Here is a 230686-nt window from a genome sequence, read left to right as displayed (position 1 = left end):
GCGGCCAAAGCTTCCTTTTCTCCGTCCAATAACAGCGAAACGGCATCGAGATCGATCTCGAAAATATGCAGAATGCTCTTGTGAATCACATCGCCCGTTATTTCTCCCCTAAAGGATTTGAAGTAGGCATCCATGATTTGTGACTTGTTCATTTGACTCCGGCGTTCTTCCAGCTCAGCTGGACGGGCGTCCGGCATTTCTGTAGTTAATGTCTTGATTACGCCCTGTGCTATATCAGAAGAATAATAGGCTGCATCTGCTTGATTCATAGGACCTCCGTAATTGTTAAAGTTATCCAGCATAACCGCTTGATTTTATTATAGCGGAAACGATGACAGTCACAATAGCATTCTTCGTAACCGTGGATAGGATCTGGACTTGTCGCGTGAGTATGCGCAGAAGAGCTCTATGGGGCGATCGCATTTGGCTAAGGGGAATCAGACGCATTACCCGAGCCCATTGCATACAGTGAGATAGACATTTACCCAGAGGGAGGCTCCATGATGAAGGTTGACCTGACGAACCCGTCATTAAATCTTAGCGCAGATTCCAATGAGGTCGTGAACTATCGCCGGGATCCGCGGAACTATATTACCCAGCTCTTTGCCGCACAGCTGCCTGCTGTCAATACAGGCTTCTTTAATGTTTACATGAGCCAGGGAATCATGATTAATCCGCACTGGCATACGAATGTGGATGAAATGATAGTCGTGATTACCGGAGAAATAATGACGTCCGTGTTTAACCCGTTTACTCAAAAGCTGATGACTTATCAGCTGAAGCCGGGGCAAGTGACCCAGTTCCCCAAGGGCTGGTTCCACTGGATCGTATCGCTGACAGACAATACGTTTATCATGGCCATTTTTGATAAGCCGACCCCTGATATTGTAAATGCGGCTGACTTCCTGCGCTTTACGCCGAAGGAAATCATGAACCGGGCGTATTGCGTGAATCCGGAGGAATACGCCAAGACGGTGGCTCCAATCACACAGTCCGTCATACTGGGTCCACCCGTAGATTGCGATCATCGGGACATTCCATCCATACCTTCAGGGCAGCCGCAGTATGTGCCTCCTTCTTATCCGGGTCTGCAAGCGGAGCAGCCAGCATTTTATTCCCGGAATTTTTATGGACCAGAGGCTCCTTATCCGTATAGGTTTGATCCGAACCGGTTTTGGTGATGTGACGAATACTTATGAAAAAGAGAGAGTCACTTCTCTCTTTTTTTGCGTTTAAGAGTTGTTCAGGATACATTTTACTCTTATAATATGGTAGTACGGTAACCTGATAAAGTACTAAAAGATATATATAGAGGAGCACATCATGAAACGGATAGCAGTTATAGGCAGCAGCGGCGGTAATTTATATAATCTTGGCGGTAAGGATCCGGACAAGCTGATGGGGGAAATCGCTGCACAGTGCGCCAGTGCTGGAGTCGAAATCAGCGGGGTGCAGTTTATCGCGGCATCGGAATCGATGGATACAGCCAAAGAGACCACTTCAGCGATTCTGTATGAGTGGAGTTCGGAAGATAATCGCTTATTAAAACGTTTTGAGGGTGCGCTAAGAGAAGTGAACCAGGCAGCATCGGAGATGGACATACAGACGGCCGGCTTGATCCAGTCGGGACAAATTGACGGTTTGATCGTCATGAGCGCAGATCCCGAAACAGCCAACCGGATGACAATCGAGGCAGCGGCGGAACGAAAGATCCCCGTGGTTGGCACAGGCGGCACCTCCATGGCTTTGATCAGCTCTAAAGGAGCGAATGTTATTGCTACTTCCGGCACGACGGGCACGACAAACCGGACCAGAGCAGTGTCGTTCATCACCTCGCTTTGCAAGCATTGGGGCATGAAATTCATCCCTGTGCTGGGAAGCCCGGGAACGGCCAAGCTTCCATCCTCGGGTAAGCCCTGGCGTAGAATCAATCTGAAGGGCATCATGCAGTCGTCCCTGCCTGGCTTTATCGCCATGGCGATTGTGCTTGCACTTAGCCAGATTCCTGCACTGAAGGGCCTCAGCGAAGTATTTGATGTCATGCTGAAGGCTTTGCCGGTTGTGCTCGCCGTCATCGCGGCCAAGCAGATTTCCGATCTGGATGAGGTTTCGATCGTTGCAGGTGTCATTGCGGGGGCGTTGTCGATCAACGGTGGCATTATTGGCGGCATTATTGGCGGGATTGGAGCGGGACTGCTGGTTCAGTTCCTGTTCGTCAAATGTGTACAGTGGAAGTTCCCGATGACGACCGTCAATATTGTGGCGGGTGGCTTCGCAGGACTGATATCCGGTCTGATTATGTATTATTTGATTGCTCCGTTTGCCCTGCAGGCCGGGGAATTCATTAAATACATCATCAATATAGCGATTTCCTTCAACCCGATTGTAGCAGGTGTTATCGGAGGTCTGCTGATCTGGCCGGCGATTCTGGGCGGCGTGTATCATGCGGCAATTCTGCCGATCGTCCTGCTCGAAATGGAGAAGACAGGCAACAGCTTCCTCGGGGCGATCGACATGGTCGGACTCGTGATGGTATCTGCCGGGATTACGCTTGCCAACATCATTGCTCCAAGAGATAAGGGTGAGGCAGCTGTGGCTGCGCCGGGCTTCCTGATCAATATGGGCTTTGGCACGTTTGTCGAGGCGGCGTATCCATTCATGTTCTCCAACAAGTGGGTATTTGCCGGGGCCATCTGCTCCGCAGGTGTGGGCGGAGGAATAGTTGGCGTATTCAACGTTCGGGGCACAGCTTATGTTCCATCCTTTATGGGGCCCTTTCTCTCCAACAATGTCATCGGCTTTATGATCTCGATGGCAGTGGCGCTGCTGCTGTCACTGGCTGTAACCCTGGTAGCGAACAAAGCGGCGAGAAGCCGGAAACAGATGGCAGAGCAAAGTGTATCGGCCCAGCAATCCGCTTAATACTTTTCCAAAGTGTCTTATCCAGTAGAAAGACCCGATTGGCCTATAACCAAGGCTGCTCGGGTTCTTTTTGTATCCAATGTATAGACGCTGTGTGTTTGTTTCAGATCGTCATATCATTATCTTTGAGTTCTTAATCGTTTATAATTGTTGATTGTTAAGGGATTTCATCTATTACTCAATAGACTTTGCTGATTAATCAATAAAATAATGAAAGGTGATCTTATGACAAAAAGCTTTAAAATGGAGCTTCCCAAAATTCCATCAGACCTGGAAACTGCAAATTTTCAAGATATTTATAACGAAGAGGAACCCTATTTGGCGAATTGTATGATTGCTAACGAAATCATGGATAACGAGGAAATTGATAAGGCGGTTCTGTCCAAGGTCATTTTCAAAAATGTAACATTCATGCATGCTCGCCTTGAAAGAATAGATATGGTAGATATTGTTTTTGAAAATTGTGATCTGTCTAATGCTTATTTCGGCAAAGGGATCATACACAGGGTTGCTTTTAAAGATTGCAAATTAATGGGTGTGGATTTTTCTGAGGCCAACATGGGTAATGTTTCGTTTGAAAATTGTATGGCGAATTTCAGCAGTTTCGTAGACACCCGTCTAAAACAAGTCGTTTTTAATCACTCATCGCTGCAAAGCACGAACTATTATGGCTGCAAATTCAGCAAGGTGAACTTTGATCAATGTGACATTGATGAAGCTGATTTTTCTCAAACATCCCTTAAAGGCATCGATATTAGTACATGTACATTTGATCGGCTTAATATTGCTTTGGAAAGTTTGGACGGTTGTATCGTTTCAACGGATCAAGCCATTGGATTTTCAAAGCTGCTAGGTTTGGTGGTTAAACAATCGCTGCAATAAGCTGCTCCAATGCCGGAGACAGGTTTTTGCTGAATGTTCCTATATAGATGACCCGGTTGGGATCAAGCCCTTGTGACGAGCTTACAGGGGCATTTTCATATCCGAATTCGCTGTCGTAGTCATCCATATTGATGTAACATTTCGCCGCAAATGTGAGAGAGTACGGGAAAAATGTTTAATACTGTAAGAGAGGAAAATTTTGTGTCTTTTCGTTTAGTTGCTTTTTGTATATGTTGAGTGGATATGCTGTACCCAAAATGGGTAGAAAGAAGCACGGAGATTTACATAAAGGAGCAAGGGATATGGGAGCGGGTAATGCAAAAAGTCCTGGCGGGAAGCTGATTTTATGCTTGCTTTTGGTGCTTGTATTTACTTTTTTGTCAGGATGCGGAATGTTTGGAGGCACAAAGGAAGCAGGCGGGAGTGATCAGCCCAAAACGCAGCAGCCGGTTTCGAAGTACACAGGGGCAAAGAGCAAGGCGATCTCCTATGTGTACACGACCAAAAGGGAGCTGGCGCTTACGTTTAACGGAATGGCGGATCGCGCATCCATGACCATGCTGCTCGATGAGCTGGATCGTTATCAGATCAAGGCGACTTTCTTTCTGCCGGGCATGAGAGTAGCAGAGGAACCTGATATCGCGAAGGATATTCTGTCCCGTGGACATGAAATTGAGAACAATACCTTGAACGGAGTAGATCTAAGCAAGCTGACCTATGATCAGATATATAAAGAAATTCATCTGGCCAATCAGGTGATTCGGAGGGAAACCGGTGTAATTCCCCGCTATGTAAGAACCAAAACTGGAGTATATAACGATGATATCAGGCTTGCTGCCGCTCATAATGGGCAGAGCGCGGTCATCTCCTACAGCCTGTTTTTACATAATTGGAATAAGGAAACCGAGCTTCAGAAAAGAAACTATATCCGCAAATACATCAATCGAGGCGGCATTATTACATTGGACACGGTGGAGAACAAGCAGCTGCCGGAGGATATCTCTTTGATCGCGGCTGCCGCCAAGGATGTCGGTTATGCGTTTGTGCCGCTTAGCGAGCTTGTTCAGGAAGGCGGAGAGCGGAAGCCGCTGGAAGCCATTGAAGGACATGATGCCGCTAAGGTGAATGCCGATTATAAGTCGGCAGCATACAATCTGGTATATCGCAAAGAAACCTCGCGTAAAGAGGTGGCGCTGACCTTCGATGACTGGGGCACAGATGTTACGGTTACGAAAATCCTCGACATTTTGGACCAATATCACATCAAAGCTTCCTTCTTTTTGCGTGCGGACGGGGTAGAGAGAAACCCTAACCTGGCGAGGGCCATCGCCGAAGCAGGTCATGATGTAGGCAACCATACGTACAGCCACCCCGTGCTGAATACCCTGACGCCGACGCAGCTTCAGAATGAAGTGGTGAAGGCGCATCAAATCATTACGGAAGCGATACAGGAGAAGCCGGCGATGATCTTCAGGCCGCCGACCGGGGAAATTAATGCGGATGAAGCGCGGATCATATCGGCTGCAGGTTATCACATGATTGCCGATTTTAATGTCGACCCGAATGACTGGAACCGGAGCCGGACCGCAGATCAGATCGTCAAAACGATTACGGAGGAAACGAAAAGCGGCAGCATCATTTTGCTGCATATGCTGGATGATCTCCATACGATCGAGGCGCTGCCCGAAGCGATTGAGAAGCTGAAGAGCAAAGGGTATACGTTCGTGAGAGTCAGCGATCTGCTGAATCAAGGAAGATAGATGGATATGAAGGGGATAAAAGAATGGAATCATTCATCGTGGAGGATATCATAAACCGGCAGACAGCCGTCGCTGTTGTCGGTCTCGGATATGTGGGACTTCCGATCGCTGCCGCTTTTTCCAAGCGGCTTCGGGTCATCGGTTTTGACGTGAATGCACGCAAGATCAGCCGCTATCAAAGCGGAATCGATGTGACCGGAGAGCTCGGAGACGAGGAAATCCAACGCTGCTCTATCGAGTTTACGTCGGAGCCGGATCAGCTGGACGCTGCCCGATTTTTTATTATAGCGGTGCCAACGCCCGTACAGAGCGGTAATGTGCCTGACCTCCAATATGTACAGGGTGCGAGCCGAATTGTAGGGAAGAAGCTGATCCGGGGATCTGTCGTTGTGTTTGAATCGACCGTTTATCCCGGTGTTACAGAGGATATCTGCATTCCAATACTGGAGGCGGAGTCCGGGCTTCGGTGCGGAGAGGATTTCAAGGTTGGATACTCCCCCGAACGGATCAATCCGGGAGATCAAGTGCACCGCCTCGACAACATTGTGAAGATTGTCTCAGGCATCGATGAAGAAGCGCTCCGCATCATTGCCGAAGTATACGAACTGGTCATCGATGCGGGTGTATATCGCGCGGCAAGCATCAAGGTGGCCGAAGCAGCCAAGGTGATTGAGAACGCACAGCGGGATATCAATATCGCATTTATGAACGAGCTGTCCATGCTGTTTCACCAGATGGGGATTGATACGCAGGAAGTGCTGGACGCTGCCGGAACCAAGTGGAATTTCCTTCACTTTTCACCCGGGCTTGTCGGCGGTCACTGCATTGGCATTGATCCATATTATCTGACTTACAAAGCCGAGGATACCGGGTACCGGTCACGGATCATACTGGCTGGGCGGCATATTAACGACGGCATGGGTGCTTACGTAGCCCAGCAGATCATTAAAGCGCTGGTGAAGCTGAAGCTGGATTTAAATGATGCCAAAATTGGCCTGCTCGGTCTTGCCTACAAGGAAAATTGTCCGGATATCCGTAACACGAAGGTGACGGATATCATCGCTGAGCTTCGGGATTACGGCATTCATCCGGTTATCGCTGATCCGTATGTTGACCCGCAGGAAGCGAGGGACGAGTACGGTCTTGAACTGTCGGAGCTGTCTGAAATGAAGGATTTGAACATGCTGATTGTTGCAGTCCCGCATGATGAATTTGCCCGGATGAGCTTTTCTGATATTAACCGGATGTTCAGCGGGAAGCAGCCAAAAGTAATGGTGGATTTAAAAGGGGTCTACAGCAAGGCCGAATTCGAGAATGAAGGCTACTTCTACTGGAGGCTATAATTCATAGATTGGAGAAGAGCGCCGGTGCTTGGAAGAAATAAGAAAAACATGAAAGAGGTGCTGACCTCTCCGCGTGCGGACAGACGCATTTTACCGGATGTTCCTGATCCGGAGCATATTCGGACTACCCCGGACCGCCGGGGTATGAAGGAAATGGAAGAGAAAGCGGAGCAGGACCCCGACTTGATATCAAAGCTCCGCCTTCTGAGTTTGCGGTATGAAGCCGATTTTGAGGTGCGCATCGCAACAAAGGGACAACGCAAGAAAAGAATGATGAAAGGACATGCCGTGGATATATCCTCCACGGGCATCCTGATTCGTCTGGATGATTCGAGGTCACGCCTAAGTCCCGGAGAATCGGTGCAAATCCGGTTCCATATTCCACCGGGCACGATGCCGGAGGGCTTCGAATCAGCCGTGAAGACGGATGCGGTAACGATCCGTTTATTCACACTCGAGGTAGAGGGTCACGTAGAGCAGATGGCAGCGTTTGAATTTGAGAAGCCGCTGACCGTCTATTTTCAAAAAAAGCGTTGGGGCTACTCCGTGTATACGGCAAGCGCTCTGCTGTTTGTCTCGGTTTTGTTTATCATGCTGCTGCGCGCGGAAAGCATTATCTATTTTAAATATAATTTGCTTTTGTACTTATACAGCCTGATTGCGGCGGCGTTTCTGCTGACACGTTATTTCTTCGGGGCGCTGTACCGTGATGTTCCGGTTAATCCGGACTACACGCCCGGCGTATCGATCATTATCCCCTGCTTTAATGAAGAGGAGTGGATTCATCGTACGGTTCTAAGCTGCATGAATCAGGATTACCCGGTGGACAAGCTGGAGGTGATCGTGGTCGATGACCGTTCGACAGACCGCTCGGTGGAAAGGATCCAGAAGACGATCGATCTGGTTCACCGCGAGGCTGACCGCTACCGGACCAAGGAGCGCCTGCGTCTGCATGTTCTGCCGGAAAATGGAGGCAAAAGGGTTGCACTCGTTGAAGGCGTGAAGATGGCGAAGCATGAACTGGTCGTGTTTGTGGATTCGGACAGCTTTCTCGACCCCCAGGCCATCAAAAATCTGGTGCAGCCTTTTCAGGATCCGCAAATGGGCGGTGTGGCCGGCCGGACAGATGTAGAGAATAAGTACACGAACTCCGTAACCAAACTGCAAACCGTCAGATACTATATTGCTTTTCGGATCATGAAGGCTGCTGAATCGTGGTTTGACAGCGTGACCTGCCTTTCTGGGCCGCTTTCCTGCTACCGGAAGGAACTGATCATCCAGCATTCCGAAGCCTGGCTGAATCAGAAATTTCTCGGACAGCCGGCTACCTTCGGTGATGACCGCAGCATGACAAACTATATTCTGAAGACGCACCGAACCGGATATCAGGACCGAGCGATCTGTTCTACGATTGTTCCGTCAGATATGGGTGTGTTTCTGAAGCAGCAGATGCGGTGGAAGCGTTCCTGGCTGCGCGAGTCGCTGCGGGCCGGGGGATTCATTTGGCGCAAGGAGCCCTTTATGGCGTTATTCTTTTATATCGGGCTGATCGTACCCATCGCGGCTCCCGTCATCGTGCTCTACAATCTCGTCTATGTGCCGGCAGTGCATCATATTTTTCCGACGACGTTTCTGATGGGGCTGCTGATGATGGCTATGCTCATGAGTTTGGCGCATCTGCTGTTCCGTAAGAGCAGGCTGTGGGTGTTTGGCCTGGTGTTCTGTGTCTTTTACGAGCTGGTGCTGCTGTGGCAGATGCCTGTCGCATGGGTGACCTTCTGGAAATCCACCTGGGGAACACGCGAGACGCCACAGGACATTGAAGCCCGCAACCGCAAAAAAGCGAGAAAGCAGCGAAAGAAGCACAAGCACAGGGATCGGAAAATTGATCTTCCGTTCTAACTCCTGCGCCAGACCGAAACTATAGAATGAGGTTATCCGAAATGAACAAAAAAACACGGAAAACCGTCCTGAATTACCAGCGTAAAAATCGCCGAAAACGGATCAAAACCATAATACAGCTGGCCATGTTAATGACCGCGGCCATTCTGCTGGTCCAGACCATTTGGTATACCAGGCATTATGAGGAGCCTGCCCAGGAGACATGGACGAACCATAACGGCTTTATCGCCTTGTCCTATTTTGGTGTGGACCGTGAGGGGACACCGAAGCTGGTTGCCAAAAGGCAGCTGGAGCAGCAGCTGAATACTCTGTATACCCAGGGCTACCGGACGATATCGCAGCAGGATGTCCTTGATTTTTATGAAAAGGGCAAGCCGCTGCCGGATAAGGCATTGTTTCTTTCTTTTGAGGATGGACGCAATGATTCCGCCTTGTTCGCCCAGCCGCTGCTGGAGAAGTATAATTTCAAGGCGACCTTCCTTTCCTATGCGAATAAAATGGGAAACAGTGACGGTAAGTTCGTCCAGCCTAAAGAAATGCTGAAGATGATGAAAAGCGGCTATTGGGAGCTGGGTACGAACGGTTACCGTTTGTCTTATATTAATATTTTTGATAAGGACGGCCGTTATCTCGGGCAGAAAACCGAGAATGAGATGCGCAGCAAAGGGAACATGGCCTACTATAATCATTATCTTATGGATTTTGTTCGCGATGAGAATATGATTCCGCTTGAGGACCGCGACCAGATGGACGCCCGCATAACGGATGATTATCAGAAAATGCAGACCATTTACACGGATAAGCTGGGTTTTGTGCCTAAGGTGTATATGATCATGCATGCCAATACGTTGTATGGGAGTATGAACCGGTTGGTTGCTGAAGCCAATGACGAGAATATCCGCAAGCTGTTTAGCATGCATTTTAACCGGGATGGCAATATGTATAACGATAGCAAAAAGAGTCTGTACGATCTGACCCGGGTGCAGCCGGAGCCCTACTGGTTTACCAATCATCTGCTGATGAAGGTTGAAAAAGATACCGGGCAGCCAATGAAGTATATTCAAGGTGACGGGAAACGCGCGGCCCGGTGGCAAACGATTAGCGGGGCTGCCGAATATATGGAGAATAAGATCGCCCTGACCTCTCCTCCAGGAAAAGAAGGCAGAATCGCACTGAAGGACAGCGATCGAAGTCCGGATCTCCGGCTCAGCGTCAAGCTTACCGGCAATGTGGTAGGTAAACAGATGGTGTATGTCCGTGATGATGAAAAGAAGCAGTCCTATGTTCGTGTCGTGCTGGACAATAACGAGCTTCGCGTTGAGCAGAAGAAGGCCGGACAAGCAGTGGAGATCCTGCAGAAGCGCAAGCTGGATACGGTGCAGTGGCAATCAACGGATCTGGCTTTAGACAAGGCGGGGGTGTACCCGCAGCAGGTTGCAACTTCGGGACTGAACACTTCAGAGGATGAGTATCCGGTCAATATCGAGCAGAATCGTAAGCTGGATGTGAATGTACAGGGCAGTACTCTGGATGTGAACGTGGACGGCAAGCCGCTTCTGGTGAATCAGCCTCTCGACGGGTCGATAGCGTCAGGCGGAGCTGCATTGGGTGCGGAATACAATAAGCAAAATACCAAGGACGATATATACGACGGTGTATTTGAAAGCCTGAAAATTGAAGCCCTGAAGAGAACGGACGGAAGCAAGGAGCTGCTGTTCAACAGCCGTTCTACCGGGCTGAAGGGCATTGCCGTTAAAATTCAAAACATAATGAATGCTTCCATCGACTGGGCGATCGATACCTTCTGAGGAATCCGGAAGTGAAGGGAAGTGTGAAAGGTGTCTAAACGAATGCTGACAAAACAATGGCTGGTTGCCTTATCCATTACGATGATTACAGCGATCACCGCCATTTATATGGGGGTCAAGGAACAGTTTAATCTGGATGAGAAACGGCCAGTGGTGGCGGTTCAGAAGGAACTATCTTCCTGGGTGGTAGACTGGCAGTGGAAATCGGGGCTTGAGGACTTCCGGCAGATCGCAAGCGGTTTTGGCAGTTTGCAGCTTTTTGCTGTGTATTTTGACGAAGCGGATCACTTGTATATGACGGATGAATTGAAAAAAGGGCTGCCGGAGATGCTGCAGTCCGCGAAGGATGCTTCCTCGGATAAGGTCTATTTGACACTGGTGAACGACCGCTATCTCCAGGATGGAACCGAGGTGCAGAAGGACCCGGATCTGGTGTCGCGCCTGGTCGAATCCGAAGCTGCCCGCAGCCAGCATATCGGAGATATAATGGATCTGGCTTCGAAGTACGGGGTACAGGGCGTAGAGATCGATTACGAAAAGATCAAGGACAGTGACTGGCAGCAGGTCAAGGCATTTTACAGCGAGCTGTACAAAAGACTGCATGAGCAGGGCAAGTCGCTGCGGATCGTCCTCGAGTCACGGGCACCGATCGAACAGCTGGATCTGCCGGGCGGGCCCGAATATGTCATGATGGCTTATAATCTGTACGGAACGCATAGTGATCCTGGACCGAAGGCGGATTACATCTTTCTCGACAAGCTGGCACGCCGGATGAACCATCTTCCTGGAGACAATGTCATTGCGATTGCAGTTGGCGGATTTGACTGGAGCGGTCAGGGGAAGGTGACAGCTGTTACTGAAAAACGGGCAGTGGAATTAACCCGGCGAGCGGCTACTCCGCCGGAGCGGGATCCGGCAAGCGGCAGCCTTCACTTTGAGTATGTGGATGACAAGGGAGAGAAGCATATCGTGTGGTATGCGGATGATTCTACGCTGACCGGATGGCTGGATACGCTGCGCCGTGACGGTTATGGCAAAGTGGCAATCTGGCGGCTGGGTGAGCTGAGCGAGAATTCACTCGCGAAGCTGAAGAGCTGGAGTGAAGGTAAATAGCAAAACATAAAATCCCCCTTTAACGGGGGATTTTTGCTGTTACTGAACTTAATAGATGTTAAATGGAAGTACGACGAGTTAGTGCTGGCGTTTCCCCCGGGCTCTCTTGCGGAGGACGGCGCGGCTAATGATAAGGAAAACGGGCGATCGAGACGCAGATTCCTGTTCCTCGATTCAACGATTCCCTTTATTGACAAATTCACACTGGAAACGTATATTCACTAAAACAACGGCATCGGTTATTAAGAAGCCTGTAGAGGCTTCATTTCTACGTATTTTTCAGACATCCGGGGTGTGGTTAAAATGAATGTATTGATTGGTTTGCTTTGCCTGATCTGGGGCTTTAACTGGGTATTTATGAAGCTGGCGAACGGGGTGTTTCCGCCGGTACTGTTTGCGGGATACCGATTTGCCCTTGGGGCCTTGGTGCTGATTGCCGTGTGTATGGTCCGGAGGGTACCGCTTCCCCGCATGCGTGATTTGAAGTGGTATATTCTTTGCGGTATTTTGCAAACGATGTATTTTAACCTGGCGATTCAATTATCACTGGAGGATTTGAGTGCGGGACTTACGTCGGTGCTTACCTACAGCATGCCGTTGTGGCTGACTCTGATGGCGCATTTCTGGCTTCCGGGCGAACAGCTCCGTCTGCGGAAGCTGCTGGGCATTGTGATTGGCATCATCGGGCTGTTTGTCGCCATGGATGCGCATTGGAGCGGGAGCACGCCAGCCCTGCTGCTGGCCGTATCCTCGGGACTTTCGTGGGCTATTGCCAATCTGTTGGTTAAGCGTAAGCTGGGGCACTGCGATATGCTTCAGTTCACAACCTGGCAGATGATAACCGGGGCGGCTGGACTATTGCTGTACTCGGTTACTTTTGAGCATGGGGAAAGCCATTGGGGCGTTATGCCTGCGGTGTATGTGCTCTTTTCGGGGATTGTCGGCTCGGCGCTCGCTTTCGTGATGTGGTCTTACATCCTGTCCAAGGTGGAAGCAAGCAGGGCTTCCATTTCATTGCTGCTGGTTCCTGTCATTGGTGTGGTTTCTGGCGTTCTGTTTTTGAATGAAAGCCTCAGTGTGATTACGGTGGCAGGTATTCTGCTTGTGCTCATGGGCATCTGGCTGGTAAACGGGAAGAGCCGGAGACAGGGGGCGGGAGTACAGACGGATTCCGGGCGGGATCAACCGGCATAGATCAGGGAATCGGAACAGTTAAAGCCATTAATATGAGTCAAAGGAGTGGTTATTATGAAATATCGCCGACTAGGAAACAGCGGTCTGGAAGTGTCTATTCTGGGCCTTGGCACGAATGCTTTCGGTAAACGGGCAGATCAGGACACATCTACCCGGATCATACACCATGCGATGGATCAGGGTATCAATTTCTTCGATACAGCCAATATTTATGCGGGTTCAGAGTCCGAACGGATTATTGGTGAGGCTCTGGTTGGCAGAAGACATGAGGTCGTGTTGGCAACCAAGGCCGGGCTGGTTAACGGAGAGGGTCCCAATTCCCGCGGATCATCGCGGTATCATTTGATGCAGGAGCTGGACCGAAGTCTTACACGGCTGAAGACGGATTATGTGGACCTGTACCAGATCCACACCTTTGACCCGAATACACCGCTGGACGAAACGCTCCGCACATTGGACGATATGGTGCGCGCCGGCAAAGTGCGTTATATCGGGGCTTCCAACTATGCCGCATGGGAACTGATGAAAGCGCTGGGCTATAGCGAGGCTAAAGGACTGAACCGATATGTGTCCACTCAGACAAGCTATTCGCTTGCTGACCGCACACCGGAACAAGAATTGGTGCCTGTGTGCCTGGATCAAGGCGTGGGAATTATTCCATATTTCCCTCTGGCAGGCGGTATTCTCACAGGTAAATACAGCTTCGCGGACCAGGCGCCTTTGAAGTCGCGTGCACAGACGGACCCCAGCTTCAGCCGGTTCATTAATGACCGGACGCTGACACTTGGGGAAGAGGTAAGCCGGATCGCCGAAGAGAGCGGATGCACGCCAAGCACGCTGTCGCTGGCATGGCTGATGGAGCAGCCTGTAGTTTCAACCGTTATCGTAGGTGCAACCCGCACGGAGCAGCTGGATGAGAACCTGAAAAGCGTAGAGCTGAACCCGGGTGAGGAGGCCCTGAGCAAGCTTGATGAGATCAGTGAGTCGTTCCGATACGGCAAACCCTTCGCGGCATATCGATTGACTTAGTTCTTTTTAAAGCATATCTCACGCAGCCATGTGCCCTGATATATACACAAAAACCACTCTTCGGAGTGGCTTTTTTTCGTAAAGATCAAGTCGCTCTTAAAGAAAACTTCGAAGCAGCGGAGCGGGCAAATCGATCCAAAAAAACGAAGTGGTCGCCTTTGTCCCCGAAATTAGCCGCTAAAATACAATTAAAGATATTTCGGGGACAACAGCGATTAGAGGGATGATTTGCATGCGGAGTGACACCATGACTAGGTTCTAGGGTTCAGGTACTTCTACAAGCAGCCGAGCCAATCCGAAGAGACACATCTAGTCATGAACCCATGCCCAGGCCCCTGCATAGCATATAGCACCACTTTGCAGCTGGGGAAGGATGTGAGCAAGAGATGGTCATTCATTTAACGGCAATTCATTATGTGTATCTGGCGTTCATTGTGTTTATCATGGCACTGCTGATCAAGCGGCGGGATACGACAATGATCTGCGTAGCAGGGATTTTAGCGCTGGGTATTTTGGCAACGGGTACGGTCAGCGGATCGATATCGGGTGTCTTTAACTCTTTTATTTATGCCACAAAAGAGCTGATGGGCACGATCATGATTATATCCATCATTGTAGCGATGAGCCGCGTGCTTATTCGCACAGGCATCAACGAGGCCATGGTCGCGCCGCTCACGCGCTTTCTGCGTACACCGGCACTGGCCTTCTGGGGTATCGGCATTATCATGATGGTCACATCCTGGTTTTTCTGGCCTTCGCCGGCTGTCGCATTGATCGGTGCCGTACTGCTTCCGGTTGCCATCCGGGTCGGATTGCCCGCGTTGGGGGCTGCGGTGGCAATGAACCTGTTTGGCCACGGTATCGCACTATCCGGTGATTATATTATCCAGGGGGCTCCCAAGCTGACGGCTGATGCGGCAGGGCTTCCGGTCACAAGCGTTATGGAAGCGAGCGTGCCGTTGGTTATCGTCATGGGACTCGTTACAACTGTAATCGCTTTCTGGATGATGCGTAAAGATATGAAGAACGGAACCTGGAGAGACGGTCTGGTTACGGTCAAAAGCACAGGGAACGTCCTCGCCGCAAATGGAGGGGAAGATGAACAGAATGTCATATTGCCATCCAAAGTGAAAAAAGGGCTGGCGCTTGCCATACTACTGCTTTTTCTTGCGGATGTAGTGGCCATGTTCGTGCTGAAGCTCCAGGGCGGAGATGCAACTGCACTTGTTGGCGGCACAGCGGTGCTCATCCTGATTGTCATTTCTTTACTCGCCCACAAAAATCAGGGCCTGGAGAAAATAACGACATATCTGATCGATGGCTTTGTGTTCGGCTTTAAAATTTTTGGCCCGGTAATTCCAATCGCAGCCTTCTTCTATCTTGGCGATGCGGCGTTTACAGATCTGTTCGGCAAAGTATTACCTGAGGCATCGCATGGAATCGTGAACGACCTGGGGGTGGCGCTGGCGGGCAGTGTACCGCTGAACGGTGCGGTCGGGGCAGTGACTTCGACCATCACAGGTGCCATTACAGGCCTGGACGGCTCCGGATTCTCCGGCATTTCGCTTGCAGGTTCTATTGCTCAGTTGTTTGCGGCTGCCACACATACGGGGGCGGCGACATTAACGGCGCTCGGGCAAATTGCTGCGATTTGGGTCGGGGGAGGCACGCTCATTCCATGGGCTCTCATTCCGGCGGCTGCCATTTGCGGGGTCAGTCCGTTCGAGCTGGCGCGTCGCAATCTGAAGCCGGTGCTCATCGGGCTTTCGGTTACAACGATTGTGGCCATGTTTTTGATCTGAATTTTCAAATCTCCACAGAAAAAAGCACGATTTCAATACCTATTGAAATCGTGCTTTTTATTCTAGTTTATGAAGGCATAGTCTCATACTTAGTTATTGTTACCTCGGGCTTCTCCGCCTTTTTTACCGTTCTCGCGGTAAAAATCCTTGTCATGGTTTTTGGAAGTGGCTTCTCCGCCTTTTTCGCCGATTTCCTGATAGAATTCTTTGTCATGATTACGTGCTGTTGCTTCTCCGCCTTTACGACCTGCTTCTTCTCTGGACATTTTGTCTGCCATGATTAATCTCTCCCTTTATTTTGTATTTTTGCAATAATCTATGTTATTGCTACGTTATTTATATAACCTCAACCGGTGTGGATCAAACAAAAACTTTCGTTTTTTTGATATTGAAAATGCTGGAAGTCCAGTTATGGAGACACCGTAATAAGTTCGATCCACCCCCGTCGCCTACTATTACCCATCTGGTCAGAATGCAATCGGAAAAGGAGGAAAGGGGCAATTTGCAGATTGACGCTAAAAATAGTTTTCGCATCAATAAAAGGAGTTGGACGGTATTTCACAAATACATATCCATAGAAATCTATAAGGTGGATGACTGGAACTGTATGCCATTTACGTCTATATAGCAGAGGAGCTGATACAGTGGATGGCAATGCGGACCGTTTAAGGGTGGAAAAGGCGCGTTGTGGAGATCAGGAAGCGTTTGGGGAGCTGGTGAAGCTGTATTCAAATGCGATCTACGGCGCGGCTTATGGCATACTGGGAGATTTTCATTTGGCACAGGATGTGGCGCAGGAGACGCTGATTAAAGCCTGGTACAAGCTGGAGCGCCTACGGGATCCTCATAAGTTTTCTTCCTGGGTTATCGCCATTGCACGGCGTGTGTGCCTGGATAAGCTGCGGGGAGAGCCGAACCCGGTTCAGCCTCTTGAGTGTGCAAGGGGACTCCCGTCACTACAGTCCCTCGAGGAGGATTACCAGGTTCGTTCCACAAGAACGGCGGTACGTGAGGCGCTGCATGAGCTGGATGAAAAATACCGCATTGTAACTGTAATGCATCACATCGGAGGCTATAGCGCCAGGGAGATCGCTCAGATGCTGGATCTGAAGGTGAGTGCGGTAGAGAGCCGTTTGCGGAGAGCGCGGCAAAAATTAAAAGAGGAGTTGTATGATATGGTCCATGACTTTTTGGAAGACAACCGGCTGGAGGAGCAGAAGTTTGAGAAAGAGGTGACCTCAAGGCTTAAATCCCTTTTCCATATGCAAATTCCGGTCAAAAACATGGAGGAATCCATTGCCTGGTACAATCAAAATTTAGGATTTGCGCTGAGAGAGAATTATGGAAAATGCGCATTTCTAGAGCTGCCAACTGGACCGCTTTTGATGCTGTGGCAGACTGCGGATGATACCTCTGCGAATTTCACAGTCGATGGAGGAACGATGCCGGTGCTTTTGTATGCCACGGATGATGTGCACGCCATGCATGATTCCCTGGCAAAGAACGGCGCCGTAATTACGCATTACAAAAATGAGGATTTCGGCTGGGTGCTTAAATTTATGGATCCAAACGGGAATATGTGGGGCGTCGTTCAAGAGCATTCAGGAAGCTAAGTCCATTATGATCTCATTAAATCCATATATTGACAAATTTTGAGTAACATGCTAATATCACGCTGTTAGTGCGCACTAACAACTGGTGAGAACAAGAGGATGGAGCATAGATGAACCAAAAGCTGAATAATAAAGACAGGTTGCTGGTGGCAGCAATTGATTTAATGGCAAAAAAGGGCTACAACGGCGTGTCGACCAAGGAAATTGCCGCTGCTGCCGGCTTGAGTGAGATGACGCTTTTCCGCCACTTTGGGACAAAGCGCTCACTGCTTGAAGCAGCGGTGGACCGCTTTCATGATACCGAGGATATGATTCAGGTATTTCAGGAGAAGCTGGTTTGGGATTTGCGGGCTGATTTGTATCTTCTCGCGGATCGTTATCATGAGATCATGAACCAGAACCGGAAGATGATTCTAATTGTACTGAAGGATGCCGAATTATCGGATGTGATGCATAAAGCCCAAAAGCATCCGCGGCAGCTCAAGGAAATGCTGATGGATTATTTTACAGCGATGCAGGAGCAGGGTAAAATGATTGCCACGAATGCGGAAGCACAGGCCATGACCTTTATGTGGATGAACTATGGGGCTTTCATGACCCATCTGCATCAAGCGGAGGCCATAACGAGCATCACGATGCAGGAATTTAAGGAGAGCAGCGTGGATTTATTTGTCAGGGCGCTAACGCCCTAATCAGGAGGCGGAGTTTCTAATGAATCAATCGCATGGTGAAAACAAGACTTCCGAGATAATACATACAGCAAAGCCGGTTGGCCTGTCTGCTGCTGCGGGCTTTCAAATTGGAGTAAGGAGGACACTTACCATATCCACTCAGGAGGCCTGGTCGCTGCTTATTTCTCCGGAAGGGCTGAAGCTGTGGATAGGTGAAATCGATAGCCTGGTGCTGGAACCGGGGCAGTCATTTGCTGCCACCAATGGTATTACGGGGGAGCTTCGTGTGGTGAAGCCTATGGAGCAGCTGCGGATGAGATGGCAGCGTATCGGCTGGAAACATCCATCCACGCTGCAAATCCGTGTTTTACCGGCATCACAGGGAAAGGCAACTATTAGCATCCATCAAGAGAAGCTGGAAGATATGCATGCGAGAGAGACAATGAAGGAGTACTGGGAACAGGTGCAGGACAGACTTAGAGAGCTGGCTGACAATAACAATCCGGGAAGATAAGAGGAGAAATATGATGATACACAGCATCAATAGGAAAAGAAGCGTCTACAGCTAGAGGAGTGATGATCAGATGAACCGGACGGACCGCTTATTAGCAATTGTGCTTCAACTGCAGGGCAGAAAAGTAGTAAGGGCCGAGGAGCTAGCCGCCCAGTTTGAGACCAGCGTGCGCACCATATACCGGGATATGCAGGCGCTAAGTGAAGCCAATGTCCCAATTGTGGGCGCCCCCGGCCAAGGCTATTCCCTGATGGAGGGGTACTTTCTGCCCCCGGTCAGCTTTACGGCCAGCGAGGCAGTGACACTGCTGCTGGGAGCGGAATTTGTGCAAAAGAAATTGGAGCCGAATTACGGAATCCATGCAGAGTCAGCACGGACGAAAATCGAGACTGTACTCCCAGAGCGGGTACGGATTGAAGCCGAGCAGGTGCGAGGGACCATGCGGCTGCTGTCGGCCCGGGAATCAGCCAGCAGCCGGAACGAGCGGATGAACTTGGAGATATTGCGGCGAGCCTTGCTTGAGCGGCGAAAGGTAGGCTTCCGGTATGTTAAAACTCGGTCGGGGCCGGATGGGAAAAGGGAAAGTATTCGCGTAGCGGCACCTTATGGACTTGTTCATGTACAGGGGGCATGGATGCTGGTTGCGGCCTGCGAGCTTCGGCAGGATATACGTCATTTTCGATTATCCCGGATGACGGAGCTGGAGCAGCTTGAAGTGGAGTATGAGCTTCCTCCCGAATTTCAGTTTGAGGATTATAAGCCGCCGGATGATCGCGGACTTGAGATCATCCTTCTTGCTGATATCAGCATCGCGGACCGGATTAGAGAGTCGGATAACTACTATATCGATGCTTTGGAAGAGCATTCCGGAGGACTACGGATCAAGCTTCGTGTCCGGCAGATCGAAGAAATCCTGTCCTGGGTGCTCAGTTGGGGATCCGGCATAAGAGTTCAAGAGCCGGAGTCCTTGCGCACACGGGTCATTGAAGAAGCCGAAAAGCTTCTGAAACGCTACTGACATAATGCTGTCAGTAGCGTTTTTGTATATTTATCTCAAGATCAAGTTCAAGGAGTGATTTGGAGATGAATACGCAAGAAACGATACAGAAGCTTGAAGGCTTAACACAGTATTACCTGAAAGAGCTGGAGCGCTTCAGCATGGAGGATTTAACTCGAAAACCGGGCGAGGATGAATGGTCGCTCGGACAAATGTACATGCACTTGATTAACGCTTCCTTGTATTTGCATTTACGGAACGTCCGCGCCTGCGCCTCTTCAGCTGAGGATGTGCTAACGGAAGGAAAGAAATCCGAGAGAGGGGAGGCCGCATACATGAACAATGAATTTCCACCGATAAGGATTCACGTTCCGCCATCCCCGGCATATACACCCAGCCAGCCTGACAGTAAGGAGCAGATCCGAGAAGGGCTTCTTAGCGTTGTAGCCGAGATGAAGAAAGCCGGACAGGTGGTGGAGGCCGCTCCCAAACAGAACAAGCTTATCCATCCGGGCTTTGGCGCTTTGAATGCAGCCGAATGGTTTATGCTGGTTGAAATGCATTACCGTCATCATCTGCGCCAGAAGGAGCGTATAGAGAGCTTTTTGGCGGAGTTGTCGCTGTAACGACAACCCGAAAAGAAACACCAGCGGACAGCCAATGCTGCTTTTCCGGTATGTCTTCATCCACGACGCCTAGTCCCGCTTAACCCTATACAATACGAAAGAAACCGTTCTTAGAAACGTAGGTCCACTACTATTTCTAAAGGAACGGTTTCTTTGTAATCCTTGTCAGCCCATGAATCGGGAAGAGGTGAATTTTGCTATCTTACAAGAGACTTGCCCTCATTCATCTTTGGACACATTCATGAATTAGGGGCTTATTATTTGCTCCCTTGTTGATCCCAGCGGTCATATGCAGCCTGATAGATCTCGACGATCCGGTCGCTGCCCATCTTCTTCACCTGGGCTTTGTATTTATCCCAGCCTGACATCGGTTCCTGACCCGTAACAAATTTAGCTTCCATCTGTTCAACATAATTGTTCAGATCGGAGAGCAGCGATGTAACCTCGGATTGTTCCGCTTCTGTCAGGAACACATTCGGATACGGCACCTTGGCATAAGGAATGATCTTCTCCTGGTTTTCCTTTTCGGCCCATTCGTCAATATCGCTTCTCAAGCCCTTCGACACTTCCGGCAGGCTGACGCCAGGCGTCGTGATTCCATAGTTCGGGGTAATCTTGCCGCGATAGTTCTCACGGTCGCCTCCGTCCGGAACAGGCAGCCATTCTTTCACATGATTTTCTTTGTCCTTATATTTCCAAAGCAGATTTTCCGGCCCTTGATTGAACAAAGTGGATCCTTCATAGTCATATTGGTAATCGACCCAGCGCATCGTTGCTTCCGGTGCAGGATTCGTGCCGGAGATCGCGAAGGTGCCGTTCTTGGAAATGCCAGAGGACTTTGCGGCAACCGGCGAATCCGGGAAGCCAGTTTTCAGCGGCGCCATGACTGGATTGGCGGTATTCGGTTCCCCGCCCAGCATAAAATACGGAAGCCAGTCGTTAAACAGGGCTACCTGATTGCTTTTCCCCTTGGCCTTTTTCTGTTCATCGGTTTGGGAGAAGGTTTCATGATCGAGCAAATTATCCGTCCACAGCCGGTTGAGGAAGGTAAGATATTCTTTGTATCCTTCCTCCTGCGGGGTATAATGCACTTTCCCCTGCTTGTCGGCATAATACACCTCATCATAAATACCCCAGAATCCGAGCATCTGCACGCGAATATCCTTCAGCTTGGTCGATGTCAGCGGGATTTCATCCGCCTTGCCGTTGCCGTTCGGATCCTCGGTCTTCACCCGTTTCAGGTAGTCATACAGCTCATCCGGCGTTTCCGGGAGCTTGGTTACGCCCAGCTTTTTAAGGAAACTTCCATTATAGTAAAGCGGGCTCTTATACCATACCGCGCCCTTATCAACATAAGGCAGGGCGTAAATATGTCCGTCCGGAGTCGTGATGGACTTTCTGACCTCCGGATTCTCATCTAACAGTTTTTTGATATTAGGCGCATACTCGTCAATCAGCTTTTCCAGTGGAATGAGCGTGCCCTGGCTGCCGTAGGTTACCTGTTCGGCTGGGGTCAGGCTGGCTGCATAGAAAATATCCGGTAGATCGCCGCTCGCAAAGATCAGATTCTTCTTCGTTTCGAAACTGTCCACGGGAACCGTCTGGAAGGTCAGCTTGATGTTCGAGCGTTTCTCCATATCTTTGAATACCTGCATCGTATCCCATTTCGCACTGCCTACATCAGGCGCGAACACAGACAGTGTAATCGGTTTTTCAACGATCGGGAAGCCTTCTTTAAGTACGTTTTCCGCCGTTTTGGACGCTTGTCCGCCGTCGCTGGCATCTTTGGAACTGGAACCGCATGCCGCCAAGAGTGAGGCGAACATGGACACGCATAGGATCATTGCCCACGGTTTTAAGTATTTTCTCATCAGATGATTCCTCCTGTTATCGTTGTGAGCCGACTTTAGCGTGAATGAGACTTTCCCCCCTTTGAAATGAGCTAAAGCCTAAATTCTTCGCCTACGCGGGAGCTCTGTTGTAGAAAGCCTTAGGATGTCAGCTGCTGAGCCCGAATAAATGTTAGCGTTTACAAAAAGTGTAGAGACACGATGCCTTAACGTAAATATGTCATTTTTGATATGTTAAATAGGAGTGCGGAATTGCCTGATATAGCAGCGTTTTCTTGGCCTCTATCCCATGCCGTAGGATATAAATAGTATGTCAAATATGCTTTCGGATAATAGAGATATCCGGCTACGAAAACCCGAAAGTATGAACCAAATGCATAATTCTGTGATGCTCATGGTTTATAACATGGAATCTATAACAGGCATTTTTCATATCTATACCCTTTACGGGATATCCTCTTTTTGGATCATTATATAATGGGGAGGCCCTTGATACAGGACAGTTGTGCGTAGTGCGGAAAATAGGCAAGATGCCTGCAGCATTTGTCCCCGGCTCAAATCCTGCCTGTCTCCCCTTGTTTTAACAATAAAATTTTGGGACAATAATGACAGATTGCCGGTTCTTTTCTGGTAAAGTAGAGAGGGACTGAATTTTAGGTTTTTGAAAAGAGGAAAGCAGCAATGAACAAACCATCCATTTATGGATTAACTCTCGACCAGTTGGCCGCATGGCTGGCTGAGCACGGGCATAAAAAATCAAGGGCGCTGCAGGTATGGGATGGGCTGTACCGCAAGCGTGTAACCGAATTCTCCGCAATGCCGGATGTGAAGCCGGAGTGCGAGGCTTTGCTGGGCGAGCATTTTGCTATTCAGACGCTGGAGGAGCACACCAAGCAGGAGTCTGCAGATGGCACGATCAAGTTCTTGTTCCGTCTTCAGGACGGCAACCTGATCGAAACGGTACTGATGCGCCATAAGTTTGGTCTTTCCGTATGTGTGACGACTCAGGTGGGATGTAATATCGGATGCAGCTTCTGCGCCAGCGGACTGCTGAGCAAAAGCAGGGATTTGACCAGCGGAGAGATTGTGGAGCAGGTCATGAAAGTGCAGCTGCATTTGGACCAGATGAACAAAGACGAGCGGGTCAGCCATATTGTCGTCATGGGTATCGGAGAACCATTCGATAATTTCGAGCATATGTCCAGCTTCATCCGGGTTATCCGGGATCATAAGGGGCTGGCGATTGGACCGCGGCATATCACCGTATCCACCAGTGGTCTTGCGCCGAAAATCCGTGAGTTCGCAGACAGCGACCTAGGCACCAATCTGGCGATTTCCTTGCATGCCCCGAATAATGAAATTCGCACGCGGATTATGAAGATTAACCGGGCATATCCCATTGAGCCGCTGATGGAGGCCATCGATTATTACCTGGAGAAGAGTAACCGCCGGATTACGCTGGAATATATTCTGCTGAAGGATGTCAATGACCAGCCGGAGCATGCGCTGGAGCTTGCGGAGCTGGTAGGCAGCCGGAGAAACCTGGCCAACGTGAATTTGATTCCTTATAATCCGGTTGACGAGCATAGCCAGTATCAGCGGAGCTCCCAGGAAACGATTACCGCATTCTACGATACGCTGAAAAAGCAAAATATCAGCTGTAGTGTACGTCTGGAGCATGGTACGGATATTGACGCGGCTTGCGGACAGCTGCGAAGCAAACAAATTCAGAGTGAACGCGGACGGAATGCGAAGACAAGTCATGCCGTAAATCAATAAAGAGTCAATAAAAAAAGCGCATCTCCCTATAGTAGGGAATGCGCTCTTTTTAATTTCCAGCCTCCCAGGGTTACCCTTGTGCTGCAGCAATAATAAACATGACCCAGCCTGCCAAAAAGGCTACGCCGCCAAGCGGTGTAATGGCACCCAGCTTCCGTATGCCGGTCAGACTCAGGGCATACAGGCTGCCGGAGAAGAGTAGGATGCCTGCCGCAATGAACCAGCCCGCCAGAATCACGAGTGATGCATGGTCTGTCATGCCTGCATAGAGTCCGATCAGTACCAGGCCGAGTCCATGGGCCAAATGATACTGAATGCCGGTCTGGTATGTTTTTAATTGGCTTTCGTTCAGCCGCTCCTTCAGGGCATGAGCGCCAAAGGCACCAAGCGCCACCGCGAGGAACAGCATGATACCGCCGAGTATAAGCATGGTTTTCAAGTCAAATCACCTCTTACGCCCATATTACCGATGGCAGGGCCTCGGCGTCAATGGCAGCGGAATATTCATCTCTTTTCCATTTACCAAGGAAAATTTGCTAAAATGAGATAGGTAAGGAAATGGGAATGAATCAATTTCATATCTCACTAAAACGATCAAATTGAAACTATACATAGACCAATAAAACCGTTTGGATCTATATATAGCCTTGATTGAAGCGGTTTAAGGTATGATGAAATTGATTCGAATACATAATCATTCAAATAAAATGTCTGCAAGGATTTTAAAAAAACAGGAGACTTGCTCCATTTTTTGCAAGCGTTTTAATGGCATCATGAGCACATCGAAATGGGGGCAAGGGGAAGGCGGGGAAGAGGTATGGAGAGCGTTCAACAGCTGGCGCAGAAGTTAAAGCAAAACATTGCAAACGTAATTGTAGGCAAGGAGCATGAAGTGGATCTGCTCTTGACGGCGCTTCTCGCCTCCGGGCATGTGCTGCTGGAGGATGTTCCGGGAACAGGCAAGACCTTGCTTGCTAAAAGCTTGGCGGCATCGCTCAGTTTGAGCTTTCAGAGAATTCAGTTCACTCCGGATTTGCTGCCATCGGATCTGACCGGCATCCATTTTTTTAATCAAAAAGACGGGGAATTTCATTTCCGCCCGGGACCGCTGTTTGCGCGTATTGTATTGGCCGATGAGATTAACCGTGCCACACCACGCACACAGTCGAGTCTCCTCGAATGTATGGAGGAGCGGCAGATCAGCATTGAGGGGAAGACGATGCCGCTTGCAAGCCCATTTATGGTCATGGCCACGCAGAATCCGGTGGACAACCAAGGAACATTCCCGCTGCCTGAAGCGCAGATGGACCGGTTTCTGATCCGGATGAAGCTGGGGTATCCTTCAGCATCTGAAGGGGTAGAGATTCTGAAACGGACTGCGGCCGCAGGCAGTTTGCGGGCCGAGGAAGCAGGACAGACGGCAACCGCTGAAGAGGTGCTGGAAGCGCAGAAGCTATGCGGACAGGTGCAGATTACGGATGATCTGATGGGCTATATCGTTGCATTGGCCGAAGCCACCCGGAATCATGACGAAACGATGCTTGGAATCAGCCCGCGCGGCACGCAGGCACTGCTCCGCGCTGTCCAGGCATATGCGGCACTGCATGGAAGAAGCTATGTGCTGCCTGATGATATCAAGGAGCTGCTTCTCCCGGTATGGACGCACCGGCTGGTGCTGCGGAAACGCCATGAGGCAGGAAATGGCCATGCGGAGCGCATTTTGACGGGAATCATGGACAGCATCCCGGTTCCGAGTGAAAAGGAACTTGAAAGTGGCGTGAAATAAATGGCAGTGCTGTGGCTATTTCTTGCCTGTGGACTTGTCATGGTGCTGCAGGGACTCATTTTAGGCAGGAGCGCGCTTGGCAAGCTGGATTATGACCGCCATTTCAGTACCCGAACCTGCTACGCAGGTGATCGGATTGAAATGGTGGAGGTCATCGAGAATAAGCGGCGTGTGCCTATCCCCTGGCTGCGGCTGGAGGCGATGCTCCCGGCATCCCTGGGCTTCAAGCGGAGCAAGGAGACCTGGATCAGCGAGGGCCAGATTTATCAGAATCATACGAGCTTTTTCTCGCTTCCCGCACGGACGCGGATCACCCGGACGCATCAGATCCAGTGCCGGGGCCGTGGCATCTTCCGCATGGATACGGCAACCATGACCGGAAGCGATTTGTTCGCCATGTACACGCCTTCCTTGAAAGTGACGCTCAACAAACGGCTGGTGGTCTATCCATCCCTGTTGAGGGATGAGGAGCTGCCTTCCTCCTGGAAAACCTGGCAGGGTGAACTGGCTGTGCGCCGCTGGATTGTCGAGGACCCGTTTCTGTTTACAGGCGTAAGAGGTTATGCGCCTGGCGATGCTATGAACCGTATTCACTGGAAGGCCAGTGCCAGAAGCGGAGAACTGCAAGTGCATCAGCATGGCTACTCTGCAGACCCGAAGGCCATGATCCTCCTTAATATTGAGGTCTCGGAGCAGATGTGGAATGTTGTCACCAAGCCGGAAATCATTGAAGAGGCGCTATCCTATGCGGCAACCTGCGCCGCTGCACTCATTCGTCAGGGGATGGCGGCCGGATTTGCGAGCAACGCCTCTTTGTCGCCCGACACGGATGCGAGGATGGCATATCTTGCGCCGGATTATGGACTTCCGCATCTTGAGGATTTGCTGGAGGCCATGGCTGCCGTAGAGCTCAAGATTCAGAGGCCTTTTTATGAGCTGCTGCGGATTGAGGCGGAGCTAGAAACGCATGAAACAATGGATTATTTTCTGGTGACCCCATATGTATCCGCAGCGATCCGGGATGCCGTTCGGCTGATTGAGCTGAAGGGGCACCGAGTATCGATTGCTGATCTGAGCGAAGGCATGAAGGAGGCGGGGGCATGATGATAGCCGATAAGGGCATACGGCTGCGCCGCAGCCTGGCGGTGCTGGGGAATTCACTGCTGGAAACGGCTGCCGTCTTTCCCTATTTACTGCTGTATATGATCTATGCCATGCAGGCTTCGCCTTGGTGGCTGCTGCCGGTTATGTGGCTGCTGCATGCCTTGGGTACGATGATTGGCATCAGACAGGCGGGAGGCAGGAAGGCAGTATTGGCGACTGCTCTGCTAATGGCTGCTGCTTTGCTGCCGCTGGCGGCGCTCGGGCTTCGTGCTGCAATACTGGCGGTACTGCTCCTTCTGCTAGCGGACATTCGCGGGCTTATTGTCGGCCGCAAGCAGCTGTGGAGATTAGTCCAGCTGAATTTGCCGCTGGGTGGGCTGGCTGCGTCCTTGATTGTGTATGGCGTATCTTCCAGAGTGCCTGCGATCGAGCCGTACCGTACCTCGCTCTATCTTCTAAGCCTGTTTACGTTGTTTGCGGTCCTGCTGCGGTGGAACGGGGACCGTGTACGCGAAGCTTCCAATGCGCAGCAAACCGACCGGATGCTGCTCCGCCGAATTCTGTCCAGAAACCGCTGGATGACCTGGCTGACGGTCGCGGTCATCGCACTGCTAAGCCTGTGGAACGGACTGAATGAGGGCTTTGCCTATTTTAGGCATTGGTTGAGGGGAATATTTAATGGCTTGGACCAAGGAGAGCAGCAGATGACCCCGGAGCAGCCGCAGATGGGGCAGCAAGGACCGCTGGATCTTCCTCCGCCTTCCCAATCGCCGAAGTGGCTGCACATTATGGGCCAAATCATCTTGATCCTGCTGATAGTTGCCGTGGCTATGGCTCTGCTGCTGCTCTTGTATCGGCTGGTACGCCGCTGGCTCCCGCAAAGATTTCGCGAATGGATCGCCCGGATGGCACAGCGGCTCCGGCTCCTGCGTGAGGTGCGGAGCGTCCCGACCGATCAGGGCGATTACGTGGATGAGGTGGAGAAAATCGACCGTGTGAATAAGCGTCCCGGCAGATTGTGGAGGCGGCGCAAAGAAGGGGCCGCGGGGGTGAAGGATGGTGATCCACGCCGTGCTTACGAAAGCTTGATTCGCAGTGCCGTTAAGCGGGGTTATAAGTTCCGTCCAAGCCTTACGCCATCCGAGAATGGCGCTGCATTAAACGCCAAAGGCGATTATACTCATCTTCCTGCGCAGGAAGTGGGTCAGGTTATCCATCGATATAACCAGGTCCGTTACGGATCCGATGGCAAGCCAAGCAGTAATTCGAAGCAGTAATATCGGTATCACATCAATGAAACATAAACCCGCTTGGGATATCCCAAGCGGGTTTATGTTTTTTTCACAAAGACGACTTCATACGCTGATAAACCAACATCATATTTTCTGTGAATTCAAGTCCGATCTTACCTGGTTCTAAGCTAAAGAATCGTTCATGTTCCCTCTGCGGGTTTATTCTATATTATCTGAATATATTATGGGACTGCAAAGGAAAGGCGGAATTCAAATATGCATAAGCACCGAAAGGAACTGGCCATCACCGGGCTGATACTGATGGCTGCGGCGGGTATGTGGCTCTATTGGAAAGAGGGGATGCCCCAGGAATCGCCAGCTCAGACAGAGGCCTTCATCCAAAAGTATATGACGAATCCGAATGGCACGCTTGCGACATACCTGCAGGAAGGAAGCTCAACCAACCCGGAGATTGCGGCAGGTCGTGAATCGCTGTCGGAATCGCTGGGTTTGTGGATGCAATATGCCGTGCTGAAGAAGGACAAGACTCTGTTTCGTCAAAACGCTAGGGTGCTGGAGCATTATTTCCTGACTCCGCAGCATTATTTGGCATGGAAGCTGGAGCCGGACGGCAGCTCCAATATCCATACGAATGCGCTGGGTGATGATCTACGAGTCATCGGAGCGCTGTTGAAGGCTGAACAGCTCTGGGGCATGTCAAGTGATCGTGAGAAGGCAGGGACGCTGACGGGAACCTTGCTTTCTTCTGCACTGGTAAATGGATACATGACGGATTTTCATGACTTTGACCGAGGCGAATCAGCGCAGGAGCTGAGTCTAGTTTATATTGACAGCGATGCCCTGCAGTTGATGCAGAAGGCGCAGCTTATTGATCATGCTTTCTACAGCAAACATATTCAACTTCTGGAGAACATGCCGGATGACGGGGCTTTTTATCCGAAAAGCTTCAACGTCCATAACGGGCAATATACGTATGACGATTCGGTAAATTTAATCGATCAATTCCTGGTGGGAATCCATGCTGCGGAAATCGGGAGAGAGCCTGAACCGCTGATATCTTTTTTGAAAAAAGAGTGGAGCCGCAGCCATAAGCTGTACGGTCGTTATGACAGGGCTACACGGGCAAGCAGTGTCGAGTACGAATCCCCTTCCGTTTATGGATTGGCAGTACAATTGGCGCTTGAGGCCAATGACAAGGTCTGGGCAGGGGAGCTCTACAAGCATATGCTTTCGCTTAGGGACGGGAATACAGAGTATCCAGGGGGCTATGTTTTTGATGGGGACACGCATATATTTGATAATCTGCTCCCGCTCCTGGCTGTAGAACAATGGATAAAATATTCGCAAAAATGAAATAAATTGGTTATTTCCTAAGCTTTTGCGTTAATGAATAAGTAAGTACAGAAGGGAATTGTCGATTTTTGTAGTATTAATTCATTATAAGTTGATTCACCCTTATGTCGTTCAGCTAACTTCGGAATGGTTGCCTTTTTTTAGTCGGTAATCTATTTTGGCTGGACAACGGTGTCCGCAGTGAAAGAAAGCGGGGGAGTGGAGGAATTCGGATGACCAAAAATACAACGACGCGCCGCCTTGAACTTGGATACATCCTTTTGATCGCTCTGATCATGGTGCAGGAGCTGCTGATTTATTGGAAAATGTACCTCAATCAATCCTACACGACACTGGAGCTCATGTTTAGCATGGCGACTCTTGCGGCGCTGCTGCTTGGCTTTATCATTCCTTTAGGGATTTCTGTGGTTCTGGTGTTCGTATTTCTGGTGAGCTATTTTGTTTGGCTGACAACATACGCTCCTTTAAACATGCTGACATTCTCATGGATGCTGCTGATTCCGGCAAATATGCTGATCGCTGCCTTTATTAAATCCGGACTGATCGGCAGCAAGCGCTGGATGGAACGGATGATTGAAATGAGAGGGAGCAGTCCGCAGGTGGATATTGACACTACTCTTGGCAACAAGGAAGCGCTGGCAGATACCATGCAGAAGCAGTCCAACCTGGCCAGGCGCTATTCCGAGCGGTACGGTTTTTCCGTGGCGATGTTCAAAATCGACTTTCTGCCGCTGGTACAAGAGTCGCTGGGATCACAGCTATACTCCCGCCTGCTGCTCGAGCTGTCGGCGATCATTCAAAGGCAGATCCGCTATGAAGACTATAAATTTTCAATCAGCAAGGGCCGCTTTATCATCCTGTGCCCCATGCTGGGGCAGGAGAACCTGCAGATGCTTACCAGCCGGATCAAAAATGCGATGATGGCAGTGAATTTTCTGGACAAAAGAGGTCATGAGCTGAAAATCGTAATACGTGCAGGTGCGCTGGTCTTCCAGAAGGAGCAGTTCAGCAAATATGAACATATTGATCAGGTCATCGCTGCGCTCGAACGTAATACCGAGACCGATCTGATTGGAGAATATATTTAATCTTTTCCTACGAACCGGCAGAGGAGGAATTCAAATGTCATATACGAGCTGGTTTATCCCTGTCTGCATTGCCATTAGTGTAATTTTCGCCGTGACGATCCTGATTCTCACCATCGCAACGCTTAAATTCCGTGCCGATGTCAACAAAAAGTATGATCGGGGGAACTTCAGTGGCTGACGTTCTATTGATCCTTTCCATAGTAACCATTTGGATTGCCGTATTTGAGTCAGTCATCATTATGGCAGGGGCTGTCCGGTTTATTTTCAAACAAAATAAGAAGAAGCTCAAGCTTCCGGAGAATATGAATGACTTCCCTGCTGTGACCGTCATGGTTCCGGCGCATAATGAGGAGCTGGTCATCACGGCTACTGCGGAGCATATTTTGCAGTTGAACTATCCGCAGGATAAGGTACAGCTCATCATTATTGCAGACAACTGTTCAGACCAGACCGCGGCCCGGCTTAGGGCACTGAAGGAGAAGACGAGCTATTCGGACCGCAATTTCATCATCCTTGAGCGTAAAGGGACGGGTGGGAAATCCGGTGCGCTAAACGACGCATTGAAGCTGGCAACAGGCGAGTGGATTTGTGTGTATGACGCGGATGCTGCGCCTGAGCGCAATGCGCTCTTATTCCTGACACAGAAGGCGATGGAGAATCCGGATAAATACGGAGCTGTCTTTGGACGTAATAAGGCGCGTAACCGCGGCCAGAATTTTCTGTCCCGCTGCATCAATCTCGAGATCATTACAATCCAGCGTGTGCATCATACCGGGCTATGGGAGCTGTTCAAGCTCGGAACGATTCCCGGCACCAATTTTATTGTCAAAACCGCTTTAATGCGGGAGATCGGCGGATGGGACGAGCAGGCGATTACAGAGGATACGGCCGTTTCCTTTGAGATCATGTCCCGCGGCCAGCTGATTGCACTGGCTCCCCAGGCGGAAGCCTACCAACAGGAGCCTGAGCAGCTTGGGGTTTATATGAAGCAGCGGGAGCGCTGGGCCAAAGGCAACTATAATGTTGTCGTCGAAAACCTGCATCATCTGTTCGACCGCAGCAGCTGGCGGATCAAGCTGCATGTGCTCTACTATGCGGCCAGCTATTTTTGGTTCATGATCGCTATTATCGTATCGGATATTGTGTTCGTGGCGAACCTGGTGTATCAGGTCATTGCCATCTTCAAGCCGGGTGTGGTTTCACCCTTCCAATTCCAGTCGGATGTATATGTCTATCTGGTTGTAGCTTGGGCTTTGATGTATTTTCTCTATGTACTGCAGATCAATCTGGCGCTCGCTGCCGACATCGGACAAAGCAATGTCCGCAATTTCGTGCTCTCTTGTATTTCTTATTTCACATATGCGCAGCTCTTCCTCGTCATTTCCGTCAAAGCCTTTTACAACCTGATCGTCGATAAAATCACAGGCCGGGAAAGCAAATGGTATAAGACGCAGCGGTTCAGCTGAAAAGCGGCGCGGGCTGCGCGATACAGGACGACTTTATTTGAAATGAAAGACCATGCAACGCTCTTTTCAGGCAGATGCCCGGGAAGAGCGTTCTTCATGCTGAGATATTGACTTACGGTACAAATGAAATACAATAATATCAATTATTCCGATTAAATTAATAAGAATATATTTTCCGCATTTAAGCCATAGTGAGCCAATTACAACCAGCATGAAAGAGGTGTCAGCGTGCAGCGCAATAAACAGATCCTTATAACCTCGCACTGTGTGATCAATCAGAATACCGTTATTCATGGCGAGGCTCGCAGTGCGGGCGTGATGAAGTCAGCGGTGGATTGGGCATCGGAACAAGGCTATGGCATTTTTCAGCTGCCCTGTCCAGGGTTTACCTTTCTAGGACCGGAGCGGCAGCCCATGACGGAAGAGGAATTCGACACTCCTGCATTTCATGATCATAATTTCCGCATCCTGCAGCCGGTTATTGAGCAGTTAAAGATCTATCAAAATCACGGCTATGAGATTATCGGCGGGGTTGGAATCTCTGGCAGCTCCTCCTGTGATCCCGGAAAAGGTATATTTATGATCGATTTTTTGCGTCTTGCAGAGGAGCAGGGAGTACATATTGATTTCTTTTGGCAAATACCAAATACCGAGGAAGGGGTTTTCGATCCAAGGGATAAAAAAAGCGTATATGGACCTACAGGGATACGGCCTCAATTTTTACCTGAAGCCCTTCCGGTTAAAGTGTGCAGAAAAAGACGTCGCTGAGCGGCAACTGCTCTAATATTCGGTGAACTGGAGGTATATGACCTCCGTATGGGAAGGTTACAATATAGGGAAGAAGAGATGGTATGTCCTTGGATAAAAAAATAAGGGGGAGAGCCCGTGAGGTCCAGATCATTGCTTGAACAATATAAGTCGGCTATTCTGGCTCTTCCGCAGGACGGCGATCTGAACAAGCAGGAGCTGCTGACCGATGCATTCCGAATGGCAGCGGAGGGACGAATTACGATGTACTACGCGCCCCATAATGAATGGATCAACCATGCCGCGAGGGTGGTGATCGTCGGAATTACTCCTGGCTGGACGCAGATGAAAACAGCCTTTCAGACCGCAAGGGCTGGCCTGGCCGAAGGACTCCCGAACGAGGAGATTTGTCGCCGGGCGAAGCGGGAAGCGGGATTTGCCGGCTCCATGCGCCATCATTTAATCCTGATGCTCGATCGTCTTGGTCTTCCGGGGTATTTGAACGTCGGATCAAGTGCAGCACTCTTCAGGGAGCAAGCGCAGCTTCTGCATACGACATCGCTGCTGAGATATCCCGTATTTGTAGATGGCGATCGCAATTACACAGGCTCCAGTCCGGATATACAGGCTTCGCCGCTCCTTTGCCGGCAAGCGTTATCCGCTCTGGAAGAGCTGCAGGAGATTCCCGGCAGCATGCTGATCCCGCTGGGAAGGGCAGTGGAACGTAGTCTCTTATGGATGGTTGACCAAGGGCAAATCCAAGAAGAACGGATTCTAAAGGGGTTTCCGCATCCTTCCGGCGCCAATGGACACAGGCAGCGGCAGTTCGCGGAGAACGAAGAGAGTATGAGGGCGATGCTCACAAAATACTTCTGACTGAATAACAGAATGGAAGAGTTTTTTTAAAAAAGAGCAGATGCGGATGCATCTGCTCTTTTTTGATGGTGAATCGTTATCTTATTACTCAAACTTGACGGACTGAATGACTTTATCCGTCTCGGCTTTGGATGCGTCATCGAAGTATGTACTGATGAAGTTGACCGCATATCCGTCGGTAAGTGTGCTGTAGTAACGCTGATTCAGAGTTATGCCGTTTCCCTTGAGGGTAGCAGTCATCATGTGGAAGTCCTTGCCTCCAAGATTGACGGTTTTGATCTCATCAAATTCGTAGGGAAGCTCCGTTGTTTTCAGCATGGCCTGTGAGGCTTCCAGATACTGTTTGCCGTTTCTCACTTGGAGCGGGCTGACCTTCTCGGCATTGGAAATTACGCTCGGATTGATATCCTGCTCATTCATCGGGTATTTGGAAGTAAGGAAGAAGTTGAGAATTTTTTGCTCAGCTTCGTCTAACGCTGCCTGCTTGTCATCATCCCCATTGGCAATGATGTCCTTGCCGGTCTGCATGACGTCCTGCATGGCATCCTGGCCCTGGACCTCCCATTCCTTGGGCATTTGTACAGTTAAGCCAAAGTAATCATTGGTGTAGATGCCGTCTTTTACATAGCCCTCATCTGCTGTTTTTTTCGTTTTTTTATCAGCTGCATCTTTATTGTCTGATACGTTTTCCGATGTTTCCTTAACGTCAGCATCCTCATTCGTGTTAGTTTCACTTTCAGCAGCCTTCACGGTTTCTGTCGGCTTTACCTCTGATTCCTCTGCTGCTTTTTTTCCGCCGCAGGAGCTGATGAGTAATACCAGCAGTACGAGAATAAGTGATGTTGCGGTAAACCTTCTGTTCATTGCTTGACCTCCGAATTATGATAGTATTAGAGCCTTAATTGGCCGGGAGTGCAAACTCCCATTATGTATTAAACTTCCAACGGATTACCTAAACATTTCCTTAAATAGAAAAACAATAACGGAAAGGAGCCTATATTCCGATGAAAATAGACCGATTGCTTGCGATGACTATTCTCCTGCTGAACAGAGGCAGAATCAGTGCCAAAGAACTGGCAGAGCGATTTGAGGTTTCGACCAAAACCATTTACAGGGATATGGATACGCTGGGCCAGGCGGGAATTCCCATTATTGCGCATCAAGGAACCAGCGGTGGTTTCGAGATGATGAGCCAGTATACGATTTCCCGGCAGCTGCTGACCATGGACGAAATAGGCTCCATCTTTACAGCTGTCAAAGGTGTCAGAGCCGCGCTGGATGACCGGACGCTGGACCGTTTGCTCGATAAAGTGGAGTCACTCCTTCAGCGCTCCGATCCGAAGCCGGGAGTCAGTCAGCCGGATGATCTCCTGTTTGATCTGAATCCATGGGGACAGGGGAAGAGCGCAAGAGATAAGGTGAGGCTGCTGCGTCAGGCTGCCGGAGAGACCCAAAAAGTGAAGCTGCAGTACATCAATATGAACGGAACGGACAGCTGGAGGGTTGTAGAGCCGGGAAGACTCATTTTAAAAGGGAATGTGTGGTATTTGCAGGCATATTGTACACTTCGAGAGGATTTTCGGATATTTCGGGTATCCCGAATTCAAGAGATGAGCATGCTGCCGGATCTATTTAATCCGCGGGAGCTGCCGCCGCTGGAGTCGTATGATTGGAATCCGGAATGGTCAGACAAAGAGGCGTACAGCATGGTGACGCTGCGGTTCTCCCCCCTGGTCAGGCACAGAGTCGGGGATTCCTTCAGCCCGGAGCAAATATCACTGCTGGAGGATGGGAGCCTGCGCGTGCAAGCAGAGCTTGCCCTGGATGAATGGTTTTATGGTATGGTCCTAAGCTACGGTGGCCAGGCTGTGATTGAAGCCCCGGAGCTTGCAGCCAATGAAGTAATGCGGCGGGCATATAAAATTGTAGAACAGTACAGGAAACCGGACAGACTGCTGTCCACTTAGCCCCTGTACAATGAAATCATATCCACACAAAAAGGGGACATAAGCATGAACATCAGCATTACGCACAGGCCAGCAGCCGTACTGACAGGCATAAGTACCCGGACGTCCAACCAGCGGGAATTAAGCGGAGAGGGGGAGATTCCGTCGCTATGGGAGCGGTATTTTCAGAGCGGGCTGCAGAGCCGGACGGACCTGGTCCATCCGCATTTGCTCTATGCGTTGTATACCGACTATGAAAGTGACGTGAATGGCGAGTATACGCTTTTGCTAGGGCATGAGCAGGACCATCTCCTTTCTGCTGAAGATACAGCAGGTACCGTATATATTCCGGAGGCTGATTACATCAAGTTTACGACAGAGAAGGGTCCCATGGGGCAGGTTGTTCCACAGTTATGGCAGGAAATATGGGGTTATTTCCAGAACTCGGAGTACGAGCGCACATATACAGGGGATTTTGAATTGTATGACTTGCGTGATTTCAACCCGGAAGAAGTTAGCGTAGATATTTATATGGCAGTACGAAAACCGTCTATCCTTTAAATACTTTTCTCTTAAAAAAACAGCGTGCCTAAGGTGTCCAATGGACTTCTCGGCGCGCTGTTTTTTAGTTGTTCGAAATATAAGTCAATCCATGCTATTGCTGCTCGAGTGTGAGTTGTCTAAGCTTCTCCAGCCACTGCAGGTCGATCTTCATCTGGCTACTGGCATGATCATGAATCAGGTGAACCGCTGGCGGGGTTTCATCACGTACCGTTTCCCAAAAGGCTTGGTCGTTTCTGATTTTATTTTCAAGCTTTTCCTGGGCCTCCTCAATCAAAAATACCAGCTTTTTCGAATCAACATGCTTGAGAAATAGGACAGCTGAGTACAGGGAGTCCACGCGGGTGAAATTTTTGAAAACCGCATAGATCTCCTGCTGCAGATGCTCTTTGCCGAGCGGCGTAATGCCATAGGTTGTTTTTTCCGGACGGTTGTCATCACGGATCACCTCAATTTTCTCGATATATCCTTTTTTCAGCATGACCTCGAAATTGTAATACAAGGTTCCGTCATTAATCTTGGAGTTTTCATCCAGCACGTTTTGCTTGAACATTTTTTTAATATCATAGGGATGATGATGCCCCGAACTCAAAACACCCAGTATAAAAATTTGAAGCGACATAAATGCAACACTCCCATCCAAATCATACGAAAAGCCGGCTGACTCGTGGGAGTGAGCTGGCTTCGCGTGTATGTGATATAGAATGAACTCGGGTATCCGGAGCACATTCTATACAGCTAAACATCAATTCGTGTAGACGAAACGAGTTACCTGATTAAGCAGCAACGGTTTTCTCTTGATCATCGGCTACTTCTTTAGGAGAAACGAAATAGAACGAAACCATGCAGATGATCATGGAAGCAATGGCTGCGATCCACAATCCGAGCAGATGCTCGGTCAGCTTGCCGCCGCCGTAAATGATCGAGAAATCCGTTTGAACGGTATAGAACATGATGGAGATGTAGCTCACGATCTTAAAGAGCCACGGCATCATTTCTCGGGACATCGTCGCGCCGCTGCTGATAGTTTGGATCAGCATGAGCGTCAGGTTCGCGAAAATGGCCTTGTCCTTTAATAATAAACTGAAGATGGACATAAACTCAATGGCTCCGAACAATTCAAGCGCGTGGACAAGCCATACCTTCACGAAAACTTCCGCTCCAAAGCCGCCCTGAATCAGGAAATAAATCGAAATCCCGATCAGCGGTGCAATCAGAGAGACAATCGCATTGGTTGCTTGCGCGGACCAGAAGGCTTGCCATAAGCCCATTTTACGTTTCAGCGCGTTCATAGCACCGACCATCATCATGGAAAAAATCATGGCGCCGACATAGCTGACCATCGTCAGGAAGAATGGAGACATTTGGTTATGCATGCCTGGCGGAACCGGATTTGTGTTGACGATATTGGCATCCAGCTTGGTAGGGATCTCGGCCGCGAGCTTCTGCGCCTGTTCCGCCGGCATTTTCATGGACTCGAAGACGCCCTGCGCGGTCTGGGTCGCCAGCTGGTTGTTCAGATTCGTTGTGATTTGCGTTACGACCGACTGCATGCTGCTGGACACCATGGCCGGATTGGATTGGTTCATGAAGAAATCCATTTTGGCTTTCGTTCCGGATGTTGACAGCTGCTTCGTAAAGTCCTGCGGAATGTGAATGACCAAGGCAAGATCACGGTCGTTCAGCTGCTCTTGGGCTTTGTCCAGCGGCAGGTCCGTCACCATTTTGAACGGAAGCTGCTTGGCCAGACCTGCAGCGATTTCTTTGCCCGCCTGTTTGTCCTCATTGACAATCGCGACGGTCATTTCGTTCATGTTTTTCGGAATGGCGCTATAACCCGACATGAAGATCAGGATAAATGCCACCTGATAAAACAGTACCATCGTAATTCCGCCGATGACTGATTTGTTTTTTAGAAAAGTTAATATATTTTTCAATGACCACACCTCGATGTATTATATTTTGATTTAATTACTTTAATTAAAGTAATTGAGTTAGAATTATACGCCGAGGTAAAAAAGGTGTCAACGAATGTATGCGCTTATATGTGATTTTTGTCATATACAAAACGAAAAGTTTTCATTTAGGACACAATTACGTTTGTAATAGTTTGGGGGGTGGGTTATATTTACATTTGTAATAGTTGATTTGCCTGTAAGGGAAAGGGGGTGTAGGAGAATGGAAGGTATGCCAAAAATCTCGGAATCCGAGTGGGAAATTATGAAGACCGTTTGGAAGGAAAATCCGCTAACAGCAGAGCAAATTGTGCAGCAGCTGCCGAAGGATACCGAATGGAGCGATCAGACGGTCAGAACCTTCATTAACCGGCTGATGAAGAAGAAAGCGCTGGGGTATCACAAATCGGGTAGAAGTTATCAGTATTATCCGCTCATTTCTGAAAAAGAATGCGTTCGCGCGGAAAGCAAGTCGTTCTTAAACCGCGTGTTTAACGGTGCGGCGGGTCTGATGATGACAAACTTTTTGGAGGAAACGCAGCTGTCGGACAAGGAAATTGAGCGTCTGCAGCAGATTTTAACGGAAAAGCAGGGCAGAGATCCCCAAGATCCATCACGGCCTTAAAACGTGAAATTCAATCAAACGAGGTAATTTCATGCATATAGCCGAAAGTCTTTTCAGATGGTTTGTCGCTTCGACGCTGACGGCAAGTCTGGCTGCGATCGTGGTCATAGTGGTTCAGCATCTGCTCCGCCGGCGCATCAGTGCCCGTCTGCGATATACATTATGGCTGATTGTGATGGTAAGGCTCGTACTGCCGGTATTTCCACACAGTCCGGTGAGCTTATTCAACGCGTTACCTAATATCATAGACATAAAAAAGGCTGTCTCCGAGCTTCCATTTCAGCAGGACAAGCCTGCTGCGGAATCCGAAAACAGCGCAAAAGAAATTTCACTTCAACCCTATTATACATCGAATGAAGCCGGGCGGAATAATCCGAAGCAGGTTAACATGACGCAAGACCCTCACGAGAGGGCGGTGTCCATGGAGGCTGGAACCCATCCGGCAATCCGTATACTGTCAATTGTCTGGCTGGCAGGAACGGTGGCTTTTCTGACATACCATTTGAACTACTGGCTGCGGATAAAGAGAAAGCAGAGAAGTTTCAGCCGCGTCAGTGATCCCACGATGATGAAGGTGGCAGAGGAATGCCGGAGTCTATTTTCGGTGAAGCGTCCTGTATCTATGTATACGCATGCTTCTGTTCAGAGTCCATATATGACCGGCATTCTGCGTCCTGCTGTTTATCTGCCGGATACTTTCAGCCGTGAAACGGGGGATACTGTTCCGCTGAAGCACGTCATTGCACATGAGCTTGCCCATTATAAAAGAAAAGATACAGCCTGGAATATGCTTGGCAGTGTTGTACTTGCGTTCCACTGGATGAATCCGCTGGTGTGGCTTATGATGCGGCGAATGAAGGCGGACCGGGAGCTGGCATGCGATGCTTGCGTACTGGCGGTGCTTGGGGAAGAAGAGGCCGTGCCGTACGGCATGACGATTATCGGATTCCTGAAGCGGTATTCCTCCGGACGGAATCAACCTCATCTGTTGTACTTCAAGGGCATGAACGGAGAAAAAGATATCATGCGGCGGATTCGGATGATTCAATCATTTAAAAAGGGTTCTTATCAATTTTCATTGCTGGCGGTGTTACTGGTGCTTCTGATCAGCGCGGCAACGCTGACGAATGCAACGGTTTCGAGCGCAGGCACTTCCGCCTGGATTCATGCCGAGGATGGGGGAAATGAGCTTCTTTTTTCGGATATGACGTTTCGGGAGTACGATAATTTGGACAAGGCTTCGCGGGTGGCGCCATTCCGGTTCAAGGTCCCGGCGGTGCTGCCGGAAGAGTATGCTATGGACAACATCAGCTTCCACCTTCAACCCTTAACCTCATCTGCGAGTTCTGAGATAAGTGTGTGGTATACGAAGGCAAAAGCAAAGCAATTCTATGGAAGCATGGAGCTCAAAATTGTGCGCGGTGCAGGACTGCAAGAGTGGTACGAGCAAACCGTAAAAGAGGAAGAGCAGCTCGGAGACGCTCAGGCGGGTGGTAAAGTCATTCAAAAATCACCGATTTCCATAGCGGGACTGGATGGCTTGAAGATGACGATCCGTATGACGGCATGGAAAGAACACCCCGAGAGATACACCTATCTTTGGAAGGATCAAGGCGTGACGTATCGATTGCAGGCAAATGCTGCCGACATATCCAGCAGCGATTTTGAGCATATGATTGCTTCGATGAGGTACCCGGATGAGGCTCTGAACAAGCTCTACGAAAACAATGAATATACCTCGAAAATGATCAGCTATGTATATGATACCGAGGATATTCGGCGGGCTCAAAAGCTGATTGGGTATAACGCAGCTTTTCCGCGTAAGCTTCCGGGAGGCTTTACAGCTAGTGTAGCTAATGTTTCCCGAAAAGAAAATTTCAACTATTCTGAAAATGATACGGATTCGATGAGGAAACTGCTCTCCGTGGCCTATTCTCCATTAACGGATGTGAAATCCGTGGATAATCATCAAGCAGGCATTAAAAGCGTTCAATTTATGCAGATGCTGAACGGAGATATGTATGAGGGTATGAAAAAGAGCGGAACCGTCTCATTCTCAAGAATCGATGGAAAAAGATTTATCGTCAAATTACAGCAATTTGTCATTCACGGCCATGAAGTGCTCCGAACAGAAAAATTCAAAATCGATGGTGAGCTCAGCAATCCGAGCCAAACCAATCGTGTCAGCTATTTCTGGCTGGATGAGAATGTGTGCTTTCAGGCAAGATTTACGGGTCAGGGACCTGAGGAACAGGCGATCGTCCAGTATTTGATGGAGCAGGATAAATAACGTTTGTTCATTTTCATAAACGAGAAAAGAAGCCGGACCAAACTGTCCGGCTTCTTTTTATACTTATATCCGTTCGCACACTTATTTGGTCTTCACTTCATCCAGCCATAAGATCGCCGTCACGCCGCGGGGGTAATACCGGCTGCCGACAATGACTCCGGCATTCATTTGATCGCTCCAGCTCCAGAAGGCATTTTCAGGCGAAGTCAGCCAGCCGACATGAGCGGCGTCGGCCGCAGCTTCCTGTTCGCCCTGCCCAAGCCCCAGCACCTGCCGGGCAATGTATTGGCATAAGTATATTTTACTGAGCCAGGAGTTGTCGCTGGTGGAGGAGAGCTTCCAGCCTCCGTCCGGGAACAGGCAGACGCCAGGCTCTAAGACCGCGTAGAAATGCTTTTTGAGCGCCTGAATATAGTGTCCAAAACGTCCATCCGGATTGAGTGCATCCTCGTTTCCGGTAAATAACGGAAAGATCAGTCCCTCAATGGCAGGAATGATCCGGGAATCATTGCCCTCCTGAATGACTGCCGGAATATATCCTTCCGGCGTCGCATGGTCCGTAATGGTCCGGGCGCAGCGATCTGCCTGATCTCCGGCTAATGCAGCCAGCTCCTCATGGCCATGCTCTTTGAATATACTCTCGAGCGCTACATAGGCGGCCCAGCATTTACCTCCGAGATAAATATTGTTGCGGGCCTGGCCAAGGGAGACATCCAGACTGTCATAGGTTGTGATCTCCGCTCCGCCCATGGTGCGCGAGCTGTCGAGTCCCATCAATCCGCTGCGCTGCGCTGAATCCGGATGATCGCGGTTTACCATGCTCTGCAGACACTGCCCGAATAACTCGAGATGATCCTGCAGCCACTGTGCGTCGCCGGACTGGCGGACATATACAGAAGCTGTGAGCACCCAGTTAACAAGCTGCTCTTGAGTCATATGGGAGAAACAGCCGTCCAGCGCATGCTGCTCGTAGGAGGAATAACCAGGCCGCGAGAAGGCATTGGCTACGCCCATATCATGGGTAAAGCTGATGCCTCCCGGATAAGCCTTGGTTTCACCCGGAAAACGGACCGTGTCTTCATATTGATAGCGGGATACGAACAAATCCAGCTCATTCCGTACGGTCCAAGGGTTCATTTTCATTTCAAAAAAAAGCTGATCCACGGTCAGATCAAAGGTATTCATCATCCGGTATTCGCCCTCATTGACGATCCAGAGCGGCTTGCCTTCGGCTTCGAGCAGCTCGGTGCTGCCGTAATAGCTGCGGATAGCATGGGACAGCATAAAGCGCTGATCTTCCGACAAGGCAGAATCAGCTACCAGCTGGTCATTCTGCCGGCAAATCTCCAGCTTCTGCTCGAAATGCTCCAGTGCGTACAGAGCCACTTCTTCAATATCCGCAAAATAACGGGTATACAGGTACGAAGTGTCCATCCCCGTTGTGATGTAACCGCCCCGGTAGAAGCAGAGCGCGAAGCGGTAGGTTGCTTGTTCTCCCGCAGGCGTATCCATCAGCATCGCGCCAACGTTACCCAGGCCGAACTGCAGGTTTTCCTCCACGCCAGGCTGCAGAATATTTTCAATGGTAAAATGGCTTGCGCTCCGTACCCGCGGATCGGAGGCCGCAATGGCAATATGGCGGCCCTGCCCGACACCGGTCACTTGGCCATCCGTTGTATCCTCCAGCCGCCGGATCGCCGTGTAAGGATCGGTCCCCTGGAAGCCGAAAAAGGCGCGCCGTGGAACAGAACCTTTCGTATTATCCACGGTGATTTCCGCCAATACGGCCGGCAGAAGGGCGAACCGGAGCTGCTCCTCATCCGCCGTATCCGGGTCGGGTACGGAATCAAAGGGCGAAGACAGGCGGAACGTCAGATCCCCTGCCTGCCATGTATCGGTGGCCGCTGCGAACATGCGGGACACGGATTCTACGGTAAACGGCTTTACGAGACGGGACGTGTTGGCCGCTGCTTCATCTCCGCCGCCTGTATACCGGAAGGAATCGTCTCCGGCCAGATCATAGAAGGGCAATGCCTGATAGCTGTCGCCGCTTGGCTCCTGCAGGCCGATATAGACATTCTGTTCAGGGGGCCTGCCGTATTCTAGATCAAAACCGCCGCTGCGGCCCGGGAAACCCAGTGTAAAGCTGGCAAATGCCCCGACCGGAGAGTGATGTGCATTAAATAGCATTTTTTTATCCAAATCCGTAACCTCCTATGATTGCAATAAGGATGTATGATATGTTGAGATTAACAAAGTAATAAAGCGCTTACTATATCCAGAGTAAGCCGAAATTTACCCAAATTCAGCATATATGAAATGAGGTATGGGAGGGGATGAATGCAATGCCGGACGGGCAACAATTGCAGATCAGGGAAGTGATGCTGCCGGATGTGGAAGCGACGTTCCGGATCTATGCAGCACATTGGCGCACCGTAGCGCAGGGATGGGAATATCCGCTTCATGCCCATCCCCTGTTTGAGATTAACCTGCTCATGGAGGGCAGGCAAACGATGGAAGTGAGCGGCCGGACTTATGTACAGGAGCCAGGTGATCTGCTGCTGCTGAAGCCGGAGGACCTGCATGAAAGCCGCAGCAGCGGGGATGGAAACATGACCTACTACTGCATACATTTTGATACCGATGAGCGTGCGCTCCGCGAGCTGCTGTGCAGGGATGGGCAGCGTTATTTTTCCGGGGACAGCCCGCTTGCCTGCGCCATCCGGCCAAGTCTGGACAAGCTGATTGATCTGACCTCCGAGGATGCCGCAGGAAAACTGGAGACGAAGATGAGAACACTGTCCGCTATGTTTGAGCTTTTTGCCGCATTGACCGGCAGCCTCTCGGAGCGGGAGAACTCACGGCTCACCCATACCCGCGCTGCCCGGATCGCCAAAAGAATTGCCGCGGATTTGGAACGGGCTGTAGAGGATACCGCAAATGAAGACGGTACAAGCGGAGATCGAACTGCGGACACGGTCGCGGCTGTCACGGCAGGGCTTGGATACAGCATGTCTGCATGCACCCGGATGTTTCAGAGGGTCTACGGCATATCTCCTCGCGGATACTTATCCCAGCTTAAGCTCAAGAAGGCCAAGCTGCTGCTCATGCAGCCCGAGCTGTCTGTCGAGTCGGTATCCAGAATGCTGGGGTATGGAGATATCGCCCATTTCAGCCGCCAATTTAAACGCTGGACAGGAGAAGCACCCGGTAAATTCCGTGGAAAGTACCATATATGAGATGCCGCCATTTTCAATAATGATTATGAATCCAAGCAGCGTGGTATATAAATGGTGTCCATAATAAGGAATTACCGGCTGGATTGACTTCTCTTAGGATCGGGAATACTATAGTTCTATGACTATCAAACCATCAAAAGACGACGAGAAGCGGGTCAAGATTTTTAAGGCCATGGCGGAAGTAAAGCGCATTGAAATGCTTCGCTACCTGCATCATCACCGCAGCACGAACACCTGCGGGGATATCGGGGATGCGATCGGCATGGACAAGTCCAACGTATCGTACCATCTCAAGATTTTGTACGAAGCGGACTTGATTCAAGTGTTCCGTAAAGGTCAAAACAAAAACAGCCAGCTCAAAGAGGATACGTTCAACGAATTTTTGCCGGGTTTCTTGGACAGTTTATAATGGACAGGGAACCCTGATTTCGGTCTAATAGTTTTAAAGTTTTAAAACTATCCAATTTAATTGGCAAGTGTTCAAGTATCCGATTTCCTCTTGGATTTCGCCTTTTATGCGCAGGTGCAGAGCGTTTCTGTAGTCATTCTTTTGAAACCAAAATATAGATATGGGAGCCGTGATTTATACATGCAGCAGTTAACGAATAGATCCATCGCTTTAAAGACACGTCCGGTTGGTATGCCGACAGATCAGAATTTTGAATACCGTGAGGCACCTGTTCATGAGCCAAAAGAGGGACAGGTTGTAGTCCGCACGAGTTATCTGTCCGTGGATCCTTATATGAGAGGCAGAATGAGTGATGCCAAATCCTATATCGAGCCTTTCGCCCTGAATGAAGTTATCTCAGGTGGCATCGTCGGGGAAGTTGTGGAATCCAAATCCGATCTGATCAAGACGGGCGACAAAGTGATCGGGATGCTGGGCTGGCAGCTCTACAATGTAGTGGATGCGAAGCTGGTCCGGAAAGTTGATGATTCCATCGCGCCGCTTTCCGCTTACCTGAGTGTACTCGGCTTGACGGGTCTAACCGCCTACTTTGGACTGCTGGATATTGGACAGCCTAAAGCTGGAGAAACCGTCGTGGTGTCCGGCGCTGCAGGTTCCGTAGGGATGTTCGTTGGGCAGATTGCAAAAATCAAAGGTGCACGCGCCGTCGGCATTGCCGGAACGGATGAGAAATGCGAGTATTTGCTGAAAGAGCTTGGCTTTGACGCAGCTATTAATTACAAAACGACAAAAGACCTGGGCAAAGCGCTGGAAGAAGCATGTCCAAATGGTGTCGATGTGTATTTTGATAATGTTGGCGGCTCTGTCTCGGATGCTGTGATGAATCTTCTGAATGACTATGCTCGGATTCCGCTGTGCGGTGCCATCTCATCCTACAACAGCACGGATGGAGATATGGGCCCGCGCATCCAGTCGAAGATCATCAAAACCCGCTCGCTGATGAAGGGCTTTGTTCTCGGGGACTATGCTTCCCGGCAGCAGGAGGGTTTGACTGAGCTTGGAAAATGGTTGTCCGAAGGCAAGCTGAAATATGAAGAAACCATCATCGACGGCTTTGATCATGTTATTGACGCATTTCTGCAGCTGTTTCAGGGTACAAACCTGGGTAAGATGCTGGTGAAGGTAGACTAATTAAGACCATTTGATCCGCAAACATGCAGAATTAAAAGGCTCCCTCCGTATATGGAAGGAGCCTTTTTGCATCTTGCCGGATCTGGTGACCAGCCTTCGTTCTCTGTTAGCGGATTCGGGGGGGCTTTTTTTGATCGAATGCCTTGTGCAGGGGTGGAAATAGCGTTATATTGAAGAGCCAGTACCTATAAGCGAGCAGGCCGATATTTTATGATAAGGAAGTTTTCAGATTATGACTGCAAAATTTAAAGGCAACAAGATGAACATCGTGATGTTTGGGCTGCTTCTGCTCGCCGTTATCATCCGGCTGGCGCTGCAGTGGACCTCTGACTACACCAAGGCACATGCCGTATGGAATATCATTTTTATGGCGGTGCTCCTGCTTCTGTCTTTCCGCTTTGCTTACGTGTATGCACGGTATATCCGCATTAAGGAAGATCAAGTGAAGGTAGTCAATATTCAAGGCACGAGGACGTTTGATCTGACGGAAGTCGAGAAGGTTATGATTTATGACAACTGGATCCGTTTTACAATGAAGGCGGACCGTGACGTATTTATTCATATTAGGGATCTGAATGAGAAGGGCCGGGTTCCGTTTGTAACCTGGGCGGCGGATCAATTCGAAATTGAAAAGGATTAGGGTGATAGAAGCGCACCCTAATCCTTTTTTTAGTTTAGCTATGCCCGGATGAGGAACAGCAGCTCCCGGCCGTTTTTCATGGGCTCTTGTTCCAGGATGTAGCCGTGCTTGACGACTTCCTCCGGCACGTTGCGGAAAGCTGCCGGGCAGTCGGCGATGACCTGAAGCAGCTCCCCTTTTTTCATCCCCTGAAGTGTTTCGAGCGTATAAATCACCGGGTAAGGACAGGATTCCCCCCGAAGATCCAGCGTAAAATCAATGGACATTTTTCGTTTCCCCTTTCTTGAATCCGACACCGAAGCGGTAGTTTTTCTGCCAGAAGACAGCAATGACAAAGCCGGCAGCCAGCAGGGCAAGCGTCAGAATGAGCGCCCAAGCCGGTCCCATGACATCGATCAGGTTGATCGGCTTGCCCATCTTCACCAGTGTATTATAGATTCCGAGATGATCCCAGCCGTATGCAAGCACGGTGGCTCCGATAATATTGCCGATGAATACAGGCAGGAAAATAACCTGGCCTTCCATCAAGCGGTACATCATTCCGGTTTCACAGCCGCCGGCCATAACGATGCCGACCCCGAACAGGAGGCCGCCGATCAGCGTGCTTGGAGCTGCCATTTTGGTTACAGGATCCATCCCGTTCACCAGAATAATGATCAGTGTTACAACCGAGCTGACAGCCATGCCGAGCGTAATGGCTTTGGTCATGGTGGCGCGTCCGCTGATCCAAAGATCACGGAAGGCAGAGGTGAAGCAGATTTGCCCTCTTTCAATCAGAATGCCGAATGCAGCACCGAAGAGGGCTGCTGTGCCCAGCATGTTTTTCCCAACTGCATAGAAATAAATAATGAGTACGGCATATGCGAGTGCAAGGACACCGCCAATATAAGGCTGGATTTTCCTGCGTTCCTTGCTGATCGACGCCGTATTGCCTTTTTGCAGGACGGGCTTCCCTTTCCACCAGGAGGTATTGACGATCTTAGCCCCCCCAAAGGTACCCACCGCCGTTGCGACGATAAAAATCCATGAGTGCAGAGAGAACTGAGGTACACCCGTGAAGAAGGCCGCGAGGTTGCAGCCGAGTGCCATCCGGGCACCAAATCCGGCAATAAAGCCGCCGATCAATCCCTGAAGCAAACGGCGCTTCTGCCGCGGCATCCGGATTTTGAAATTATTGCTGAACAGCACCATGAGAAGCGCCCCAATGAACATGCCCCACACAATCCAGCCATCCGTACGCGTAAAGGTGGTACCTTCCATATGAATGAGCTTGAAGTAAGCCCAATCGGAAATGTCCACGCCGAACAGCTCGAGAATATGTCCTCCGAGACGAGTGAATTCGCCCGTTACTGCCCATACCGTTTTGGTAATCCCGAAGTATATAGCGCTCAGGATGCCTGCAGCAGCCATCACGACATAAGGGCTCCAGTACTGATTGAAGATTTTTTTGAACACGATTGTGATTCCTGCCCTTCTTGAACAATGAAATGTTGAGATAATGAATATCTATGTTCCAAACCTTATCAATTTTACATCATTTTCTGGACAATGTGTGGAGAATTGGTTTATTACCGGCATATGGGTCGAAATGACTAATTTGAGATCTATTCACATAAGATGTGTCGATTTTGTGAAAAAGTGATCTAAGTGACTTGTTGAAACGATAAAAAATATAGTTTTATAGAATTCAATATCGTGTATAAAACTATATTAGTACATAGGTGATAAGTCCCAGTGAATTAACTAATAGAAGGAGTTTAGGCGGATGAAATTCAAACAGAAACTTTCTTTGAGCTTTGCAGCCGTACTGGTCATTACGATCATTGTAGGGACGATTGGCTGGGTGCAGCTGTCGATTGCCAACACAAGCTACCGCATGCTCATCGACGACCGGGTTGCCAAAATGCTTTTGGCCAAGGATCTCGGACGAATTGCCGCGCTGGAAGCCGAAAATGTGAGAGGATATCTGCTGACCGGGAATGAGGAGCATTTCACGAACTATGAAAACAACCGGAAGCAGTTCAACAAGGCGGAATCGGAAGTGGAAGCTTTAAACAAGACAGGGAAGGGAAAAGAAATATCAGACCAGCTGGCCGAGCTTGAACAGCAGTATGCCGTGATTGTAGACGAGATCGCAGCCTATAAGAAAAAGAATGATGTTGCCGCGTATACCCGCCTGGTGGAGGAAAAATGCGCGCCGATGGTGAGAAAAATGACTGCCGCCGCAGCCGAGCTGGAAAACTACCATCAGAATCAGCTGGATGCGGACCTGCAGAAGACCCGGGAGCAGGAACAAAAAACCAAGACTGTGCTCGGTATAACGGTCCTGCTGTCTTTGGCAGTAGGTATTGTCATGGCTTATCTGATGATCCGGATGATCTCCCGTCCGGTAGCGCTCATTGCCCGCTCTGCGCAGCAGATTGCCGCAGGTGACTTGACAGGCGCGGACATGAATATCCGCCAGAAGGATGAGATCGGCGGCATGGCTCGTTCCTTCGATGAAATGAAACATCATTTGAAGCAGTTGATGCTTCAGATTGATCGTCACGCGGCTGAAGTTGTTTCGGCATCCGGAGAGCTTGCACTCGGTTCTGAACAGACGGTGCTTGCTTCGCAGCAGATTACGGAATCGATGCAGGAGGTGTCCACAGCAGCAGAGAACCAGATGGCCCGCATGAAGGAAAACAAGGCATCGATGGAGGAGAGCGCTTCAAGCTTGAAGCGAATTGCCGAGTCCGCATCCATCACGGTGGAATCAGCCGAGACAGTACAACAGCAGTCCGAGAAGGGATTGGGGCTCTTGGAGGAAACCGTATCGCAGATGCAGCAAATCCAATCCGTGATGGAGGAGTCGAGAGCAGCAGTAAATGATCTTGGACATCGTTCACATGAGATTGAGAAGATCACGTTGTTCATCAAGGAGATCGCAGACCAGACGCATCTGCTGTCACTCAATGCGAGCATTGAAGCGGCACGGGCCGGGGAGCATGGCAGAGGCTTCGCCGTTGTAGCCGGAGAGGTGAAGAAGCTGGCAGACCAGGTCGGTATGGCATCGGAGCAGATTGGCGGAGGCATCCGGAATATGGTCGGCAATATCTCGAAATCGGTCGATGCGATGCAGCGGGGCTCGGATCAGCTGGAAAAAGGCGCGCAGTCTATGCAGCAAACGGGCCAAGCCTTTCATCAAATATACGCATCGATTCAAACGGTTGCGGGACAGGCCCAAGAGGTATCGGCATCAACGGAGGAGCTGTCCGCTTTGACCGAGCAGATGTTGGTCTCGGAGGAACATATGGTTGAGTTGTCCTCTTATATCGCCGGGCAGTCTCAAAGCGTTGCAGCCGTGACGGAAGAGCAGCTGGCTACGATGGAGGATATCTCTGTTTCCACCGGTTCCATGAGCGGAATGGCAAAAGGACTGCAGATGGAGATCCGCAGATTCCAATACGAGGATACCCGGGCGGGCACGAAAAGTTCATGACTTTTGTAAATTTGTTAAATTACAGTCTGAAAAAATGGAAACCAGAGCATTTTATGTTACAATGGCGCTAGGACATGAAATAAGGAGATGAAAAGGCCATGAGCGGCACACTCAACGAGCAGGAGCTTGTGCAGTACATAGCGGCTGAGACGGGCGCTGAACCCGAAAGCATCAGGGTTGTCCTGAAGCATGAGAAGACATTTATCAACACGGCGGAAGCAAATGAACAGGGCGAAGTGGAGATCGATAGCGATGATTTGGTCGACTTCGTGCTAAGCCGTAAAGATGTAAAGCTGGATGAAATGACCGTCGAAGCTGTACTCGATGCCGAGATGGATTACCTGATGGATATAGGGATTGCCGTAGACGAGGATTAGTCACAGGCAAATACCCGCAAGAAGAGCTCATTACCCCGCAGCCGGGAGTAATGAGCTTTTCTTGTTGACTACGAGCTTATTAGACCGAAAGCTCACAAGAGCCGGCTCCGTCGGTATTAATGCATGTGTAGTTGTTAACAGAAAATTTTATGGCTTGCGGAATGAGAGGAAAATATGGGTACATTCTATATAGAATTTGCTATTTTAGCGGGAGGGATCAGGCAGCAATGAACAAAAAGGATTACAGAGAGCTGTACATCCGCGGGATTCTCGATTTGGCGGAGGAGCATGGGCTGGACTATTCAAGGGAAGTGCTGGAGCAAATGGCCGAGAAGGACTTGATAGAGCTGCGTGATGCGCTGCGGATGAAGCATGGGAATATAAATTTTAAACGATTCTGCTGATCGCGTACGGACTTGTCATTTTGAAATGCCAGGCTCTATGCTGCTCCAATAACGCTGATTTCAGAGGCTCATCAGGATGATTCTCTGGGTTTGGCGTTTTTTATTGTGAAAGAAATAATCTCCTGTATTTTAATTAATAATGGAGAAAATCTTTAGCGGCTGTTATAATGGATTCCAAGAAGCATTGGGAAATTGATCCATATACCGGTGGGTAGAGGGTAACAGGAGATGAATTTATGGATGATCCATTTTTCGGAAAAATTCAGGGCGGGTTAATTGTTTCCTGCCAGGCACTTGAGGATGAACCGCTGCATGGAGGCAACACGATGGCCAAAATGGCTCTGGCCGCTGAGCAGGGCGGTGCAATCGGCATCCGCGCGAACAGCGTACGCGATATTCATGCCATCAAGCAGGTGACGAAGCTACCGATCATCGGCATTATCAAACGCGACTATGACGACAGCGGAGTGTATATAACGCCTACACTTCGTGAGGTGCAAGAGCTGATGGAAGTACAGGTGGATATCATCGCGCTTGATGCCACGCGCAGTCCAAGACCTGGAGGGGAAACGCTCGAAGACCTGGTATCTTATATGAAAGGGAAAGGGCAGAAGATGATGGCCGATATTTCGACGCTCGAGGAAGCTTTGTATGCGGAATCTATCGGTGTGGACTGCATTTCGACGACGCTTTCCGGCTATACCGCCTATTCGCCTCAACACAAAGAGCCTGACTTTGAGCTGCTGCAGGAGGCAGCCCGCAGAATCCGGATTCCGGTGATTGGTGAAGGAAGAATCAACACCCCGGAACAGGCGGCATATTGCCTGAAGCTTGGGGCGCATGCCGTTGTCGTTGGATCGGCGATTACCAGACCCCAATTGATTACGGAAAAATTTGCGGTGGCTATCCGCGAAGCGTTAAATGGGAAGGCTCGCTAAGTCGGCGCCACAATGAAAGGAATGGGAGAGGCATGAAGGTCATCGGGATCGATATTGGCGGAACCTCCATCAAAGGCATGGTCGTGGATAGCTCGGGACAGCTTCTGGATCAGGGGAAAGTGGCCACGGAAGCGAAAGAGGGAAAGGAACGGATTCTGGGAAATATGAAGCTTCTGGTGAATGACCTGCTGGCAAACCATCAGGATATTCAGGGCATCGGTATCGGTACCGCAGGCCGAGTGAATGTTCAGACGGGGGAAATCGTATTTGCGACTGACAATCTGCCGGGCTGGCAGGGATCCAATATTAAGAAGGATATGGAGGCGTCCTATCACCTGCCTGTATTCGTAGATAATGACGCCAATACGGCGCTGGTTGGTGAGGCCTGGCTGGGCGCGGGAATGCATGTGAAGGACTTATCCATGCTAACGCTTGGAACGGGTGTTGGCGGGGCCAATATGATCGGCGGCGAGCTGTACAGAGGCGCTCATTGGAATGGAGGCGAGTGGGGACATACCATTCTGGTGCCTGGCGGCAGGCCCTGCAACTGTGGACTATGCGGCTGTATTGAGCAATACCTGTCAGGAACGGCCTTGGTGAAGCTGGCGGGTGAAGCGGCGGGACGCAGCTATAATAACGGCGTTGAGGTGTTGGATGACCACTTGAAGGGACAACCGCGGGTTACAGAAGTGCTGAGGCAGTTTACCGCCCATTTGGCAGTTGTTATCCATAACATTCATGTTGGCTTGAACCCACAGGCGATTTTGATCGGCGGAGGTCTCATCGACTCCAAGCCAATATGGTGGCCACTGCTGCTGGAAGCGATGGAAGGAATGCGGCTGAATGTGGATGTACGACCAGCGGAGCTCAGCAATGAAGCGGGTGCGATAGGTGCAGCCAAATTGATTTTGGATCAATTGAAGTTCTGATAACTGTGGAATGCATATCTACATACTTTTTTGATGGAATGAGCGGCTGAGAAGCTGCTCTTTTTTGTCGATTATTAGTTAGTATGATAAATGTTTGTATACATATAATATTTACAAATATTATTTTCTGCTATAGACTTAAAATATATCCAGCACCTAATGAAGGGGGAAGAGTCTTCAGGCATGGAGGACAAAGAGCATCTTTACGGGCATCTGATTTCGAAGACAAGCCGGACATTATTGCGGTATTTGACGATGCATTTCAAGGAAGACGATATTACACCGGAGCAATGGACTGTACTGAAACGATTGGGTGAGCAGGATGGGCTCACGCAAAAGGAATTATCGCTCATTGCAGACAAGGATCAGGCGACATTGACTAAAATACTCGATATTCTGGAACGAAAGCATCTGGTCCGCAGAGACAAAAACAAAGACGACCGGCGTTCTTTTCTTATTTTTATTACGGATGAAGGCAGACAGCTGCGGGAGAGGCTATTTATCCACGTAAACCAGCTTTTTGCGGATGAAATCGTGGCTGGAATACCGGAAGGTGACTTGAAGGTGTTTTTGGCTACACTTATGAAAATTCAGCAGAATGCTGAAGCTGCCAAAGAAACAGAATCATGACATCAGGATAGGACAATGGAAAATATAGAGGACCATAAAAATGAGATAACCAACTGGAGAGAAGCCTTATGATAACTGAATCACATCAAAACGCATATGCACGGCGCAGAACGGGACAGCGTGCACCTGCTCCGGGAAGGGTGCGCGACGCATTTCGCATCCGGCCGCTGCCGCTGCAGTGGTTCCGGGGCATCGGCTCTGCGATCAGCGCAGGGATACCGGTTCTGGCCGGAGCGCTGACCGGACATATGGATTATGGATTATGCGCCTCCATCGGGGGCTTTACCTTTTTGTATGTATCGAATGAAACCTACAGACAGCGGGCTATCAAGCTGCTTCTGGTTGCACTGGGTATGGCCGTATCTTTTGGGCTTGGCTCATTAACGGGCACGATTCCATGGCTGATGGTGCTGTTTTTCGGCCTCATTGGCGCAGCTGCCGTATTTTGTTTTGGAGCCTTTCAGGTAGCCGGTCCCTCGGCCATGTTTTTTATTCTAACCTTTGCTGTCGGAACTAGTCTGCCCTATGATCTATCATTTGTTCCGCTGCGGACGGGATTTGTGTTACTGGGCGGTGTGCTGGCTTGGATCGTCGGTATGGCCGGTTGGCTGATGAGTCCACACCGGCCTGAAACCAAGGCAGTTGCGGGTGCTTATTCATCACTGGCCCAATTTATGGACTCCATGGGCACGGAGCATCAATACGATGCGCAGCATAAAGCGGCAGTCGCGCTGCAAAACGCCGGGAAAGCAGTATCCGGCGGAGAGCTGCGTTGGCGGCATACCTACGAGCCGACCCGGCGCCTGATGCAGCTGTCACAAAAGGCCAACGAGATCTACCTGACCCTTGTGGAGATTGCACTGGGTCATAAAGGTACAGGCGAGGCGGGAAGATCGGATGCGTTACGTTCGATTGCAGCCGGCATTCAAAGGAAGGACCAAATGAAACCCCTAAATGCAGGCAAATCTTCATGGAATGGGGAGGAGAGTCTAAGTGGGCGGTTGAGTCATCAGATTGAAGAAGCCTTTTCAATGCTTAACGGTTCCGGAGAGGGGGCTGTCAAAGCTTCCCTTGCCGAACCCGATAACCGGCTGCGGCTGATACTCGCAGGGGCCTTCAACCGCCATTCGACCCTGCTTAGCACAGCATGCCGTTACGGCATCATGATCGCTGCCTCTGCTGCGGTCGCTTACGGGCTGGGGCTTCACCGTTCCTACTGGGTCCCTCTATCCTGTGCAGCTGTCATGCTGGGTACGACTGCGATCGGTACCATGCACCGCGCGCTGCAGCGTACCGCGGGAACGATAATCGGCCTGCTGGCCGGTGGCGCTTTGCTGTCCCTGAAGCCTGAAGGGATATATGTAGCATTAGCCATGGCGGTACTGCAGTTTATTGTAGAGCTGATCTACCTGCGTAATTATGCGCTGGCCGTGATCTTCATTACGCCAAGTACGCTGCTGATTGCAGGGAGCAGCCAACCTGAGACCGCGATGAGCTACTTTATGTCCGCCCGGATCGTTGATATTCTGGTCGGCAGCGCCATTGGTCTGCTTGGGATTCTGCTGCTGTGGCGGCGGGCTTCCTCCAGCCGGTTGCCTGGAGCCATGGCATCCGTCATCCGTAAGGAAGGAGCCCTGCTGGGACAGATTCTCGCAGGCGGGCTGCCTGCAGAAGAACGGGTCCGTCCAGCAGATCTGGAGACGGAGCTGCTTCGGGTCAGACTGTTGTATGATGCTGCTCTGGCTGAATCCGTACGGAGGCGTGAAAAAGTAAGCCTGCGGTGGCCGGCTGTGGCAGAAATGCAGCATTTTGGTTATGTGCTTATCTCGGCTGCGGAGAGGGGGCTGGAGCATCGGGAACCGCCCGAGACGCTGCGCATTCTGGAGCAGGCTTTTGACGAGATGGCGAATGCCGTTCAGCGATCAGAATCCCCGGCGCCGATTCATGTGCCGGAGCTTCCCTCTTTTTCCGCACTGCGTTATGAATTGATTGAGCTTCATGCTGCGCTGCAAATCGGGGAATCCACCGCGCCCCTAAAGATAGAGATGGAATCATAAAAATAAATAAGCCTGTGCAGACTCCTTTGCAGTGTTGCAAAGGAGCTTGGCACAGGCTTGTTTTATAAGATTAGGATTGGATTTATTTTTTCACAACAGGAATCCATACCTCACAGCGGTAATCATCCCGCATGGTGTCTCCGGGAGGGTATACCTCCAGTTCGGGACCAGGTGCATGCTGATAGCCGCTGGTTGGAAACCAGTCCTGGTAGATCTGCTGCCAGACCTGCTGGATTGCACCCGGCATGGGGCCAATGGATGTGAAGACGGCCCAGGCAGCAGCAGGAATGACACGTGACACGAACTCCTCCGTATCTGCCTGATCTGCTGCAGTTCTTACCCCTATGAGATAGTGGAACCCGCCTTGACCATCAAAATCCATACAAATGCCTAACATGTCATGATCCTCACCAAGTGCTTCCAGCTTCATGAATGTTTCATCTTTGCCGCACTCCTGCCAGAAGGCTGGAATATCGATCAAATTGCTGCCGTCCTTCGTGGATACCTCACGCATTTTACCGGTTACGGTGAAAGCCTCTTTTTCAATGACTTGAAATTCCATACCCATTCCCTCTCTCCAATTCAATTCATATGATCATCATAACTAAAGTCGAATCTATGAGAATAACATTCGGGCCTAGCGCCCAGCTTTCCTTCCAGAGATTTAATCGAATGATGACTATTTTTGATGGATTTTGACGAGCGTTGTTCTAATCTGTACGACGCTATGAATATAGCTGGAGGCCGTCGAAAAATTGGCGGGCTGCCGGAGATAGCGGCTCCCTCCGCGTATAGATTGAAATGGGGTTCTTCAGTGCTGCATGCTGTACGTGAACCTTGGCGAGCTGGTTCTGTATCATGAAAGCTTCCGTTTCCAGCGTGGAAAGAAAGGCGGCACCGTATCCTTCCATTACGACGCGCAGCGTCTCATGAAGGCCGTTCATCTGTAGTCCGATCGCCGGAGCAGGAAGGTTATGGATCTTGCACAGGGCGAGCAGCTGTTCACGGGAAAAGCTGCCCTCTTCCCGGATAATGAATGGTTCCTGCAGCATTTCGGCAAGCGGAATATGGGCTCCGGCCAGACGGTGACCTGGATGTACGACAAAACACATCTCATCCTGAAGCCATGGTGTCCGCTCCAGCAGCGGATGCTCCTCAGCGATGCCTCCGACGATTGCGATGTCCGCCTTGAAATGAAGCAGCAGCTCAAGTGCGTGACTGGAGTTGGATGTCGTCAAATCGAGTCCGATCGAGGGATGAAGCTTTTTATAAGCCGCAATCGGTCTTGGCAGTAGAAAGTTGGACGGCAGATAGGTTGCTGCGATATGCAGTTGTCCTGCTTCACCTTTCTTCAACTGCTCCAGACCATCCTCTATGCTTTGCTCCAGTTCAAACAATCTCTTAGCTTCGCCTGCCAGCATGCGGCCTGCTTCGGTTAACGCAACCCCGCGGCCATGCGGAATCCAGAGCTGTAAGCCAAGCTCATGTTCAAGCCGTTTAATTTGAGCGGTGACAGCCGGCTGACTTACTCTCAAGGCCTCAGATGCCAGCGTCACGCTGCCGGTCTCCGCCACTTTGACGAAAAATCTAAGCGCGTGCAGGTTCATTAGCGTCACCCCCGTTTTCTTTGATTCATAACAAAATATTATGTAATTGTAAAAATAATATATTAGATTTATAAGAAGCTTCTGCTTATTCTAATCCTAACCGGAGCGTATGGCAATGTGATGTGAGTGGGCTCCAAAAACGGATGAGAGGAAGATACAAATGAAGCTGGTATGTGTAGATTGCAGTGCCGAGCGGTCATGGAGGGAGTTCAGTACGGTTTGTTCTTGTGGAGGAAGGCTGGAGGTTGTACAAGATTTGAGCAGTCTGGACGGTGAACGGCTGAAGGCATTGTTCCAGGAGAGGCTGGCTGAGCGTATGTCCGTCTATGCCAGCGGCGTATGGCGGTATAAAGAACTGATTTTCCCGGAACTTCCCGAAGAGTATATCGTGACTAAATTTGAGGGGAATACCGGTTTATACGCCTCGGAGCCTATTCGCAGCAAGCTTGGGATCCGAGAATTGTATTTCAAGGCCCAGAGTGAGAATCCCAGTGGTTCCTTCAAGGACAACGGGATGACGGCGGCGGTATCCCATGGCCGGTCCCTTGGATACAACCGTTTTGCCTGCACGTCAACGGGCAACACATCTTCATCGCTTGCCATGTATGCCGCTATGGGGGGATGCACCTCACAGGTATACGTGCCAAACCGCAGCATATCGATGAATAAAGTTCTGCAGACGCTTGCTTATGGCGCTCAGGTGATCCGTTTTGACGGAACCTATGACGATGGCATCCGGTTTCTTGAGCAGCATGGAGCAGAACTTGGCCTCTATGTCTGCAACTCGGTGAATCCGTTCCGGATCGAAGGCCAGAAGAGCATCATTTATGAAACAGCTCAGTATCTGAACTGGGAGCTGCCGGACTGGATTCTTATCCCTGGAGGAGCGCTCAGCAACGTATCCGCGCTTGGGAAAGGGCTTGCGGATCTGAAAAATCTCGGAATGATCGATAAAGTTCCGCGAATTGCCCTGATTCAAGCAGAAGGAGCAAGCCCCTTTCACCGCATGATGGCTGCAGGCAAGGAGCAGCTGACTCCAGAGCCGCATCCGGCTACCAAGGCTTCCGCACTTAACATCGGGAACCCGCCGAGCTGGAAAATAGCGCGCCGCGTCCTGCAGCTCTGCCAGGGAGTAACTTGCAGCGTAAGCGATGAAGAGATATTGGCTTCCAAGAGGATGATTGATCAAAGCGGTATCGGCTGCGAGCCGGCGTCAGCAGCGACTTTGGCAGGGCTGAGCAAGCTGCTTCATGATCAAACGATCGGCAAAGAAGAGAGCGCACTGTGCATTTTGACCGGAAATCTGCTGAAGGATACGGACATTTTGGCAGAAACGACGAATGAGGTGCTGTACTCCGGGCTGACCGTGGAAGCTGCGTTAAAAAGTACTTTTACAGTGAATGGAAATCCATTATAATCGAATAAATTTACGAAGGATTCCAGTGAATCCTTACTTGGGAGGTTTTCTATTGTGTTAAAAATTCAGACGATGCAGTACGTAATGGGAACGTTATCAACTAAAAAGACAGGCAGTGTGATGCGCACGTAACGGCTGAAGTGGTCTCATCTTAAAAAGAAGTTATTCATGGACATCGGTTAACGTGACGCGCCGCCTGCTTCGAAGGGCGGAAATAATTTTGTATATAAACCGTGCGTCACAAGTGTATATGATGATGAGCTTTATGATGGCTCTGGCCAACAGTACCATGTTTACCACCAGTGGGATTTATCATGTGACATCACTCGGATTGAATCCATTCGAGCTGGTGCTGATGGGAACAGTGCTTGAGCTGACCGTATTGATCTTCGAAGGAATTACCGGCGTGGTGGCCGATACCTACAGCCGTAGAATTTCGGTAATTATCGGTATGTTTATTCTCGGTTTTGGTTTTACGGTAGAAGGGAGCGCCCTATGGCTCGCAGGAGCGGGTTCGATCATTTCTGTGTTTGCCTGGATCGTGTTCTCGCAAATCCTGTTCGGAATTGGCTGGACCTTTGTCAGCGGAGCGAACACCGCTTGGGTCGTAGATGAAGCTGGCGAGGAGCAGGCGGGGGCGATTCTGATGCAGTCCCAGCGGCTGTCGTTAATCGCATCGCTTCTGGGCATAGGCTGCAGCGTGGGGCTGTCGATGATCACTCCCAACCTGCCCTACCTGATAGGGGGAATGCTGTACGCCATGCTGGGTGTGCTGCTTCTGATAGTCATGAAGGAAACCAAGTTTAAGCGCCAGGAGCATGCTCCACAGGCTTCACATTTCAAGCGGATGACGGGTACATGGCTCAGCGGGGCCAAGGTCGTGCGTAAGCATCCGCTGCTTGGGGTTATCATTGCGGTTACTCTGTTCAGCGGAGCTGCCTCCGAAGGGTATGACCGCTTGTGGCAGCCTTTTCTCATCAGGGGCATCGGCTTGCCGGATCTGCCTGTGTCCATGGCTGTCTGGTTCGGTGTGGTTTCTGCAGCGGCAACGCTGCTTGGGCTGGGAGGCGTCCGGCTGGCCGAGAAATGGATTGATATGAAAAATGAACGAAAGGTATCCACCGCGATGCTTCTGCTTACCATGATCCGCGTTGCGGCGATCCTGTCACTGGCTGTGGCTCCAAATTTTGCCTGGGCTATTGTTTCCGTACTGATCGCCGGTGCTTCCGTATCGATCAGCGAGCCGGTTTATGGCACCTGGCTAAATATGAATCTGGAAAGCAAAACGCGCGCAACAGTGCTGTCCATGGTGAGCCAGTCAGATGCACTCGGCCAAACCGCAGGCGGACCTGTGGTCGGTTGGATTGGCAGCCGGTTTTCCATCCGGGCTTCCATTCTGTCTGCAGGAATTTTGATGCTGCCGGTTTTGGCTGTTTTCGGGAGAATCATCCGCAAGCGAATCTAGCGGGCATAAGATGATAGTTTTACGTAAAATTGATAATTTTTAATGATTAGGTAACTTTTTCATGGAGTAGACCGTCCTTATTAGGACGGTTTTTTTTATGAATATGGAAACAGATTGCGATCCGTTATACATATAAGTATTTTCCGTGAATAAAATTCATGTAAAAGATGTCCCGTTTATATGCATAGGAAGTGTTAAATATTGTATATGAATTGGAGGTGGTTTATAGTATAAAAAGCAATAAATAGAAATTATATTTAATAGACTTTACCTAATAGATAGGCGTAATAGACTTCGTAAAATTTTTACTATACAAGAAATGAGCTGATTATAGCCCGTGCATCATTCAAAGAAAATATGGCAGCTAATGTTGATTGTCATGATATCCGCACTCGTTTTTCAATTTTTCATTCCTCACGGTTTAACCCGGATCACACAGCCTGCCTCATGCGGAGAAGGGTGCAGCCGCTATGATGTTGTAGTCATTGGCAGTGAATTGCAGGGGGTACTTTTAGCCAGAGAAGCTCAAAATCTCGGATTAAGCGTATTGATTCTCGATCCGCGGGAAAAGCCCGGCGGTGAGCTGATTCAGGGAGAGATGCTCTTTCTCGATGAACCGTTTAACAAGGGACGAAAAAGCCTCGTACAAGGCGAGATGAAAAATTTGTTCCATAAATATAATAAAGGCAAGGTTCGGGATTTGGATGAATTCACGGATTACTATAATAGGCTGATTGAAAATATACCATTGAAAAGTGGCATCAAAATTAGCAAAGTGAATGAAGCTGCTGCGGGAGAAAGCCATATGATGCAGTCGCTGATGTATACCGACCGGGATCAAAAGGATTATAAGCTGGAAGCAGGCTATTGGGTGGAAAATACGGATTTTAATGCCTTGACCGGCAAGCTGAAACACAAGAAGCGTATCCCTGGCATGGAAGTCGTGGAGAAGAGCAATCAGCCTGATTATATGGGCGCAACCTATATGCTGAAATATAAAAATGTAGACTGGCGAAAGCTGAACAAGGATGTTCTGAGTCATTATCCGCTGTCCAATGTCCAGAAACTGTACGGTCCTAACACCTATGTGGACTGGAATTTTGCAGTAGGCTTCAGCAATATTATGGGTAAATATACGCCTGCGGAGAAGCTCTTACGGCTGCGTGGACTGAACATAGCCAATCAGGGCAACGGACATGTCATCATTAACGGTCTGATTATGTATAACGTAGATCCATCCAGCGATGATTCGGTCCATGAAGCGCTGCGGAAGGGGCGGGTCGAGGCTCCCCGCATTTTGGAATACCTGCGTACCCATTTGGCAGGGTTTGAGAATGCAGAGATGAACGGGTATCCCGGCTATCTCTACATTCGTGACTTCAACCGCTTTGAGACCGACTATGTGTTAAAATACGAAGACGTCATGAGCGGCAAAATGTTCTGGGATAATGTCAGCATCGGTTCTTATCCGGTTGATTTGCAGGGTACGGTGAACATTCCGCATGGTATTAGTTATGGTGTGCCTGATTCTTACGGTATACCGCTTCGCTCCTTCCAATTGAAGGAATACGACAATGTGCTCGTGGTGGGAAAAAATATCGGCGCTGACATCAAGGCTTATGGTACTTCGAGAATTATGCCCAATAATGCCCTGGCCGCGCAAACGATCGGTGTCATCCTGGGTTATGAGTCGCAGAAAAAGCAATTGAAGGATTTGACGCCGGAGGATTTTAAACGAATTCACCACTATTTGAAGAGAAAATATAAAATTGATGTGGAGCATGCCTGATTTGATTCGTGAGACATGTGACAGCCGCCTATACCTGAAGGTATTGGGCGGTTTTTTTATGTGAAATAGTCTGAATTTCTTGCCTACACCTAACTTTAGTTAGTTTTATTCATGTATTATTCTTGATAATCTGAATGGAAGGAAGCAAATCCCTAATAAAACTACAAACATCCCCACATGGCCCCGTCTTTCTCTCCGTCATACACTTCCGGAATTATCAATAGATCAAAGGGGTGAATCGGTCTGCTTCCAGGCTTAACTCTCCTCCATAATGAAAGAGCAGGGCCTGTCGTGAGACAGGTATTTTTTATGTTTCAGGTGATTTGCAGGATATTTTCGTTGACCACGCCATGATTGAAGATATGGGCTTTGAAATAAGAACAGAATGAAAATAGGAATTGAAAATATAAAAGCCGGGCCCCGTTTATGGGGCTGTCCGGCGTATTCCAAATCTATTGAATGAGGGCTTTTCCGGTGCTTACTGCTGCCACGATTTCAAGTTCGGGGTGTCAGGACGGGCTGCATATACTGGTACTTCTCAAGCAATGCCTTCCACCATGGTTCTCCCGCCACATTCCGGCTGCTGTCTACAGTGAAGATATCAAGATTGTCCGAGGAGGACAGGCGAAGCTTGGTTTGATACTCGCTCTTTAGGACAGACAGGCTCTCATGGCCATAATGGAAAATGGAAAGCCGCTTGCCCGCTTCCGCGAGCGAACGGAACAATCCATTGATATGGCCGTCGTCGCCGTTAAAGCCGTAGCCGATAATCGCGATAATATCCGACTGCTCGAATCTGTCATATAGCTCAACATAGCGGCGGGACATTGTAATCGAAGTCAGCGGTTTGATTCCGCTCTGGGTGAAGATCAGCGGCACGAGCAGCCGCGGGTATGCAGCGAGTTCCTCTGCCGTGGGCTGCTCCAGAATCAGGTTGCAGTAGGGATCATAGTATTCTTCAACGCAGCCGTTCAAATAGTAAACGGGAATGGAAGGGAACTCTTGATGCACCAGTTCACGGGCAAAGCCGTTGTAATTGGTCGTGCCGACGGAAGCGATATCCGCGAGGCTGGATAGCCCGGATAGATCATGATAATACCCGGGTCCTGCGGCGAGCCTCTCCATAAGATGGGCATCCGAACTGCTGATATACCTCCGCACGGTGCGCAGAAAGATGGCAATCCGTGTGAAGCGGGCCCAGTGTGCCTTCGGATTGTACAGATAGCGGAAGTGGCTGTCGACCAGTGCCTGGTAATCCAGCGTGCGTGAATAAATATCCTCCAGCACCGTGCGGCAGAGGGCAGTCATTATCTCTACCGGCGTGTTCTCCTCCGTCACGGGCTGTGCCGGTTCCCCAAGCACGATGTCCATACCGGTCTGTCCGACGCTGTGGTAGTTGAGACTGAATATGCCGGAGAGATCATCAAATACGGACAGCTTGTCCGGCGCAGACTCGAATACTTCCTCGTTCAGCTTGGCGACCAGCCGCTGTCCGCAAGCGCCGACAAGCAGCTCGAGGATGGCTCGTACACCATGCTGAAGATGAGTCTGCTCGGGATGCAGCTCCAGCAGCTTCAGCCAGGCGGAGAAGAAGACCGAGTTGAATAACCCGACACTCTCCGCCAGACGGCTGTTCAGCTTAACGGCTTGTCCGTAAAGGATCTGGCCCAGTTCGAGGCTGGTTTCGTCACGGAAGATACGGCGGATATGGTCCTCGCTCACATCCCATGCACGGAGAAGACGGAGCACATGCTGATCAAGCTGTTCCAGATAGGCTAAAATATCATCTTTTCGGTATTCCAGACTGGAGGCGATAATGCCCTCATAGTCGCTTTTGCCAAATACATGAATGCGTTTCTTCAAATAATCATCCGGGAGCCACTTGCTGACGTAAGCCGACGTGTTGTCCAGCGCCTTCAGCTGGTCTTTGAAATCGGTCTTATCCTGATCGACCGGTATCCGAAACAGGTCCAAAGCGAACTGGCCACCCGATGGCAGTCCGTATCCAACTTCGGCTCCGGCTCCAAAAAACAAGGAAACTGCAGGTTTATCCATCAATGCCCCCCCATTTCCGATTGCTAAATCCTTACAATTTATTGTAGCATAAAGCGCTTCCCTGCGGCTAACTCAAGGATTTGCCAACAGGATGCAGAGGCATTATAATTAAGATTATAAAATAATAGTAAACAGGTGTTTATTTATGCAAACATTGAAAGAAGATGTCCGTCAAAGTATTCTTCGGGCTGCCCTGAACGAATTCAAATCCCATGATTATACCGGCGCCTCCATGCGCCGTATTTCGGCATCTGCGGGAATCACGACCGGCAATATCTACCGTTATTTTACGAATAAGGAAGAGCTGTTCGAGGCGTTGGTAGGTCCGGTATACGAAAAGATTGTTGCCTATATCCTCGATTTGAAAAAGGAGCTGGACCGCAGCTATAACGGCGAGGACAAGGGCTTGAAGTACCTGAATATGGTGGAGGATACGATTGTCGCATTATTCTTGGAGTACAGTGCGGAGCTGACCATTTTGCTGAACCGGAGTGCAGGCTCAAAATACGACCAGGTGAAAGAGCATATGGTAGGACTGATCGTAACGATCCTGGAGGATGTATTTACGTCGGGCCCTCAAAATGCCGCAGAGCTTAAAGATTCCGAGCGTCAAAGTGCACGGATGCTTGCGGGAACCGTGGTGGAGGGCGTTAGCCTGATCCTGAGAGAGAATGAGGATGGGGAGACCGTAAAAAGGCTCGTGAATGAGTTTGTGTATCTGTATCATTTGGGCATGGGATGCCGGCGTCCCAACTAGTTGGGGCGCCATAGGGCACTTGGATCAGAGGAATACATTCATCCCGATTTTTATATGATGGATGGGTAGCTCTATTTTTTTGTTTGAATAATGAACACATGTTTACTAACAAAACTCTGAGGAGGCAAATCACGAACATGCGGCAAATCATCAAATGGCGCTGGGCGATCCTGGCACTATGGCTTGTGGCAACCGTTCTGCTGACCGTATTTCAGCCGGATGTGAACGCCATTTTACATGAGCGGGGCCAGGACCCGCTGACCGAAGACAGCCCGTCAAAGGTCGCCGGAACTCTGCTTAACAAGATGACCGGAACGAGCGGAACGAGCGATATTATCGTTTTTCACAGGGAAGGCAAGCTGACGGACGAGGATATGAAACATATCGGATCCGGTATCAAAAATATGGTTCAGCATCAATCGGAGCTGGGCTTCAGTCAGCTGATTGATCCGATTACGACTCCCGATGCCAAGTCCTCTCTCGTTTCAGAGGATAACACCACGCTGATGGTCAGCTTCAATCTGGATAAAATGGGACGCAACGTGGATGATATCGAAACCCAGTTCAAAGATGTACTGAAGGATGTCGATGTCCCTTATTACTTAAGCGGCGAGGACTTTATCCAGAATGACTATCTTAAGGCATCGGTATCGGGAGTGGAAAAGAGTGCTGCACTCACCGTTATCTTCATTCTGGTTGTACTTATTGTAATGTTCCGCTCCGTCGTTATTCCGCTTGTCTCCCTGCTTGCGGTAGGCGTCTCCTACCTGGTCTCGATGGGGATCGCAGCGCAAATTATCGACAAGCTGAATTTTCCGGTCACGAGTGTGACACAGATGCTGCTGGTGCTGATTTTGTTCGGAATCGGCACGGATTACAATATTCTGCTGTTTAATCGTTTCAAGGAGGAATTATCCCACGGACGATCCGTAGATGAGGCGATTATCGCATCCTACAGAACCGCGGGTAAAACGATTATTTACAGTATTGCAACGGTGTTTATTGCTTTTGCCGGGCTCAGCTTCTCAAGCTTTGGTATCTATAAGTCAGCGAATGTAGTAGCGATTGGTACGGTTGTGCTGGTGCTGCAAATGCTGACGCTGACACCATTCATGCTGAAGGTGTTCGGGCCGAAGCTGTTCTGGCCTTCGAAAAAGGTAGCGGGCCATAAGGAGAGCAAATTCTGGGCAAAGCTGACATCAGTTTCCGTTAAGCATCCGGTTATTGTTACGGTAATTATTGCGATTTTGCTGATTCCGGCACTGCTTACAAGCGGACAGAAGCTTTCCTTCGACCAGCTGAAGGAGCTTGGTAACAGCTATCCGTCCACCAAAGGCTTCAGTATTGTGGCTGACCACTTCAGCCGCGGGCAGGCGCTGCCGACGAGCGTGGTCATTGAAGGCGACAAGGCGATGGATAATAATGATACCTTGGGCGTTATCGACAAGCTGACGGATAAGTTGAAGGCAGTTGATGGAGTAAAATCAGTTGCCAGCGTAACGCAGCCGCAGGCGAAGCCGATTGACGATTTTTACATCAGCAACCAGACTGAGACCGTAACGGAGGGTATCTCGGCATCCCAAAAGGGTGTGGATCAGATCAAGAGCGGCCTGGATCAGATTGGTGATAAGCTGAGCACGCCGGATACATCCAGCGCGAATCAGCTGGTCACCGGCACCGGACAGGTGAAGAATGGTTATGACCAGATTACCGCCGCGCTCGGGCAGGTATCCGCGGGTATTGGCAAGGGTGCAGGAGGAGCCGGCGAACTGAGTAAAGGGATCGCTGGGCTGAAAAGCGGCCTGGATACCGTGAGCGCTAATACAGGCAAGATCGGTTCGGGTCTGTCGCAGCTCTCCAAGGGATACACCTCAATGGAAGCAGGCTACAAGCAAATCAGCGGACAAATTCCGGGAATTCAGCAGGGCTTGGCTGGTATGAACGGCCTGATTTCCGGACTCGGAGCCAAGCATAGCGAGCTGGCTTCTGATCCCGATTATGCGACGCTGAAGGCAACCGGCGAGAGTCTTGCATCCGGCTTGACTCAGCTCGGCGGAGGGCTTCAGGAGCTGAACGCGAATTATGCAAAGCTGAATTCCTCCCTCGGCGAGGCTGCTGGTGGATTAGGGCAAATTGAAGCGGCACAGAAGCAGATGTCCACCGGGCTTGCCGCACTGCAAAAGGGTGCGACTGAGCTGCAGAAGGGTCTTCAGCAGGGCAGCAGCGGCAGCCGTGAAATTGAAGCGAATATGAAGAAGCTGAATGCCGCCCTAGGTCAGGTGCAAAGCGTACAGAAGCAGCTGATCGGCGGTCTCTCAAGCCTGACTGGCGGTATGTCGCAGTTGAAGGAAGGTATTGATAAGAGCGGTAACGGACTCGGGGATATCTCCGAGGGACTGGGCAAAACAGGTGATTTCCTAACCCAGCTGAACAGCTCGAAGACCTTCTTTATTCCACGTGAGGCTTTGGAAAACGGGGACTTTAAGAAGGCAGAGGACAATTTTATGTCCAAGGACCGGAAGATCACGAAGCTGATTGTCATTCTGAAGGATGATCCCTATTCCCCGGCTGCGCTGAAGACCATTGAGAAGATCAATGATACGGTATCCAGCAGTCTTAAGGGAACGGTACTGGATAAAGCTACCTACGGGGCGGCTGGTCCAAGTTCAACCACCTATGATATGAACAAGGAACAGATCAAGTCTTTCAATAGCACGGCCATTATCGTCATCGTGAGCGTGTTTGTCGTTCTGCTGTTCGTCATTCGTTCATTCTGGCCGTCCGTCTTTATCGTACTTTCGCTCGTTGCGTCCTACTATGTGGCGATGAGTGCATCCAATCTGGTCACAAACTATATCATTGGAGCGGACGGAGTGTCATCCTTTGTGCCATTCTTCTCCTTCATCATTATTGTGGCGGTAGGTGTTGACTACAGCATCTTCCTGATGGAGCGCTACCGTGAATATGGCGATATGTCGCCGGGTGATGCGATTGTGAGAGCGGCGAAAAGCGTGGGTGGCGTCATCATCTCCGCGATGGTTATTCTGGGCGGTACCTTTGCAACCCTGATCCCATCCGGCCTGGTGCTGCTTATCGAGCTGGCATCTGCTGTTGGCGTGGGTCTCATCGTGCTCTGCTTTATCCTGCTGCCAATGCTGGTGCCGGCACTGATTGTGCTGCCTGAGAAGATGCAGCAGCGGCGTGCTGAACGCATGCAGGTTGCGCATGTCAGCAGCAAGGATTCACGCAAATAAATGATAGCTGTACGTTAACGGCAAAAAAGGACCGGGAAAGAGCTGCAGGCTCTTCCCGGTCCTTTCGTATATCAAGATCTAATGCTGAACTGTCCCGGAGGGGATTCGGTCAGTCACATTAAACCAATGTTTTCAGCGCATCCGGTGTGAACGGCTGGAGATCATCGAAACGCCCTTCGCGTACTTTGGTGGCCCAGGCAGGATCAGCGAGCAGTGCACGGCCGACCGCAACCAGATCAAACTCATTTTTCTCCAGACGTTCCAGCAGGTCGTCTATATCCTTCTTGCCTGCGCCCGTACCGTCGGTGAAGAGGCTGGTGAAGGCTTCGTCAAGACCTACGGAGCCTACCGTAATAACGGTTTTTCCTGTAAGCTTCTTCGCCCATCCGGCAAAGTTCAGATCGGAGCCTTCGAATTCCGGTTCCCAAAAGCGACGCGTGGAGCAGTGGAATATATCAACGCCCGCATCGGACAAGGCGGTAAGCAGCTCCTTCAATTTTTCCGGTGTATCTGCCAGTTTCGCGTCATACTTGGTCGTTTTCCACTGGGAGAGACGCAGCGCAACCGGAAAGTCCGGACCCACTGCCGCACGGACGGCTTGAACGACTTCGATCGCGAACCGGGCACGCTTCATCATGTCGCCGCCGTATTCGTCAGTCCGCTGATTGGTGGTTTCCCACAGGAATTGGTCGATCAGATATCCGTGGGCGCCGTGGATTTCCACGCCATCAAAGCCGATCCGTTTGGCATTGGCGGCTGCATCGGCATAGGCTTTGACGACGTAGTGAATCTCATCCACCGTCATCGGCTCGGTCACCTTGTTGCCGTTCAGGTCAAGCCCGGACGGGCCGATCGGCAGCGCTTCCGGGTTCGGCTCGGAGCCGACAGCACGCGTCATGCCGACATGCCAAATTTGCGGCATGATTTTGCCGCCGGCTTCATGGACCTGCTTCACTACTTCGGCCCAGCCGTTCAAGGCTGCTTCACCGTGGAAGTTCGGTATGCTCGGACTTTCGACTGCCGCCGGATGGTCAATTGCCGTGCCTTCCGTGATGATCAGGCCGACGCCGTTCTCGGCGCGGCGGCGATAGTAAGCAGCGACGTTCGCTCCCGGTACTCCGTTCGGGGAGAAACCGCGGGTCATCGGCGCCATCACGATTTTGGATTGCAGGTTTAAGTTACCCAAAGTATAAGGCTGGAATAATGAAGCTGTAGAACGGACATCCTGTTTTTGTTGACTCATGTATGGAATCCTCCAATATGTTTAATTTTTTACTTTTCTATATTTCCATAAAAATAGATATATATGATCAAAAGAAAGAGCTTTTGCTTAATTGCGTATGGTTATGCGTTTAAGCCTAAAGCTCTTTCTTGAGTTGTTCGATAAAGCGGTTAATACCCTCCTCATCACGTCTGTAATAAGTCCACTGTCCCGAGCGGCGGGACTCCAACAAGCCTGCCTTCTGCAACTTGACCAGATAGCCGGAAACAACGGATTGGGCGAGGCCGGTTTTCTCCGATACCGATCCGACGCATATCCCGCCCTTAAAATCACAGGTTGCTGGCATATGCTCCTGCGGACCAAAATGATTCTCCGGATGTTTCAGCCACTCCAGAATGTTGAACCGGGTCTCGTTAGATAACGCTTTGATCGTTAATAATATATCCATGTGCTTTATTATATCTATTTTTATAGAAATGTAAATATACTTTCGGAAAATATGACTTGGTTAAAAAAGGATGCGAGCATCAGGGATATATTTCTGTTTCCGTAAGCTTCGTTTAATGCGATATCCAGAAGGGTAATACCGTGTGTATTCATATTCGGACACAGAGCCGTACATAAGAACAGGAGGGAATGAACTTCATGAATAAAGATCGGGATAATATGAACATCAATGAAGAGAGCAAGAAAGAGCAGCTGAAAGATTTTAGCGTGAATGACTCCGGTCAGAAAATGACGACCAATCAAGGGTTACGCATTACGGATGATGAGCATTCGCTAAAGGCGGGGGACCGAGGTCCAACCCTGATGGAAGACTTTCAATTCAGAGAAAAAATGACCCATTTTGACCATGAACGGATTCCTGAGCGGATTGTCCATGCCAGAGGTTTTGGCGCGCACGGTTATTTTCAGGTCTATGAGCCGATGGCCGAGTTTACCAAAGCTAAGTTTCTGCAGGATCCAACCGCAAAAACTCCAGTGTTTGTCCGTTTCTCAACCGTGGCAGGTTCGAGAGGCTCCGCAGATACGGTACGTGATGTCAGAGGCTTTGCAACCAAGTTCTATACCGAAGAAGGAAACTTTGACCTGGTGGGCAATAACATGCCGGTCTTTTTCATACAGGATGCCATGAAATTCCCTGATTTTGTTCATGCGGTCAAGCCGGAGCCTCATAACGAAATTCCGCAGGCCTCCACAGCGCATGACACACACTGGGATTTCATCGCGAACAATACAGAATCGACACATATGATCATGTGGGCCATGTCAGATCGCGCGATTCCACGCAGCTTCCGGATGATGGAGGGCTTCGGCGTTCATACCTTCCGGTTTGTGAACGAGAAGGGAGAAGCCCATTTTGTTAAATTCCACTGGAAACCGCTGCTTGGCGTGCATTCTCTGGTATGGGATGAAGCGCAGAAAATAGCCGGTAAAGACCCGGATTTCAACCGCCGCGATTTGTCCGAAGCCATTGAGATGGGCAATTATCCGGAGTTTGAGTTCGGCGTGCAGATCATCCGTGAGGATGAGGAATTCAACTTCGATTTTGATATTCTGGATCCGACCAAGCTGTGGCCTGAGGAGCTCATTCCGGTACGCCGGATTGGTAAAATGACGCTGAACCGCAATGTGGATAATTTCTTTGCGGAAACCGAGCAGATTGCGTTCCATGTGGGACATGTGGTGCCTGGCATCGATTTCAGTAATGACCCGCTGCTGCAGGGCCGTTTGTTCTCCTATACAGACACACAGCTGTCCCGCCTCGGCGGACCAAACTTCCATGAAATCCCGATTAACCGTCCATTGGCACCGGTACACAATAACCAACGCGACGGGATGCACCGGATGACGATCAACCAGGGCCAAACGAGCTACCACAAAAACTCCCTGAATAATAACGATCCGCACGAGGCCACCGAGCAGGAAGGCGGATATGTACATTATCAGGAAAAGGTGGAGGGCCGCAAGGTACGCGCCCGCAGTGACAGCTTCAAGGATCATTACAGCCAGGCCAAGCTGTTCTGGAACAGCATGTCCGATGTGGAGCAGAAGCATATGATCAAGGCCTTCCGTTTTGAGCTGGGGAAGGTGCAGACCAAGAGCATTCAGCAGCAAATGGTCAACAATCTCAGCAATGTGGATCTGATTTTGGCTGAGCAGGTGGCTCTCGGTATCGGAGCAGAGGCACCGAAGGCGCCAACAGAAGAAGTCCGTGAGAGTGTTACTTTGTTATCGCCGGCGCTGAGCCAGCTGAATACGGCCAAATCTGCCGCGACCCGCAAAATTGCTGTGCTTGCCGCAAACGGCTTTGATTCCGCTGAAATGAAGGCGGTATTGGCAGCGCTTCAGGGAGCTGGGGTAACGGCTGAAATTATCAGTGAACATTTGGGCATGATTACGGGTACAGAAGGAGATCAACAGCAGGTGAAGCAAACATTCCTGACGGCTGACTCCGTCTTGTACGACGCTGTATATATAGCCGGCGGTGAGGAGAGTATTGCACAGATTGGCATGATCCGCGAAGCGGTTAACTTCATTATAGAAGCCTATAACCATTTCAAAACAATCGGCGCAGCAGGCAAGGCACTGGGATTGCTGGGTACAGCGGGCATCCATGTCGCGAGTCCGGATCAACCTGTAGGGAATCTGGAAATATCGCTCACGGACACCGGACTTATCATCAGCAGCGATGCAGAAAGCGGTCAAGACTTCGGTCAAAAGCTGGTGGACGCGATTGCCATGCACCGTCATTGGGACAGAGAACTGTCTATGTCCAAGTAAACTGCCCTAAGGTATAAGGTATAATGTACAAAAGCCAGCCGATGATTCTCAACCGGGCTGGCTTTTGTTTTAAATATTTGTATCGGCCAAGCTTTATGTTAGGATAATAAGGGACTTAAATTCCAATCTTTACAAGTGAAAGGGTGCATGGCATGAAGGAAAGGCTGGAGCGGTACAAAATATTCCGCATTCTGGCTTCCATATACCGGATTAAAGCGGTTCGGTTGCTGATTCCGCTCATCGTTATCGGGCTTGTCTACTGGGAAGGCCAGAAGGAGCTGCGGCAGGTTTCCCTCGGCCGTACGTTTGGCGAGCTGCGTCGTTTGTCGGTAGAAGCGGTTGTGGAGATTTTTCTGTTTTCCCTTTTTTCAATTGCGGTAATGAGCCTCTATGACTTTATGATCCGCCGCCATTTCCGGCTAAAGGTTGGATTTTGGAGTACATTTCGATACGCATGGATTGCCAATACGTTCAATAATATTATTGGATTTGCCGGATTAACCGGAGCGGGACTCCGGACAATTTTATATAAAAGAAGTGGGATTTCACCTATATTGATGGCTTCGGCGGTGGTATTTCTTTCGCCGATTGTGGTGACGGGATTATCGATCCTCTCTTGGGGTATTATAGCCGGAGTTTTTATGGTAGGGGACCTTTTTAAGGAACACAGGTGGCTTATCTTTGCGGTATGGGGTATGGCGCTGTATCTGCCGCTCTTTGTCTTGATGCAGAGATCCTCGCTCTTCGCCAAATGGTTCAACCGCGGCGAGGGAAGAACACCGTGGACGACCGTAGGCATATCTCTCAGCGCTTCTTTGCTGGAATGGGCCTGCGCCGGAGTGACCTTCTGGCTGATTGCCAGCAGTGTGCTCCATGATGTATCCTTCCGCGAAGTAATCGGCATGTATGCGGTGGCCGCGATTGCCGGAATTCTGAGCATGGCGCCCGGCGGCATTGGAGCCTTCGATCTGACGGTGCTCTTGGGGCTTGAACAGCTGGGCTTCCCTTCCGACCGCGCGATGGCGGTGCTGGTTCTGTTCCGTTTGTTCTATTATATTGTGCCATGGCTGATCGGGCTGATCCTTTCGGCATTCGAGCTGGGCAATGTGGCCAAACAGGCCGGGGACAAGCAGGATGATGGAACTGAGTTCCCTCTGAACGGATGGCAAAGACTATGGCGGTGGCCGGGACAATACCGCTTTCTGAGCGATCTCGGTGTATGGGCGCTGGGCAAGCTGGTGCTGGTGAGTGGTCTGGTGCTGCTGCTCTCGGCAGCTACGCCGGGGCTGCTGTATCGGCTTCGGCTGACAGAAGAGATCCTGTCCATGCCGCTCATGCGCTTGTCGCATCTGCTCTCGGTTATCATCGGATTTATGCTGGTTGTGTTATCCCGCGGCATTTCGCTGCGGATTCACAGGGCCTATGTTTGGACAGGCGTTCTGCTGCTTGCAGGCGCGGTCTTTACGTTTATCAAGGCGTTTGATTTTGAAGAAGCAATATTTCTGCTCATTGTCGGCATCGCATTATGGGTGTCGCGGGCCAGGTTTTACCGTGTGGGGGCTCCTGTAGAGGCCCGCAGCTACCTGTTATGGTACGTGCTGTCGGCTGTCATTGCGTTTGTCTACTACTGGATCGGAAGCCATGTTCATTATGGCTGGCTCAGGCATCTGCCGACGGCAGACCGCATCCATTGGATGTTTGGACCAAGGCCCTATGCGATCACAGCGCTGATTGGCCTGGCCGGATCATGGGTGCTGCTGACCATGCTGCTGCTGCTAAGGCCCAACCGAAAAATCGCAGCTGCAGCAGGGCCGGAGGAGCTGGACAAGCTGCGGCTGTTCCTGAAGCGGAATCAAGGCAATTTACTAACACATATGCTGTTTACGGGAGATAAGAGCTTTTTCTGGTCGCAGGAGGATCAGGTCCTCATACCGTACGCCAAGGCGAGGGACAAGCTGGTGGTGCTGGGTGATCCGCTGGGTCCTATAAAGCTGGTACCGGAGGCGATTGCCGATTTTCAGCAGTATGCTGACCAGTATGCGATGTCCGTTGTGTTCTATCAGGCGACACCGGAATATCTGCCTATCTATCATGAATATGGCTACCGCTTCTTTAAGCTGGGAGAAGAGGCGCTGATTCCTTTGGAGAACTTCACTCTGAGCGGCAAAAAGGCTACTGATTTGCGGAGTGTCCGCAATCGGTTCGAGCGTGAAGGATATATTTTTGAAATGGCTGTACCACCTTTCGGAAACGCGCTTCTGGAGGAACTGCGCAAGGTGTCCGATGAATGGATCAAGGGCAGACGGGAGAAGGGCTTCTCACTTGGATGGTTTAACCAAGATTATCTGGAGCAGGCTCCTATAGCATTGCTGAAGAATCCTGAAGGTAACATTCTTGCGTTTGCCTCTCTAGCACCTGGATATGATGAAAAAAACACGATGTCCATTGATCTGATGCGCCACCAAAGCGGAACGCCGAATGGCACGATGGATTATCTGTTCGTCAAGCTGATTGAATGGTGCAAGGAGCAGGGATACAAGGTCTTTAATCTGGGCAACGCACCGTTATCCAGTGTCGGGGAGAGCAAGAGCGCACTTCGCGAGGAAAAGCTGGCTGCGCTGGTATTCCAATACGGCGGCCATTGGTATGGATTCAAGGGCTTGCGCAGATATAAGGAAAAGTTTGCTCCGGAGTGGGAGCCGCGTTTCCTGGCTTATCCAGCCTGGGTGTCGCTGCCTGTGCTGACCGTGGATCTGGTGAGATTGGTGTCCAGGCGGGTGCAGGAAGTCAGAAAATAGTAGATGAATACAAAAAGAGCAGGGCCTCAGTCATCCTCCGGATGATCTGTGCCGACTGCTCTTTCTTTTTATCTAAGGAAGTACGCCGTATCCTCCGAACGCCATGTTGTAATCCCACGGAAGTACGGAAAACTAACTGTCTTTCTTCTCACGCCCGTTTGGGGATAAGAAAGACGGCCGGAGCAGCCGGTGGCAGTCAGATTATTTGGGAAGCCGGATACGGAAAATCATGCCCTTCGGCTGGTTATGCAGCGCCTGGATGCTGCCGTGATGGCTGTCGACGATCCATTGTGCGATGGACAAGCCAAGCCCCGAGCCGCCGCTTTCGCGCGAGCGTGCCTGGTCTTCGCGATAAAACCGGTCAAAGATGCGGGATAGTCCTTCTTCGCTGATGCCGATACCGGTATCGCTGACCTCGATATAGACTTTATTTTCCTTTACGTAGGTGCTGATCCCGATGCTGTCATGCTCACCGGTATATTTCAATGCATTATCCAGCAGGATAACCAGCAGCTGGTGCAGGCGTGCAGGATCGGCCTCCAGCCGGATTTTACTATGCAGCTTCAGCCACATATGCTTCTCCGACAGCTCCGCAATCTCCGCATACGGACTGCATACCTTGTGAACGAATTCATCCAGGTCGATCGTCTGCTTCTCCAGCTGCGTTTCGGTCGAATCTGCTCTGGCCAGTGTCAGCAGATCGGTCGTCAGGCGTGACAGCCGCCGTGTTTCGGAGAGGGAGAGAGCAATGTTCTCGAAGGTATCCATGATCCGCTTCTCGGGCGTTGTCTGCATCAGCTCCAGCTTGTTCTGGATGATGGTTAGCGGAGTTCGCAGCTCATGCGAGGCGTTTTCCACGAATTCCACCTGTTTGTCCCAGGAGCGGATGATCGGTTTCATCATTTTCCGGGACAGAATGAAGCTGGCGCTGATCGAAAGCAGGATGAAGATAATCGAGCAAATAATAATAATCCGTTTGAAATTGTCGATCAGATTTTGCTCGGAGTCCACATTGACCATCAGCTGGATATAGGAGCCTGTCTCCGAGGGATGCGGGACGGAAATCGTTCGGAAATGATAGGTGCCGTTAATGTTCATATTTGAAATAACACCCACGGTAGAAGGGTCGAACTTCAAGCTGCTGAAATAATTTTCATAGTTGATAAAGCCGATTTGCTGGATGTTGATGATCTCTCCGCTTTTATTCCACTGAATCGGAATGACGCGCGGGTTAAAGCCCGGCCGGCCGCCTTTCTCGGGAGGCGGAAAGCCATTTTTGTCTGTAAAGGGATTCTTGTCCGGGACCGTGCCGTTTTCAGCACCTCTGCCGCCGGACTCAATCATCATTTTATAGCCATTCAGGTCCGTATCCGTTTTGGCATACAGCGTGGTCTTGATCTGGCTGAAAATAATGGTGCCAAAGATACCGAAGAGAAGGGTAAAGGCGATCAGGGTATATACCATGAAGCGAAGCTGCTGGCTGCGGATAACCTTGTTCTTATTCATGGTCGTCCTCATTCTCGGCTAGCATGTAGCCCATGCCCCGGATCGTCTTGATGTATTTGTCATAACCGAAGGTTTTGAATTTTTTGCGCAGATTGCTGATGTATACCTCGATCACCGTATTTGTCGTGCTGGAGTCCATGCCCCAGACGCGGTCAAAGATCTGCTCTTTGGTCAAAATCATGTTTTTGTTGTTGATCAGATACTCAAGCAGGTCAATCTGCTTGCCGTTCAGAAGCACCACTTCCTCGCCAATATGAACACCCCGGCTTTTCAGGTTGAGCTTAAGATCCTTGAACGTCAGCGTGTTTTCCTTGAATCCGCCGACCGACCGCCGTAGAATCGCCTCCAGACGGAGCAGCAGCTCTTCACGGTGGAAGGGCTTGACGAGATAATCATCGGCTCCTTTTTTGAAGCCGCGGATTTTATCATCGATTCCGTCTTTGGCTGTCAGAATGAGCACTGGCGTGGAGATGCCCTTTTGCCGGAGCTGTCCAAGCACCTCGTATCCGTCCATGTAAGGCATCATAATATCAAGAATAATGACATCGTAGATGTTCTGCTCTGCCATATATAAGCCTTCTTCCCCGTCAAAAGCCTGCTCGGCCTCAAACAGATCCCGCGTCGTTTCGCATACTGTATCGGACAGATGTCTATCATCCTCAATGACAAGGAGCCGCATACCGTTTCACCTCGGTTGATATTTGTTTCGGATGTGTATACATCCTTGATATCTAAAAATAAACGTTTCACGGGGAATGTCAAATTCTGCCCATGAAAAAGCCCGGCATCAGCCGGGCATTTCTGCTTTCATTTCCGTCTTCGTTTCGTATTGATGCTTGCGGCTCAGCGAAGGAAGCACGAGCAGGTAATACACGCTTACGATGAAGATGCTTACCGCGAGGATCCAGTACAGCGCCGTCACAGATACAAGGGTCGGGAAGGCAATGGCGACGAATCCAAGCGCGATGGCCTGACCGGCGGTAGAGAGCGGCTCAATCCAGGCGCTGACCCGGCCCATGCTCTGCGGTTCTACCAGCTCCGGCATCCATCCGCCCAGCACAACGTTAATCGGTGCAAGAATGATGCCGAGCAATACCATCATGCCCAGATACAGCTGAATGCTTCCGAAGCTGCCAAGAAAGATCGTGAACACACCGATCAGGAAGAGGCCGGTAATCAGCACGATCACCTTGCCGGCTTTTTTAATCAGCGGCGTACTTATCGCACTGCCCACCAGGTATCCAATGCCGAGAAACACCATGACAAGGGGGGTGTAGATTTGATATTGGTCAGGGCTGAGCTTATATTTCATCGTAAAGAGAGGGAGGATCGAGAACACGCCGTTCACGATGCCAAAGAAGAAAAAGCCGAGAACAATGGCCAGCAGCAGCCGGTATCGGACGATGTATTTGAAGCCCATGCCAAAGTCGGAGATGATGCTCTTCAGGTTCAGGTCCTTTAGCTTCATTTTGCCATTCGGCTGCCGCACATGAGGCGGGAAGTGGCAAAAAGCGAGCAGAATACCTGAAATGATGAAGCTGGCCGTATCAATGATAATGGCTCCTTCGATGCCCAAGTAATAATAAGCCGCAGACCCCATGCTCATGCCGAACAGCATGAAAACGCCCATGATCGACATGTTCAGACTGGAAGCCTGCACATACTGTTCCGGCTTCATGATGCCCTGCAATAGGCTCATCTCGGCAGGTGCAAAAAATTTCGAAATGGCGCTCCGCAGGAAAAGAAGGGCAAATGCAGCGATGATCCAGTCTTCGTGTATGGCTACAAGCAGCACGAGGGACAAGCCAGCCCGGATCCAGTCGCTATAGACGGCAATACGTTTACGGTCCAATCTGTCGGCAAGCACGCCGATGAACAGGAATACCACGAGAGTCGGCAGAGAGTACATCATCTCGGCGACGGTAGCATAAACGGGTTGATTGCTGAAGCGGTCAATCAAATAAAAGGCGAAAGCCATCGTGCCGACCATGGTGCCGAGCTGCGAAGCAAAGGTAGCCAAAAACATTCTGACGAATATGGAGTTGCGGAAGAGTTCCATGCGGGGTCTGCCTCATTTCCTTTTTAATTGTTGGGACTATAAACATTGGTGTAGAGTTCATGATGGGGATGCTGCATAAAAGCTTATGCGGGAGAACTTTTAATATCCGACTTGGCTTTCAGCATATGTACAGTTTAATTTTCTCTGATATCAGTTTACAACGATCATTTTTGTTTGGATAACGGCGCGGGTATGATGTTGTACTCGGTCTCAGGACCGAGGGAGCAAAAAAACCGCAGCATATGGCGCAGCGGCTTTTCTTTACGTATTAAACTCCAAAACACCGGTGGCATAGATCATAGGCAGCCTAAGCGGCACAAAGTCCGGCAGCATTTGCGCGAAGCCGTCGGCCTCTAGAAAGTGGAAAACACAAGCGGCGGCAAAAAAGAGCGCAAAAATCATATGTGCTATCCTTTTGATCTGGCGAGTCTTTGAATTGGAGTGTTGCGGTGAGCAGGTATTAGCGTTCACATCCCTTTCCGTGCAGGCTTCCAGGCATCCTTCAATGGACCGCTGAATCCATACAGCGGATCGGTGCCGGGTAGGGGTACCTTTTCAATCTCTTGGAGCACGCGGGGGCGCTCGTCCGGTTCACCGGTGCATACGTTATAATCCATCCCGTCCGGATAGGCGCCCACGACGCTGAAGTCCGCGCTAGAGGAGATTTTTCTATGGCCGGTTCCTGCGGGAAGCACCACCACATCTCCCGCTGATAAGTCCATCTTCCGGCCTCTCTCGCCGCCAAGCTGCAGAACCGCCGATCCGCTCACGACACCCAAGACCTCATGCGAAATGCTGTGGTAGTGATGATAGCTGAATACGCCATTCTTCCAGCTGTTCAGCCAGCCGTTTTGATTGAAAATGCTCTCCGCTTCCATGGGCTCGTCCCCCAGTACACCCTTGTAAACCATTACGGGTAAATCAGGGTTGTTGGGTATGATTCCGTCATCCTTAAAATAGTACGAATTGATTTCCGCTCCGTTCAAAATAATCCCTCCATATAAACCATATTAGGTATAGAATGGTGTGTATTTCGGATGCTTATCTACTCCATTTAAACGTTTTATGCTCCGCTTGAACCCTTTGGGAAAACGGCCTCTTTTTTTTCAGGCAGAACTTGTGATATAATGCATTTGGAATATTAATAACTTGATAACTTGTGGGTAAATGAATGAATATATCCTTGGATAAAAGTCACTTTCATGGCCTAACTTCTCTTCATATGTTAAGGGAATGTTAGGCCTTTTATTGTTTAAGGCCCGACGTTTCCGGCCAAAAAGTCCGGCACACAGGGTGATGGCCCGCCCGCTACTTCGTAATCAGGAGGGAAATAAGGATTCGTTCCAGATACCATGGCAGCCCTTTAGGTTCTGCCTTCAGAAGTGCAATCAGCCCGTGGAACGGGTCAAATTCAATGGATCAATTACATAATCAATCATTTCAGCAAATTATCGCCAGTTATACTGGCAAGCTGCTAAGAGACCACTTTGGAAAAGGACCGGAGTCGGTTGTGGTTTCTATAGGCTGCACATTCATAACCATTCATTTGCGTAATTTCTTGACTCCGGCTGAGAAAATATTGCTGGACCAGCAGCAGGAGGAACTCGTTTTTGAGACGAGGGATAAACTGATGATGTCGGTGATACCGGGAATATTGCAGTATCTGCAGGATGTAAACGGAATAAGAACGGATGAGTGCTATTGCGATTGGGATTTGGCCCAAAAGACGGGGATGATCACGATCATAAGCCGCGAACCGATTCATCATGCACCATTCGTTTCATCGGATTACTGCGGTAGGAGTGATATCGAAGCCGAGCTAAACCGGATTTGCTCGCAAGTGCAGAAAGCGCCTAGCAGCACCGTATCCTACGAGATGAATCCGCGCACGCTGCTGGTTATTCGAAGCGGTGTTCTGCTGCCTATGGAGCAGGAGATCATCCGCTTGGGACAAGGGGACGTATTAAAACGTGTGAAACGCAAGCTGGAGAAGGAATATATTATGGGGAGCGATGTCCTCCAAAGCCTGCTTCAGAACCGGATCAGCGACTGCTTCATCGATTGGAATTATTCATTAGATAAAAGTATTGTTGTTATCACATTGAGCCCGCACCGCTAATCAGCCGTGCGGGTTTTTATGATTCATCGCGGGGAATAACGCTGCCTGAGCTGTTCAGCCATTTCCGTGATTTCAAGGGTTCCCGGGAGCACGAGGCGGGCTGCTGAAGCGGCTGTTCCCTCCGCTGATTGCCGGCTGCGGATGATGTCTTTGACCGCCTCGGCAAACTGCATCGATGCATTCGGTCCTAATCCTGTCAGCTCTTCCAAGGAAGCGGTGCTGCTGCTCTCGACCTGCGGATAATCGGCTGCATCTGCCCCCTTGCCCGCGCGGTCATAGAAGTCTCTTACGAGCTGTGCGCGCTCCTGGCCGGATCCTTCGGCTATGACAAATGCCTGCACGACATAAGCATGAGCCTGCCGGCGCTGCGCAATGCCGCAAAATTTCCGGCCGCCAATGCTGAGATCAAAGTCACCGGGACAATAGGCTCCGGAAATTTCGCCCTTGTCTACGGCAAAGCCGGTATGGGCCAGAGCTTCCCGGATCAGGCTGTACATTCGTTCGAAGTCGGTACGGAAACGCTCGTCGCCGGAACTCTGTTTCGGGAGAATAAGCGACAGGTTCACAACACCCAGATCGAGTGGCACGGCTGCCCCGCCGGAATTGCGGATCGCGGTGCGGTATCCCATGGACTCGAGCCAGGCTCTAGCCTGTGCTGCCCCCGGAAGGCGGCTGTCGCGCAGGCCGATGATAAAGGAGCGAGGATGCCGCCAAATATGGCACAGGGGCGGACCGCCCCGGCCGGTTTCCTTGCACAGCAGCTCGTCCAGTGCGAATGGATGCAGCGCATCCTGCTGCAAATCATGGTTCATGCGGTCCAATATGAGCATAGAACTGAATTCAGCATTGATTTCTTCGGGCATAGAGATCGCTTCCTTTGCTATGTCATCATGACATGTCAGACGCATTCATGCGTTTTTCTCTTCTGATTATGCCATATGTGTTTTACTGGTGGCTAGCGCGGCGCGTAAAGTGAAGCAGGAGGAACACACAGGGATCTTTTCCGAATGAATTCATGAGAAAAGTTGTGTTGCCTTCAGGAAATATATGGATTATAATTTATACAGACCGATCAGTCGGTCTTATTAAAAGGAAGGGTTGGCCTATGAAAAAGAGCAAAGATGACGCAGAACTGACGAAACAGGCAATCGTGGACGCAGCCAAGGAACTGTTCGCTGCCAAAGGTTATGCCGCCACCTCCATGGCTGATATTTGCTCTGCCGCTGGATGCAGCAGAGGAGGCCTTTATCATCATTTTGAAAGTAAAGAGGATCTGTTTGTTTATCTGGCGGACCAGTCGTTCACGGTCTCCTGGGAGAACTGGGGAAAGGTCGCGGAAAACAGCATGACTGCTACGGAGCAGCTGTATATGTATGCCGATTACTTTGTAGATACGCTTCAGAAGCCGCTGAACAAAGCGGGTGAGGAATTTCTGAACCGGGTAGGTCCGGAGTCAGAGGCGGGGCAGCGGTTTATCGGCATTCTTCAGGTTTACATGCAGCGATTCGAAAGCCTAGTCCAAGCCGGTCTGGACCGGGGCGAATGGAAAGGCGATAACCCGCAAGAGCTGGCCATGATGATTCTCGGATACTTCTCCGGGCTAAGCGACAGCATCCAGCTTATGGACAAAGCAGACGCTAAACAGTTTTATCGCAAAGCAACCATGCTTTTACTCGAAGGGATTCAAAAATAACCATTTCCTTGAGGAGCGATGAGATCATGAGCATTCAATTTGCATCCGGTACCGACCATGAAATCAGGTTTTCCATTATCATTCCAGCCAGGGATGAGGAGAAGTGTATTGGACGTTGTCTGGATTCGCTTGCGGCAGCGGCAGCAGCCTATCCAGGACAGGTTGAGGCGATTGTTGTCCTGAACCGCTGTACGGATCAAACGGCAGCCATTGCCGAGTCTTACGGGGCTGTAACCTTAACCGATGACAGCAAGAATTTGTCCCAAATCCGGAATGCCGGCATTCATGCCGCCCGGGGGGAAATCATCGTGACGATCGACGCAGACAGCTGGGTAACGGATAACATGCTTACTGAGATTGACCGGATGCTCATGACGGGGAAGTACATCGGAGGTGCGGTACGAACTGCATTTGAACGCAATTCTCTGGGTATTACCATGTCTGCACTTGTGCTAATCATCCCTCTCCTTTTCAAATATGGAATGATCACTGTGGGTCTCTTCTGGGGTTATAAGAAGGATTTCGAAGCCATTCACGGTTTTAATGAACAGATGCTGATGGCTGAAGATGCGGATTTTGCCAGCCGTCTGAAGAAGTGGGGCAAGCAAAACGGCAAAAAATACGGCACCGTTACGAAGGCGATCATGACGACTTCCTGCCGGAAATTCGATCAGGGTGGAGACTGGTATTTATTCCTGCATCCTTGGATCGTTCTGGCTTACCTGAAAGGCAAGGACCGCAAATATGCGGATCAGACCTATTACGAAATGGACTATAAAAAATTAAATAATAATTAAAGCTTTTCCGATATCCAAAACATAACCCCGTACCGGGACAGCTTCATTCGAAGCAATCCCGGTTATTTTCTGCCTCATTATGACACGAATTCCGGTGGTAATCTTAATTAAGGTGGGTAGCTGTATGACGTCGCGTAATTCAGTCAATCGGGCGGCACTCTTATTTATGGTCTGTATGTGCCTGATCCTGCTCACGGACAGCTATGCCGTGCGGAGTTTCGGCACAGATCAGCAGCTGCTGAACTATGCACTTCTGTTTGATTTTGTATTTGTTATTCCTTTGATGTACTGGCTCTTGATCGTCCGCAAAAAGGGAGGTGGCATGCTTAAAGTCTTACAAGCGGCTGTACCCTGCATCATTTTAGCCTGGATAGCGCTGCCTGCATCCGGACGGAGTATGCTGACCGCTGCGCCGCTGCCCTTAAAACTGGCGCTGACTGCGCTGGAAGTATTGATAATAGCTGCAGAAGCTAGGCTGGCATATATCCTTTTCAAGCGTATCCGCGGCAACCTGCGGCTTCACGGCAGCATGGTGGAAGCCCTCCGGTTAGGTACTGCTGAGCATCAGACGAAGCCGTCCGTATTCTCCTCTTTAATCGTGAACGATATATTAATGGTTTACTATTTGATTTTTTCCTGGAAAAGAAAGCCTGTCATATCCGAACCGGGAGTAACCTTATTTTCCTATCATCGCAAAACAGGGCAGATTGTGCTCGCTGCGGTCTTCACGCATGTGATTGCGATTGAAGCTTTCGGTATACATCTGCTCGTAAGGCAGTGGTCGGATATCGCAGCATGGATTTTATCGGCGGCTGACCTTTGGCTGTTATCTCTGCTCTGGGCAGATAGCCGTGCCTCGGCGATTCAGCCGCTTGAAGCTCGGCAGGAACAGCTCCGCATCCGTTACGGAATGCGAATTCAGGCGGATGTACCTTACGGGCGGATCACCGCTATAGATACCGCACTGGAATTTCATCCGGATAAGGAAGAAAGCAGGCATGCCGCATTGCCGGTCGTTACGCCCAACGTACGCATTGAACTGGCGGAGCCGATCATGGTGCAGACCCTGTTGTTCATGCCGCGGAAGGTAAAAACGATTTATCTGGCTTTGGATGAACCATCTGCTTTTGCGCAAATGATGAGGGGAAAGTGCCATTTTTTAGCATAGACCGAAATATACATAAGACAGACCCTCCAATGCTGCAGAGGTCACTTTGAACGTGGACATACAACTTAGTTCAGTCTTGATAACATATTTTGGCGTTTCCAGGTCATACTAAGGAAACAGCTGGGATGCTGCGAAAATATAGGATGAGGACGGGATTGCGATGTACTTCGGAAAAAAAGTGGTTGAGGAAATTCCTGAGGCGGACACGACGATCTGGTCTTGTTCCAACGAGAATTGCAACGGCTGGATGAGGGACAACTTTGCTTTTGAGCATGAGCCTTTATGCGCCCACTGCAGCTCTCCTATGAGCAGCAGTACGAAGATGCTGCCCCTGGTCGTTAATGACCATCCTATTAAAATGCTGAAAAAGGGCACCTTGATATAGATGTCCGCCATCATATGAACTAAAAAAACAGGGTCTCCAAAGGGAGGCCCTGTTTCCATTTTAAATGGTGACTTTGCTGAAGGCTTTCTCAGCCGGGATATAATCATAACCAAGATCACGTGCAACCGCCTCATACGTTACGAATCCGCCTAGAACGTTAGCTCCGCTGCGGATGGCAGGATTGGCATTCAGGAGCTGTTGAAGCGGTATATCTGCAAGCTTGAGTGCAAATGGCATCGTCGCATTGGTGAGTGCGAGTGTCGAGGTCCGTGGTACCGCGCCCGGCATATTCGCTACTGCATAATGGACAACGCCGTGCTTCACGTAGGTCGGATTATCATGGGTGGTAATATGGTCAATGGTTTCGACTACGCCGCCCTGGTCAATGGCAACATCGACGATGACCGAGCCCGGCTTCATGGTCTTCACCATGCTTTCCGTCACCAGACGAGGCGCTTTCGCTCCCGGAATCAGTACGGCACAGATTAGAAGATCGGTTTCGGCGACCGCTTTAGCAATATTGGCAGGACTGGACACCAGCGTGCTGATCTGATTCCCGAAAATTTCATCAAGCTGGCGTAGACGTGGTATGCTCAAATCAAGCAAAGTGACGTCGGCACCAAGACCTGCGGCGATTTTGGCTGCATTCATACCTACGATGCCTCCGCCGATAATGGTTACCTTGCCGCGGGAAACGCCGGGAACGCCGGAGAGCAAAATCCCTTTTCCGCCATGCGGACGCTCCAGAAGCTGCGCCCCGATCTGGGCGGCCATACGTCCAGCTACTTCGCTCATCGGTGTAAGAAGCGGCAGCGTACCGTTCACATTCACGGTCTCATATGCAATGGCATGTACACCGGATGCAACCAGTGCCTTGGCCAGCTCCGGTTCTGCTGCAAGATGCAGGTAAGTGAAGAGGATCAGCCCTTTACGGAAATATCCGTATTCACTTTGCAGCGGCTCCTTGACCTTCATGATCATATCCGCCTGCTCCCATACCTCTTGGGCTTCCGTTAGGATAACGGCTCCGGCCTCTGCATACTCTTCATCCGTGAATCCGCTTCCAAGTCCGGCGCTGCGTTCCACAAGCACACGGTGTCCATGCTGGATAAATTCCAGGGTGCCTGCCGGGGTCACAGCGACGCGGTTCTCATTATTTTTAATTTCCTTGGGTATTCCGATGTTCATGACAGATCACCTCTTCCGTATTATGAGCAAATCGACATTCTGTATTTTTTTTCATCATATATTAAAAGTTTACAATCGATTGTTACGCGTTGCATCGTACGTCTTGTCAAGGAAATAGATCACACGACAGGACATAATGTTCATCCCGGCGGGTCATTACCTATATTGAAAATGGGCCGCCAACCTTCTATAATGTCTCCATTAAACCTGAGGGATGTGACGGCTATGGGCGGGTTCACGCTTTATATCAGGGACGTGCTGGAACGTCCCGTATTTCAAAGAGCCCGGCTGATCGCTGGCGCAGGCGGCACCGGCCGCAAGGTCGGTTGGGTTCATATACTGGAAATCACTAATGTGGCCCCATTTGTAACGAAAAATGACCTCATTCTGACCACCGGTCTCTGGCTCCGCCATTACGAGCAGGAACGCCTGTCCTACATGCAGCAGCTCATACGCCAGGAAGCGGCGGGTCTGTGCGTCGAGCTCGGGACGAGTATCGAGAACATTCCAAGCGAAATTATCGAGCTCGCGGATGCATCGGATTTTCCTCTGATCGTATTTGAGCAGCCTGTCCGCTTTGTGGAAATTACCCAGGACATTCATGGTCTGCTGATCAATCAGCAGCATCAGATGCTGAAGGATCTGGAGGCATATTCCCGCAGATTGCAGCAGATTACTCTTCAAAGCACGGATGTTTATGCCATCCTCCATGTATTATATGAATACACCGGACAACAAGTTGTGTACCATTCTACCGTGGATACGAATAAATTTATTCCCCGCGGGATATCCCCGGCTTTAGCAGAAGAACTCACCGCCTTGTACAGGCAGCAGGTAGAGGCAAGTGAAGCAGCACAACAGGAAGCGGGCATATTCGCGCTGCCGCAGGATCGTTTACTGCTGACCCAGCCGGTCATTTGTCTCGGACAGACATTGGCGCATGTCGGTCTGGTTATACCGGGTCAGCAGGCACAGGACCGGATCACGCTGCTGCTCGATTATACGGCCAAGTCGCTGGCATCTCTCCTGCTTAGGATGCTTTTTCTGGAGGAAAAAATGCTCCGCGACCAAAATCAGCTCATTCAGGACATTTTGAATCATCAAATGGAGGATGAAGAGGAAGCACGGGCCCGAATGGGACTGCGACCCCCAAAGCAAGGCGAGGTATGTTTTGCAGCGGGAATGATCGAAATGGAATATAGCACGGAGGAAGGAGAGCTGGATCGGGACAAGGTGGAATCGGTTCAGCAGGATCTTCTGGTCAGAATGCGCGCTCTCTTAAAAAAGCATGCCCTTCACAATCTGCTCATGCAAAAGGGCCGCCGGATTTATATCCTGTGCGCACGCGACAAGGCTGCAAGAGATGATACGCCTGTACTCCTGCAGCAGACCATCCGCAAAATCGTGGAGCGCTTGCAGCTTCCATCCCCGGGAACTCCTGTGCTGCGCCTGCATGCGGGATTTGGACTCATCCGCAACCGGATGACGGATATGCATAAAAGCTTCAAAGAAGCGGAGCAGGTGCTTGAGGTATCACATTCGGCAGCGGCGTTGCAGGACGGACTCTTTTATGACCGGATCGGGGTTTACCGCCTACTGAAGGCCATTCCGGAAGAGGCGCTTGAATCCTTCATTCAGGATCAGCTCGGGCCGCTGATGAGCTATGACCGTGAACATCATCTTCACCTGCTCCAAACACTGGGTATGTACCTGAAATGCATGGGATCCAAAAACGATACGGCCAAAGCGCTGTTCATTCACCGGCAGACGCTGTACAATCGGCTGGATAAGCTTACGGAAATTTTGGGCGAGGACTATTTGGAGCCGGACCGGCGCGTATGTCTGGAAATGGCCCTCTTGGCATTGCCGCTTTTGTCTTAAAAATACAGCATTGAAAGCATAGAGGATGAATAACGAATGAAAAAAGTCGGATTGGTCATGAGAAAAATCCAGTTTAGTGAAAATCAGGGACCGCGCGTATTTGCGGACCGTCTGAAGGCAATCGGCGCAGAGCTGGGTGTGGACATTGTTTTTATCTCCCCGGAGCGCCACGTTAGCGGGTATGACTGGGTGCCGGGCTATGAGCATGAGAAGGGGGATTTGGTCAATTACGATATCGTGCTGGATCAAATTTATCAGAATGGCATCGAGCATGTTATTTACACCGTATCCGGCTTTACCTATCTGAAAATGTTCCTTGAGAAAAGCGTACTTTTCCCCCACAGCTTTCCCGACCCCGCACTGACGGGATATGAGATGATGAAGCCTTTTTACCAGATGGTAGACAAGGCGATCGTACAGACGGAGTTTCTGAAAGAGGAATTTTCCCGGAACTTTGGCGTGAATGATGTGGATGTCATCCCGATCGGATTCAGTGAAAATCTGGCGCACAAGCATTTTGACCCGGCACAAATCGTAGAGAACCGCATTCTCTGGATTGGACGCGATGAGGAAAACCGCCGTCCGGATCTGGTGCTGAAGTATGCGCAGCAAAACCCGGACAAGGAAGTGTTCATGGTATTCGGAGGGGAGCGCTACCGGGAAAGCCTGAAGAAGTATCCTATTCCGGATAATGTGAAGCTGCAGTTTGCGCTGAGCCAGGATGAGGTATTCGCGCTCATGAATTCGGCAAAGGTCTATTGGAACTGCTCCCGGTTCGATACATTTGCCATGCCGCTGACCGAAGCGCTCGCCATGGGTAAAATCGTCGTGAAACCGGAGCATCCCTGCTACCGTCATATCAATGCGAGGCATTCCTTTTCAGGCAATGAAGAGAATTGGTTTGAGCTTGTGAACATGGCAGCCGCGTCGCCGCAGTCCTATTCGATGGATAACCGGCATTATGCGTTCGACCAGTTTTCAAGCCATGTGATGAAGGAAGGATACAAGAATTTTTTTGATGGGTGGCTAAAAGATTGACGGAATTCATCTGATATCGGAGAATATGTATATACATACATAAAAACTCAACGGTTCTGAAGCATAGATCCTAATCTGATGCGCAAAGGTGTGTTCATGCATGTCCTTTCTTCAAAAATATATTCGGAAATACGGCAAGCTGTTCAGCTTATCCGTGCTCTTTTTGATGCTGGAAGCTTTCTGCGATCTGCTGCAGCCGACGATCATGTCCAAGGTCATTGATGACGGTGTCGCAACAGGCAGCATGAACAAGGTATTTTACCTAGGCGGGATGATGCTGCTGATCACCGGAGTTGGCGCTTTGTCGGCATCGATTCGTAATGTGGTTTCAAGCCATGTCTCGCAGCGGTTTGGTGCAGAGCTGAGGTCTGATCTATTCCGCAAAATTCAGTCACTGTCCTTTGAACACATGGATCGTTTCGATCGGGCTTCCCTGGTAACCCGCCTGACGAATGATGTCACGCAGGTCCAGAACTTTATGAACGGATTGATGCGCTTTTTCGTAAAAGCTCCTCTGCTGGGCATCGGAAGTCTGATCATGGCGCTGCGCTTGGATATTCATCTATCTGGCATTCTCGTGGTCGTCGTGCCCATCGTGGCCGTCCTCATCGTACTGAATATGAAAATCGGGTTTCCGTTCTTTATCCGTGTACAGCGTGCGCTTGACCGCGTGAACGGGGTCATGAGGGAATATTTATCCGGCGTGCGCGTCGTGAAGGCCTTCAACCGCTTTGACTATGAAGTGGGCAAGTTTAAGTCGGCAAATGATGAGCTGGCGGAGCGTTCCATGACTTCGATGCGGGTGATGTCTGTGTTTGGTCCGGGAATCTCGCTGGTAGTCAACTTTGGCATCATTGCCGTGCTGTGGCTCGGCGGACTGCGGGTTGATAATAACCAAATGCAGGTCGGCAGCATTATCGCCTTCATCAACTACATGACGCAAATTCTATTCTCGCTGATGATGATTTCGAACGTGTTCAATATGTTTGTGCGCGCCAAGGCCTCGGCAGGACGGATCGGGGAAGTGATGGTTGTAGAGAGCGGCATGCCGGCGGAAGGTACTGAGGCTTCACCAAGCGAAGGCGAGCGCGGGCGCATCGATTTCGAACATGTCAGCTTTGCATATGCAGGGTCATCGGGTGACCCGGTCATCCGCGACTTTACACTCACCTGTCTGCCTGGACAGACGATTGGCATCATCGGTTCGACGGGCTCGGGTAAAACCTCGCTGGTTCATTTGATTCCGAGGTTCTATGATGCCACCTCCGGTACGGTCAAGGTGAATGGCGAAGATGTCCGGCGGATGGACCCTCAGAAGCTTCGGGAGTCGATCGCGATCGTTCCGCAGAAGATGATGCTGTTCACCGGAACGGTGGAGGACAATCTGAGATGGGGCAAAGAAGATGCAGCGGACGAAGAGCTGGTACAGGCGGCCCGGATAGCGGAGGCGCATGAATTTATTACGGCTTCACCGGAAGGCTATAACAGCCGGATTGGCCAGGGCGGCGTCAATTTCTCGGGCGGTCAGAAGCAGCGTCTTTCCATCGCCCGGGCGCTTGTCAGACAGCCTGAAATTCTGATTCTGGACGACTGTACCAGTGCGGTGGACGTGGCGACGGAAGGCCGGATCAAGCAGGCGCTGCGGACGTATGCCAAGGGACTGACCTGTATTTTGATCGCGCAGCGGATCACTTCAGTCATGGATGCAGACCGGATTGTCGTCATGGACCGGGGGGAAATCGCCGGCAGCGGCACACATGAAGAGCTGATGCAGCACTGCCGGGTCTATCAGGAAATCTACAAATCTCAGATGGGGAAGGAGATGCAGCCGAATGCCGCAGAATAATACAGCGCGTGAACAGCAGCAGGCTCCGATACCCCAGGCGGCAGGCCCCGGTGGAAGACCCGGCAGTCCCATGAGGGGATTGATGGGCGGGGGCTCCGGCGGAAAGCCCAAAAATTTCGGAGGGACACTCCGGCGTCTATGGGGCTATTTCGGCAGGGAACGGAAGCTGCTGTCGCTCATCATGCTGTTTATTGTGATCGATGCAGCCGTGACGCTGCTTGGCCCATATCTGATCGGCAGATCGATCGACGCCATGTCCCTGGGGACTCTGGGAGTGGATTTTGGACTACTGAAAATTCTGATTATCGTTCTTGCCGCCGCTTATGTAACGGATGCGCTGCTGACGTTCCTGCAGGGCTGGCTGATGGCGGGCATCTCACAGCGGATTGTGGCCTCACTGCGCCGGGCGCTGTTTGGCAAGCTGCAAAAGCTGCCGGTATCTTACTTCGATGCCCGCTCTCACGGGGAGGTCATGAGCCGCCTTACGAATGATATCGACAATGTCAGCTCGACGATTTCACAATCGACCGTCCAGCTGATGTCTGGTGCGATTACGATCGTCGGCTCCCTTGTGATGATGATTGTCCTCAGTCCAATTTTGACGCTGGCAAGTTTGATTACCGTGCCGATTCTGTATTTCCTGACACGCGCCGTGACGCGGAAAACGAAGGTTCTGTTCAAGGAGCAGCAGGTGCAGCTCGGGAAGATCAACGGTCATATTGAGGAAAGCATTTCGGGCATGGAAGTGGTCAAAGCCTTCAACCATGAGGACAAGGCAATTTCCGAATTTGAAAAGGTGAACCAGAAGCTGTTTGAGGTAGGGCTGAAAGCGCAAATCCGTTCAGGATTTCTCATGCCCATGATGAATGTGATCAACAATATCGGGTTTGCTGCTGTCGCTCTGGTTGGCGGGGTTCTGGCTGTTAAAAGCTTGATTACCATTGGCGTTATTGCCAGCTTTATCAGCTATTCACGTCAATTCGTAAGACCCTTGAATGATCTAGCCAATATTTATAATCTTCTTCAATCCGGGGTCGCTGGAGCGGAGCGTGTCTTCGAAGTGCTGGATGAGAATGAGGAGACGGCGGATTCTGAAAAAGCGGAAGTATTGGATCAGATCGAGGGAGAGGTCGTATTCGATCAGGTTAGTTTTGGATATAGACCCGAGGTTCCTATTCTGAAAAATATAAGCTTTACCGCAAGGCCGGGCAGCAGTACGGCCTTGGTCGGCCCGACAGGAGCCGGCAAGACGACCATCGTGAACTTGCTGACACGCTTTTACGATGTGACGGCAGGTTCTGTCTGCATCGACGGAACAGACATCCGTGATTATACGAGGGACAGTCTTCGCAGAAGCTTCGGTTTCGTTCTGCAGGACACTTATCTGTTCTCGGGAACGATCAAGGAGAATATTAAATACGGCAAGCCTGAGGCGGCGGATGAGGAAGTTCATGAGGCAGCGGCGATGGCCAATGCGGATGTGTTCATCCGGCGCCTTCCGGACGGGTACGACACCGTTCTGTCGGAGAACGGCGGCAATCTCAGCCAGGGACAACGCCAGCTGCTGGCGATTGCCCGTGTACTGTTAGCTAAGCCGTCTATTCTGATTCTGGATGAGGCGACGAGCAGCATCGATACCCGTACGGAGCTGCATATCCAGGATGCGCTGCTGCACATGATGCAGGGCCGGACGACTTTTATCATTGCACACCGGTTGAACACGATCCGGGATGCGGATACGATCATGGTCATCGACCATGGGGAGATCATTGAGCAAGGAAGTCATGAGCAGCTCATGGAGCAGCATGGTTTTTATGCTCACATGTTTGAAAGCCAATTTAAAAATCTGGAGGGTGCAGAGGATTCAGCCGCAGCTGCTCCGGTTCAGGAATAATGCAAAAGGACGCCTACATGTAGGCGTCCTTTTTTTGCTTGTTGAGTATGGCCCTATTTCAGATAAACAATATTCAACCGTTCTTAAACTGCTTCCAAGGTTGGCCTTTCATCTGACGCTTAACACTCCCATAAACAAGAAATAATGACCGGTACAGCACAGCTATTGGTACTCATTGGTTAGTTTAAAACGTTTTCGTAAAGGGTATTTCTTTAGAGGGAAGCCATTTAGCATGAATAATATTTTTAGGGGGGTCCAGCATGAAAAAGGGAAGACTGCTTCTGGCCTGCGTCCTGCTTGTCTCCATGCTTTCGGGCTGCGGCAGCAGCAAAGAGGCGGACGGGAAGGTCAAGCTTGAGTTTTTTCAAAACAAACCGGAAGCGAAAGGCTCCTTCGACAAGCTGATCGCTAAATTCAATCAGACGCATCCGGGTATCCAGGTCAGCCAGATCAATCCGCCTGATGCGGAAACGGTACTCAAGACACGCGTTGTCAAAAATGATATCCCCGACGTCATTGCCCTTGGCGCGACCGATACGTATTCCATCCTTGCTCAGAGTGATATTTTCACCGATCTGACGCAAAGCAAGCTCCTGGAGAATATCGAGCCCAATTATATAAAAATGCTGAAGGATATTACGGGTATGGACAAGGTGACGGCGGTACCCTATGCAACGAATGCCAATGGCATTATGTATAACAAGACCATATTCAAGGAAATGGGACTCGCCGTACCGAAGACCTGGGACGAGTTGATCGCGACAGCGCAGAAGGTCAAGGATAACGGAAAAATCCCGTTCTATTTTACATATAAGGATGATTGGCAGACAAACCTTCCGTTTAATGCGCTGGCCCCGAATTTGGTGGGCATCGATTTCTTCAAGCAGCTGCGGGAAGGAAAAGTCACGTTTAAGGAAAAATTCCGCGAGATCGCTGAAAAGCAGCTGAAGCTGCTGGATTACGGTCATGGAGACAATTTCGGTAAAAACTATGCGGATGGCAACCGTGCCTTCGCCAAAGGTGAGGCTGCGATGTACATCCAGGGCAGCTGGGCCATTCCGGAGATCCGCAAAGCGAATCCGAAAGCCGACATTGGCTTCTTTCCGTTTCCGGCGGGCAATGACCCGGAGCAGAACAAGCTGATTTCTGGGGTGGACACGCTGCTTACCATATCGGAGGATACCAAGCACAAGAAGGAAGCCGAAGAGTTCCTATCCTTTCTCCTCGAACCGGAGAATATCGGGCAGTACATCAAGGAGCAGACGGCCTTTGCCGCTGTCAAAGGCGTAAACCAGGAGGATCCGGCGGTTGCCGAGCTGCTGCCTTACCTCAAGGAGGGCAGGGTGCTGGATTTTGCCGACCACTATTTGCCTGCCGCTATGCAGCTGAACTCGATCGTACAGGCCTTTTTGCAAAATAGAAACATCGACGGCTATTTACAAACCCTGGACCGCGAATGGGATAAGGTGCAAAGCCGTAAATAATTGCACGGATCAAAGGAGGAAGGAAGATGACGAAGCGACTCACGGCTTTTTATTGGATGACCGTGCCCGCCGTTATATTATTTTTTATATTCATGACGCTGCCGGCCCTGCAGGGCATTTATTACTCATTCACCAACTGGAACGGCTTCGGCAAGCATTACGACTTTGTCGGCTTCAAAAATTACATCCATATCTTTACGGATAATAATGTGGGCAACGCCTACTTGTTCACTTTTAAGTTTGCGATCGTCACGACGATCCTGACGAATGTTTTAAGTCTGCTGATCGCGCTTGGACTAAACGCCAAAATTAAACTCAGAAACTTTTTCCGCGGCATTTACTTTCTGCCGAACATCCTCAGCGTGCTGATCGTAGGCTATATTTTTAACTATCTGTTCTCGAACGTCTTTACGATTTGGGGCAAAAACTTAGGGGTTAGCGCGTTTTCGACCAACATTCTTGGTAATGAGCACATGGCCTGGATCGGGATCGTTATCGTGGCGGTATGGCAGGGCATCGCATTCAATACGATTCTGTATCTTGCCGGCCTGCAGACGATACCGACCTCTCTATATGAGGCATCCAATCTGGACGGAGCCAGCCGCTGGCAGGAATTCTGGAAAATCACGTTTCCGCTGATCGCGCCGTTCTTCACCATTAACATGGTGCTTGCGATGAAAAACTCGCTGATGGTCTTCGACCAAATCATCGCCTTGACCAACGGCGGCCCGGGCCGGGCGACGCAGTCGATTTCGCATCTGATATACACAGGCGGTTTTCAGGGCGGAGAATTTGCCTACCAATCTGCCAACTCCGTTATTTATTTTATCGTAATTGCCGTCATCTCGGTGCTGCAGCTTAAATTCCTTCAAGGAAGGGAGACGGATATGTAATGAGAACGAAAACAAACTGGCTGGTCCTGATCCTGGTTGCGATAGGTACGATCCTGATTCTTTTTCCGCTGTATATGACCTTGACGATCGCATTGAAAAATCCCGAGGAAATGACGCGCTCGGTCTTTGCCATTCCGACGACCTTCCACTGGGAGAATTTCCGGAATGCGGTGAAAATGACGAACTTCTTTCAGGCATTCCGCAACAGTGCTCTGGTAACGCTCTGCACGGTTGTGCTGACGCTGCTCACGAACTCGCTTGTAGCTTATGCGATTGCACGGAATATGAACCGGAAATTTTTCAAGGGATTGTATTTTTATTTTATCAGCGCGATGTTCATCCCGTTTCCGATTATCATGCTTCCGATCGTCAAGCTGACTTCCGCGATGCATATGACGAACCTGGTAGGGCTGACGATCCTGCATACGGTTTATGCACTGGCGTTTAACGTATTCGTCTATGTCGGCTATATCCGTTCGATTCCGGTAGCTCTTGAAGAAGCGGCGACGGTAGATGGAGCGGGCACATGGAGTACATTCTGGCGGATTATATTCCCGTTGATGGGACCGATCAATGCCACGGTCGGCATTCTCATCTGTCTGTCGACGTACAATGACTTCCTGCTCCCGCTGATTATTATCAGCGACCAGAGCATGTACACGTTGCCCCTTGTGCAGTACATTTTCCAGGGGCAGTTCAACACCGACTTCAACCTGGCCTTCGCTTCGTATCTCATGGCCATGCTGCCAATGATCATCATCTACCTGTTTGCGCAGAAGTGGATCATCAACGGTGTAACGCAGGGCGCGGTGAAATAGGTTTATATTAGGAATGTTTAAGGGTATCTCAAAGGTCCATGGGCCAGTGGGATACCCTTTTTTACGTTGTAAGGCGCTCCGTAGACGAATCATTCCTCCGATCGCTGCGGCTTCTTCGGAATGGATTCGTCCTCTACGCTGCTTCATGCCGATTATTCCCGTTCTTCGTTTTGTTTGCTGCCCGAAGATGAGGATCTGCCCCGCAGCCTGCTGAAAATTCTCTCCTTGTTTTTCTTGAGGAGTACCAGGACCGTGATTAGAATCGCGAGAATGACCATGGATGCGGCAAAGTAACGGGACGCCACATGAAGCAGATGCTCGATGTCCGGTCCGAATATTTTGCCGATGGATACATACACCAGAACCCATACCAAGCCGCCGATATAGTTTAAAGCGAAAAAGGTGCGCTGCGGCACTTTCAGCACTCCCGAAACGTAGCCCGTAAAGTGACGTAATCCCGGAATGAAATAGCTCACCAAAATCAGCTTGTTGCCGTATTTTCCAAACCATTCCGTTACTTTGGCGAGCCTCGCCTGATTCAGAAGAACGTATTTTCCGTATTGCGCAAGAAACGGCGTCCCCAGTCTGTAACCTATGAAATAGGTGATGGTCGTGCCAATAATGGCACCGATATAGGAGTAGAAAATGATGAAGGGGATATGAAAGTTGCCCAGCGTGGACATATGGCCGGAAATCGCCATCGCGAGTTCTCCCGGGAAGGGCAGGGCCAGAGATTCTGAAAATAGTCCAAGAAATAACACTAGATATCCATATTGTTCAAAGAGATTGTTCATCCATTCCATGGTTTTGCTCCTTTATGGCGAAAAACCCATTGCCTGCTGCATTTCGCACTCATTCGAATTACCTGCATATCCCTGTGGGGGGAATCGAATCCTGTCTTTTGTACCATTCTAAAGAAATCATCAAATATCCGAAACTGACTAGGGTCCAGTTGTATCCTAGACCTTGGTCTTGAAGGTTGATATTTAATTAGACGAGAGGGGATCATTTTTCCCTGCAACCGAAAAAAGAAAACGGGAGTATATCTTAAGCGTTGACAAGAGAATCGGGACAAATACCCCTTGTAAAAATGCTGATAGTATCACTGACTCGCTGGATATGAGGTCAGACATGCTGCAGTGTCTGCCATCGCCTCGTTGCTTGGGTTTAGGAACGAAAAAAGGACCCTCGTCTGAGGGTCCATAATGTCATTATCGTTTGCACATCATTCGGCTGAGTTACTTATTTGTACTGTGCTGCTTGTTTGGCAGCTGTTTACTTGCCACATTTTGGCCGTGATTTTCCTTGTTCTTACGCTGTTTTTCCTGATTTTCATGAACCTTGTCCACAAATTCACGTGTGCTGTCCGTCATCGTTTCATTCACGCTCCTTTCGACATCGGAAATGGCATTTCCTTGTTACGATGTCCGAAGAGGGCAGATGAAATTCATGGCGGCGTTCCATTATCCCAGGCATTCTCATTCACGGGCTGACAAATACATTGGCAGTGCTGCTGACCGCCTTTGCATAAAATGTATACATTTATTTGCATGAAGACATGAACTATAAAGGCCATAACCCCTGAGGTTACGGTCTTTTCGCTGTTTTTACATTTTGTATAGATCCCCAAAAGGCTTGATTTAATCACACTTAAGCGGTTGACAAAACCCAGGCAACTGATAGAATGATAACTAAATCGATCTAATTGAGAATGAGTATCATTCTTAATATATGTAGTTTTATGCATATAAACCGTATAAGAAAGAGTCGAATCTGTTATGAAAATCTGGTACTTGTGGGTAGCGCTCATTGTTTTTTCAATCATATCCCTGTTCGTGGGAGTTAAGAACATCTCTCCGCTGGATCTTTTTCATCTAACCCCGGAGCAGCAGCAGGTACTATGGGTCAGCCGGTTGCCGAGGCTGGTAAGCATTATCATCGCAGGCGTCAGCATGAGCATCATTGGTCTGATTATGCAGCAGCTGACTCGCAATAAATTTGTTTCGCCGACAACGGCGGGCACGATGGACTCCGCTAGATTCGGCATTTTGGTGGCAATGATGCTATTCTCGAATGCTACCACGCTGGAAAAGATACTGGTTGCCTTCCTCTTCGCCTTGCTGGGAACGTTCATCTTCATGAGGATTCTGGATAAGGTGAAGTTTAAGGATACGATATTCATTCCTCTGGTGGGACTTATGTTCGGTAATATCGTCAGCTCGATCACAACATTTTTTGCCTACAAAAATGATCTGATCCAGAACATGTCCGCCTGGCTGCAGGGTGATTTCTCAACGGTCCTCAAAGGACGCTATGAAATGCTGTATGTCAGCATCCCGCTCCTCATTATCGCTTATCTGTTCGCGAACCGCTTCACGATTGCGGGTATGGGTGAGGAGTTTGCGGTCAATCTTGGCCTCAACTACAAGGCGGTGGTGAATATTGGTCTGGTGCTGGTCGCCGCGGTATCATCGGTGGTTATTTTGACGGTAGGTTCGATTCCATTTCTCGGTCTGGTCGTTCCGAACATCGTGACGATGTACCAGGGTGATCATTTGAAAAAAAATCTTGCGCATACCGCCTTGCTTGGAGCCGTATTCGTTCTGTTCTGCGACATCTTGGGCCGGATCATCATTTATCCGTATGAGATATCCATCGGCCTTACGGTTGGCGTCATAGGCAGCGCGATCTTCATTTTCCTACTCCTGAGAAGAAAGGCTTACGCGTCATGAAAAAAAAGCTGATTTTCCTATCGATTATCGCACTGGCGCTGATACTCGTGTTCATGTTCATCCAAGCCGGTGGCAATTGGGATTATGTCCTGCCGCGAAGGGGCAAAAAAGTGCTGGCGATGATCATTACAGGCGGGGCGATCGCTTTTTCCACCGTCGTCTTTCAGACCATAACTAATAACCGGATCCTGACGCCGAGCATCATGGGACTCGATTCCCTGTATATGCTGTTTCAGACCTTTATGGTTTACATATTCGGTTCAGCCGGGCTGACCATGATGGGCAAGAACATTAATTTTATTTTGTCAGTCGGCCTGATGGCACTCTTCTCGGTGGTCTTTTACAAGCTGCTGTTCAAGCGGGAAGGGCAGAACATTTACTTTTTGCTCCTGCTCGGGCTGATTTTCGGCACATTGTTCCAGAGTCTGTCGACATTCATGGAGGTGCTGATCGACCCGAACGAATTCCAGATTGTGCAGGATAAAATGTTCGCAAGCTTCAACAATGTGAGCACGGAGCTGCTGTGGATATCGATTATATTGATGGCGGCAGTCACGGTTTATTTTGCGCGATATGCCAAGTATCTCGATGTTATTGCTCTCGGTAAGGATCAGGCAGTCAATCTGGGTGTGGATTATGATCGGGTTGTGAAAAGAATGCTGGTCGTGGTTGCGATACTGATCTCCATCGCGACAGCGCTGGTAGGTCCGATTACCTTTCTCGGGCTTCTCGTTGCTAACGTCAGTTACCAGTTCATGAGAACCTTCAGGCATCATTTTCTCATTCTCGGAGCCATGCTGCTCAGCATTATCGCCTTGGTGGGCGGACAACTGCTGGTTGAACGGGTATTCACCTTCTCCACCACGCTGAGCGTTATCATCAATCTGGCCGGAGGGGTGTACTTCATCTACCTGCTGCTAAAGGAGAGTAAATCGTCGTGATTGAGGTCAACAATGTAACCAAACTATACAATGGCAAAACCGTCCTTGATGACGTGTCTGTCCGCATCGGCAAAGGGAAAATCACTTCCTTCATTGGTGCGAACGGGGCAGGCAAAAGCACGCTCCTGTCCCTGATCAGCCGCCTCATCAAAAAGGACGGAGGAGACATTCTGATAGAAGGCGAGTCCGTCGACAAATGCAAGAGCAGTGATCTCGCCAAGAAAATATCGATTCTCAAGCAGTCCAACCATATCAATGTCCGTCTTACGATCCGCGAGCTGGTCAGCTTTGGACGGTTTCCTTACTCACAAGGCAAACTGAAACCGGAGGATTGGGTTTTTGTTGATGAGGCGATCCGGTACATGGAGCTTGAGGAGATGCAGCATCAGTATCTGGATCAGCTGAGCGGCGGCCAGCAGCAGCGTGCTTTTATCGCGATGGTCATCGCGCAGAATACGGAATACGTGCTGCTTGATGAACCGCTGAACAACCTGGATATGAAGCATTCCGTGCAAATTATGAAGGTACTGCGGCGGATGGTGGATGAGCTTGGCAAAACCGTCATTATCGTCATTCATGATATTAACTTTGCTTCTGTATATTCGGATGATATCGTGGCTCTCAAAAACGGGAGAGTCGTCAAAGAAGGACCCGCCGCGGAAATTATAGATTCCCCTGTGCTCAAACAGGTATACGGCATGGACATCCAGATCGAAACGATTAATGACCACAGAATTTGTGTGTATTTTGCGTAAGGAGTACCTTTAACTTCGGTAATGATATGGGGTGCGCCGCCAGCATGCCAGGGCCCGGCAGCACGGCTTGCATCGCATAATTTTATAAAATGGCTCTGACTAAATTCTTTTCACGGTGGGCCGCTGCGGTGACGGATCGTTCTTCCGATCGCTGTTGCATCCAAATTTCTTGATTATATTTTTTATAAATGTAGAAATTCGGATGCAGCAGTTGCTTTCGAAGCGAGCTTTCCTGGGGAAAGCTTTCAGTCGAACGCTAACGCTTCTTCAAAACGATTCCGCCCCCTCCGCTACTTCCGAACTATACCCAGCCACCTTGGCAGAAGATGCGGCCGTACTAATTTTTAAAAAAAATATTATGAGGTGACCACTTTGAAAACAAGAAACATGCTCATGCTAATCATATCTGCAATGCTGGTGTTTGTACTGGCTGCTTGCGGTAACAATAATAATGCCGAATCGCCGGTCAAGGAAACCGAGGCCAATGCGGCTGCTGCTACAGAGGGATCCGAGGAAATCACCATTAAACATAAGCTTGGCGAAGTCAAAGTGAAGAAGAACCCGCAAAAAGTTGTTGTATTCGACTTCGGGATTCTGGATACGCTCGATAAGCTGGGAGTTGCCGTAACGGGTGTGCCACAAGCTAACATTCCGCCATATTTGTCCAAATACGAAGATAAAGATGCATATAAGAACGTGGGCAGTTTGAAAGAGCCTGATTTTGAAAAAATCAATGCACTGAAACCTGACTTGATTATCATTTCTGGCAGACAATCTGATGCATATGAGGAACTGAACAAAATTGCCCCAACCGTATATCTTGGACTCGATACAACCAAATTCATGGATTCCTTCAAGGAAAATATGAATACGGTCGGCCAAATCTTCGGTAAGGAAGCAGAAATTAAAACTGAGCTTGAAAGCATCGATAAGTCTATCGCCGAAGTGCATGACAAAGCAGCGGCCTCCGGCAAAAAGGCCCTGATCGTGCTTTCCAATGAAGGCAAGCTGAGCGCGTACGGTCCGAACTCCCGTTTCGGCATCATCCATGATGTGCTAGGATTTACCCCGGCGGACGGCAAGATTGAAGTATCGACGCACGGCCAAAGCGTAACTTCCGAGTACGTGGCTGAGAAAAACCCAGACTACCTGTTTGTCGTTGACCGCGATGCTGCGATAGCAACGGATAAGGGTGGAGCAGCTGCGAAGAAAACCGTTGAAAACGAGCTGGTGAAAAACACGAACGCATCGAAAGATGGACATATCGTCTACCTCGATCCGAACTACTGGTACCTTTCCGGCGGCGGCCTGCTGTCCGTTCAGGAAATGGTGAAGGAAGTTGGAGAGAGCATTAACTAAGCTTTAAAAGGACATGAATAACCCGCCGGTAATGGCGGAAAGGCTGTCTGCATTCCGATGCGGCAGCCTTTTTGTATGTGAATAGATGCCAGCTAAATAATGAAACACCTTACGGAATCCATCTTGTAACCCAAATCCTGCATATGCTTTAATAAGCTTACAAGAAAGAATGGACATCCGTTGAAAGGGGAAGCAGCATGGCCTATCTGGACTTTCACCCAAATGATTATTCCGTGACCTATAAGTCGGACACCATCTCGCTTCTGGCCAAGGAATATGCGCTCCTTCAGTTTCTCTACCGGCATGCCGGGCAGACCTTCACGAGGGAGCAGCTGCTGGATCGGGTCTGGCCGATGGAATATCCGGGCGAGCGCACGGTAGATGACCATGTGTACCGGCTCCGGAAAAAGCTGAAGCGCTGGAGCGGACAGATCCGGCTTGCTACCGTGCGGGGGCTTGGATACAGCTTAACGATGAAAGAAGCCCCAGAGCTTGCCATTCCATCGCTGACGGATAGCGGATTGCAGAAGCAGATTTGGCAGCTGATGGACACCTACCAAATGCTTGGCCAAAGCAAGTCGATGCTGGTTCTCGCGAATCAGCAGGAGCTGCTCGGTGTAAACATTGATTCACCGCATTTGATGTTTCTGCGGTTTGTGCAGGCAGATCTGGACTGGTTTCTGCATAGTCCTGAAGCTGAAGATCGTGACAAATTATATTGGCTGCTTGCATCCTACAGTACCTATTACAAGGAGCCGCAGAAATGTCTGAATTACTTTGAGCAGGCAATCGAGTCCAAAATTCTTCCGGATCAGGAACACCGTGAACTGGAGGTATTGAATATACTGGGCCTCTATGCAGACAATGGCCGTATTGAAGAGGATCTCCGGCGGGTGCAGAAGGCATATCGATTTATCGAGAGGTTAGAGGGCGAGCTGGACGGCTTCAACGTTCATATCGCATTGGCGGAAATGTACATTCATCTCGTCGCAGGCGATATTCCAGAAGCAGAGCGCTGCTCGAAGTGGATAGAGGATATGTTGGCTGCGGCTCCTTATTTGAGAGAAATCTGTACCTATCATGGTTTAAAGGGAAGGCTGCTCATGCTTCTGGGGCGCCGTCCGGAAGCTGTGACAGCGTTTGAACATGGTCTTGCTGTCGGTGAAGAGGCGCATAATATGCCGCTGCTCGTAAAGTCCGTCGTTGGCACGCTGGATTTTCTTAAAAAGGCATATCAAGACTCCCCGCTGCAACGGAAGTTCCAAGCACGGTATGATGAATTTGACCGGATTTACAGACTTTCAGCATATAAGCAGCCCGTGGAACAAATGATTGAGCGGATTTTGAGCTCTGTCTGATATTCCTCTGATATTTCTCCGTTAAGGTGAGGGTATTCTGATTAGCGGAGGAATTCTCATGTCGACTGCATCATTGATATCAAGTAAGCGCCCGGCATCCGTCTGGAGCAACCGCACATTCTCCAAGATGTTCTCGGCTTACGCATTTTCATCCTTCGGCGAATGGTTTGATGCTTTTGCCATTGAAATTTTGGTCGCGTACCGCTGGCACGCGGATCCATTCATGATTGCATTCATTCCTGTCATGATGGCTCTCCCCGGCATCTTGCTCGGTTCCTTTGCCGGCGTCATTGCCGATCGGTGGAAGAAGGTCAACCTCATGATGCTGGCTGATGCGGCCGAGACGGTTCTTACCGTCCTGCTGCTTTTTGTTCCGAACATGTACTGGTTGCTGCCGCTCCTCGTATTGCGTTCTGCCATGGGGATATTCCGTGTTCCGGCGCATCAGGCGCTGACACGCCAGGTCGTCCGAGAGGACCAGCTGTTGAAGGCAACCTCCTATAACGGACTGGTCAACCAGTTTTCCAAGATTGCCGGTCCACTCCTTGGCGCGGTGGCTTTAACGGTGGTATCCCCTCAAATGTGTATTCTGGTGAATGCTTTTACCCGTCTTCTTTCCTGCATTTTATTGTTCACCCTGAGGCATATCGACCAAAATGCAGCCGCAGAGAAGCCTGGGGAGGCGAATGGGCCGGGAAGCGGGGAAGAGCATAAGCAAAGCTTTATCCAGTTGTGGAGGCAGGGATGGGCCGTGCTGTTGCAGCGCCGGATTCTGTTCAACAGTTTTATCGTGAATATGACCGTTATGCTGGTCATTATGATGATTGATTTCCAGTTTCCAACCTTGTTTCGGGAAATCGCACCACATAATGAATCTCTGCTGGGATGGACGATATCGGCCACCGGTGTTGGGGCGGTCATGACCATTTTGCTGTTGAACCGGCTGGGCAAAGTGCGTTACGGACTAGGAATCGGGGGCGGTGTGGCGCTGATAGGAGCGGCATTTGGGTGTATGGGATTGCTTGGCCCAAACTCGCCTGAAGTGTGGAGCATTGTTCTCGGGCTTGTCATTGGCATCGGGAATGGTCTGACCATCGTGACTTATAATTATGTACTGCAGAAGGAAACACCGGAAGGGATGACGGGGCGGATATTCGGCATTCAGAATACGTCTGCCAGCACAATCATGATCGCTGCGCCTTTAATGGGTGGCGCACTGATTCATGGACTGGGCGTGGGCAAGGTTTTTCTCATTCTGGGAGCGGCTATTCTGATCCTTGGCGCGGTATGTCTGGCTTTTCAGAGTAAACTGTGGCCATCCAAGCAGGTAACAACGGTTCCTCAAGAACTTAGGGAGGTCTCAGGCTAGTCTAGAGTTGATATGAATTTATGATGATTAGAAGCCGGAAGTGCTGCCTGGTACTGATGAAAATAGATTGACAGCCTTTTCACTTCTCCTTTTAATAGAGGTTGAGGTGATGATAAATGACAACCGCTTTACTCATCATTGATATGCAGATTGCTTTATTTTCCTATGAGGATGAACCCTTATATAGGGGCGAACAGGTACTGGACAACATCCGCGGCTTGATGGACAAAGCCCGTCGTGCCGGGGCGCCGGTCATCTATGTGCAGCACTGCAGCCTGGAGGACGACGAGTTCCGGGAAGGCTGTGCTACTTGGCCGATTCATCCGCAGATTGCTCCGCTAGAAACCGATACGATTGTAAAGAAGTACTCGTGGGACTCCTTTCATGGAACTCCGCTTCAGGAGCATCTTCAGAAACTGGGGGTCCAGAAACTAGTGATTGCCGGTGGACAAACGGAATTCTGCCTGGATACCACCTGCCGCAGAGCGTACAGCCTGGGGTACAAAAATATACTGGTGAAAGATGCGCATACCACCTTGGACAGCAAGCTGATGACAGCCTCGCAAATCATTGCTCACCATGAGCATGTGCTTGGAGGAAGATTTGTGGAGCTGCAGCCAGCGGCGGAAGTGGTTTTCGCATAAATTCTAACTTTCCAACGATAAGCTTTGTTTAATAAGCCGATAGTGAGTGATGTACCCATCTATCATTATTATTTTTAAATACTGGACGAAATAGAGGGATTTACAATGATCCGATATCCATTGATGAGCGAGGGAGCCGTCATCGGCATCACTGCGCCATCGTCAGGCGTGGAAGAAAGCATGCATAACCTGATCCGGGAGGCCAGCAAGCGTTTGGAAAGCGCGGGATTCCAGGTGATCGCCGGCGATAGCGTATGGACACAAGAAAAAGCAAAATCGGCTCCAGCCAAGGCTCGTGCCGCTGAGTTTAACCGGATGCTGCGTGACGATGCTATTGATTTGATCGTGCCTCCTTGGGGAGGAGAGCTGTTGATTGAAATTTTGGAATTTCTTGATTTCGGCCAACTGCCGGAGAAATGGATTCTCGGTTACTCCGATATCAGCCTCCTGCTGCTTGCGATTACGCTCAAAACCGGCCTGGCGACGGCTCACGGCACCAATCTGATAGATTTGAGAGGCGAGTATTCCGATGAGACCACGGCCATGTGGCGCACTGTGCTGTCCACGAAAACAGGTGCGTCTGTGGAGCAGCAATCGTCGGCGCTATATCAAAAAGAGTGGAAGCACGATGCGCCATCGCCATGCGTGTACCATCTGACGGAGCCTACTGCATGGAAAACGGTGTCCGGCAGCAAGGTCAGTCTGAAGGGCCGTCTGCTTGGCGGCTGCATCGACGTGATCCGGCATGTGATCGGCACGCCGTATGGCAATGTCCGCAGCTTCCAGCAGGAGCAGATCGGCGGGGAGCCCATCCTCTGGTACCTGGAAAACTGTGAGTTGAACATGGCGGACCAGCGCCGATCGCTGGTGCAGATGAAGCTGGCGGGCTGGTTTGATCACTGCTCCGGCCTGATGTTCGGAAGAAGCCCGGCGAATCGTCCTGTTGAAGGATACACTGCCGAGGATATGTACCGGGAGCTGGCAGAAGAGCTGCAGGTACCGGTCGTTTACGATATCGACTGCGGGCATGTACCGCCGCAGATCACTTTGATTAACGGTGCATTCGCCGAGGTTGAGGTGGAGAGCGGTCAGGGATCAATCACGCAGTATTTTAGGCCGTAAGATGCGCAGCCCTTTTTGCACTTAATCAGCCAGTTCCGAACGAGCAGCCGAGAAGGCTATGATGCCCCTGTGCGAAGGCACCGAGTGTCGGGGAACAGCTGCTTGACAGAAGGAAAGCCATCGGTGGGTGAAATGATCGTGAAGAGCGAAGCTGAACAGTGAGGGGCTGTTAATTCAGTAGAGCAATTTAAGTAGCATGGTTTTTTAAAGTAGCTTCGAGTAACATAAGCAGCAGAGAGGTAGCGGAGGGGACGGAATCGGTCTGAAGAAATGCAATGGTCGCCTAAAAGCTTTCCAAAGGAAAGCTCCCTCGGAAGCATATGCTGTCTTCGGATTTCATCCCTAAATAGGGATATTTAAAGAAATCCGGAGACAACAGCGATCGGAAGAACGATCCGTCACCGGAGCGGCCACTAAGCACGCTGCCAAAAAATAAACGCCAAAGGACAGCTATGTCCCGAGGCGTTTTTTCTATTCCGTTACATAAGGCTCATGGAGGCTATACCTTAAAAAATCACCAGACCACAACACAGGAGACCATGCAGCCTTCGCCTTCCGGGCAGTAGTATAGAGGCAAGCACGAAACGTGCATAAGAGGCGAAGGAGGCTCGTCATGTCAAGCAAAACGGAAACGGCTGCGCGCTTGCCAACCGGCATGAAGCGGAAGACGAACAAGGACAATGGCATTTGGCGATTGATATGGAAATACAAGGCGCTTTATTTAATCTCCATCCCCAGCATCCTCTACTTTCTGATATTCAAATACATTCCGCTGGGCGGCTCGATTATTGCATTCCAGGACTACAACATCTTCAAGGGCTTTAGCGGCAGCGATTGGGTCGGATTTGCCCATTTTGCCGAAATGTTCAAGCATTATGACTTTTTACGGATTTTGAACAATACGGTGCTGATTGGTCTCTATGATCTGATTTTTTCTTTTCCGGCGCCGATCATCCTGGCGATTCTGCTCAATGAGCTGCGGCTGGTCATGTTCAAACGTGTCATCCAGACCGTGGTGTACATGCCGCATTTTCTCTCTTGGGTCGTTATCGCCGGGATGTCCGTGGCCATTTTGTCGCCGACTACGGGTGTTTTGAATCAGCTGCTCGTATTATTCGGGATCGATCCACTATATTTCCTTGGTGATAATTCCTATATCCGCGGGGTGCTTGTCGGTTCAGGCATCTGGAGGGATACAGGCTACGGAACGATTCTTTATTTGGCGGCTCTTGCCGGCATTAATCCCGAGCTGTATGAAGCGGCGCAAATTGACGGGGCCAACCGCTGGAAGCAGACGCTGCGGATCACCCTGCCGGCGCTGCTGCCGACGATCATGATTCTGTTCCTGCTGCATATCGGCAAGTTTCTGGATTTTGGCTTTGAGCGGGTATGGGTGTTCCTGAACGCGCTGAATACGGAGAATGGCGAGATTCTGGATACGTACATTTACCGTGCGGGCCTCTTGTCCCAGCAGTATGGCTATACCACAGCGGTCGGGTTGTTTAAGTCGGTTGTCGGGCTCGTGCTTGTGATGATGGGAAATTTATTCAGCCGAAAAACAACGGGCGAAAGCTTGTACTAACGGGGAGGGGAAAACAGAATGTACGGAGCTGTATCCAAAAGCTACAAGACGTTTAATGTGTTCAATATCCTGTTCCTGACCCTGCTCGGGCTGATGATGTTCCTTCCGTTCCTGAATGTCATCGCACAGTCTTTCAGTTCTTCCAGTGCCATTACCGCGGGTAAAGTCACCTTTTGGCCGGTGGATTTCACTCTGATAAACTATGAGTATGTGTTTAGCGATGCATCGATCTGGCGGGCCTTTGGGGTGTCGGTGTTCGTAACGATTGCCGGAACGATGATCAACCTGATTGCAACCGCGACGCTGGCTTATCCGGTATCGAGACCCGAATACGTGGGCAGACGGATTATTGTACTGCTGGTGCTGGTGACGATGATTTTCAGCGCACCGCTTATCCCGAATTTCCTGCTCATCAAAAATCTCCACATGATGAATACGCCTTGGGCGTTAATCATTCCGGGCGCGGTCAGCGCGTTCAATTTTTTCGTGATGCATTCCTTTTTCAAGCAGCTGCCTCCGGAGATCATTGATTCCGCACGGATTGACGGCTGCGGCGAGCTGGGGATTATGGTCAAAATGGTCGCGCCCCTTTCCAAGCCGGTGATGGCTTCACTCGGGATCTTTTATGCGGTGGGGCACTGGAATGCCTATATGAGCGCACTCTACTATATTGACCAGCCGAAATGGTGGCCGCTCCAGGTGAAGCTGAAGAGAATGTTCGAAACGGATGATATCAGCATCGATCCCGGCGCTTCACAGTTCAGTGATCTGGCACATACCTCCCCCGAGGGGATCAAAATGGCGACCATCATCATTGCCACGCTGCCGATTATTATGATTTATCCATTCCTGCAGAGGCATTTCGTGAAAGGGCTTACACTCGGAGCTGTGAAATCATAACAAAAAACATATAAATTCAGACAATCTTAAAAAATGACAGGTGAATATGAAGTTGCGACCTCACGGTCTTGTAAATTTTAGGGATACAATCTTCTTGCAAAATAGAGCTACCCGCAGCAGTACATTATTCAGAAAAGAGGGGATATGTTTGAAGAAGTGGGCAAGCTTGGCGTTAACCTGTATGCTCGTGATGAGCTTTTTGGCAGGATGTTCGGGTAAGAATGAACCGGCGAAAGAGGAAGCCGCAAGCAGCGGGGAGAAGAAGACTGAAGCTGCGGATGAGGTGACGAAGTTCTCTATTTCACTGCGGACGCTAAACTTCGGATATGTGGAGAAATCACCGGATATCAATGCAGACAAATGGGTGAAAAGAGTAGAGGACCTTACGAAAACGGATATGGACATCCGCCTCGTACCGCATAAGGAATATGAGCAGAAGATGGTGCAGATGTTCGCAACCAACGATATCCCCGATGTCGTGCAGGGTCAAGGCGGCACAACCGGCAAGGAAATGGCGGGATCGGTAGAGGCAGGCGTGTTCATGCCGCTGGATGATCTGCTCAAGGAGTATGGCCCAAACCTTTTGAAGAAAATTCCAAAGGAAGCATGGAATCGGATGTCCTATCAGGGTAAAATTTATGGTATCCCGGAGTGGCTGGGGAATCCTTCCCGCCGGGCCACATGGATTCGCAAGGATCTTCTGGATCAAACGGGACTGCCTGTACCTAAAACTGTAGATGAGTATCTGAATGTTCTGCGGGCCTTCAAGAAGCTGGGCGTAGAGAATCCTTATATGGGGCGCCAGGATTTCAAATATGCCGACACGTTCTTCGGCTCCTATGATGTGTTTCCTTATCTGAGCCAGTTTGAAGAAGCAGACGGTCAGGTGCAGCCGAAATTCATGGATTCAGAGAATATGATGAAAGCGCTGTCTACGTACAAGACGATGTTTGACGAAGGACTTATCAATAAGGAATTTGCAACCATCAACCCAACCACGTTCAAAAATACGATCCTGGCCGGCAAGGCAGGCATCTGGACGATGAATGCCAACGAGCTGATCCAGTGGCAGACCCAGCTGCAGGATACCGTCAAGGATGCCAAGCTTGAAATCATTCCTTCTCCGGTCGGACCGGACGGCAAAGGCGGCTATTATCTGTACGGCGATGTGGCCCGCTCTTACTTCATCAACGCCAAATACAAGCATCCGGAAAAAATCATTCAATTTTTCGACTGGATGGTATCGGATGAAGCTGAACAATTTTTCACCTACGGCGTTGAAGGCGAGAATTTTACCAAGGAAGGCGACAAAATCAACTATAAGCAGCCAACCGATGCCCAGGCTGTGGATGAAGAACGCTACCGCCAGGCATTTCTGTGGATGGTTCAAGATACAACCTATAACAAAGGGTCGCTCAGTTTGACCGAAGAAGGCAAGAGCCTGATGAGCGTCTTTGACAACACGCTGGCGAATGAAGGCCGCGATGGGATCGAATTCGATCCGCGTCTGGAAGCGCTGAAGAAAAATCCGGATATCGCGCCGCTCTCCGATACGCCTCCGCCGCTCCTGATCACCCATATGGTGAAAATGGTGTACGGGCAGGAGCCGATCGACAATTGGCCGAAGGTCATTGAAGAGTGGAAATCCAAGGGGGGCAGCGATGTCCTCAAGGAAGCCAATGAAAGATATCAGTCCAAGGAAGGCGTATTCCTGCCGAGAAAATAGGGCTTAGGCTCCATCGGTGATTCGGATACCCCTTCTGTATGGAATCGAAAGGAGCTGCTTGCTTCATGTACCGAGTTCTTATTGTTGACGACGAGCCCATGATTCTGAAAGGATTGACGGTATTTTTGCAGCAGTCCGGGGTCGGTATCGCCTCCATCCGCTCAGCTTCGAACGGTGAAGGGGCGCTTGCGGCGATCAGGGAAGAGCTCCCCGATTTTGTGTTTACGGATATCCGGATGCCGGTTATGGATGGCCTGGCTTTATGTGCACAGATTGCGGAGATGGACCAAAAGATTCAGACGGTGGTCATCTCCGGCTACGACGATTTTACGTATGCGCAGACCTGCATCAGCTATGGAGTGAAGGAGTATCTCCTTAAGCCGATCAGCAAGCGCGATTTACAGGATACGCTCCGTAAACTCATTCAGCGCGCAGAGGCTGCGAAGCCTGCGTCCGCTTACTTGTCTGTAGCCAAGATGGATGAATGGATGGCGGAGATTGAACAGGCGATCTATTACATGAACCAGGAGCAGGTCACGCAGCTATTGCAAACCTGGGAGCAGGAAATCGCCACCTATCATATGCAGGATGAACAAAGAATCGAAATGCTGCAAGAGTTCCATGTGCTGCTGATGAAAAAGCTGAAGGCCAGGGACGTGAACATCGAGCTGCGTCCGCTGCTGGAGTTGAAGCAGGGCATGACTTTTCATACGGTCTATAACCAGTTTACAGGGAGTATTCAAGACACGCTGGATAGCTTGTACAGGCGGAGAAAGGGCAAGCTGAAGGACCCCATCGAGGAAGTAAAGATGTACATCGAGCAGAATCTCGGGAGCGAAGTATCTCTGGAGGAAGCGGCTGATCTGCTGGGACTGCATCCGAACTACTTCAGCGTCATGTTCAAACAGATGACTGGAGAGACCTTTGTTCAGTACCGCACCAAGCGCCGTATGGAGTATGCCAAGCGGATGCTGGGCGAAGAGCGGTACAGAATTACGGATATCTCGTATGCGGTTGGATATGCCGATCACTCCAACTTCACCAAGACATTCAAGAAATACGAAGGTATTTCTCCTTCCGAATATCGGCAGAAGATGGGAATCTGATGTTCCGTATTTTCCGCAAAAGCATTTCGCACCGGATTTTCGGTTATTTCATGATTCTGATCATTATTTCACTATCGGTGGTCGGCACCATCACATATTTCCAATCTTCCAAGCTGCTGGATCGGCAGCTGGAGCGTTATCTGTCGCAAATGATTACGCATGCGGCTTATCATACGGACCTGTATCTGCAAACATTCGATAATGCGAGTAAAACCATCCTATCCAACGGAGATGTACTGAAATTCGTGGAAATGGACCCGGACAACGGTTACCAGTATTATGAGCTCTCCAAGAAAATACAGAGCCAGGTTTTCGATTCGGCATTCATTATCTACCCGCAGATCGAGCTGATTTATATCATAAACCAGGACGGCAAGGCCATTACGACCAAGGATATCATTCAGGATGAAGTGAAGGATTACAAATCCTATTACCAGCTGATCGAGAAGAATCTACCGGAAAATGGTCTGGGCGCACTCATCAATTCAGCTACAGTAGCCCCCGAGGACGACCAATATATTACGTTTGTCCGCCGGGTACGCGGTATTGTGTCGCATCAGCCGAGAGGGATTCTCGGGATGAAGCTCAATACGCGGGAAATCTCCAAGCTGTGGGGACAAATGGATCTGGGGGAAAAGGGATATTCCTTCATTATTGACAGCAAGGGGAATTTCGTGAATAAGCCGGAGAATGTGGCGGCGGATATGTACATGGACGAGGAAATCAAGCAGAAGCTGCTTGCCGGAGGCGAAGATACCTTCACGGCACGCGTTGGCGGGGAGAAACGGATGTATGTCTCCAAATCTCTGCATGCTGCCGATTGGCGTATGGTCATCTCGGTTCCGGTCAGCGAGCTGCGCGAGCCGATTATGAATATTCGTTACACCACGGTCATTGCAGGCGTAGTAACACTGCTGATTGCTTTATGGATCGCCGGCCGTTTCGGAAAATCGCTTGTCCAGCCGTTGAAAAAGCTGGTGCGGAACATGCGGCTCATGGAAAAGGGAGAATGGCAGATTATCGATACGGAAGACCGTCAGGATGAATTCGGATATCTCATTCTGAATTACAACAAAATGCTGACCAGGCTGTCGGAGATGATTGAGAGGGTCTATGAAGCGGAGTTGAAGTCGCAGAAGACGGAGCTGAACCTGCAGAGAATTGCGCTGGAGCAGCATAAAGCCGAATTTCAGGCGCTTCAGCTGCAAATCAACCCCCACTTTCTGTACAACACGCTGGAAACGATCAAATGTTATGCCGTCGTACAGGATTCTGAGGAAATTATGGATATGGTCGAGGCGATGGCATCGATGCTGCGCTACGCCATCCAGACCAGTTTAACGGAGATTACGGTCGTCAATGAGCTGAAGCATGTGCTGAATTATATGACGATTCTTCAATACCGGACCCAAAGGCAGTTCGAGCTGGATGTGAATATTCCGCCGGATTTGCTCCTGCATAAAATGGTCCGGCTTACCCTGCAGCCGCTGATCGAGAATATGTTCCAGCATGCTTTTCCAAACGGGATTCAGGATCATCACCGGATTGGCATCCATGCATTTGTAGTAGGAGACTGCTTTCATCTGGCCGTTGAGGATAACGGAGTGGGTATGACGGAAGAAAAGCTGCACGCGGTGCGTGAGAAGCTGCGCCTGAATCAGTTAGCTGAATCGGACTCCCATTCTTTGTATCACAAAGGCGGGCTGGGGCTGATGAATGTGCATCGCCGCATTCAAATGGTGTACGGCGACACGTACGGTTTGTCTATCGACAGCATCTTTCAGGAGGGAACGAGGATTACGATATCACTGCCGCTCGACGGCAGCATCACTTGCATATATGAGGAGAGAGTAGGATGACAATTCAGCTGCAAGGAAAGATCGCGTTGGTTACCGGTTCAAGCTCAGGCATTGGGCGCCAAATTGCGGAGACACTTGCTGCGGCAGGCGCCGCCGTTGCCGTTCATTACCGCAAGGGAAAAGAAGAAGCGGAGGCTGCAGCCGCAGCAATCACCCGTGCTGGCGGCAAAGCAGCCGCATTCTACGCGGATGTGACGAAGATTGAAGAAATGGCGGCGATGGTGGAAGAGATTCAGGTCCAGCTTGGCGGGACGATTGATATTTTAGTCAACAATGCCGGCGACCTGATTCAGCGGGTGACGAATGCCGAAATGACCGAGGAGCATTACATGCGCGTCATGGACGTGAATCTGAAATCCTGCGTATTTTTGAGCAAGCTGGTTATTCCGGGCATGACCGCCAAGGGGGCAGGGAAAATCATTAATCTGACCTCCGTAGCGGCACATGACGGTGGCGGGCCTGGCGCATCCATCTACGCGGCGAGCAAGGCCGCCGTCATCACCTATTCCAAGGGGCTGGCCAAGGAGCTTGCTCCTCAGGGAATTAACGTAAACTGCATGTCACCGGGATTTATCGGGCATACATCCTTTCATGCCACGCATACCTCGGATGAGGGACGGAAGGCGACAATAGCGAAAATTCCGCTCGGCCGCGAAGGTACTCCGCAGGATGTGGCGGACACGGCACTGTTTCTGGCCTCCTCCTTGTCGGACTACCTGACGGGAGAGACGATCGAGATTAATGGCGGATTATTCATGCGCTAACCAAAACAGAGGATGGAGGCATCTCTTTCATGAGCATTACGAATGCGTTGTACCAGCCTTTAAGCGGGGATTTGACAGTCCAGTACCAGCCCAGTGAAGAAATCAGGCTCAGTGAAAATCCGCCGCGGTTCACCTGGATCCCCGCCAAGCTGGAAGATGACCGTTACACGCTTGAAATTTCACCTTCTCCCGAATTTGATCAAGGGGAAACCAAGGCCTACGGACCCCTCCCCTATAATTTTTTTACACCGGATGAGGCTTTGCTGCCGGGCATCTATTACTGGCGCTACGCACTGGTTGAAGGATCTGGGGCAGATGTGTCGCAGTCGGAGTGGAGCCGGGTAAGAAGATTTGAAGTTCCAGAAGGCTTGCCGGAAACGCCGCTAGCCTCCCGTTCCAACCGTTACGGTGAGGCCCTGAGCGGACATCCGCGGCTGTGGCTTCAGCCGGATGAGCTTGAAACCTTTAGATGCCGGGTGGAGCAGGATGCGTCTGATATGGGCTGGCAGAACTTTTACGAGCTGTCGGTTAAGCCGTGGTTAAGCCGGGAGCTGATTCCAGAACCGGCGCCCTATCCGAATAACAAGCGGACTGCTGCACTCTGGAGGCAAAGCTATCTGGACTGCCAGGAGATGTTGTATGCTATCCGGCATTTGAGCATCGCGGCCATCGTTCTGAAGGATATGGAGATGATCAATCAGGCAAAACGCTGGCTGCTTCATGCCGCTTCATGGGATGCGAACGGCACGACAAGCCGGGATTATAATGATGAATCCGCCTTCCGGATCGCGGGAGCGCTCGCCTGGGGTTATGATTGGCTATACGATGAACTAACGGCAGATGAGCGCGGGCTTATACGTGAGAAGCTGCTGCATCGTACCCGTCAGGTTGCCTTTCATGTCATTGATCGCTCCAAAATTCATCAGGTGCCTTACGACAGTCACGCGGTCCGTTCCCTGTCCTCTGTGCTGGTACCCTGCTGCATCGCCTTGTTTGACGAGGAACCGGAAGCCAGGGATTGGCTCAATTATACCGTGGAGTATTATTACACTCTTTTTTCTCCTTGGGGCGGTGAGGATGGAGGATGGGCAGAAGGTCCGCATTATTGGACCACGGGCATGGCATATCTTACCGAGGCGCTGGATTTACTGAAAAATTTTGCGCATCTGAATGTATTCCAGCGGCCATTTTTCCAGCATACAGGCGATTTTCCGCTGTATTGTTATAGTCCTACCACATCTACCCGCACCACGTTTGGCGATAACTCCACCCTTGGAGACGATATCATCAAAAAGGTAGGCTATAATATTCGGCAGTATGCCGGTATTACGGGCAATGGCTGGTATCAGTGGTATTATGAGCAGCTGAAGGACCGAAATCCGGAAGCGGATTTGCTGTTTTACAACTACGGCTGGTGGGATTTCCACTTTGACGAGCTGCTGTACCGCCACAATTATCCTGTTATTTCGGCGGTAGAGCCGTCCGGCATCGAACCGGTCAAATGGTTTCGCGATGTTGGCTGGGTAGCCATGCATCACAAGATGCATGAACCAAGTGAGCAAATCTCGCTTGTAACCAAATGCAGCCGATACGGCTCCGTCAGCCACAGTCACGGTGACCAGGGCGCTTTCATGCTGCATGCCTTCGGAGAACCGCTCGCGATCGAAAGCGGCTATTATATTGCCTTCAACAGCTCCATGCACCTGAATTGGCGCAGACAGACCTGCTCGAAAAATACGATTCTGATCGATGGCCAGGGTCAGTTCGCGGATATGAATAAGGCGCTCAACATTGCAGCGAAGGGTGAAGTGGAGGATGCCTTTCAGAGTAAGGATTATGCCTATGTGCGCATGAATCCGACGCAGGCTTATCTTGAGCATATCCCCTATTTGAAGCAGTATAAGCGGGAAATCTATTTTGTGCAGAATGCTTATTTCGTCATTGTGGATTCCGTCGATCTGGAGCAGCCGGGCCGGATTCAGTGGCTGTTTCATACGCTCTATGAAATGGAACTGAAAGGGCAGTCGTTCCATGTTCATGGCCAGCAAGCAGACATGGAAGGCAGGTTTATTTTCAGCTCGTCAGGGGATTTGGTTTTGACCCAGTCGGATGAGTTCACCGGCGTAGATCCGGCAGAGATCGAGGGGCTGGCAAAGCACTGGCATCTCAGCGCTGAAACTCAGTCCGCCGCATCACACCGGATCGCTACGCTGCTTGTACCCAAGCACCATAGTGAGCGCGGCAAATATGTATCCTATTTTATGGATGATCAGGGCTTTAGCTTTAATCTATACTTAACGGATAACGGCCGAACGCAGAAAATCGAGATTGCTAAGGCTTTTTAAAAGGGCAAATCATCCTGGCAACTGAGAATAAGGAGGAACTCATATGAGCAACATTGGAAAATGGGAAGATGCCGAACCGGGCGTGATCCGTAAAATCATGCAGCCGGGCGCATCGCTAATGATGATGGAGGTTCATTTTGAGGAGGGTGCGGAAGGCTATGAGCATGCACACCCGCATGAGCAGATGTCTTACTGCCTGAAGGGAAAGATCGAATTCACCATTGATGGCGAGAAGACCATCATCACCGCAGGTGAGACCATTGTCATTCCAGGCGGTGCGAGACATGGGGCCAAGGCACTTGAGCCGAGCGCGCTGCTTGATTGCTTCACGCCGCTGCGTGAAGACCTGATTCGCAGATAGTATACTTGATAGAAGGAAGTCCGATCAGGGGCTTCCTTTTTTCTTTTCTATGAAAATTCAGGATCATACCAGCTCAGCTAGAAATTATGTTAGTATTTGGAAGTGGTAGGTTTTTAAAATACATAAGGCAAGACCCAAGGGAGAGATGCGAATTGATAGAAACGGCGGAAACCTCAAAAGAACGCGTAATATCCATCCGCAATTTGGAAATGAGTTATGGAAGCAAGCCGATTTTGCAGGGGATTGATCTGGACGTGTACGAGGGGCAAATTATCGGTTATATCGGTCCAAATGGCGCGGGCAAAAGCACAACGGTCAAAATCATGCTCGGTCTGGTAGAGGGCTACCAGGGAGAGGTGCGGATCTTTGGCAGGGACATCGCGGACGGGGACATCGAATACAAGCGGCGTATAGGCTATGTGCCTGAGGTGGCGGAGCTGTATGACAGTCTCACTGCGCAGGAGTATCTGGGGTTTGTGGGTGAGCTATATGGACTTACGCAGCGGAAGGCTGATCATAAGGCGAGACGTTTGATGGCTAAATTCGGGCTGGAAGAGGTTTATTTTGACCGGATATCTTCATTTAGTAAAGGTATGCGGCAGAAGGTGCTCCTCATATCGAGTCTGCTGCATAATCCGGACATCCTGTTCCTGGATGAGCCGCTGAGCGGTCTGGACGCCAACAGCGTCATGATCGTGAAGGAAATTCTGGCCGCGCTGGCGGCGGAAGGCAAGACGATTTTTTATTCATCGCATATTATGGACGTTGTGGAGAAGATCAGCAGCCGTATTCTGCTGTTAAACGGGGGGCAGATTGTCGCTGATGGCAGCTTTGAGGAGCTGCGGGAGCAGTCGCATGAGCGCTCGCTGGAGCAGATTTTCAACGATTTAACGGGATTTCATGAATATAAGGATGTGGCGGCGTCATTTGTATCGATCGTCCAAGAGGTGTAGCCTATGGGAACGATAAAATGGCTTCGTATTCTGGACCCGCTGCGGAATGTGTTTGAGAAATTCGGCGTGGATTACCCGGTGATGCGTAAGATTCTGGAGATCAAACTGCTGATGGATGGACGCCGAGCGCCAACGCTGCTTCAGAAATCCTCCAAAAATGCGGATCCCGCCACGCTGTCCAATCAGTTCATTAAGTCGCTGTGGATATATATTGTGCTCAGCCTGGTGCTGGTGCCGTTCGTGGCCATGAAGATGAACTTTATGTTTCAGATGAGCCTGGTGTTCGGCATACTCATGTTTATGATCACGACTTCCATGATTTCCGATTTTTCCTCGGTGCTGCTGGATGTCCGTGACCGCAATATTTTATTTTCCAAACCGGTTCAGCGCAAGGCGATCAATATGGCAAAGCTGCTGCATGTGACAATCTACCTGCTGCTGCTGACCGGATCACTGACCGTACTGCCTCTCTTGGTAGGACTGTACAGGCATGGCATTCTCTTTTTCCTGCTGTTTATCGTGGAAATCATCCTGATGGACGTGTTTATCGTCGTACTGACGGCGGCGCTGTATTGGCTCGTGCTGCGTTTCTTTGACGGGGAGAAGCTGAAGGATATTATCAACTATGTTCAGATCGGATTGACCATTGCCATGACCGTCGGCTACCAGTTCATCTCCAGATTATTTAATCTGATGGATGTTAAGGTGGCCTTTACGGCGAAATGGTGGGAACTATTTATCTTCCCTACCTGGTTCGCATCGCCTTTTGAATGGCTGCTAGGCGAAGGCGGGAATACGTATGTTATTATTTTCTCGGTGCTGTCCGTGGTTGGTCCGCTGGCCGCGTTATGGATTTATTCCTTACTGATGCCTTCCTTCGAACGGAATTTGCAAAAACTCGCCACCCATCAGGCACGGGGGAAAGTGAACCGGCTCCGGCTAGCGGATCGGCTCAGCGTCTTATTTTGCCGGGGGAATATCGAAAGGCTGTTCTTCCGCTTCTCCTGGGACATGATGGGGCGGGAGCGGGATTTCAAGCTGAAGGTATATCCGCAGCTGGGCTTCTCTCTGATCTTTCCGTTTATTTTCATGTTTAATATACTGCGTTCAAACAGCGGTTTCGCTGGGATGAGAGAGGGCAGGGGTTATCTGTTTCTGTATTTCTGTGCGATGATGATTCCGACCATCGTCCTGATGCTCAGGTTCTCCGGCAGCTCTAAAGGAGCATGGATCTACCAGACCATTCCGCTGAAGAATACCGCACCGATCTATAAAGGGGCTGTGAAGGCGATGATCGCCAGGCTGTTCGGGCCGGTGTTTGTGTTTCAGTCCGTTGTTTTTCTGTTTATTTTCGGGGCGAGGATTATTCCCGATCTTGTCGTCATTCTGCTTAGCGTTCTGCTGTATACGGTGATCAGCTTTATGGTGCTTGAAAAGGAGCTGCCTTTTTCGAGGCCTTTTCAGAACACGCAATCTGGGAATACTTTTGTTTTCTTGGGGTTGATGATATTGCTTGGCGCATTCGCAGGTGCCCACCTGGGCTTTACATTTTTAGCGTATGGTGAGTACCTGTGGATGCTGCTGCTGTTGGTCCTCAATCTCATCGCCTGGAAGCTGGCTTTCCGCAAGGGATCATTAAACCAATTAACGTATGATTAAAAACATGCCGAATCCCCCTTTGCAGGGGGATTTTATGCGTTGTTCACTTATTTCTGGTCCTTTTGAATATAAAGAGGCTAACCGGAGACCGGGTTCAGCAAAAGTTCAGGGCGATGGATTGATCGGCGAGATAGCCGCTTTGCCCATGTACTGTGTGCTGCTTCGCAAGCTGTAATTCATAGATTCAAATTTCTCTTCCTCACAGGCAGCCTATCATTGCGATAAGGGTAACAATAGCCTGTTCATTGCCGGAATTCGTGCATAAACTATACTGTCTTTGCTACTTAAATGGCCGGAATGGAGAGGTTATGAGATGACTGAGAAAAAGAAACTGCGTAGAACCCTGATGAGTAAGTGGACTAAAACGAAACTGCTTGTGGTTCATGATGATGTAAAGTCGGTTATACCGGATACACGAAAGTTAAGTAAGTCGACTTTGAAGTCTATGCTCAATGCCTATAAAATGGTATATGTTAAGCCTGATGTAGGGACCTTTGGCAACGGTGTGATCCGGGTGGAGAAGCTGGAGTCAGGAGGTTATTCGCATCAGTTGGGAACCAAGGTCAATATAAAAAAAGATTTCGATTCATTTTATGATTCTCTTATAAAATTAACCGGAAGCAGAAGCTACCTTATTCAGAAAGGGATTCATCTGGTGAAATACAATCACCGCCGTTTTGATATTCGCGTGATGGTTCAGCTGAGTCCGAAGGGAATATGGGAAACAACGGGGCTGATCGGAAGGGTAGCGCATCCGGGGAAAATTGTGACGAATTACCATAGCGGCGGAAAGCCAATGGATGTCAATCGTCTGCTGGGCGCACATTTATCCCAGAATCAAATGACCAAAACGATAGGGACGCTGGAACGACTGGGCGTTAAAGTAGCTCGTCATATGCATGCCAAATATCCTGGCTTCAGACAACTTGGACTTGATATTGGATTTGACCGTACCTGGACGCCGTGGATATTGGAAGTAAACACGAATCCTGATCCGTATATTTTCAACCAGCTTTCTGATAAAAGAATGTACCGAAAAGTAATGAAATATAGACGTGCTTCTCAATAGCTTTTTGCCGCTCAACAAACGGTCTGACTCTCGTGAGAATAGGCCGTGAGATATTTTCCTGTTTGCACTTTACTGCCTATATTTCACACTTTGATTATGAACCGAAGAAGTAGTACATTAATAGATGAAATCATAAGGAGGTTTCTGAATTAATGTTCTATGAAGACAATGAGAATCTGACCATCATGACCTACACCTTGAATAGTGGCATTAAAGGAACTGTACCTTTATCGAATAAGCAAATTCAGGAATGGATCGAGTGCTATCGTACCGATGCGAAATTCATCACAGCTATTGGCAAAGAGTTTTTTGGCCTCAATCCAGAGCTGGTTGCGGATTTTAAAGTGCATAATCGTTTTTCCAATTACGCTGAAGTCATCAAGCCCGTAGGCAACCCGCCGGCCGAACCGGATAATGCCGACCAGCTGTCCAAAGCGTATGAAGAGAACCGTGTATACTTTAAAGTCGACTGCAAGTGCGGTACTACCTACACGACCTTTTCCCAATACTACACGACGAAATGGTATTGTTCCAAATGTAAGGAGATCGTGTTTCTGGACAAGAAGAAGGGCAGAGTGTCGACAGACAAAGGCGATGCCTGGTACATGACCAACAAGTATTATGTATCACGGGACTAGCATGAATGAGCGAAAAACGCCTGTCACAGGGTGAAGACATAGAGGATGAATTGAACATGTTTAAGGGACTGCTCGGGCCGCTAAGGCTTGAACAGTCCCTTTTGTTTTGTTCATTTATAGCAATCTAGAGCTTGAACCTTTCGATCAGATGCTGAAGCTTCTCCGACAGGGTGGAGAGAAAATAGGCCGATGAATCGACTTCCTCCATGGCCGCCAGCTGCTGTTCGGAAGCGGCCGACATGCTCTGTGCGCTGTCGCTGGTCTGATTGGCGACATCGACGATGGTCTGTATAGAGTTAACGAGCTGCCTCGCACTTTCCGACAACTGGTGTACGGAAGAGGAAATATACTGGCTCTGCTTAGCAATCTGGCCGGCTGAATGCTCAATCAGATGGAAAGAGTTGCCCGCAGATGTGATGAGCTCACTGCCCTGCGCAATCTGAAGAGCGGTCTGCTGCATGCTGGTTCCGGCCGTTTCCATGATATCCAAGGTATTCAGTACCATGGCTTCAATTCTCTCCACGGAGCTTGCGGAACGCTCGGCCAGCTTACGAACGGAGGTTGCCACGACAGAGAATCCGCGGCCTTCTTCACCGGCCCTCGCGGCCTCAATGGCCGCATTCAGGGCGAGCAGATGCGTCTCTTTGGCAATGTCCGAGATGATATCCAATACACTTTTGATGTCATGGGAATGGTTGGTCAGCAGCTGGATCGTTTGCGCCAGCTCCGCAAAGGTTCTATTGACGAGGTTCATCTGGAGTGCAGTATTTTTCATGGATTGGGAGCCGGTATTCGCTTTCTCCAGATTGCCGCTTGCTGAGAACAGCGCCTGTTCAGCATTCAAGGAGATATTGCGGATGAAGCTGGACATATCCTGCACCAGAGCAGCCCCTTTTCCGAGAATTTCAAGCTGTTTTTCAGCGCCTTCTGCCAGCTCGGCTGTGACGAGCACCGTATGCTCACCGGCCTCGCCCGTCTGCTGCGCGCTGGCGGAGAGCTGCTGCGCCGACGCCAAGACATGCCGCGAGGTATCACGGACTTCCGTGATAATATTTTTTAAATTTTGGGTCATCTGATCAAAGCTCCGCGCCAGACGGCCGATTTCATCACGTTGGGTGAAGGAGAGCGGGCCAAGGGTCAAGTCGCCTGCAGCTACATGTTCCACCTGGCGGGTCAGCACAGAGAGCGGTCTTACCATCCGGCTGACCATGACATAGATAACGATAGCGGTAGCCATTAGCATTGCAGCCCCCAGGGCATAAGGCTTAACGATCATCTCCAGGGTACGCTCCTGAATGATAGAAGCATCGAAATTAACTGCGAGCAGACCGACGATTTCCTTGGTGGGATCATTGTTTTGAAAAATAGGCGCATAACCCGTTTTCAGCCGGACATGGTTATATGTATATACCTGTGAATATAAAGGATGCTTCATGGTTTTTATCATTTGTGCGTCTGCGGAATCGAGATAAAAGGCACTCCCTGCTTCATACCCCCTTTTTTTGAGCTTGCTGTCGGCTGCGAGGACACGGCCATCCATGGTCAGTATAAAAACTTCTTTAAATATGGGCTTATGCGAGGTAATCCAATCAATGCTTGTCTCAACCTTGTCCCTTGCTGTGGTCTCACCGCTGGATAATGCCTCAATCTCCGCCGGATCAACCAGTCCGGTTGTGATGTTGGCGCAGCCCACCAGCTCGATGCCTGCGGACTCGTCTACCTGCCGGTACGCCATCCGGTACCCGAACAGCCCTACAGACATGCCCATGATGAAGAGCAGGGAGAACATTGCCAATGTGATTTTTTGAGCCAGTTTCATTCACATGAACCTCCATTTACTGATATTAAGTTTGTTTGCATAATCCTTTTCAGGGAGTAGTGCCGCAAGGAAAGATTTTTTGATAAACACAGGGAGATTTTGGTAATGAATGCGATGGTTTTGGGTAATAAATCATGGGCTGCACCGGTAACTGGAGTGGATATGTAAGTACAATCATAAGCCGGCGAGGGGCAATGCCTAAAATTTTTAATATTTTGTGACATAATTCACATTAACTCATTTTTGGACCGGAGAATGTGACATTTATCACATTGGAGGCGTCGTTCGTCTGCCAAAATACATGAAGGAAAGGATATTGCAAAAGTCAAAAAGCGTGGAAACGAATTTTGCAAAATCCGAAGGATAACCAATACTTGTGTGTTCACGAATCCGGGAAGTACAGGGTTCTGAGAATAACTTTTAGAAAGAGGGAAGAAAAATGGATGTATTGATGCTGTCTCGGATCCAGTATGCAGCAACGACGATTTTTCACTTTTTCTTCGTGCCCGTGTCGATCGGTTTGGCTCTTCTGATCGCAATCATGGAAACGATGTATGTCGTCAAAGGCAAAGAAGAATACAAAGAAATGGCCAAGTTCTGGGGCAAGCTGTTCCTGATCAATTTCGCGATTGGAGTGGTCACAGGTATTCTGCAGGAATTCCAGTTCGGGATGAACTGGTCGGCTTACTCCCGATTCGTCGGGGACGTATTCGGGGCGCCGTTAGCGGTCGAAGCGCTGCTCGCCTTCTTCCTGGAATCAACATTTATCGGACTTTGGATTTTCGGGTGGGATCGGTTATCCAAAAAAGTCCATGCGCTCTGTATCTGGCTGGTAGCCATTGGGACAGTGATGTCGGCGTTCTGGATTCTGGCTGCGAATTCCTTCATGCAAAGACCTGTCGGCTTCACCATGAATAATGGACGCGCGGAAATGAATGATTTCCTTGCACTGATCACGAACGGCCAGCTGCTGCTGGAATTCCCGCATACCATTTTGGGTGCCTTCCTGACGGGAGCGTTCTTAATCGGAGGCGTGAGCGCATATAAGCTGCTGAAGAAGCAGGATGTCGCATTTTTCAAAAAATCGTTTACGATTGCGGTTATCGTTGGGCTGGTAACTTCCATTGGCGTGGCTTTGGTCGGTCACCAGCAAGCGCAGTACCTGGTCAAAACACAGCCGATGAAAATGGCTGCAACCGAAGCGCTCTGGGAAAACAGCGGCGATCCGGCTGCATGGACGGTAACGGCAATGATCAATACAAAAGAACAGAAGAATACAGGCGAGTTCCAAATTCCTTATCTGCTCAGCTTTCTGTCGTACAGTAAGTTCTCCGGCGAAGTCAAGGGCATGAAGGAGCTGCAGGCGGAGTATGAACAAAAGTACGGTCCCGGCGATTACATTCCACCGGTCCGCACCACGTTCTGGAGCTTCCGCTTCATGGTGGCTGCAGGCTCGCTGATGATCGTATTCAGCTTGTACGGCGTATACCTGGCAGCACGTAAAAAATTGGAAAACAGAAACAAATGGTTTTACCGGATTATGCTGTTCAGCATTTCGCTTCCTGTCATTGCTAACACGTCCGGCTGGCTTATGACCGAGATGGGACGCCAGCCATGGACCGTATTCGGACTCATGACGACAGCGGACAGCGTTTCGCCTAGCGTGACATCCGGCCAGGTGCTGTTCTCCCTCATCGTCTTCGTTGGTGCTTATGCCATTCTGGGAGCGGTCATGGTCTACCTGTTTGTTCGCACGATTAAAAAGGGGCCTTACGAAGTGAAGCCTCAACATGAAGAATCCCATGATCCATTTGATAAGGAGGGATACCGTCATGCTATCTCTTAATGAACTCTGGTTTGTGCTTGTTGCGGTATTATTCACCGGCTTTTTCTTTCTGGAAGGCTTCGACTTTGGCGTAGGAATGTCTACAGGCATCTTGGCAAAGACAGATGGGGAGCGCCGGCTGCTCATCAACTCGATCGGACCCTTCTGGGACGGCAACGAGGTATGGCTCCTGACTGCGGGGGGCGCGATGTTCGCCGCATTTCCGAACTGGTACGCCACGCTGTTCAGCGGATTCTATACGCCGCTAGTGCTGCTGCTGCTGGCGCTGATCGGGCGCGGGGTTGCATTCGAATACCGGGGCAAGGTGGAGAAGCAATCCTGGAAAAAAACCTGGGACGTCATCATCTTTACCGGCAGTCTGCTGCCGCCGCTTTTGCTGGGCGTGGTGTTCACAGACTTGATCCAAGGGCTTCCCATTGATCAGGCTATGGAGATGAGAGCTTCGTTCTTCGGCGATATCGTGAATGTGTATTCCGTGGTTGGCGGCCTGACAATGGTACTGCTCTGCCTCGTGCATGGACTTCTATTTGCAACGCTGCGTGTGAACGGTGATCTTCAGGACCGTGCACGTAAAATGGCACGTAATCTGATGGTCCCACTTGCCGTGATGGTAGTTGCTTTCTTGACCCTGACGTATTTCAATACCGGAATTTTTGAGGTTCGTGGCGGCATTTTGATGGCTATCATTGCGGTAATAATCATAGCATTTGCGCTGGCGGCTCTGTTTTCCGGCAAGAAAAAAGACGGCTGGGCATTTGGTATGACCGGCGCGGTCATAGCGCTGACGATTGCTTTCTTCTTCATCGGGCTCTTCCCGAATGTCATGGTCAGCTCGATTGATGCGGCCTTCAACCTGACCTTAACCAACGCGGCTTCCGGACATTACTCGCTTAAGGTGATGACCATTGTGGCTTTATCCCTGCTGCCTTTCGTGCTTGGTTATCAGATCTGGAGCTACTTCGTCTTTCATAAACGGGTTCACGAGAAGCATCTGGAGTATTAATGGATCGCAATTTACTGGGCTACAAAGGGATAAAGCCAACACTTGCCGCTGTTCTGCTGCTCACGCTGGTACAAAGCGTATCCATCATACTACTGGCAAGATGGCTGGCGGAGGTCCTCTCCGCCCTCTTTGCCGGTGAACCGCTTCACACGCAATACGATAAAATGATGATGTTTCTCGGTGCATTTCTGGTCCGGCACATCATCGGATTTATTCAGCAAAAAATCAGCTATGCGTTCGCTGAGCGGACAGGTGCCAGTCTGCGGAAGCAGGTTATGGAGAAGCTGTTCCAGCTCGGACCCCGGTTCGCGAAGCAGGAAGGCACAGGTAACCTGGTTACTCTGGTGCTGGAGGGCGCGGCGAAGTTCCGGAACTATCTGGAGCTGATTGTGCCGCGGATGGCCGGGATGTCGATCATTCCCTGGGTTATCCTGGTGTATATTTTCATGCAGGACATCACTTCCGGGATCATTTTGATTCTGTCGATGCCCATTCTGATTGTATTTATGATTCTGATCGGGCTTGCTGCCCGAAAGCATACAGAAAAGCAGCTGGACACATACCGCACGCTTTCGAACCATTTTGTGGATTCGCTGCGCGGTTTGGAAACCCTGAAGCTGCTGGGGCAAAGCCGCTCGCACAGCGATACCATCGCCCGGGTGAGCGACCGCTACAGATCGGCGACCATGCGCACATTGCGCGTGGCCTTTCTGTCCTCATTCGCACTGGACTTTTTCACCATGCTGTCGGTGGCTGTGGTCGCCGTTGGTCTCGGTTTGCGGCTGGTTAACGGTGAACTGGCACTGGTGACCGGACTGACGGTACTGATTCTTGCACCGGAATATTTCCTGCCGGTACGCATGGTAGGCGCGGACTTTCATGCAACGCTCGATGGCAAGGAAGCCGGAGCAGCGATGCAGCTTATCATCGATGAGCCGCTGACGCAGGAACCGGATATTCCAAGTATGGGTCAGGAAGAGAGAGAATTGAACTGGACGATGGATAGCCGCCTGATCCTGTCAGGTGTAGGTGTGCAGCATCAGCAGGAAGGCCCGCATTCGCTGCAGGAGGTTTCGCTGGATGTGCAAGGGCTGGGGAGGATCGGGATTATTGGTGCCAGCGGCGCCGGCAAATCCACGCTGATTGATGTACTGGGCGGGTTCCTGAAGCCGTCGACGGGAAGTGTGGTGCTGGACGATCAGCGCCTGGGCTCGCTTACGACGGATGCCTGGAGAAAGCTGACGACGTATATCCCGCAGCATCCCTATATTTTCAGCAGTACGATAGAAGATAATATCCGCTTCTATTCGCCGGATGCGGATGTCTCGGCTGTGGAACGGGCGGTGGCAGCCGCGGGATTATCGGAGCTGGTACACAGCCTGCCGCATGGCACGGAGGAAATCATCGGGAATGGCGGCCGCCAGCTGAGCGGCGGGCAGGAGCAGCGTGTAGCATTGGCCCGGGCTTTTCTTAGCGACCGGCCCGTTATTCTGCTGGATGAGCCGACAGCGCATTTGGATATAGAGACGGAATATGAACTGAAGCAGACGATGTTGTCTCTTTTCGAGAATAAGCTGGTATTCCTTGCGACACATCGTTTGCATTGGATGCCGGATATGGACCGGATTATCGTACTGGATCACGGAAAAGTAGCGGAAACCGGTACCCATGAAGAACTGATTGCCCGCAGGGGAGTCTACTATGAGCTGATACAATCGCAATTGGGGGGAGTAGAGTGAGAGAAGAAAGCTGGCTGCGGCCCTATGTGCGTACGTACTGGGGACGATTTCTGATCATTATTGCGCTGGGCTGCCTTACACTCCTGACGGCATCGATGCTCATGTTCACCTCGGGCTTCCTGATTTCCAAAGCGGCGCTCCGTCCGGAAAATATCCTGATGGTGTACGTGCCGATCGTTCTGGTCCGCACCTTCGGGATTGGGCGTGCGGCGGTCCATTATGTGGAGCGGCTGGTCAGCCATGATGCGGTGCTGCGGATTGTGTCGCTAATGCGTACAAGATTGTACCGGATTCTGGAGCCGCAGGCGTTGTTCATATCCTCCCGGTTTCGTACGGGGGATGTGCTTGGCGTCCTATCGGATGATATTCAATACCTGCAGGATGTTTACCTCAGAACCGTATTTCCGAGTGTCGTGGCGCTTGTGATGTATATTGCCTCCATTGCCGCCTTGGGATGGTTTGATATCAAGTTTGCGCTTTTCATGGCGCTGTATATCTTTATTCTCGTAGCGGTTCTGCCTTGGGTATCACTGCTTATTACCAAGGCGAAAAGTCGTCTCTCGAAGCAGCAGCGCAGCGGCTTATACAGCAAGCTGACCGACGCCGTGCTTGGCATGAGCGACTGGGTCATCAGCGGCAGACAATCGCAGTTTCTCGCAGCCTATGAAGCGGATGAGCGTGAGGCGGCACGGGTGAACAGCCAACTCAAGAGCTGGGCACGCTGGCGGCAGCTGATCGGGCAGGTTGTGATTGGCCTCAGCGTCATTTCAATGGTGGTATGGGCAGCGCGCGAATATGCCGGCGGGCATATTCCGGCAACGCTGATTGCGGCTTTTGTGCTGGTGATGTTCCCGGTTATGGATGCATTCATGCCGGTATCTGAAGCGATTGAAAAAATACCAAGCTACCAGAGCTCACTGCAGCGGCTCCGTGACATCGGCCGGACTGCCGGCGCGGATGGGACGGAAGAGAACGTTTCACGCGTTTCCGCAGAGGAAGTTCGCCAAATGGCAGCATCCGATGTCCATCTAACCGTGCAAAACGTCAGCTTCCGCTATGATGAAGCTTCGCCCTGGTCGCTGCAGGATGTATCGCTCGATCTGCCGCAGGGCAAGCGGATTGCGATTATCGGCCGCAGCGGGGCGGGCAAATCGACGCTGCTCAAGCTGATCGAGGGGGCTCTGGCACCTTCATCAGGAACCGTCCGATTAAATGGCATGGATGCGTATGCGATTGGCGACCAAATGCCGCAGGCAGTCTCCGTATTGAATCAGAGCCCGCATCTATTCGACACGACCGTGGCGAACAATATCCGCCTTGGCGACCGTGATGCCGAGGACGAGGATATCCGGCGCGCGGCCGGTCAGGTTAAGCTGGATCAGCTAATCGAGTCCCTGCCTCTCGGCTACAAAACACCGATGCATGAGACGGGGCAGCGCTTCTCAGGTGGTGAGCGCCAGCGGATCGCGCTGGCGAGGGTTCTTCTCCAGAACAATCCGGTTGTCATCCTTGACGAGCCGACCGTTGGACTGGACCCGCGCACCGAAAATGATTTGCTCGCAACGATCCTGGATACGATGAAGGGCAAGTCATTGGTTTGGGTGACGCATCATTTGGTGGGTGCCGAGCATATGGATGAGATCATTTTCATGGAGAACGGACGCATAGAGATGAGAGGTTCCCATGCGGAACTGATGGCAACGTCCGAGCGGTACCGCAATCTGTACCGGCTGGATCGTCCGGAGGCGTTTATGGTGAAGTGAACGGATATATTGGAGTCATGCTGCTAGGAAGCGGTATGGCTCTATTTTTATTGGGGATGCGTGGGAGGATATCATTCGTCCCGTTGAGTGCATAAAAAGAGGCTCATCGCCGCATCCTACATATGGGCAAGTTGGTAAATTAAAGGGGGTGCAAGTAAGATGAGCAACAATTCCCAGGAGCCAAGCAAGTATGAGGTGCAAACCACGAAGCTGAACCAAATGCCGGTACCTGACGAGCAAAGAGAAGAGTTTGCAAAGGAAATGGAAGAAGACGCGAAGGAAGCGTTTGGCCAGCAGCAATCAGAGAATAAAGAGTAATGTTTAATACATGATGATGAGGGGTGTCTTCAAAGGTCTACAGACCGAGAGGCACCCCTGTTATAGTTGAGGTCAAGCTCTATGCAGGGATGGGGTCCATTGTAATCGTTCAAGGTTGTCTAATACTTGACTTATCGTTCAAGAAAAATTATATTAATTACACGAAAGGGGGACTATCCGTGGGGAGACATAAAGAGTTTGACCAGGAAAAGGCTGTTGATCAGGCACTCGACCTATTCTGGGAGAAGGGCTATGAAAGCACTTCTATTCAGGATCTGTGTGATCACCTGGGGATTCACCGGGGCAGTCTCTACGACACGTTTGGGGATAAACATGAGTTATTCTTGGCCTGCCTGGACCGTTTCAGTGAACGGGCTGATGAAAATTATAATTATATTTTAAAAGAAAACAGCGATTCGCCCAAGGAACAGCTGGAACGCTATTTCTCCAAAGTGATCGATATATCCATGAACAACGCGGCACATGGGCGCGGCTGTTTAATGACGAATACGACGCTTGGACCCGTGGTATATGTGCCGAATGTGGCCAGCCGGATTGAGGCCCATGCGACGAATACGGAGGCTTTATTTTTTAGCTTCTTAATGCGTGCACAGAAAAAAGGATGCCTGAAAAGCAAACACAGTCCCCGCGAGCTGGCGCGATTTCTCGCCGGAACCAAACAGGGGCTGCATGTGATGGCGCGGACTGCGGCGGATCGCAGCGTGCTTGAAGATTTCTGTAAAGTGGCAATTTCGGTCATGCTGTAATTTTTTTTTTGGTTATTTTTGAATGCTTGTTCAAGTATTATTTGGAATAATGAGAGAGTAGGCTCCTATTTTTTTGCTTTATTCTTGAACGGCCATTCTAGAAATGGAGATGATGTCAATGAAACGAATGTTATGGGTCATTCTGATGATGTCCGTCGGAGCCACCTTCACCTCACCGCTATTCCCGCTCTATCAGGAGCATTATCAATTAAGCAGCCTGCAGATTACGATCTTATTTGCGGTCTATGCCCTCTTCCTGCTGCCGTCGCTGCTCATAGTGGGATCAAGAGGAAGCAGGTGGGGATTAAAAAGAGTTCTTCGCATCAGTATCTGGATTTCAATCGCGGCTACGATTCTTTTTATGGGGAGTCAGCAGGCGTGGCTGGTCTATGCGGCGAGGATACTCGAAGGCATTGCATACGGCACCTTTACGGGAACGGCAGTAGCTTTCCTGCTGCAGCAGAGTCCCAAAGGCCAAGCGAAAAAAGCAATCACCTTATCGGGAATCACGGTGTCCGTTGGTTTTGGTCTCGGGCCGGCACTGACCGGACTCGTCATCCAATATGTGCATGTCATGCCGCTGCGAGTGCCGTTCTGGTTCTTGACCTTACTGCTGGTTAGCGCTTGGGCTGCTCTTGAAACGTTAAAGGATCATGACTTCGAGGCACAGAAAAGTAGGGACGAAACGGCACCTGCACCTATTTCTCTCGGAGTTCCCGCAGATATCCGCCGCCATTTCTGGTCTTTCAGTGCCCTACCGATCTTTACGTTGTTTACGCTGAACGGAATCATCCTTTCACTGATCCCTTCCTTTGTAAAAAGTGTGATCCATACTACTAATCTTTCCGTGTCAGGGTTGCTGATTCTGCTGCTTCTGGGAGGCGGAGCCCTCATGCAGCTGCTTCCATGGGTTAAATACCCGGTAACCCGCCTGCGTATCGGTATTGTATTGCTGGCTATAGGTGCCTGGCTCGTCGTATTCTCGGGTTCAACGGGAAGCATCATCTTGCTCTGGATCGGAGTTCTTGTTCAGGCAATCGGCAGCGGCTGGACGTTCCAGATCAGTCTGCAGCTTGCCGGAGAGCTTCCCAATCCGGAGGAGCGTCCGAAAGTAATTACAAGCTTCTATTTGGCTGGATACTCCGGCTTTATCGTTCCCATTGTGGGCACCGGCATTCTGACGTATTTCTTCGACCTGCATGTGTCGCTGATCGTATTGAATATTCTGGCTTCCTTGCTGGTACTCTACATGCTGGCGTATTCAGTCCGATTTGCGAGATATTATAGCGCCCGTAAGTCACAGCTGCTGTCACAAGAGCAAACAATATCCGCAGCACCCAAGATTGGATGCGAAGGGGCACTTCAAGAGCAGTTCTAAGCAACAAATGCCCGATACCTTTTAAAACAAAGTGTACACAAAAAAGCAGCCCATCCATAATCGGATAGGCTGCTTATATTTATTTATGAAAGAGTTTAGTCTTCCTTCGGATGAATCATTTGCTCCGGACGCACCACAGCATCGAACTGCTCTTCGGTCAGCAGGTTGCTCTTCAGAGCCGCTTCCTTCAAGGTCAGTCCTTCCTTGTGAGCCATCTTGGCTACCGCTGCGGCATTTTCATAGCCGATATGCGGATTGAGTGCCGTTACCAGCATCAGCGATTGGTTCAGATTGCGTTCAATCACGGAACGGTTTGGCTCGATGCCTACGGCGCAGTGGTCATTGAAGGATACCATTGCGTCCGCCAGCAGGCGTGCGGATTGCAGGAAGTTGAAAATGATCACCGGCTTGAACACGTTCAGCTCAAAGTTGCCTTGGCTGGCAGCAAAGCCGATTGCAGCATCATTACCCATAACCTGGCATACGACCATCGTGATCGCTTCACTTTGAGTAGGGTTCACTTTACCCGGCATAATGGAGCTGCCCGGCTCGTTGGCAGGAATAACAAGCTCACCAATGCCACAGCGCGGACCACTGGCCAGCCAGCGCACATCGTTGGCGATTTTCATGAGATCGGCGGCAAGCGCTTTCAGCGCGCCGTGAACATACACGAGCTCGTCATGGCTTGTGAGCGCATGGAATTTGTTCAAGGCGGAGGTGAAGGTTTTGCCGGTCAGCTTGCTGATGTTGGCAGCCGTCATGTCGCCGAACTTCGGATGAGCATTAATGCCTGTGCCGACAGCTGTTCCGCCGATCGCCAGCTCACGCAGCGATTCGATGCTGGTGCGGATCATGCTTTCGCTTTTCTCCAGCATACGGTGCCAGCCGCTGATTTCTTGGCCGAGCGTAAGCGGAGTAGCATCCTGCAGATGCGTTCTGCCGATTTTGATAATATCCATATACTCTTCGCTCTTCGTAAGGAACGTTTCCTTCAGCTTGGCGATGGCAGGGAGGACTTGATCCTCAACGGCAATGAGTGCCGCGATATGCATCGCTGTTGGGAACGTATCGTTCGAGCTTTGCGATTTGTTGACGTCATCGTTCGGATGAATGCGCTGCTCGCTGCCTTTTTCCTGAAGCATTTGGTTGGCGCGGTTCGCGATAACCTCATTCACATTCATATTCGACTGGGTGCCGCTTCCGGTTTGCCAAACAGCCAGCGGGAAGTGATCGTTCAGCTTGCCTGCGATGACCTCATCGGCTGCTGCCACGATGGCATCGGCCTTCTCGGCGTTGAGCTTGCCCAGCTCTTTATTGGCAAGAGCCGCACTTTTTTTCAGGATCGCAAATTCGCGGATCAGTTCCAGCGGCATTTTTTCTGTGCCGATTTTGAAGTTTTCAAAGCTCCGCTGCGTTTGGGCTGCCCACAGCTTGTCCGCAGGAACTTTAATTTCACCAATGGTGTCTTTTTCAATTCTGAATTCCACTTGTATTTCCTCCTTCACCACACGTGAGTTCATATTCAATCCTGAGATCCATCTCCATAAAAAAGCCTGTTGAAACGGACCCACCTGATATGAAATATATCATAATCTTCCTTCTATATAAAATGAAATAAAGCTTGTCGTTTCCTTTATCTCAATTTATCTATATAAAATGAAATAAAGCCTGCCCCTTTCCTTTATTTCAATTTTATCTATATGAAAAGAGATTTTATACATACATTTAACATTTATTAGCATTTTGTTTAACAGTTTCCTTCTATACTAACTCTAGTATCATTCAACCAAAGGAGGAAATGTGATGATAAGAAAGAAACGGAGCATCGTACAAGCCGCACTGTGCCTGACAGCGGCTGTAAGTCTTGTGATTTCCGGAGGGATTGTTCAAGCCAAAGGGAACGCAGCGCCCACGAAAGCAAAAAATGTAATCCTGTTTGTCGGTGACGGCATGGGAGCAGCGCAGCGGGATGCCATCCGCCTGAATACAGTTGGTTTAAATGGCAACCTTCAGATGGACGATATGCCTTATTCCGCATTTCTCCGCACCCATTCTACAACCGCAGTAACCGATTCAGCTGCTGCAGGAACAGCGATTGCCAGCGGTGTCAAAACATATAACGGCGCCGTAGGCGTTGATGCGAATAAAAAACCTGTTAAAACCCTGCTGGAAGTTGCAAAAGGTCTCGGCAAATCAACGGGTCTCGTGACGACTAGCCAGATTACAGATGCGACACCGGCGGTGTTTGGTTCCCATGTTGAGGACCGTTCACAGCAAAGCAAGATCGCAAAGCAATATCTCGATAACAGCAAGGTAGACGTGCTGCTCGGAGGCGGAGAAGATTTCTGGTATCCTGCCGGCAATCCGGGTAAATTCGAAGATCATCCCGCCGAAGACCCAACGGAAGAAAGCAAAGGAACGGAAGGCAATCTGGTGGATCACGCCAAAAAACTCGGCTATCAATATGTGACGAGCAAAGAGGAGCTGCAAAAAGCGAAGAACGGAAAAATTCTCGGGCTGTTCGCTAATGAGGAGATGTTCCAGCAAAAGCCTGAGGGAGAAGGCGATGTGTACAACCCGGTTGTACCGCTGAAGGACATGACGCAGAAGGCGCTGGATACCCTCTCCACGAACAAAAAAGGATTTTTCCTGATGGTTGAAGAGGAAGGAACCGATGAAATGGCGCATGAAAACAACGCGAAGCTGACGATCAAGGCCGGACAGGAGCTGGATAAAGCGGTGGGCGTTGCCAAAGAATTCGCGAAAAAGCATCCGGATACGCTAGTACTGGTGCTGGCTGATCATGAAACCGGCGGCTTTGCACTCGAAGGTGTGGATGATAAGGATGAGTCTGGTGACGGAATCTCGAAAGAGGATGGACCATTCAGTATCTACGGCTCCAAGGAGCAGTTCTTCGTGGACTGGACGACTTCGGGACATACCGGAGTTGATATTCCACTGACTGCGATGGGAAGCGGCGCGGAGCTCTTCACCGGCGTCCATGAAAATACGTACGTTCATGACGCGATTCTTAAAGCTTGGGGACTCATGAAGTAACTTCTTATTCTCAATAACCGGCATGTTTTACTAATAAAAGCCGCTATTTCTTTGATTATAGATCAAAGGATAGCGGCTTTTGTGTACGTTACCTGTTACTTGGCATGCTTCGGCTTCTTCGCCGGCTTGCGCGCTCTGCGCAGGAAGAAGGACAAAATCAAGGCAATGATGGCAATCCAGGTTGCCACAATAAAGGCATCGTTGATCCCCTCGATGGTGCCTTTTTCGGAGACGATCCCGAACACGCTTTGTAATACCAAGCTGTAGCCCGTCTCTACAGGGACACCGGCCGTCGTGGACATACTCTGGCTCAGCGCGGCCAAATCCTCGCCTATAAAGGGATTATCGGCTGTGTAGTGATTGGCGGCATCGGCGATATGAGTGGTTGCCCGGGTCGACATCACGGTAATGAGCAGGGCGGTTCCGATGGACCCGGCCACCTGCCGCATCGTATTGGACATGGCCGTACCGTGGGCGCCGAGGCGCGGCGGCAGCGAATTCAGACCCTCGGTCTGCACGGACATCATGATGAGCGACATGCCAAAACTCCGTATGGTATATATGACCATCAGATGCGAGAAGGAGGTGTCCGAAGTCAGCTTACTGAACTCAAACGTCATCACGGCGGTGATGAACAGTCCGACAATTGCCAGCGGTCTCGCCCCGATCTTATCGAAGATCGCGCCGGAGATCGGCGACATCACACCCATCAGTAAAGCGCCCGGCAGGAGGAGAAGGCCGGACTGAAGGGGCGTGAAGCCGCGGATGTTCTGCAGATAGATCGGCAGCAGCAGCATCGCACCGAACATGACCATGTTAACAAGCCCGCCGACAATGGTTGAGACTGTAAAGATATCATATTTGAAGACCCTGAACTCAAGCATGGGAACTTCTATTTTCAGTTCACGCAGGACGAACAGCATAATGAAGACAATTCCGACAAACAGGGAACCGAGTACGGTAAAGCTCTCCCAGCCCTTGTCTCCTGCGGAGCTGAAGCCGTATAACAGCATTCCGAAGCCAAGCGTTGAGAAAACCACACCCCAAAAATCGAACTTCGGCTTGGTGAGCTTGTTGACGTTGGTCAGCCACCTGAAGGCAAAAAGGATATCCAGCAGCGCCAGCGGAATGACCATGAGAAACAGGATCCGCCAGGTGTAGTGTTCAACAATCCAGCCGGACAGCGTCGGCCCGAGGGCAGGTGCGAACATCATGGCGATCCCCATCGTGCCCATCGCGGTGCCCCTTTTTTCAGGTGGAAAGACCGTCAGAAATACGTTCATTACCACAGGCATAATAATCCCTGCGCCGCTGGCCTGAATAATCCGTCCAACGAGCATGAGCACGAAGGAATTACTAAGCGAGCACAGCACGGCACCGGCGGTAAACAATCCCATGGCGGACATGAAGAGAGCCCTTGTTCCGTAAGAGTTAATCAAAAACGCCGTAACCGGCACCAGCACGCCGTTCACCAGCATATAGGCAGTGGACAGCCACTGGACGGTCGTAGCCGATACATTGAATTCATTCATCAAATGGGGGATGGCTACGTTCAGCAGCGTCTGGTTCAGAATGGAGATGAACGCTCCAAGCAGCAGTACGGTGAGCGTGCGCCCCATATGAAATTCTTTTTCCATGGCAGGACCTGCCCCCTCGCTAAATGTGAATTCGGACGGTAGCGTTCATGCCAGGGACAATTCCGAGACCTTTGTAGCCCTCAATCGTGATGATAATGGGCACGACCTGCGTCACTTTGGTGTAGTTGGCGTTGGAGTTCGTACTTGGAAACATGGAGAACGTCGAAGCAGTGGCCAGACCAATCTGATCGATTTTGCCGGTGAGCGTTGTATCTGGAAAAGCATCTACATAGACATCCACCGTTTGACCAACCTTGATTTTATCCAGCTTGGTTTCTTCTATATTGGCCGAAATCCACAGATTATTCAGATTGAAGCCTCTGGCCAGCGAGGTCCCCGGTGCTACATAGGAATGAGGAATGGCCGTTTGCTGAACGATTGTTGAACTGAGCGGAACGGTAATATCGACCCGGGTGCCCTGAGCAGTTACACTCCCGACCACATCACCGGTTTTAAAATATTGACCGACTTGGGCATTCCAGGTGTCCAGTTTACCAGCAGCTGGCGCAGCGATCGAAACGGCTTGTCCGGTTACCTGGGCATTGTCCGTTTTGACGTAGCTGGATGTCTGATTGTAATAGTAGATCGCCGCTCCGCCCAGTCCGAGCACAATAATGACGACGAGTACATTGACAAGAAGTGCGCGTGAGTTCATAACGTGTTGTCTCCTCCTAAATGGTTGCTATCTTTAGCCAATTACAGAGAGCATCCCCTAAACGGAGAATTCATATTCAGCTTCGTTGCTTTTTTCGGACTCACTAGAGTGCTGGGATAAATGGAGATCTTCTGGGGATAAATAAGGAATCAAAGCATGGAAAAGGGGACATTCCGCATGAAAATATATGTGATTTATGATAGTGAGAATGGACATACCGAGGCGCTTGCGCGCTCTGTGATGGAGGGTGTGACCGCCGTAGACGGGGCCGAAGCCGAAATTTCCCACGTGAATGATGCTGATATCTACAAGCTGGAGGATATGGATGCGATTATTTGGGGATGCCCGGGTCATTTCGGTACGATCAGCGCCGGACTCAAAAACTGGATTGACCGCCTGGGCTACCTGTGGGCACAGGGCAAGCTGGTTGGGAAAGTCGGGGGCGTATTTTGCACAACAGCTACTGTTCACGGCGGACTGGAGTCGACCCTGATCAACCTGATTACGCCGATGCTTCATAACGGCATGATTATTGTCGGACTGCCCGGGAATATTCCGGAAAATGCATTATACGGATCATACTACGGTGTTGGCGTAACCTGTCCTGTTGAGCTGTCGGAGAATGATCCGAAGAACCTACCAAGTGAAAATGATCTGATCCTCGGTCGTGCGTTAGGCAGACGGGTAGCTGAGGTAACCAAGCAGCTGGTTGCTTCATCTACGGCAAGGTAGGGTGAATGCCATATGGTCATTGCTTTTGTTGTACTCGCCATTGTGGCGCTTATTTTTCTTTTTGTATATAACTCCCGTTTAACGAAGAGGTCGGGCAAACGTCAGGATGTCAGGGAGGAACCTGCAGCTTCCTCTGCTCCGCCCGCTGCGCCTTCAACCCCAGCAGCGCCGGCTGCTGTAGTAACTCCTGCCCCTCCAGTGGAATCGCACGCAACGGTTGAACAAGAGCAAAGAGTGATCGCGCCGGAAGCTCCAGATAGAATTGCGCTGGTGGAGGCCGAGTCTGAAGCGCATCGGTCGGCCAGCGACGGTGACCGTGCCTATCGTGAAGCCCTTCGGAAGTTTGCAGGTCATACACCTGTTGAAGAAGAGAGTAGTCCGCCGCCTGTGAAGAAGCCTGATCCAAGCTCTGATGATGCCTATCGCGAGGCACTGCGTGCCATGATGAGGGATCAGGGGAAATAGGGGAGGGCTGGCAGGAATCATGAGAAGAGATAAAGCAGCCGTACCGGTCATCTGCCGGAGGCTGCTTTTTCTTTTGGCATCATGGAACATTTCATTGTCACTGGGCTGCAGCGGGTGTTATTTTAAGAGATAAGAAATTCTATATATATGATGCACGCCCCGGCGTGATTCAGCAGGTAGTGGGAGGAAATCATGACGGCAGTAATAACGGTCATCGTTTGTCTTATTTTGATTGTGCTCGTGCTATTAGGAGCCAGTATGTACTTCTATAATGTCGGGATCCGGCGCAGCAAAAAGGATTTTCTGGAGGAGGATCCCTCCCTTATTAAGATGGATAACCCGTGGGAGCATGAAGAGGAATGGTTGAAGAGCCAGCCGCTTGAAACGCTTCATTTGCAGGCCGAGGATGGGCTTTCATTAACGGGGTATTACATTCCGTCCGCCGAGCCATCCGATCGTACGGTAGTCCTGGTTCATGGCTATTATAGTCAAGGTAGGGAAATGGGCGCTTTCGCCAAGCTCTATCATGAGATGGGCTTTCATGTGCTTATGCCCGATAACCGGGGCCATGGACAAAGCGGTGGAAGCTACATCGGTTTCGGCTGGCCGGATCGCCGGGACATTATCAGGTGGATCGGTTATGTTGTGAAACGGAGTGGACCGCAGACGCAGATGCTGCTGCATGGGGTCTCGATGGGCGGCGCCACCGTGCTTATGACCAGCGGGGAGAAGCTGCCGGAACAGGTCAAATGCATCGTATCGGACTGCGCCTATACTTCGATTAAAGATATCCTGACGTATCAGCTGAAGCAGATGTACAAGCTGCCGCCGTTTCCGCTGCTCCCCATTACGAGTCTGATGAGCAAGCTCCGTGCGGGTTACTTTTTTGGTGAAGGATCGGCGCTTAAACAGGTGGCAATGACAAAACTGCCCATTCTCTTCATCCACGGGGATAAGGATACATTTGTTCCGTTTGAAATGGTCAATCGCCTTGCGGCCGCTGCCGGAGGAGAGAAGGAGCTCTATGTGGTGCCCGGTGCGGTTCATGCGAATGCGTATTTTATGGATAAAAAGAGCTATCGTGAACGGATCGGCCGCTTTGCGTCCCGTTATTTGGGCGTTGCTCTGGCAGATCAGAAGCGTTCCTCCCATCTGGATGGAAATAATGATAGCCGCGAACGGATTCAACTGGATGACCGAACGTAACCTGGTCATGGCGAGAGCTGAGCTGGATTCGGTACTTGCGCAAAAAAACCGGCATGCTGCTGTAATATAAATATGAACTAAAGGAAAAACAAGCTTTAGTTCATTTTATAGCAGTGCCGGTTTTTTTGCGGTATTCAGAAAGGGTCAGAACTGGCTGGAGTACAGCTCATAATAGTAACCCTTGGCCTCCAGCAGCTCATGATGGCTGCCCTGCTCGGCAATGCAGCCGTCACGGTGTCAATACGACAGATGAGCAATTTTTCCAGAAAATAAATTAGGCATAACTTGTATAATACCTGTTTTGAATTTGTTATAATGACACCAACAAATTAGTCTAACAAATTCACACCCGAATCACTATAATTCGAGTCGCAAGGAGAGCCTTGAAGATGAAGGAGAACCGGCGTCTGAACCCGCGCTGGCGGCTGAGTGACATGAGTATGGAACGGCGTTTGCTGCTGGTTTTTATTATCATCATTATTCTTCCGTTGTCTGTGATCAGCCTGATTTCTTATAACAGTTATTCACGCTCCATTCAGGAAAATACGGTTCTCTACTCACGGAATATGATTGGACAGATGATGGAGAGGGTGGATGATTATATCGAGGATATGAAGCGGATTTCGTCCATTCCCGCCTATATTGACGATATCAAACTCAATCTGGTGCGTTCCAATGAATATCATGAGCAGAGGCAGCAGGTTGTAGGCAAGGACGGCAGCAATACGTACCCGAATGATTTTGATCTGCAGCTGTCCATCCAGCGGGGGATCGAGGGGAATATCGCGTTTATCAACAATATTAAAAGAGGAGCAAATTCGGTCTATATCTTTGATCAGTACGGCAACGGATATTATTCCAGCAAGGACGGCGCCGTAAGGCTGGATATAGCGGACAGCTACAAGCTCTGGATGGACAAAGTGGCAGCCACGCATGGTGAAGCGCTTCTGTTCAGCACACAGGAATACCGGAGTAATCTGAAGAGTACCCGTTATGCGTTTACGGTTGTCCGCAAAATCCTTGACCGCTCCTTAAATCCCATCGGACTGATCGCGGTAGACGCGAATATCAGCGTGATCGAGGACCAAGTGGTGGAGCTCGATAAGGTTACCCGGGGAACCTCGCTGATTATTGATGAACAAGGGGCTGTGATTTATGACAGCGGCCGTAAAATGCTGGCGGTCAACGCATCCGGCAACCCGGTAGTGTTAAAGGCAAAAGGAACCAGCGGCAGCTTCTACGATACAGTGGATGGCAAACGCCAGCTGTACATATACTCCACATCTCCCCTGACGCAGTGGAAGGTGATTATTCGGATTCCGGTCAAGGAGCTCACGAAGGAGGCGGATGTGACCCGCAATGTGACGCTTTTGGCCACGCTGTTCATCATAGGTGTTGCACTGCTCGCCTCTATCATTCTATCCTTTGCATTTACAAAGCCGATGAAGAAAATGATCGGGCTGATGCGTAGAGTACAGGCAGGGGATTTAAGCGTCAAGTTTAAGGTCAAACACCGCGATGAGATCGGGCAGCTGGGCAACCAGTTCAATCGCATGCTCAGCCGGATTCAGCATTTGATCGACGATATCTACCAAATCGAGAGCCAGAAGAAGGAAGCGGAGATGCAGGCGCTGCAGAGCCAGATCAACCCCCATTTTGTCTACAACACGCTGGAGACGATCCGGATGACGGCTGAGCTGAATGATGACACGGATGCAGCCGACATGATCTCTATTTTGGGAAAAATGCTGCGTTACAGCATCGGTGGCAAAATTCACGATGAGGTTCCTCTGCGTGAGGAGATCGATCATGTCATTCATTATGTACAGCTGCTGAATTATCGGTATCCGAATCGGTTTGAGCTTCATCTGGATATACCTGAGCCACTGATGAGATACGCAATTATCCGCCTGCTGTTCCAGCCGATCGTGGAAAACGCGGTTTATCATGGGTTGGATGATCTCAAGCTTAAGATGAATATATGGATAGAGGCGGAAATGACGCCGCGGTTGACGCGTATGACAATCCGTGATGATGGCTGCGGTATGGATGAAGGATCGCTCGAGACGCTAAATCAGTCGCTGCAGGCCGCGGCGGCTCCGCGGAGGGAAGGCAACGGTGGCATTGGCCTGCGGAATGTGCATGAACGAATCCGTCTGCAGTATGGCAGTTCGTACGGGATGAGAGTATTCAGCCGTCTGGGGGCAGGCACTGAGGTTGTGATTGAGCTGCCGCCGCTGGGTACAAAGTCGGTATTGCTCAAAAGCAGCCGGGATGATCACGGGGGGGATGGTCATTGATAAGAAAATGGAACCGCTGGCTGCTCATAGGTGTTCTGCTGCTGTGTCTGCCTGCCGCAGCCGGCTGCAGGGAAACGTCGCAGGCAGACCCGAAGGCTGAACCGGCCAAGGGTATTCCGCATGCGGGCGGACAGATGAGCGGAACGATCCATGTCATGACAAACAGGGTAGATCTGATCGAAAGCGGCGTTTTGGAAAAGTACGCTGAACATTTCGAGCAAAAGTATCCCGGTGCCAAGGTTGAGTTTGAAGGCATTACGGATTATACCAATGATGTCATGGTACGGCTGTCAACGAGGGATATTGGGGATGTGCTTCTGCTTCCGGTCAGCATTGCCAATAAGGACCTGCCCAGCTATTTTGAACCGTTGAATGAATCGATGTTCGAGCATGTACGCTTTCCGGATTTCAAATCCTATAATGGAGTGAGATACGGAATCGCCACGGGAAGCAGCACGATCGGAATTGTGTATAATAAGAAATCTTTTGCCAAGGCTGGTATCCATGAGGTGCCTGGGACTCTGAACGCTTTTTATGAAGCATGCGCCAAGCTGAAAGCGGCGGGGATAATTCCGCTGTATATGAATTATGGTGCCAAATGGCCTCTGCAGCAATGGGGAGAGAACATGGTGAACTACATGACTGGTTCTTCAGACGCGCTGAATAATATGGTGAATGAAGATGAGCCTTTTCAGCTGGATAATCCGTGGGGACAGGCGGTCGGCATCGCCAAAACGCTGATTAACCGGGGTTATGTGGAGGATCATTTGTTTTCGAACAGCTGGGAAATCTCCAAGAGCAAAATCGCCTCCGGCGATTCAGCCATGTATTTTCTGGGGAACTGGGCGATTCAGCAGGTCATTGATGCCGGAGCGAATGCGAAGGATATTGGATTTTTTCCGTTTCCATATGATAATAACAAGCAGCATTACGCGCCTCTGACGCCCGACTGGTTCATTGGTGTAAGCAAATTCAGCACCAATAAAGAGCTGGCCCGCGCTTGGATCGAATTTTATGTCAAAGAATCAGGGTATGTGAATGACTCCGGCTTTTTACCCGTAGATACAACACAAAAAACGACGATGCCGCAGTTTCAGGAGTTCCTGTCCTATAAGCCCGAGCTTGTAGAGAATAAGCAGCAGACGGATGAGTTCATTGAACTGGCGAACAAAGCAGGCATCTCCTTTTGGTCAGGCGACTATATTCAGGAGCTGATTGCTTCTCCCGATCTGGGTAAGGCCTTCGAGGATTTGAACCGAAGATGGAAGCAAGCCAGAAGGAATTCAAAAATATAAACAACGGGGCATGGAGCAAATGAACAAATGGATGCCATCATGAGGTAACCTTTTTGAATCCATGTCACTTGAGGTGAGGAAAAATGGCTAAAAAGATAACAATGCAGCAAATTGCCGACCATCTGGGCGTGTCTAAATTCGTCGTGTCCAAAGCCTTGTCCGGCAAAGGCGGCGTCAATGAGATGACAAAAGAGCGGGTGATCCAGGCAGCATCCCAGCTAGGATATTTTTCGCAAAAAAATGCATATATGAGAACCGTAAAAACGGAGCGGCCTTTACCCAAAACAGGCGGGAAGCAATCCGTCATCGTACTGATGCCTAATATCCGCTTTCAGACAAAGGATTCTCTTTATTGGGGCAAGATTCTCGAAGGGATTTCGAGCAGTCTTGAAGACATGGGCCTTGGAATGGTGATTATTTCGGAGCAGAGCGTCGATAACTTCGTGAACATCCTGAATCCGGACGGGATCATGGGGCTGATTGGAGTGGGTCAAATTTCAACGCCGTTATTGTTGGAGGTTCACCGGATGGGATTACCGATTGTTCTGGTAGACATGGAGGATCCGCTTATTCCTTCGGATACGATCTTTGTGAATAACATGGATGCCATGGCGAGACTGACGAATCATCTGATTGGAATCGGACACAGCCGGCTGCAGTTTATCGGCAATGACCGTTTTTCCCGGAGCTTCCGCGACAGGCATATCGGATTTAAGATCACACTGGACGAGCATGGACTGAATCCGGGAGTGCAGGAGGGACTCGTGCTGCAGCTGCAGGAGCTGGAGAAGGGCGATGTTGAAAGTGAGATCAGGAGCTGGGTCTCACGAAAGCTCAAGACCAAATCGATGCCGACAGCTCTAGTTTGCGCCAATGACTCCATCGCTGTGACGGCATTAAGAGTGCTTAACGAGCTTGGTGTGAAGGTGCCTGCTGAAGTATCCGTTACCGGCTTTGACAATATTGAGGATTCACCGCAGGGCGGATCTCGTCTGACAACCGTTCATGTCCCCAAGGAAGCATTGGGTCGTCGTGCTGTACAGAAGCTGCTGGAGCGGATTGAGCGTTCCCGGGAGCCGATGGAGAAGATTCTGCTCGCAGGGGATATTGTCTACCGTGATTCGACCGCAGCAGCCCCGGGAAATCAGACTTCAGCAGAATAAAGGCAAGGCTCGTGGATACCTGGAAGTCTATGATCATAAAGAAATGCACCCCTGATTGGCAGGGGTGCATTTCTATTTTAGACAAGGGAATCAATTTCATAATACCTTAAGCCGCTTCAATCAAGGCTATATATAGATCCAAACGGTTTTATTGGTCTATATATAGTTTCAATTTTGTCGTTTTAGTGCGTTATGAAATGGATTAAAGTCGAGGTCGTTTTCTTATTTAGTTTCGATGATCAACGGGACAAGCTGCTGCTTGTCTACATCCACCAGACCCAGGTCTGTAATCTTCGCCTGCGGAATGACCGGAAGCGTTACGACGATCATGCGGTGAATCGGATTTTTGCCCGGCATGATTTCGGCCTGAATGATATCGATGAATTCCTTGATCTTCGGAGCAAAGGTTTCGCCTTCCTCCAGGCTCATGATGCCTGCAAGCGGAAGCGGCAGGAACGCGATCACTTCGCCGTCCTTAACGGCAATCATACCGCCGTGGCGCTGGCGGAGCTCATTGGCTGCAATAACCATATCTTCCGTATTCACGCCGAGCACGGTCAGATGATGGCTGTCATGGGCTACGGTCGTTGCCACGGCTCCGGCGATGATTCCGAAGCCTGCGAGAAGTCCGAGTGCCTTGTTATCGTTCAGTCCATGGCGATGCCATACGGCTACGCGGTTCAGCGGCCCTTTATGGCCATCATAGCTTTCAGGAACGAGCTGTCCGTCTTTTACAGGCAGCACGGTTTCGATGAATCCGGTGGGAAGACCCGGTGCAAAATCATATTCGATCACACGTACGCGGGCTTCCGAAGCATTGGGATCTTCGACATGAAGATGCAGATCATCTTCATGGATCTCAGGCAAATGCACGGTTTGCAGATATTCCTGAGGAGGCTCCAAATGCTGTTGGCGCTCGGTCAATTTGCCTTCCTTGACGATCGTCTTGCCTCCGATGAATACATCGGATACGTTCATGGACTCAAGTGCATCCACGAGCACGATATCAGCGAGACGTCCAGGCGCGATGGCTCCAATATCCTTGCGGTTCAACCGGTTTGCAGCGTTCAGTGTGGCATAACGGATTGCATCGACAGCCGGAATTCCTTCCTCGATGGCACGCACGACCACATGATTGATATGACCGCGTTCGATCAGGTCGGATGCCAGCACATCATCCGTGCATAGCGTAACGTTAGGCAGATAACCTTTGCCGACAATCGCTTTGGCTACCTCTGCCATATTCAGAGAGAAGGAGCTTTCGCGGATATCAACGATCATGCCGGCGCGAAGCTTCGCAATGGCTTCTTCCATGGTGCGGCATTCATGATCCGAATCGGGGCCAGCCACCAGGTAGGCGGATAAGTCACGCCCAACGACGGTTGGCGCATGACCCTGAGGGATTTTGCCGGCGCGCTTGTTCGCTTCGAGAATGCCCATCATGCGGGGGTCTTCGTGGATGACCCCGTGATAGTTCATGACCTCGGCTACGCCATCAATTCCATCCCAGGTCAGCATGCGCTCGATAACTTCAGGTGTGAACTCAGCACCAGCGGTTTCAACTGCGGGTGCGGACGGAACACAGGAAGGGGCAAGCGTCATGACACGCAGATCCAGCACCTTGCTGGCTTCCACCATGTAGCGAACGCCTTCTTCACCAAGGATGTTTCCAATTTCATGCGGATCCGTGACAATCATTGTGGTTCCGTGAGGAAGCACCGTTTCGGCATAATGAGCTGGTGTCAGCATACTGCTCTCAATGTGCAAATGCGTGTCAATGAGACCCGGTACGGCGAATTTGCCTTGTCCATCGATTGACGCTGCAGCATCAAGCTCGGTTTCACCCGGTGCGGTAACATGGACAATCGTACCGTCTGCAATGCCAATGGCTGCCGGATAAATTTCTCCGGTGAATACGTTGACCAACTGGATATTGTTAATAGCCAGATCTAGTGGATGATCGCCGCGCGCTGCGGCTATAAGTTTGTTGTTCATGATGATCGATCTCCTTTTTCCAGATTATTTCAACCAGAGGTAGTAGATGAGCGGAACACAGAGTATCCATAGTCCGATATGGATATCGCGGAATTTACCCAGAAATACTTTGATCACGACATAAGACAAAATACCGAACACAATTCCGTTAGCCAAGCTGAACGTAAGCCCGGCAGCAATAACGGTAAGGAGCGCCGGAAGGGATTCTTCCCATTCATCCATATTAATATTCTTAAGCGTTGCGAGCATGGACAATCCGATGACAATAAGCGCCGGAGCTGTGGCAGCACTTGGAATTAACAGAATGATCGGCGTAATGAAAAGAGCGAGCAGGAACACAATCCCAGTGGTTACAGCCGTAAGGCCCGTACGTCCGCCGGCTTCAACGCCGCTGGCCGATTCGATATAGGTGGTAATGGTGGTTTGTCCCATCAGCGCACCGCCCACGGTTGCCACCCCGTCAACGATAAACGGTTTTTTGATATCGGGCAGGTTGCCGTCTTTATCTAGCAGATTCGCTTTCGCGCCTACCCCCAGGACTGTACCCATCGTAGAGAAGAATTCTCCCGTAAAGAAGGTGAATAATAGCGGGAAGAATGCTAGTTTAAGGGCACCCGGAATGTCCGCCTGGAACATGATGGATGAAGGGTTGGGCGGCAGAGAGAATAAATCGCCGAAAGAATGCGGAAGCTTGGTGATACCCATTGGGATACCGATGATCGAAGTAATCAGGATACCAATGAATACAGCAGCTTTCAATTTGCGGGCCATGAGCCCGATGATGATAACCAGGCCGATGACGGATAGCAGCACCGTTGGTGAATGCAGGCTGCCAAGAGTTAACGTGCCGGTTTTATTTTGAACTATGAGTTTGGCGTTGGAGAAGCCGGTACCGATGATGAACAAACCGACGGCAGCCCCAATGGCATGTTTGATATTCTTCGGAATAATGTGGGATATCGTTTCGCGTAATCCCAAGAATGTAAGCAGTAAGAAAAGCACCCCTGAGATGAAAATCATTCCGAGGCCCTGCTGCCAAGTTGCTAGCCCTGCGGCTACGATACTATAGGCAAAAAACGCGTTTCCTCCCATACCTGGCGCTACCGCGAAAGGGCGTTTGGCATAAAGTCCCATGATGATGCTGAAGAGGCCGGATGCAATCAGTACGGTAACCATAACGGCACCTTGATCCATGCCCGCGGCTTTCATGAGGTCAGGTTGAACCACGATGATGTATGCCATCGTAACGAAGGTGGTAAGACCTGCGATAATCTCAGTCTTAACATTCGTATTATACTGGCTGAGCTTAAAAAACCGATCTAACCAAGATGATTTCGTGTTGTTCATGATTGCTAGAGGACTCCTTTTCATGTTGTGTTTGCGTTCTTGCGCCATGTAACTATAACATGGACTTTTCGGAACCGTCAAAGCAAAAGGCGAACTTTGTATAAATAAACAAACATAAATGTTCGTATTTACAGATATGACAAATGTTGAGGCGGATGAGCGAATGACCCCGGATTATCCATGGAAATTTGTTGGCGGCAGTGATATGGTGATAGAAGCAGGGATGGTTATATAGGGAATCTGGCGCGCCAGAAAAAGATTGGAGCTAAGCGGATATGCAGATGACAGAAGAACTTATAGAGTGGTTGGGCAGGATTGGCTCGGACTCGGATGGTGGGGTAACCCGTCTTTTATATACGCCTTCCTGGAAGGAGGCGCAGGAAGCCCTGGCTGCTAAAATGGAATGGCTTGGCCTGCAGGCTTACTATGACGATGCCGGAAACCTGTGTGGACGGCTGCAAGGGACAGACGACGATTGTTCGTGTATTTTAACGGGCTCCCATGTCGATACGGTGAAGCGTGGGGGCAAATATGATGGGGCTTATGGCATTGTGGCTGGAATCACGGCATTGTCACGTCTTCGCGAGCGTTACGGCGCACCGAAAAAAACCATCGAGGTGGTGGCCTTCTGTGAGGAGGAAGGCAGCCGGTTCCCTTATAATTATTGGGGTTCGACCTTCATGACGGGAACTGCGTCTTATAAAGATATCGAACAGGCGCGGGATCAGCAGGGAGTTTCCTTCATGACTGCGATGAAGGCAGCCGGGTTCGGTCCGGGGACGAAGGGGAAGGGACCCAGGTCGGATGTCGATACCTTTATCGAGCTTCATGTGGAGCAGGGGGCCATTCTCGAGCAGGAGCAGAAGTCGATCGGCATTGTGGAGCAGATTGTAGGCTTGCAGCGTTACACCGTTCATGTCAAAGGGGAAGCCAATCACGCAGGTACGACGCCGATGGCTTACCGGAAGGATGCCGTTCGGGCTGCAAGCGAGATGGTGGTTGCCATCATGGATAAAACGGAGCAGCTCGGTGCACCGCTGGTTGCGACAGTCGGGCAAATGGAGCTTGTTCCTAACACGCCGAACGTTATCCCGGGACAGGTGAACTTTACGATTGATGTCCGTCATCCGGATGGGAAGGTACTGAATGAGGCGTGCCGGCGTCTGGTAGAGACGATTCATTCCGCTGCGGCGGAGCGGGACGTGGAAATCGATGTCGAGCGCTGGATGAATGTCGCACCGATTGCTATGGATTCGGCATTGACGAATGCAATTGAGGATATTTGTCTTAAGCAGGAGCTGTCCTACCGCCGGATGCCCAGCGGTGCAGGGCATGACGCGCAGATATTTGCTGCGTACTGCCGTACGGCTATGGTGTTCGTACCCAGCCGTCATGGCATCAGCCATTCGCCTTTGGAATATACGGAGCCGCAGCAGCTGGAAGACGGCGTTCGTGTTCTCGCCGATTTGTTGCATCAGCTTGCTTATTAGCCTGAAAAAAGGCAGACCTAATGGAGAAACTCCATAGGCCTGCCTTTTTTGGTTGCGGTGGTTATTCGGCATGCTGCAGATTGCGTTCAACCAGCTCAAGTCGCTGCTGAACGCATGCATAAGAACGGAGCGGATCCTGCGGAGTATTCATCACATAATCAAGCAGCTGCTCCACGGTCGTTGTCGCAACATGTACCCTTGTATCCGAAGAAGCGTAGTAGATATAGACTTCGCCATTGTCCCGGGCAATGACCCCGTTACAGAAAACCACGTTGGACACGTCGCCGACCCGTTCCTCGCCCTCCGGGGCGATGAAATGTCCGCCTGGCGCATGAGTTACCTTGTAAGGCTCTTGCAGATCAGACAGGAAAGCATACAGCACGTAACGAAGACCTGCTGCGGTGTTGCGTACGCCATGTGCGATATGCAGCCACCCCTTATCGGTCTTGATCGGAGCAGGTCCCTGTCCGTTCTTCACTTCCTTGATCGTATGATAATACCGCTCATCGATAATGATCTCATGCTCGATCACCGCCTGCTCGATCGATTCGGATAATCCCCAGCCGATCCCGCCGCCGGAGCCTGTATCAATGAAACCATCCTGTGGACGGGTATAAAACGCGTATTTGCCATCCACGAATTCCGGATGCAGCACGACATTGCGCTGCTGCGCCGAGCCGGTTTTCAAATCAGCCAGCCGCTCCCAACTGATCAAATCCCTTGTACGGGCAATACCGCACTGGGCAACGGCGCTAGAGAGGTCACCACGCGGGGCATCCGGATCCTTGCGTTCAGTGCAAAAGAGCCCATAGATGAATCCGTCCTCATGCTGAACGAGACGCATATCGTAGACGTTAATGTCCGGATTCTCCGTTTCGGGCATCACGACGGGGTGATCCCAGAAGCGGAATCCGTCCACGCCGTTATCACTCTCCGCTACCGCAAAAAAGGATTTGCGGTCAACTCCTTCTACACGGGCCATCAGGTAGAACTTGCCGCCGAGCTCAATGGCACCAGGATTAAATACACCGTTGATCCCCAGCCGCTCCATGAAATAGGGATTGGTCTGTTCCGAAAAGTCATATTTCCAAATCAGCGGGGCATGCTCAGCGGTTAGTACCGGATACTCATAACGGTCGTAGATGCCGTTTCCATAAAGTACTTTTGGGTTGGGACGTTTGATCAGGGCCTCGTAGCGTTCTGTCAGATGCTTCTTGCGCTCTTCAAAAAATGTATTCATGGTTCATCTTCCTCTCCGATTAAGATATTCATTTATTCATTCAACCAAGACGTTCGATCATTTCCATACAGGCCCGGCCATTATGGTAAGGGCATTTCCAGGCACTGACCTTCGGCTGCTCCCGGTTTGGCCGGCCTTCGCGGTCGGCGTTCCAGAACCATTCCCCATGCTCGGGGTCAATGATGCTCCGCTTAATGAACTGCCAGGAGTAGAGGGAGGCATCATGAAATTTATTGTCGCATGTTAACTGATACGCATTATAAAAACCAACCATTGCTTCTGCTTGCGGCCACCAGTCCTTGCGGGTATCGATATATCCGCTGGAATCGGCTTCGTTCACCATGCCTCCATCCGGATCTACGCCTGCTGTTAGCGCATGCTCTGCCATGGCAACAGCTGTTTGCTTTACGCGGTTCAGCAATTCAGCTTCACCAAGCACTTCCGCAGCCTCGACCATAAGCCAGCTGCCTTCAATGTCATGTCCGTAGGATATATGATCCGATTTCGCCTGCCATGCCTCATCAAAGAACAGAAGGAAGTGAGTTTGACCCGGATGCACAATATGACCCAGAGTCACTTCGATCAGTTCAGCAAGCTGATGATGGAGCTTCCCGTCCGGCCATACACGGTATAGATTCGTATAAGCCTCGAGCACATGCAGGTGGGTGTTCATCGATTTCTTTTCGTTCAAATCCTTGTCGCTGAGGCTAAAATCAGCGGTCAGCTGCCAATCGCGGGACAAGGCTTCGACATACCCTTTATGCTCCGGGTCATAGCTGTGCTCCTCCAGAATACCGAAGAGATCAATGGCCAGATGAAGAGCTTCCTCCTGCTGCACCGCACGGTAATATTCAGATAAAGCATAGATGGCGAAGGCCTGACCGTATACCTGCTTCTTGTCATTCGATATCGAGCCGTCTGCATGAAGCATCCAGTAGAGGCCACCGTATTCCTGGTCGACGAAATGGCGGAGAATGTATTGATAGGCGCGATCCGCCGTTTGGCGGTAAGCCTCATTCCCGTACAGCCGGTAAGCGGCTGCGAATGTCCACAAAATCCGGGTGTTCAGCACCAGGCTCTTGTCAGCCCCCTGGATTACCGTTAAATCCGGGGTGATCTCCCCCAGAAATCCGCCATGTATCTCATCCGGGGTATACTTCATCCAAAAGCCAAGAATATGCTCCTGCAGCTCTTGCTTCAGCTCGGATTTCCACGTATCGATTTGCTCATCCGGAAAGTTCATTATGCTAGGCCCCCTTCCGGATTTTTGCAGCGTAATACCCGCGAATCACTTGTTCTGCCTTTTTGGCATAAGGGCAATAATCGTCATTCTCTGCTGCGGTCTCCGGTTTATAGAGCGCAGCAGGCCAGTCCCACAGCATAAACCCGGATACCCAGTCCCGCCGATCGCAGCTTTGGAACATCTGTTCATAGTACTCGACCTGTTCATCTTCGCTGGGTGAACCTGAAAGCCCCCAATCGTTCGGGATTTGGCTGGAACCCGTCCGGCTTGGACAGCCTGCCTCCATGAAGAAGAAGGGTTTGCCGTGCTTTTGCACGACAGGTTCGATTCGGCTCAGCTGTTCTTCCCACGTTCCGACAGGGTAGTAACCGCTCGAAGAGATGATATCTACGGCATCCCACCATTGGATCTGATTTTCCTGATACTTGTCGCAGTTATACGTGATCAAACCGGAATAGACCTTGCGTACCTCCTGGATGAGCTGGCGCCACTCCTGCTCCCGGCGGTCGGTCTGTACCATTTCACAGCCGATGCACAGCATCTCGCAGCCGGTTTCCTCCGCGATGACAGCATAGTGGAGAATAAACCGGGTATAGGAAGCAAACCAATCGGACCATTTGGGCTCACACGGAACATCCATATCAAAAAAGTTAATATGCGCTCGCCATGTGCCATCCGCACAGTTCACCACCGGCTTGAGGCAGACATGCAGACCCAGTGCTTTGGCTTCTTGAATAGCCCATCTTACTTCCGCATCCGTTACGGTGGGTTCCTCCTTGAAATGAATTTCCGTAGATTGAGCCGTATCCTGGAGAGCGCCCAGCGCAATAGCCGTCCAGTTAACCCCCAGCGAGTCTTTCATCTCCTTCATGGAATGTACTGCCTCAGGCGTGTTCCAGGTTCCGCGAACTCCAGTCCAGCCCCATGTCATTCCGGCGACATATCCGGGAAGCTGCCTAGCTTGCATATCATGCACCTCTTTCTTTGTCTGTTATTATAAAATGTAAATTTGTTATCATAACTAGATACCTTTTTTATAATATGAATTCATAAATATAGCAACCCTTTGATTTAAATTACATATAAGGCGGTTTGAATATCGTTTTTAGCCTCAAAATATCAACTAATAAATACCAAATCAATCGATAATTGTTTATAGAAAACGTTTTATAAAATAAAGTTAGTTTTTTGTTATAAATGACAATTGAAGACTATAAATAAAAATACAGACCATTTTTTAACTGTTTTACTTGATCTATAATCAAATTTGTAAACGCTACCAATTATGAGAAGAGGGGAAAAACATGAAAAAGATATTATCGTTATCGTTAATAGTTTGTTTGATGATAACAACATTAGCAGCGTGCGGCGGAAAAGATAATAGCAGTTCAGGTTCGGGTACGGACACCGGCAGCACTGGCAAAACGGCTGAGACGAAGGATGCAGGGAAAACGAATGCAGGTAAGGATGACGGGCCAAGCGGAAAGCTTGTCTTTCTGACAAACCGTACCGATATGATCGGCAAACAGTACGATGACTACAAAAAACGCTTTGAAGAAAAGTATCCGAACGTGGATCTGCAGTTCGAAGCGATCACAGACTACGACAAAAACGTGAAAATCCGCATTTCTTCCGGCGAGTATCCGGATGTCTTGTTTATCCCTACGATCCCCAATGCGGATCTTCCGAAATATTTTGAGCCGATGGATGACATTCAGTTCTCGGGCGATCTCTACTTTAAGGATGCAAAGGTTCAGGACGGCAAGATGTACGGTATATCCTCCGGGGCTTCTACGGTGGGGATTGTATACAACAAGAAGGCTTTTGAGAAAGCAGGCATTACAGAGATGCCTAAAACCTACGACGAGTTTCTGGCAATTTGCGAAAAGCTGAAGAGTGCAGGCATCGTACCGCTGGCCTCCAATTTTAAAGATAAATGGCCACTGGATACCTGGGTGTATGATGTGCCATCCATTATCAGCGGCAAGACCGACCATGAAATGAAGCGTGCTGAAACCGACATCCCGTACACCATGGACAATGAATACGGGAAATCGTGGAGCATTTTGAGAGAGCTGCAGCAGAAGGGTTATCTGGAGAAGGACGTCAACTCAACAAACTGGGAGCAGTCCAAAAAGGATATCGCTCAGGGCAAAATGGCCATGTACCTCCTAGGCAACTGGGTTATCAATCAGGTCATTGAGAACGGTGCTCCTTCTGGGGATGTTGGCTTCTTCCCGTTCCCTGCAGACAATTCCGGCCAGTATAAGGCGCCTTTGAATCCTGACTTTTTCTATGCAGTCAATAAAAACGGCAATGTGAAGGCAGCCAAGGCTTTCGTTCAGTGGATGATGGAAGACTCGGGCTATGAGGATTTTGCCGGATTTATCCCTGTCCTGAAGAACAAAGAACCGAAGCTGCCGCAGCTGGCTGAGTTCAACAACTATAAGCCGCAATTCCTGGAGGCCGTCTTCGGGGATGATACAGCAACAGCGATTCAAAATAAGGCCCAAATCGATCAACAGGCCATGGTGCAGGAGTTTGTATTAAGCAAAGACCCGCAGAAGGTGCTGGATAAGTATGATGCTGCTTGGGCAAAAGCGAAGAAAAGCTTAGGCAAATAATCCGAAAGCCGATTGTTCGGTAAATACAGAATATAGATTCGTCATGCAAGTAATGGAACTGCCGCTGCGGCTTCCGGAAGGGGATTCCGGCAGCTGCGCGGCTGCTCTGTATGTTCTTGCCAAGGCGATCAACATCGATGTGGGAGGAAGGGATATCATGCTCAGCCATCTTTCGTTTCGCAAGCAGAAGACCATTATCATGATCCTGTTCACGGTCGTGCCCCTTCTGCTTTTACTTACTTTTGCCTATTATCCGGCGGTGGAGCTCATCCGCCTAAGCTTTACTAACTGGGATGGATTGAGTCCTGACAAGCAATGGATTGGATGGGAGAACTATAAAGAGGTCGTTTCTAATCCGGAGATTTTCGGCGTATTCAAGCATAACCTCGCCTATTTTGTAGTGGGGATCATCCAGAACATGCTGGCGATCTACTTTGCCGTCCTGCTGAACAGCAAGCTCAGGGGCAAATTGTTTTTCAGGCTGCTGCTGTTTTTACCCTATATTCTGAATGGGGTAGCCGTAGCCTATCTTTTCGGATATGTATTTGATACGACTCAAGGCTCTCTGAATACGGTTCTTGGCATGTTTGGCCTCCCGTCAGAGACCAGCTGGCTCGGCAGCGAATCCTTTGTGAACTATACGCTTGCATCGATAGGGCTGTGGCGCTTCATGGGCTTCAACATGGTGGTTTACCTGGCTGCATTGCAGTCGATTCCGAAAGACATTTATGAAGCGGCGTCCATTGACGGTGCGAACGGCTGGCAGTCTTTTATCCGTATTACGCTGCCGAATATATATCAGATCATCGAACTCAATCTGTTCCTGACCGTAACCGGGGCACTTGAAGTATTCGATATTCCTTTCGTTCTGACCCATGGCGGACCTGCGGGCGCGAGCGAGACCTTTGTCATGAAAATTCTTGAGACGGCATTCCAGTTTAACAACTATGGGCTGGCATCGGCCATGAGTGTTGTCTTGTTGGTTCTTGTCGTTATCGTATTAGGTGTCCAGCGTTATTTTTTGAACAAGGGGAGAGGTTAGGCTATGGTAACTCAAAAGAACGGCGCCCATGCTGCAATCCAGACGCTGAAGTACATCTCTTTGCTCTTAGCGGTTTTTGTTATCCTGTTTCCTCCGTACATTATTGTGGTCAACTCCTTTAAAACCAAGGAGGAATTTCTGAACAATCCGACATTGTCCCTGCCGGACAACTTCCTGAACTTCAGCAACTTTATGAATGCATTCAAACAAGCGGATATGGGCCTTGCTTTCGGCAATACCCTCATCATTATTGCGCTGACGCTCATTTTGAATATATTCCTGGGCTCTGCGTTCTGTTATGCGGTGGGGCGCTTCGACTTTCGCGGCAAGGGGCTGATTGTGGGGCTATTTCTGTTTGCGACAATTATTCCGCAGATTACAACGCAGGTTGTGAACTTCAAAACCATTCAGGGAATCGGTCTGACGAATAATCTTTTGGGACCCGTGCTGCTTTATATCGGGGCTGATATCATGCAGATCTATATTTATCTTCAATTTATCCGCAATATTCCGAATGAACTCGACGAGAGCGCGATGCTTGAAGGAGCCTCCCTGTTCCGGATCTACCGCTCGATTATATTTCCGCTGCTAGCACCAGCCACGGCGACCATCGTTATTCTGAAAACGATCGCCATCTACAATGATATGTTCACGCCGTATCTGTACCTCCCAAGACAAGAGCATGTGGTCGTATCCACCTCTCTGATGCGTTTCTTCGGCGTGAACAGCGGTGATTGGCAAATGGTATCCTCAGCGATTATGATTATCATGATCCCGACGGCAATCCTATATCTGTTCCTGCAGCGGTATATATTTGCGGGGGTAACGAGCGGAGCTGTGAAGTAGACCTCGGATTCCCTTGACCCGCGGGGCCTATGCCTACAGGACTTATGCGCAGCATCCGGTGTACTCTACTCTCATGCGCGTAAGGGCATACAGCGAAAGGGAGTGATAATCCTTGAATATCATGATTGTGGACGATGAAGAAGTGATCCGGCTTGGATTGGAAAAGATCATATCCAGGATGGATCTCGACGTACAAGTTATAGGATCATATGGCAACGGGATGGATGCGCTGAATCGACTGTCCAAAACCGATCCGGGTGAGGTGGACTGTCTCATCACGGACATTAAAATGCCGATGATGGACGGACTGCGTCTTATTGAGCATGTTAGAGACAAAATGGATCGGATTGCGATCATTGTACTAAGCGGTTTCAGCGAGTTTGAGTATGCGCGCCAAGCGCTCCGTTTCGGCGTGATGGATTATCTGTTGAAGCCGATCGATAAAATGCAGCTCTATGAGCTGCTTAAGAACTTGAAGAATAAGAATGCAGGTGGTAACGATACCCGGGCTGCAGAAGCAGTAGAGGGTACCGGAGACTTGTCTGATCATGAGGCAGGCGAGCATTATGTCGTGGATCAGATCAAAGGATTCCTGGATAAAGAATATGATAAAAATTTTGAACTGGAGCGTCTCGTTGAGACGACCGGCATGAGTCCGAGCTACATTAGCCGCCTGTTCAAGAACAAAACAGGCCATACGATCACGGATTATCTGATTGAAGTACGGATTGAAAAGGCCAAGCAGTTCCTGATTGATCATCCGGATTTGAAAAACTACCAGATCTCGCAGCTGGTCGGTTACAGCGATCCTGTGTATTTCAACAAGCTGTTCAAGCGGATGGTGCAAATGACCCCGAAGGATTACAAGAAGCGTAATGCCAAATGAAAATAGGATATGTGCAAAAAAAAGAAGTCTCACCCGGCCCGGGCGAGACTTCTTTAGGTTTGGGAGGGAATACAATCAGCCTCCAATGTAACAGCTGCCGTTTTACTTCTTCGGCTGCTGGTTCACATAGCTGTCGGACAGGTTCAGCAGCTTCAGGGCGCGATTGTATTCATCCTCGGTCGTACCTTTGCCGACGGAATCTTTACCGCTCAGCGGATACTGGGATCCATCCTCATAGCCGCTGCCCGACATGAACATGGCGTTATCGTTCAGGAAGGAGCCGGTAGGGAGGTAATACCGCTCAGGAATCAGATTATAGGTCTGGTTGAGCAGGTCTTGACCGAAATGGATATGATCCTTCATGGAGATACCCAGGAGATTGGCAACGGTCGGCATAATGTCTAACTGGCCGCCAATCTCATCGCGGATTTGCTCGTGCTGGACGCCGCTGCCGGCAATGATGAGCGGGATGTTGAGCATGTCGGTATACGAATATTCATGCCCGTAGATTTCCTTCATGAGCTCCTTGTCATCATGATCCAGCGAATAAATCGGGAGTCCCATGTGGTCACCGTACAGGACGATCATGCTGTCGTCCCAGAGTCCTTTTTGCTTCAGGTCGTCGATCATCTGGCCGAGCGCGTAATCGGCATAGTTCTGGGCGCGGATGTAGTCTCCGACAAAAGTACCTTGATACCGTTCAGGGAGCTCCATCTTGTATTTGTTTTCCGGTATGGTGAACGGATGATGTGCCGACATGGAGATGATCTGGGCATAAAATGGCTTATCCTCCTGATCCATTTCCTGCAGCTTATCGGTAGACTTAGCGTACAGCACTTCATCAGAAGGCCCGAAGAACACCATGTCATCCTTGCCGAAGAAAGACTGGTCATAGTAATGCTGGAAGCCAAGGGATGAGTATAGCTCCTCGCGGTTCCAGAAATGCACGTCATTAGTATGCAGGGTTACGGTATTGTAGCCGTTCTGTTCCATCAGCCGCGGCAGACTCGGCAGTTTCTTGTCGACGAACTTCTGGGTTGCCGCGCCATCAGGCGGAACATAAAAGGACGTATTCACCACAAATTCAGCATCCGATGTATTTCCTTGACCTACCTGCTGGTTGAAATTCGAAAAATACAGGTTCTCATTGGCGAGCTTGTTCATGTTCGGCGTAATTTCCTTGCCGTCAATTTTCATGTTAATCAGGAAGTTTTGGAAAGATTCGAGCTGGATGATGATCAGGTTCTTTCCTTTTGCATTTCCATAATACTGAGGGTTCTTCGGTACGGTGATTCCCTTCAGCTTGTCGATGGATGCCTGATCGATGTTCTTCAGCGGAACGAGCTCTTCCTTCTTAAGCGAAAGAATCGTATACGCTTCGTAATTCAAAATCCCCATCTGCTGAGCTTTTTTGATTTCGTTCATGCTGGCACGATTCGGCAGGATGTTGAACAAACAGATCATCAGACAAAGAAAGAACACGACGGATACAATGCTCTTGCTGGGTTTTCGTTTGAGGCCGAGTCTCCATGCTTTGACCTTGCGGCTTTTGAGCAGCAGGACAAACAGCACGATGATGTCAGCAAATACAAGCAGGTAGTAAGGATCCATCAGCGAAAATACGCTGCTTTTCACCTCTGTCACCTGATTGACCTGAGCCAGGGCATGATAGGTGACGATAACGCCGTAGTATTTGAAATACATAATGACCGCAAAAAAGACCGCGGTGAGAATTAGATTCACGATGGTGTAGTTCATTAACTTTCGTTTGGATGAGAACAATTCAATCAAGCAGAACAACAGCCAGGTAAACGGTAATTCTGTAATCAATACCTTCCATGGCAGCCAGTCGCCGAAGGTTACGGCCCATGCTAAATATCCTTTTAGCAGCAAAATGATCGTAAAAAGAATGAACGGCTTTTTGAAAAAATGAGTAATAGATTCACGTGACACGACACAACTTCCCTCCGTTGTGGATAAACAACTTAGCGTATTAGCTTTTACATTAATAAAAACATTATGCCCCGGTAGAGTGAAGAAGTCAAAGCTTGGTAGATACCTATGTGGGTATCGATGAGGAAAACTTTCTAATAACCGGTTTATGTAACAGTCAAAAAAAAGCATCCGGCTGCCGGAAGAGAGTGGATACATCACTCATTCCGGTTATCCGAATGCTTTTTCGTTTAATTTATAAGAAGAACAAATTAGATCACGCCTTGAGCGATCATTGCATCAGCCACTTTAACGAAGCCGGCAATGTTGGCACCGACCACCAGGTTACCTGGATAGCCGTACTGTTCAGCTGCTTTGGCGCTGTTGTTGTAGATGTTAATCATGATTTGGTGCAGCTTCTCGTCAACCTCTTCGAAAGTCCAGGAGGTACGAATGCTGTTTTGGGACATTTCCAGCGCGGATACGGCTACGCCGCCCGCATTGGCTGCTTTGGCTGGTCCGAAGAGCACGCCATTTTCCAGGAATACGTCGATGGCTGCCAGTGTCGAAGGCATGTTGGCACCTTCTGCTACAGCTACAACACCATTGGAAACGAGCAGCTTCGCAGCTTCTGCGTCGATTTCATTTTGCGTTGCACAAGGAAGTGCAATGTCACAAGGGATCGTCCAGATATTCGAGCAGCCCTCAAAGTACTGAGCGCTTGGATGCTCAATCACATATTCGCTGATCCGCTTTCTTTCTACTTCTTTAAGCCGCTTCACGGTTTCGAAGTCGATGCCCTCCGGATCATATACATATCCGGCGGAATCGCTGCATGCGACAACTTTGGCGCCGAATTGGTTGGCCTTTTCGATCGCATAAATCGCCACGTTGCCGGAGCCGGATATAACGACCGTTTTGCCGGAGAGGCTGTCGCCTTTATCCTTCAGCATTTCGTTCACGAAGTAAACTGTACCGTACCCGGTGGCTTCAGGACGTGCAAGGCTGCCGCCGTATCCAATGCCTTTACCGGTCAAGACGCCGGCCTCGTTGCCGCTGCGGATGCGTTTGTATTGTCCGAACATGAATCCGATCTCACGGGCGCCTACACCGATGTCGCCGGCAGGAACGTCTGTGTCTGGTCCGATATATCTGTATAGTTCAGTCATGAAGCTTTGCGTAAAGCGCATAACTTCGGCGTCCGATTTTCCTTTTGGATCAAAGTCGGAGCCGCCTTTGCCGCCACCGATCGGCTGGCCTGTCAGGGAGTTTTTCAAAATCTGTTCGAAACCGAGAAATTTAATGATGCTGGAATTTACAGAGGGATGAAAGCGAAGACCGCCCTTGTATGGGCCAATAGCACTGTTGAATTGAACGCGGAAGCCGCGGTTGACACGTACGATTCCTTGATCGTCTACCCAAGGTACCCGGAAGGTAATCATTCTTTCAGGCTCAACCAGTCTTTCCACGATGCCGTTTTCCAAATACTTCGGTTCCTTGGCAAGCACGGGGACCAGCGAGTCGAGGATTTCCTTTACGGCCTGATGAAATTCACTTTCATTCGGGTTCCGTTTACATACCGTTTCGAAGACTTCATTGACATAGTTCTTGGCTTTCTTTTCAGCGGGCAACTCTACATGCAAAAATGTCATTGGCTTCTCTCCTTATTCCCTAGATTCAAGATTACAGAATGCTGAAGCATTTAGTTTTCTAAAGGCTCACGCATTCTGTAAGCATGAATCTGTATTTAAACAAGAATTATACACGAGAAGTCTGGAATTCTTCAACCCTTTAATACTTTAAATAGGCATTGAATTTAAAATTTTTTTTATTTTCTGAAACATTTCAGACAATTTTATGGAATATTTAACCTAACGGCATGAGCGGAAGTGGGCTCTCTTTTAAGGTTATGGTATGATGATAAAAAATAAAAGGGGAACGGGTGATCTTATTGTCCGGCAAAGACCTGGAAGCGAATGTCGTCCATATTTCAGTAAGGCCGCTCGTGGAATATGTATTCAGAAGCGGAAGCATTGATTCCGGATTCCGGACCGCCAGCGCCATGCATGAGGGTACGAGGATTCACCAGCAGGTGCAGCGGACATATCAGGAAGGGGATCAAAAAGAGGTTTACCTCAAAGCGGAAATTCCCCTTGATGGTGTTATTTACCGGATTGAAGGAAGATGCGATGGACTCATTCAAACGGATGAGGGCTGGATGATCGATGAAATTAAATCGACTTCGGCTGGACTGGACATGCTGGAGGGTGGACGACCCGTACATTGGGCGCAGGCGCAGGTCTATGCCTATATCGTGGCTAAGGAACAAGAACTTGACCGGATCGGTGTACAACTGACGTACGTTGATTCAGGAACAGGTGAAGAAAAACGTTTCAATCGTGCATTTACGTCGGCGGAACTTGAAGATTTCGTGAAAAGCGTAGTTGGACAATACGCTCCATATGCCGTGCTTCGTCTGGAAAATGCCAGAATCAGAGATGAAAGCATTCAGACGCTTCCTTTTCCTTTCGAATCGTACCGGGAAGGCCAGCGGAAACTGGCTGGAGCTGTATATGGTGCCATCAAGGAGAAGAAAAAACTGTTTGCCAAGGCGCCTACAGGGATCGGTAAGACGATCTCCACCCTGTTTCCTTCGGTAAAGGCCATCGGTGAAGGCCATCTTCAGCAGATTTTCTATCTGACGGCCAAGACGATTACCCGTACTGCTGCTGAGCAGGCACTGGCGCTGATGGAGGGGAGAGGACTGCATCTGCAGGCGCTTACGATTACGGCGAAGGATAAAGTATGCTTTCAGGAAGAGACCCTCTGCAGCAAAGAAGCCTGCCCTTATGCCGATGGATACTATGACCGGATTAACGGAGCGGTTCTTGATATCCTCTCCCATGAAACGATGATGACGCGGCAGGTGCTGGAGCAGTATGCCCGCAAGCATAGGGTATGTCCTTTTGAGTTTTCACTGGATACAGCATATGCCGTTGATGCGGTCATCTGCGACTATAACTATATTTTTGATCCGCGCGTATCGCTTAAACGGCTGATCGAGGAGCAGAAGAAGCGAACGGTGCTGCTGGTAGATGAGGCGCATAATCTGGTGGACAGGGGCCGGGAAATGTTCTCCGCAGCCATCGGCAAGGTTGATTTTCTGCAGCTGAAACGGGATTATAAGTCCGTGAACCCGTCCATTTCCAAGGCGGCGGATACCGTGAACAAGTACTTTATTGAGCTCAAAAAAGCCTGCGGCGATACCCGTCAGCAGCTGTCCAAGGAAGTGCCGGATGAGCTTGTGAGCCTTCTGGAAGTTTTCGCGGGCGAGGCTGAGCGGGTGCTGGCCGCTGGAGGCGAGAACCGGGAGCTGCTGCTGGATACGTATTTTGCCGCCCAAAACTTCATCCGTACGGCGAAGCTTTATGACAGCCGCTATATTACCTGTGCAGAGGTCCAGCGCAGCGATGTCACCCTGCGGATGTTCTGTCTTGATCCGTCCTACTTACTCTCGCAGGCGGATAAAGGATTCCGTTCGGCGGTGTTTTTCTCTGCAACGCTGTCGCCCCTGTCCTATTACAGGGACATGCTGGGCGCAGATTCGGAGGATTACAGCATCTCTGTTGCCTCTCCGTTCCATCGTGAACAGCTGGATGTCCGGATTCATCCTCTTTCCACCAGATACCGCGACCGGGAACGGACGCGGGAGCAGCTCGCCGATTTGCTGTATAAGCTCATTGCGGAGCGGACCGGCAATTATATGATCTTTTTCCCCTCGTATCAATATTTGCAAAGCGTGTATGAGGATTTTGCAGACAGGTACTCCGGGGTACAGACGATTGTGCAGGGCTCCGGCATGGCTGAGGAAGAACGCGAGAGATTTTTGGATGCTTTTCAGGCAGATAACCGTGAGACGCTGGTGGGCTTCGCTGTGCTTGGCGGCATTTTCTCGGAAGGCATCGATTTACAGGGGGACCGCCTGATCGGTGTGGCTGTTGTCGGCGTTGGATTGCCTCAGCTGGGGCTGGAGCGGAACCTGATTCGGGATTATTTTAACGGCGAGGGCAAAAACGGCTACGATTATGCTTATGTGCTGCCCGGGATGAACAAGGTGCTTCAGGCGGGAGGCAGGCTGATCCGCTCGGAACAGGATGAAGGGGTGCTGTTGTTGATCGATGACCGCTTCTTGCAGCCGCATTACCGGGAGCTGCTTCCTGACGAATGGAAGGGCTGAAAAGCATCAAAGCCGTTCCTTAGAACGGTTGAAAAGAGAGATAGCCTGCGCTCCGGGTGTCATGTATAGTGTAGTGTAAATATGCGTAAAGGTGGGGGATTCATGACGCTTCAGATCGGAATCATCGGAACGGGCTGGTTCAGCCAGGTACATGCCGACATTCTTGCGGCAGCCGAAGGCGTGAAGGTGCAAGCTTTTCTTGGAACAAGCAGGGAGAAGGCGGAACAGAAGGCTCGGGCCTATGGGGCAGCCAGCTATGGCGATTTGCATGAAATGCTGGATGCAGAACGACTGGATGCGGTGTATATCTGCGTGCCGCCGATGTCGCATGGAGCCATAGAAGAAGAGCTGATACGCCGCCGTATTCCTTTTTTGGTAGAAAAACCGCTGGGGCTGGATACGGAACTTCCACATGCCTTAATGGGTCAGATTGCGGAAGCAAAGCTGCTTACCTCGGTCGGTTATCATTTCCGTTATCAATCCAACATGGACAAGCTGAAGGAGCTGCTGAAACAGCAGAAAACAGGCATGATGCTCGGGCGCTGGATGGACAGCATGCCGGGTGTATCCTGGTGGAGACGTCAACATGGATCAGGCGGGCAGTTTATCGAGCAAACAACCCATTTGGTGGACTTGCTGCGTTACTTGGCCGGCGAGGTGGAAGAAGTGTATGCGCTTTACGGAAATCGCATCAAGCATGAGCAGGTGGATGGCATGGAGGTTGCGGATGTGGGCACAGTCACGCTTAAGCTGGCTAATGGCCTGGCAGCCAACATCTCCAATACCTGTATACTGCCGGAGGGAGCAGGCCTCAGCCAAACCGGGCTAACCTTCTATACGGATCAAGGCGTACTGGACTGGAATCCGCAGCGGCTTCATGCAGCACGTCCTGGCGAGCAGACGGAATATCTGGAGCAGTCGAATCCCTATGTAAAAGAAACGGAAGCCTTCATCCATGCGCTGCGCACAGGTGATAGCTCCCGTATAAGGTCCGATTATGCGGATGCCTGCAGGACGCAGGCTGTAACCTGCGCCGCACTGGAGTCGGCAGCTTCCGGCAAGCCGGTCCGCATCAGCTATTAATAGTAGGGAAAAGCCTTTAACGCATCAGGACGGCCATCATGAGCGGCGCGGCTCCAAGCGTGAACAGGGCGGCCAGGATCATTGAGATGCTGGAAATGGTCCCGGACAATGAGCTGAGCTCAAAGGCCTTGGAGGTGCCCGTGCCGTGCGAGCTGGTACCGAACAGAATGCCGCGCGCGATATCGTTGTCAATTTTGAAAATGCGGAGCACCATCGGTCCGATCATGGAGCCTAGCAGTCCCGTAATAATGACAAAGACAGCCGTTATGTTGGGCACACCACCAATGACCTGCGATACATTCATGGCGATCGGGGTGGTGATGGAGCGCGGAATCAGGCTGGTCACGAGCGAAGAGCTTAAGTGCAGCCATTTGGCCAGGAATACAGATGAGATCATCGCAATACATGAACCGGTGAGCACGCTGACGATAATTTCGACGGCGTGCTTTTTGAGCACCTTGAAGTTTTTATACAATGGAATGGCAAAAGCGATAGTAGCCGGCTGGAGCAGACTGCTCAGCCATTTGCCGCCTGAATTATAAGATTCATAAGGAATCTCGGCCCAGATCAAAATAAAGATAACGATGATGGGGGTAATCAGGAGCGGCGACAGGTAAACCTTGGGTCGCTTGGCATACACGCGTTTGCATACGGCGTAAATGCCGAGTGTAACCAGCAGACAGATCAGGCCGATCATGGGGAAGTCCTCCGTTCCTTTTGTTTGGTAATCCGGGATGCGAGCAAGCCGGAGCTGGCCATAACGATAAATGTGCTGAAAATGACCACGATCAAGATGCGTACACCGTCACTTTCCAGCATGGGGATATATTTCATGACACCGACAGCGGCCGGGATGAAGAAGAGCAGCAGCTCTGCAAGCAGCCAATTCGCTCCGAGTTCGATCCATTCCAGGCGGAGAATGCCGGTCTCCAGTAAGATAAATATCACGATAATCCCGAGAATGCTGCCGGGTATCGGCAAATGCAAAAGTTCGGCCAGCTTGTTCATCAGCAGCGAAAAACCCATCAGTGCCGCTACCTGCACCGTACCTTTTACAATATTGTTCAAAGGGATTCTCTCCTTTCATTTATATGAAAATTTTACATCAGTTATTTTCATAGGTAAAATGAATAAAACGAATGATCATCATTCCATATTTCTATATGTCACTTATAGCCATTGAAAGGGAGGATGAGGGCATGGATATCAGGCATCTGCAATATTTTATGGAGGTGGCTCGTCTTCAGAGCTTCACGAAGGCCGCTGAATCCCTATATATTACACAGCCAACAATCAGCAAGACGATCCGTAATATTGAGGACGAGCTTGGCGTGACGTTGTTTGACCGCTCGAATAAAAGAATTGAGCTGACAGACGCGGGCAGAATTATATACGAGCAGGCGCAGCCGATCGTCAAATCCTTTCAAAGCTTGTCCGCCGAGCTGGGGGATTTGAAAAACCTGCAAAAGGGGCATATCCGCCTTGGGTTGCCGCCCATGGTCGGCTCCAGCTTTTTCCCCGAAGTCATCGGCCAGTTTCACAAAAGGTATCCTCAGGTAACGATGCAGGTGTTTGAAGATGGAGCCAGAAAGGTAGAAAAGGATGTGGAGAGCGGACTGCTGGATGTTGGCGTGGCAGTTCTGCCGACTGAAGATGATCTCTTTCACTATTTCTCTTTTGCCAGGGAAAATCTGATGCTGCTCGTTCATCCTTCACATCGGCTGTCCGGTCGCGGGGCCGTGCCGCTAGTCGAGTTGGCGGACGAGAGCTTTGTGCTGTTCCGGGAGGATTTTGCGCTGCATGACCGGATTATTTCGGAATGCGTCCGGGTCGGCTTTCAGCCGCGTATCGTGTATGAAAGCTCCCAATGGGATCTGATCAGCGGCATGGTGGCGGCCAATTTGGGTATCGCGCTGCTGCCGGAGACCATCTGCCGCGAGGTGAATCAGGAGCGGATTCGCATTTTACCCCTCATTAATCCGTCGATTCCCTGGCAACTCGGGATGATTTGGCGTAAGGATCGTTACCTGTCCTTTGCGGCGCGGGAGTGGATTTCCTTTGCGAAGAGTATTTTAATGGTAGAAAGGTCGGCGAATTAACACAGGCAATCCCTTTTTGATCTTTAAAGGATGGGCAGCCCATATGAATGAATTGACATAGATTTTTAAGAAGAGATATAATTAGGTGTGCTAATTAATAGGATAGGTAATTTAGTTTCTTAGCTATTATTAGGAGTGGATAAAGAATGGCCTCGAGCCAATCGTACGAAGGGAGATGTTACCTTGAGATGAGTGATAATACATCGGTCGAAAACAATACGGCGCTTAAGCTTATGCAAGCCACTATGCGTTTTAACAAGGCAGAGTTCCGTCAACGGAAAATTGAAGGAATTAAGATGAGTGAGCTCGGACTCTTGTTCAGTATAAAAAAGAATGTGAAACCAGGTACAATTGGGCTGATGGTTTCAGAAATCAGTCATAAATTGCGTGTTACATCGCCAACAGTAACACAGCTGATCAAGACGATGGAGAAAAAAAACTGGGTCGAGCGCACGATGGATGAGCTGGACCGCAGAGCAGTCCGGATCAGCCTTACGGAGGAGGGGGAAGCAGTCGTGCAAAAGGCGATTGATTCTACGATGGAATCCTTTTCGGGACTAATTGATTATTTGGGCAATGATGAGGGCAATCAGCTGGCTGATTTGCTCACGAAAGCGTACACCTATTATGAAGCCAAAGCAGATCCTTCTGGAGGAGGAACGATAGAAACATGCTGAAACTGTTCCGGAATTTAAAGCCTTACCGGCTGCCGATTTTGTTTGTATTTTTGCTCGTGTTTTTCCAGTCGATGTCGGATTTATACCTGCCTACATTGATGTCTGACATCGTAGACAAAGGCATCATTAACGGCGACATTCCTTATATTTGGAAAATAGGCGGTTTTATGCTGGCCGTGGCCCTTGGCGGAGCCGTTTGTTCCATCGGCGCCAGCTACTTGTCTGCGAAAGTTGCGGGAGGTTTTGGCAAAAACTTGCGCAGCCGGGTTTTCCAGCATGTTCAAAATTTTTCGCTGCAGGAATTCGACAAGCTGGGCACAGCCTCGCTGATTACCCGTACGACGAATGATATTACCCAGGTACAGCAGGTATTGACCATGATTCTGCGGATGATGATCAGCGCGCCGATGATGTGTATCGGCGGGATCATTATGGCCGTCTCCAAGGACGCGAAGCTGTCCCTGGTTATTGTCGTTGTAATTCCCGTGCTGGCAGGAGCCATTGCCATTATTGCCGGCAAGGGTATACCGCTGTTCAAGGCGATGCAGGTCAGACTTGATAAACTGAACCGCGTTCTGCGCGAAAACCTGACGGGGATGCGCGTGATCCGTTCCTTTAACCGCATTGAGCATGAACAGAAGCGCTTTAACGAAGCGAACTTTGATCTGACGCAAACGGCGGTGAAGGTGAATAAAATCATGGCGGCGATGATGCCGATCATGATGCTGGTCATGAACTTTTCGACCATTGCCATTGTCTATTTCGGCGGAATGCGCATCAGCAACGGACATATGCAGGTCGGGGATTTGATGGCATTCATCCAGTATGCGATGCAAATCATGTTCTCACTGATTATGGTTTCCATGATCTTCGTGATGGTACCCCGCGCGTCTGCCTCGGCAACGCGTATTAACGAAGTGCTGGATATGAAGCCGCAAATCATTGATCCGGTCCGTACCGGAGAGCCGGCTTCCGCTTCCGTATCACAGCAGCGGGGTTTCCTGGAATTTCAGGATGTGACATTCAGTTACCCGGGCGCTGAGCAGCCGGCTATTCATCATATTTCATTCAGCGCCGCTCCGGGAGAAACGACAGCGATCATTGGAGGTACCGGTTCCGGTAAATCGACACTGCTCAGTCTAATTCCGCGTTTCTATGATGTGGACAGCGGCAGCGTGAAGGTGAATGGTCAGGATGTGACGGATATGACTCAGGAGGAGCTGCGCGCCAAAATCGGCTTTGTACCGCAAAAAGCTGTCCTGTTCACGGGGACGATTGCCGACAATCTGCGCTACGGTAAGACCGAGGCGACTGATGAGGAGCTTCGTCAGGCAGCAGACATCGCACAGGCTACAGAGTTTATTTCCAAGATGAAGGATGGCTTTGATTCGGAGATTTCGCAGGGCGGTAATAACGTGTCCGGCGGTCAGAAGCAGCGTCTGTCCATTGCGCGTGCGCTCGTGAGAAGACCTGAAATCTACGTTTTTGACGACAGCTTCTCGGCGCTTGACTTCAAGACGGATGCGAAGCTGCGTGCCGCTCTCAAGGAAGTGACCGCAGATGCTACCGTATTGCTTGTAGCGCAGCGGGCAAGCACCGTTATGGATGCCGACCGGATCATCGTGCTTGATGAAGGCCGGATCGCCGGCATCGGAAAGCATCGCGAGCTGATGGAAGCCTGTGATGTGTACCGTGAAATAGTATCCTCGCAGCTGTCAGAGGAGGAGATCGCATGAGTGAAGAAAGAAAGCATCCCGGAGGTCGTCCAGCAGGCCCACGCCATCCTGGCGGTCATCCCGGACAAATGATGCCTGCCGAGAAGGCGAAGGATTTCAAAGGATCATTGAAAAGACTCCTTGGCTATTTACGCCCGCGCCGGGTCACGCTCGCTGTTATTTTTCTGATGGCCATACTCAGTACCGTGTTCAGTATTGTGAGCCCGAAAATTCTGGGTAAAGCCACGACCAAGCTGTTTGAAGGCATGATAGCCAAAATGAAGGGCGTGCCGGGTGCATCGATCGACTTCAACTATATAACACAAATTCTGTTAATCTTGATCGGCCTGTACTTGTTCAGCGCAGCCTTTAGTTATATTCAGCAGTATCTAATGGCGGGTGTGGCGCAGCGGGTCGTTTACGATATGCGCGAGCAGATCAACCACAAGCTGTCGCGGCTGCCGCTGAAGTATTTTGATTCAAAAACCCATGGCGAGATTCTCAGCCGTGCGACAAATGACGTAGATAATATCAGTACGACGCTTCAGCAAAGCTTGACACAGCTGATCACGTCCATTGTCACACTCGTAGGTGTCATCGTGATGATGCTGACGATCAGCCCGTGGCTGACACTGATTCTGATCGTGACATTGCCGCTCAGCTTTATCGTGATCCGGATGATTGCATCGCGCTCCCAGAAGCATTTTGTGGGCCAGCAGCGCTCTCTCGGACAGCTGAACGGACATGTGGAGGAAATGTACACCGGACATAAAATCGTCAAGGCCTTTGGCCGCGAGGATGAGTCCATGGCTGCTTTCAACGAAGTTAACGACAAGCTGTACAATTCAGGTTGGAGAGCCCAGTTCATTTCCGGTATGATCATGCCGATGATGTCCTTCATCGGTAACATCGGTTATGTCCTGGTATGTGTGGTCGGCGGTGTCTTCGTGACGCATAAGACGATCACGATCGGGGATGTGCAGGCATTCATTCAGTATGCCAGACAGTTTACCCAGCCGATTATGCAGACGGCAAACATCGCCAATATTATTCAGTCCACGATCGCTTCCGCTGAACGCGTTTTTGAGCTGCTGGACGAGAAAGAGGAAGTTCCTGAAGCAGCTGAAGCGGTTGTTCTTGAAGAACCTAAGGGCGCCGTAAAATTCGAGCATGTGAAGTTCGGCTATAAAGAAGATGAACCACTGATTGAAGATATGAACATCAATGTGCTGCCTGGCCAGACCATTGCGATTGTCGGACCGACCGGTGCCGGTAAAACAACGCTCATTAACCTGCTCATGCGGTTCTATGAGCTGAGTGATGGAGCCATCACGGTTGACGGAGTCAACATTACGGACATGAAGCGCAGCAACTTGCGCAGCATTTTCGGCATGGTGCTTCAGGATACTTGGCTCTTTAACGGCACGATTAAGGAAAATATCGAGTACGGCCGTAGTGGGGTGACGGAGGAAGAGGTTGTTCAAGCAGCCAAAGCGGCACATGCCGATCACTTTATCCGTACCTTGCCGGACGGCTATGAGACAGTATTAAATGAAGAAGCCTCGAATATTTCGCAGGGACAGAAGCAGCTCCTGACCATCGCTCGTGCTATTTTGGCCGACCCTTCGATTCTGATCCTCGATGAAGCGACAAGCAGCGTCGATACCCGGACGGAGGTTTACATTCAAAAGGCCATGAACGATCTGATGAAGGGCAGAACCAGTTTTGTTATTGCCCATCGCCTGTCCACAATCCGCGACGCCGATCTGATTCTGGTCATGAACAACGGCAGCGTGATCGAAAAAGGCAACCATGAAGAACTGTTGGCGAAGAACGGATTTTATGCCGATCTGTACAACAGCCAGTTTACGGGTGGTGGTGCGCGGGAGGTCGGGTGAATTTATCCTGGCTCTTCCTGCCGAAGCTTGTCATAGAAACATAGCCTACAGAAACAAGGACGTCTCTGATACAGAGATGTCTTTTTTTTGTGCGCTTTATGGTTTACGAATGGCAATATTTAGATTACAATGAGCCTTTGGCAGAGGATTGTTAGCGTTAACATTTGCCGGAAAATTGATTTTATGTGGAAATGAACAAGCAAGCAAATTGAGTAAAAGGGGAACGAGACTACATGTTAAAAATGAAGGGCAGCTTCAAGAAGCTGACTGGACTGGCTCTTGCCGCCGTGATGACGGTATCCGGAGCTATGGTGTTCCAGCCCGCAAGCGCTAAAGCTGCAGACGACCAGGAAACGCATATTACACTGCTGGCAACCTCCGATGTTCACGGACGCTTTATGCCATGGGATTATGCCATGGATACCGCAAATACGAACGGAAGCTTTACACAGCTTTACACACTGATCAAGAAAGTCCGCGCCGAAAACCCGAACACAATCCTGCTGGATGCAGGGGATGTGATTCAGGATAACTCCGCGGAGCTGTTCAATGATCAGCCGAAGTCGCCGATGATGGTTGCGATGAACGAAATGGGCTACGATGCATGGGCTATGGGCAATCATGAATTTAATTTTGGTATCGATACCTTTAATAAAGTAACAGGCCAGTTCAATTCTACGAAATTGGCAGGCAACGTGTATAAAGAAAACGGCGAGCGTTTTCTTCCAGCTACGAAAATCGTGGAGAAGGCCGGAATCAAGGTTGGCATCATCGGGATGACGACACCACTGATTACCGACTTTGAGAAGGATACGGATCATCTCAAAGGCCTGGTTGTCAAAAACCCGGTTGATGAAACGAAGAAAGCCGTTCAAGAGCTTGAAGGCAAAGCTGACGTGATGATCGGTCTGATGCATATGGGTCTGGACAACGAAAACTCGCTGCCAGGTACCGGTGTATCGGATATTGCGAAGGAAGTACCGCAGCTGACCGCGATTTTTGCCGGCCATATGCACAAGCTTGTGAAAAGCGAGACGGTGAATGGCGTGCTTATCGGTGAACCGGACAAGTACGGTACACATGTGTCCCGTATTGATCTGACGTTTGTGAAGAAGGACGGAAAAATGGTTCTGAAGGACAAAGTAGCAACCGCTATTCCAGTCAAGGGTGCTGACGGCACACCTGCTGTTTCCGATCCGGGTCTTGAAAAAGAGCTTCAGCCGTACCACGAGTTTGCCCGTAAAGACGCCAACATTGTTGTAGGCGAGCTGACCGGCAAAAACAATCTGGTGCCTGCGAATGAAATCAATGGTATCCCGGCTGTGCAGATTCAAGAAACACTCCTGTCTGATTTCTTCAGTGAAGTCATGCTCCATTACAGTAAAGCCGATGTTGTCGCGCATCAGATCGATAACGACAAAGCCAAGCTGGACGTAGGCCCGATTCGCAAGAAAGACATCGCCTACAATTACCAGTTTGCACTTGGTGAAATCACGAATTACAAAGTAACAGGCAAAGATTTGAAGGATTATATGGAATGGTCTGCGGGCTATTTCAACAGCACCCGTCCGGGTGACGTAACCGTCAGCTTTGACGAAAAACGCAGATCCTCCAAATACAGCACCGATGATTTCTTTGGCGGTGTTAAATACGAGATTGATCTGTCCAAGCCTTATGGCAGCCGGATCACCAATCTGCGTAATATGGATGGAACACCCATTCAAATGAATGACACGCTGACGCTTGGGATGAACGCCTACCGTATGGATGCCCTGCTTGCTAAGGGTGGTGCATTGGAAGGCCGCAAGTTCGAGAAGCTGTGGACATCCAAGGCGGAAAGCGCCTTTGGCGAAACCGGTGGAACCATCCGTAATCGTGCGATTGCTTACCTGACGGATGTTATGAAAGGCAAATACGAGCCGAAAATCCAGGACAACTGGAAAATCACTGGTGTGGACACAACTTCCAAGGAACGTGCTGATGTTGTGGACCTGATGAATGCCGGTATTTTGACGGTTCCTACGACCGAAGACGGCAAATATACCAACATCGCTTCCATTAATATTCTGGATCCGGTAAAAGCAGAAGATGTAACCAAGCTGGCTGAAAAAGCGGGCGTGGATGCTGCACTTCTGTCCGATGTAAAAACAACAGGTGAGCTGTATCACAAGCTGAATGAAGCGGTAAAGGCAGCAGCTAAACCGGAGGTAACCGAGCCGGCACCAGCCGAAAAGCCGGAGACTCCTGCAAAACCTGAAGTTGAAAAGCCTTCTACCGTACCTGCGGAGAAGCCTGCTCCTACCGAGTCAACAAAACCTGTAAAGCCTGTAAAGCCTGTTAAGCCTGCACCGACAGCTCCGGCTGTGAAGCAGGCGAAGATCACAGCTGATTACCTGAATGTACGCACAGGGGCTTCTTCCAAAGCCAAAGTTCTGGCATCCGCTCCAAAAGGAACGGTTCTGGAAGTGACCGGCACTGCGCCTTACGGCTGGGTGAAGGTTGTCTATGAAGGCAAAACAGCATTTGTGTACGGGAAATATGTAACACTGCTTCCATAGTTCTTTGATAGCTTCATACCATGAGCGATAAAAAAGAGGCTTCCCTTAGGGGGCCTCTTTTTATTTGATCTCATTGTTGGTTCATCAAGTACAGGAACCAGACGGCATGATTCTGCTCATCCATGGCGATGCGGCGGAGCTGTTCCTTAAGATAAGGATCCTGTGCCCGGTCGGAGATGCCTAAATAAAAGTCGACGGTTTCCTGTTCGTCCTTAAATGAAGCAACCAATCCTGACTTATATTCCTTTGCGCAGGTTTCCGTTTGGACAGGCTTATGCGTTTGACTGGTCAGATGTGTATAAACCTGTGAAAAAAACTGCAGATGCTTCAATTCATCCTGGCGGATTTCTAGAATGCGTGTTTTGGCATCCTCCGTGGGAGCCAGCTTTGCGAGCTGCTCATAGCAGATGATCGCACTGTATTCGCCGTTGATGGATTTGATCAAATCCGGTGCCAAGGCGGTATCGGGACTTGCTGCAGGCCGGTAATAGAATCCATATGGAGACAAAAGGTTTCCTCCTTTATGCGTTTCTGGGCTTCTATACCCTATGCAATAAGAGATAGAAGGGTGCAGGAGGGAAAGGACTTGCGAAGCCCGGACGTATAAGATACTTTATAGAGAACATCAAGATAGTCGGTCACGGACAGGCACGAAAAAAGGGAGGCTACAAGGTGAAAAAAAGTATTGCATTGGTGGAGCCCTTTAATGCGGAGCTGGTGATGAGATCCGTGAGAAGCCAGAATCCGCTCTTGATTCATGCGGATCCGCAGCTCCATACCTTTTCCAAAGTGGTAACGGCCGGAAACCGCAAAGTTCCTGTCACGGTAAATTTAATCCAGGGCGTAGCGGGGCAAACGGCAGAGATCGAATTTTTGGAGCCGTGTTCAGAAGAGGAGCAGGAGGCTGCAGTCATATTTATCAACAAGATGCTCTCCAACCATGTGGACTTGATGCCGTTTTACAGGCAGCTCTCAGAAGAGCCCGTGATTGGTTCTATTCTTCCGGATCTGCATGGGATGAAAATCCTGCTCGAACCCAATCTGTATCAAAATCTGGTGCGTACGATTATCGGGCAGCAGATGAACCTGAGCTTTGCTGCCGCGCTGGTCAGCCGGATTACAGAGCGGTATGGAACTCCAGTCCAAGCAGGTAAGCGCGTATTGTACAGCTTTCCTGAGCCTGGCGCGCTTGCCCGCCTAGAGCCCGAGGAACTGATGGAGCTTCAGTTCAGCCGGCGGAAGGCGGAATACGTGATTGGTTTGTCCCGGCTGGTGGATGACGGGACGCTGGACCTGTACTCGCTTCCTGGCCTGGAGGACGCGGAGATCTTTGAAAAGCTGCTGCCGATCCGCGGAATCGGCAAGTGGACGGTAGAATGCTTCCTTCTGTTTGGTGTAGGCCGGACGGATTTCTTCCCGGCGGATGATATCGGACTAAAAAATGCCATGAAGCTGCTGTGGGACTTTGACAGTCAGCCGTCCTCACCAGATATGCTTGCGATCAGCAGCAGCTGGTCGCCTTGGCGAAGCTATGCGGCTTATTACTTATGGGCTTGGCTGGATGAATGGAAGCTGCAAAAAAAGACCGCTTCCGCGGCCACAAAGAAATAAAGATATTTTCAGTTTAGTCTTGGGATCCCCCGGAGCGGGATTTAGGGCTTAATCCGACACCGTTCCAGAACATATGGATGATGTCATGAGCCAGCTCCGATGGTGAAGGGGCAAATTCCTTGGCTACCTCCCGGTTGCCCAGCATGAGCATCGATGCCAGCGTATGTGCCATCAGCAGTGGATGCAGCGGGCGAACTTCTCCTTTTTCAATAGCCTCTGTAAAGCTGACTGTCAGCACATCATGGATGCTCTCTTCACTTCGGCGGATGCTTTCCATCTGCTCCTTGGATAATGAATCTGCGGCTTCGCGCAGAATGGTCTCAAAATCCCCATGCGGAAACCGCAATTTTCGCTCAGCCAGTAAAACAAGCCGGTCGTATAGGGGCATGTCCTGCTGCTGCATAATTTGCTGCGATGAGGACTGCGCTTTTTCCATCATAGCGGTCACGGCCGCAGTAAACAGCTGCGCTTTATTTTCAAAGTGATAGTATATGGAAGCCTTGGTCACGCCGCACACCTTGGCAATCTGCTGAAGGGATATCGCTTCATAGCCGTTCTCCATGAACAGATTGGAGGCGGTTTTCAGTATGAACTCGTTTGTCGATCCTTCCTGTTCCTGCCGTTTAGGTCTGCCAGGAGTGCGTTTGGGTTTGGGCTCTTGCTGGGAAAAATTCATATTTACTCCTCCACTAACAAAAAACTTGTTTGATAATTAACCTTCCGGTATATATAATTATTATAAACCGTTTCGAGGGTCGGTACACCTTCTGATTTAGTACCTCAAGGCAATACATATACTATACCATGTACACCTGAATAAGGGTGAGGAGGAGAACCATGCAGCAGGAATCAGGATTTGGACGTTTTGTTGCCGGAAAGCGGAGTAAATGGATCACGCTCGCGGTCTGGATTATCATCGTAGGGGTGCTTAGTGCGCTGTGGCCGATGGTGAACAAGGAGGTTCAGAATAATGCGGCCAACCTGGAGGAGAACACGCCGTCCGTCCAGGCTGAGAAAGTGGCCGCAGAGCAGTTCAGCGGAGGCTCCAGCGTACCTGCGCTGCTCGTATGGCACCGCGAAGGCGGGCTCAAGGATGAAGATCTGCAGCATGTGCAGAAGCTGTACGCGGAATGGAGCAGTACACCGCTTCCTTATCAGGACAGTGTGCCTCCGTTTGATAAAATGCCTGCGCAGGCTCTGAAAAAGCAGCTGTCCGAGGATCAGAGCACGTTCGTCACACCGGTCCTGTTCAAGAATGATGCGGACAGCGATCAGCTCAAGGAAGGCGTCGAGCAGCTGAAGGAGCAGGCGGCGAAGGAGTTCGGGGCCGATCCATTTGCGGCAAAGCAAAACTCCACCAGTGAGCTGAGTGCCCGTGTGACGGGACCCGTCGGCATCTCGATCGATGCAGTAGGATTGTTCAAAAATGCGGACTTTAAGCTGTTGATGGGTACGGTTATTCTAGTACTGGTCATTCTACTGTTAATATACCGTTCACCTATACTGGCGCTAATTCCGCTTATTGCAGTGGGATTCGCCTATGGCGCGATCAGCCCGCTGCTCGGCCTCATGGCCAGTAAAGGCTGGATCACCGTGGACTCGCAGGCTGTATCGATTATGACGGTGCTGCTGTTTGGCGCAGGCACGGACTACTGTCTATTCCTCATTTCCCATTTCCGTCATCTGCTGAAAGAGGAAGAGAGCAAAGGCAAAGCACTGCTGCGGGCGATCACCGAAACCTCAGGCGCCATTGCCATGAGCGGATTTACCGTTGTGCTGTCGCTGCTCGCTTTGATGCTGGCTAAATACGGAGCCTATCACAGGTTTGCCATTCCATTCAGCGTATCCATTCTGGTGATGGTGATTGCGAGTCTGACGCTTGTTCCCGCGCTGCTGGCGATTTTCGGACGCGTCTCGTTCTATCCGTTCATCCCTCGTACGCCAGAAATGGAAGAGGAACGTGCACGCAGTAAAGGCAAGACGGCCCATACGCATAGACGCAAAAAAGAAAGCTTTATCGGCAGACTGGTTGTTACGAAGCCATGGATGATTGTCATTGTGACGCTGGTGGTGCTTGGCGGGCTCGCGTCTTTTTCAAGTCAGGTGAAATTCACCTATGATATTATGTCTTCCTTCCCGAAAGATATGGAATCCAGAGAAGGCTATGATATGATCGGTAAGCAGTTTTCCCCGGGTGAGCTCGCTCCCGTCAAGGTGATGGTCGATTCTGAAGGCCAGCCGGATGTGCTGGGTAAGGCGCTCACAGGGCTTCCTTATATAGAAAAGGCCGGCCAACAGGTACAGGGGGAGAAGAATGCAAACATCCTCGCCTACGATATCGAGTTGAAGATGAATCCATATTCGAGTGAGGCAATAGACCTTATTCCGGAACTGCGGAGTACAGCCGTGCAGACTCTGAAGGATGCGGGTATAACCTCTCCTGAAGCTAAGGTGTGGATCAGTGGACAGACGGCTGAGCAGTATGATACAAGGGAAACCGGAGACCGTGATACGATGGTGATCATCCCTGTGGTTATCGGTATGATTACGCTGCTGCTGCTGGTTTACCTGCGATCGATCACGGCTACCGTTTATCTGGTGCTCACCGTCATCCTATCCTATTTCTCCGCTCTTGGCCTCGGCTGGATTATCATCCACTACGGCCTTGGAGCAGATGCCATTCAAGGGGCGATCCCACTGTATTCGTTTGTGTTCCTAGTGGCGTTAGGTGAAGATTATAATATCTTCATGATTTCGAGCATTTGGAAGAAGCGCAAGGTCATGCCGCTCAAACAGGCTATCAAGGAAGGCGTCGGCGAGACCAGCTCCGTCATTACCTCTGCCGGTCTGATCCTGGCGGGTACGTTCGCTGTGCTGGCTTCATTGCCAATTCAGGTTTTGGTGCAGTTCGGGATCATCACAGCTGTAGGTGTCCTGCTGGATACCTTTATCGTACGTCCATTCCTGGTACCAGCGGTGACAACCCTGCTTGGCCGCTTTGCATTCTGGCCTTCCAAGCATGTTGAGGTGGAGGAGAAGGCAGCGCGCACAGAAGCCCGAATAGAATTGTAGGGTTCACGAAGATATCAACTTTGACGCGACCATGGGCCTCTATTTATGGCTATAATATTAAAATACGATGATGATTGCCCGCCCAGGGCTCATATAATCAGCGGACTTTTAATATTTGGCTTCACAGCATAGATGAGGTGATAGACATGATGGAATACAGTATTTTGCTTCAGGCAGCAGAAGATTATATAAGAGCATGTTATGCCGAGCTTGGAAAAACAGAGCAGGAAATTCATAATCGGCTTGCCGATATCAGGAAAGAAATTGATTTGACCGGAACCTACGAGCATACCTTCGAGGAGCTGGAGCATGGGGCGAAAATGGCCTGGCGCAACAGTAACCGCTGTATCGGAAGATTGTTCTGGGATTCCATGGTTGTGCATGATCAGCGGCATTTGGAGCATCCGGATGATATCTGCGCAGCGCTGCTGGATCATATCGGGAAAGCGACGAACAGCGGCAAGGTTATTCCAACCCTGTCGGTATTCAAGCCAGCCGGCCCGGTAAGTAAAGGGGTGCGTATCTGGAACCACCAGTTGGTACGTTATGCGGGTTATGAGACGGAGAGCGGGATCGTTGGCGATCCCGCTTCTGTGCCGTTTACGGATATTTGCAGAGACATGGGCTGGAGAGGAAAGAGAACGCATTTTGATGTGCTTCCTCTGATTATTCAGTCGGAGGGCCGCGAGCCTGTACTTTTCCCGATCCCTGACCATTTGGTGCTTGAGGTACCGCTGACACATCCGGATTATCCGGCATTCGGACATCTCGGCCTGCGCTGGTACGCGGTTCCGATCATTTCCGATATGGACATGGTTATTGGCGGTATTCGTTACGCGGCAGCTCCGTTTAATGGCTGGTATATGGCAACAGAGATTGGAGCCCGCAACTTCGCTGACGTGAACCGGTATAATGTCCTGCCGCAGGTTGCCGAGCTGATGGGCTTGTCTACAGCCAGCGAAACCTCGCTTTGGCGGGATCGGGCATTGGTGGAGATGAATATTGCCGTGCTGCATTCCTACAAACAGGCAGGGGTCAGCATGGTGGATCATCATACGGCAGCGGCGCAATTCCAGCTGTTTGAGCAGAAGGAAGCCAAATGCGGACGCCCGCTGACGGGCAATTGGAATTGGCTGATTCCGCCGGTATCTCCGGCTACGACCCATATATTTCACCATTCCTATGATAATACGGTTGTGTATCCCAACTTTTTTAAAAAAGAAGAAAGTACAAGCTTCCCTGGAGGTTTCTGATTCTCGCATGAAAAACTTCGCTGAAATGTGGTTCTGGAAGTGGGAATTGCTTGCTGTCTTGTTGCATTTCTGTCAATTGGCCGTATAATAGCTATAGAATTTTGAATGCAGAGGAGACAAAGAAACAGCGTTGGAGAACTTGAATTTGAATCAGATCGTAGATCAGATGCTGCAGCGTTCGGGCCTTGATATTACAGTAAGATTGGAACACCGGTTTGAAGGCGGCCGTTTGATCGGCGGCAAATATGGCATGATCTCCAAGACCGTCACGATGTATACGGAGGTCATCGAGGAGCAGTGCCTGCAGATGTTCGGGTCGCTCGAGCAGGTGGAGACTTATTTCGCGGTCGTACTGGCGCATGAGCTTGGACATGCGGCGGATACTCATTTGCCGTTCCTTTGCGAAGAGCTGGAGGATGCAGCGATCAGCGCTGAAAGACGAACTAGAGTGGCGCTCCAGATTGAAGAAAATGCCTGGAACTATGCACTGGCTCTGGTTCCTGAAGTCGATGCTGTATTTTTCAGCACGGTCATTGACGAATCGCTGGTTGCTTACCGGATGCAAGCCCAGGAAGCGGCAGCTGAGGCGGTAACGGCATAATTCCTCTGAACTGCCATATTATAAAAATTAAAGGATAGCAGAGCCTATACGCGAGAAGCGCGCTGGCTTGGCTATCCTTTTTTGGTGAATCGGTGTGGTCAGTCTGCAGACCATCTTAGTAAGCTCATGCATGGACTGCAAGCAAAACGTCTCTTCCGGCCGGGTATGGCGGTAATAAGGGACGTTTTTTAAGTGTTTATCCAGGCATTTCATGAACACCGGTGAAGCGTTCAGACATCGCCTTTCCGGAGCTTTCCTTGACCCGGATCGTATTTCGTAATGACTATCATAGGCTGAATTGTCTCCGCTTGATAGAATGGAATAGACCTTATGTCTTAAAGTCTACTCGTGTCCATCCAGTTTCTCAAGCGGCTCGGTCGCGGGGCCTTCGATCACCGCGCCTTCATAGTTAAACCGTGAGCCATGACATGGACAATCCCAGGTGCGCTCAGCATCATTCCACTCACATTCACAGCCCAGGTGGGTACAGGTGGTGTCTACCAGATAGAGATTGCCCTTCGCATCCTTGTAACCTCCGGCCCGTTTACCATCATGGGTAATGACGCCGCCCTCATCAGGCTGCAGGTCCTCGGCATTTCGCTCGACAAGACCGACCTTTCCGGCAACAAAATGCTTGGCTACATCAGCATTTTGAACGACGAAGTTTTTGAAGGACGGGTCGGCCTTGAAGCGGGAAGGAGTATAGAGCGGCGTATAAGGATTGTCCTTGCCCAGAATCTGATCGGAGAGAATCATACCCGACAGTGTGCCTTGGGTCATTCCCCATTTGTTAAAGCCGGTCGCGACATAAATGCCTTCATCCCCTGACGTGATTTGCCCGATATACGGGACCTTGTCCAGGGTAACGAGATCTTGTGCAGACCAGCGGAAAGGAATGCTCTTGATTCCAAACAGCTTGCCTCCAAACTGCTCCAGCTCTTCATAATGGTTATGCGTGCAAATGCCCTGACCGGTTTTATGGTTTTCCCCTCCCGCGAGCACCAGCTCCTCGCCATTCCAAGAGGCCGTACGCAGTGAACGTTTGGGGTTGTCTGCGCTGAGGTAAGTCCCCCCGGCAAACGCGGTTTCCGGCTTGAACGCGACCGCATAGGAACGCTCCGCATGAAGACGTGTGAAATACATGCCCCCACCGTCGAAGAACGGAAAATGGGAAGCGGATACGACATGGCTGCAGCGCACCTTATGTTTGCCCCGATAGGTGGTGAGCGTGAAGGGTCCGTCTTTTTCCAGCGTGGTAATGGTCGTTTGCTCGAAGATTCGCCCGCCCGCTTTGAGGATCTCATCGACCAGCGGTTTCAGGTAATGCAGCGGATGAAATTGGGCCTGATCCGGCATTTCAATCGCACCGCTGACATTCAGCGGGATGGGCAGCTTGTCTCTCCATTGACCGGGAATACCAAGCTTGATATAAGCATCAAACTCCTTCTGAAGCTTTTGAAGCTCATCATCGCTTTCCATATACAAATAAGCATTTTCCGGTTTAAGGTCACAATCGATGTTTAATCCTGACACCGTCTTTTGGATTAAATTCATGGCGTCACGGTTCGCCTGGTAATACATTTGTGTCTTTTCCTCGCCGAAGTGATTCAGCAGCTCATCGTATAGCATGCCATGCTGAGCGGAAATTTTGGCCGTGGTATGTCCGGTCGTGCCGTTCAGAATGCTTCCTGCTTCAAGCAAAGCGACCTTGCAGCCTTGGCGTGACAGTAAATAGGCTGTAGTAATGCCGGCAATTCCAGCGCCGACAATCGCGGTATCCACCTGGATATCTTCGTTCAGCCGCGGAAAGGAAGGCAGTTCGGTGGTGGCTCTCCATAAGGACTCGGGAAACTGTGGCAAATGTCGGGAAACGGAATCGGATGGTTGCATCTTGGCGTAGCCTCCTATTAGTATTCATTTTCATTTATTACCACTTATCACCAAAAAGAAACGAAGCCTTTCCATAGAAACCAAGGTTGTTTACAATAATGAAGGAAGAATATTCAAACAAGGAGGTTTTGTCTGTGACTATGAATTACCGGAGACTCGGCAAAAGCGGGCTCAAGGTAAGTGAAATCAGCCTTGGCAGCTGGTTGACTTATGGGGGCTACGTTGAACAGGATAACGCGGTCAAGGCCATTCAGACAGCATACGATCAGGGCATCAATTTCTTTGACACGGCCAACGTGTACGAGCGCGGAGCAGCAGAGGAGCTTCTGGGGAATACACTGAAAGCGTATCCACGAGAATCGTATGTATTGGCAACCAAGGTATTCGGCAAAATGGGTGAAGGTCCCAATGATATGGGGCTGTCACGCAAGCATATTATGGAGCAATGCCACGCGAGCCTGAAGCGGCTTGGACATGATTATATCGATTTGTATTACTGCCACCGTTACCATTCGGAGACACCGATTGAGGAAACGCTACGTGCGCTGGACGATCTGGTGCGCCAGGGCAAAGTCCTGTACATCGGTGTGAGCATGTGGACCGCAGCCCAGATGGAAGCGGCACTGGGAACGGCTGATCGTTACCTGCTGGATCGGATTGTAGTAAACCAGCCGGTATACAATATGTTCAACCGCAGCATTGAAACGGAAATTATTCCGCTCGGTGAGGAAAAAGGAATCAGTCAGGTGGTCTATTCACCTTTAGCCCAAGGCCTGCTGACAGGGAAGTATAAGGCGGCGGGAGAAGCGCCGGAGGGCAGTCGCGCTGCGAAGCTGAACTGGAAGGAAGATCAGATCAGCGAAGAGAAAATCGCCAAGGTGCAGGAGCTCAGCGTCATTGCGGACGAGCTTGGCATCAAGATGAGCCAGCTTGCGCTTGCCTGGATTCTGCGCCAGCCGAATGTAGCCAGTGCACTGGTTGGTGCCAGCCGTCCGGAGCAGGTAGCTGAGAATGTGCATGCCTCGGCGGTGGAGCTTTCGGCTGAAGTGCTGGAGCGAATTGAGCAAATTTTGTCATAATATGTTTCTATGAACTCTAGCCGTCCGTTGACCCGGACGGCTTTTCATGTGCGAGGAATTGACCCCCTATTGGCGTTATATCGCGGGGAAAGCTATACTTGAAAGGTATACCTTTATTACAGGGGGAGAAAGGCATGACATGGCTTAAAATTGACGATGTTGCCAAGGAGACGGGTTTGACGAAGCGGTCGATCCGGTATTACGAGGAAATCGGTCTCATGAAATCACCTGAACGGTCTGATGGAGGCATTCGATTATATACCGAAGAAGACGTCCAGCAGTTGAAAAATATTGTACTCGCGAAAAAGGTGCTTGGTTTTTCTCTGCAGGAGATCCAGGAATTTTTGCAAATTCATGATCAGGTCATGAAGCATCGCAGCAATGCTTCTTCCTCCTCGGATGATGCCCTGCGCCAAGCAGAGCTGGAGCATATGGCCGAAGCGGTTAACAAGCAGCTGGAACTGGTAGATTATAAAATTACGGAGATGGCGAAGGTCAGAGAGGAATTGGCCGGTCTCAGCGGCCGGATCACCAAAGCGATGCGCCAATAAAAAAAGGACTAATTAACACAAATTCAAGCGGCAGTTCAGGACATTAGCAAAGGTCCTGAACTGCCGCTTGAATTGTTTTCAGCTATCGTTTCCCGTTAATTCAATAGACTTAAGCTAAAGGTTCTGTGATTTTTTTACTCTTAACGAATTTTGAAAATATAAACCGGACAACCGGTCCCACAATAATGAGCTGCAGAGGGAGCGCAAAAATGAAATTTTTGAATACTAAAGAAAAATAACTTTTAAGTAGTGATTCTCCATTGAGACCGTTAGAAAAATAAGAAGTCATCAATCCATAAAAAGACATACAGAGAACCATTCCACTCACCATAAAAAATGCCAGGGATAGGATTACAAATACCTTCTTAGATTTGTCATAGGGTAATGAGAAAGCAATTTTCTTTGCCGCGGGACCGACAATAAACAACTCCAATAAAAAAGCAGTAATAAAGACCAGAATAAGCTGGATAAGTATTTCTTTCACCGTTATCGTGCCAAGCAAGCCGTGATTCAATAAATTATAGAATGTCATGAATATGACCATTCCACAGCACATCATCAACCCAAAATAAAAATTTTCCTTCTTCGTTGTAGGCAACTTTCATCATCCTTTCTGTTTACCCTTTGTCATTATAGAGATAGAGGAATCCTCTTCATAAGTGAACATTCTGTGAACGATTTTTGAAGATGGATGAATGAATTTTGCTGATGTGCTAAAAAAATAAAAAACAAAAGCCCCCGAAAAAAATCGGGGGGCTTTTTTGGAGTTGTCCCTTTTTGTAGTGTTCCGTACGAACGAACACCTTCTATTCCAAGCCTATCAGCGTTCTACGATGTGGGCCGGGCGCAGGTCCAAAACGCTGGCTGAGCATACTTTATTGCGTCCGCTGTTTTTGGCTTGATACAGCGCCTTATCCGCCTGCTCCACGAGCGCATTCTCTGTCTCGGTGGCTTCCGTATCTGCCGGATAAGTCGCTGCCCCGATCGAGACGGTAATCCGCAGCTTTTTCTGACTCAAGGCCGGAAGCTTGAAGACATTCGCCTGTACCGCTTTTCGGATCTTTTCCGCAGTTGCGAGTGCCAGCGCGGAGGAGCAATTCGGCAGCAGCACAGTGAATTCCTCTCCGCCGTTTCGGGAAACGATGCCCATAGGGCGAGCCTGTGCCAGGAGGATTTTACCGAGATCACGCAGCACCTCATCGCCGGCAGCATGACCGTAGGTATCATTGACAAGCTTGAAGTGGTCGATGTCAATGGCGAGCAAAGACAGATTTTCCGCGCGCAGCTTTGCACCGGCCATTTCATTGTGAAGCGACCACTCGAACTGGCGTAAATTGTTCAGCTGGGTCAAATGATCGGTAGTAGCTCGCTTTTCCAATTGGGCAAACAGTACATTGGATGAGTCGATATGCTCGGTGATTACATACAGAAATAAACAGGCGATAACCGAAATAATCAACTGGGTTGGATAGTACTTCATCACCGTTGTCATATTATCAAGGTTTAAGCTGAGCGTAACGAAAATAACGGCCATGCTAGCCAGATTCATCATATTCATTTTGAACAAACGGGACCAGGAAAACGTGGATAAGTAGGCGCATGACAGTCCAACCACCAACATGCCCAGACAAGCAATCAGGGCAGCAGGCGACCAGCCGTAGAGTGCGATTCTGCCGATACCAAGCACGACGCTGCACAAGAGTGCAGGCAGCCATCCCATATAAACTCCGATGACAACGACCGTCAGATGGCGCATATCCGCGATAACATGTGGTCCAACCGGGAAACTGTAATTCATCAGAATCATGCCGTACAGGCCAAACAGCAGCCCGGAGTTGATCTTGACGGGCAAGGTCAGGGGGCGGGAACCAATCACATATTTTTTGGACAGGACTCCCGAAAAGAATAGAAATGTCACAAAGATACATACGTTTACGAAGAGACTGCTCAGCATGTCCTTGAAAAACCCTCCACCATCCAAAATCTTGCATCTTGATTCCTATATTAGCGGATTTAATAGAAATATGTCAGCTTCTTAGAGAAAATTTTCATAGAATTTCAAAGAAAGAAAGCTGTTTTTTAAGGTATAGGCCTCTATGCCTATGAAACGGATGATGATAGAATATTTTAAGGGAAATGGATATTAGTTGAAAAAATATTGTGCAATATTCCGATAATATATGAACAAGTACCCAAAAAACTATGTCCATGGTATGATTTTTTTGGTAACATGCCCCAAATTATTGATGTAGAAAGGAAAATGCCATTGTGAAACGATTGTCTTTCACCATCAAAAGGAAACTGTTAATTACTTATCTTATCGTTTTGCTCGTCCCAAGCTTCATGATTGGCATTCTGTCCTATGAATCCGCCAAAAATGCGAATGCTGAGGATATGATGAACAACGCGCTTGAAAGTACAAAGTCAGCCGATAATATCGTGACCCAGAATATTCAGGCGAAAATTGATGATATTGCCTATCTGCTGAAGCAGCCTTATTTGGAACGGGCCATAGAAGATCCGATGGGGAAAGGCGCCGAGTTGAAGCTGCAGCTGCGGCAGTATTTGGAAATGAATAAAGATGCCAAAGACATTATTTTAGGCGTGGACGGCGGCTATTTCTTGCGTGCATCCGAGGATCCTCTCCCGGAGCAGTATGATGTGACTAAGCAGGATTGGTATATCCGGGCACTCAAGCAGGGCAAGACACCGACGATATCCCCAGTATTCAAGGCGGCGAATGGTAAAATGGCAGTGTCCATCTCTCAAGCGGCTCCCTCGGGTAAGGGCGTGCTTTCCATTGAGCTGAACCTGGACAACATCCGTACACTTACCAATATGAAGCTTGGTACTGAGGGTTATATTTTCATCACCGACCAGGCGAAAAATTATGTGGTTCATCCGAAGTACACCGGCCAGAAGGCGGAGGGGGATTATCTCAAGCCGCTTTATGCCAGCGCGGAGGGTCATTTCTCTTACACGTTTGAAAATGAGAATAAACGCATGGCGTTTACAACGAATAAACTGACAGGCTGGAAAATTGCCGGATCGATGTATGAAAATGAGATTGAAGCATCGGCAGCGAGTATCCGGAATTCAGTGATGATCGTCATGATTATTTCCATCCTGGCGGCGCTCGTTATCATTTTCCTGAATATTCGTTCGATCATCCGTCCGATCACCAAGCTGACACAGGCGACGGAACGAATCAGCCAGGGAGATTTAACCGAAAATATCGATACCTCGAGCAGAGATGAAATCGGCAATCTGAGCCGTCATTTTCAGGCAATGGTAGATAGTTTGCGCACAATGATTGTGAATGTTCAGGATATTACCGGGCAGGTCAGCATGTCGGCCAAAGGACTCTCAACAGGTGCAGATCAGACGACCAAGGCAATCGAAAGTGTGACTGAGGCCATTCAGGAGGTTGCAGTCGGAAGCGAGCAGCAGCTTCGCAGTGTGGAGAAGAGCATGGAAAGTATGGATGTCATGTCGATGCAATCTGAAAGCATCCGTAGTCATATGGACGATGCATCGGCTAAAATGTCGCGTACATCCGCATCCGCGGAAGAGGGCCATGCCGCTGTAGTGGACGTTACGGATAAAATTCAGGGAATACATACGACAGTCAGCGATCTGGACGGCGTTGTAGCACATATGAACGAACGCACCAGCCGGATTGGCGAAATTGTCACGATGATGGCGGAAATCGCCAAGCAAACGCATTTGCTTGCGTTGAATGCTTCTATAGAAGCAGCTCGTGCCGGAGAGCATGGCAGAGGCTTTGCCGTGGTTGCCGTAGAGGTCCGCAAGCTTGCAGAACAGTCCGGTAATTCCGCGCAACGGATTGAGGAACTGGTAGATGGCATGCGTACAGAGATGCAGCGCGTGCTTACCGCAATGGATGATGCCAAGGGTAGAGTATCCGAGGGAATCCAGGCTGTGGATGTCACCGGCAAATCGTTTACCCGTATTCGTAAGGCTGTGGAGGGAGCAGCCGTTGGTATCGACTCCGCAGCCGAAGCTTCACGTGAGCTTGCCCGCAATGGAGAAAGCGCCATGGAATCCATCCGGAGCATACAGAGTATCTCTGAGATTGCCGCGGATAATACACAGTCTGTATCCGCCTCAGCGCAGGAGCAGCTTGCATCCATAGAAGAGATTGCCTCTTCCGCGGAGCATCTAAGCCGCCTGGCCGAGCAGCTGCAGGAACTGGTGTCCAAGTTTAAAATTGCGTAAAACGTTTTTGTCGCTTTGAAAACGTCGACGCAGCATGCAACGCTCTTTTAAAAAAATTCAATCTTAAACCAGCAGTGCCGATCCGGTACTGCTGGTTTTTTATTTTAGGCGTTATAATGTGCCCCACATAATTTATCCAGATATGGCACAAGCTATGGTGAAAACATTCCAGGTAATGGACGGCATACGAGGTGATGAAGACAATGGGTAAACGCAGTATGAATTCTGACCATAAAGCAGAGGCTCTGCCATCCGGCAAGCATCTAGGGCTTCCTTCTCCGTCTTGGGAGAAGCTGTCCGTATCGAAAAGCCTGGACCAGAATATTCAAACACTGAAAGATATTTTTAAAGACTGCTCGGACATGATCTACCGAACCATCGAGCTTGCCCCAGACATCAAGGCTTTTGTGGCATATGTGGAAGGGATTGTACTTTCGGAAGAGCTTCAGCTGCATGTGCTCGAACCCATTGTGGAGGGGCTAGTTCGCATCAAAAATTCTGGCCCGGAGGAGCAAATTACCGAGGCATCAGAACTGGAGCCGCTTGAAAATACGCGGGTCTCGCTATCTCAAGTCATGTCGGCTACGAAATGGATTGATACCGTAGAAGGTATTTTAAACTCCAGTGTGGCGGTTTTCGTGGACGGTCTTAGTGAGGTTCATCTCTTTAACATTAAAGGGGGCATCCGCCGTCCTGTACAGGAGCCTGAAACCGAGTCAGTCATCCGTGGTCCACGCGAAGGTTTTACTGAAATGATCCGTATCAACACGGCGCTGATCCGCTTTAAGATCAAGACACCGAACCTCAAGATGTACAGCATGGTGCTGGGTACAGATACGAAGACTGATATTGTCGTTTCTTATATTGAGGGGCTAGTCGATCCCAAGCTGGTAGACGATGTGAAGAAACGGCTGAAGGATATTAAAATTGACGGCATTTTGGAATCGGGCTACATTGAGGAGCTGATTGAAGACCATCCTTATTCGCCCTTCCCGCAAGTGCAGTATACAGAGCGCCCGGACAGTGTGGCAGCCCAGCTCCTTGAAGGCAGATGCGCTATTTTCATTGATGGAACGCCGTTTGTGCTGGTCGCGCCTACAACTTTCTTTCAGTTGATGCAGGCTACTGAGGATTATTATGAGCGGTTTTTCATTACGAATTTCATCCGGTGGATCCGGTATATATTTCTGTTTATTGCACTGTTTCTGCCCTCACTTTATATCGCGGTGACGACATACCACCAGGACATGCTGCCGTCCACTCTGGTTCTCAGTATTGCAGCGGCAAGGGAAGCTATTCCTTTTCCGGCGCTTGTCGAAGCCTTGATGATGGAAATTTCCTTCGAAGCACTGCGCGAGGCCGGTATCCGTTTGCCGAAGACGGTAGGCCAAGCCGTCAGTATACTTGGAGCGCTAGTGATCGGCCAAGCGGCCGTTCAGGCGGGAATCGTATCGGCACCAATGGTTATCATTGTGTCCATGACAGGGATTGCATCCTTTACGATTCCTCACTATAACCTCGCCATTACCATTCGCCTGCTGCGGTTCCCCCTGATGCTTCTCGCGGGCGTACTTGGGCTGTTTGGCATCATCCTTGGCATTACCTGGGTACTGGTTCATGTGACGCAGCTGACTTCGTTTGGGGTCCCTTATATGTCAGGCGTCAGTCCGTTCCATGGCTCTGACCATAAGGACATATTCGTCCGTGCGCCGTGGTGGAAGATGAACAAACGCCCCACGTGGCTTTCGAAAGAGAATCAAAAGCGGGAAGAGAAGGATATCAACGGAAATCCTAAATTGAACAAGGTATGGTGATGATGCCTCATGAAAAAGACTGTTATCGCAGCTTTGCTGGTGATGACCTCTATAGGACTGGCCGGCTGCTGGGACCGTAAGGAAATCAATGACGTCGCTTTCGTGATCGGATCAGCCGTCGATAAGGAAAAGGATCTGTACCGAAGTACCCTCCAAATCGCTTTGCCGGGAAATTTGGGGGGAGCCGGGAGTGAGGGCGGGGGCGGAGGCACCGAAGGCAGCAAATCCTATTACCTGGAGTCCAAGACGGGTGTTTCGCTGCGTAATTCAAACATGGAAGTCCAGGCAGGGAACTCCCGAACCCTGTCCTTTGCCCACCGTAGGACACTGCTGCTGGGTGAAGATTTTGCACGAGGCGGGATTAGTCCCATGCTGGATCAATTCGCCCGGATTCCTCAAAACAGGCTCTCTTCCCTGGTTGCAGTAACATCCGGACCCGCGTACAAAATTCTGGATGCCGAAGCGCCCATGGAGCAGTTCCCCAGCGAAATGATCCGGGAGCTGATGAATGAATATTCCAAAAGACCCATTTCACTCAAGTACCTGGCCAATGAGCTGCTATCCGATGGAGTGGATGTTTCCCTTCCGTATATTTCGCTGCAGGAAGTAGAACCTGAGGACCTCGCAAAGAACAAGAAAAATATACAAATTACCGGTCTTGCCTTGTTTAAGGGAGATCGATTAGTTGGCATATTGAAGGGACAGGAAGCGAAGATGATGAACCTGGCGCTGAATCAGGCGCCATCTCCGGATATTTTGGTCCCGGGAAGAGACGGGAAGGGATTTATTACGGTTAAGTTCATGGAAAATACGGTCAAGTTAAAACCAGTTATCCGTGGTAATAACGTCACCATGTATGTAGATATCCTCGTCAAGGGCTCTGTTATAGAGAACAACACCAATTACACGCTGGGCGGCGGGAGAAACATGGGTATGCTGGAGGATCGTACGAGCAAGGAAGTTGTTACGCAGATCCAATCGGGTATACGTCTGCTGCAGGATCGATATCACTCCGATATTCTGGGTTTTGGACGGACGATTCAGCAAAAAAAACCGCATGACTGGGAGCGTATCAAGGATCACTGGGAGGAGATATTTCCTACTGTCAAGGTTGTGGTCAATACCCGAATTCATATTGAAAATATCGGAGCGGTAGATAAGCCTTTTGGCAGAAAGGATAAGGATATAAAAAAATGATTAGAATTTTGCTGATTTACATCGTGTCGGCTGTGATTATTCTGCTCTTGGACCGCAAAGTGATCCAAAGCCTTCCTAAAATCAACCGCTGGTTTACATATATTATCCTGATCGCGGGCATGTTCATATTCGCTTACAGCCTGCAGGTCAAGCATATCGTTTATGGATCGGTATGGCTCAGCAGATGGCTCGGCCCTTTTGTTCCGTTCTAACATTTTGCAAAAACCCGATGAAGGAGGGATGTTTGTGCAAAAAATTACTCCACGCCAAATTGTGCTGCTCGGTGTCACCTATGTGCTCAATATCACCATGATCAATTTGCCGAGCCAGATGATCATGACAGCGAAACAACATGCGTACATGCCCTATTTGATCGGGGGAGTGATTGTCCTGGTCATGCTGTTTTTCCTCACACGAAGCTCACGGCGTTTTCCGGGCCAGGACTTGTTCCAATCCATGGCAAGCCGGTTTCCCGTGATCGGCAGAGGAATCATAATGCTGTATTTGCTGTTCTTTTTTTTGATCCTGGTTAGAGACATCCGTATTATGACCGATTTTACCAATGTGATTTTGCTGCCGATCACCCCCATATTCATCATCGGCTTATGCATTACGGCAACCGCCATTTACATTGCAAGAGGAGGAGCAAGAACCGTACTCGGCATTACGGAGCTATATGGACCCATCATGATTATTATCATTGTAGCCATGCCCTTCATCGTTTTCCGGGACTTCAATTTCCGCTTCATGCAGCCATCTCTCTACGTGGACTGGAAAGGCGTGGCCCATGGAAGCTGGTTATCCTTCTCTTACGTGGGGCAGATTCTGGTTCTGCCGTTTATTTTCTCCAGCAAGGATTACAAGTTTAAATACGGTCTGTATTCCCTGCTGCTGAGCCTTGGTATACTGGTGCTGTTGGTCCTGATGACTTTGCTGCTTTTAGGCGTCCATATTTCCGGAAGAATGATGTATCCCTCCTATGAATTGGTGCGCCAGCTGCGGATTACCGATTTTCTGGACCGGTTTGACCTGTTTTTGGTTGCGCTCTGGTATCCGGCGGTTCTGCTTAACCTTGCGATCAGTCTGTATGTTATCTGCTATGGCTTAAAAACCATACTCCCACAGGTATCCGGGAAAATGATGGCTGCTCCCATTGGGCTGTTTGCATACAGCTGCGCTTTTTGGTTTTATCAGAACTCTATTCAGCTGTTTAATTTCACTCGTGTGTGGACCCTGATCGGGCTGCTTTATATCCTCGTGCTGCCGCTTCTGATCTTTGCGATTCACCGCCCCTCGAAGGCCTGAATATTATGGGACATACCGGGAAGGTATGGTTAGAAAAAAGGGCGCGGAAATGATACAATGTCGTATAAGGGCGGCCTTGATGGTACGGCTCCCCATACGGCTTTTGGGGTCGTTTTGGGCTATGAAGGGTGATTACATGACAAAGAAACGTAAAAAGCATAACGTATTCCATAAATTTTCCCGGAAACTCAAGTTTAATATGATTAAACTGTTCCGCTCCCCGGGAGGTGTGAGAAAAGTATCTCTCGGCTTTGCGCTCGGGTTCGGGCTGGAGATGATCGTGATCTCGACCGGCTCCTTGGTATATCTGATTTTTTATCCTACCGTCAGACTGGCTGGAGGATCACTCCCCGCCGCGATTATCGGCAACGTGATCGGCAAGCTGACGTTCCTGCCTATTGTTCTTCTTCCTTTTGCAAAAAAAATCGGCGAATGGTTCTTCCCGAAAAAAATGATCGATGTGCCTATGGAGGAGCATGCATGGCGTAATTTGCTGCACGGGGACTTTACGATCTTCAAGCATTTGCTGCAGGGTGGCCTGCATGTGCTGATCGGCATGTCGGTGTTCGGCCTGGTGCTAGGCGTCATTTCATACTTCGTTGTCCAGTATTTCTACAATCAGCGAAAAAAGCATCGTCTGGCGAAAAGGGCAGGCGCATCGCTCTAAAATTCCTTTCACTCTTCCGCGCGGTCAAGTATACTGTTCAAAACAAGACGCGCTCCGGAAGAGGGGGAACGATATGGCAAATCGATTGGCAGGCAGGACGATTGCATTAACAGGCCCGCGCAAAGCGGGAGATATGGTCAAGATTGTGGAGAAAATGGGCGGTACTGCCTTGATCCGGCCGGCTCAGGGCACTGTATTTCTGGATGATTCCAAGGTTCGAAGCGACCTTGCGGATTGGATCGCGGTGCCGCCGGCATGGACGATTCTGACAACCGGTATGGGGCTGGATGCTTTATTCGGGATTGCGGCCGATATGGGCGTGGAACAGGATTATCTGGAGACGCTGCAGAAATCCTCCATAGCCGCCCGGGGCTACAAGACCGTCAATGCCCTCCGTAAAAGAGGACTTGCTCCGCTTGTCCGCGATGATGATGGCAGCACATCCGGATTAATCCGCGGTCTTGAGGAATACGAGCTTCAAGGAGCGGATGTTGTGCTTCAGCTGCACGGCGATCCGGCACCCCGGCTGGAGGCTTGGCTGGTGGAACAGGGAGCGGAAATGCGCAAGGTGCTGCCGTATCAGCATATTCCACCGGAACCTGAACAGCTTGAGCAGCTTTTGAATGATATTCTCCTGCAAAGAATCGATGCAGCTGCCTTTACAAGTGCGCCGCAGATCCGCAATCTGGCGGAGTACGCCCGCAGCCAGGGTCATCTCGAGGAAATGATTCAGGCCTTTCAAGGACCGGTTGCCGCGGCGGCTGTCGGAAAAATGACGGCCCAGGCTTTGCTGGAAGAAGGCATCACGCGGGTGGTGTATCCTTCGGAAGACGAGCGTATGGGCAGTATGCTGGTCGAGCTGGCGCGCTATTTTCAAACAAAAGATGCGTAACAATTCAATAAAATGGTTATTTTGGTATTGCAACACTAGGGATGCGAAAAGAGCGGCATCTCTTTTTTATTTGCCCTTGATTTTGGATCGGCATCTATAGAAAACATATGGCAAGAGAATCAATTTCATAATACCTTAAGCCGCTACAATCAAGGCTATATATTAGATCCAAACGGTTTTATATAAGTTTCGATTTTATCGTTTTAGTGAGTTATGAAATGGATTCAAGAAGGTTTTTTTTCGGAAATGTGGAATGCTATAGAATAACCATAAAGACATGACCGGTGTGCGCCAAAGAGGAGGAATAGACCGTGTACAACAAAAAAAGCATATTGCTGGGGGACTATACCCACCCCAAATTCCATCCCCTGCAGGGGATTGACGAGCAAATCAGCCATATATTAAACGACGTGATTTCCGTCCAGTGCAGCGAGAATAAAAACCTGCTGCTGCTGGAACATTTGAAACCTTTTGACCTTTGCATCTGTTATTTCGATCTCTGGGATGAGCAGGTGTCGAGGCAGCAAACCTCGGGGCTTCTCTCCTATGTCAGCCAGGGAGGCGGGCTGCTTGTACTGCATAACGGTCTGTCTCTTGGAAACCGGCGTTATGAGCTGGCCCAGCTGATGGGAGGGCGTTTTGACGGAAATGGTCCGATTCAGCCTCTATCCTTTAGAACAAGCGGAGAGCATTTCATTACAGAAGGGATCGAGCCATTTGAGCTGGCTGAGGAGCCCTTCCAGATCGAGCTTAGCCCGTTTACGGAAAGAAAAGTGCTGCTGGAATATAAGCTGGGCGATACATGGCATCCTGCGGCTTGGAGGCATAATTACGGACTTGGAAGAGTCGTGTTTTTTATGCCCGGCCATCATGAGCCAACCTTCAGGAATCCGCAGATCAGACAGCTTGTTTTGCAGGCAGCCCAATGGGCCGCACATCTGCCGGGCTGATCCGGTCATTTCATATTGGCAAAGATTTCAGGGTATAATAAGGGAAATATAGCTTTGGGAGGGAATAATCATGAGTGATCTGTTGAAAAAAGCAATCTCGTTAGGATGGGGTTTAACCATTGTCAGCAAGGAGAAAATCGAGAAAACCGTCGATGATCTGGTCAAGCGGGGGGAACTCGCTCCTACGGAATCAAAGGATTTGATCGACCGGCTTGTGGAGCGCGGCGAAGAAGAAAAGTCCCAATTCAAAGACTTTTTGCGGGAGCAAGTCCAGCGTATTTTAACAGAGCTTCATGTGCCTTCCGAAAATGATGTAGCCAGCCTGGAACAGCGAATTGCATCCTTGGAAAACCGTATTGCGGAACTCGAATCGGGCGACGGGGAAAAGGGTCCGGAACAGGTCATCGAAACGGACATCGTATAAAATGGCTGTACGCATCAGGCATACCGGACGCTACCGGGAGATCGCCATGGCGCTCATGCGTCATGGCTTTGGCTACATGGCGGAGGAATTGGGGCTGTTCCAGGTGCTATCCCTTCCCCGGCGCTGGGTCACGCATGAGACGCCTGAAACCAAAACGCTTGGGGAACGCATTCGTCTGGTACTGGAGGATCTCGGTCCAACGTTCGTGAAGCTCGGGCAGCTTGCGAGTACGCGTTCCGATCTGCTGCCGGATTCAATCATTCAGGAGCTCGTCAAGCTGCAGGATCAGGTTCCACCGTTCTCTTCGGGTGATGCCCGAAGCATTCTGGAGGAGGACTTGGACGCTCCGGTAGAAGACATGTTCTCCTGGTTTGACGATAACCCGGTGGCTGCCGCATCTATCGGGCAAGTACATCTCGGCAGGCTGAAATCCGGGGAAGAGGTCGCGATTAAAATCCAGCGTCCCGGCGCGCTGCAGACCATTACCCGCGACCTGAGCATTTTGCGGGATTTGACCATGCTCGCGGAGAAACGCTGGGTATGGGCTAAGCGTTATCAGATGGTCAGGCTTGTCGAGGAATTTTCCAAATCCATGCTGGCGGAAATGGATTACAGCCGGGAAGGCCGCAACACGGAAAAAATTGCGCTGCAATTCCAGAACGATTCCCATATTTTTATCCCAGCAATCTATTGGCAGTATACCTCTTCTCGCGTCTTGACGATGGAATATGTGGAGGGCGTGACGCTCAGCCAGCGGGAGAAGCTCGAGGAAAGCGGCTTCGACCTGCAGGATATTGCAAAGCGGTTCGTAAATGGCATGCTGCATCAGATGTTCATTGAGGGCTTCTTCCATGCGGATCCGCATCCGGGCAATTTGCTTATTCGTAAGGATGGCAGCCTGGCCTTCCTGGACTTCGGCATGGTCGGACGGCTTAGTGAAGACATGAAAGATCATTTATCCGAACTGATTATCGCGCTCATGCGTAAAAATACCGACAGTATGATCCGGGCGATTCTTCGCCTCGGTCTGCTGCCTGAAGATCATGATATGGATGCTCTTCACAGGGACCTGGATGTCCTGCGTGACGAATACTATGACATTCCTTTTGCCGAGATCGGCATTGGCAGGGCGCTGAATGATCTGTTTGGAGTCGCCCAGCGGCATGCAATCGTGATGCCTCCGGATTTGACACTTCTTGGCAAGGCGCTGCTGACCATGGAAGGGGTCATCCAAAAGCTGGATCCCGCACTCAGCATCATTGATATGGCGGAGCCCTTTGGCCGAAAGCTTGTCAAGGAGCGGTTCAGCACCCGCCGTTTGCGCAGCAAGCTGCTGGGAGGTGCAAGCGGGCTGGCCGAGGCTCTGCTAGAACTGCCTTCACATGCGAGGCAGCTGTCAGCCTTGATCAGCAAGGGAAAGCTCAAAGTAGAGATCAACGTGCCTGAATTGGAATCGCTGATGAAGAAGCTGGATCAAATCAGCAACAGGCTTTCCTTCAGCATTGTGCTGCTGGCTTTTAGTATTATTATGGTGGGACTGATTATCGGATCATCGCTGAACCGTCAGTCTTCCATCCTGTGGCATTTCCCGGTTATCGGCATCGGGTTTGGTGTCGCGTTTTTCATGGTGCTATGGCTGCTGTTCGCCATTTTTAAATCGGGAAAATTTTAAATGGACTTATGTTTTATACCATTATGGCTTGGCTGGAATTTTATGAAAGACTAATTTTAACAAATGTATACGTGAGGATTTCTCAGAAATCAGAATCCTCCTGAATATGAATAGAACTTAATGAGGTGGATGTTTTGCCAAATTTTTCAGAGCTAGGCATACAAGAGCAGTGGGTAAAAACGCTGAAGGAGAACGGAATTACCGTACCAACTCCGGTGCAGGAGGAGACGATTCCGCTGCTGCTGGCAGAACGGGACGTGATTGCCCGCGCTCGGACAGGAACGGGTAAAACGCTCGCGTTTTTACTGCCAATGATGCAGAAGCTGGATCCAAGCCGCGCTTTTCCTCAGGCACTGATTATCGCGCCTACACGTGAGCTGGCGCTGCAAATTACGGAAGAGGCGCGGAAGCTGTCCCGTGGAACAGAACTGCGCATTCTGGCGGTATATGGAGGCCAGGACGTGGACAAGCAGCTGCGCAAGCTTGAAGGCGGACGGCATTTAATCATCGGAACACCAGGGCGTCTGAACGACCATTTGCGCCGCGGCACGCTTGAGCTGGGCGGCGTAAAGACGCTGGTGCTCGATGAAGCGGATCAAATGCTGCATATGGGCTTCCTCGACGAGGTGGAAACGCTGATCCAGGCTCTGCCGTACAAGCGTCAGACACTGCTCTTTAGTGCAACAATGCCATCTGAAGTTAAGCAGTTAGCGTCATTCTATACCCGGGATGCTGAGGACGTAACCATCAAGGTGGAAAATTCACCTGTACCGTTAAAGCATATCCGTCAGCTTGTGGTAGAGGTCTCGGACCGCAATAAACAACAGGCTCTCATATCCATGATTGAGTCGAACAAGCCTTACCTGGCTATCATTTTCTGCCGTACAAAGCGCCGGGCCTCAACGCTCAATGCCGCGCTGCTGGAATCGGGCTATGCATCGGATGAGCTGCATGGAGACTTGTCGCAAGCGAAGCGCGAACAGGTCATGAAGCGTTTCCGCGAAGCCAAGCTTCAGCTTCTGGTTGCGACGGATGTGGCGGCAAGAGGTTTGGACGTGGAAGGCGTTACTCATGTATTCAACTACGACATTCCGCTTGAGGTGGACAGCTATATTCACCGGATTGGCCGCACAGGGCGCGCCGGGGAGAAGGGGATGGCGATTACGTTTGTCGCCCCGAGAGATAAGGGTGAGCTGCAGCGTATTGAGCAGGGAATTCAGTTCGCCATCGAGCGCAGCCATTACGAAAAGTCCGGCGAGATCGTGGAGAACAGGGGTGCATCTCGTTCATCCGCTGCAGGCAGAAGCAGCCGTAATGAAAAGGATGGCCGTCGTGGTGAAGGACGTGTGCCTGGCGGCCGCCGAGGCGAAGGGCGTACATCCACGGGAGGCCGTCGTGGTGAAGGGCGGACATCAACCGGGGGCCGCCGTGATGAAGGACGGGCCAGCGAAGGTCGTCCAGGTCAGGGACGCTCCCGCCGGGATGACAAGCCACAGGCTTCTTCTTCCCGCACGGGTGGGGAAGGACGCGGAGGCTCCAATCGCGGGTCCTCCGGCAGCCGCGGTCAAGGCCGCGGCGAATCACCGGCACAGGGCCGGGGTGGGCGTGGTTCCGCTTCTGGACGCCGGGGCGGTCCAGGCCGGAGATCATAGAACCAAATCAAGACAGGGAGCAGCCTCTTGCAGGCGCTCCCTGTTTCGATTCTGTCATCTGTAGAATGGAGAAATACCAGTTTTACTGATTGCTTAATTTTGAAATGATGGTTATTGACTGGTGTTGGTGTATTCATCTCGCGATTGCTCATAGACTACAATAATGAAACAATCTATAACGAAAGGTCTTGAAGCCTCATGATAAAGCTTAGCATTTTGGATCAATCGACCATCTCCGAGGGAAGTTCACCGGTGGAGGCATTGGCGCAAACCGGTAGAATGGCTCAGGAAGCCGAACGTATGGGCTATAACCGCTTCTGGGTTTCAGAGCATCACTTTTCTCCCAACCTCGCAGGGTCAAGCCCAGAGGTTCTGATCTCCCATCTGGCCGCCGTCACTTCCACGATCCGCGTCGGCTCCGGCGGTGTCATGCTGCCGCATTACAGCTCCTATAAGGTTGCGGAAAATTTTCGCGTTTTGGAAGGCTTGTACCCGGGAAGAATTGATCTTGGGCTTGGCCGCGCTCCAGGCGGCATGCCGCTCGCAACTCGGGCTCTGCAGGAGGGGAAGATGCGGAATGTGGACCGTTATGCGGAGCAGATTGCTGATTTGAGTGCCTATCTGACAGATACCCTAAGCCCAGGGCATCCGCTTGCGGGACTTGTCGCTACGCCGCTCGTCAAAACCATTCCGGAAATGTGGATGCTCGGATCCAGCGGCGGCAGTGCAGGCATTGCGGCACAGCAGGGCACAGGCTTTGCGTTCGCACAATTTATCAATGGCTCAGGCGGGGCAGATGTGATGCGCTGGTATCAGGAAAACTTCAGACCTTCTGTAGTTTTGAATAAACCGAGATCGCTGCTGGCCATTTTTGCGGTTTGCGCTGAAACCGAGGAAGAGGCGAACCGTTTGGCCTCCAGTATGGACCTGTCATTGCTGATGCTGGAGAAGGGTGGGACTTCTGGAGGTACACCTTCCATCGAAAGAGCCTTGAATTATTCATATTCACCGTACGACCGGATGCGTATGCAGGAGAACCGCAAGCGGATGATTGTGGGATCTCCTGAACAGATCAAACGGAAGATTGAAAGTTTATGCGAGGAATACCGTACGGAAGAAGTGATGATCGCCAGCATCATCCACCGTTTTGAGGATAAGGTTAAATCATTCCGTCTGATCGCTGAAGCCTTCGGAATTTCAAAAAAAACGCGGGCAATCAAGTCGTAAACTTGCACTTGATTATCACTGGTGTATGATGGAAGAAGAACGGGAAAACACGGTCCGGTTGATAGCAGGAGCTTGAACAGCGCAAGAAAGAATGAACCTGACTCGGCAAATATACTATTTTCAAGAAAGCGGGGTATGGAAATGTCTGTCTATACGTTTTCAGCCGCCACTCCGGCGGGCAAGGAAGTATCTCTTGAGGATTACAAAGGGAAAGTGCTGGTCATCGCCAACACAGCGAGCAAATGTGGTTTGACGCCGCAATATGGCGATCTGCAAAAGCTTTATGACCGTTATCAGGAGCAGGGACTGGTCATTCTCGGATTTCCATGCAACCAGTTCGGAGCACAGGAACCGGGGAGCAGCGAAGATGCCGCTTCATTCTGTCAGCTGAATTATGGTGTATCCTTCCCTGTCTTTGCAAAAATTGATGTGAACGGGGATAACGCCCATCCACTCTTTAGTTACCTGAAGGATCAACAGCCCGGGGAAGCAGAGAGCAGCGATATCCAGTGGAACTTCACAAAGTTTCTGGTGAACAAGAGCGGTGAGGTTGTAGCCCGGTTTGAACCGAAGGAAGCTCCGGAGGCCATGACAGGCGCAATTGAACAGCTGCTCTAAAAGAGCATCATGAATACAACTTGCAAAATAACAGGTATAAGGGTCTGTCCGAAAGCGGCAGACTCTTTTTTCAGCGGTAAGAGAACGTTGAGACTTGAAAGAAATACATAGGAGGTACGATCAGGTCATGAAACCAATCATGGAAGTTGCAGGTTTGATCGGAGTGGAAGAAGAGGAACTGGAGCTGTACGGACGATATAAGGCTAAGCTCAGTCCATCTCTGTGGAACCGTGTAAAAGCAAACGGGGACGGTAAGCTGGTGCTGGTCACGGCAATGAGCCCGACACCGGCGGGAGAAGGGAAGACACTAACCACCATCGGTCTGGCCCAGGCGTTAAATGCGATTGGGCATCAGACGGTGGCCGCTTTGCGTGAGCCTTCGCTTGGTCCATGCTTCGGCATGAAGGGCGGAGCAACAGGCAGCGGTAAAGCGCAGATTGTTCCGGCTGAGGATATTAACCTTCATTTCACGGGTGATCTGCATGCGATTACGTCTGCGCATAATTTGCTGGCGGCGATGATAGATAATCACATCTTTCAGGGAAATGCACTGCAGCTGAATCCGCAGCGGATTGTCTGGAAGCGGGCCATGGATATGAACGACCGCGGTCTCCGCAGCATGGTTACAGGACTTGGTGATGGGAATGGCGTTGTCCGTGAAGGTGGCTTTCTGATTACAACGGCTTCGGAAGTCATGGCTGTGCTCTGTTTGAGCGAAGGTATTGGTGATTTAAAGGAGCGTCTCGGCCGGATCATTATCGGATACAACCAGGTGGGAGAGGCTGTGACTGCTTCTCAGCTGGGGGCCGTGCAGGCCATGACCATCCTGCTGAAGGATGCAATCAAGCCGAACCTTGTACAGACACTGGAAGGAACACCGGTGATCGTACACGGCGGACCGTTCGCCAATATTGCCCATGGCTGCAGCAGCGTCATCGGAACGCGGCTTGCCTTGAAGCTCGGTGAGATTGTCGTTACCGAAGCCGGCTTTGGCGCAGATCTCGGCGCAGAGAAATTCATGGATATCAAATGCCGCCAGGCGGAACTGAATCCGGCAGCTGCAGTGCTGGTTGTGACAGTCAAAGCCCTGAAATATAATGGCGGGGCCGCTAAAGACAAACTGCATGAGCCGGGTATGCAGGAGCTTGCAGACGGACTTGCCAATATGAAACGGCATGCGGAGAATTTGAAGAAGTTTGGCGTTCCGGTTGTGGTGGCGGTGAATCATTTTGCCGATGATAGACCTGAAGAGGTCGAACGTGTACTTGCGGAATGCCGTGCTTTACATGTTCCTGCGGCTGTGTCGAAGGTATGGGCACAAGGCAGCGCAGGCGGCCGGGAGCTTGCGGAAGCCCTGGTTAAGCTGCTTGGGGAGGAAGACTCCAGCTATCGGCCGCTGTATGACCTCGAAACGGATATCCGTTCCAAAATCGGAACGATCGTCCGGGAAATCTACCGGGGCGCAGAGGTATCCTATTCTCCTTCGGCTTTGCGGAGTCTGACGGATATTGAGAGACTTGGATATGGGAATCTTCCTGTTTGTATGGCCAAAACCCAGTATTCGTTCTCGGATCAGCCGCGTCTTCTGGGAGCGCCGGAAGGCTTTACCGTGCAGGTTAGGGAGATATCATTGTCTGCAGGCGCAGGATTTGCCGTTGTACAGACCGGAAGCATTATGACGATGCCTGGACTGCCTCAGTCGCCTGCTGCTGAACATATGAGCATCGACGAAGACGGCCGGATCTCCGGATTGTTCTAGGAAACAAAAAACCAGCTCTTTTCTGCATATGGTTGATGCAGTGAGGAGCTGGTTTTTTATTTTACCGCAGATGCAAGAATTACCTGTTACGCACCTGATTTGCCTGTGTTGATCAGGCTCGTGAGTGCTTTTTCCAAAGGTTCCATACCTGCCACCAAATCAAAAGATCGGTTCCGGGTTTCATCCATGCTAAGAGAAAGAACGACAGCAGCGGCGACATCATCCCGGGAAATGCGGCCGGATTCGGCAAGATGCGGTGCAGCCATGACATTGCCGGACGCCGGCTCATTGGTCAGTCCCCCCGGCCGGATGATGGTGTACACCATGCCGCTCTCTTCAAGCACCTTCTCGGCTTTGCGTTTGGCAATGAGAAATGGCTTGAGGAATGCAGGCATATCATCCGGATTCATCGTACCCATAGAGCTGATCAGAACGAACCGGGGAATCTTGTCCAGTACGCACTGCTCGATCAATCTTACGGTTCCCACATGATCCACATGCTCGGGGTCACCATTGGCTCCGGCACCAACCGCGCAAATCACGACATCGGCCCCCTTCAATCCATCGGAAAACGATTCGGATAAATCACCCAGATAGCCAGTGGCACCGACTGCCTCTACGTTACGCTGATGCTCGGTGCTCCGCACCAGCCCGCGCACATCATAGCCCGCCTTTACCAGTTCTTTGACAATTCTCCCGCCGGTCTGGCCGTGGGCACCTGCTACAAATACCGTTGTCATCGCTTCAACACCTCCATGATCATTTTACCCATCCTCACTTGTCCTTTAAGCATAGAAGGGGCTTCTGTCAAAAACCAATCAAGTAAATCATATAATTAGGGCCCGCCATAGATAGAATATTCCTTTATTGTAACTAATATGTGATTATTTTCACATATTAAAATCAAGTATTCCATTACAATAAAAATGAAGAGCAGACCAGAAGAATATATCCGAATGCCTGATTCGTTTAAATCTGTGCAGATTAAATTTTAAATAAGTTAAAGCTTCTATAGGTGTATGCAAAGGAGAGGACATTATGGCTTCCTACAAACCTCAGCAAATTGCTGAACTCACCGTGGAAACAGGAATCAAGAAGGCACATAATCCGCTGTTATCCGTACTGGTACTGGGTTTTTTGGCCGGAGCGTTTATTGCGCTAGGGTTCCTGCTGGATATCCGTGTCATTGCAAGCGCTCCGAAAGAATGGGGGTCCTTCGCGGGATTCATTGGGGCTGCTGTCTTTCCAACAGGCCTGATTCTGGTGCTGCTGGCGGGTGGTGAGCTGCTCACGGGGAATATGATGGTCGTATCCTTGGCCCGAATGGCAAAAAAGATTACGACGCTCGAGCTTTTGAAAAATTGGGTGCTGGTGCTTGCAGCCAACTTTGTCGGCGCATTGTTTGTGGCCTATTTTTTCGGTCATGTGAACGGGCTTACGGAAAGCGGCCCTTATCTGGATAAACTGGTGGATATGGCAGGACATAAGCTGGATGACAGCTTCCTGCAGGCTTTTGTCTCGGGTATCGGGTGCAACTGGCTGGTGGCACTGGCTGTATGGCTGTGCTATGCGTCGGATAGCTTGAGCGGTAAAATCTTGGGGATTTGGTTTCCGACCATGGCTTTTGTCGCCATTGGATTTCAGCACGTTGTTGCGAACATGTTCCTCATTCCGGCAGCGATTTTTGCGGGACATTTTACATGGGGCGATTATGTTATGAACTTTATTCCCGTGCTGCTTGGGAACCTTGTTGGCGGGGTGGTATTTGTCGCCGCTGCATATTGGACTTCATACCTTCGTGATGCCAAGCCGGCTGCTCCGGCGCAGAGAGCAGATCGCAAAGCTGCCGGAGGAATGCGCAAGCATGCATAAAAAGATTTCTGCAACTCAAAAAGGCCGGTCATTCCCTGAGGGAACGTCCGGTCTTTTGTATGGGGAAAGCTTGATCTTCGGCATCAAAACAAATTCGCCATGATAAAGTTCGGGGGAACGAAACTTTAACATGGCAAATTTTTGGGAGTGGTCCATGATATGGCATAGCTGGCGGAACGAAAGATCGTCCCATGCTTTATGCTCTTATTTGATGATTACCCGGATGCTTAAGAAGTGAAACAACATCATTCGATTTTCTTTGCGCATTTTTCCTCTGCCGATTAAGATGAAAGAAGAGAGTGTTATCATGGGAAATTCAGAGGAGAGTGGAGCGGGAATGATTGAACAGAAGGATGGCGTGTTTCCGGCGGTTTGCCCGCTGGATTGTCCGGACACATGCGGCCTCTTGCTGCATAAGAAAGATGGTAAAATCGTGAAGGTGACAGGCAATCCGGAACATCCGGTGACGCAGGGAGCCATATGTAACAAGGTTCGTAATATGACGGAGCGGATTTATCATAATGAACGTATTCTATACCCTTTGAAACGGACAGGTCCGAAGGGTTCGGGTGAATTCACCCGCATTTCTTGGGAGGAAGCGGTTGATGAAATCACAGGCCGGTATCGCGAGCTGATCGCGGAATATGGACCGGAGTCCATATTGCCTTACAGTTTTTACGGCAATATGGGCATCCTCAGCGTAGACGGCATGGACCGGCGGTTTTTCAATGCGCTGGGTGCGAGTCAGCTGGATCAGGGAATATGCAATGCTGCCGGGAATGCCGGCTGGAAATATACAATGGGCTTTAAGGGCGGGACGTCACCGGAGGATACGGAGTTTGCGGATCTGATCATCGTCTGGGGCGGCAACCTCATGAGCACGAACATGCACCAGGTGGTCTATGCCGAGAAGGCGCGCAAACGCGGCGCCAAGGTCATTGTCATCGACGTGCATAAAAACCGCACGGCCCAGTGGGCGGATTGGTTTATTCCTATATACCCCGGGACGGATACGGCACTTGCGCTTGGTGTTATGCATATCCTGTTTCGCGATGGACACACGGACGAAGCTTTTATGAAGCGTTACACGGTAGGTTATGAAGAGCTTCGCGAGCATGCCAAGAGCTATACACCTGCTCATGTTTCGGCTATTACAGGAGTATCGGCAGAAGATATCGAGAAGCTGGCATCTATGTACGGTGAAGCCTCCACCTCGTATATCGCGATAGGAAATGGACTTCAGCATCATGACAATGGCGGCATGAATGTGCGCAGCATCTCCTGCCTGCCGGCTCTGACCGGCCAGTGGCTGAAAAAGGGCGGCGGAGCGGTGAAAACCAACGGCGGCTATAATGCCATGGACAGCAGCTATTTGGAACGGCCGGATCTGCGGCCAAACCAGCAGGCGCGCAGCATTAGTATGAACCGGATCGGGGAAGCGCTGGAAATGGTGGAAGAGCCGGTTAAATCCATATTCGTCTATTGCAGTAATCCGCTGGTTGTCGCACCGGATACAGAGCGTGTACAGGCGGGTTTTGCACGGGAGGACCTGTTTACAGTGGTGCATGATCTCTTCATGACGGATACGGCCAAATATGCAGACATCGTGCTGCCTGCGGCCTCGACCTTCGAGACGACGGATCTGTATGGTTCATACTGGCATCATTATATCCAGCTGCAGGAGCCGGTTATTGAAAGAGTAGGCGAATCTAAGGGGAACGTGGAATTGTTCGCGATGCTGGGCCGCGCGATGGGACTGGACGATAAGGCTTTTTCCGAATCTCCGGAAGAGATGATTGCCGGCGCGCTCGATTATCCAGCGAATCCTTATTTGAACGGCGTTACACTCGAAGCATTAAAAGAGAAGCGTTTCGTGAAGCTGGACATGTCTCCGCAAGAAACGTATCTGGAGCGGTTAAGCACACCTTCAGGCAAAATAGAGCTGTACTCTGCAGCGATGCAAGAAGCCGGTATGCCCGCGCTTCCGGAATATGTTCCGCTGCAAGAAGGATATGACGGTGTCAGCCGTCCGGGTAAGGACGATCTTTATCCGCTCATGTTCATCTCGCCGCCCAACCATAACTTTTTGAATTCCACCTTTGCCAATGTGGAGAAGCATCAGCGGCTGGAGAAGGAGCCCCAGCTGCAGATCCATCCGGAGGATGCCTCTGAGCGCGGCATCAGTGATGGCGACCCGGTTGTTATTTATAACCAGCGCGGACAGCTGGAGCTTAAGGCCATGGTCACGGATAAGATGCTGCCGGGGACCGTCATCAGCCAGGGATTATGGTGGGATGGCAAAGGCCGCAAGCAGCGGGCCAATGCCTTGACCCCTGACAGGCTGGCGGACATGGGCGGCGGAGCCACTTTCTTTTCTACCGTTGCCCAAGTAAAGCGTCAGTGAGGTCTATTGCCGGGACTTCAATTATGAAGGATACTGGTTCAGGGACATCAACCGTGAATATGTTCTTAAAAGCCCCTCGGGGCTTTTAGTGTCTTCAATAGTAATTTGCATGAATCCATTTCATAACGCACTAAAACGATAAAAATGAAACTATATATAGACCAATAAAACCGTTTGGATCTATATATATCCTTGATTGAAGCGGCTTAAGGTATTATGAAATTGATTTGCATAACAGGAGAAAAAAATATATGAAATTTTTGCAATCCTATCCGAAGGAAGTCAAAATCTTTCTCGCAGCCAGCCTAATCAATTCCGCCGGTGGATCGCTGATGTGGCCGCTTACCACAATGTATGTTTTTGACGAGCTGGGACGAAGTATGGCGGATGCTGGACTGGTCGTGATGATTCAGGCCTTTGGCGGCATCATTGGACAGCTGCTTGGCGGGGCGCTCTATCACCGTGTAGGGGTGAAAAAGCTTATCGTCGGCTCTTTAGCGCTGAATGCGCTCGGACTATTCACACTGCCTTTTATCAGCTCATACTGGGTTATATATATGGTGATGATGGGTTTTATCGGACTTTGCAACGCCGTCTCCATGCCAGCCATTCAGGCATTTGTCGGTTTCCGTTTTGCCGACCGGCGGGGCGAGCTGTTCAATGTGATTTATGTAGCTAATAATATCGGTGTGGCGCTCGGAACGGCGCTCAGCGGTTTTCTCGCCGATGTGTCCTACCATTTAACCTTTGTTCTGAACGGGGTCACCTCCGCCGTATTCGCGATGTTCTTCCTGAATTATCTGAATCGGCTGGACAAGCAGGATGGACCTGTGCACCTGGAGAAAAAGCTCAAAACCGAAGCGAAGGACGGCATTCCGGCGCTGCTTGGCAATACTCGGATTTATTTGTATTTGGGTTTAGGATCCCTGTTTCTGTGGTTTGGTAACTCGATCTGGAACACAGGGGTATCGCCGCATATTATATCCGAGGGTATGAACAAGAGCTCCTACGGCTTCCTTTGGACACTGAACGGGATATTGATTTTCGTTGCGCAGCCCGTGACGACGCTGATCAAACGCTGGTTTGCCAAAGAGTCATCGTCGCAAATGACGTCAAGCGGCATCTTCTACCTGGCAGCCTACATCGTCATTCTGCTGCTTCCAAGCTATTCCGGGATGGTGCTCGCGATGGTGCTCGCCACCTTGGGAGAAATGCTTATATCTCCAGCGGTGCCTGCTTTTATATCGGATCATGCCTTTAAGGCAGCTCCGTTCTATATCGGTCTGACAGGCGGCATGACCGCGGTTGGCCGCATGGTCGGGCCTTATTTCATGGGTATACTATATGACCAGGGAGGACTTCAGCCGGTGGCTTGGCTCTCCATCGTCATCGCTGTCGTTGCCGTTGTTTTCTTCGTCATTCACTCGGCGCGGAACAGAGCGGCTGAACGCGCGCTGACCGAATCATTAAGCAGTTAATACGGGACATTTCCGGCAAACGGCCAGTTTCTGCAAGTTTCCTGAAAAAGAGGTGTGAACCATGAAGCTTCATGAGCAGCTACTTACGATCAGGCTTTCTCAAATGAAGGATGCACAGGCTCTGATGGACATCGATGCGCTGGTATGGACAGACCGGACAGCCCCGGAGCCGGTGCTCTGGCCATCCAGGGAGGATTTCCTTCAGCATTGTCCTCCGGCGTCGCAGCTCGTGGCTGAGGCGGATGGGACCCTATGCGGGTATGTCGGCTTCCGTCATCCGACGAACCTGTCCGGCAACAGACATGTGTACGAGATCAACATTGCCGTGCATCCCGCATATCAGCGTGAAGGGATCGGCGCACGATTGATTGGGGCGGCCAAGACATGGGCTGCGCAAGAAGGGAAGCTGAAGCTAAGGCTCCGCGTCCTCTCTACTAATCCTGGCGCTATAGCCTTTTATCGCAAATGCGGGTTTGTGGAGGAAGGGCGTCTGATAGAGGAATTTTGGATCGGAGACAGATACGTCGATGACATCTGGATGAGCTTTTTTCTGGATGGGAAAAAGGATTAATTCTTACTGTATGAATGGGGACTTGGCCTGCATCCTTCTTACTAAAATCATCATAAAACCGCCCGGCTGCGATTATTTGCCGGGTGGTTTTTTTGTCGGGAGCAATTTAGGTCGAAGGTCGGGGATGTGAAGAATTTTTGGACGCTATATTTTATGGATAAATGACCGGAATTTGATATTTTTCAGTGACGGACTTATTCTTAATTGAATAGAGTAGATGGATGGACCTTTCACGAAGTGAAGGTTCTTTTAGCAACAGACGCAAACCCGGTTTGCAGAAATTTCCTGTTTGCTCCAAAGGGAAGAAGTGTAATGTAAGGTAACTGTATTTTTAAAATTAGGGAAAATAGCAGCATTCCAAATAAAAATAAAAGAACTATAATTCATATATTAGGAAAAGGGGTTGTCATGATGGATTTGCATCTTCAAGGCAAAAAGGCGCTGGTCATCGCCTCCAGCCAGGGTCTGGGCAAGGCAATTGCCGCAGAGCTTGTGAAAGAGGGAGCGGATGTGATGATCAGCAGCCGCAGCGACGATAAGCTTGAGGCGGTACAGCAGGAGCTGCAGCAGCTCGGAAGCGGGCAAGTCGAGTACTACGCGGCGGATATTACGATTCCGCATGAGGTAGAAGGCTTAATCCGGTATACAGCCGAAACGTTTGGCCATATCGATATTCTGGTCAATAATGCAGGCGGCCCGCCATCAGGTACGTTTGAATCTTTTACGGACGAGGATTGGGAGAAGGCGTTCCAGCTGAATCTTCTTAGCTACGTACGTACGATTCGCTGTGCGCTGCCCCATATGAAGGAAAAAGGCGGCCATATCGTCAATTTGACGTCAAGCTCGATCAAGCAGCCGATTCCTGGACTTATTCTCTCTAACACCTTCCGTACAGGTGTGGCGGGCATGAGCAAGACCCTGTCGCAAGAGCTGGCACAATACGGGATACTGGTGAACACGGTAGCCCCTGGCCGAATTGCCACAGATCGCATCCAGAAGCTGGACGAAAGCAAAGCCGAAGCGAAGGGCATTACGGCCGAGCAGATGAAGGAACAGTCACAACAGGAAATTCCGCTCGGACGTTACGGAGAGCCTGAGGAATTTGCCAAAGCTGTCGTTTTTCTGTTGTCCGGAGCCAACACGTATATTACTGGCAGTACACTTGTGGTCGACGGCGGGCTGGTTGAAGCCCTATAGCCTTCGGCATTGATTGTTATAGATATCCGGTATTATGTTCAGGCAGCCGCTTCAAATTTCCTTTGAGATGTTGAGTCTTCTTTTGGTATGATGGGATTTAAAATACATACAAGGGGACGGATAAGGATGGAGGAGAACGGCAGGTACGGCATCGTGTCCGTAAATACCGGCAAGCCCATTACGGTGGAATATTTGGGAAAGCCGCTGACAACCGGTATATACAAGCATCCTGTTCAAGGCGAAGTGTTCGTGGGGCGCACGCAAATGGATGGAGACGGACAGGCGGATCTCAAACATCACGGCGGTGCCGATAAAGCTGTATGCGTCTATCCCTATGAGCATTACGCATACTGGGAAGATCAGCTTGATAAGAAGCTGGATTATTCCGCATTCGGCGAGAATCTGACCGTGACGGGACTGCTTGAGACGGCAGTTTGCATCGGGGATATTTTCGAGATTGGAGAAGTTGTGGTACAGGTTAGCCAGCCGCGTTTTCCATGCTTTAAAATTTCGAGCAAGCATGCGGTCAAGGACTTTCCGGCGCGGGTACTGGATACCGGTTACAGCGGCTTTTATCTGCGCATTTTGCAGGAGGGACGCTTAAGCAATGAATCTGTCATTGTGAAGCGCTCATCCCACCCCATGCAGGTTACGGTGGCTTCCGTACTCAAGCAGCAATCCCTTGGCCGCCGGCAGGCGGACCGGGAACAGCTGAAGCGGATGCTCGAAGTGGATGCACTGGCAGCGAATGTGAAGGAATCGTTTACCGAGTGGCTGCAGGAGACCTAAGGTCCAGAGTGCTTTTTGCCTTTGCATCATGCAAGCTGCGAACAGAATCTTTTAACTAAAAAAGCCGTTCCTGCCAGATACGTTCATCCGGCATGGGCGGCTTTTTAACATGAAGGAAGCATTATCTCAGCAGTTTCCACTCGCTTTGAATCATGCCGTAGATGGCGTGGTTCACAAAGCCCTGCGGCAGCAGCTCGGCTTCGCGGACGATACCCTCCAGAACAAAGCCCAATCTCTCCGGTATGGCCCGGCTGCGCAGGTTGCCCGTGGCACAACGGATTTCCACGCGGTTCAGGTCAAGCTCCATCAGCGCGTAATCCACGAAAGCCCGGCAGGCGCTGCTCATGATGCCTTGACCGACATATTCCTGTCCGAGCCAGTAGCCAATACTGACCGAGCGGTTATGCCAGTTGATTTCATGAAAGCTGATCATACCTGCAAGTTCTCCCTGCACCCAGATGCCTGAAGATATGGCGCCGTTCTCGGCTCCCTGCTTAATGGCGTTTCTCACAAAATTTGCGGTATGATCCACCTCGGTAATGGCATCGACCCAAGGGAGCCACTCGCGCAGCGTATCGCGTGAACGGTTGGTCAGGATAAACAGGGGGCGTGCATGCTGCAAAGCCAGAGGCTGCAGTTCAATATGATCGTCCAGAGGATATGTAAACATATACAGACCTTCTTTCTATGGAAGATGAGATGATACGGTTTGCCGCGCTTTTTGGTTTTCGTTTCCATGCTACCCTATTCAAAAGCCTCCGTCAAAGCAGAAAAGGCCGAATCATTGAACTATCCGGTCATTACAGGTATATTTAAATGAAACACGCTTATACAGAATAGATATAGAGTGGAGCAGGAAACTGCTATCGTTTCATTCTATTAGGGCGGACATAATTCAGGATGAAAGGTTGATTACTGTGGAGAAACCAAGCACCCCCTCCAATTTTATTAAAAACGTAATTACAGATGACCTGGAGTCCGGCAAAGTCCAGAAAGTGATTACCCGCTTTCCGCCGGAGCCTAACGGTTATTTGCATATCGGACATGCCAAGGCCATCTGGATTAACTTTACACTTGCGCAGGAATTCGGCGGTTCAACGAACCTCCGCTTTGATGATACAAACCCGATGAAAGAAGATGTGGAATACGTTAATTCTATAGAGGAAGACGTAAAATGGCTGGGCTACGACTGGACAAAGAAGCGCTTCGCATCGGATTATTTTGAAGAAATGTACAAACGTGCCGAGCTGCTGATCCAAAAGGGCAAAGCCTATGTGGATGACCAAAGCGCCGACCAAATCCGTGAAACGCGCGGAACCTTGACCGAGCCTGGACAAAACAGCCCCTACCGGGACCGCAGCATAGAGGAGAACCTCGGGCTGTTCCGCAGCATGCGTGCCGGTGAATTCAAGGATGGCGAAAAGGTGCTCCGTGCCAAAATTGACATGAGCTCGCCGAATATCAATCTGCGTGATCCCGTCATTTACCGAATTGCTCACGTCGCTCATCATAACACGGGAGATAAGTGGTGCATCTACCCAATGTACACCTTTGCCCATCCACTGGAAGATGCGATTGAGGGTGTGACGCATTCCCTCTGCTCACTGGAGTTTGAGGACCAACGTCCATTTTATGACTGGGTGATTGCAGAATGCGAAATGCCGAGCACGCCGCATCAATATGAGTTCGGACGCTTGAATGTGGCCCAGACGCTCACAAGTAAGCGCAAGCTGAAGCTGTTGGTGGATGAAAAGATTGTGGATGGCTGGGACGACCCGCGCATGCCGACGATCTCGGGACTCCGCCGCCGCGGCTACACGCCGGAAGCGATCCGCAGCTTCGTATATGAAACGGGCATTTCCAAAAGCCAGGGCTTGATCGATCTGCAAATGCTGGAGCATTTCGTCCGTGAGGATCTGAAGCTGAAGGCACCACGCACGATGGCTGTGTTAAAACCGCTTAAAGTGGTCATCACGAACTACCCTGAAGGGCAAGTGGAATGGCTGGAAGCCGAAAACAACACCGAAAATCCGGACATGGGCAGCCGTCAAATTCCGTTCTCGCGCGAGATTTACATCGAACAGGACGATTTTATGGAGAATCCGCCGAATAAATATTTCCGTTTGTTCCCTGGGAACGAAGTGCGTTTGAAGAATGCATACTTTATCAAGTGCAATGAGTTCATTAAAGACGAAGACGGAAACGTAACGGAAATCCACTGCACCTATGATCCGGCAACCAAAAGCGGCTCCGGATTTACTGGACGCAAGGTGAAGGGCACGATTCACTGGGTGGAAGCCACCCATGCTGTACCTGCGGAATTCCGTCTGTACGAGCCGCTGATCAAGCCGAAAGAAGAAGAGACCGTGGAAGCAGAGGAAGACGCTCAAGAAGCCGGAAAAGTGGAGAAGTCATTCCTTGACGAGATTAACCCGAACTCACTCGAGATTCTGCATGGATTTGTAGAGCCGGAGATGAAGGAAGCGGGAGCGCAGGATAAATTCCAATTCTTCCGTCATGGCTATTTCAACGTGGATCCGAAATATTCTTTGCCAGGCCAGCCGGTCTTTAATTTGATCGTATCGATGAAGAGCTCATTCCAGCTCCCTAAATAAGTTTGTTGTTCATATGCAATAGAAAAAGCCAGTGCAGAGAGAAGATTCTCTAAGCACTGGCTTTTTATTAGCGGTATTCTTCTTCAAACAGCTCCTCCAGCTCTTCCTCCGGTGAATCGGGTTTTGGGTGATGCCCCTGGAACCGGAGCCAGTACCACATGATGCCAAAGCCTATGGCCCCGAACATTGCCAGCATAAAGCCTATGTTATACATGGCTTGACCACCGAAGTTCTGGAACAACCAGCCTCCAGCCAGACTGCCGATCATGCCGGAGATGCCGCTCCAGGTCAAGGTGAACAGGGATTGCGCCGAAGCGCGGTGCACAGGAGGCACTAATTTGCTGACAACCTGGGTACCGACGAAAAAGTATCCGCCAAAGGTAAGGCAGTGCATGATCTGAATGATCGCAACCTCCAGCGGATGTGCGGCACCTGCCATGAGCAGCCATCGTACACAGAACAGCACGCTCACCAGGGTCAAGCAGCCGATCAGGGTGGAGAGGGAGCGTTTTAGATATCGGTGGAAGAGTAAGAGTACGGCGACCTCCAGAAAGGAAGACAGAAATACGGCTAATCCAACCATCGTCTTTGAGCCGCCTAGCTCCGTGATATAGAGCGACATAAAGGTATTATTCATCGAATTGGGCACCGAAACCAGCATGCCAAGCACAATAAAAGCGATGACATAGCGGTTAATAACTATTTTTCCGAAGCCTCTCAGGCGGATAGGCGGTGTCTCTGAGGCTGCCCTCAGCGGCGGAAGCAGCAGAACCGTACCGATGGCCAGCAGCAGGAGGCCGGTAATCAGAAACGACAGCCGTGATATGCCAACCTGATCGATAAGGATCCCGGCAGAGATGGCAATGACGGCCCATCCAATGGAGCCCCAGTTCCGGAAGGTGCTGAAATGCTGCGGTTTATCTGAGATATAGCCTAAAATGAGCGTGTTGCTCTGGGCAAAGAGTGGACTCTGAAAAAAGAAAAAGAGTATCATTGCCAAATAAATCATATTATACGTACCCGCATGAAATACAAATTGAATAAGCAGAAGAGTTCCAGTCATCATAAATAATAGAATGCGCCTCGCATTTTGCATGCGGTCACTCCAGAATGTCCAGAAAGGATTGGCGATCAGGGACACAAAGGGACCCAGTGCCATCAAGCTGCCGATTTCGAGTTTGTTCATGCCTGCATCCTGCAGGTATAATTGAAAAAAGCTGGTGAAGATCACCACGGTGCCGTAGATTAAAAAGTTAAAAGCCTTAAGCGGCAGTAGCTTGGACTCTTTTTTTACAAGTTCCTGCACGTTGCACATTCCTTTCCGACCGAATGCGAATCGACAGTGGCTTTTTTAGAAGCCGCCAATCCCACTTTATCATTTGTTGAAAAGGGATACAAACCAATAAGTGTTAAAGTATCCATTTGTATGGATTTTAAACGATAAATGGCTTGCGGTGATATATAATTTCTAACAAAATATAAAAATAGAAGGAAGTGATGGAATGACGGAAATGACAGGTGTTGTGCTGGCAGGCGGGAAGTCGAGCCGGATGGGAAGGAACAAAGCATTACTGAGGATGAACGGAAGAGAAATGATCATTGAATCCGTGATCCAGAGTATGGCTGCTGTAACATCCAGAATCATTATTTCAGCTAATGACACACAGGTTTACGAAGATTTGGGACATGAAATTGTATCAGACCTGTTTCCGATGATGGGGCCGCTATCAGGACTCCATGCTGCGCTTAGTATGGTGGAGACGCCATGGGTGATCGTTTCGGCATGTGATCTGCCTTTTGTCAGCGAAGGGATCTTTAAATATCTGAAAGAAGTAATTGAGAAGCGGGCGACGGGTGAAAAAGAGCCCGCGTACCAGGGCTTTATACCCTTAGTGGGGGGGAGAATCCAGCCGTTGGTTGCCGCCTATCATCTCAGCACGCTCCCCTCCCTTGAGAAATCACTTGCAGAAAATAAGCTGCGTATGACGGATTGGCTGAAAGAGCTCCACATTTGCTATATTCCGGAGGAAGAAATTCGAAACGAAACGGGACTCGATCCGGGACGGGAATTTTTCAACATGAATAACCCTGTAGATTATAAACAGGCCTTGGATGAAGATCGGGATAAAAATGAATTGGAATGATAACTTTGAACATTCCATTAAAATTTAAAATAATAAGGGTGGTTTTGGCATTTTATGTGAATTATATCACATAAGAGTCTCTAATGATAAGGTAAGGTTAAATCAGGAAGAAGAAAGCGTTATCTTGTCTGTAAGAATGGAGACAATTATGATATGGACCATGATAAAGGAGGATTCAGCTATGACGACGATGACTGTGAAATCGCTGCTGGACACCGCGAAAGGGGTACAATGGCTTCAGGGTAGAGGCTGGGTTTATCAGCTGCTGATCGATTTTCTGGAGAATCCGCCAAGCTTGTCGCAGATTGCTTTGTGGCAGCGGCAGGCTGCAATGCGCGAGGAACTGGCGCTGACGGAAGGGGGACGCCGGCTTCAGGAACATTGGGGCAAGCTGGAGCCTTGCGAGCTCTCGGATGAATGCCGTATGGAGACGAAAGAATATGAGCGTCTGTTTACCGGTCCGGACGCCCTTCTCCCTTGTGTATGCGAAAGTGTATACCGTACAACGGATCAAGGCAGCGGTCACCGCTGCCTGCAGCAAATCCGGGAAGCCTACGCGGGCTGCGGCATTGTATTTAACAAGCTGCAGAGCGAAAAGGATGATCATCTTACCATTGAGCTCGAGTTCATAGCCGTCGCGGGCGAGCATATGGATGACGCGCAAGGTTTGCCGGAGTGCCAGCTGATGTGGCTCGATACGCAGATTGATTTTCTGGAGAAGCATCTGCTGCAGTGGACGCCCCGTCTCTCGAACGAGTTAACGAGTCTCGCCCGCACTCCACTGTACCGGGAAATCGGGCATATTGTGAGCGAGTTTATTCCATATGATCTTCAAATGCTCCGCTTGCTGCGGGAAGAACTGGCTGGCTGATGCGTGGGCCGGTTGAATGGGCCATGCGTACAATCATCTGACCAGAAACGAATATGCAGCACAAAAAAGGACGCATCCACTCCCGGCAGGGAGGGAACGCGTCCTTTTTTATAATCAAAGCTTCAAATCTTAATCATCCACTTTGGGTTTGCGGAACTTCATCAGGAATTCGTACACAACCGGTACGATGACGAGCGTCAGCAATGTGGAACTGATCAGACCACCGATAACGGTAATACCAAGTCCTCTGGAGATGATACCCGCGCTGTTTTCCAGTCCCGACACCAGCGGAAGCAGAGCTCCAATGGTGGCAAGAGCTGTCATCAGGATCGGGCGAAGACGGGTGGCGCCTGCTTCGAGCAGGGCTTCACGCGTTGACATGCCTTCGCGTTCCTTGTGAATAACGCGGTCGATCAGCACGATGGCGTTGGTAACAACGATACCGATCAGCATGAGTGCACCCATGAGAGAGGATACGTTTAGCGTTTCTCCGCCAATCCACAGGCCGACAAGCGCACCGATGATCGTGAACGGCAGGGAGAACAGGATGGCAAATGGCGCAAGGCCGCCGCCGAAGGTCACAACGAGCACGAAATACACAATAGCGATAGCTGCTGCCATGGCCAAGCCGAGCTGTGTAAAGGTGTCATTGATCTGTTCGGTGGTTCCGCCGAACTTGATCTCTACGCCGTCAGGCTTATCGATTTTGTCGATCTGCTTTTGCAGGTCGGTAGAGGCCTGACCTACATTCGAAGATACGATGTTGGCTGTTACGTTCACGACCATTTTGCCGTCTGTGCGCGTAATCGTATCAGGGGAAGTCCCTTTTTCAACCTTGGCTACATCCTTGATCGGTACCTTCATACCGAGCGGGGATGTAAGGGTCTCATTCGAAATTTCATCGACACTCTTATATTCCTTGCTGTCCGCTTCAATGTACACTTTGTAGTCTTTGTTATCGACCTTGATCTCTGTGAGTACAGGGCGTTCCCGTACCGGGCTGAGCTTCATGGCGATTTGACCGGCTGTAAGGCCCATCGAACTGAGCTTTTGCTGGTCAGCGACAATGGTGTACTGATCATAGGCTTTGGACAGGCTGGTTTTTGCTTTTTCAAAATTGGTCTTGTCTGCTTCAACCAGCTTCAGAATCTGATCGGATACCGGCTTGATGTCATCCAGGCTGTTGCCGAATACGCTGACGCTGAGTGAGCTTCCGCCCATGCCGCCGGACATATCCATGGTAGCCCATTCACCCTTGGCGACCTGTTTTTTCAGACCTTCGACCAGGTTCTTCTTCACGTCTTCAAAATCCTTGGTGTCTTTCTTATATTCAACATAGAAGAGTCCGGAGTTTGAGGAAGATCCTCCACCCATCGGATTGCCGCTTCCACCAATGGAATACTGCATTTTATCTACGTTTGGCTGCTCAAGAATATACTTCTCGGCATCCAGTGCACGCTGCTCAACCGTTTCAAGCTGGGCACCCGGCTCTGGAGAGTAGGTTACCATCACATATTTATCTTCCTGTTCCGGCATGAAGCTGGTGCCGATGAGCGGTGTCAGGAAGCAGCTTGCAACGAGCAGGACCACGGCGAGTCCGAAAGTGATCAGCTTATGAGACAGCGACCAGTTCAGGATGCGTTGATAGCCGCGGGCCATTTTGCCGGGCTTGTCATGATCATGCTTTTTGGATGTTTTGATGCCTTTTTTGAACAGGGAATGCGCAAGCATCGGCACCAGGGTAATCGCAACCAGCAGCGATGCCAGCAGGGCGAAGACCATCGTAAGCGCAAACGGCATGAACAGTTCGCCAACCATGCCGCTGACGAAGGCAAGTGGCAGGAAGACGGCGATCGTAACAATCGTCGAAGACATGATCGGTACGAACATTTCACGGGTTGCTTCACGAACCAGCTCACGTCCACGCAGCTTCTCGCCGCCGCTGGTCATCCGACGGTATATATTCTCGATAACGACAATGGAGTCATCGACGACACGCCCTATGGCAACAGTCATCGCGCCCAGGGTCATCATGTTCAAAGTGATATCCATTCTCCACAATATCAGCAGAGCGATCAGCAGGGAGAGCGGAATGGACAGAATCGAGATGATGGTAGAGCGGATGTTTCTCAGGAAGATGAGAATAATGAGGACGGCGAACAAAGCGCCGAATACCGCTTTACTCATCATCGTGGATACCGCGTCTTCGATTGGTTTGCCTTGGTCAAGCAGAACGGTCAAGTTCATGCCTTTGAACTCGCCTTCAAGTTCCGTGGCTTTATCCTTCACGGCATTGACGACATCCACAGTGTTGGCATCATTATCTTTAACGATCTGCAGACCAATGGATGGCTTGCCGTTCGTACGGGAGACAGATTCTGCTTTGCCGATGACTTGAATATCAGCGATTTCGCTCAGCTTCACGGTTGGAATGCCGGCAGGAACGCCTTGAGCCGCATTGCCTTGTACGGCTGCTCCAGAACCTTGGGCAGCGCCACCGTTCGTACCTTGCGCTCCAGCAGGGGCTCCTTGGCCTTGGGCACCACCGGCGCCGGAGGCTGCTCCGCCTGAGCTAGGAATAACAGGAATCGTCAGGTTCTTCAGATCATCCAGTGAGATGATATTGCCATCCACAACGACGGCCTTCGAGGACTGATCCAGTGTGAACAGACCAAGAGGGACACGAATGGAAGAGCCTTGGACTATGCCCTTCACGGTATCTTCAGAAAGACCGAGCTGGGCCATTTTTTCTTTATTAAACTTCAGCTGCACTTCTTTGACATATTGCCCGGAAATGGAGATCGAGGCTACCCCGGGAATTTTCTCGAGTGCAGGCTCAACTTGATTCTCAATGTTCTTGGTCAGCTTCTCCAAGTCGTTGGAGTCGTCTGATGCACTAAGCGATACGACAGGGAAGGAGCTCATGCTGAATTTGGAAATGGTAGGCTTCTGAGCCCCTTCAGGCAAGGTCACCTCATTCAGTGCCTCACGGACAGCCGCGGTCGCCTGGTCCAGATCGGAACCATAATCAAACTCCATCGCAATGTTGGCGGCATTCTCCATCGAGGTGGAGGTGACGGTCTTCACGCCATCCACATTGCGCAGCCGCTGTTCGAGCGGCATGGTTACATCCTGTACGACACCTTCAGGGGCTGCCCCAGGATAAACCGCGGTGACACTTAGAAAAGGGATGTTAATGTTCGGTATCGTCTCTTGCTTCATCGACAAACCGCTGTAGAGTCCGGCTGCTGCCACGATGACGGTCAGTATCCAGACAGCAAATTTATTATTTAGTGAGAAATTAATAATTCCTTTCATTTCGCAGGTTTCTACTCCTCTCTATATACCTTTCAAATACGTTCATGAACGGTCAGTTCTTGAGTTTACATAAAGCAGGTAAATCTCCTTCAGTTCTTCACTCATCGGCGAGAGCTCCGGTATCTGTTCCAGATTGCTCATCATTCCGATCAGAATGGCCTTACGCGGCTCAATATCCAGTAGTTCCTTTTCAATAATCTGAATGGAATCGAGCGCGAATTCCCGCCTTGCCTCATCCATGTCGATCTCCTTCAGCTTATCTTTCATCTGCTTGGTTACCATCAGGGGATGACGCGGGCTGCCGGAAGCGTCCATATACTTCTCCATCCATTGTGACCAAATCTGCGTGGATATAAGTGGTTCCTTGCGCACGCGGAGCGTGCTGGCAACCACATCATCCAGAAGCGTGATCAGATGCTCTGCCATTCTGCGTACGTTCAGCGGTAACCCTGGAATCATCAGCATTCGGATATAACCGCTGAGCATCCCGCTGACGAACAGGGTAAGGTCCATGGTATACGGCTGTACATCCTGTCCGTAAATCAGGATCAGCTTGTTATGGAACCAATTCAGCGCATGCATATGCTTCTCGCGGAGGCATCCGTCCAGAGCGGGCTTCTTGCCGCCCATATGCTGGTCACGCATCTGCATCATGACGAATTCCCGCAGCTCAACCAGACGGTTCAAAAGAACTTCAACCTGCTTGTGAAGCTGTTCTTTGGGAGTCAGAAGATGCTCCTGCTCCACCTGCATGACACTGTCACGGATCATCCCCTCGCAGTACAGATAAATACTCTGCTCAAGCTCTTCCTTGGACTTAAAGTGCAAATAAAGGCTTCCTTTGGACATACCGCAGTACTCCGCGATTTCCTGCATAGAGGTAGATGATATCCCTTTGGTGGAAAACAGCTGCAGAGCGGTCTTCAGAATCTGCTTCTTTTTGTCCGCCAGTTTCTCAGACAAATGAACATTCACTCCTTTCTGAACACTTCGGTTCTCAATATGACCGTGTAGTCAAAATGATTATATTACAAAAGGCAGGGTAGATACAAATCTACGGTGTCGCTTCATGGTTTCCAGTTATTAGGCAAGCGTGGAGATAAAAAGAATAACGTCTTTTGACGTCCTCCGGCAGATTCGGTTAGAGCTATCAGCCGAGGTTGTGGGGGTGGTTTAGCAGAGTGGCTAAGGATTCTTCATATCCGTAACAAAAAACCGCCAGAATGGCGGCTCACATACAGGTATACGGATGAAATGAGGTTTGGATTCTTTTTTTTGAAATAAGCCAGTCATATGGGAAGGACTCATTATCCGGTTTCAAGAGATGATTCACTCAGATAAGTCTGCATATGCTTTAGCTTCTGCGGATTTTTGATCATATACAACTGCTGCACCTGGTCTCCGGACTCGCTGAATTGAAAGCATAACACCGATTTAACCTCTGTCTCACTTGTATAGACTAGATTGATCTCGCCGTTGATCTCAGCCACATGCACATTCCAGGTACGCATATCCCGGTAAGCTTTGGATGATGTAAAAAGCCTCAGGAGACGTTCACGGCTGACGATCGGCCGGATGGCTGCACGCGCTACGCCTCCGCCGTCGGAAATCAGAACCGCGTCTTCCGTCAGCAGACTGAGCAGCGTCTCGGGATCATAATGTAGAAAGGCATTGGCGAATCGCTCCACCATCGCTTTCCGCTGCCCCTGTGCAATCGGAGTGGAGGGGATTTCACTCCCTTTAAGCTGCTGCTTCGCCCTGCTGAAAATTTTGCGGCAGTTGGCCTCCGTCTTGCCCGTCATATCCGCGATCTGCCCATAGTCGTACTCAAACACCTCACGCAGCAGGAAGACCGCACGTTCCACCGGTCCGAGCCGCTCCAGCATCAGCAGGTAGGCATAGGACAGGGTGTCCTTTTGCTCCGCGGCAAGCTCAGGGAGCTCGGCTGTCCCGGTGACCGGTTCCGGCAGCCACTCTCCGATATACTCCTCCCGCTTTTTCTTTGCCGAGTGCAGCAGGTTCAAACAGCGGTTGGTCACGGACTTCGCGATATAGGCTTTCATGTTTTGAACATCAGCCATATTTTTAACCGCAAGTTCTGCAAAAAGATCCTGAATGATGTCCTCCGCATCGGTGAACGTACCCAGCATGCGGTAGGCAATGGACAGTCCGTAGGTGCGGTAAGTGCGGTAAAGCGATTCGATTTCTGTTTTCTCAGTCATCCGTAAGCCTCCTAGCTTCCGCCGACCAGATGCGGCCGTTGTTGTCTGTGTTTAACACCGATTTGCGAACGAATTCTATAATCATCATTATACTCGTACAGCCATGAGCATTTCATCATCATTACTCCGCAAACAGTAAGAAACCCTGCGCCTTATAAAAGGACAGGGTTTCTTGATATGCAAGGGAACCGGTTCCCCTGCTCCCATTAATCAGGCAAAGCATCCCGGGAACATGCCTGTTGATATCGCGTTCCGGTTCCAGCTGTTGATTGTATTGATGGCTAAGATGAGCTCCATGAATTCTTTTTCATCAAAATATTCCCGAGCGCGCTCATATACTGCGTCCGGTACGCCCTTTTCGGAAATCCGTGTTACAGCTTCAGCCAGCTCCAGAGCCGCCCGCTCAGCTTCTGTGTATATCGGAGCTTCCCGCCAAACGCTCAGCAGCAGGATGTGCTCCTGATAATCCCCGAGCTTCAGCAGATCCTTGGCGTGCATATCGAGGCAAAATGCGCATCCGTTGATTTGGGATACACGGATCTTAATCAGCTCATGCAGCACAGGATCGATCGCACTGCTCGAATCGGCTTTCTGCAAATTCATCATCGCCTGAAATACATGCGGACTTGCAGTCCGGTAATTTAATCTTACATTCATCTAAATTCTCCTCCCTTGTGCTTACTTAAAGAAGACAAAGGAGTAGTCCGGTTTGTGACATGAATTAAGAAATTAATTTAAGTCCCACGGCCGAACCGAGAATCATGGCAATAAACAGGATGCGCCGCCATTCCTTTGGCTCTCCGAATATAAACATGCCGACAATCGTGCTGCCCACCGTTCCAATTCCGGTCCATACCGCATAAGCCGTGCCCATCGGGAGCGTATTCATCGCGTAGGAGAGGAGCAGGAAGCTGCCGGCAAAGGAGGCAAACATGAGTGCATAAGAAGACCAGCCCTTCTTCTGCGTCACGCCCTTCATCCCAATAACCCCAAAAATTTCACATAATCCTGCAAGCACAATTGCTACCCAAGCCATCACACATCCGCTCCTTTCTTACTGCCTTCATCGCTGGTAATCATCTTCAATCCGACGACACCTGCCAGCAGCAAAAGAATAAGCAGCGTTTTCGACCAGCGGAACGGCTCACCGAAGACGAGCATTTCGGTCACGACCGTACCTGCCGTCCCAAGGCCTGTGAAGACTGCATAAACAGTACCCACAGGTAAATGCTTCGACGCTTCAACAATGAGAAAGAAGCTTATGATAATGGCGACTGCCGTCAAAATCCATTCCAGGATGCTGCTTGAATGCTTGAGGCCAGATACCCACAGCACCTCCACAACACCGCCTAAAATAACAAATAACCAATGCCGATTCATGATGTTACCTCCTTTATAATCCTTTCCGGGCATCAGATGCTTGAATGCCGGCCCAGTAGATAGGCCAGGATGCTTTCAGTCTTCGCTGCGCGCCCGGGAGCCCGCCATACACCATTTCTACAAGGATGCCGTCCGTCAGCGTCATATATGCAAGAGCCGCATCTTCGGATGGAACGATGTGCACCGTCCCGTCCCTTTTCGACTGCTCCATCAGCTGGACAACCCTTCTCTCCATGGAGTCAAGGAAAGGGTAAATGAGCTCCATAACCTCATCGTAGAGGGAAGACGGCGGAAAAAAGGCCATCCGCAGCACGAACTTGCTTTCGTTGCTGCGGGTATACTCCTCTTGCAGAAACTCCAGCAGCTCGGACAAGCGATTTTCCAGCGGCTGGTCTTTCCGGCTGATAAAGTAGCGGGTGATCCGCCGTTTTTCCTCCTTGAGCGCATTTTTCAGCGTACTAAGAAACAGATCATCTTTTCCCTTGAAGTGGGCGTATATGGAAGGCTTCTTGATCCCTACGTCTTCCGCTATTTTCTGCAGGGAAGCTCCTTCATAACCTTCCTGGGCAAAATGAGCAAGCGCGGTATCCAAAAGCATGCGTTTTGCATTCATAACAATACCTCCATTTCCAAACTACCTAACGATCGTTAGGCTTATCTTTTCACGAATATGATTTCCTGTCAAGGGTTCCTAATGAAACAAAAGCGGCTGCATTCCGTAAAAGTGCATCGAAAAGACTTTTTTATCCGTATCATATAGGAAGATGGGCCCGGTTCATGTAAAATATAGTTTACTGATTCTAAGTGAAACGTTATGTCAAAAGTGATTTATAAGTGAGGGAAGATATGAGAAGGGGAATACAGGCTGTCATTGTTGCCGCGTTATTATTTGCTTTTTATTATTTCGGGTTTGGTGTCTTCGGCAAGACGGCGGGTACCATCGTCAGTATTTTCTCCACCCTGACGGTCGTATCGCTCGGATTTATGATTTTTATGGAGAACAGGAATCCTTCCTCAACCATGGCTTGGATTCTGCTGCTTGCACTCGTGCCGGTCGTCGGACTGTTTTTTTATTTTTTGTTCGGTCAAAATTACTTCAAACGCCGCAAATTCAACAAGAAGGCTGAGCAGGACATGAAGACATATGAGAGACTGGAAGAGGGAAGCGTGCGCGTCCATCCCGATCTTTCGGGATTCAACCCGATGCAGCAGCAGCTGCTCCGTCTGTCGCAGAGGCTGGCACGGACTCCGATATCCTTTTCGAGCGAAACCAAGATTCTGACGAATGGAAAAGAAACCTTTTCCACCCTGCTGCAGGAGCTGCAGAAGGCCAAGCATCATATCCATATGGAGTACTACATTTACCGTGCCGATGATATTGGGACCCGGATTCAGCGGATATTGATTGAAAAGGCCATAGCGGGTGTTCATGTGCGCTTTATGTACGATGCCTGGGGCAGTATGCAGCTGCCGAAATCATTTCTGCGCGAGATGTCAGAGGCTGGGGTGCAGGTAGTGGCTTACGGAAGCTCGAAGGCGTTCTTCCTCTCGAGAGTGAATTACCGGAATCACCGCAAGATTGTTGTCGTTGACGGCAATGTCGGCTTTATCGGCGGCCTGAATGTGGGAGATGAATATTTGAGCCGCAGCTCCGCATACGGATTCTGGCGCGACACGCATATGTCCGTCAAAGGCGAGGCCGTGAGAACGCTGCAGATCATTTTCCTTCAGGACTGGCATTACATGACGGGCGAGCAGGTGCTTGAGGCGGAATACCTGTCACCGCTCCTGTCCGAGGAGAACAGCGGGGCCGTGCAAATTATACCAAGCGGGCCCGACAATGACCGTCGCGCGCTTAAAAATATTTTTTTCTCCATGATTACCTCCGCACAAAAATCAGTGTGGCTGGCTACGCCGTATTTCATACCGGATGATGATATTCTTACCTCCCTGCGGGTTGCGGCCATGTCGGGCCTGGATGTACGCATCCTGTTCCCGTCCAAACCGGATAAATGGCTGCCCTTTCTGGCGTCGCATTCTTATTTCCCGGCGCTGCTGGATGTCGGAGTCAAGATTTATGAATATGAAAAGGGCTTTCTGCATTCCAAGCTGCTGATCATCGACGGGGAAGTGGCTACGATCGGTACGGCGAACATGGACATGCGCAGCTTTCACCTGAATTTTGAGGTTAATGCGCTGCTGGTTCAGACGGAAAGCGTTCAGCGTATCGTGTCAGATTTTGAGCGAGATCTGAAATCGACCACGCAGATTGTTCCTGACACATTTATGAAAAAAAGAATCTACGAGCGCTTTCTGGAGTCACTCGCACGGCTGATGTCCCCGCTTTTGTAAAGGGGAAGAACTGAGTCCGGAGTTGACAGTGGCGCCCGGACATTTTATTATTGGTGATAATGATTATCATTTATTAGACATATACTTCACAGGATCACTGTGACGGATAACATATACTTAATGCTATCAACTGAAGAACAGAGAATGGGGAGGTAACCGGCGATGACCCTTTTGCAAACCGAGGCACTGACGCTCAGTTACGGAGATACGGAGATAATTAAGGACCTCAATCTTCATGTCCCAGAAGGCAAAGTGACCGTGCTGATCGGCAGCAACGGCTGCGGCAAATCAACCTTGCTGCGTTCGCTGGCGCGCCTGCTCAGACCCAAGAGCGGATCTGTGCTTCTGGACGGTAAAGAAATACACCGCACTTCAACCAAAGAGGTTGCACGCAGTATGGCCATTTTGCCGCAGGGTCCTACAGCGCCTGAGGGGCTGACAGTGCTCCAGCTGGTGAAGCAGGGGCGGTACCCTCATCAATCCTGGCTCAAGCAATGGAGCGCAGAGGATGAACGGCTGGTCCACGAAGCACTGGCGATGACAGGACTGTCCGATCTCGCGGAACGTACAGTGGATTCTCTTTCGGGCGGACAACGTCAGCGGGCATGGATTGCCATGACGCTTGCCCAGAATACGGATCTGATTTTGCTGGACGAACCGACGACCTATCTCGATCTCAGCCACCAGATTGAAGTTCTGGATCTCTTGTATGAACTGAATCGCGAGCAGGGACGTACCATTGTCATGGTACTGCATGATCTGAATCTGGCCTGCCGCTATGCGGATCATATGATTGCGGTCAAGGACCAGGGAGTGCACTGCGCCGGAGCTCCGGAAGATGTGCTGACTCCTCAGATGGTTAAGGAAGTATTCTGTATGGACTGCATGATCGCAGAGGATCCGATCTTTGGCACTCCGATGTGCGTTCCGCACGGTAAAGGCCGTATATGCGGAGAACGCTGTCAGTTGAAGGCCGTATGTGAGAAATAAACGCGAATACGATAGAAAAAGGCGTTCTGCACATGGCAGAACGCCTTTTTCTTTTTACATGGCTTGTTTACAGGATTTTCATGTTAGAAGGTCGTGAAACCAAGCGCTTTCTGAATGCGGAACAGGATGTCTTTGAACCAAGTGGATTTCTTCTGGTAGGCGCTTAAGTCCAAGCTGAAGGAGCCGCCCTTATTGTTCCATAAACGGTCGAAATAGCTCTCCATCTGAAGATCAAGTGCTGCTCCTGAAGGGACCGACACCCACAGGTCATTCTCGAGATTGTAGTTGTCGAGATTACGTGGAGTCATATTGGTGGAGCCACCCAGGATAATGGACTGCGCGTCCGGTTTATGGATATACATCATTTTCGTGTGGAACTGTTCCTGTGTTGTATGATACCACCGGATTGCGATGCGTTTTTTTGAGCGTTTTGTCAGCTCGGCAGCAACCGGCCGGTTAGGAATACCGATTTTCTCCTGTCCGAACGCATTTTCATTCGGATCCAGCAGCAGCTTTATCTCTACGCCGCGATCCGCTGCGGACAGCAGTGCATTCATCACCTTTTCATCGGCAATGTAGAACATGCCCATCCAGAGCGTATCGCCTTTTTTGGTAGCGTCAATCTCTTGGAGCACGTATTTATACACTTTTCCCTCAGTCAGATAGCGCACACCGATCGGGCCATCATTTGCTTTTATTTTAGCATTCTCTTGCGGAATGTACTGCGGAAGCTGACCGCCGTTGGACAGATCGGCCGCAGCTTGCTCGGAGGCCAGAATATCCTTGATAATCGGTCCCTGAACCTCAAAAGCGACATTGGAGTGATAGGCACTGGCGTCATGAACATTGCCGGAGGAGACCAGAGCCGTGTTCTCGCTGACGACGACCTTCCGGTGATTAGCCTTCACATTGACGAGCTTCAGGTAAGAGCGGACAGTCATCTTGGGTCCGTCGCTTGCCATCAGATTCGGGAGCCAGCCTTTGCCCGATTGGCCGAACCACTGGAAAAATGTGCGCCACACCGAGGAATAGATCGGATTGGAGTCACGGAGCGGATCCACATTCGTCACAATGACCCGGATTCCCGCGGACTTCATCTGCTCCAGCAGCAGATTGGGGGCCGAGCCGTAATTGGTGTTCACATCATCGGTAATAAAGACGATATCCATATCGGGATAGGTCTTTTTATGCTGAACCAGCTTGTCCGCCAGCCCTTGGCTGATCTTGGGGAACTCTTGCCCCTTGTGGGTGTAATTATTAAAAAGGAACAGGTCTATAACGAGAAATTTGCGTGAATTGTCCACGATTTCGTCGATTCTTTGGAGAATCTGCTGCTCATTGACGACCCTTCCGCTTGGGTCCGGGTAGGTTAAATCATGCAGAAAACGGACCTGTTTTACATGGTAGAGCGGACTTTCATAGGAAATACCCGGAGGAAGGGGCTTATGCGTCTGATAGACAATAACACCCGCCAGCCAGAGAACCAGCAGGGCCAGGACGCTGAATACCCAGCGGCGTTTGCGGCGCTTTCGTGGTTTGGGTTTGCTGACTGGGTCTGCTTCTGAAGCTGCTGCGGCTCTATAATATCCGCTCTGTTGATCCGTATCTTGTCCCATATGTATCCTCCTTTTAAGAAATCATGTTCAATATATATGAGTTTAAGTCAAGGTTGGTTGTCCCGAATCTGACCCTTGATTTCGTAAGATATTAACGTCGAAACACCCGGTTTGACGCAGAAGCTGCTTTATCAGCGGCTTTTGCAGGTGGGCAGGAAAGGGAAAAGCTGTACAGCCTTTTAGAAAAAGGTGCCGTACAGCAGATATATATTTAAAGCGGCGATGATGACCGCGACAATTCTGGCAAGCACACGAACCCATTGGGGAGCGATAAACGGTCCCATTTTAACCGGATCCGAAGTGAATTTAACAAGCGGGAAGACCGCAAAGGACAGCTGGAGGGAAAGGACGACCTGGCTGAAGATGAGCAGCTGGCCGGTGGAGCCTTCACCATACAATCCAATAACGATGACCGCGGGAATGATGGCAATCAGTCGTGTAATCAGCCGCCGAATCCATGGCTTCAATCGGAGATTGAGAAAGCCCTCCATCACGATTTGCCCGGCTAGCGTACCGGTTAGGGTGGAGTTTTGACCTGAAGCCAGCAGCGCAACGGCAAACAGGATACTGGCCATGCCCGTGCCGAGAAGCGGGGTCAGCAGATGGTATGCGTCCTGAATCTCTGCTACTTCAGTATGCCCCGTAGAATAAAAGGCAGATGCAGCCAAGATCAGAATAGCGGCATTTACGAACAGCGCGATGGTCAGAGCAACGGTCGAATCAATGGTGGCAAAGCGGATTGCGGATTTTTTGCCTGCTACGCTTTGATCGATTTTGCGGGTCTGGACGATCGAGGAATGCAGGTACAGATTATGCGGCATCACGGTTGCGCCGAGCATTGCGAGGGCAATATACAGCATCTCTGGATTGGTAACGATATCTGTCGTAGGTACGAAACCACCCATTACACCTGCCATATCCGGCTGGGACAAGAAGAGCTCTACGCCGAAACATAGGATGATAATCGCGATAAAAGAGATGACCATGACCTCGATATGCCGGAAGCCCTTATTCTGCAGCATAAGTACAAGAATGACATCAACGGATGTGATCAGTACACCATATAGCAGAGGAATGCCGAATAGAAGCTGGAGCGCGATGGCGGTTCCGATGACTTCCGCAAGATCGCAAGCGGCGATGGCGAGCTCGCACAACACCCACAGACCCATGCTGACGGGTTTGCTGTAATGGTCGCGGCAGGCTTGAGCGAGATCACGGCCGGTGGCGATGCCAAGGCGGGCAGATAGAGACTGCAGCAGAATGGCCATGAGGTTGGAAATCATGATAACGGATAAGAGTGAGTAATTGAACATGGCGCCCCCGGCCAGATCGGATGCCCAGTTCCCCGGATCCATGTAACCAACCGCAACCAGATAGCCGGGTCCGGCAAAGGCTAGTAGCTTACGGAAAAAGCCGGCCTTCAGCGGGACTTTCATGGATTGATGGACTTCCGGCAGGCTTGGAGTATCATTTCGCTTCCGCCAGCCGCGGCTGGTGGAAGCTAATCTGCTTTCTTCACTGGCATTCATGTGTAGCACTCACCTTCCTGTAGCAATGATATATTCACGGGACGAACCATAATTGACCAAAAAGACGGAGCGGTCTGGACTGGGCTCAAACTTGCTACCTCATCATATGGATGGAGCCCGGTAGAATTGCATGTACTTAAAACATTTTCCTGAGGGAAACATTAGGGATGGTTTTTCCTGGAGTGACATACTCCAGTGCATCATGTATAATCGGTGTATTAAATTTGTAGAATGTTAGATGAGTGTTCCCTTGCTCATGAACGTGATGATCGGATAAAAGTTAAAGAGAGTGTGAGCAGTGTGTATTCCATTAAACAGGTTTCCGAAATGCTGGAAATTCCGACAGTGACCCTGAGGGCGTGGGAAAACCGGTATGGGGCGGTTAATCCAACGCGTACGGAATCAGGGTACCGGGTATACAGCAGTGAGAATATTGAAGATCTGAAGTGGCTCAAGGAGCAGGTAGAAGACAAGCATATGAGCATTTCTCAAGCTGTTTTATTACTGAAGGAGTACAGGAAAGAGAAGCGGCAGGTTCATGCCTTCTCCGAGCCGCCTGTCGGCAGCTCCAAGGAAGCTTTTACGAAAATGTCGGATCAGATTTACCGTACGCTATATCAGTTCCAGGGCGAGCGGGCCAATGGATTGATTGACTTTGGCTTTTCGATGTACGGCTATGACTCGATGTTTTATCATGTGCTGGTTCCTGTGCTGATCCGTGTAGGGGACGCATGGGAATCAGGGAGAGCAACCGTGGCGCAGGAGCATTTTATGACGACGCTGATCTCGCAGCGGTTTTATCAGTTTTTCCACATGTTTCCGATCTACCCGAAGCTTCCAAAAGTGCTGTCATTTTGTCCGGAGGGAGAGCATCATCAGGTTGGTTTGATGTTGTTCTCGTTGTTTCTGCGCAAAAACGGCGTGGAGGTGTTGTACCTTGGAGCCAATACGCCGCTTGATGGGGTGCTGGATATGATCGGAGAGCAGCATGTCCAACTGATCTGCATTTCGACGATGAGCAGTGAGCTCGTTCCGGAGACGGATGCGTTTGTATCGCTGATTGCCAGACGGTATCCGGATGTGAATTTTATTCTTGGCGGTAAAGGTTATGAAAGCACGGCACAGCCGATGCACCCGGATTGGGTAATGAAGGAGCCTGCGGATAAGTGGCAGGATTGGTTTGAGAAAAGCCCGTATTTCCGTTGAGTATACTTCCGGGTGTGTCCGGGCCTTCTATGGTTGAGCTAGTAAAACGTAAAAGCCTGTCTGAACTTAAATGTTCAGCAGGCTTTTTTAATGCTCTGGATTTATCTGGTATCAAGCCGGTGTAGTAGGGTTTACAGAATTGTATAACATTTAGTTGATATTTGTATTGGATTTGTATAATGTTTATACTGGGAATAAAAGATGGATTTTCCATATAATCCGGACATCCAGTCATGGCTGCAGAGTTGCATCATCATATCTCCCTGAGAATTAGCGGAACGCGCACGAGCTCTGTAATGGCTGCCGCAAAAATATTTACGAGGCTGTCGCTTGCAGTGGGCTTCTCTTTGGGAATGTACTGCTTTTGTACACCTTTTATATTTGCTGCCGCCTATTACTGTTGGTATTATTTGGTTTATAGAGTATAACGATACGATCATTTGGGCGGGAGCAGCGGCCTTGATTGGCATGGCGGTTAAGGGATATCAGACAGAGACGGGAGCCAGGCTCCATGGCAGCGTTTGCTCCTGCCGGCGAGTATAGCCTGCTTGGCTGTCATCGCGATAAGTCCCTGGCAGACAGGAGTCACCGGGCGAGGCAACATAAGGAAAGGCAGGCGTTATGAATGACACATCAGGCTGTTATTATCGGAGCGGGCCTCGGCGGCTTATCCTGCGCAATCACACTCGCTTCCAAAGGCTGGAAGGTTACAGTGCTGGAACGCCAACATACACCAGGCGGGAAGCTGCAGCGTATCCAGCAGGGAGGATACACATTTGACCGCGGGCCGAGTACGATTACCATGCCCCATGTTTTTCGCGGCGTCTTTGAGCAGGGTGGCGCCAAAATGGAGGACTATGTCAGTCTTTACGAATTGGAGCCGCGCTCCAGAAGTATTTTTACAGACGGCTCGGTGGTGGATATGACCCGGGATGTAGAAAAGATGAAAGATCAAATATCAACATTCAGCCCTTCCGATGCCCTGCAATATGAGAATTTCCTTCGGGAATCGGCTGAGCTGTATCAACTTTCGGAAGAGCATTTCTTAAACCGTCTGCTGCTGAATTGGCGGGACAAGGCGAGCCCGTCCATGCTGCGCAGCCTATTGAGAGTGAGGCCGATGACCTCCCTGAAATCTCTGCTGTCTCGCTATTTTAGTCATCCGAACACGCTGGCGATGATAGGAAGATATTCGACCTATGTCGGATCATCCCCCCATCAGGCTCCATCCATATTTGCCATGCTTGGTCATGTGGAAGCGGAAATGGGCGTTTATGGCGTTCGCGGGGGAACGT

General features: G+C 50.1%; 193 protein-coding genes and 2 pseudogenes (2 of these 195 cut by a window edge). 140 read left to right on the top strand and 55 right to left on the bottom strand.

What is annotated here, in order from left to right; genetic code table 11:
- Positions 1-269, bottom strand: the 5' portion of a protein-coding gene (locus KJS65_RS20290) for a hypothetical protein (RefSeq protein ID WP_244864665.1). The gene continues 481 nt to the left of window position 1, outside the view; only the first 269 of its 750 coding nucleotides appear in the window; it begins with the start codon at positions 267-269; its stop codon lies beyond the left edge, outside the window.
- 231 nt (positions 270-500) lie between these two features.
- On the opposite strand from KJS65_RS20290, the gene KJS65_RS20285 reads away from it, so the two are divergent.
- The 3 genes from KJS65_RS20285 to KJS65_RS20275 all read left to right on the top strand — a co-directional run bounded on the left by KJS65_RS20285 (position 501) and on the right by KJS65_RS20275 (position 3804).
- A complete protein-coding gene (locus KJS65_RS20285; protein WP_244864664.1) occupies positions 501-1181 on the top strand; it encodes a cupin domain-containing protein in 681 nt (226 codons plus the stop codon).
- A 142-nt stretch (positions 1182-1323) separates the two neighbouring features.
- On the top strand, positions 1324-2922 hold the full coding sequence (locus KJS65_RS20280) for a PTS sugar transporter (protein ID WP_213651668.1): 1599 nt from the start codon (positions 1324-1326) through the stop codon (positions 2920-2922).
- Positions 2923-3147: 225 nt separating this feature from the next.
- Complete coding sequence (locus KJS65_RS20275) at positions 3148-3804, top strand: pentapeptide repeat-containing protein (RefSeq protein ID WP_213651667.1); 657 nt, start codon at positions 3148-3150, stop codon at positions 3802-3804.
- 7 nt (positions 3805-3811) lie between these two features.
- On the opposite strand, the pseudogene KJS65_RS29920 reads toward KJS65_RS20275, so the two are convergent.
- Positions 3812-3943, bottom strand: a pseudogene (locus KJS65_RS29920) (PLP-dependent aminotransferase family protein); the annotation flags it as partial.
- Between the two features lie 163 nt (positions 3944-4106).
- Between KJS65_RS29920 and KJS65_RS20270 the strand changes: the two are divergent.
- From KJS65_RS20270 to KJS65_RS20235, 8 genes are all read left to right on the top strand, one after another.
- Positions 4107-5564 (top strand): polysaccharide deacetylase family protein, encoded by a 1458-nt coding sequence (locus KJS65_RS20270; protein ID WP_213651666.1) that lies wholly within the window; start codon positions 4107-4109, stop codon positions 5562-5564.
- Positions 5565-5587: 23 nt separating this feature from the next.
- Entirely contained in the window at positions 5588-6907 is a 1320-nt protein-coding gene (locus KJS65_RS20265; protein WP_213651665.1) for a nucleotide sugar dehydrogenase, read from the top strand.
- Positions 6908-6955: 48 nt separating this feature from the next.
- Positions 6956-8809, top strand: a complete 1854-nt coding sequence (locus tag KJS65_RS20260; RefSeq protein ID WP_213651895.1) for a glycosyltransferase family 2 protein — start codon at positions 6956-6958, stop codon at positions 8807-8809.
- Positions 8810-8850: 41 nt separating this feature from the next.
- Complete coding sequence (locus KJS65_RS20255; RefSeq protein WP_213651664.1) at positions 8851-10617, top strand: polysaccharide deacetylase family protein; 1767 nt, start codon at positions 8851-8853, stop codon at positions 10615-10617.
- 42 nt (positions 10618-10659) lie between these two features.
- Entirely contained in the window at positions 10660-11730 is a 1071-nt protein-coding gene (locus KJS65_RS20250; RefSeq protein ID WP_213651663.1) for a glycosyl hydrolase family 18 protein, read from the top strand.
- 303 nt (positions 11731-12033) lie between these two features.
- Positions 12034-12924, top strand: a complete 891-nt coding sequence (locus tag KJS65_RS20245) for a DMT family transporter (RefSeq protein WP_213651662.1) — start codon at positions 12034-12036, stop codon at positions 12922-12924.
- A 54-nt stretch (positions 12925-12978) separates the two neighbouring features.
- Positions 12979-13953, top strand: a complete 975-nt coding sequence (locus tag KJS65_RS20240) for an aldo/keto reductase (RefSeq protein ID WP_213651661.1) — start codon at positions 12979-12981, stop codon at positions 13951-13953.
- A 386-nt stretch (positions 13954-14339) separates the two neighbouring features.
- Positions 14340-15755, top strand: a complete 1416-nt coding sequence (locus KJS65_RS20235; protein ID WP_213651660.1) for a hypothetical protein — start codon at positions 14340-14342, stop codon at positions 15753-15755.
- A gap of 92 nt (positions 15756-15847) precedes the next feature.
- Here KJS65_RS20235 and KJS65_RS20230 read toward each other — a convergent pair.
- Positions 15848-16033: pseudogene (locus KJS65_RS20230) on the bottom strand (KGG domain-containing protein); the annotation flags it as partial.
- A gap of 366 nt (positions 16034-16399) precedes the next feature.
- On the opposite strand from KJS65_RS20230, the gene KJS65_RS20225 reads away from it, so the two are divergent.
- The 5 genes from KJS65_RS20225 (at position 16400) to KJS65_RS20205 (ending at position 20176) form a co-directional block, all read left to right on the top strand.
- Positions 16400-17368 (top strand): sigma-70 family RNA polymerase sigma factor, encoded by a 969-nt coding sequence (locus KJS65_RS20225; RefSeq protein ID WP_213651659.1) that lies wholly within the window; start codon positions 16400-16402, stop codon positions 17366-17368.
- 110 nt (positions 17369-17478) lie between these two features.
- Positions 17479-18060 carry a TetR/AcrR family transcriptional regulator gene (locus KJS65_RS20220; protein ID WP_213651658.1) on the top strand — a complete coding sequence of 194 codons (582 nt, stop codon included), beginning with the start codon at positions 17479-17481 and terminating at the stop codon, positions 18058-18060.
- A 19-nt stretch (positions 18061-18079) separates the two neighbouring features.
- Positions 18080-18553, top strand: coding sequence for an SRPBCC domain-containing protein (locus tag KJS65_RS20215; protein WP_213651657.1), 474 nt, complete (start codon positions 18080-18082; stop codon positions 18551-18553).
- 70 nt (positions 18554-18623) lie between these two features.
- Positions 18624-19571: a helix-turn-helix transcriptional regulator gene (locus KJS65_RS20210; protein WP_213651656.1), complete on the top strand. Its 948-nt coding sequence runs from the start codon at positions 18624-18626 to the stop codon at positions 19569-19571.
- Between the two features lie 65 nt (positions 19572-19636).
- Complete coding sequence (locus KJS65_RS20205) at positions 19637-20176, top strand: DinB family protein (RefSeq protein ID WP_213651655.1); 540 nt, start codon at positions 19637-19639, stop codon at positions 20174-20176.
- Positions 20177-20433: 257 nt separating this feature from the next.
- Here the strand turns inward: KJS65_RS20205 and KJS65_RS20200 are convergent, their stop codons facing one another.
- Positions 20434-22047 (bottom strand): type 2 periplasmic-binding domain-containing protein, encoded by a 1614-nt coding sequence (locus KJS65_RS20200; RefSeq protein ID WP_213651654.1) that lies wholly within the window; start codon positions 22045-22047, stop codon positions 20434-20436.
- 660 nt (positions 22048-22707) lie between these two features.
- On the opposite strand from KJS65_RS20200, the gene rlmN reads away from it, so the two are divergent.
- The gene (gene rlmN, locus KJS65_RS20195) at positions 22708-23805 is read left to right on the top strand and encodes a dual-specificity RNA methyltransferase RlmN (RefSeq protein WP_213651653.1); all 1098 of its coding nucleotides are present in this window, start codon (positions 22708-22710) and stop codon (positions 23803-23805) included.
- Positions 23806-23875: 70 nt separating this feature from the next.
- Here the strand turns inward: rlmN and KJS65_RS20190 are convergent, their stop codons facing one another.
- On the bottom strand, positions 23876-24244 hold the full coding sequence (locus tag KJS65_RS20190; protein ID WP_136607354.1) for a DUF423 domain-containing protein: 369 nt from the start codon (positions 24242-24244) through the stop codon (positions 23876-23878).
- Between the two features lie 378 nt (positions 24245-24622).
- On the opposite strand from KJS65_RS20190, the gene KJS65_RS20185 reads away from it, so the two are divergent.
- The 9 genes from KJS65_RS20185 (at position 24623) to KJS65_RS20145 (ending at position 33478) form a co-directional block, all read left to right on the top strand.
- The gene (locus KJS65_RS20185; protein ID WP_213651652.1) at positions 24623-25591 is read left to right on the top strand and encodes an AAA family ATPase; all 969 of its coding nucleotides are present in this window, start codon (positions 24623-24625) and stop codon (positions 25589-25591) included.
- Entirely contained in the window at positions 25592-26695 is a 1104-nt protein-coding gene (locus KJS65_RS20180) for a DUF58 domain-containing protein (RefSeq protein ID WP_213651651.1), read from the top strand. It abuts the gene before it with no gap.
- Positions 26692-27972: a hypothetical protein gene (locus KJS65_RS20175; RefSeq protein WP_213651650.1), complete on the top strand. Its 1281-nt coding sequence runs from the start codon at positions 26692-26694 to the stop codon at positions 27970-27972. The genes KJS65_RS20180 and KJS65_RS20175 overlap by 4 nt, the downstream gene beginning before the upstream one ends.
- A gap of 231 nt (positions 27973-28203) precedes the next feature.
- Complete coding sequence (locus tag KJS65_RS20170; RefSeq protein WP_213651649.1) at positions 28204-29301, top strand: glycosyl hydrolase; 1098 nt, start codon at positions 28204-28206, stop codon at positions 29299-29301.
- A 212-nt stretch (positions 29302-29513) separates the two neighbouring features.
- On the top strand, positions 29514-30389 hold the full coding sequence (locus KJS65_RS20165) for a diguanylate cyclase domain-containing protein (RefSeq protein WP_213651648.1): 876 nt from the start codon (positions 29514-29516) through the stop codon (positions 30387-30389).
- Between the two features lie 34 nt (positions 30390-30423).
- The gene (locus KJS65_RS20160; protein ID WP_168928991.1) at positions 30424-30567 is read left to right on the top strand and encodes a hypothetical protein; all 144 of its coding nucleotides are present in this window, start codon (positions 30424-30426) and stop codon (positions 30565-30567) included.
- Complete coding sequence (locus tag KJS65_RS20155; protein WP_213651647.1) at positions 30560-31855, top strand: glycosyltransferase family 2 protein; 1296 nt, start codon at positions 30560-30562, stop codon at positions 31853-31855. Before KJS65_RS20160 ends, KJS65_RS20155 begins: the two co-directional genes overlap by 8 nt.
- Before the next feature lie 228 nt (positions 31856-32083).
- Positions 32084-32623 (top strand): CD3072 family TudS-related putative desulfidase, encoded by a 540-nt coding sequence (locus KJS65_RS20150; RefSeq protein WP_244864659.1) that lies wholly within the window; start codon positions 32084-32086, stop codon positions 32621-32623.
- A gap of 117 nt (positions 32624-32740) precedes the next feature.
- Entirely contained in the window at positions 32741-33478 is a 738-nt protein-coding gene (locus KJS65_RS20145; protein WP_213651646.1) for a hypothetical protein, read from the top strand.
- A gap of 84 nt (positions 33479-33562) precedes the next feature.
- Here KJS65_RS20145 and KJS65_RS20140 read toward each other — a convergent pair whose 3' ends face one another.
- Complete coding sequence (locus tag KJS65_RS20140; protein ID WP_213651645.1) at positions 33563-34342, bottom strand: hypothetical protein; 780 nt, start codon at positions 34340-34342, stop codon at positions 33563-33565.
- Positions 34343-34482: 140 nt separating this feature from the next.
- Between KJS65_RS20140 and KJS65_RS20135 the strand changes: the two genes are divergently transcribed.
- Positions 34483-35445 (top strand): helix-turn-helix transcriptional regulator, encoded by a 963-nt coding sequence (locus tag KJS65_RS20135; RefSeq protein ID WP_213651644.1) that lies wholly within the window; start codon positions 34483-34485, stop codon positions 35443-35445.
- A 45-nt stretch (positions 35446-35490) separates the two neighbouring features.
- Positions 35491-35985: a GyrI-like domain-containing protein gene (locus KJS65_RS20130; RefSeq protein WP_213651643.1), complete on the top strand. Its 495-nt coding sequence runs from the start codon at positions 35491-35493 to the stop codon at positions 35983-35985.
- A gap of 94 nt (positions 35986-36079) precedes the next feature.
- On the opposite strand, the gene KJS65_RS20125 is transcribed toward KJS65_RS20130, so the two are convergent.
- Both KJS65_RS20125 and KJS65_RS20120 read right to left on the bottom strand, forming a co-directional pair.
- Positions 36080-36607: a PadR family transcriptional regulator gene (locus tag KJS65_RS20125; protein ID WP_213651642.1), complete on the bottom strand. Its 528-nt coding sequence runs from the start codon at positions 36605-36607 to the stop codon at positions 36080-36082.
- 154 nt (positions 36608-36761) lie between these two features.
- The gene (locus KJS65_RS20120; protein ID WP_244864657.1) at positions 36762-37922 is read right to left on the bottom strand and encodes a YhgE/Pip domain-containing protein; all 1161 of its coding nucleotides are present in this window, start codon (positions 37920-37922) and stop codon (positions 36762-36764) included.
- A 241-nt stretch (positions 37923-38163) separates the two neighbouring features.
- On the opposite strand from KJS65_RS20120, the gene KJS65_RS20115 reads away from it, so the two are divergent.
- Positions 38164-38565, top strand: coding sequence for a BlaI/MecI/CopY family transcriptional regulator (locus KJS65_RS20115; RefSeq protein WP_213651641.1), 402 nt, complete (start codon positions 38164-38166; stop codon positions 38563-38565).
- A 31-nt stretch (positions 38566-38596) separates the two neighbouring features.
- Complete coding sequence (locus tag KJS65_RS20110; protein WP_213651640.1) at positions 38597-40855, top strand: M56 family metallopeptidase; 2259 nt, start codon at positions 38597-38599, stop codon at positions 40853-40855.
- An 81-nt stretch (positions 40856-40936) separates the two neighbouring features.
- Here the strand turns inward: KJS65_RS20110 and KJS65_RS20105 are convergent, their stop codons facing one another.
- Positions 40937-43057, bottom strand: coding sequence for a glycoside hydrolase family 52 protein (locus tag KJS65_RS20105; protein WP_213651639.1), 2121 nt, complete (start codon positions 43055-43057; stop codon positions 40937-40939).
- Between the two features lie 143 nt (positions 43058-43200).
- Between KJS65_RS20105 and KJS65_RS20100 the strand changes: the two genes are divergently transcribed.
- From KJS65_RS20100 to KJS65_RS20085, 4 genes are all read left to right on the top strand, one after another.
- Complete coding sequence (locus KJS65_RS20100) at positions 43201-44094, top strand: AraC family transcriptional regulator (RefSeq protein WP_213651638.1); 894 nt, start codon at positions 43201-43203, stop codon at positions 44092-44094.
- 118 nt (positions 44095-44212) lie between these two features.
- Positions 44213-44503: an ArsR/SmtB family transcription factor gene (locus tag KJS65_RS20095; protein WP_136607338.1), complete on the top strand. Its 291-nt coding sequence runs from the start codon at positions 44213-44215 to the stop codon at positions 44501-44503.
- Positions 44504-44683: 180 nt separating this feature from the next.
- Positions 44684-45694 carry an NADP-dependent oxidoreductase gene (locus KJS65_RS20090; protein ID WP_213651637.1) on the top strand — a complete coding sequence of 337 codons (1011 nt, stop codon included), beginning with the start codon at positions 44684-44686 and terminating at the stop codon, positions 45692-45694.
- Positions 45695-45926: 232 nt separating this feature from the next.
- Complete coding sequence (locus KJS65_RS20085) at positions 45927-46334, top strand: hypothetical protein (RefSeq protein ID WP_213651636.1); 408 nt, start codon at positions 45927-45929, stop codon at positions 46332-46334.
- A 38-nt stretch (positions 46335-46372) separates the two neighbouring features.
- On the opposite strand, the gene yedF is transcribed toward KJS65_RS20085, so the two are convergent.
- Entirely contained in the window at positions 46373-46600 is a 228-nt protein-coding gene (yedF, locus tag KJS65_RS20080) for a sulfurtransferase-like selenium metabolism protein YedF (protein WP_213651635.1), read from the bottom strand.
- Positions 46590-47744 (bottom strand): selenium metabolism membrane protein YedE/FdhT, encoded by a 1155-nt coding sequence (gene yedE, locus KJS65_RS20075; RefSeq protein WP_213651893.1) that lies wholly within the window; start codon positions 47742-47744, stop codon positions 46590-46592. Before yedE ends, yedF begins: the two co-directional genes overlap by 11 nt.
- A gap of 355 nt (positions 47745-48099) precedes the next feature.
- Here yedE and KJS65_RS20070 point away from each other — a divergent pair, with 355 nt between their 5' ends.
- The 7 genes from KJS65_RS20070 (at position 48100) to KJS65_RS20040 (ending at position 55150) form a co-directional block, all read left to right on the top strand.
- Positions 48100-49815, top strand: a complete 1716-nt coding sequence (locus KJS65_RS20070) for a methyl-accepting chemotaxis protein (RefSeq protein ID WP_213651634.1) — start codon at positions 48100-48102, stop codon at positions 49813-49815.
- A gap of 98 nt (positions 49816-49913) precedes the next feature.
- On the top strand, positions 49914-50192 hold the full coding sequence (locus tag KJS65_RS20065; RefSeq protein WP_213651633.1) for a hypothetical protein: 279 nt from the start codon (positions 49914-49916) through the stop codon (positions 50190-50192).
- Between the two features lie 227 nt (positions 50193-50419).
- Complete coding sequence (locus KJS65_RS20060) at positions 50420-50596, top strand: hypothetical protein (protein ID WP_213651632.1); 177 nt, start codon at positions 50420-50422, stop codon at positions 50594-50596.
- Positions 50597-50832: 236 nt separating this feature from the next.
- Positions 50833-51534 (top strand): N-acetylmannosamine-6-phosphate 2-epimerase, encoded by a 702-nt coding sequence (locus KJS65_RS20055; RefSeq protein ID WP_213651631.1) that lies wholly within the window; start codon positions 50833-50835, stop codon positions 51532-51534.
- Positions 51535-51566: 32 nt separating this feature from the next.
- On the top strand, positions 51567-52463 hold the full coding sequence (locus tag KJS65_RS20050) for an ROK family protein (protein ID WP_213651630.1): 897 nt from the start codon (positions 51567-51569) through the stop codon (positions 52461-52463).
- Positions 52464-52646: 183 nt separating this feature from the next.
- Positions 52647-53093: a MarR family winged helix-turn-helix transcriptional regulator gene (locus tag KJS65_RS20045; protein WP_213651629.1), complete on the top strand. Its 447-nt coding sequence runs from the start codon at positions 52647-52649 to the stop codon at positions 53091-53093.
- A 68-nt stretch (positions 53094-53161) separates the two neighbouring features.
- Positions 53162-55150 (top strand): FUSC family protein, encoded by a 1989-nt coding sequence (locus tag KJS65_RS20040; protein WP_213651628.1) that lies wholly within the window; start codon positions 53162-53164, stop codon positions 55148-55150.
- 82 nt (positions 55151-55232) lie between these two features.
- Here the strand turns inward: KJS65_RS20040 and KJS65_RS20035 are convergent, their stop codons facing one another.
- Positions 55233-55712 carry a GyrI-like domain-containing protein gene (locus KJS65_RS20035; protein ID WP_213651627.1) on the bottom strand — a complete coding sequence of 160 codons (480 nt, stop codon included), beginning with the start codon at positions 55710-55712 and terminating at the stop codon, positions 55233-55235.
- A 163-nt stretch (positions 55713-55875) separates the two neighbouring features.
- Positions 55876-56757: a LysR family transcriptional regulator gene (locus tag KJS65_RS20030; protein ID WP_213651626.1), complete on the bottom strand. Its 882-nt coding sequence runs from the start codon at positions 56755-56757 to the stop codon at positions 55876-55878.
- Positions 56758-56917: 160 nt separating this feature from the next.
- Between KJS65_RS20030 and thrC the strand changes: the two genes are divergently transcribed.
- From thrC to KJS65_RS20015, 3 genes are all read left to right on the top strand, one after another.
- Entirely contained in the window at positions 56918-58174 is a 1257-nt protein-coding gene (gene thrC / locus KJS65_RS20025; protein WP_213651625.1) for a threonine synthase, read from the top strand.
- A 220-nt stretch (positions 58175-58394) separates the two neighbouring features.
- Positions 58395-59639 (top strand): MFS transporter, encoded by a 1245-nt coding sequence (locus KJS65_RS20020; protein WP_306432981.1) that lies wholly within the window; start codon positions 58395-58397, stop codon positions 59637-59639.
- A 367-nt stretch (positions 59640-60006) separates the two neighbouring features.
- The gene (locus tag KJS65_RS20015) at positions 60007-61428 is read left to right on the top strand and encodes an FAD-dependent oxidoreductase (RefSeq protein ID WP_213651624.1); all 1422 of its coding nucleotides are present in this window, start codon (positions 60007-60009) and stop codon (positions 61426-61428) included.
- Positions 61429-61923: 495 nt separating this feature from the next.
- Here the strand turns inward: KJS65_RS20015 and KJS65_RS20010 are convergent, their stop codons facing one another.
- A complete protein-coding gene (locus tag KJS65_RS20010; RefSeq protein ID WP_213651623.1) occupies positions 61924-63483 on the bottom strand; it encodes a hypothetical protein in 1560 nt (519 codons plus the stop codon).
- Positions 63484-63628: 145 nt separating this feature from the next.
- On the opposite strand from KJS65_RS20010, the gene KJS65_RS20005 reads away from it, so the two are divergent.
- Positions 63629-64240, top strand: coding sequence for a TetR/AcrR family transcriptional regulator (locus tag KJS65_RS20005; protein WP_213651622.1), 612 nt, complete (start codon positions 63629-63631; stop codon positions 64238-64240).
- Between the two features lie 137 nt (positions 64241-64377).
- Positions 64378-67494, top strand: a complete 3117-nt coding sequence (locus tag KJS65_RS20000; protein ID WP_213651621.1) for an MMPL family transporter — start codon at positions 64378-64380, stop codon at positions 67492-67494.
- Between the two features lie 118 nt (positions 67495-67612).
- Here KJS65_RS20000 and KJS65_RS19995 read toward each other — a convergent pair whose 3' ends face one another.
- Both KJS65_RS19995 and KJS65_RS19990 read right to left on the bottom strand, forming a co-directional pair.
- Positions 67613-68737, bottom strand: coding sequence for an NADH:flavin oxidoreductase (locus KJS65_RS19995; RefSeq protein WP_213651620.1), 1125 nt, complete (start codon positions 68735-68737; stop codon positions 67613-67615).
- Positions 68738-68852: 115 nt separating this feature from the next.
- On the bottom strand, positions 68853-69164 hold the full coding sequence (locus tag KJS65_RS19990; RefSeq protein ID WP_213651619.1) for an ArsR/SmtB family transcription factor: 312 nt from the start codon (positions 69162-69164) through the stop codon (positions 68853-68855).
- A 197-nt stretch (positions 69165-69361) separates the two neighbouring features.
- On the opposite strand from KJS65_RS19990, the gene KJS65_RS19985 reads away from it, so the two are divergent.
- Entirely contained in the window at positions 69362-71500 is a 2139-nt protein-coding gene (locus tag KJS65_RS19985; RefSeq protein WP_213651618.1) for a catalase, read from the top strand.
- Between the two features lie 152 nt (positions 71501-71652).
- Entirely contained in the window at positions 71653-74298 is a 2646-nt protein-coding gene (mprF, locus tag KJS65_RS19980; protein ID WP_213651617.1) for a bifunctional lysylphosphatidylglycerol flippase/synthetase MprF, read from the top strand.
- 201 nt (positions 74299-74499) lie between these two features.
- Here mprF and KJS65_RS19975 read toward each other — a convergent pair whose 3' ends face one another.
- From KJS65_RS19975 to KJS65_RS19955, 5 genes are all read right to left on the bottom strand, one after another.
- Entirely contained in the window at positions 74500-75804 is a 1305-nt protein-coding gene (locus KJS65_RS19975) for a sensor histidine kinase (protein ID WP_213651616.1), read from the bottom strand.
- Positions 75797-76483 (bottom strand): response regulator transcription factor, encoded by a 687-nt coding sequence (locus KJS65_RS19970; RefSeq protein ID WP_213651615.1) that lies wholly within the window; start codon positions 76481-76483, stop codon positions 75797-75799. Before KJS65_RS19970 ends, KJS65_RS19975 begins: the two co-directional genes overlap by 8 nt.
- A gap of 108 nt (positions 76484-76591) precedes the next feature.
- On the bottom strand, positions 76592-77863 hold the full coding sequence (locus KJS65_RS19965; protein WP_213651614.1) for an MFS transporter: 1272 nt from the start codon (positions 77861-77863) through the stop codon (positions 76592-76594).
- Positions 77864-78124: 261 nt separating this feature from the next.
- Complete coding sequence (locus KJS65_RS19960) at positions 78125-78265, bottom strand: DoxX family protein (RefSeq protein WP_213651613.1); 141 nt, start codon at positions 78263-78265, stop codon at positions 78125-78127.
- A gap of 65 nt (positions 78266-78330) precedes the next feature.
- Complete coding sequence (locus KJS65_RS19955; RefSeq protein ID WP_244864656.1) at positions 78331-78849, bottom strand: cupin domain-containing protein; 519 nt, start codon at positions 78847-78849, stop codon at positions 78331-78333.
- Positions 78850-79277: 428 nt separating this feature from the next.
- Between KJS65_RS19955 and KJS65_RS19950 the strand changes: the two genes are divergently transcribed.
- Positions 79278-79982: a Na-translocating system protein MpsC family protein gene (locus tag KJS65_RS19950; RefSeq protein WP_213651612.1), complete on the top strand. Its 705-nt coding sequence runs from the start codon at positions 79278-79280 to the stop codon at positions 79980-79982.
- Positions 79983-80005: 23 nt separating this feature from the next.
- Here the strand turns inward: KJS65_RS19950 and KJS65_RS19945 are convergent, their stop codons facing one another.
- Positions 80006-80845 (bottom strand): lipoate--protein ligase family protein, encoded by an 840-nt coding sequence (locus KJS65_RS19945; protein ID WP_213651611.1) that lies wholly within the window; start codon positions 80843-80845, stop codon positions 80006-80008.
- 242 nt (positions 80846-81087) lie between these two features.
- Here KJS65_RS19945 and KJS65_RS19940 point away from each other — a divergent pair, with 242 nt between their 5' ends.
- The 4 genes from KJS65_RS19940 to KJS65_RS19925 all read left to right on the top strand — a co-directional run bounded on the left by KJS65_RS19940 (position 81088) and on the right by KJS65_RS19925 (position 84025).
- Positions 81088-81675 (top strand): TetR/AcrR family transcriptional regulator, encoded by a 588-nt coding sequence (locus KJS65_RS19940; RefSeq protein WP_213651610.1) that lies wholly within the window; start codon positions 81088-81090, stop codon positions 81673-81675.
- A gap of 26 nt (positions 81676-81701) precedes the next feature.
- Positions 81702-82472 (top strand): glycosyltransferase, encoded by a 771-nt coding sequence (locus tag KJS65_RS19935; RefSeq protein WP_213651609.1) that lies wholly within the window; start codon positions 81702-81704, stop codon positions 82470-82472.
- A 124-nt stretch (positions 82473-82596) separates the two neighbouring features.
- On the top strand, positions 82597-83640 hold the full coding sequence (locus KJS65_RS19930; RefSeq protein ID WP_213651608.1) for a hypothetical protein: 1044 nt from the start codon (positions 82597-82599) through the stop codon (positions 83638-83640).
- A 160-nt stretch (positions 83641-83800) separates the two neighbouring features.
- Positions 83801-84025, top strand: a complete 225-nt coding sequence (locus tag KJS65_RS19925) for a cold-shock protein (protein ID WP_136607305.1) — start codon at positions 83801-83803, stop codon at positions 84023-84025.
- Between the two features lie 60 nt (positions 84026-84085).
- On the opposite strand, the gene ald is transcribed toward KJS65_RS19925, so the two are convergent.
- The gene (gene ald / locus KJS65_RS19920; protein ID WP_213651607.1) at positions 84086-85213 is read right to left on the bottom strand and encodes an alanine dehydrogenase; all 1128 of its coding nucleotides are present in this window, start codon (positions 85211-85213) and stop codon (positions 84086-84088) included.
- A 225-nt stretch (positions 85214-85438) separates the two neighbouring features.
- Here ald and KJS65_RS19915 point away from each other — a divergent pair, with 225 nt between their 5' ends.
- The 7 genes from KJS65_RS19915 (at position 85439) to KJS65_RS19885 (ending at position 95067) form a co-directional block, all read left to right on the top strand.
- On the top strand, positions 85439-87094 hold the full coding sequence (locus KJS65_RS19915) for a PucR family transcriptional regulator (RefSeq protein ID WP_213651606.1): 1656 nt from the start codon (positions 85439-85441) through the stop codon (positions 87092-87094).
- A 36-nt stretch (positions 87095-87130) separates the two neighbouring features.
- On the top strand, positions 87131-88132 hold the full coding sequence (locus tag KJS65_RS19910) for a glycosyltransferase (RefSeq protein WP_213651605.1): 1002 nt from the start codon (positions 87131-87133) through the stop codon (positions 88130-88132).
- Between the two features lie 100 nt (positions 88133-88232).
- The gene (locus KJS65_RS19905; RefSeq protein WP_213651604.1) at positions 88233-89978 is read left to right on the top strand and encodes an ABC transporter ATP-binding protein; all 1746 of its coding nucleotides are present in this window, start codon (positions 88233-88235) and stop codon (positions 89976-89978) included.
- Positions 89965-91872, top strand: a complete 1908-nt coding sequence (locus KJS65_RS19900; protein ID WP_374706201.1) for an ABC transporter ATP-binding protein — start codon at positions 89965-89967, stop codon at positions 91870-91872. The genes KJS65_RS19905 and KJS65_RS19900 overlap by 14 nt, the downstream gene beginning before the upstream one ends.
- Before the next feature lie 260 nt (positions 91873-92132).
- Entirely contained in the window at positions 92133-93356 is a 1224-nt protein-coding gene (locus KJS65_RS19895) for an ABC transporter substrate-binding protein (RefSeq protein ID WP_213651603.1), read from the top strand.
- 26 nt (positions 93357-93382) lie between these two features.
- The gene (locus KJS65_RS19890; protein ID WP_213651602.1) at positions 93383-94249 is read left to right on the top strand and encodes a carbohydrate ABC transporter permease; all 867 of its coding nucleotides are present in this window, start codon (positions 93383-93385) and stop codon (positions 94247-94249) included.
- Complete coding sequence (locus KJS65_RS19885) at positions 94249-95067, top strand: carbohydrate ABC transporter permease (RefSeq protein ID WP_213651601.1); 819 nt, start codon at positions 94249-94251, stop codon at positions 95065-95067. Before KJS65_RS19890 ends, KJS65_RS19885 begins: the two co-directional genes overlap by 1 nt.
- Positions 95068-95219: 152 nt before the next feature.
- On the opposite strand, the gene KJS65_RS19880 is transcribed toward KJS65_RS19885, so the two are convergent.
- Together KJS65_RS19880 and KJS65_RS19875 are read right to left on the bottom strand one after the other, a co-directional pair.
- On the bottom strand, positions 95220-95870 hold the full coding sequence (locus KJS65_RS19880; RefSeq protein WP_213651600.1) for a DedA family protein: 651 nt from the start codon (positions 95868-95870) through the stop codon (positions 95220-95222).
- Positions 95871-96305: 435 nt separating this feature from the next.
- Positions 96306-96440, bottom strand: coding sequence for a DUF4023 domain-containing protein (locus KJS65_RS19875; RefSeq protein ID WP_213651599.1), 135 nt, complete (start codon positions 96438-96440; stop codon positions 96306-96308).
- 405 nt (positions 96441-96845) lie between these two features.
- Between KJS65_RS19875 and KJS65_RS19870 the strand changes: the two genes are divergently transcribed.
- The 21 genes from KJS65_RS19870 (at position 96846) to KJS65_RS19770 (ending at position 120309) form a co-directional block, all read left to right on the top strand.
- The gene (locus KJS65_RS19870; RefSeq protein WP_213651598.1) at positions 96846-97799 is read left to right on the top strand and encodes an ABC transporter permease; all 954 of its coding nucleotides are present in this window, start codon (positions 96846-96848) and stop codon (positions 97797-97799) included.
- Positions 97796-98740, top strand: coding sequence for an iron chelate uptake ABC transporter family permease subunit (locus KJS65_RS19865; RefSeq protein WP_213651597.1), 945 nt, complete (start codon positions 97796-97798; stop codon positions 98738-98740). Before KJS65_RS19870 ends, KJS65_RS19865 begins: the two co-directional genes overlap by 4 nt.
- Positions 98737-99495, top strand: a complete 759-nt coding sequence (locus tag KJS65_RS19860) for an iron ABC transporter ATP-binding protein (RefSeq protein ID WP_213651596.1) — start codon at positions 98737-98739, stop codon at positions 99493-99495. Before KJS65_RS19865 ends, KJS65_RS19860 begins: the two co-directional genes overlap by 4 nt.
- A gap of 387 nt (positions 99496-99882) precedes the next feature.
- Positions 99883-100854 carry a siderophore ABC transporter substrate-binding protein gene (locus KJS65_RS19855; protein ID WP_213651889.1) on the top strand — a complete coding sequence of 324 codons (972 nt, stop codon included), beginning with the start codon at positions 99883-99885 and terminating at the stop codon, positions 100852-100854.
- A gap of 197 nt (positions 100855-101051) precedes the next feature.
- Positions 101052-102212 carry a winged helix-turn-helix domain-containing protein gene (locus KJS65_RS19850; protein WP_213651595.1) on the top strand — a complete coding sequence of 387 codons (1161 nt, stop codon included), beginning with the start codon at positions 101052-101054 and terminating at the stop codon, positions 102210-102212.
- 58 nt (positions 102213-102270) lie between these two features.
- Positions 102271-103581 carry an MFS transporter gene (locus tag KJS65_RS19845; protein ID WP_213651594.1) on the top strand — a complete coding sequence of 437 codons (1311 nt, stop codon included), beginning with the start codon at positions 102271-102273 and terminating at the stop codon, positions 103579-103581.
- 116 nt (positions 103582-103697) lie between these two features.
- Complete coding sequence (locus KJS65_RS19840) at positions 103698-104225, top strand: cysteine hydrolase family protein (RefSeq protein WP_213651592.1); 528 nt, start codon at positions 103698-103700, stop codon at positions 104223-104225.
- 105 nt (positions 104226-104330) lie between these two features.
- Complete coding sequence (locus tag KJS65_RS19835) at positions 104331-105347, top strand: S66 family peptidase (protein ID WP_213651591.1); 1017 nt, start codon at positions 104331-104333, stop codon at positions 105345-105347.
- Positions 105348-106002: 655 nt separating this feature from the next.
- Positions 106003-106929, top strand: coding sequence for an ABC transporter permease (locus KJS65_RS19830; protein ID WP_136608156.1), 927 nt, complete (start codon positions 106003-106005; stop codon positions 106927-106929).
- 18 nt (positions 106930-106947) lie between these two features.
- Positions 106948-107829 carry a carbohydrate ABC transporter permease gene (locus KJS65_RS19825; RefSeq protein ID WP_213651590.1) on the top strand — a complete coding sequence of 294 codons (882 nt, stop codon included), beginning with the start codon at positions 106948-106950 and terminating at the stop codon, positions 107827-107829.
- 148 nt (positions 107830-107977) lie between these two features.
- On the top strand, positions 107978-109555 hold the full coding sequence (locus KJS65_RS19820) for an extracellular solute-binding protein (protein WP_244864650.1): 1578 nt from the start codon (positions 107978-107980) through the stop codon (positions 109553-109555).
- Between the two features lie 65 nt (positions 109556-109620).
- Complete coding sequence (locus tag KJS65_RS19815; protein WP_213651588.1) at positions 109621-110661, top strand: response regulator transcription factor; 1041 nt, start codon at positions 109621-109623, stop codon at positions 110659-110661.
- Complete coding sequence (locus KJS65_RS19810; protein WP_213651587.1) at positions 110661-112520, top strand: cache domain-containing sensor histidine kinase; 1860 nt, start codon at positions 110661-110663, stop codon at positions 112518-112520. The genes KJS65_RS19815 and KJS65_RS19810 overlap by 1 nt, the downstream gene beginning before the upstream one ends.
- Complete coding sequence (locus tag KJS65_RS19805; RefSeq protein WP_213651586.1) at positions 112517-113284, top strand: SDR family NAD(P)-dependent oxidoreductase; 768 nt, start codon at positions 112517-112519, stop codon at positions 113282-113284. The genes KJS65_RS19810 and KJS65_RS19805 overlap by 4 nt, the downstream gene beginning before the upstream one ends.
- Before the next feature lie 29 nt (positions 113285-113313).
- Complete coding sequence (locus KJS65_RS19800; protein WP_213651585.1) at positions 113314-115629, top strand: DUF4962 domain-containing protein; 2316 nt, start codon at positions 113314-113316, stop codon at positions 115627-115629.
- 43 nt (positions 115630-115672) lie between these two features.
- Positions 115673-115990, top strand: a complete 318-nt coding sequence (locus KJS65_RS19795) for a cupin domain-containing protein (protein WP_213651583.1) — start codon at positions 115673-115675, stop codon at positions 115988-115990.
- Positions 115991-116199: 209 nt separating this feature from the next.
- A complete protein-coding gene (locus KJS65_RS19790) occupies positions 116200-116943 on the top strand; it encodes an ABC transporter ATP-binding protein (RefSeq protein WP_244864691.1) in 744 nt (247 codons plus the stop codon).
- Positions 116944-116946: 3 nt separating this feature from the next.
- Positions 116947-118602, top strand: coding sequence for a hypothetical protein (locus KJS65_RS19785; protein ID WP_213651581.1), 1656 nt, complete (start codon positions 116947-116949; stop codon positions 118600-118602).
- Between the two features lie 34 nt (positions 118603-118636).
- On the top strand, positions 118637-118777 hold the full coding sequence (locus tag KJS65_RS19780; protein ID WP_213651579.1) for a hypothetical protein: 141 nt from the start codon (positions 118637-118639) through the stop codon (positions 118775-118777).
- Positions 118778-118915: 138 nt separating this feature from the next.
- Complete coding sequence (locus KJS65_RS19775) at positions 118916-119671, top strand: YheC/YheD family protein (RefSeq protein WP_213651578.1); 756 nt, start codon at positions 118916-118918, stop codon at positions 119669-119671.
- A 152-nt stretch (positions 119672-119823) separates the two neighbouring features.
- Complete coding sequence (locus KJS65_RS19770; RefSeq protein WP_136607281.1) at positions 119824-120309, top strand: hypothetical protein; 486 nt, start codon at positions 119824-119826, stop codon at positions 120307-120309.
- A 124-nt stretch (positions 120310-120433) separates the two neighbouring features.
- On the opposite strand, the gene KJS65_RS19765 is transcribed toward KJS65_RS19770, so the two are convergent.
- Complete coding sequence (locus tag KJS65_RS19765; RefSeq protein WP_213651577.1) at positions 120434-122128, bottom strand: methyl-accepting chemotaxis protein; 1695 nt, start codon at positions 122126-122128, stop codon at positions 120434-120436.
- 439 nt (positions 122129-122567) lie between these two features.
- On the opposite strand from KJS65_RS19765, the gene KJS65_RS19760 reads away from it, so the two are divergent.
- The 7 genes from KJS65_RS19760 to KJS65_RS19730 all read left to right on the top strand — a co-directional run bounded on the left by KJS65_RS19760 (position 122568) and on the right by KJS65_RS19730 (position 130942).
- Positions 122568-123974 (top strand): cytochrome ubiquinol oxidase subunit I, encoded by a 1407-nt coding sequence (locus KJS65_RS19760; protein ID WP_213651576.1) that lies wholly within the window; start codon positions 122568-122570, stop codon positions 123972-123974.
- A complete protein-coding gene (gene cydB / locus KJS65_RS19755) occupies positions 123961-124977 on the top strand; it encodes a cytochrome d ubiquinol oxidase subunit II (protein ID WP_213651575.1) in 1017 nt (338 codons plus the stop codon). Before KJS65_RS19760 ends, cydB begins: the two co-directional genes overlap by 14 nt.
- Entirely contained in the window at positions 124977-126716 is a 1740-nt protein-coding gene (gene cydD / locus KJS65_RS19750) for a thiol reductant ABC exporter subunit CydD (protein ID WP_213651574.1), read from the top strand. Before cydB ends, cydD begins: the two co-directional genes overlap by 1 nt.
- A complete protein-coding gene (gene cydC, locus KJS65_RS19745) occupies positions 126713-128479 on the top strand; it encodes a thiol reductant ABC exporter subunit CydC (protein ID WP_213651573.1) in 1767 nt (588 codons plus the stop codon). Before cydD ends, cydC begins: the two co-directional genes overlap by 4 nt.
- Positions 128480-128638: 159 nt before the next feature.
- On the top strand, positions 128639-128797 hold the full coding sequence (locus KJS65_RS19740; RefSeq protein WP_213651572.1) for a hypothetical protein: 159 nt from the start codon (positions 128639-128641) through the stop codon (positions 128795-128797).
- A 179-nt stretch (positions 128798-128976) separates the two neighbouring features.
- Positions 128977-129564, top strand: coding sequence for a TetR/AcrR family transcriptional regulator (locus tag KJS65_RS19735; protein WP_213651571.1), 588 nt, complete (start codon positions 128977-128979; stop codon positions 129562-129564).
- Positions 129565-129682: 118 nt separating this feature from the next.
- On the top strand, positions 129683-130942 hold the full coding sequence (locus KJS65_RS19730) for an MFS transporter (protein WP_213651570.1): 1260 nt from the start codon (positions 129683-129685) through the stop codon (positions 130940-130942).
- A gap of 95 nt (positions 130943-131037) precedes the next feature.
- Here KJS65_RS19730 and fumC read toward each other — a convergent pair whose 3' ends face one another.
- A complete protein-coding gene (gene fumC, locus KJS65_RS19725) occupies positions 131038-132429 on the bottom strand; it encodes a class II fumarate hydratase (RefSeq protein ID WP_213651569.1) in 1392 nt (463 codons plus the stop codon).
- A gap of 316 nt (positions 132430-132745) precedes the next feature.
- Between fumC and KJS65_RS19720 the strand changes: the two genes are divergently transcribed.
- Entirely contained in the window at positions 132746-133999 is a 1254-nt protein-coding gene (locus KJS65_RS19720; RefSeq protein WP_213651568.1) for an alkaline phosphatase, read from the top strand.
- A 95-nt stretch (positions 134000-134094) separates the two neighbouring features.
- On the opposite strand, the gene KJS65_RS19715 is transcribed toward KJS65_RS19720, so the two are convergent.
- Positions 134095-135636: a DHA2 family efflux MFS transporter permease subunit gene (locus KJS65_RS19715; protein ID WP_213651567.1), complete on the bottom strand. Its 1542-nt coding sequence runs from the start codon at positions 135634-135636 to the stop codon at positions 134095-134097.
- 19 nt (positions 135637-135655) lie between these two features.
- Positions 135656-136291 (bottom strand): HlyD family secretion protein, encoded by a 636-nt coding sequence (locus tag KJS65_RS19710; RefSeq protein ID WP_213651566.1) that lies wholly within the window; start codon positions 136289-136291, stop codon positions 135656-135658.
- Positions 136292-136468: 177 nt separating this feature from the next.
- Between KJS65_RS19710 and KJS65_RS19705 the strand changes: the two genes are divergently transcribed.
- The 6 genes from KJS65_RS19705 (at position 136469) to KJS65_RS19680 (ending at position 143452) form a co-directional block, all read left to right on the top strand.
- Positions 136469-137023: an NAD(P)H-dependent oxidoreductase gene (locus KJS65_RS19705; RefSeq protein WP_213651565.1), complete on the top strand. Its 555-nt coding sequence runs from the start codon at positions 136469-136471 to the stop codon at positions 137021-137023.
- Positions 137024-137035: 12 nt separating this feature from the next.
- A complete protein-coding gene (locus KJS65_RS19700; protein ID WP_213651564.1) occupies positions 137036-137488 on the top strand; it encodes a hypothetical protein in 453 nt (150 codons plus the stop codon).
- 192 nt (positions 137489-137680) lie between these two features.
- A complete protein-coding gene (locus KJS65_RS19695; protein ID WP_213651563.1) occupies positions 137681-138694 on the top strand; it encodes an alpha/beta hydrolase in 1014 nt (337 codons plus the stop codon).
- A 389-nt stretch (positions 138695-139083) separates the two neighbouring features.
- On the top strand, positions 139084-140994 hold the full coding sequence (locus tag KJS65_RS19690) for a cache domain-containing sensor histidine kinase (protein ID WP_213651562.1): 1911 nt from the start codon (positions 139084-139086) through the stop codon (positions 140992-140994).
- On the top strand, positions 140991-142289 hold the full coding sequence (locus KJS65_RS19685) for an ABC transporter substrate-binding protein (protein ID WP_244864649.1): 1299 nt from the start codon (positions 140991-140993) through the stop codon (positions 142287-142289). The genes KJS65_RS19690 and KJS65_RS19685 overlap by 4 nt, the downstream gene beginning before the upstream one ends.
- Before the next feature lie 83 nt (positions 142290-142372).
- On the top strand, positions 142373-143452 hold the full coding sequence (locus tag KJS65_RS19680) for a LacI family DNA-binding transcriptional regulator (protein ID WP_213651561.1): 1080 nt from the start codon (positions 142373-142375) through the stop codon (positions 143450-143452).
- A 222-nt stretch (positions 143453-143674) separates the two neighbouring features.
- Here the strand turns inward: KJS65_RS19680 and ade are convergent, their stop codons facing one another.
- Positions 143675-145447: an adenine deaminase gene (gene ade / locus KJS65_RS19675; RefSeq protein ID WP_213651560.1), complete on the bottom strand. Its 1773-nt coding sequence runs from the start codon at positions 145445-145447 to the stop codon at positions 143675-143677.
- Positions 145448-145471: 24 nt separating this feature from the next.
- Entirely contained in the window at positions 145472-146794 is a 1323-nt protein-coding gene (locus KJS65_RS19670) for an NCS2 family permease (RefSeq protein WP_213651559.1), read from the bottom strand.
- A gap of 275 nt (positions 146795-147069) precedes the next feature.
- Between KJS65_RS19670 and allC the strand changes: the two genes are divergently transcribed.
- On the top strand, positions 147070-148284 hold the full coding sequence (allC, locus tag KJS65_RS19665) for an allantoate deiminase (protein ID WP_213651558.1): 1215 nt from the start codon (positions 147070-147072) through the stop codon (positions 148282-148284).
- 61 nt (positions 148285-148345) lie between these two features.
- Here the strand turns inward: allC and KJS65_RS19660 are convergent, their stop codons facing one another.
- From KJS65_RS19660 to KJS65_RS19650, 3 genes are read right to left on the bottom strand one after another with little or no spacing between them, the layout of a single operon-like run.
- Positions 148346-149524 (bottom strand): glycoside hydrolase family 130 protein, encoded by a 1179-nt coding sequence (locus KJS65_RS19660; RefSeq protein ID WP_213651557.1) that lies wholly within the window; start codon positions 149522-149524, stop codon positions 148346-148348.
- A gap of 40 nt (positions 149525-149564) precedes the next feature.
- A complete protein-coding gene (locus KJS65_RS19655) occupies positions 149565-150767 on the bottom strand; it encodes an AGE family epimerase/isomerase (protein WP_213651556.1) in 1203 nt (400 codons plus the stop codon).
- A gap of 4 nt (positions 150768-150771) precedes the next feature.
- Positions 150772-151734, bottom strand: a complete 963-nt coding sequence (locus KJS65_RS19650) for a glycoside hydrolase family 113 (protein WP_213651555.1) — start codon at positions 151732-151734, stop codon at positions 150772-150774.
- Between the two features lie 337 nt (positions 151735-152071).
- On the opposite strand from KJS65_RS19650, the gene KJS65_RS19645 reads away from it, so the two are divergent.
- The 4 genes from KJS65_RS19645 (at position 152072) to KJS65_RS19630 (ending at position 156165) form a co-directional block, all read left to right on the top strand.
- Positions 152072-153391, top strand: coding sequence for an ABC transporter substrate-binding protein (locus KJS65_RS19645; protein WP_213651554.1), 1320 nt, complete (start codon positions 152072-152074; stop codon positions 153389-153391).
- 157 nt (positions 153392-153548) lie between these two features.
- Entirely contained in the window at positions 153549-154433 is an 885-nt protein-coding gene (locus KJS65_RS19640) for a carbohydrate ABC transporter permease (RefSeq protein ID WP_213651886.1), read from the top strand.
- A gap of 3 nt (positions 154434-154436) precedes the next feature.
- Positions 154437-155279, top strand: a complete 843-nt coding sequence (locus KJS65_RS19635; RefSeq protein ID WP_213651553.1) for a carbohydrate ABC transporter permease — start codon at positions 154437-154439, stop codon at positions 155277-155279.
- Positions 155280-155400: 121 nt separating this feature from the next.
- Entirely contained in the window at positions 155401-156165 is a 765-nt protein-coding gene (locus tag KJS65_RS19630) for a response regulator transcription factor (RefSeq protein ID WP_213651885.1), read from the top strand.
- 102 nt (positions 156166-156267) lie between these two features.
- Here the strand turns inward: KJS65_RS19630 and KJS65_RS19625 are convergent, their stop codons facing one another.
- Positions 156268-158118, bottom strand: a complete 1851-nt coding sequence (locus KJS65_RS19625; RefSeq protein ID WP_244864648.1) for an LTA synthase family protein — start codon at positions 158116-158118, stop codon at positions 156268-156270.
- Positions 158119-158369: 251 nt separating this feature from the next.
- Positions 158370-159749 carry an NADP-specific glutamate dehydrogenase gene (gene gdhA / locus KJS65_RS19620; RefSeq protein WP_213651552.1) on the bottom strand — a complete coding sequence of 460 codons (1380 nt, stop codon included), beginning with the start codon at positions 159747-159749 and terminating at the stop codon, positions 158370-158372.
- A gap of 290 nt (positions 159750-160039) precedes the next feature.
- On the opposite strand from gdhA, the gene KJS65_RS19615 reads away from it, so the two are divergent.
- Together KJS65_RS19615 and KJS65_RS19610 are read left to right on the top strand one after the other, a co-directional pair.
- A complete protein-coding gene (locus KJS65_RS19615; RefSeq protein WP_244864647.1) occupies positions 160040-162334 on the top strand; it encodes a helicase C-terminal domain-containing protein in 2295 nt (764 codons plus the stop codon).
- 102 nt (positions 162335-162436) lie between these two features.
- Positions 162437-163417, top strand: coding sequence for a Gfo/Idh/MocA family protein (locus tag KJS65_RS19610; RefSeq protein WP_213651551.1), 981 nt, complete (start codon positions 162437-162439; stop codon positions 163415-163417).
- A gap of 16 nt (positions 163418-163433) precedes the next feature.
- On the opposite strand, the gene KJS65_RS19605 is transcribed toward KJS65_RS19610, so the two are convergent.
- On the bottom strand, positions 163434-164114 hold the full coding sequence (locus KJS65_RS19605) for a CidB/LrgB family autolysis modulator (protein WP_213651550.1): 681 nt from the start codon (positions 164112-164114) through the stop codon (positions 163434-163436).
- Positions 164111-164485, bottom strand: coding sequence for a CidA/LrgA family holin-like protein (locus KJS65_RS19600; protein ID WP_213651549.1), 375 nt, complete (start codon positions 164483-164485; stop codon positions 164111-164113). Before KJS65_RS19600 ends, KJS65_RS19605 begins: the two co-directional genes overlap by 4 nt.
- Positions 164486-164616: 131 nt before the next feature.
- Here KJS65_RS19600 and cidR point away from each other — a divergent pair, with 131 nt between their 5' ends.
- From cidR to KJS65_RS19575, 5 genes are all read left to right on the top strand, one after another.
- Positions 164617-165516 carry a cidABC operon transcriptional activator CidR gene (cidR, locus tag KJS65_RS19595; protein WP_213651548.1) on the top strand — a complete coding sequence of 300 codons (900 nt, stop codon included), beginning with the start codon at positions 164617-164619 and terminating at the stop codon, positions 165514-165516.
- Between the two features lie 188 nt (positions 165517-165704).
- The gene (locus KJS65_RS19590; RefSeq protein WP_213651547.1) at positions 165705-166193 is read left to right on the top strand and encodes a MarR family winged helix-turn-helix transcriptional regulator; all 489 of its coding nucleotides are present in this window, start codon (positions 165705-165707) and stop codon (positions 166191-166193) included.
- Positions 166187-167929: an ABC transporter ATP-binding protein gene (locus KJS65_RS19585; protein ID WP_213651546.1), complete on the top strand. Its 1743-nt coding sequence runs from the start codon at positions 166187-166189 to the stop codon at positions 167927-167929. Before KJS65_RS19590 ends, KJS65_RS19585 begins: the two co-directional genes overlap by 7 nt.
- The gene (locus KJS65_RS19580; protein ID WP_213651545.1) at positions 167926-169806 is read left to right on the top strand and encodes an ABC transporter ATP-binding protein; all 1881 of its coding nucleotides are present in this window, start codon (positions 167926-167928) and stop codon (positions 169804-169806) included. Before KJS65_RS19585 ends, KJS65_RS19580 begins: the two co-directional genes overlap by 4 nt.
- 242 nt (positions 169807-170048) lie before the next feature.
- Positions 170049-172364, top strand: coding sequence for a 5'-nucleotidase C-terminal domain-containing protein (locus KJS65_RS19575; protein WP_213651882.1), 2316 nt, complete (start codon positions 170049-170051; stop codon positions 172362-172364).
- A 70-nt stretch (positions 172365-172434) separates the two neighbouring features.
- Here the strand turns inward: KJS65_RS19575 and KJS65_RS19570 are convergent, their stop codons facing one another.
- Positions 172435-172872, bottom strand: a complete 438-nt coding sequence (locus KJS65_RS19570) for a ferritin-like domain-containing protein (RefSeq protein WP_213651544.1) — start codon at positions 172870-172872, stop codon at positions 172435-172437.
- A 164-nt stretch (positions 172873-173036) separates the two neighbouring features.
- Between KJS65_RS19570 and KJS65_RS19565 the strand changes: the two genes are divergently transcribed.
- Positions 173037-173975, top strand: a complete 939-nt coding sequence (locus KJS65_RS19565) for a DNA-3-methyladenine glycosylase family protein (RefSeq protein WP_213651543.1) — start codon at positions 173037-173039, stop codon at positions 173973-173975.
- A 13-nt stretch (positions 173976-173988) separates the two neighbouring features.
- On the opposite strand, the gene KJS65_RS19560 is transcribed toward KJS65_RS19565, so the two are convergent.
- The gene (locus KJS65_RS19560; RefSeq protein ID WP_213651542.1) at positions 173989-174651 is read right to left on the bottom strand and encodes a TetR/AcrR family transcriptional regulator; all 663 of its coding nucleotides are present in this window, start codon (positions 174649-174651) and stop codon (positions 173989-173991) included.
- A gap of 161 nt (positions 174652-174812) precedes the next feature.
- Between KJS65_RS19560 and KJS65_RS19555 the strand changes: the two genes are divergently transcribed.
- The 3 genes from KJS65_RS19555 (at position 174813) to KJS65_RS19545 (ending at position 178901) form a co-directional block, all read left to right on the top strand.
- Positions 174813-177047, top strand: coding sequence for an MMPL family transporter (locus KJS65_RS19555; RefSeq protein ID WP_213651541.1), 2235 nt, complete (start codon positions 174813-174815; stop codon positions 177045-177047).
- 146 nt (positions 177048-177193) lie between these two features.
- Complete coding sequence (locus tag KJS65_RS19550) at positions 177194-178300, top strand: nitric oxide synthase oxygenase (protein ID WP_213651540.1); 1107 nt, start codon at positions 177194-177196, stop codon at positions 178298-178300.
- A gap of 145 nt (positions 178301-178445) precedes the next feature.
- Complete coding sequence (locus KJS65_RS19545; RefSeq protein ID WP_374706200.1) at positions 178446-178901, top strand: hypothetical protein; 456 nt, start codon at positions 178446-178448, stop codon at positions 178899-178901.
- Between the two features lie 342 nt (positions 178902-179243).
- Here KJS65_RS19545 and KJS65_RS19540 read toward each other — a convergent pair whose 3' ends face one another.
- Complete coding sequence (locus KJS65_RS19540; RefSeq protein WP_213651539.1) at positions 179244-180791, bottom strand: FAD-dependent oxidoreductase; 1548 nt, start codon at positions 180789-180791, stop codon at positions 179244-179246.
- A 140-nt stretch (positions 180792-180931) separates the two neighbouring features.
- On the opposite strand from KJS65_RS19540, the gene KJS65_RS19535 reads away from it, so the two are divergent.
- Positions 180932-181870, top strand: a complete 939-nt coding sequence (locus tag KJS65_RS19535; protein WP_213651880.1) for an aldo/keto reductase family protein — start codon at positions 180932-180934, stop codon at positions 181868-181870.
- A gap of 134 nt (positions 181871-182004) precedes the next feature.
- The gene (locus tag KJS65_RS19530; RefSeq protein ID WP_213651538.1) at positions 182005-182421 is read left to right on the top strand and encodes a MerR family transcriptional regulator; all 417 of its coding nucleotides are present in this window, start codon (positions 182005-182007) and stop codon (positions 182419-182421) included.
- A gap of 109 nt (positions 182422-182530) precedes the next feature.
- Here the strand turns inward: KJS65_RS19530 and KJS65_RS19525 are convergent, their stop codons facing one another.
- Complete coding sequence (locus KJS65_RS19525; RefSeq protein ID WP_213651537.1) at positions 182531-183019, bottom strand: DUF2798 domain-containing protein; 489 nt, start codon at positions 183017-183019, stop codon at positions 182531-182533.
- A 222-nt stretch (positions 183020-183241) separates the two neighbouring features.
- Complete coding sequence (locus tag KJS65_RS19520) at positions 183242-184375, bottom strand: GGDEF domain-containing protein (protein WP_213651536.1); 1134 nt, start codon at positions 184373-184375, stop codon at positions 183242-183244.
- A 314-nt stretch (positions 184376-184689) separates the two neighbouring features.
- Between KJS65_RS19520 and KJS65_RS19515 the strand changes: the two genes are divergently transcribed.
- From KJS65_RS19515 to KJS65_RS19450, 14 genes are all read left to right on the top strand, one after another.
- Complete coding sequence (locus tag KJS65_RS19515; protein WP_213651535.1) at positions 184690-186660, top strand: methyl-accepting chemotaxis protein; 1971 nt, start codon at positions 184690-184692, stop codon at positions 186658-186660.
- A gap of 218 nt (positions 186661-186878) precedes the next feature.
- A complete protein-coding gene (locus tag KJS65_RS19510) occupies positions 186879-188474 on the top strand; it encodes a spore germination protein (RefSeq protein ID WP_213651879.1) in 1596 nt (531 codons plus the stop codon).
- A 9-nt stretch (positions 188475-188483) separates the two neighbouring features.
- On the top strand, positions 188484-189671 hold the full coding sequence (locus tag KJS65_RS19505; protein ID WP_213651534.1) for a Ger(x)C family spore germination protein: 1188 nt from the start codon (positions 188484-188486) through the stop codon (positions 189669-189671).
- Positions 189668-189883 carry a hypothetical protein gene (locus KJS65_RS19500; protein ID WP_213651533.1) on the top strand — a complete coding sequence of 72 codons (216 nt, stop codon included), beginning with the start codon at positions 189668-189670 and terminating at the stop codon, positions 189881-189883. The genes KJS65_RS19505 and KJS65_RS19500 overlap by 4 nt, the downstream gene beginning before the upstream one ends.
- 34 nt (positions 189884-189917) lie before the next feature.
- A complete protein-coding gene (locus KJS65_RS19495; RefSeq protein WP_213651532.1) occupies positions 189918-190976 on the top strand; it encodes a GerAB/ArcD/ProY family transporter in 1059 nt (352 codons plus the stop codon).
- 136 nt (positions 190977-191112) lie between these two features.
- Positions 191113-191643, top strand: a complete 531-nt coding sequence (locus KJS65_RS19490; RefSeq protein WP_213651531.1) for a DUF2062 domain-containing protein — start codon at positions 191113-191115, stop codon at positions 191641-191643.
- A 73-nt stretch (positions 191644-191716) separates the two neighbouring features.
- Positions 191717-192535 carry a uroporphyrinogen-III synthase gene (locus KJS65_RS19485; protein ID WP_213651530.1) on the top strand — a complete coding sequence of 273 codons (819 nt, stop codon included), beginning with the start codon at positions 191717-191719 and terminating at the stop codon, positions 192533-192535.
- 311 nt (positions 192536-192846) lie between these two features.
- Complete coding sequence (locus KJS65_RS19480; protein ID WP_213651529.1) at positions 192847-193485, top strand: ThuA domain-containing protein; 639 nt, start codon at positions 192847-192849, stop codon at positions 193483-193485.
- A 70-nt stretch (positions 193486-193555) separates the two neighbouring features.
- Positions 193556-193909 (top strand): phasin family protein, encoded by a 354-nt coding sequence (locus KJS65_RS19475; RefSeq protein WP_213651528.1) that lies wholly within the window; start codon positions 193556-193558, stop codon positions 193907-193909.
- A gap of 1 nt (position 193910) precedes the next feature.
- Entirely contained in the window at positions 193911-195581 is a 1671-nt protein-coding gene (locus KJS65_RS19470; protein ID WP_213651527.1) for an ABC1 kinase family protein, read from the top strand.
- Between the two features lie 134 nt (positions 195582-195715).
- Positions 195716-197233, top strand: a complete 1518-nt coding sequence (locus KJS65_RS19465) for a DEAD/DEAH box helicase (protein WP_213651526.1) — start codon at positions 195716-195718, stop codon at positions 197231-197233.
- A 198-nt stretch (positions 197234-197431) separates the two neighbouring features.
- The gene (locus KJS65_RS19460) at positions 197432-198460 is read left to right on the top strand and encodes an LLM class flavin-dependent oxidoreductase (RefSeq protein WP_213651525.1); all 1029 of its coding nucleotides are present in this window, start codon (positions 197432-197434) and stop codon (positions 198458-198460) included.
- A gap of 141 nt (positions 198461-198601) precedes the next feature.
- Positions 198602-199078, top strand: coding sequence for a glutathione peroxidase (locus tag KJS65_RS19455; protein ID WP_213651524.1), 477 nt, complete (start codon positions 198602-198604; stop codon positions 199076-199078).
- Between the two features lie 127 nt (positions 199079-199205).
- On the top strand, positions 199206-200837 hold the full coding sequence (locus KJS65_RS19450) for a formate--tetrahydrofolate ligase (RefSeq protein WP_213651523.1): 1632 nt from the start codon (positions 199206-199208) through the stop codon (positions 200835-200837).
- Between the two features lie 86 nt (positions 200838-200923).
- Here KJS65_RS19450 and KJS65_RS19445 read toward each other — a convergent pair whose 3' ends face one another.
- On the bottom strand, positions 200924-201577 hold the full coding sequence (locus tag KJS65_RS19445) for an SDR family oxidoreductase (RefSeq protein ID WP_213651522.1): 654 nt from the start codon (positions 201575-201577) through the stop codon (positions 200924-200926).
- Positions 201578-201875: 298 nt separating this feature from the next.
- On the opposite strand from KJS65_RS19445, the gene KJS65_RS19440 reads away from it, so the two are divergent.
- From KJS65_RS19440 to KJS65_RS19415, 6 genes are all read left to right on the top strand, one after another.
- Positions 201876-202709: a formate/nitrite transporter family protein gene (locus tag KJS65_RS19440; RefSeq protein WP_213651521.1), complete on the top strand. Its 834-nt coding sequence runs from the start codon at positions 201876-201878 to the stop codon at positions 202707-202709.
- Between the two features lie 307 nt (positions 202710-203016).
- Complete coding sequence (locus KJS65_RS19435) at positions 203017-205113, top strand: molybdopterin-containing oxidoreductase family protein (protein ID WP_374706199.1); 2097 nt, start codon at positions 203017-203019, stop codon at positions 205111-205113.
- A gap of 251 nt (positions 205114-205364) precedes the next feature.
- On the top strand, positions 205365-206591 hold the full coding sequence (locus KJS65_RS19430) for an MFS transporter (protein WP_213651520.1): 1227 nt from the start codon (positions 205365-205367) through the stop codon (positions 206589-206591).
- Between the two features lie 61 nt (positions 206592-206652).
- Positions 206653-207162: a GNAT family N-acetyltransferase gene (locus KJS65_RS19425; RefSeq protein ID WP_213651519.1), complete on the top strand. Its 510-nt coding sequence runs from the start codon at positions 206653-206655 to the stop codon at positions 207160-207162.
- Positions 207163-207573: 411 nt separating this feature from the next.
- Positions 207574-208359, top strand: a complete 786-nt coding sequence (locus KJS65_RS19420) for an SDR family oxidoreductase (protein WP_213651877.1) — start codon at positions 207574-207576, stop codon at positions 208357-208359.
- A gap of 126 nt (positions 208360-208485) precedes the next feature.
- On the top strand, positions 208486-209148 hold the full coding sequence (locus KJS65_RS19415; RefSeq protein ID WP_213651518.1) for an MOSC domain-containing protein: 663 nt from the start codon (positions 208486-208488) through the stop codon (positions 209146-209148).
- A 121-nt stretch (positions 209149-209269) separates the two neighbouring features.
- Here the strand turns inward: KJS65_RS19415 and KJS65_RS19410 are convergent, their stop codons facing one another.
- A complete protein-coding gene (locus KJS65_RS19410; protein ID WP_213651517.1) occupies positions 209270-209818 on the bottom strand; it encodes a GNAT family N-acetyltransferase in 549 nt (182 codons plus the stop codon).
- Positions 209819-210065: 247 nt separating this feature from the next.
- Between KJS65_RS19410 and KJS65_RS19405 the strand changes: the two genes are divergently transcribed.
- Positions 210066-211763: a glutamine--tRNA ligase/YqeY domain fusion protein gene (locus KJS65_RS19405; RefSeq protein ID WP_213651516.1), complete on the top strand. Its 1698-nt coding sequence runs from the start codon at positions 210066-210068 to the stop codon at positions 211761-211763.
- 67 nt (positions 211764-211830) lie between these two features.
- Here the strand turns inward: KJS65_RS19405 and KJS65_RS19400 are convergent, their stop codons facing one another.
- Positions 211831-213078 (bottom strand): MFS transporter, encoded by a 1248-nt coding sequence (locus KJS65_RS19400; RefSeq protein ID WP_213651515.1) that lies wholly within the window; start codon positions 213076-213078, stop codon positions 211831-211833.
- Between the two features lie 187 nt (positions 213079-213265).
- On the opposite strand from KJS65_RS19400, the gene mobA reads away from it, so the two are divergent.
- Entirely contained in the window at positions 213266-213907 is a 642-nt protein-coding gene (mobA, locus tag KJS65_RS19395; protein WP_213651514.1) for a molybdenum cofactor guanylyltransferase, read from the top strand.
- Positions 213908-214088: 181 nt separating this feature from the next.
- Positions 214089-214778, top strand: a complete 690-nt coding sequence (locus KJS65_RS19390; protein ID WP_213651513.1) for a TorD/DmsD family molecular chaperone — start codon at positions 214089-214091, stop codon at positions 214776-214778.
- Positions 214779-214907: 129 nt separating this feature from the next.
- On the opposite strand, the gene KJS65_RS19385 is transcribed toward KJS65_RS19390, so the two are convergent.
- The 7 genes from KJS65_RS19385 to KJS65_RS19355 all read right to left on the bottom strand — a co-directional run bounded on the left by KJS65_RS19385 (position 214908) and on the right by KJS65_RS19355 (position 222311).
- The gene (locus tag KJS65_RS19385; RefSeq protein WP_213651512.1) at positions 214908-218096 is read right to left on the bottom strand and encodes an efflux RND transporter permease subunit; all 3189 of its coding nucleotides are present in this window, start codon (positions 218094-218096) and stop codon (positions 214908-214910) included.
- A 42-nt stretch (positions 218097-218138) separates the two neighbouring features.
- A complete protein-coding gene (locus KJS65_RS19380) occupies positions 218139-219059 on the bottom strand; it encodes a TetR/AcrR family transcriptional regulator (protein ID WP_213651511.1) in 921 nt (306 codons plus the stop codon).
- 344 nt (positions 219060-219403) lie between these two features.
- Positions 219404-220318, bottom strand: coding sequence for an RNA polymerase sigma factor SigJ (gene sigJ, locus KJS65_RS19375; protein ID WP_213651510.1), 915 nt, complete (start codon positions 220316-220318; stop codon positions 219404-219406).
- Between the two features lie 210 nt (positions 220319-220528).
- The gene (locus KJS65_RS19370; protein WP_213651509.1) at positions 220529-220975 is read right to left on the bottom strand and encodes a carboxymuconolactone decarboxylase family protein; all 447 of its coding nucleotides are present in this window, start codon (positions 220973-220975) and stop codon (positions 220529-220531) included.
- A gap of 64 nt (positions 220976-221039) precedes the next feature.
- Positions 221040-221354 carry a DMT family transporter gene (locus KJS65_RS19365; protein WP_213651508.1) on the bottom strand — a complete coding sequence of 105 codons (315 nt, stop codon included), beginning with the start codon at positions 221352-221354 and terminating at the stop codon, positions 221040-221042.
- Positions 221354-221698 carry a DMT family transporter gene (locus KJS65_RS19360; RefSeq protein WP_213651507.1) on the bottom strand — a complete coding sequence of 115 codons (345 nt, stop codon included), beginning with the start codon at positions 221696-221698 and terminating at the stop codon, positions 221354-221356. Before KJS65_RS19360 ends, KJS65_RS19365 begins: the two co-directional genes overlap by 1 nt.
- Positions 221699-221711: 13 nt before the next feature.
- Complete coding sequence (locus tag KJS65_RS19355; RefSeq protein ID WP_213651506.1) at positions 221712-222311, bottom strand: TetR/AcrR family transcriptional regulator; 600 nt, start codon at positions 222309-222311, stop codon at positions 221712-221714.
- A gap of 233 nt (positions 222312-222544) precedes the next feature.
- Between KJS65_RS19355 and cls the strand changes: the two genes are divergently transcribed.
- On the top strand, positions 222545-224050 hold the full coding sequence (gene cls / locus KJS65_RS19350; protein WP_213651505.1) for a cardiolipin synthase: 1506 nt from the start codon (positions 222545-222547) through the stop codon (positions 224048-224050).
- 162 nt (positions 224051-224212) lie between these two features.
- On the top strand, positions 224213-225040 hold the full coding sequence (locus KJS65_RS19345) for an ABC transporter ATP-binding protein (RefSeq protein WP_213651504.1): 828 nt from the start codon (positions 224213-224215) through the stop codon (positions 225038-225040).
- A gap of 83 nt (positions 225041-225123) precedes the next feature.
- On the opposite strand, the gene KJS65_RS19340 is transcribed toward KJS65_RS19345, so the two are convergent.
- Together KJS65_RS19340 and KJS65_RS19335 are read right to left on the bottom strand one after the other, a co-directional pair.
- Positions 225124-226656, bottom strand: a complete 1533-nt coding sequence (locus tag KJS65_RS19340) for a phospholipase D family protein (protein ID WP_213651503.1) — start codon at positions 226654-226656, stop codon at positions 225124-225126.
- 179 nt (positions 226657-226835) lie between these two features.
- On the bottom strand, positions 226836-228185 hold the full coding sequence (locus tag KJS65_RS19335; protein ID WP_213651502.1) for an Nramp family divalent metal transporter: 1350 nt from the start codon (positions 228183-228185) through the stop codon (positions 226836-226838).
- Between the two features lie 300 nt (positions 228186-228485).
- On the opposite strand from KJS65_RS19335, the gene KJS65_RS19330 reads away from it, so the two are divergent.
- Positions 228486-229391: a MerR family transcriptional regulator gene (locus KJS65_RS19330; protein WP_213651501.1), complete on the top strand. Its 906-nt coding sequence runs from the start codon at positions 228486-228488 to the stop codon at positions 229389-229391.
- Positions 229392-230016: 625 nt separating this feature from the next.
- Positions 230017-230686, top strand: partial view of a phytoene desaturase family protein gene (locus KJS65_RS19325; RefSeq protein ID WP_213651500.1) — the 5' end (the start) only. 809 nt of this gene lie beyond the right edge of the window; the window shows 670 of its 1479 coding nt (coding positions 1-670); its start codon is at positions 230017-230019; the stop codon falls past the right edge of the window.

It is taken from the genome of Paenibacillus sp. J23TS9, assembly GCF_018403225.1.
GTDB lineage: Bacteria > Bacillota > Bacilli > Paenibacillales > Paenibacillaceae > Paenibacillus_AQ.
Note: the sequence above shows the minus strand (reverse complement) of the source record. Positions and strands in the feature narration are given on the sequence as shown.

Coding starts and splice junctions, on each gene's coding strand:
- KJS65_RS20285 (WP_244864664.1), top strand. CDS start 501: ATGATGAAGGTTGACCTGACGAACCCGTCATTAAATCTTAGCGCAGAT.
- KJS65_RS20280 (WP_213651668.1), top strand. CDS start 1,324: ATGAAACGGATAGCAGTTATAGGCAGCAGCGGCGGTAATTTATATAAT.
- KJS65_RS20275 (WP_213651667.1), top strand. CDS start 3,148: ATGACAAAAAGCTTTAAAATGGAGCTTCCCAAAATTCCATCAGACCTG.
- KJS65_RS20270 (WP_213651666.1), top strand. CDS start 4,107: ATGGGAGCGGGTAATGCAAAAAGTCCTGGCGGGAAGCTGATTTTATGC.
- KJS65_RS20265 (WP_213651665.1), top strand. CDS start 5,588: ATGGAATCATTCATCGTGGAGGATATCATAAACCGGCAGACAGCCGTC.
- KJS65_RS20260 (WP_213651895.1), top strand. CDS start 6,956: ATGAAAGAGGTGCTGACCTCTCCGCGTGCGGACAGACGCATTTTACCG.
- KJS65_RS20255 (WP_213651664.1), top strand. CDS start 8,851: ATGAACAAAAAAACACGGAAAACCGTCCTGAATTACCAGCGTAAAAAT.
- KJS65_RS20250 (WP_213651663.1), top strand. CDS start 10,660: ATGCTGACAAAACAATGGCTGGTTGCCTTATCCATTACGATGATTACA.
- KJS65_RS20245 (WP_213651662.1), top strand. CDS start 12,034: ATGAATGTATTGATTGGTTTGCTTTGCCTGATCTGGGGCTTTAACTGG.
- KJS65_RS20240 (WP_213651661.1), top strand. CDS start 12,979: ATGAAATATCGCCGACTAGGAAACAGCGGTCTGGAAGTGTCTATTCTG.
- KJS65_RS20235 (WP_213651660.1), top strand. CDS start 14,340: ATGGTCATTCATTTAACGGCAATTCATTATGTGTATCTGGCGTTCATT.
- KJS65_RS20220 (WP_213651658.1), top strand. CDS start 17,479: ATGAACCAAAAGCTGAATAATAAAGACAGGTTGCTGGTGGCAGCAATT.
- KJS65_RS20215 (WP_213651657.1), top strand. CDS start 18,080: ATGAATCAATCGCATGGTGAAAACAAGACTTCCGAGATAATACATACA.
- KJS65_RS20210 (WP_213651656.1), top strand. CDS start 18,624: ATGAACCGGACGGACCGCTTATTAGCAATTGTGCTTCAACTGCAGGGC.
- KJS65_RS20205 (WP_213651655.1), top strand. CDS start 19,637: ATGAATACGCAAGAAACGATACAGAAGCTTGAAGGCTTAACACAGTAT.
- KJS65_RS20200 (WP_213651654.1), bottom strand. CDS start 22,047: ATGAGAAAATACTTAAAACCGTGGGCAATGATCCTATGCGTGTCCATG.
- rlmN (WP_213651653.1), top strand. CDS start 22,708: ATGAACAAACCATCCATTTATGGATTAACTCTCGACCAGTTGGCCGCA.
- KJS65_RS20185 (WP_213651652.1), top strand. CDS start 24,623: ATGGAGAGCGTTCAACAGCTGGCGCAGAAGTTAAAGCAAAACATTGCA.
- KJS65_RS20180 (WP_213651651.1), top strand. CDS start 25,592: ATGGCAGTGCTGTGGCTATTTCTTGCCTGTGGACTTGTCATGGTGCTG.
- KJS65_RS20175 (WP_213651650.1), top strand. CDS start 26,692: ATGATGATAGCCGATAAGGGCATACGGCTGCGCCGCAGCCTGGCGGTG.
- KJS65_RS20170 (WP_213651649.1), top strand. CDS start 28,204: ATGCATAAGCACCGAAAGGAACTGGCCATCACCGGGCTGATACTGATG.
- KJS65_RS20165 (WP_213651648.1), top strand. CDS start 29,514: ATGACCAAAAATACAACGACGCGCCGCCTTGAACTTGGATACATCCTT.
- KJS65_RS20160 (WP_168928991.1), top strand. CDS start 30,424: ATGTCATATACGAGCTGGTTTATCCCTGTCTGCATTGCCATTAGTGTA.
- KJS65_RS20140 (WP_213651645.1), bottom strand. CDS start 34,342: ATGAACAGAAGGTTTACCGCAACATCACTTATTCTCGTACTGCTGGTA.
- KJS65_RS20135 (WP_213651644.1), top strand. CDS start 34,483: ATGAAAATAGACCGATTGCTTGCGATGACTATTCTCCTGCTGAACAGA.
- KJS65_RS20130 (WP_213651643.1), top strand. CDS start 35,491: ATGAACATCAGCATTACGCACAGGCCAGCAGCCGTACTGACAGGCATA.
- KJS65_RS20125 (WP_213651642.1), bottom strand. CDS start 36,607: ATGTCGCTTCAAATTTTTATACTGGGTGTTTTGAGTTCGGGGCATCAT.
- KJS65_RS20115 (WP_213651641.1), top strand. CDS start 38,164: ATGGAAGGTATGCCAAAAATCTCGGAATCCGAGTGGGAAATTATGAAG.
- KJS65_RS20110 (WP_213651640.1), top strand. CDS start 38,597: ATGCATATAGCCGAAAGTCTTTTCAGATGGTTTGTCGCTTCGACGCTG.
- KJS65_RS20100 (WP_213651638.1), top strand. CDS start 43,201: ATGCCGGACGGGCAACAATTGCAGATCAGGGAAGTGATGCTGCCGGAT.
- KJS65_RS20095 (WP_136607338.1), top strand. CDS start 44,213: ATGACTATCAAACCATCAAAAGACGACGAGAAGCGGGTCAAGATTTTT.
- KJS65_RS20090 (WP_213651637.1), top strand. CDS start 44,684: ATGCAGCAGTTAACGAATAGATCCATCGCTTTAAAGACACGTCCGGTT.
- KJS65_RS20085 (WP_213651636.1), top strand. CDS start 45,927: ATGACTGCAAAATTTAAAGGCAACAAGATGAACATCGTGATGTTTGGG.
- yedF (WP_213651635.1), bottom strand. CDS start 46,600: ATGTCCATTGATTTTACGCTGGATCTTCGGGGGGAATCCTGTCCTTAC.
- yedE (WP_213651893.1), bottom strand. CDS start 47,744: ATGGCTGCTGCAGGCATCCTGAGCGCTATATACTTCGGGATTACCAAA.
- KJS65_RS20070 (WP_213651634.1), top strand. CDS start 48,100: ATGAAATTCAAACAGAAACTTTCTTTGAGCTTTGCAGCCGTACTGGTC.
- KJS65_RS20065 (WP_213651633.1), top strand. CDS start 49,914: ATGAGCGGCACACTCAACGAGCAGGAGCTTGTGCAGTACATAGCGGCT.
- KJS65_RS20060 (WP_213651632.1), top strand. CDS start 50,420: ATGAACAAAAAGGATTACAGAGAGCTGTACATCCGCGGGATTCTCGAT.
- KJS65_RS20055 (WP_213651631.1), top strand. CDS start 50,833: ATGGATGATCCATTTTTCGGAAAAATTCAGGGCGGGTTAATTGTTTCC.
- KJS65_RS20050 (WP_213651630.1), top strand. CDS start 51,567: ATGAAGGTCATCGGGATCGATATTGGCGGAACCTCCATCAAAGGCATG.
- KJS65_RS20045 (WP_213651629.1), top strand. CDS start 52,647: ATGGAGGACAAAGAGCATCTTTACGGGCATCTGATTTCGAAGACAAGC.
- KJS65_RS20040 (WP_213651628.1), top strand. CDS start 53,162: ATGATAACTGAATCACATCAAAACGCATATGCACGGCGCAGAACGGGA.
- KJS65_RS20035 (WP_213651627.1), bottom strand. CDS start 55,712: ATGGAATTTCAAGTCATTGAAAAAGAGGCTTTCACCGTAACCGGTAAA.
- KJS65_RS20030 (WP_213651626.1), bottom strand. CDS start 56,757: ATGAACCTGCACGCGCTTAGATTTTTCGTCAAAGTGGCGGAGACCGGC.
- thrC (WP_213651625.1), top strand. CDS start 56,918: ATGAAGCTGGTATGTGTAGATTGCAGTGCCGAGCGGTCATGGAGGGAG.
- KJS65_RS20015 (WP_213651624.1), top strand. CDS start 60,007: ATGTTGATTGTCATGATATCCGCACTCGTTTTTCAATTTTTCATTCCT.
- KJS65_RS20010 (WP_213651623.1), bottom strand. CDS start 63,483: ATGGATAAACCTGCAGTTTCCTTGTTTTTTGGAGCCGGAGCCGAAGTT.
- KJS65_RS20005 (WP_213651622.1), top strand. CDS start 63,629: ATGCAAACATTGAAAGAAGATGTCCGTCAAAGTATTCTTCGGGCTGCC.
- KJS65_RS20000 (WP_213651621.1), top strand. CDS start 64,378: ATGCGGCAAATCATCAAATGGCGCTGGGCGATCCTGGCACTATGGCTT.
- KJS65_RS19995 (WP_213651620.1), bottom strand. CDS start 68,737: ATGAGTCAACAAAAACAGGATGTCCGTTCTACAGCTTCATTATTCCAG.
- KJS65_RS19990 (WP_213651619.1), bottom strand. CDS start 69,164: ATGGATATATTATTAACGATCAAAGCGTTATCTAACGAGACCCGGTTC.
- KJS65_RS19985 (WP_213651618.1), top strand. CDS start 69,362: ATGAATAAAGATCGGGATAATATGAACATCAATGAAGAGAGCAAGAAA.
- mprF (WP_213651617.1), top strand. CDS start 71,653: ATGAAGGAAAGGCTGGAGCGGTACAAAATATTCCGCATTCTGGCTTCC.
- KJS65_RS19975 (WP_213651616.1), bottom strand. CDS start 75,804: ATGAATAAGAACAAGGTTATCCGCAGCCAGCAGCTTCGCTTCATGGTA.
- KJS65_RS19970 (WP_213651615.1), bottom strand. CDS start 76,483: ATGCGGCTCCTTGTCATTGAGGATGATAGACATCTGTCCGATACAGTA.
- KJS65_RS19965 (WP_213651614.1), bottom strand. CDS start 77,863: ATGGAACTCTTCCGCAACTCCATATTCGTCAGAATGTTTTTGGCTACC.
- KJS65_RS19960 (WP_213651613.1), bottom strand. CDS start 78,265: ATGATTTTTGCGCTCTTTTTTGCCGCCGCTTGTGTTTTCCACTTTCTA.
- KJS65_RS19950 (WP_213651612.1), top strand. CDS start 79,278: ATGGATCAATTACATAATCAATCATTTCAGCAAATTATCGCCAGTTAT.
- KJS65_RS19945 (WP_213651611.1), bottom strand. CDS start 80,845: ATGCCCGAAGAAATCAATGCTGAATTCAGTTCTATGCTCATATTGGAC.
- KJS65_RS19940 (WP_213651610.1), top strand. CDS start 81,088: ATGAAAAAGAGCAAAGATGACGCAGAACTGACGAAACAGGCAATCGTG.
- KJS65_RS19935 (WP_213651609.1), top strand. CDS start 81,702: ATGAGCATTCAATTTGCATCCGGTACCGACCATGAAATCAGGTTTTCC.
- KJS65_RS19930 (WP_213651608.1), top strand. CDS start 82,597: ATGACGTCGCGTAATTCAGTCAATCGGGCGGCACTCTTATTTATGGTC.
- KJS65_RS19925 (WP_136607305.1), top strand. CDS start 83,801: ATGTACTTCGGAAAAAAAGTGGTTGAGGAAATTCCTGAGGCGGACACG.
- ald (WP_213651607.1), bottom strand. CDS start 85,213: ATGAACATCGGAATACCCAAGGAAATTAAAAATAATGAGAACCGCGTC.
- KJS65_RS19915 (WP_213651606.1), top strand. CDS start 85,439: ATGGGCGGGTTCACGCTTTATATCAGGGACGTGCTGGAACGTCCCGTA.
- KJS65_RS19910 (WP_213651605.1), top strand. CDS start 87,131: ATGAAAAAAGTCGGATTGGTCATGAGAAAAATCCAGTTTAGTGAAAAT.
- KJS65_RS19905 (WP_213651604.1), top strand. CDS start 88,233: ATGTCCTTTCTTCAAAAATATATTCGGAAATACGGCAAGCTGTTCAGC.
- KJS65_RS19900 (WP_374706201.1), top strand. CDS start 89,965: ATGCCGCAGAATAATACAGCGCGTGAACAGCAGCAGGCTCCGATACCC.
- KJS65_RS19895 (WP_213651603.1), top strand. CDS start 92,133: ATGAAAAAGGGAAGACTGCTTCTGGCCTGCGTCCTGCTTGTCTCCATG.
- KJS65_RS19890 (WP_213651602.1), top strand. CDS start 93,383: ATGACGAAGCGACTCACGGCTTTTTATTGGATGACCGTGCCCGCCGTT.
- KJS65_RS19885 (WP_213651601.1), top strand. CDS start 94,249: ATGAGAACGAAAACAAACTGGCTGGTCCTGATCCTGGTTGCGATAGGT.
- KJS65_RS19880 (WP_213651600.1), bottom strand. CDS start 95,870: ATGGAATGGATGAACAATCTCTTTGAACAATATGGATATCTAGTGTTA.
- KJS65_RS19875 (WP_213651599.1), bottom strand. CDS start 96,440: ATGACGGACAGCACACGTGAATTTGTGGACAAGGTTCATGAAAATCAG.
- KJS65_RS19870 (WP_213651598.1), top strand. CDS start 96,846: ATGAAAATCTGGTACTTGTGGGTAGCGCTCATTGTTTTTTCAATCATA.
- KJS65_RS19865 (WP_213651597.1), top strand. CDS start 97,796: ATGAAAAAAAAGCTGATTTTCCTATCGATTATCGCACTGGCGCTGATA.
- KJS65_RS19855 (WP_213651889.1), top strand. CDS start 99,883: ATGCTCATGCTAATCATATCTGCAATGCTGGTGTTTGTACTGGCTGCT.
- KJS65_RS19850 (WP_213651595.1), top strand. CDS start 101,052: ATGGCCTATCTGGACTTTCACCCAAATGATTATTCCGTGACCTATAAG.
- KJS65_RS19845 (WP_213651594.1), top strand. CDS start 102,271: ATGTCGACTGCATCATTGATATCAAGTAAGCGCCCGGCATCCGTCTGG.
- KJS65_RS19840 (WP_213651592.1), top strand. CDS start 103,698: ATGACAACCGCTTTACTCATCATTGATATGCAGATTGCTTTATTTTCC.
- KJS65_RS19835 (WP_213651591.1), top strand. CDS start 104,331: ATGATCCGATATCCATTGATGAGCGAGGGAGCCGTCATCGGCATCACT.
- KJS65_RS19830 (WP_136608156.1), top strand. CDS start 106,003: ATGAAGCGGAAGACGAACAAGGACAATGGCATTTGGCGATTGATATGG.
- KJS65_RS19825 (WP_213651590.1), top strand. CDS start 106,948: ATGTACGGAGCTGTATCCAAAAGCTACAAGACGTTTAATGTGTTCAAT.
- KJS65_RS19815 (WP_213651588.1), top strand. CDS start 109,621: ATGTACCGAGTTCTTATTGTTGACGACGAGCCCATGATTCTGAAAGGA.
- KJS65_RS19810 (WP_213651587.1), top strand. CDS start 110,661: ATGTTCCGTATTTTCCGCAAAAGCATTTCGCACCGGATTTTCGGTTAT.
- KJS65_RS19805 (WP_213651586.1), top strand. CDS start 112,517: ATGACAATTCAGCTGCAAGGAAAGATCGCGTTGGTTACCGGTTCAAGC.
- KJS65_RS19800 (WP_213651585.1), top strand. CDS start 113,314: ATGAGCATTACGAATGCGTTGTACCAGCCTTTAAGCGGGGATTTGACA.
- KJS65_RS19795 (WP_213651583.1), top strand. CDS start 115,673: ATGAGCAACATTGGAAAATGGGAAGATGCCGAACCGGGCGTGATCCGT.
- KJS65_RS19790 (WP_244864691.1), top strand. CDS start 116,200: ATGAGTTATGGAAGCAAGCCGATTTTGCAGGGGATTGATCTGGACGTG.
- KJS65_RS19785 (WP_213651581.1), top strand. CDS start 116,947: ATGGGAACGATAAAATGGCTTCGTATTCTGGACCCGCTGCGGAATGTG.
- KJS65_RS19780 (WP_213651579.1), top strand. CDS start 118,637: ATGCGTTGTTCACTTATTTCTGGTCCTTTTGAATATAAAGAGGCTAAC.
- KJS65_RS19775 (WP_213651578.1), top strand. CDS start 118,916: ATGACTGAGAAAAAGAAACTGCGTAGAACCCTGATGAGTAAGTGGACT.
- KJS65_RS19770 (WP_136607281.1), top strand. CDS start 119,824: ATGTTCTATGAAGACAATGAGAATCTGACCATCATGACCTACACCTTG.
- KJS65_RS19765 (WP_213651577.1), bottom strand. CDS start 122,128: ATGAAACTGGCTCAAAAAATCACATTGGCAATGTTCTCCCTGCTCTTC.
- KJS65_RS19760 (WP_213651576.1), top strand. CDS start 122,568: ATGGATGTATTGATGCTGTCTCGGATCCAGTATGCAGCAACGACGATT.
- cydB (WP_213651575.1), top strand. CDS start 123,961: ATGCTATCTCTTAATGAACTCTGGTTTGTGCTTGTTGCGGTATTATTC.
- cydD (WP_213651574.1), top strand. CDS start 124,977: ATGGATCGCAATTTACTGGGCTACAAAGGGATAAAGCCAACACTTGCC.
- KJS65_RS19740 (WP_213651572.1), top strand. CDS start 128,639: ATGAGCAACAATTCCCAGGAGCCAAGCAAGTATGAGGTGCAAACCACG.
- KJS65_RS19730 (WP_213651570.1), top strand. CDS start 129,683: ATGAAACGAATGTTATGGGTCATTCTGATGATGTCCGTCGGAGCCACC.
- KJS65_RS19720 (WP_213651568.1), top strand. CDS start 132,746: ATGATAAGAAAGAAACGGAGCATCGTACAAGCCGCACTGTGCCTGACA.
- KJS65_RS19715 (WP_213651567.1), bottom strand. CDS start 135,636: ATGGAAAAAGAATTTCATATGGGGCGCACGCTCACCGTACTGCTGCTT.
- KJS65_RS19710 (WP_213651566.1), bottom strand. CDS start 136,291: ATGAACTCACGCGCACTTCTTGTCAATGTACTCGTCGTCATTATTGTG.
- KJS65_RS19705 (WP_213651565.1), top strand. CDS start 136,469: ATGAAAATATATGTGATTTATGATAGTGAGAATGGACATACCGAGGCG.
- KJS65_RS19700 (WP_213651564.1), top strand. CDS start 137,036: ATGGTCATTGCTTTTGTTGTACTCGCCATTGTGGCGCTTATTTTTCTT.
- KJS65_RS19695 (WP_213651563.1), top strand. CDS start 137,681: ATGACGGCAGTAATAACGGTCATCGTTTGTCTTATTTTGATTGTGCTC.
- KJS65_RS19690 (WP_213651562.1), top strand. CDS start 139,084: ATGAAGGAGAACCGGCGTCTGAACCCGCGCTGGCGGCTGAGTGACATG.
- KJS65_RS19680 (WP_213651561.1), top strand. CDS start 142,373: ATGGCTAAAAAGATAACAATGCAGCAAATTGCCGACCATCTGGGCGTG.
- ade (WP_213651560.1), bottom strand. CDS start 145,447: ATGAACAACAAACTTATAGCCGCAGCGCGCGGCGATCATCCACTAGAT.
- KJS65_RS19670 (WP_213651559.1), bottom strand. CDS start 146,794: ATGAACAACACGAAATCATCTTGGTTAGATCGGTTTTTTAAGCTCAGC.
- allC (WP_213651558.1), top strand. CDS start 147,070: ATGCAGATGACAGAAGAACTTATAGAGTGGTTGGGCAGGATTGGCTCG.
- KJS65_RS19660 (WP_213651557.1), bottom strand. CDS start 149,524: ATGAATACATTTTTTGAAGAGCGCAAGAAGCATCTGACAGAACGCTAC.
- KJS65_RS19655 (WP_213651556.1), bottom strand. CDS start 150,767: ATGAACTTTCCGGATGAGCAAATCGATACGTGGAAATCCGAGCTGAAG.
- KJS65_RS19650 (WP_213651555.1), bottom strand. CDS start 151,734: ATGCAAGCTAGGCAGCTTCCCGGATATGTCGCCGGAATGACATGGGGC.
- KJS65_RS19645 (WP_213651554.1), top strand. CDS start 152,072: ATGAAAAAGATATTATCGTTATCGTTAATAGTTTGTTTGATGATAACA.
- KJS65_RS19640 (WP_213651886.1), top strand. CDS start 153,549: ATGCTCAGCCATCTTTCGTTTCGCAAGCAGAAGACCATTATCATGATC.
- KJS65_RS19635 (WP_213651553.1), top strand. CDS start 154,437: ATGGTAACTCAAAAGAACGGCGCCCATGCTGCAATCCAGACGCTGAAG.
- KJS65_RS19630 (WP_213651885.1), top strand. CDS start 155,401: ATGATTGTGGACGATGAAGAAGTGATCCGGCTTGGATTGGAAAAGATC.
- gdhA (WP_213651552.1), bottom strand. CDS start 159,749: ATGACATTTTTGCATGTAGAGTTGCCCGCTGAAAAGAAAGCCAAGAAC.
- KJS65_RS19610 (WP_213651551.1), top strand. CDS start 162,437: ATGACGCTTCAGATCGGAATCATCGGAACGGGCTGGTTCAGCCAGGTA.
- KJS65_RS19605 (WP_213651550.1), bottom strand. CDS start 164,114: ATGATCGGCCTGATCTGTCTGCTGGTTACACTCGGCATTTACGCCGTA.
- cidR (WP_213651548.1), top strand. CDS start 164,617: ATGGATATCAGGCATCTGCAATATTTTATGGAGGTGGCTCGTCTTCAG.
- KJS65_RS19590 (WP_213651547.1), top strand. CDS start 165,705: ATGAGTGATAATACATCGGTCGAAAACAATACGGCGCTTAAGCTTATG.
- KJS65_RS19585 (WP_213651546.1), top strand. CDS start 166,187: ATGCTGAAACTGTTCCGGAATTTAAAGCCTTACCGGCTGCCGATTTTG.
- KJS65_RS19580 (WP_213651545.1), top strand. CDS start 167,926: ATGAGTGAAGAAAGAAAGCATCCCGGAGGTCGTCCAGCAGGCCCACGC.
- KJS65_RS19575 (WP_213651882.1), top strand. CDS start 170,049: ATGAAGGGCAGCTTCAAGAAGCTGACTGGACTGGCTCTTGCCGCCGTG.
- KJS65_RS19560 (WP_213651542.1), bottom strand. CDS start 174,651: ATGAATTTTTCCCAGCAAGAGCCCAAACCCAAACGCACTCCTGGCAGA.
- KJS65_RS19555 (WP_213651541.1), top strand. CDS start 174,813: ATGCAGCAGGAATCAGGATTTGGACGTTTTGTTGCCGGAAAGCGGAGT.
- KJS65_RS19550 (WP_213651540.1), top strand. CDS start 177,194: ATGATGGAATACAGTATTTTGCTTCAGGCAGCAGAAGATTATATAAGA.
- KJS65_RS19540 (WP_213651539.1), bottom strand. CDS start 180,791: ATGCAACCATCCGATTCCGTTTCCCGACATTTGCCACAGTTTCCCGAG.
- KJS65_RS19535 (WP_213651880.1), top strand. CDS start 180,932: ATGAATTACCGGAGACTCGGCAAAAGCGGGCTCAAGGTAAGTGAAATC.
- KJS65_RS19530 (WP_213651538.1), top strand. CDS start 182,005: ATGACATGGCTTAAAATTGACGATGTTGCCAAGGAGACGGGTTTGACG.
- KJS65_RS19520 (WP_213651536.1), bottom strand. CDS start 184,375: ATGCTGAGCAGTCTCTTCGTAAACGTATGTATCTTTGTGACATTTCTA.
- KJS65_RS19510 (WP_213651879.1), top strand. CDS start 186,879: ATGAATTCTGACCATAAAGCAGAGGCTCTGCCATCCGGCAAGCATCTA.
- KJS65_RS19505 (WP_213651534.1), top strand. CDS start 188,484: ATGAAAAAGACTGTTATCGCAGCTTTGCTGGTGATGACCTCTATAGGA.
- KJS65_RS19500 (WP_213651533.1), top strand. CDS start 189,668: ATGATTAGAATTTTGCTGATTTACATCGTGTCGGCTGTGATTATTCTG.
- KJS65_RS19490 (WP_213651531.1), top strand. CDS start 191,113: ATGACAAAGAAACGTAAAAAGCATAACGTATTCCATAAATTTTCCCGG.
- KJS65_RS19485 (WP_213651530.1), top strand. CDS start 191,717: ATGGCAAATCGATTGGCAGGCAGGACGATTGCATTAACAGGCCCGCGC.
- KJS65_RS19475 (WP_213651528.1), top strand. CDS start 193,556: ATGAGTGATCTGTTGAAAAAAGCAATCTCGTTAGGATGGGGTTTAACC.
- KJS65_RS19470 (WP_213651527.1), top strand. CDS start 193,911: ATGGCTGTACGCATCAGGCATACCGGACGCTACCGGGAGATCGCCATG.
- KJS65_RS19460 (WP_213651525.1), top strand. CDS start 197,432: ATGATAAAGCTTAGCATTTTGGATCAATCGACCATCTCCGAGGGAAGT.
- KJS65_RS19455 (WP_213651524.1), top strand. CDS start 198,602: ATGTCTGTCTATACGTTTTCAGCCGCCACTCCGGCGGGCAAGGAAGTA.
- KJS65_RS19450 (WP_213651523.1), top strand. CDS start 199,206: ATGAAACCAATCATGGAAGTTGCAGGTTTGATCGGAGTGGAAGAAGAG.
- KJS65_RS19445 (WP_213651522.1), bottom strand. CDS start 201,577: ATGACAACGGTATTTGTAGCAGGTGCCCACGGCCAGACCGGCGGGAGA.
- KJS65_RS19440 (WP_213651521.1), top strand. CDS start 201,876: ATGGCTTCCTACAAACCTCAGCAAATTGCTGAACTCACCGTGGAAACA.
- KJS65_RS19435 (WP_374706199.1), top strand. CDS start 203,017: ATGGGAAATTCAGAGGAGAGTGGAGCGGGAATGATTGAACAGAAGGAT.
- KJS65_RS19430 (WP_213651520.1), top strand. CDS start 205,365: ATGAAATTTTTGCAATCCTATCCGAAGGAAGTCAAAATCTTTCTCGCA.
- KJS65_RS19425 (WP_213651519.1), top strand. CDS start 206,653: ATGAAGCTTCATGAGCAGCTACTTACGATCAGGCTTTCTCAAATGAAG.
- KJS65_RS19420 (WP_213651877.1), top strand. CDS start 207,574: ATGGATTTGCATCTTCAAGGCAAAAAGGCGCTGGTCATCGCCTCCAGC.
- KJS65_RS19415 (WP_213651518.1), top strand. CDS start 208,486: ATGGAGGAGAACGGCAGGTACGGCATCGTGTCCGTAAATACCGGCAAG.
- KJS65_RS19410 (WP_213651517.1), bottom strand. CDS start 209,818: ATGTTTACATATCCTCTGGACGATCATATTGAACTGCAGCCTCTGGCT.
- KJS65_RS19400 (WP_213651515.1), bottom strand. CDS start 213,078: ATGTGCAACGTGCAGGAACTTGTAAAAAAAGAGTCCAAGCTACTGCCG.
- mobA (WP_213651514.1), top strand. CDS start 213,266: ATGACGGAAATGACAGGTGTTGTGCTGGCAGGCGGGAAGTCGAGCCGG.
- KJS65_RS19390 (WP_213651513.1), top strand. CDS start 214,089: ATGACGACGATGACTGTGAAATCGCTGCTGGACACCGCGAAAGGGGTA.
- KJS65_RS19385 (WP_213651512.1), bottom strand. CDS start 218,096: ATGAAAGGAATTATTAATTTCTCACTAAATAATAAATTTGCTGTCTGG.
- sigJ (WP_213651510.1), bottom strand. CDS start 220,318: ATGACTGAGAAAACAGAAATCGAATCGCTTTACCGCACTTACCGCACC.
- KJS65_RS19370 (WP_213651509.1), bottom strand. CDS start 220,975: ATGAATGTAAGATTAAATTACCGGACTGCAAGTCCGCATGTATTTCAG.
- KJS65_RS19365 (WP_213651508.1), bottom strand. CDS start 221,354: ATGGCTTGGGTAGCAATTGTGCTTGCAGGATTATGTGAAATTTTTGGG.
- KJS65_RS19360 (WP_213651507.1), bottom strand. CDS start 221,698: ATGAATCGGCATTGGTTATTTGTTATTTTAGGCGGTGTTGTGGAGGTG.
- KJS65_RS19355 (WP_213651506.1), bottom strand. CDS start 222,311: ATGAATGCAAAACGCATGCTTTTGGATACCGCGCTTGCTCATTTTGCC.
- cls (WP_213651505.1), top strand. CDS start 222,545: ATGAGAAGGGGAATACAGGCTGTCATTGTTGCCGCGTTATTATTTGCT.
- KJS65_RS19345 (WP_213651504.1), top strand. CDS start 224,213: ATGACCCTTTTGCAAACCGAGGCACTGACGCTCAGTTACGGAGATACG.
- KJS65_RS19340 (WP_213651503.1), bottom strand. CDS start 226,656: ATGGGACAAGATACGGATCAACAGAGCGGATATTATAGAGCCGCAGCA.
- KJS65_RS19335 (WP_213651502.1), bottom strand. CDS start 228,185: ATGAATGCCAGTGAAGAAAGCAGATTAGCTTCCACCAGCCGCGGCTGG.